At 69.3% G+C, this 223,917-nt stretch carries 223 protein-coding genes, 2 tRNA genes and 1 pseudogene (2 of these 226 cut by a window edge); 123 read left to right on the plus strand and 103 right to left on the minus strand.

The window, feature by feature from the left end; genetic code table 11:
• The 7 genes in view from mce to IEY63_RS00550 are tightly spaced (at most 54 nt apart) and all read left to right on the plus strand, a layout consistent with a single transcriptional unit that may run on beyond the window.
• A protein-coding gene (gene mce, locus IEY63_RS00520) for a methylmalonyl-CoA epimerase (RefSeq protein ID WP_189067028.1) crosses the window boundary here: on the plus strand, positions 1-345 show its 3' portion. Its footprint begins 75 nt before the window's first position; only the last 345 of its 420 coding nucleotides appear in the window; its start codon lies off the left edge, out of view; its stop codon occupies positions 343-345.
• 50 nt (positions 346-395) lie between these two features.
• Complete coding sequence (locus IEY63_RS00525; RefSeq protein WP_189067987.1) at positions 396-719, plus strand: VanZ family protein; 324 nt, start codon at positions 396-398, stop codon at positions 717-719.
• A 54-nt stretch (positions 720-773) separates the two neighbouring features.
• Complete coding sequence (locus IEY63_RS00530; RefSeq protein ID WP_189067029.1) at positions 774-1,718, plus strand: AAA family ATPase; 945 nt, start codon at positions 774-776, stop codon at positions 1,716-1,718.
• The gene (locus IEY63_RS00535) at positions 1,718-4,555 is read left to right on the plus strand and encodes a transglutaminaseTgpA domain-containing protein (protein WP_189067030.1); all 2,838 of its coding nucleotides are present in this window, start codon (positions 1,718-1,720) and stop codon (positions 4,553-4,555) included. The genes IEY63_RS00530 and IEY63_RS00535 overlap by 1 nt, the downstream gene beginning before the upstream one ends.
• 11 nt (positions 4,556-4,566) lie before the next feature.
• On the plus strand, positions 4,567-5,070 hold the full coding sequence (locus tag IEY63_RS00540; RefSeq protein WP_308425081.1) for a hypothetical protein: 504 nt from the start codon (positions 4,567-4,569) through the stop codon (positions 5,068-5,070).
• A 1-nt stretch (position 5,071) separates the two neighbouring features.
• Positions 5,072-5,485, plus strand: a complete 414-nt coding sequence (locus IEY63_RS00545) for a hypothetical protein (RefSeq protein WP_189067032.1) — start codon at positions 5,072-5,074, stop codon at positions 5,483-5,485.
• 6 nt (positions 5,486-5,491) lie between these two features.
• On the plus strand, positions 5,492-5,806 hold the full coding sequence (locus IEY63_RS00550; RefSeq protein ID WP_189067033.1) for a hypothetical protein: 315 nt from the start codon (positions 5,492-5,494) through the stop codon (positions 5,804-5,806).
• Positions 5,807-5,813: 7 nt separating this feature from the next.
• Here the strand turns inward: IEY63_RS00550 and IEY63_RS00555 are convergent, their stop codons facing one another.
• Positions 5,814-6,428 (minus strand): pyroglutamyl-peptidase I, encoded by a 615-nt coding sequence (locus tag IEY63_RS00555; protein WP_189067034.1) that lies wholly within the window; start codon positions 6,426-6,428, stop codon positions 5,814-5,816.
• A gap of 41 nt (positions 6,429-6,469) precedes the next feature.
• On the opposite strand from IEY63_RS00555, the gene IEY63_RS00560 reads away from it, so the two are divergent.
• From IEY63_RS00560 to pdxH, 3 genes are all read left to right on the plus strand, one after another.
• The gene (locus IEY63_RS00560; RefSeq protein ID WP_189067035.1) at positions 6,470-6,931 is read left to right on the plus strand and encodes a hypothetical protein; all 462 of its coding nucleotides are present in this window, start codon (positions 6,470-6,472) and stop codon (positions 6,929-6,931) included.
• Positions 6,932-7,009: 78 nt separating this feature from the next.
• Positions 7,010-7,858 (plus strand): DNA-formamidopyrimidine glycosylase, encoded by an 849-nt coding sequence (locus IEY63_RS00565; protein ID WP_189067036.1) that lies wholly within the window; start codon positions 7,010-7,012, stop codon positions 7,856-7,858.
• A 151-nt stretch (positions 7,859-8,009) separates the two neighbouring features.
• Positions 8,010-8,654 (plus strand): pyridoxamine 5'-phosphate oxidase, encoded by a 645-nt coding sequence (gene pdxH, locus IEY63_RS00570; RefSeq protein ID WP_189067037.1) that lies wholly within the window; start codon positions 8,010-8,012, stop codon positions 8,652-8,654.
• 37 nt (positions 8,655-8,691) lie between these two features.
• On the opposite strand, the gene IEY63_RS00575 is transcribed toward pdxH, so the two are convergent.
• Together IEY63_RS00575 and IEY63_RS00580 are read right to left on the minus strand one after the other, a co-directional pair.
• Positions 8,692-10,179: an ATP cone domain-containing protein gene (locus tag IEY63_RS00575; protein ID WP_189067038.1), complete on the minus strand. Its 1,488-nt coding sequence runs from the start codon at positions 10,177-10,179 to the stop codon at positions 8,692-8,694.
• Between the two features lie 99 nt (positions 10,180-10,278).
• A complete protein-coding gene (locus tag IEY63_RS00580) occupies positions 10,279-10,890 on the minus strand; it encodes a TetR/AcrR family transcriptional regulator (RefSeq protein ID WP_062157918.1) in 612 nt (203 codons plus the stop codon).
• Between the two features lie 124 nt (positions 10,891-11,014).
• On the opposite strand from IEY63_RS00580, the gene ppgK reads away from it, so the two are divergent.
• Together ppgK and IEY63_RS00590 are read left to right on the plus strand one after the other, a co-directional pair.
• Positions 11,015-11,818: a polyphosphate--glucose phosphotransferase gene (ppgK, locus tag IEY63_RS00585; protein WP_189067039.1), complete on the plus strand. Its 804-nt coding sequence runs from the start codon at positions 11,015-11,017 to the stop codon at positions 11,816-11,818.
• Positions 11,819-11,876: 58 nt separating this feature from the next.
• Positions 11,877-12,611 carry a sporulation protein gene (locus IEY63_RS00590; RefSeq protein WP_189067040.1) on the plus strand — a complete coding sequence of 245 codons (735 nt, stop codon included), beginning with the start codon at positions 11,877-11,879 and terminating at the stop codon, positions 12,609-12,611.
• Between the two features lie 59 nt (positions 12,612-12,670).
• On the opposite strand, the gene IEY63_RS00595 is transcribed toward IEY63_RS00590, so the two are convergent.
• From IEY63_RS00595 to IEY63_RS00630, 8 genes are all read right to left on the minus strand, one after another.
• Positions 12,671-13,420 carry an ABC transporter ATP-binding protein gene (locus IEY63_RS00595; RefSeq protein ID WP_189067041.1) on the minus strand — a complete coding sequence of 250 codons (750 nt, stop codon included), beginning with the start codon at positions 13,418-13,420 and terminating at the stop codon, positions 12,671-12,673.
• Positions 13,417-14,256, minus strand: a complete 840-nt coding sequence (locus IEY63_RS00600) for an ABC transporter permease (RefSeq protein WP_189067042.1) — start codon at positions 14,254-14,256, stop codon at positions 13,417-13,419. Before IEY63_RS00600 ends, IEY63_RS00595 begins: the two co-directional genes overlap by 4 nt.
• Before the next feature lie 16 nt (positions 14,257-14,272).
• Positions 14,273-15,223: an ABC transporter substrate-binding protein gene (locus IEY63_RS00605; RefSeq protein WP_189067043.1), complete on the minus strand. Its 951-nt coding sequence runs from the start codon at positions 15,221-15,223 to the stop codon at positions 14,273-14,275.
• Positions 15,224-15,320: 97 nt separating this feature from the next.
• Positions 15,321-16,487 carry a sulfate adenylyltransferase gene (sat, locus tag IEY63_RS00610; protein WP_229784395.1) on the minus strand — a complete coding sequence of 389 codons (1,167 nt, stop codon included), beginning with the start codon at positions 16,485-16,487 and terminating at the stop codon, positions 15,321-15,323.
• 102 nt (positions 16,488-16,589) lie between these two features.
• Positions 16,590-17,273 (minus strand): phosphoadenylyl-sulfate reductase, encoded by a 684-nt coding sequence (locus IEY63_RS00615; protein WP_189067044.1) that lies wholly within the window; start codon positions 17,271-17,273, stop codon positions 16,590-16,592.
• Positions 17,270-17,806, minus strand: coding sequence for an adenylyl-sulfate kinase (gene cysC / locus IEY63_RS00620; protein ID WP_189067045.1), 537 nt, complete (start codon positions 17,804-17,806; stop codon positions 17,270-17,272). Before cysC ends, IEY63_RS00615 begins: the two co-directional genes overlap by 4 nt.
• Entirely contained in the window at positions 17,803-19,374 is a 1,572-nt protein-coding gene (locus tag IEY63_RS00625; RefSeq protein WP_189067046.1) for a nitrite/sulfite reductase, read from the minus strand. The genes cysC and IEY63_RS00625 overlap by 4 nt, the downstream gene beginning before the upstream one ends.
• Before the next feature lie 9 nt (positions 19,375-19,383).
• Positions 19,384-19,836, minus strand: a complete 453-nt coding sequence (locus tag IEY63_RS00630) for a DUF4395 domain-containing protein (protein WP_189067047.1) — start codon at positions 19,834-19,836, stop codon at positions 19,384-19,386.
• Between the two features lie 145 nt (positions 19,837-19,981).
• On the opposite strand from IEY63_RS00630, the gene IEY63_RS00635 reads away from it, so the two are divergent.
• Entirely contained in the window at positions 19,982-20,158 is a 177-nt protein-coding gene (locus tag IEY63_RS00635; RefSeq protein ID WP_189067048.1) for a hypothetical protein, read from the plus strand.
• A 100-nt stretch (positions 20,159-20,258) separates the two neighbouring features.
• On the opposite strand, the gene IEY63_RS00640 is transcribed toward IEY63_RS00635, so the two are convergent.
• Positions 20,259-21,203, minus strand: coding sequence for an excalibur calcium-binding domain-containing protein (locus IEY63_RS00640; RefSeq protein WP_229784396.1), 945 nt, complete (start codon positions 21,201-21,203; stop codon positions 20,259-20,261).
• 67 nt (positions 21,204-21,270) lie between these two features.
• Here IEY63_RS00640 and IEY63_RS00645 point away from each other — a divergent pair, with 67 nt between their 5' ends.
• Both IEY63_RS00645 and IEY63_RS00650 read left to right on the plus strand, forming a co-directional pair.
• Positions 21,271-21,801 carry a phosphoribosyltransferase family protein gene (locus IEY63_RS00645; RefSeq protein WP_189067049.1) on the plus strand — a complete coding sequence of 177 codons (531 nt, stop codon included), beginning with the start codon at positions 21,271-21,273 and terminating at the stop codon, positions 21,799-21,801.
• Positions 21,802-21,896: 95 nt separating this feature from the next.
• On the plus strand, positions 21,897-22,442 hold the full coding sequence (locus IEY63_RS00650; protein ID WP_189067050.1) for a phosphoribosyltransferase family protein: 546 nt from the start codon (positions 21,897-21,899) through the stop codon (positions 22,440-22,442).
• 49 nt (positions 22,443-22,491) lie between these two features.
• Here the strand turns inward: IEY63_RS00650 and IEY63_RS00655 are convergent, their stop codons facing one another.
• Both IEY63_RS00655 and IEY63_RS00660 read right to left on the minus strand, forming a co-directional pair.
• A complete protein-coding gene (locus IEY63_RS00655; protein WP_189067051.1) occupies positions 22,492-23,379 on the minus strand; it encodes a complex I NDUFA9 subunit family protein in 888 nt (295 codons plus the stop codon).
• Positions 23,376-24,269 carry a MerR family transcriptional regulator gene (locus IEY63_RS00660; RefSeq protein WP_229784397.1) on the minus strand — a complete coding sequence of 298 codons (894 nt, stop codon included), beginning with the start codon at positions 24,267-24,269 and terminating at the stop codon, positions 23,376-23,378. The genes IEY63_RS00655 and IEY63_RS00660 overlap by 4 nt, the downstream gene beginning before the upstream one ends.
• Before the next feature lie 159 nt (positions 24,270-24,428).
• Here IEY63_RS00660 and IEY63_RS00665 point away from each other — a divergent pair, with 159 nt between their 5' ends.
• Together IEY63_RS00665 and IEY63_RS00670 are read left to right on the plus strand one after the other, a co-directional pair.
• A complete protein-coding gene (locus tag IEY63_RS00665) occupies positions 24,429-25,331 on the plus strand; it encodes a UbiA family prenyltransferase (RefSeq protein ID WP_189067053.1) in 903 nt (300 codons plus the stop codon).
• Between the two features lies 1 nt (position 25,332).
• Positions 25,333-26,682, plus strand: a complete 1,350-nt coding sequence (locus IEY63_RS00670; RefSeq protein WP_189067054.1) for a phytoene desaturase family protein — start codon at positions 25,333-25,335, stop codon at positions 26,680-26,682.
• 3 nt (positions 26,683-26,685) lie between these two features.
• Here the strand turns inward: IEY63_RS00670 and IEY63_RS00675 are convergent, their stop codons facing one another.
• The 8 genes from IEY63_RS00675 to IEY63_RS00710 form a co-directional block, all read right to left on the minus strand.
• Positions 26,686-27,192 carry a hypothetical protein gene (locus tag IEY63_RS00675; protein WP_189067055.1) on the minus strand — a complete coding sequence of 169 codons (507 nt, stop codon included), beginning with the start codon at positions 27,190-27,192 and terminating at the stop codon, positions 26,686-26,688.
• A gap of 155 nt (positions 27,193-27,347) precedes the next feature.
• On the minus strand, positions 27,348-27,644 hold the full coding sequence (locus IEY63_RS00680; protein WP_189067056.1) for a hypothetical protein: 297 nt from the start codon (positions 27,642-27,644) through the stop codon (positions 27,348-27,350).
• Between the two features lie 188 nt (positions 27,645-27,832).
• The gene (locus tag IEY63_RS00685) at positions 27,833-29,578 is read right to left on the minus strand and encodes a S8 family serine peptidase (protein WP_189067057.1); all 1,746 of its coding nucleotides are present in this window, start codon (positions 29,576-29,578) and stop codon (positions 27,833-27,835) included.
• A 491-nt stretch (positions 29,579-30,069) separates the two neighbouring features.
• Complete coding sequence (gene pruA, locus IEY63_RS00690; protein WP_189067058.1) at positions 30,070-31,641, minus strand: L-glutamate gamma-semialdehyde dehydrogenase; 1,572 nt, start codon at positions 31,639-31,641, stop codon at positions 30,070-30,072.
• Entirely contained in the window at positions 31,638-32,681 is a 1,044-nt protein-coding gene (locus IEY63_RS00695; protein WP_189067059.1) for a hypothetical protein, read from the minus strand. Before IEY63_RS00695 ends, pruA begins: the two co-directional genes overlap by 4 nt.
• A gap of 19 nt (positions 32,682-32,700) precedes the next feature.
• Positions 32,701-33,633: a proline dehydrogenase family protein gene (locus IEY63_RS00700; RefSeq protein WP_189067060.1), complete on the minus strand. Its 933-nt coding sequence runs from the start codon at positions 33,631-33,633 to the stop codon at positions 32,701-32,703.
• Positions 33,630-34,289: a GntR family transcriptional regulator gene (locus IEY63_RS00705; RefSeq protein WP_189067061.1), complete on the minus strand. Its 660-nt coding sequence runs from the start codon at positions 34,287-34,289 to the stop codon at positions 33,630-33,632. Before IEY63_RS00705 ends, IEY63_RS00700 begins: the two co-directional genes overlap by 4 nt.
• A gap of 205 nt (positions 34,290-34,494) precedes the next feature.
• Entirely contained in the window at positions 34,495-34,962 is a 468-nt protein-coding gene (locus tag IEY63_RS00710; protein ID WP_189067062.1) for an MgtC/SapB family protein, read from the minus strand.
• A 256-nt stretch (positions 34,963-35,218) separates the two neighbouring features.
• Between IEY63_RS00710 and IEY63_RS00715 the strand changes: the two genes are divergently transcribed.
• The gene (locus tag IEY63_RS00715; RefSeq protein ID WP_046842690.1) at positions 35,219-35,485 is read left to right on the plus strand and encodes a cold-shock protein; all 267 of its coding nucleotides are present in this window, start codon (positions 35,219-35,221) and stop codon (positions 35,483-35,485) included.
• Between the two features lie 120 nt (positions 35,486-35,605).
• On the opposite strand, the gene hpt is transcribed toward IEY63_RS00715, so the two are convergent.
• Entirely contained in the window at positions 35,606-36,133 is a 528-nt protein-coding gene (gene hpt / locus IEY63_RS00720; protein ID WP_189067063.1) for a hypoxanthine phosphoribosyltransferase, read from the minus strand.
• A 60-nt stretch (positions 36,134-36,193) separates the two neighbouring features.
• Here hpt and trpC point away from each other — a divergent pair, with 60 nt between their 5' ends.
• Genes trpC through IEY63_RS00745 form a run of 5 tightly spaced genes read left to right on the plus strand, consistent with a single transcriptional unit; the run spans position 36,194 to position 40,396 of the window.
• Positions 36,194-36,997 carry an indole-3-glycerol phosphate synthase TrpC gene (gene trpC, locus IEY63_RS00725; RefSeq protein WP_189067064.1) on the plus strand — a complete coding sequence of 268 codons (804 nt, stop codon included), beginning with the start codon at positions 36,194-36,196 and terminating at the stop codon, positions 36,995-36,997.
• Positions 36,994-37,827 (plus strand): MBL fold metallo-hydrolase, encoded by an 834-nt coding sequence (locus IEY63_RS00730; RefSeq protein ID WP_189067065.1) that lies wholly within the window; start codon positions 36,994-36,996, stop codon positions 37,825-37,827. Before trpC ends, IEY63_RS00730 begins: the two co-directional genes overlap by 4 nt.
• Before the next feature lie 58 nt (positions 37,828-37,885).
• A complete protein-coding gene (locus IEY63_RS00735; RefSeq protein WP_189067066.1) occupies positions 37,886-38,584 on the plus strand; it encodes a TVP38/TMEM64 family protein in 699 nt (232 codons plus the stop codon).
• 46 nt (positions 38,585-38,630) lie between these two features.
• Entirely contained in the window at positions 38,631-39,686 is a 1,056-nt protein-coding gene (gene purM, locus IEY63_RS00740; protein ID WP_189067067.1) for a phosphoribosylformylglycinamidine cyclo-ligase, read from the plus strand.
• Complete coding sequence (locus tag IEY63_RS00745; protein ID WP_189067068.1) at positions 39,683-40,396, plus strand: histidine phosphatase family protein; 714 nt, start codon at positions 39,683-39,685, stop codon at positions 40,394-40,396. Before purM ends, IEY63_RS00745 begins: the two co-directional genes overlap by 4 nt.
• A gap of 97 nt (positions 40,397-40,493) precedes the next feature.
• Here IEY63_RS00745 and IEY63_RS00750 read toward each other — a convergent pair whose 3' ends face one another.
• The gene (locus tag IEY63_RS00750) at positions 40,494-43,190 is read right to left on the minus strand and encodes a DUF11 domain-containing protein (RefSeq protein WP_189067069.1); all 2,697 of its coding nucleotides are present in this window, start codon (positions 43,188-43,190) and stop codon (positions 40,494-40,496) included.
• A gap of 682 nt (positions 43,191-43,872) precedes the next feature.
• Between IEY63_RS00750 and IEY63_RS00755 the strand changes: the two genes are divergently transcribed.
• From IEY63_RS00755 to IEY63_RS00765, 3 genes are all read left to right on the plus strand, one after another.
• Positions 43,873-45,312 carry a nitronate monooxygenase gene (locus IEY63_RS00755; RefSeq protein WP_229784398.1) on the plus strand — a complete coding sequence of 480 codons (1,440 nt, stop codon included), beginning with the start codon at positions 43,873-43,875 and terminating at the stop codon, positions 45,310-45,312.
• 83 nt (positions 45,313-45,395) lie between these two features.
• On the plus strand, positions 45,396-46,340 hold the full coding sequence (gene meaB, locus IEY63_RS00760; protein ID WP_229784399.1) for a methylmalonyl Co-A mutase-associated GTPase MeaB: 945 nt from the start codon (positions 45,396-45,398) through the stop codon (positions 46,338-46,340).
• The gene (locus tag IEY63_RS00765) at positions 46,337-46,861 is read left to right on the plus strand and encodes an isoprenylcysteine carboxyl methyltransferase family protein (protein WP_189067070.1); all 525 of its coding nucleotides are present in this window, start codon (positions 46,337-46,339) and stop codon (positions 46,859-46,861) included. The genes meaB and IEY63_RS00765 overlap by 4 nt, the downstream gene beginning before the upstream one ends.
• Positions 46,862-46,927: 66 nt before the next feature.
• On the opposite strand, the gene IEY63_RS00770 is transcribed toward IEY63_RS00765, so the two are convergent.
• On the minus strand, positions 46,928-47,452 hold the full coding sequence (locus IEY63_RS00770) for a hypothetical protein (protein ID WP_189067071.1): 525 nt from the start codon (positions 47,450-47,452) through the stop codon (positions 46,928-46,930).
• Between the two features lie 79 nt (positions 47,453-47,531).
• On the minus strand, positions 47,532-49,127 hold the full coding sequence (locus tag IEY63_RS00775; protein ID WP_189067072.1) for a GMC family oxidoreductase: 1,596 nt from the start codon (positions 49,125-49,127) through the stop codon (positions 47,532-47,534).
• A 71-nt stretch (positions 49,128-49,198) separates the two neighbouring features.
• Between IEY63_RS00775 and argJ the strand changes: the two genes are divergently transcribed.
• A complete protein-coding gene (argJ, locus tag IEY63_RS00780) occupies positions 49,199-50,353 on the plus strand; it encodes a bifunctional glutamate N-acetyltransferase/amino-acid acetyltransferase ArgJ (RefSeq protein ID WP_189067073.1) in 1,155 nt (384 codons plus the stop codon).
• A 59-nt stretch (positions 50,354-50,412) separates the two neighbouring features.
• Here the strand turns inward: argJ and IEY63_RS00785 are convergent, their stop codons facing one another.
• Positions 50,413-51,411 (minus strand): hypothetical protein, encoded by a 999-nt coding sequence (locus tag IEY63_RS00785; protein ID WP_189067074.1) that lies wholly within the window; start codon positions 51,409-51,411, stop codon positions 50,413-50,415.
• A gap of 113 nt (positions 51,412-51,524) precedes the next feature.
• Here IEY63_RS00785 and IEY63_RS00790 point away from each other — a divergent pair, with 113 nt between their 5' ends.
• The 3 genes from IEY63_RS00790 (at position 51,525) to IEY63_RS00800 (ending at position 53,950) form a co-directional block, all read left to right on the plus strand.
• On the plus strand, positions 51,525-52,310 hold the full coding sequence (locus IEY63_RS00790) for a hypothetical protein (protein ID WP_189067075.1): 786 nt from the start codon (positions 51,525-51,527) through the stop codon (positions 52,308-52,310).
• Between the two features lie 67 nt (positions 52,311-52,377).
• The gene (locus IEY63_RS00795; protein ID WP_189067076.1) at positions 52,378-53,130 is read left to right on the plus strand and encodes a TspO-related membrane protein; all 753 of its coding nucleotides are present in this window, start codon (positions 52,378-52,380) and stop codon (positions 53,128-53,130) included.
• Positions 53,131-53,203: 73 nt separating this feature from the next.
• On the plus strand, positions 53,204-53,950 hold the full coding sequence (locus IEY63_RS00800) for a shikimate dehydrogenase (RefSeq protein ID WP_189067077.1): 747 nt from the start codon (positions 53,204-53,206) through the stop codon (positions 53,948-53,950).
• Positions 53,951-54,004: 54 nt separating this feature from the next.
• Here the strand turns inward: IEY63_RS00800 and ileS are convergent, their stop codons facing one another.
• On the minus strand, positions 54,005-57,190 hold the full coding sequence (gene ileS / locus IEY63_RS00805; RefSeq protein WP_189067078.1) for an isoleucine--tRNA ligase: 3,186 nt from the start codon (positions 57,188-57,190) through the stop codon (positions 54,005-54,007).
• 188 nt (positions 57,191-57,378) lie between these two features.
• Complete coding sequence (locus IEY63_RS00810) at positions 57,379-57,708, minus strand: DHCW motif cupin fold protein (RefSeq protein WP_189067079.1); 330 nt, start codon at positions 57,706-57,708, stop codon at positions 57,379-57,381.
• 625 nt (positions 57,709-58,333) lie between these two features.
• Between IEY63_RS00810 and rho the strand changes: the two genes are divergently transcribed.
• The 5 genes from rho to pdxT all read left to right on the plus strand — a co-directional run bounded on the left by rho (position 58,334) and on the right by pdxT (position 62,940).
• Positions 58,334-59,608 carry a transcription termination factor Rho gene (rho, locus tag IEY63_RS00815; protein ID WP_189067080.1) on the plus strand — a complete coding sequence of 425 codons (1,275 nt, stop codon included), beginning with the start codon at positions 58,334-58,336 and terminating at the stop codon, positions 59,606-59,608.
• 37 nt (positions 59,609-59,645) lie between these two features.
• Positions 59,646-60,983 carry a peptidoglycan DD-metalloendopeptidase family protein gene (locus IEY63_RS00820; RefSeq protein ID WP_189067081.1) on the plus strand — a complete coding sequence of 446 codons (1,338 nt, stop codon included), beginning with the start codon at positions 59,646-59,648 and terminating at the stop codon, positions 60,981-60,983.
• Positions 60,980-61,369, plus strand: coding sequence for a response regulator (locus IEY63_RS00825; protein ID WP_189067082.1), 390 nt, complete (start codon positions 60,980-60,982; stop codon positions 61,367-61,369). The genes IEY63_RS00820 and IEY63_RS00825 overlap by 4 nt, the downstream gene beginning before the upstream one ends.
• 81 nt (positions 61,370-61,450) lie before the next feature.
• On the plus strand, positions 61,451-62,341 hold the full coding sequence (gene pdxS, locus IEY63_RS00830; RefSeq protein WP_189067083.1) for a pyridoxal 5'-phosphate synthase lyase subunit PdxS: 891 nt from the start codon (positions 61,451-61,453) through the stop codon (positions 62,339-62,341).
• Positions 62,342-62,367: 26 nt separating this feature from the next.
• Complete coding sequence (gene pdxT / locus IEY63_RS00835; protein WP_189067992.1) at positions 62,368-62,940, plus strand: pyridoxal 5'-phosphate synthase glutaminase subunit PdxT; 573 nt, start codon at positions 62,368-62,370, stop codon at positions 62,938-62,940.
• 56 nt (positions 62,941-62,996) lie between these two features.
• Here pdxT and IEY63_RS00840 read toward each other — a convergent pair whose 3' ends face one another.
• Complete coding sequence (locus IEY63_RS00840; RefSeq protein ID WP_189067084.1) at positions 62,997-64,373, minus strand: MDR family MFS transporter; 1,377 nt, start codon at positions 64,371-64,373, stop codon at positions 62,997-62,999.
• A gap of 83 nt (positions 64,374-64,456) precedes the next feature.
• Here IEY63_RS00840 and IEY63_RS00845 point away from each other — a divergent pair, with 83 nt between their 5' ends.
• The gene (locus tag IEY63_RS00845; RefSeq protein WP_189067993.1) at positions 64,457-65,434 is read left to right on the plus strand and encodes an aldo/keto reductase; all 978 of its coding nucleotides are present in this window, start codon (positions 64,457-64,459) and stop codon (positions 65,432-65,434) included.
• A gap of 52 nt (positions 65,435-65,486) precedes the next feature.
• On the opposite strand, the gene IEY63_RS00850 is transcribed toward IEY63_RS00845, so the two are convergent.
• Positions 65,487-65,921, minus strand: coding sequence for a response regulator (locus tag IEY63_RS00850; protein ID WP_189067085.1), 435 nt, complete (start codon positions 65,919-65,921; stop codon positions 65,487-65,489).
• A 196-nt stretch (positions 65,922-66,117) separates the two neighbouring features.
• On the opposite strand from IEY63_RS00850, the gene IEY63_RS00855 reads away from it, so the two are divergent.
• From IEY63_RS00855 to IEY63_RS00870, 4 genes are read left to right on the plus strand one after another with little or no spacing between them, the layout of a single operon-like run.
• Positions 66,118-66,543 (plus strand): DinB family protein, encoded by a 426-nt coding sequence (locus IEY63_RS00855; protein ID WP_189067086.1) that lies wholly within the window; start codon positions 66,118-66,120, stop codon positions 66,541-66,543.
• Positions 66,540-67,082 (plus strand): inosine/xanthosine triphosphatase, encoded by a 543-nt coding sequence (yjjX, locus tag IEY63_RS00860; protein ID WP_189067087.1) that lies wholly within the window; start codon positions 66,540-66,542, stop codon positions 67,080-67,082. The genes IEY63_RS00855 and yjjX overlap by 4 nt, the downstream gene beginning before the upstream one ends.
• A 24-nt stretch (positions 67,083-67,106) precedes the next feature.
• The gene (locus IEY63_RS00865) at positions 67,107-67,961 is read left to right on the plus strand and encodes an MBL fold metallo-hydrolase (protein WP_444542374.1); all 855 of its coding nucleotides are present in this window, start codon (positions 67,107-67,109) and stop codon (positions 67,959-67,961) included.
• A 38-nt stretch (positions 67,962-67,999) separates the two neighbouring features.
• Complete coding sequence (locus IEY63_RS00870) at positions 68,000-68,551, plus strand: hypothetical protein (protein WP_189067088.1); 552 nt, start codon at positions 68,000-68,002, stop codon at positions 68,549-68,551.
• Positions 68,552-68,568: 17 nt separating this feature from the next.
• Here IEY63_RS00870 and IEY63_RS00875 read toward each other — a convergent pair whose 3' ends face one another.
• Positions 68,569-69,213, minus strand: coding sequence for a glycosyltransferase family 2 protein (locus IEY63_RS00875; RefSeq protein WP_189067089.1), 645 nt, complete (start codon positions 69,211-69,213; stop codon positions 68,569-68,571).
• A gap of 50 nt (positions 69,214-69,263) precedes the next feature.
• Entirely contained in the window at positions 69,264-71,066 is a 1,803-nt protein-coding gene (locus IEY63_RS00880; RefSeq protein ID WP_189067090.1) for a hypothetical protein, read from the minus strand.
• 204 nt (positions 71,067-71,270) lie between these two features.
• Here IEY63_RS00880 and IEY63_RS00885 point away from each other — a divergent pair, with 204 nt between their 5' ends.
• The 3 genes from IEY63_RS00885 to ftsY all read left to right on the plus strand — a co-directional run bounded on the left by IEY63_RS00885 (position 71,271) and on the right by ftsY (position 74,733).
• On the plus strand, positions 71,271-73,355 hold the full coding sequence (locus tag IEY63_RS00885; RefSeq protein WP_189067995.1) for a protein kinase domain-containing protein: 2,085 nt from the start codon (positions 71,271-71,273) through the stop codon (positions 73,353-73,355).
• A gap of 2 nt (positions 73,356-73,357) precedes the next feature.
• Positions 73,358-73,621 (plus strand): glutaredoxin family protein, encoded by a 264-nt coding sequence (locus IEY63_RS00890; protein ID WP_189067091.1) that lies wholly within the window; start codon positions 73,358-73,360, stop codon positions 73,619-73,621.
• Positions 73,622-73,776: 155 nt separating this feature from the next.
• Positions 73,777-74,733 (plus strand): signal recognition particle-docking protein FtsY, encoded by a 957-nt coding sequence (ftsY, locus tag IEY63_RS00895; protein WP_189067092.1) that lies wholly within the window; start codon positions 73,777-73,779, stop codon positions 74,731-74,733.
• A 58-nt stretch (positions 74,734-74,791) separates the two neighbouring features.
• Here ftsY and IEY63_RS00900 read toward each other — a convergent pair whose 3' ends face one another.
• From IEY63_RS00900 to IEY63_RS00920, 5 genes are all read right to left on the minus strand, one after another.
• On the minus strand, positions 74,792-75,793 hold the full coding sequence (locus tag IEY63_RS00900) for an ABC transporter permease (RefSeq protein WP_189067093.1): 1,002 nt from the start codon (positions 75,791-75,793) through the stop codon (positions 74,792-74,794).
• 15 nt (positions 75,794-75,808) lie between these two features.
• Positions 75,809-76,837 carry an ABC transporter permease gene (locus IEY63_RS00905; protein ID WP_189067094.1) on the minus strand — a complete coding sequence of 343 codons (1,029 nt, stop codon included), beginning with the start codon at positions 76,835-76,837 and terminating at the stop codon, positions 75,809-75,811.
• 90 nt (positions 76,838-76,927) lie between these two features.
• The gene (locus IEY63_RS00910; protein ID WP_189067095.1) at positions 76,928-78,505 is read right to left on the minus strand and encodes an ABC transporter substrate-binding protein; all 1,578 of its coding nucleotides are present in this window, start codon (positions 78,503-78,505) and stop codon (positions 76,928-76,930) included.
• Between the two features lie 194 nt (positions 78,506-78,699).
• Positions 78,700-79,455: a fumarylacetoacetate hydrolase family protein gene (locus tag IEY63_RS00915; protein WP_189067096.1), complete on the minus strand. Its 756-nt coding sequence runs from the start codon at positions 79,453-79,455 to the stop codon at positions 78,700-78,702.
• 206 nt (positions 79,456-79,661) lie between these two features.
• A complete protein-coding gene (locus tag IEY63_RS00920; RefSeq protein ID WP_189067097.1) occupies positions 79,662-80,798 on the minus strand; it encodes an acyl-CoA dehydrogenase family protein in 1,137 nt (378 codons plus the stop codon).
• 899 nt (positions 80,799-81,697) lie between these two features.
• Between IEY63_RS00920 and IEY63_RS00925 the strand changes: the two genes are divergently transcribed.
• Both IEY63_RS00925 and IEY63_RS00930 read left to right on the plus strand, forming a co-directional pair.
• Positions 81,698-82,021 carry a hypothetical protein gene (locus IEY63_RS00925; RefSeq protein WP_229784400.1) on the plus strand — a complete coding sequence of 108 codons (324 nt, stop codon included), beginning with the start codon at positions 81,698-81,700 and terminating at the stop codon, positions 82,019-82,021.
• Between the two features lie 12 nt (positions 82,022-82,033).
• Entirely contained in the window at positions 82,034-83,683 is a 1,650-nt protein-coding gene (locus IEY63_RS00930; protein WP_189067098.1) for a cation:proton antiporter domain-containing protein, read from the plus strand.
• 160 nt (positions 83,684-83,843) lie between these two features.
• Here the strand turns inward: IEY63_RS00930 and IEY63_RS00935 are convergent, their stop codons facing one another.
• A complete protein-coding gene (locus IEY63_RS00935) occupies positions 83,844-83,987 on the minus strand; it encodes a hypothetical protein (protein WP_189067099.1) in 144 nt (47 codons plus the stop codon).
• A gap of 151 nt (positions 83,988-84,138) precedes the next feature.
• Positions 84,139-85,446 carry an adenylosuccinate lyase gene (gene purB, locus IEY63_RS00940; protein WP_189067100.1) on the minus strand — a complete coding sequence of 436 codons (1,308 nt, stop codon included), beginning with the start codon at positions 85,444-85,446 and terminating at the stop codon, positions 84,139-84,141.
• Positions 85,447-85,674: 228 nt separating this feature from the next.
• On the opposite strand from purB, the gene IEY63_RS00945 reads away from it, so the two are divergent.
• Together IEY63_RS00945 and IEY63_RS00950 are read left to right on the plus strand one after the other, a co-directional pair.
• The gene (locus IEY63_RS00945; RefSeq protein ID WP_189067101.1) at positions 85,675-86,196 is read left to right on the plus strand and encodes a hypothetical protein; all 522 of its coding nucleotides are present in this window, start codon (positions 85,675-85,677) and stop codon (positions 86,194-86,196) included.
• Between the two features lie 123 nt (positions 86,197-86,319).
• Positions 86,320-87,435, plus strand: coding sequence for a DNA glycosylase AlkZ-like family protein (locus IEY63_RS00950; protein ID WP_229784401.1), 1,116 nt, complete (start codon positions 86,320-86,322; stop codon positions 87,433-87,435).
• On the opposite strand, the gene IEY63_RS00955 is transcribed toward IEY63_RS00950, so the two are convergent.
• Together IEY63_RS00955 and IEY63_RS00960 are read right to left on the minus strand one after the other, a co-directional pair.
• Complete coding sequence (locus IEY63_RS00955; RefSeq protein WP_189067102.1) at positions 87,405-88,421, minus strand: phosphotransferase family protein; 1,017 nt, start codon at positions 88,419-88,421, stop codon at positions 87,405-87,407. The two genes, IEY63_RS00950 and IEY63_RS00955, sit on opposite strands and share 31 nt — an antisense overlap.
• Positions 88,421-88,657, minus strand: a complete 237-nt coding sequence (locus tag IEY63_RS00960; protein ID WP_189067103.1) for a hypothetical protein — start codon at positions 88,655-88,657, stop codon at positions 88,421-88,423. The genes IEY63_RS00955 and IEY63_RS00960 overlap by 1 nt, the downstream gene beginning before the upstream one ends.
• A gap of 121 nt (positions 88,658-88,778) precedes the next feature.
• Here IEY63_RS00960 and glmM point away from each other — a divergent pair, with 121 nt between their 5' ends.
• Positions 88,779-90,113 (plus strand): phosphoglucosamine mutase, encoded by a 1,335-nt coding sequence (gene glmM, locus IEY63_RS00965; RefSeq protein ID WP_189067104.1) that lies wholly within the window; start codon positions 88,779-88,781, stop codon positions 90,111-90,113.
• A 211-nt stretch (positions 90,114-90,324) separates the two neighbouring features.
• On the opposite strand, the gene pckA is transcribed toward glmM, so the two are convergent.
• Both pckA and IEY63_RS00975 read right to left on the minus strand, forming a co-directional pair.
• Complete coding sequence (pckA, locus tag IEY63_RS00970) at positions 90,325-91,914, minus strand: phosphoenolpyruvate carboxykinase (ATP) (RefSeq protein WP_189067105.1); 1,590 nt, start codon at positions 91,912-91,914, stop codon at positions 90,325-90,327.
• A gap of 349 nt (positions 91,915-92,263) precedes the next feature.
• Entirely contained in the window at positions 92,264-93,427 is a 1,164-nt protein-coding gene (locus IEY63_RS00975; protein ID WP_189067106.1) for an alginate biosynthesis protein AlgP, read from the minus strand.
• A gap of 223 nt (positions 93,428-93,650) precedes the next feature.
• Here IEY63_RS00975 and IEY63_RS00980 point away from each other — a divergent pair, with 223 nt between their 5' ends.
• Positions 93,651-95,282, plus strand: a complete 1,632-nt coding sequence (locus IEY63_RS00980; protein ID WP_189067107.1) for a DNA repair protein RecN — start codon at positions 93,651-93,653, stop codon at positions 95,280-95,282.
• 79 nt (positions 95,283-95,361) lie between these two features.
• The gene (locus IEY63_RS00985) at positions 95,362-96,438 is read left to right on the plus strand and encodes a protease complex subunit PrcB family protein (protein WP_189067108.1); all 1,077 of its coding nucleotides are present in this window, start codon (positions 95,362-95,364) and stop codon (positions 96,436-96,438) included.
• 371 nt (positions 96,439-96,809) lie between these two features.
• Here IEY63_RS00985 and IEY63_RS00990 read toward each other — a convergent pair whose 3' ends face one another.
• Entirely contained in the window at positions 96,810-97,907 is a 1,098-nt protein-coding gene (locus IEY63_RS00990) for a BMP family lipoprotein (RefSeq protein ID WP_189067109.1), read from the minus strand.
• Between the two features lie 227 nt (positions 97,908-98,134).
• Between IEY63_RS00990 and ligA the strand changes: the two genes are divergently transcribed.
• The 5 genes from ligA to IEY63_RS01015 all read left to right on the plus strand — a co-directional run bounded on the left by ligA (position 98,135) and on the right by IEY63_RS01015 (position 102,428).
• Positions 98,135-100,156, plus strand: coding sequence for an NAD-dependent DNA ligase LigA (ligA, locus tag IEY63_RS00995; protein WP_189067110.1), 2,022 nt, complete (start codon positions 98,135-98,137; stop codon positions 100,154-100,156).
• An 89-nt stretch (positions 100,157-100,245) separates the two neighbouring features.
• Positions 100,246-100,596: an Asp23/Gls24 family envelope stress response protein gene (locus IEY63_RS01000; protein ID WP_062159761.1), complete on the plus strand. Its 351-nt coding sequence runs from the start codon at positions 100,246-100,248 to the stop codon at positions 100,594-100,596.
• Entirely contained in the window at positions 100,593-101,093 is a 501-nt protein-coding gene (gene nusB / locus IEY63_RS01005) for a transcription antitermination factor NusB (RefSeq protein WP_189067111.1), read from the plus strand. Before IEY63_RS01000 ends, nusB begins: the two co-directional genes overlap by 4 nt.
• Positions 101,090-101,989, plus strand: coding sequence for a bifunctional methylenetetrahydrofolate dehydrogenase/methenyltetrahydrofolate cyclohydrolase FolD (gene folD, locus IEY63_RS01010; RefSeq protein ID WP_189067112.1), 900 nt, complete (start codon positions 101,090-101,092; stop codon positions 101,987-101,989). The genes nusB and folD overlap by 4 nt, the downstream gene beginning before the upstream one ends.
• A gap of 4 nt (positions 101,990-101,993) precedes the next feature.
• Positions 101,994-102,428, plus strand: coding sequence for a divergent PAP2 family protein (locus tag IEY63_RS01015; RefSeq protein ID WP_373290891.1), 435 nt, complete (start codon positions 101,994-101,996; stop codon positions 102,426-102,428).
• A 132-nt stretch (positions 102,429-102,560) separates the two neighbouring features.
• On the opposite strand, the gene rpsP is transcribed toward IEY63_RS01015, so the two are convergent.
• The 4 genes from rpsP to ftsE all read right to left on the minus strand — a co-directional run bounded on the left by rpsP (position 102,561) and on the right by ftsE (position 106,155).
• Positions 102,561-102,809 (minus strand): 30S ribosomal protein S16, encoded by a 249-nt coding sequence (gene rpsP, locus IEY63_RS01020; RefSeq protein ID WP_189067114.1) that lies wholly within the window; start codon positions 102,807-102,809, stop codon positions 102,561-102,563.
• A 390-nt stretch (positions 102,810-103,199) separates the two neighbouring features.
• Positions 103,200-104,615: a murein hydrolase activator EnvC family protein gene (locus IEY63_RS01025; protein ID WP_189067115.1), complete on the minus strand. Its 1,416-nt coding sequence runs from the start codon at positions 104,613-104,615 to the stop codon at positions 103,200-103,202.
• Entirely contained in the window at positions 104,612-105,475 is an 864-nt protein-coding gene (locus tag IEY63_RS01030; protein ID WP_229784402.1) for a cell division protein FtsX, read from the minus strand. Before IEY63_RS01030 ends, IEY63_RS01025 begins: the two co-directional genes overlap by 4 nt.
• Positions 105,472-106,155 (minus strand): cell division ATP-binding protein FtsE, encoded by a 684-nt coding sequence (gene ftsE / locus IEY63_RS01035; RefSeq protein ID WP_189067116.1) that lies wholly within the window; start codon positions 106,153-106,155, stop codon positions 105,472-105,474. Before ftsE ends, IEY63_RS01030 begins: the two co-directional genes overlap by 4 nt.
• A 184-nt stretch (positions 106,156-106,339) precedes the next feature.
• Between ftsE and IEY63_RS01040 the strand changes: the two genes are divergently transcribed.
• The 4 genes from IEY63_RS01040 to IEY63_RS01055 all read left to right on the plus strand — a co-directional run bounded on the left by IEY63_RS01040 (position 106,340) and on the right by IEY63_RS01055 (position 111,461).
• On the plus strand, positions 106,340-107,644 hold the full coding sequence (locus IEY63_RS01040) for a S41 family peptidase (protein WP_189067999.1): 1,305 nt from the start codon (positions 106,340-106,342) through the stop codon (positions 107,642-107,644).
• Positions 107,645-107,794: 150 nt separating this feature from the next.
• Positions 107,795-109,105, plus strand: a complete 1,311-nt coding sequence (locus IEY63_RS01045) for a S1C family serine protease (RefSeq protein WP_189067117.1) — start codon at positions 107,795-107,797, stop codon at positions 109,103-109,105.
• A gap of 203 nt (positions 109,106-109,308) precedes the next feature.
• Positions 109,309-110,811, plus strand: a complete 1,503-nt coding sequence (gene malQ / locus IEY63_RS01050) for a 4-alpha-glucanotransferase (RefSeq protein ID WP_189067118.1) — start codon at positions 109,309-109,311, stop codon at positions 110,809-110,811.
• Between the two features lie 92 nt (positions 110,812-110,903).
• Positions 110,904-111,461 carry a cob(I)yrinic acid a,c-diamide adenosyltransferase gene (locus IEY63_RS01055; protein WP_189067119.1) on the plus strand — a complete coding sequence of 186 codons (558 nt, stop codon included), beginning with the start codon at positions 110,904-110,906 and terminating at the stop codon, positions 111,459-111,461.
• 56 nt (positions 111,462-111,517) lie between these two features.
• Here the strand turns inward: IEY63_RS01055 and IEY63_RS01060 are convergent, their stop codons facing one another.
• From IEY63_RS01060 to pdxR, 5 genes are all read right to left on the minus strand, one after another.
• Entirely contained in the window at positions 111,518-112,327 is an 810-nt protein-coding gene (locus tag IEY63_RS01060; protein WP_189067120.1) for an ion transporter, read from the minus strand.
• On the minus strand, positions 112,324-113,487 hold the full coding sequence (locus IEY63_RS01065) for a glutathionylspermidine synthase family protein (RefSeq protein ID WP_189067121.1): 1,164 nt from the start codon (positions 113,485-113,487) through the stop codon (positions 112,324-112,326). The genes IEY63_RS01060 and IEY63_RS01065 overlap by 4 nt, the downstream gene beginning before the upstream one ends.
• Complete coding sequence (locus tag IEY63_RS01070; protein WP_189067122.1) at positions 113,484-113,915, minus strand: hypothetical protein; 432 nt, start codon at positions 113,913-113,915, stop codon at positions 113,484-113,486. Before IEY63_RS01070 ends, IEY63_RS01065 begins: the two co-directional genes overlap by 4 nt.
• Before the next feature lie 62 nt (positions 113,916-113,977).
• On the minus strand, positions 113,978-114,346 hold the full coding sequence (locus IEY63_RS01075) for a hypothetical protein (protein ID WP_189067123.1): 369 nt from the start codon (positions 114,344-114,346) through the stop codon (positions 113,978-113,980).
• Positions 114,343-115,872: a MocR-like pyridoxine biosynthesis transcription factor PdxR gene (gene pdxR / locus IEY63_RS01080; protein WP_189067124.1), complete on the minus strand. Its 1,530-nt coding sequence runs from the start codon at positions 115,870-115,872 to the stop codon at positions 114,343-114,345. Before pdxR ends, IEY63_RS01075 begins: the two co-directional genes overlap by 4 nt.
• Positions 115,873-115,890: 18 nt before the next feature.
• Between pdxR and IEY63_RS01085 the strand changes: the two genes are divergently transcribed.
• The 9 genes from IEY63_RS01085 to ilvC all read left to right on the plus strand — a co-directional run bounded on the left by IEY63_RS01085 (position 115,891) and on the right by ilvC (position 125,638).
• Positions 115,891-116,358, plus strand: a complete 468-nt coding sequence (locus tag IEY63_RS01085; RefSeq protein WP_189067125.1) for a GNAT family N-acetyltransferase — start codon at positions 115,891-115,893, stop codon at positions 116,356-116,358.
• On the plus strand, positions 116,355-116,975 hold the full coding sequence (locus IEY63_RS01090) for a DJ-1/PfpI family protein (protein ID WP_189067126.1): 621 nt from the start codon (positions 116,355-116,357) through the stop codon (positions 116,973-116,975). The genes IEY63_RS01085 and IEY63_RS01090 overlap by 4 nt, the downstream gene beginning before the upstream one ends.
• Positions 116,972-117,595, plus strand: coding sequence for a pyridoxamine 5'-phosphate oxidase family protein (locus IEY63_RS01095; RefSeq protein WP_189067127.1), 624 nt, complete (start codon positions 116,972-116,974; stop codon positions 117,593-117,595). The genes IEY63_RS01090 and IEY63_RS01095 overlap by 4 nt, the downstream gene beginning before the upstream one ends.
• On the plus strand, positions 117,592-118,482 hold the full coding sequence (locus tag IEY63_RS01100; protein WP_189067128.1) for a DMT family transporter: 891 nt from the start codon (positions 117,592-117,594) through the stop codon (positions 118,480-118,482). The genes IEY63_RS01095 and IEY63_RS01100 overlap by 4 nt, the downstream gene beginning before the upstream one ends.
• A gap of 212 nt (positions 118,483-118,694) precedes the next feature.
• Complete coding sequence (locus IEY63_RS01105) at positions 118,695-119,945, plus strand: acetylornithine/succinylornithine family transaminase (protein ID WP_189067129.1); 1,251 nt, start codon at positions 118,695-118,697, stop codon at positions 119,943-119,945.
• A gap of 207 nt (positions 119,946-120,152) precedes the next feature.
• Positions 120,153-121,856, plus strand: coding sequence for a VanW family protein (locus IEY63_RS01110; protein ID WP_189067130.1), 1,704 nt, complete (start codon positions 120,153-120,155; stop codon positions 121,854-121,856).
• 301 nt (positions 121,857-122,157) lie between these two features.
• The gene (gene ilvB / locus IEY63_RS01115; protein WP_229784403.1) at positions 122,158-123,906 is read left to right on the plus strand and encodes a biosynthetic-type acetolactate synthase large subunit; all 1,749 of its coding nucleotides are present in this window, start codon (positions 122,158-122,160) and stop codon (positions 123,904-123,906) included.
• Positions 123,903-124,502, plus strand: coding sequence for an acetolactate synthase small subunit (gene ilvN, locus IEY63_RS01120; protein ID WP_189067131.1), 600 nt, complete (start codon positions 123,903-123,905; stop codon positions 124,500-124,502). The genes ilvB and ilvN overlap by 4 nt, the downstream gene beginning before the upstream one ends.
• Before the next feature lie 125 nt (positions 124,503-124,627).
• Positions 124,628-125,638, plus strand: coding sequence for a ketol-acid reductoisomerase (gene ilvC / locus IEY63_RS01125; RefSeq protein WP_189067132.1), 1,011 nt, complete (start codon positions 124,628-124,630; stop codon positions 125,636-125,638).
• Positions 125,639-125,775: 137 nt separating this feature from the next.
• Here ilvC and IEY63_RS01130 read toward each other — a convergent pair whose 3' ends face one another.
• The 7 genes from IEY63_RS01130 to IEY63_RS01160 form a co-directional block, all read right to left on the minus strand.
• Positions 125,776-126,573 carry an amino acid ABC transporter permease gene (locus IEY63_RS01130; protein ID WP_189067133.1) on the minus strand — a complete coding sequence of 266 codons (798 nt, stop codon included), beginning with the start codon at positions 126,571-126,573 and terminating at the stop codon, positions 125,776-125,778.
• 240 nt (positions 126,574-126,813) lie between these two features.
• Positions 126,814-127,566: an ABC transporter substrate-binding protein gene (locus IEY63_RS01135; protein ID WP_189067134.1), complete on the minus strand. Its 753-nt coding sequence runs from the start codon at positions 127,564-127,566 to the stop codon at positions 126,814-126,816.
• Positions 127,567-127,728: 162 nt separating this feature from the next.
• Positions 127,729-128,901: an ABC transporter ATP-binding protein gene (locus IEY63_RS01140; RefSeq protein WP_189067135.1), complete on the minus strand. Its 1,173-nt coding sequence runs from the start codon at positions 128,899-128,901 to the stop codon at positions 127,729-127,731.
• 216 nt (positions 128,902-129,117) lie between these two features.
• Positions 129,118-130,194, minus strand: a complete 1,077-nt coding sequence (locus tag IEY63_RS01145; protein WP_189067136.1) for a type IV pilus twitching motility protein PilT — start codon at positions 130,192-130,194, stop codon at positions 129,118-129,120.
• Positions 130,191-131,063 (minus strand): pantoate--beta-alanine ligase, encoded by an 873-nt coding sequence (gene panC / locus IEY63_RS01150; protein ID WP_373290869.1) that lies wholly within the window; start codon positions 131,061-131,063, stop codon positions 130,191-130,193. The genes IEY63_RS01145 and panC overlap by 4 nt, the downstream gene beginning before the upstream one ends.
• Before the next feature lie 2 nt (positions 131,064-131,065).
• A complete protein-coding gene (locus tag IEY63_RS01155; protein ID WP_189067138.1) occupies positions 131,066-131,431 on the minus strand; it encodes a phage holin family protein in 366 nt (121 codons plus the stop codon).
• Positions 131,432-131,500: 69 nt separating this feature from the next.
• Entirely contained in the window at positions 131,501-131,887 is a 387-nt protein-coding gene (locus IEY63_RS01160; RefSeq protein ID WP_189067139.1) for an Hsp20/alpha crystallin family protein, read from the minus strand.
• A 108-nt stretch (positions 131,888-131,995) separates the two neighbouring features.
• Here IEY63_RS01160 and miaA point away from each other — a divergent pair, with 108 nt between their 5' ends.
• The 4 genes from miaA to wecB all read left to right on the plus strand — a co-directional run bounded on the left by miaA (position 131,996) and on the right by wecB (position 137,007).
• Positions 131,996-132,910 (plus strand): tRNA (adenosine(37)-N6)-dimethylallyltransferase MiaA, encoded by a 915-nt coding sequence (gene miaA, locus IEY63_RS01165; protein ID WP_373290870.1) that lies wholly within the window; start codon positions 131,996-131,998, stop codon positions 132,908-132,910.
• A gap of 134 nt (positions 132,911-133,044) precedes the next feature.
• On the plus strand, positions 133,045-134,286 hold the full coding sequence (gene glgC, locus IEY63_RS01170; protein WP_189067140.1) for a glucose-1-phosphate adenylyltransferase: 1,242 nt from the start codon (positions 133,045-133,047) through the stop codon (positions 134,284-134,286).
• 448 nt (positions 134,287-134,734) lie between these two features.
• Positions 134,735-135,880 (plus strand): MraY family glycosyltransferase, encoded by a 1,146-nt coding sequence (locus IEY63_RS01175; protein WP_189067141.1) that lies wholly within the window; start codon positions 134,735-134,737, stop codon positions 135,878-135,880.
• Positions 135,877-137,007, plus strand: a complete 1,131-nt coding sequence (wecB, locus tag IEY63_RS01180; protein ID WP_189067142.1) for a non-hydrolyzing UDP-N-acetylglucosamine 2-epimerase — start codon at positions 135,877-135,879, stop codon at positions 137,005-137,007. The genes IEY63_RS01175 and wecB overlap by 4 nt, the downstream gene beginning before the upstream one ends.
• A gap of 60 nt (positions 137,008-137,067) precedes the next feature.
• Here wecB and IEY63_RS01185 read toward each other — a convergent pair whose 3' ends face one another.
• A complete protein-coding gene (locus tag IEY63_RS01185; protein ID WP_189067143.1) occupies positions 137,068-138,087 on the minus strand; it encodes a peptidylprolyl isomerase in 1,020 nt (339 codons plus the stop codon).
• 79 nt (positions 138,088-138,166) lie between these two features.
• On the opposite strand from IEY63_RS01185, the gene IEY63_RS01190 reads away from it, so the two are divergent.
• Positions 138,167-139,231, plus strand: a complete 1,065-nt coding sequence (locus IEY63_RS01190) for a lipid II:glycine glycyltransferase FemX (protein WP_189067144.1) — start codon at positions 138,167-138,169, stop codon at positions 139,229-139,231.
• A 33-nt stretch (positions 139,232-139,264) separates the two neighbouring features.
• Here IEY63_RS01190 and IEY63_RS01195 read toward each other — a convergent pair whose 3' ends face one another.
• From IEY63_RS01195 to IEY63_RS01215, 5 genes are all read right to left on the minus strand, one after another.
• Positions 139,265-139,870 (minus strand): hypothetical protein, encoded by a 606-nt coding sequence (locus IEY63_RS01195; protein ID WP_189067145.1) that lies wholly within the window; start codon positions 139,868-139,870, stop codon positions 139,265-139,267.
• A 1-nt stretch (position 139,871) separates the two neighbouring features.
• The gene (locus IEY63_RS01200; protein WP_229784404.1) at positions 139,872-140,441 is read right to left on the minus strand and encodes a GNAT family N-acetyltransferase; all 570 of its coding nucleotides are present in this window, start codon (positions 140,439-140,441) and stop codon (positions 139,872-139,874) included.
• 81 nt (positions 140,442-140,522) lie between these two features.
• Complete coding sequence (locus tag IEY63_RS01205; protein ID WP_189067146.1) at positions 140,523-140,906, minus strand: diacylglycerol kinase; 384 nt, start codon at positions 140,904-140,906, stop codon at positions 140,523-140,525.
• An 8-nt stretch (positions 140,907-140,914) separates the two neighbouring features.
• On the minus strand, positions 140,915-141,382 hold the full coding sequence (gene ybeY, locus IEY63_RS01210; protein WP_189067147.1) for an rRNA maturation RNase YbeY: 468 nt from the start codon (positions 141,380-141,382) through the stop codon (positions 140,915-140,917).
• 82 nt (positions 141,383-141,464) lie between these two features.
• Positions 141,465-142,529 (minus strand): PhoH family protein, encoded by a 1,065-nt coding sequence (locus tag IEY63_RS01215; protein WP_189067148.1) that lies wholly within the window; start codon positions 142,527-142,529, stop codon positions 141,465-141,467.
• A 267-nt stretch (positions 142,530-142,796) separates the two neighbouring features.
• Between IEY63_RS01215 and aroE the strand changes: the two genes are divergently transcribed.
• From aroE to IEY63_RS01235, 4 genes are read left to right on the plus strand one after another with little or no spacing between them, the layout of a single operon-like run.
• Positions 142,797-143,654 carry a shikimate dehydrogenase gene (aroE, locus tag IEY63_RS01220; protein ID WP_229784405.1) on the plus strand — a complete coding sequence of 286 codons (858 nt, stop codon included), beginning with the start codon at positions 142,797-142,799 and terminating at the stop codon, positions 143,652-143,654.
• Positions 143,651-146,959 (plus strand): PAS domain S-box protein, encoded by a 3,309-nt coding sequence (locus IEY63_RS01225; RefSeq protein ID WP_229784406.1) that lies wholly within the window; start codon positions 143,651-143,653, stop codon positions 146,957-146,959. The genes aroE and IEY63_RS01225 overlap by 4 nt, the downstream gene beginning before the upstream one ends.
• Positions 146,956-148,227, plus strand: coding sequence for a hybrid sensor histidine kinase/response regulator (locus tag IEY63_RS01230; RefSeq protein WP_189067149.1), 1,272 nt, complete (start codon positions 146,956-146,958; stop codon positions 148,225-148,227). The genes IEY63_RS01225 and IEY63_RS01230 overlap by 4 nt, the downstream gene beginning before the upstream one ends.
• A 4-nt stretch (positions 148,228-148,231) precedes the next feature.
• On the plus strand, positions 148,232-148,630 hold the full coding sequence (locus tag IEY63_RS01235) for an OsmC family protein (protein ID WP_189067150.1): 399 nt from the start codon (positions 148,232-148,234) through the stop codon (positions 148,628-148,630).
• A gap of 57 nt (positions 148,631-148,687) precedes the next feature.
• Here IEY63_RS01235 and IEY63_RS01240 read toward each other — a convergent pair whose 3' ends face one another.
• A complete protein-coding gene (locus tag IEY63_RS01240) occupies positions 148,688-149,980 on the minus strand; it encodes an aminotransferase family protein (protein WP_189067151.1) in 1,293 nt (430 codons plus the stop codon).
• Positions 149,981-149,994: 14 nt separating this feature from the next.
• Positions 149,995-150,495 carry a DinB family protein gene (locus tag IEY63_RS01245; protein ID WP_189067152.1) on the minus strand — a complete coding sequence of 167 codons (501 nt, stop codon included), beginning with the start codon at positions 150,493-150,495 and terminating at the stop codon, positions 149,995-149,997.
• A 43-nt stretch (positions 150,496-150,538) separates the two neighbouring features.
• Between IEY63_RS01245 and IEY63_RS01250 the strand changes: the two genes are divergently transcribed.
• Positions 150,539-150,910, plus strand: a complete 372-nt coding sequence (locus tag IEY63_RS01250; RefSeq protein WP_189067153.1) for a DUF4180 domain-containing protein — start codon at positions 150,539-150,541, stop codon at positions 150,908-150,910.
• Here IEY63_RS01250 and IEY63_RS01255 read toward each other — a convergent pair.
• The 5 genes from IEY63_RS01255 to IEY63_RS01275 form a co-directional block, all read right to left on the minus strand.
• Entirely contained in the window at positions 150,904-152,481 is a 1,578-nt protein-coding gene (locus IEY63_RS01255) for an L-glutamate gamma-semialdehyde dehydrogenase (protein WP_189067154.1), read from the minus strand. The two genes, IEY63_RS01250 and IEY63_RS01255, sit on opposite strands and share 7 nt — an antisense overlap.
• A gap of 268 nt (positions 152,482-152,749) precedes the next feature.
• Positions 152,750-153,682 (minus strand): ROK family protein, encoded by a 933-nt coding sequence (locus IEY63_RS01260; RefSeq protein WP_268239624.1) that lies wholly within the window; start codon positions 153,680-153,682, stop codon positions 152,750-152,752.
• Positions 153,683-153,726: 44 nt separating this feature from the next.
• Complete coding sequence (locus IEY63_RS01265) at positions 153,727-154,806, minus strand: M48 family metallopeptidase (RefSeq protein WP_189067155.1); 1,080 nt, start codon at positions 154,804-154,806, stop codon at positions 153,727-153,729.
• On the minus strand, positions 154,806-155,909 hold the full coding sequence (locus IEY63_RS01270; RefSeq protein WP_189067156.1) for a YjgN family protein: 1,104 nt from the start codon (positions 155,907-155,909) through the stop codon (positions 154,806-154,808). The genes IEY63_RS01265 and IEY63_RS01270 overlap by 1 nt, the downstream gene beginning before the upstream one ends.
• 375 nt (positions 155,910-156,284) lie before the next feature.
• Entirely contained in the window at positions 156,285-156,536 is a 252-nt protein-coding gene (locus IEY63_RS01275; RefSeq protein ID WP_189067157.1) for a cold-shock protein, read from the minus strand.
• Between the two features lie 408 nt (positions 156,537-156,944).
• On the opposite strand from IEY63_RS01275, the gene IEY63_RS01280 reads away from it, so the two are divergent.
• Together IEY63_RS01280 and IEY63_RS01285 are read left to right on the plus strand one after the other, a co-directional pair.
• The gene (locus IEY63_RS01280) at positions 156,945-157,499 is read left to right on the plus strand and encodes a gamma carbonic anhydrase family protein (protein WP_189067158.1); all 555 of its coding nucleotides are present in this window, start codon (positions 156,945-156,947) and stop codon (positions 157,497-157,499) included.
• A 25-nt stretch (positions 157,500-157,524) separates the two neighbouring features.
• A complete protein-coding gene (locus IEY63_RS01285) occupies positions 157,525-158,364 on the plus strand; it encodes a hypothetical protein (RefSeq protein WP_229784407.1) in 840 nt (279 codons plus the stop codon).
• Positions 158,365-158,577: 213 nt separating this feature from the next.
• Here IEY63_RS01285 and IEY63_RS01290 read toward each other — a convergent pair whose 3' ends face one another.
• From IEY63_RS01290 to IEY63_RS01320, 7 genes are all read right to left on the minus strand, one after another.
• Positions 158,578-158,964 (minus strand): NADH-quinone oxidoreductase subunit 15, encoded by a 387-nt coding sequence (locus IEY63_RS01290; protein ID WP_189067159.1) that lies wholly within the window; start codon positions 158,962-158,964, stop codon positions 158,578-158,580.
• 68 nt (positions 158,965-159,032) lie between these two features.
• Positions 159,033-160,856, minus strand: coding sequence for an alpha-amylase family glycosyl hydrolase (locus tag IEY63_RS01295; RefSeq protein WP_189067160.1), 1,824 nt, complete (start codon positions 160,854-160,856; stop codon positions 159,033-159,035).
• Between the two features lie 188 nt (positions 160,857-161,044).
• Entirely contained in the window at positions 161,045-162,163 is a 1,119-nt protein-coding gene (gene bshA, locus IEY63_RS01300; protein WP_189067161.1) for an N-acetyl-alpha-D-glucosaminyl L-malate synthase BshA, read from the minus strand.
• A 196-nt stretch (positions 162,164-162,359) separates the two neighbouring features.
• On the minus strand, positions 162,360-163,613 hold the full coding sequence (locus IEY63_RS01305) for a DUF4388 domain-containing protein (protein ID WP_189067162.1): 1,254 nt from the start codon (positions 163,611-163,613) through the stop codon (positions 162,360-162,362).
• A 316-nt stretch (positions 163,614-163,929) separates the two neighbouring features.
• Entirely contained in the window at positions 163,930-164,421 is a 492-nt protein-coding gene (locus IEY63_RS01310) for a hypothetical protein (RefSeq protein ID WP_189067163.1), read from the minus strand.
• Positions 164,418-165,338, minus strand: a complete 921-nt coding sequence (locus IEY63_RS01315; protein ID WP_189067164.1) for a prohibitin family protein — start codon at positions 165,336-165,338, stop codon at positions 164,418-164,420. Before IEY63_RS01315 ends, IEY63_RS01310 begins: the two co-directional genes overlap by 4 nt.
• Before the next feature lie 76 nt (positions 165,339-165,414).
• Positions 165,415-165,798: a YchJ family protein gene (locus IEY63_RS01320; RefSeq protein WP_189067165.1), complete on the minus strand. Its 384-nt coding sequence runs from the start codon at positions 165,796-165,798 to the stop codon at positions 165,415-165,417.
• Between the two features lie 74 nt (positions 165,799-165,872).
• Here IEY63_RS01320 and IEY63_RS01325 point away from each other — a divergent pair, with 74 nt between their 5' ends.
• From IEY63_RS01325 to msrA, 3 genes are all read left to right on the plus strand, one after another.
• Positions 165,873-166,676 carry a TrmH family RNA methyltransferase gene (locus IEY63_RS01325; RefSeq protein WP_189067166.1) on the plus strand — a complete coding sequence of 268 codons (804 nt, stop codon included), beginning with the start codon at positions 165,873-165,875 and terminating at the stop codon, positions 166,674-166,676.
• Complete coding sequence (locus IEY63_RS01330) at positions 166,673-167,851, plus strand: hypothetical protein (RefSeq protein WP_189067167.1); 1,179 nt, start codon at positions 166,673-166,675, stop codon at positions 167,849-167,851. Before IEY63_RS01325 ends, IEY63_RS01330 begins: the two co-directional genes overlap by 4 nt.
• Positions 167,852-167,952: 101 nt before the next feature.
• On the plus strand, positions 167,953-168,504 hold the full coding sequence (msrA, locus tag IEY63_RS01335) for a peptide-methionine (S)-S-oxide reductase MsrA (protein WP_189067168.1): 552 nt from the start codon (positions 167,953-167,955) through the stop codon (positions 168,502-168,504).
• A 58-nt stretch (positions 168,505-168,562) separates the two neighbouring features.
• Here msrA and icd read toward each other — a convergent pair whose 3' ends face one another.
• A complete protein-coding gene (gene icd, locus IEY63_RS01340; protein ID WP_189067169.1) occupies positions 168,563-169,819 on the minus strand; it encodes an NADP-dependent isocitrate dehydrogenase in 1,257 nt (418 codons plus the stop codon).
• Positions 169,820-170,043: 224 nt separating this feature from the next.
• On the opposite strand from icd, the gene IEY63_RS01345 reads away from it, so the two are divergent.
• From IEY63_RS01345 to IEY63_RS01365, 5 genes are all read left to right on the plus strand, one after another.
• Positions 170,044-170,277 carry a hypothetical protein gene (locus IEY63_RS01345; RefSeq protein ID WP_189067170.1) on the plus strand — a complete coding sequence of 78 codons (234 nt, stop codon included), beginning with the start codon at positions 170,044-170,046 and terminating at the stop codon, positions 170,275-170,277.
• Positions 170,278-170,371: 94 nt separating this feature from the next.
• Entirely contained in the window at positions 170,372-171,313 is a 942-nt protein-coding gene (locus tag IEY63_RS01350) for a carbohydrate ABC transporter permease (RefSeq protein ID WP_189067171.1), read from the plus strand.
• Complete coding sequence (locus IEY63_RS01355) at positions 171,306-172,238, plus strand: carbohydrate ABC transporter permease (RefSeq protein WP_189067172.1); 933 nt, start codon at positions 171,306-171,308, stop codon at positions 172,236-172,238. The genes IEY63_RS01350 and IEY63_RS01355 overlap by 8 nt, the downstream gene beginning before the upstream one ends.
• A complete protein-coding gene (locus tag IEY63_RS01360) occupies positions 172,238-172,741 on the plus strand; it encodes an NUDIX domain-containing protein (RefSeq protein ID WP_189067173.1) in 504 nt (167 codons plus the stop codon). Before IEY63_RS01355 ends, IEY63_RS01360 begins: the two co-directional genes overlap by 1 nt.
• Entirely contained in the window at positions 172,738-174,111 is a 1,374-nt protein-coding gene (locus IEY63_RS01365) for an FAD-dependent oxidoreductase (protein WP_189067174.1), read from the plus strand. Before IEY63_RS01360 ends, IEY63_RS01365 begins: the two co-directional genes overlap by 4 nt.
• Here IEY63_RS01365 and IEY63_RS01370 read toward each other — a convergent pair.
• From IEY63_RS01370 to IEY63_RS01385, 4 genes are read right to left on the minus strand one after another with little or no spacing between them, the layout of a single operon-like run.
• Positions 174,108-174,710, minus strand: a complete 603-nt coding sequence (locus tag IEY63_RS01370) for a DJ-1/PfpI family protein (protein ID WP_229784408.1) — start codon at positions 174,708-174,710, stop codon at positions 174,108-174,110. The two genes, IEY63_RS01365 and IEY63_RS01370, sit on opposite strands and share 4 nt — an antisense overlap.
• Entirely contained in the window at positions 174,707-174,916 is a 210-nt protein-coding gene (locus tag IEY63_RS01375) for a hypothetical protein (protein ID WP_229784409.1), read from the minus strand. Before IEY63_RS01375 ends, IEY63_RS01370 begins: the two co-directional genes overlap by 4 nt.
• Entirely contained in the window at positions 174,906-175,310 is a 405-nt protein-coding gene (locus IEY63_RS01380) for a DUF3208 domain-containing protein (protein WP_189067175.1), read from the minus strand. The genes IEY63_RS01375 and IEY63_RS01380 overlap by 11 nt, the downstream gene beginning before the upstream one ends.
• Positions 175,285-178,167 (minus strand): hypothetical protein, encoded by a 2,883-nt coding sequence (locus IEY63_RS01385; protein WP_189067176.1) that lies wholly within the window; start codon positions 178,165-178,167, stop codon positions 175,285-175,287. The genes IEY63_RS01380 and IEY63_RS01385 overlap by 26 nt, the downstream gene beginning before the upstream one ends.
• Positions 178,168-178,324: 157 nt before the next feature.
• Between IEY63_RS01385 and IEY63_RS01390 the strand changes: the two genes are divergently transcribed.
• The 8 genes from IEY63_RS01390 (at position 178,325) to IEY63_RS01425 (ending at position 183,198) form a co-directional block, all read left to right on the plus strand.
• Positions 178,325-179,020 carry a tetratricopeptide repeat protein gene (locus IEY63_RS01390; RefSeq protein WP_189067177.1) on the plus strand — a complete coding sequence of 232 codons (696 nt, stop codon included), beginning with the start codon at positions 178,325-178,327 and terminating at the stop codon, positions 179,018-179,020.
• A gap of 118 nt (positions 179,021-179,138) precedes the next feature.
• A tRNA-Pro gene (locus tag IEY63_RS01395) sits at positions 179,139-179,215 on the plus strand.
• Positions 179,216-179,292: 77 nt separating this feature from the next.
• Positions 179,293-179,997, plus strand: coding sequence for a metallophosphoesterase (locus IEY63_RS01400; RefSeq protein WP_189067178.1), 705 nt, complete (start codon positions 179,293-179,295; stop codon positions 179,995-179,997).
• Positions 179,998-180,096: 99 nt separating this feature from the next.
• A complete protein-coding gene (locus IEY63_RS01405; protein WP_189067179.1) occupies positions 180,097-180,546 on the plus strand; it encodes a MerR family transcriptional regulator in 450 nt (149 codons plus the stop codon).
• Positions 180,543-181,028: a putative antibiotic biosynthesis monooxygenase gene (locus IEY63_RS01410; protein WP_189067180.1), complete on the plus strand. Its 486-nt coding sequence runs from the start codon at positions 180,543-180,545 to the stop codon at positions 181,026-181,028. Before IEY63_RS01405 ends, IEY63_RS01410 begins: the two co-directional genes overlap by 4 nt.
• Entirely contained in the window at positions 181,025-182,026 is a 1,002-nt protein-coding gene (locus IEY63_RS01415) for an aldo/keto reductase (RefSeq protein ID WP_189067181.1), read from the plus strand. Before IEY63_RS01410 ends, IEY63_RS01415 begins: the two co-directional genes overlap by 4 nt.
• Before the next feature lie 81 nt (positions 182,027-182,107).
• A complete protein-coding gene (locus tag IEY63_RS01420) occupies positions 182,108-182,473 on the plus strand; it encodes a hypothetical protein (RefSeq protein ID WP_189067182.1) in 366 nt (121 codons plus the stop codon).
• Positions 182,473-183,198, plus strand: coding sequence for a metallophosphoesterase family protein (locus IEY63_RS01425; RefSeq protein WP_189067183.1), 726 nt, complete (start codon positions 182,473-182,475; stop codon positions 183,196-183,198). The genes IEY63_RS01420 and IEY63_RS01425 overlap by 1 nt, the downstream gene beginning before the upstream one ends.
• 59 nt (positions 183,199-183,257) lie before the next feature.
• Here IEY63_RS01425 and IEY63_RS01430 read toward each other — a convergent pair whose 3' ends face one another.
• Both IEY63_RS01430 and IEY63_RS01435 read right to left on the minus strand, forming a co-directional pair.
• Positions 183,258-185,078 carry a DEAD/DEAH box RNA helicase gene (locus tag IEY63_RS01430; protein WP_189067184.1) on the minus strand — a complete coding sequence of 607 codons (1,821 nt, stop codon included), beginning with the start codon at positions 185,076-185,078 and terminating at the stop codon, positions 183,258-183,260.
• A 234-nt stretch (positions 185,079-185,312) separates the two neighbouring features.
• Complete coding sequence (locus tag IEY63_RS01435; protein ID WP_373290871.1) at positions 185,313-186,284, minus strand: RluA family pseudouridine synthase; 972 nt, start codon at positions 186,282-186,284, stop codon at positions 185,313-185,315.
• 154 nt (positions 186,285-186,438) lie between these two features.
• Here IEY63_RS01435 and IEY63_RS01440 point away from each other — a divergent pair, with 154 nt between their 5' ends.
• The 5 genes from IEY63_RS01440 to IEY63_RS01460 all read left to right on the plus strand — a co-directional run bounded on the left by IEY63_RS01440 (position 186,439) and on the right by IEY63_RS01460 (position 189,680).
• Positions 186,439-187,176 (plus strand): ferritin-like domain-containing protein, encoded by a 738-nt coding sequence (locus tag IEY63_RS01440; protein ID WP_189067186.1) that lies wholly within the window; start codon positions 186,439-186,441, stop codon positions 187,174-187,176.
• Positions 187,177-187,197: 21 nt separating this feature from the next.
• The gene (locus tag IEY63_RS01445; protein ID WP_189067187.1) at positions 187,198-187,911 is read left to right on the plus strand and encodes a ferritin-like domain-containing protein; all 714 of its coding nucleotides are present in this window, start codon (positions 187,198-187,200) and stop codon (positions 187,909-187,911) included.
• Between the two features lie 87 nt (positions 187,912-187,998).
• The gene (tatA, locus tag IEY63_RS01450; RefSeq protein WP_189067188.1) at positions 187,999-188,268 is read left to right on the plus strand and encodes a twin-arginine translocase TatA/TatE family subunit; all 270 of its coding nucleotides are present in this window, start codon (positions 187,999-188,001) and stop codon (positions 188,266-188,268) included.
• A gap of 136 nt (positions 188,269-188,404) precedes the next feature.
• The gene (locus IEY63_RS01455) at positions 188,405-188,941 is read left to right on the plus strand and encodes an RNA polymerase sigma factor (protein WP_189067189.1); all 537 of its coding nucleotides are present in this window, start codon (positions 188,405-188,407) and stop codon (positions 188,939-188,941) included.
• 37 nt (positions 188,942-188,978) lie between these two features.
• Positions 188,979-189,680 (plus strand): anti-sigma factor, encoded by a 702-nt coding sequence (locus IEY63_RS01460; protein ID WP_189067190.1) that lies wholly within the window; start codon positions 188,979-188,981, stop codon positions 189,678-189,680.
• A gap of 57 nt (positions 189,681-189,737) precedes the next feature.
• On the opposite strand, the gene IEY63_RS01465 is transcribed toward IEY63_RS01460, so the two are convergent.
• The 3 genes from IEY63_RS01465 to IEY63_RS01475 all read right to left on the minus strand — a co-directional run bounded on the left by IEY63_RS01465 (position 189,738) and on the right by IEY63_RS01475 (position 193,315).
• On the minus strand, positions 189,738-191,558 hold the full coding sequence (locus tag IEY63_RS01465) for an ATP-binding protein (protein WP_229784410.1): 1,821 nt from the start codon (positions 191,556-191,558) through the stop codon (positions 189,738-189,740).
• The gene (locus tag IEY63_RS01470) at positions 191,555-192,595 is read right to left on the minus strand and encodes a DNA double-strand break repair nuclease NurA (RefSeq protein WP_189067191.1); all 1,041 of its coding nucleotides are present in this window, start codon (positions 192,593-192,595) and stop codon (positions 191,555-191,557) included. Before IEY63_RS01470 ends, IEY63_RS01465 begins: the two co-directional genes overlap by 4 nt.
• 93 nt (positions 192,596-192,688) lie before the next feature.
• Entirely contained in the window at positions 192,689-193,315 is a 627-nt protein-coding gene (locus IEY63_RS01475) for a Crp/Fnr family transcriptional regulator (RefSeq protein ID WP_189067192.1), read from the minus strand.
• A 261-nt stretch (positions 193,316-193,576) separates the two neighbouring features.
• Between IEY63_RS01475 and IEY63_RS01480 the strand changes: the two genes are divergently transcribed.
• Positions 193,577-194,488 carry a histone deacetylase family protein gene (locus tag IEY63_RS01480; RefSeq protein WP_189067193.1) on the plus strand — a complete coding sequence of 304 codons (912 nt, stop codon included), beginning with the start codon at positions 193,577-193,579 and terminating at the stop codon, positions 194,486-194,488.
• A 70-nt stretch (positions 194,489-194,558) separates the two neighbouring features.
• The gene (locus IEY63_RS01485; RefSeq protein WP_189067194.1) at positions 194,559-195,785 is read left to right on the plus strand and encodes an MFS transporter; all 1,227 of its coding nucleotides are present in this window, start codon (positions 194,559-194,561) and stop codon (positions 195,783-195,785) included.
• A 69-nt stretch (positions 195,786-195,854) separates the two neighbouring features.
• Here the strand turns inward: IEY63_RS01485 and IEY63_RS01490 are convergent, their stop codons facing one another.
• Complete coding sequence (locus IEY63_RS01490; RefSeq protein WP_308425082.1) at positions 195,855-196,637, minus strand: amino acid ABC transporter ATP-binding protein; 783 nt, start codon at positions 196,635-196,637, stop codon at positions 195,855-195,857.
• Between the two features lie 180 nt (positions 196,638-196,817).
• Here IEY63_RS01490 and IEY63_RS01495 point away from each other — a divergent pair, with 180 nt between their 5' ends.
• Together IEY63_RS01495 and IEY63_RS01500 are read left to right on the plus strand one after the other, a co-directional pair.
• On the plus strand, positions 196,818-197,786 hold the full coding sequence (locus IEY63_RS01495; protein ID WP_189067195.1) for a TAXI family TRAP transporter solute-binding subunit: 969 nt from the start codon (positions 196,818-196,820) through the stop codon (positions 197,784-197,786).
• Positions 197,787-197,859: 73 nt separating this feature from the next.
• The gene (locus IEY63_RS01500; protein ID WP_189067196.1) at positions 197,860-200,016 is read left to right on the plus strand and encodes a TRAP transporter permease; all 2,157 of its coding nucleotides are present in this window, start codon (positions 197,860-197,862) and stop codon (positions 200,014-200,016) included.
• A 52-nt stretch (positions 200,017-200,068) separates the two neighbouring features.
• Here the strand turns inward: IEY63_RS01500 and IEY63_RS01505 are convergent, their stop codons facing one another.
• The 4 genes from IEY63_RS01505 to IEY63_RS22100 form a co-directional block, all read right to left on the minus strand.
• Positions 200,069-200,524 carry a response regulator gene (locus IEY63_RS01505; protein ID WP_229784411.1) on the minus strand — a complete coding sequence of 152 codons (456 nt, stop codon included), beginning with the start codon at positions 200,522-200,524 and terminating at the stop codon, positions 200,069-200,071.
• Positions 200,521-201,075, minus strand: a complete 555-nt coding sequence (locus tag IEY63_RS01510; RefSeq protein WP_189067197.1) for a TetR/AcrR family transcriptional regulator — start codon at positions 201,073-201,075, stop codon at positions 200,521-200,523. Before IEY63_RS01510 ends, IEY63_RS01505 begins: the two co-directional genes overlap by 4 nt.
• Before the next feature lie 419 nt (positions 201,076-201,494).
• Entirely contained in the window at positions 201,495-202,262 is a 768-nt protein-coding gene (locus IEY63_RS01515) for a class I SAM-dependent methyltransferase (protein ID WP_189067198.1), read from the minus strand.
• Between the two features lie 28 nt (positions 202,263-202,290).
• Positions 202,291-202,695, minus strand: coding sequence for a hypothetical protein (locus IEY63_RS22100; RefSeq protein ID WP_229784412.1), 405 nt, complete (start codon positions 202,693-202,695; stop codon positions 202,291-202,293).
• Positions 202,696-202,780: 85 nt separating this feature from the next.
• Between IEY63_RS22100 and nadB the strand changes: the two genes are divergently transcribed.
• From nadB to nadA, 3 genes are read left to right on the plus strand one after another with little or no spacing between them, the layout of a single operon-like run.
• Positions 202,781-204,328: an L-aspartate oxidase gene (gene nadB, locus IEY63_RS01525; RefSeq protein WP_229784508.1), complete on the plus strand. Its 1,548-nt coding sequence runs from the start codon at positions 202,781-202,783 to the stop codon at positions 204,326-204,328.
• Between the two features lie 31 nt (positions 204,329-204,359).
• Positions 204,360-205,208 (plus strand): carboxylating nicotinate-nucleotide diphosphorylase, encoded by an 849-nt coding sequence (gene nadC / locus IEY63_RS01530; RefSeq protein WP_189067200.1) that lies wholly within the window; start codon positions 204,360-204,362, stop codon positions 205,206-205,208.
• Positions 205,205-206,209 carry a quinolinate synthase NadA gene (gene nadA, locus IEY63_RS01535; RefSeq protein ID WP_189067201.1) on the plus strand — a complete coding sequence of 335 codons (1,005 nt, stop codon included), beginning with the start codon at positions 205,205-205,207 and terminating at the stop codon, positions 206,207-206,209. Before nadC ends, nadA begins: the two co-directional genes overlap by 4 nt.
• 59 nt (positions 206,210-206,268) lie before the next feature.
• Here nadA and IEY63_RS01540 read toward each other — a convergent pair whose 3' ends face one another.
• Entirely contained in the window at positions 206,269-206,931 is a 663-nt protein-coding gene (locus IEY63_RS01540) for an MOSC domain-containing protein (protein ID WP_189067202.1), read from the minus strand.
• 121 nt (positions 206,932-207,052) lie between these two features.
• Here IEY63_RS01540 and IEY63_RS01545 point away from each other — a divergent pair, with 121 nt between their 5' ends.
• The 6 genes from IEY63_RS01545 to IEY63_RS01570 all read left to right on the plus strand — a co-directional run bounded on the left by IEY63_RS01545 (position 207,053) and on the right by IEY63_RS01570 (position 210,362).
• Positions 207,053-207,439, plus strand: a complete 387-nt coding sequence (locus IEY63_RS01545) for a hypothetical protein (RefSeq protein WP_229784413.1) — start codon at positions 207,053-207,055, stop codon at positions 207,437-207,439.
• The gene (locus IEY63_RS01550; RefSeq protein ID WP_189067204.1) at positions 207,436-207,780 is read left to right on the plus strand and encodes an RNHCP domain-containing protein; all 345 of its coding nucleotides are present in this window, start codon (positions 207,436-207,438) and stop codon (positions 207,778-207,780) included. Before IEY63_RS01545 ends, IEY63_RS01550 begins: the two co-directional genes overlap by 4 nt.
• Before the next feature lie 60 nt (positions 207,781-207,840).
• A complete protein-coding gene (locus tag IEY63_RS01555) occupies positions 207,841-208,014 on the plus strand; it encodes a hypothetical protein (protein ID WP_189067205.1) in 174 nt (57 codons plus the stop codon).
• Positions 208,015-208,084: 70 nt separating this feature from the next.
• Entirely contained in the window at positions 208,085-208,987 is a 903-nt protein-coding gene (locus IEY63_RS01560; protein ID WP_189067206.1) for an MBL fold metallo-hydrolase, read from the plus strand.
• On the plus strand, positions 208,987-210,240 hold the full coding sequence (gene purD / locus IEY63_RS01565) for a phosphoribosylamine--glycine ligase (RefSeq protein ID WP_189067207.1): 1,254 nt from the start codon (positions 208,987-208,989) through the stop codon (positions 210,238-210,240). The genes IEY63_RS01560 and purD overlap by 1 nt, the downstream gene beginning before the upstream one ends.
• Before the next feature lie 40 nt (positions 210,241-210,280).
• Positions 210,281-210,362 (plus strand) — tRNA-Leu (locus IEY63_RS01570).
• A 206-nt stretch (positions 210,363-210,568) separates the two neighbouring features.
• On the opposite strand, the gene IEY63_RS22105 is transcribed toward IEY63_RS01570, so the two are convergent.
• Positions 210,569-211,159, minus strand: coding sequence for a sensor histidine kinase (locus IEY63_RS22105; protein ID WP_229784414.1), 591 nt, complete (start codon positions 211,157-211,159; stop codon positions 210,569-210,571).
• Positions 211,160-211,183: 24 nt separating this feature from the next.
• On the opposite strand from IEY63_RS22105, the gene IEY63_RS22410 reads away from it, so the two are divergent.
• On the plus strand, positions 211,184-211,318 hold the full coding sequence (locus IEY63_RS22410) for a hypothetical protein (RefSeq protein ID WP_268239625.1): 135 nt from the start codon (positions 211,184-211,186) through the stop codon (positions 211,316-211,318).
• Between the two features lie 84 nt (positions 211,319-211,402).
• On the opposite strand, the pseudogene IEY63_RS22580 reads toward IEY63_RS22410, so the two are convergent.
• Positions 211,403-212,515, minus strand: a pseudogene (locus IEY63_RS22580) (PAS domain-containing protein); the annotation flags it as partial.
• Positions 212,516-212,554: 39 nt separating this feature from the next.
• Between IEY63_RS22580 and IEY63_RS01580 the strand changes: the two are divergent.
• Positions 212,555-214,753, plus strand: a complete 2,199-nt coding sequence (locus IEY63_RS01580) for a PAS domain-containing sensor histidine kinase (RefSeq protein ID WP_189067209.1) — start codon at positions 212,555-212,557, stop codon at positions 214,751-214,753.
• Between the two features lie 298 nt (positions 214,754-215,051).
• Here IEY63_RS01580 and IEY63_RS01585 read toward each other — a convergent pair whose 3' ends face one another.
• Together IEY63_RS01585 and IEY63_RS01590 are read right to left on the minus strand one after the other, a co-directional pair.
• Positions 215,052-215,306, minus strand: a complete 255-nt coding sequence (locus IEY63_RS01585) for a cold-shock protein (RefSeq protein WP_189067210.1) — start codon at positions 215,304-215,306, stop codon at positions 215,052-215,054.
• 1,391 nt (positions 215,307-216,697) lie between these two features.
• Positions 216,698-218,044 (minus strand): esterase/lipase family protein, encoded by a 1,347-nt coding sequence (locus IEY63_RS01590; protein ID WP_189067211.1) that lies wholly within the window; start codon positions 218,042-218,044, stop codon positions 216,698-216,700.
• Between the two features lie 289 nt (positions 218,045-218,333).
• On the opposite strand from IEY63_RS01590, the gene IEY63_RS01595 reads away from it, so the two are divergent.
• The 5 genes from IEY63_RS01595 (at position 218,334) to lysX (ending at position 221,648) form a co-directional block, all read left to right on the plus strand.
• Positions 218,334-219,629 carry a homoaconitate hydratase family protein gene (locus IEY63_RS01595; protein ID WP_373290872.1) on the plus strand — a complete coding sequence of 432 codons (1,296 nt, stop codon included), beginning with the start codon at positions 218,334-218,336 and terminating at the stop codon, positions 219,627-219,629.
• Positions 219,629-220,123 (plus strand): LeuD/DmdB family oxidoreductase small subunit, encoded by a 495-nt coding sequence (locus IEY63_RS01600; protein ID WP_189067213.1) that lies wholly within the window; start codon positions 219,629-219,631, stop codon positions 220,121-220,123. Before IEY63_RS01595 ends, IEY63_RS01600 begins: the two co-directional genes overlap by 1 nt.
• Before the next feature lie 9 nt (positions 220,124-220,132).
• Positions 220,133-220,462 (plus strand): hypothetical protein, encoded by a 330-nt coding sequence (locus IEY63_RS01605; protein ID WP_189067214.1) that lies wholly within the window; start codon positions 220,133-220,135, stop codon positions 220,460-220,462.
• 65 nt (positions 220,463-220,527) lie between these two features.
• Positions 220,528-220,701: a lysine biosynthesis protein LysW gene (gene lysW / locus IEY63_RS01610; RefSeq protein WP_189063886.1), complete on the plus strand. Its 174-nt coding sequence runs from the start codon at positions 220,528-220,530 to the stop codon at positions 220,699-220,701.
• A gap of 83 nt (positions 220,702-220,784) precedes the next feature.
• A complete protein-coding gene (lysX, locus tag IEY63_RS01615; protein WP_189067215.1) occupies positions 220,785-221,648 on the plus strand; it encodes a lysine biosynthesis protein LysX in 864 nt (287 codons plus the stop codon).
• A 56-nt stretch (positions 221,649-221,704) separates the two neighbouring features.
• On the opposite strand, the gene IEY63_RS01620 is transcribed toward lysX, so the two are convergent.
• Complete coding sequence (locus IEY63_RS01620; protein ID WP_189067216.1) at positions 221,705-222,331, minus strand: CBS and ACT domain-containing protein; 627 nt, start codon at positions 222,329-222,331, stop codon at positions 221,705-221,707.
• 139 nt (positions 222,332-222,470) lie between these two features.
• Between IEY63_RS01620 and IEY63_RS01625 the strand changes: the two genes are divergently transcribed.
• Entirely contained in the window at positions 222,471-222,959 is a 489-nt protein-coding gene (locus IEY63_RS01625; protein WP_189067217.1) for an OmpH/Skp family outer membrane protein, read from the plus strand.
• A 70-nt stretch (positions 222,960-223,029) separates the two neighbouring features.
• Complete coding sequence (locus IEY63_RS01630; protein WP_189067218.1) at positions 223,030-223,497, plus strand: OmpH family outer membrane protein; 468 nt, start codon at positions 223,030-223,032, stop codon at positions 223,495-223,497.
• Positions 223,498-223,642: 145 nt separating this feature from the next.
• Here IEY63_RS01630 and IEY63_RS01635 read toward each other — a convergent pair whose 3' ends face one another.
• Positions 223,643-223,917 carry the 3' portion of a pyridoxamine 5'-phosphate oxidase family protein gene (locus IEY63_RS01635; RefSeq protein WP_189067219.1) on the minus strand. It continues 217 nt past the right edge of the window, so only the last 275 of its 492 coding nucleotides appear in the window; its start codon lies off the right edge, out of view — the gene reads right to left on this strand; the stop codon is at positions 223,643-223,645.

Consider the following 223,917-nt stretch of genomic DNA (forward strand, 5'->3'; position numbering starts at 1 on the left):
CTGGGCCTCCACCCGGAAGGGCCCGACGAGGAGGTGGGCGGCCAGGGGGTCCGCGTCCGCGCCTTTCAGGTCGGGGAGACCCTAATCGAGCTGCTCATGCCGACCCGGGAGGACAGCCCGGTCGCGGTCTTCCTGGCGCGCCGCGGTCCGGGCCTGCATCACACGGCGTACCGCGTGGAGGACCTGGACGCCGAGATGACACGCCTGCGCGCGGACGGGGCGCGCTTCCTGAGTGACGCGCCCGCGCCGGGCCGGGCCGGATCCCGCGTGGCCTTCTTGCACCCCAAGTGGGGCGAGGGCACCCTGATCGAACTGGTCGAGCATTCGCACGGCGGACCCGCTTGACCCGCGCGCGGCGGGCGCGGCCCCTGTGGTGGCTGCCGTCGCTGATCATCATGGGCGTCATCTGGTGGCTGAGTGCGCAGCCGCACACGCCAGGGCCGTCCCTGGAGCACCCGAAGGACTGGGCCGCGCATTTCACGGCCTACCTGGCGCTGGCGTTCTGCCTGGCGCGCGCCACCGGCCGGCGGAGCGCGGCGCTGCTGATCGCGGCGTGGTTCGGCGCGCTGGACGAGGTGCACCAGGCGTTCGTGCCCCCGCGCGAGGCGGGCGTGCAGGACTGGCTGTTCGACGTGGCGGGCGCGTGGCTGGGCACCCGGCTGGCCGTGCGGAGCGCGCCGGTGGCGCCCCCAGAGGGGGCCGGCGTTCACGCGACCTGAACCTGGCGCGGCGCGTTGCAGTTCTGTCAGGTGGGCTCGGGTAGGCTCGCTCTCATGACCGCTCCGACCCTTCCGCCCGCGCAGGCCAGTCACGTGGCCGCGCTGCATGCGGCCCTCACGCAACTGGACGGGGTGATCCTGGGCAAGGGCCCTCAGATTCGCCTGGCAGTCGCCTGTCTGCTGGCGCGCGGGCACCTGCTCATCGAGGACCAGCCCGGGGTGGGGAAGACCACGCTGGCGCAGGCGCTGGCGCGCACGTGCGGCCTGCACTTCCGGCGCGTGCAGTTCACGGCCGACCTCCTCCCGGCCGACCTGACCGGCGTGAGCGTCTGGGACGCGACCAGCAGCGCCTTCCGCTTCGTGGAGGGCCCGGTCTTCAGCGAACTGCTGCTGGCGGATGAGATCAACCGCGCCACGCCCCGCACGCAGGGTGCCCTGCTGGAAGCGATGGAGGAGCGGCAGGTCTCGGAGGGCGGCGTGACGCGCCCCCTGCCCGAGCCGTTCTTCGTGATTGCCACGCAGAACCCGGCGGCGTTCGTGGGCACCAGCCCCCTGCCCGAAGCGCAGCTGGACCGCTTCCTGATGACCGTCACGCTGGGCTACCCGGACCCGCGCGCCGAGCGGCAACTGCTGGAAACCGGGGGGCGCAGCCTGGCCGTGCGGGACCTGCCGCCCGTCCTGAACGCCGGCACCCTGATCGCCATGCAGGCGGAGGTGGACGCCGTTCACGCCGCGCCGCCCCTGCTGGATTACCTGCAACTGCTGGCCCGCGCCACCCGCGAGCACCCGGACCTGACGGGCGGCCTGAGCCCCCGCGGTCTGCTGGCCCTACTGGCCGCGGCGCGCGCCTGGGCTTACCTGCACGGGCGCAGCATGACCCTGCCGGAGGACGTGCAGGCCGTCTTCCCGTCGCTGGCCGCGCACCGCCTGAACCCCCGCCCCGGCGCGGACGTCGCGGCGGTCCTGACGCGCGTGCTGCGCGACACGCCCATTCCCTGATGGCGTGGCGTCACCGGCTGCGCGCGGCCCCCACCGGCTTCGGGGTGGCCTTCCTGCTGCTCGTCGCGCTGACCCTGATCGGCTGCGTGAACTACGCCCTGAGCCTCGGCTATGGGCTGACGTTCCTGCTGGCCGGAGTGTGGGTGCTGGCGGCGGCTCAGGCGCTCCGCGCGGCGCGGGACCTGAGCGTCACGGCGCACGCCGGGGGAACCGTTCAGGCCGGCCAGCTACTGCCGGTCACGCTGCGCGCCCGCGGTGGACGCCGGGGCGTCGTGCGCGCCACCCTGACCTCCACGCAGGGGAGCGCCGCGGGCAGCGTCCACCTGGACAGCGGCTCGGACCTGACCCTGACGCTCCCCACCACCGCGCGCGGCCCCCTGGACGTGCACGTGAGCCTGCGGGCCCTGGACCGCCTGGGCCTGTGGCAGGTGCCCCTGCCCCAGCCCGACCCGCTGACCGTCCTGATTCACCCCTCGCCGGAACCGGGCGCGCCCCCACCCCCCGAGCGGGCGCTGCCCGGCCAGGGCGACGGGGCAGGCCGGGGACCCGGCGACGAGGACTTCTCTGGCCTGCGGCCCTACCAGCCCGGCGACTCCCCCCGGCAGGTGTCGTGGCGGCACGTGGCGCGCACCGGGCAGCTCCTGACCCGCGAGACGGACGCCGCGCAGGGCCGCGCGCGCCTGCTCGACTGGCACGACGCACCCGGCGACCCGGAAGCCCGCGCCGCCCGGCTGAGCGCCTGGGTGCACGCACTGCACGGCCAGGACCAGGCGTACGCGCTGCACCTGCCCACCGAGACCCTCCCAACCGGAACTGGCGACCTGCAGCGGCAGGCGGCGCTGAACGCCCTGGCGCTCCAGCCGCCCCTGCCCGCGCCGCGCCCGCCCGCGCGCATGGCCGCGCCGCCCCTTGACGGGCGGGCGCTGCTGTGGACGCTGCTGGCCCTGACCGTCACGCTCGCCCCCGGCGCGCTGCGGCAGCCCTGGTGGCTGACCGGCCTGATCGCCGCGCTGCTGGCCCACACCGTCCTACGCGCCCGGTCGGCACGGATCACGCCGCTCCCCACCTGGCTGCTGGGCCTGCTGGCCGTTGCGGGCGGCGCCGCGCTGAACGCCACCTACGGCACGCTGCTCGGCCGTGACGCGGGCACGGCGTTCCTGGCGTTCCTGGCCGCGCTGAAAGCCGCGGAAAGTCACGCCCGGCGCGACCAGGCGGTCCTGACCCTGCTGGGCCTGTTCGTGACCAGCACCGGCTTCTTCTTCAGCCAGGGGCCCGTGACCGCGCTGTACGCCGTGGCCTGCGCCGCCCTGCTCCTGACGGCCGCCTCAACCCGCCTGGGCGCCGCACCGCCCCTGACGCGCGCCGAGTTGAGCGCCCGCCTCACCCCGACCGTGCGGTTGCTGGCCCTGGCGGCGCCGCTGACCGTGGCGCTGTTCGTGCTGTTCCCCCGCCCGGACGCCCCACTCTGGCAGCTGCCCGTCCAGAGTCAGAACATGACCGGCCTGAACAACGAGGTCAGCGCCGGGTCCTTCACGAACCTCGCGCAGAGCGCGGACGTGGCGTTCCGCGCTGACTTTCAGGGCGCGCTGCCGCCCCCCGCCGAGCGGTACTGGCGCGGCCCCGTCCTTGAGGCCTTCGACGGCCTGACCTGGCGGCAGATCCGGGGGCCCGGACCCATGCCCAGCATCGAGGCCACGGGCGCCCCCGTCACGTACGACCTTACCCTGGAACCCAGCGGCACGCCGTGGCTGCTGGGCCTGGACGCCGTGGTGCGCGTCCCGCAGGGTGCGTTCATCACCAGCGCCTTCCAGGCCGTCACGCCCCGTACCGTCAGCACGCGCCGCCGCGTGACCCTCGTCAGTCAACCGGCCCTGCTGGGCCGCCAGGAAAGTCAGGACCGCCTGAACTTCACCACCGCCCTGCCCGGTGGGCAGAACCCCCGCACGCTGGCCCTCGCGCGGCCCTGGCAGGCCCTGCCCCCCCAGGAGCGCGTGCAGGCCGCCCTGGCGTTCCTGCGGCAGGGCAACTTCACGTACACCCTGAACCCACCCCTGCTGCCCCAGCAGAACCGCACTGACGCGTTCCTGTTCGCCAGCCGCCAGGGCTTCTGCGAGCACTACGCCAGTGCCTTCGCCGTCCTGATGCGCGCCGCCGGCCTGAGTGCCCGGGTCGTCACCGGCTACCTGGGCGGCGAGGTGAACCCGGACGGCAACTATCTGATCGTGCGGCAACGGGACGCGCACGCCTGGACGGAAGTCTGGCTGCCCGGCCGCGGCTGGGTGCGGGTGGACCCCACCGCTGCCATCGCCCCCGCCCGCGTGAACGCAGACCTGAGCACCGCCCTGTCGCAGCCCACCGCTAGCGCCGCGCGCCCCCCGGGCCAGCTGGAGCGCCTGCGCCTGAAACTGGACACCTGGCAGAACCGCTGGAACACCTTGATCGTCGAGTACGACGGCGAGCAGCAGACCGCCCTGCTGTCCCGCCTGGGCGTGCAGGGCGGCGCGCAGACCCTCTGGTGGCTGGTCCTGCCGGCGCTGCTGCTGACCCTGCTGCCCGCATACACCTGGATGCGCCGCCCCGCGCGGCCCACCGATCCCGCGCAGCGCCTCTGGCAGGACCTGACCCGGCTGCTGGGCGAGGCGCACCCCGGTGAGACACCCAGCACGTACGCGCAGCGGCAGTCTGCCGAGCACCCCCACCTCGCGGCGCCGCTGCGCGACGCCGTGACGGCGTATCAGACCGCCCGCTACGCCCCGGGTGAGCCGGACGCGGCCCTGAGCGAACTGCGCGGCGCCCTGCGGGCCCTCCGGGGCATGCGTCACCGCGCGCGGCGCTGAGCTCACGTAGCATGGGTGCCGTGAACGTCCTGAAAGCGGTCCTCTCTGCCATCACCGGGTGTGCCGCCGCCCTGATCGCCTACAGCGTCTTCTACGTACGCGGCGATCTGGGCGGCGTCATGGCGTACCTGCGGGCCCGGGGCGCCCTGCGCCGCCTGCGCGAGAGCGGCGCACCCGAGCAGGTCAGTGCCGCGCAGGCGAAGCTGCACGCGCTGGGCCAGCAGGTGGGCGACCCGGCCTTGGCGGCCCAGTGGCTCCCGCTGGCCGCCCTGACCGGCCTGCTGATCGCGGCCCTGGTGTGGTGGGTCTTCACGCGCCGCCAGGAGGGCCCACCCCGTGCCGACATTCAGGAGCGCATGGTGTACCGCCTCGCGCACCGCCTGGGCGGCCGCTTCACGCTGGACGACTTGCGGGCCCGCAGCCCCCTGACGGACGAGCAGGCCCGCGCCGTCACCGCCCGCCTGCTGGACCTGGGCCGCCTGACCCGCGACGGCGACACGTACCGGCTGAACTGACATGGATGACCCCACCATCCTGGCTGAACTGCTGCGCCGCGTGAACCACGATCCCGCAGAGGGTCTCGAGGTTGCCCTGGACGCCGTGCAGGGCCAGCCGCACCCTCGCGTGGCCGCCATCGCCGCGCACCTGAGCGCCACCAAACGTGACCTCTGGACCCGCATCGCCCACGCGACCGGCACGTCCAGCCCCCCCGACGACGCGGGCCTGCACACTCTCCTGACCTGGGAGGAGGGCGCTGCGGCGAGCCTGACCGCCGCGCATCTGGACGTTACCGTGCCCCCCGCCGACCCGGCCAGCGCCGCAGGCGAGCCGGCCATGACCGTCGCGGCCCTGCTGCGCCTGAACGCCGCCCTGACCACCGGCCGCGCCGCGCAGATCCGCCGACTGGCCGGGCAGCCCCGGCTCGCCTGACCACCCATGCCCCGGGAACGCCCCTTCCTGACCGATCCCGCACTGGAGGGAACGCGCGGCAGCGGCGCAGTGCCGGACGCGTTGTTCGATCTGGCCGTGAACCGCGCCGCCGCCGCCCTGCGCGGCCTGCGCCCCGCCCGACCGGATTCGGCGCTGGCCGCGTGGCACGCCCGCACCCGCTTCGCCCGCCGCGTGCCGCTGGACGCCGTGCAGGCCGCGCTGGCCACCCAACCCCCCGCGAGCGGGACGCCGGACGGCGAGTGGCACTGGGCGGGCGGCCCAGCTGGCAGCTGGCGGCCGGGCCGCGCGCCCTTCCCCTGACGCTGCCCTACTGAATGGCGGCCCGGGCGGCGACCTCGACCGCGCGGGTCAGCTCATCCTGCGGCAGGTACGGTACGGGTCTGGGCTCGGCCAGCGCCACCTCCGCGTTCGCCGGCAGGTGCAGGAACCCGCACGGCACCTCCTCCCGCCCCGCCGCGTGCAGGACGTGCAGCGCGTGATACATCACCGTGTTGCACACGAACGTGCCCGCCGTGTCGCTGATCGCCCCGGGAATGCCCGCGTCCCGCCAGGCGCGCAGCGTGGCCCGCAGCGGCAGGGTGCTCAGGTACGCCGCTGGGGCGTCCTCGGCCACCGGCGCGTCCTGGTACTGGCGGCCCGCGTTGTCCGGAATGCGGTAATCCATGACGTTCACCGCCACCCGCTCCAGCGTCACCTGCGGCCGCCCGCTGGCCAGCCCGGTCAGCAGCACCGCGTCCGGCGTCAGCCACTCCAGCAGCGAGTCCAGCCGCTCGCGGGCCGCGCCGGGCTCCACGGGCAGCAGCGCTCCCTCGATGACGTACCCGCCCAGCGTGCGGCCGTGCAGCGCCTGCGCCGCCAGGGCACTGGGATTCACGGGATGCGTGTGGAAGGGCTCGAAGCCGGTCAGCAGTAGGGTGGGCATCCTGGGCAGCGTAGCGCGCCCTGCCCATGTACGCTGCGGGTATGCGCTCCTGCCTGGCCCTGACCGCCCTGCTGGCCCTCACGCCCACCGCTCTGGCGGCCACGCAGTATGCCGTCCTGAAGGGCGTGACCGTGCAGGGCAGCGTGGCCACGCTCACCCTGGACTACGTGGACGTCTACAGCGACACCAATGCGGACGCGCGCAAGGTGGTCGCGCTGGGCGACTACCCGAACACCCAGGCGTACTTCGACGCGAACCCCAGCGGGATGTACCTGCGCAACGTCAACCCGAAGCTCCGCACCCTGAAAACTGAGGCCAGGACCGTGTTCGTCCTGTCGTGCCTGAACCGCCCGGGCGCCGTGCAGACCGTGCCCCTCGTGACCTTCGTGTCCGCCTGGAAGGGGTACCACCCGCAGGGCTGCTGGCCCTTCAGTGAGAAGGTCGTCGCGCTGCAACTCAGTGGCAGTCGCGTCCTGAAGGTCGAGCAGGTGTACTTCCCCTGACCTGCCTGATCCGTCCGCGGTCCGCCCTGAAATGAACGCCGCAGTCTGCCCGCGCGCCTGAGCCTATGCTGCGCGGGTATGCCTGAACTGCCGGAAGTGGAAACGACGCGCCGCAAGATCGAGCCGCTGCTGCTGGGCCGCACGATTCTGGAGGTGCAGCACGACGCGCCGCACAAGTACCGCGACACGCACCTCGCCGCCGGGCGCCGCGTGACGGGCCTCTCCAGGCGCGGGAAGTACCTGATGCTGCACCTCGCCGCTGGGGACGCCGCGCACGATCAGGACCCGGCCGTCCCGCACGACCTTGAATTCATCGTGCACCTCGGGATGACCGGCGGCTTCCGCCTGGAGAGCGGCAAGCACACCCGCGTGACCCTGCGCACCGACGCCGGGGACCTGTACTTCGACGATCCGCGCCGCTTCGGGAAGATGGCCGTCGTGCGGCCCGGCGAGTACGCGGGCATGCCCACCCTGGCCGCCATGGGCCCCGAACCCCTCTCCGACGACTTCACCGAGGACGAGTTCATCGCGCTGGCCGCGCAGGCGGGCGCCGTGAAACCCTGGCTGCTGTCCCAGAAGCCCGTCAGCGGGGTAGGCAACATCTACGCCGACGAGAGCCTCTGGATGGCCGGGCTGCACCCCACCCAGACCCGCCTGACCCGCGAGGAAGCCGGGCGGCTGTACCACGCGATCCGCGACGTGATGGGCCGCGCCGTCGAGGCGGGCGGCAGCAGCCTCGGCCAGGGACAGGGCAACTACCGCCAGCACGACGGGCTGTCCGGACTGTTCCAGCACGCGCACAACGTGTACGGCAAGGGCGGCGAACCCTGCCCCCGCTGCGGCACCCCCATCGAGAAGAGCGTCGTCGCGCAGCGCGGCACCCACCACTGCCCCCAGTGCCAGCCCGTGCGCCGGGAGCAGGCATGACGAGGGTGTCGGGCGTGGAGTGGGCGGAGTGGTGTCATCCCGCTCCAGCCATGGAACAGGCCGCACCCTCTTTACGCTCACTCTGCGGGGCAGCGCTCCGAGTCGCGTCCGCTCGGGTTGAGGCGGAACCGCCCATTCAACCGGAGGCCCTATGACCGACCTGACCGGGCTGCGGCTGTCCTACACCCGCGCCGAACTGCGCCGCGCCGACCTGAACCCCGATCCCCTCGCCCAGTTTCAGGGCTGGTTGCAGGAGGCCATCGACACGGACCTGCGTGAGCCTTACGCGCTGAGCCTCGCCACGGCCGGCGCGGGCGGGCGGCCCAGCGTGCGGACCGTGCTGCTGCGCGGCGCGACGCCGGCGGGCCTGACCTTCTACACGAACTACGACTCGCACAAGGGCCGCGACCTGAGCGCCAACCCGCAGGCGGAACTGCTGTTCCACTGGCCCGAATTGGAACGGCAGGTGCGCGCCTACGGCCCGGTGAGCCGCGTCCCGGACGAGGAGAGTGACGCGTACTTCCACGCTCGCCCACGCGAGTCTCAGCTGGCCGCGCACGCCAGTGACCCGCAGAGTGCCCCCGTCTCTGGCCGTGAGGCGCTGGAGGCCGCCTTCGCGGCCCTCCACGACCGCTTCCCGGAGGGAACCGAGGTGCCCCGCCCGGACTTCTGGGGGGGCTTCCGAGTCGCCGTGCAGGAGTGGGAGTTCTGGCAGGGCCGCGCCAACCGCATGCACGACCGCTTCACGTATGTCAGGCATGCGGGCGACTGGCTGATCCAGCGGCTGATGCCGTAACGACCCTGGCCCCCCGGGTCACACTGGGGCCGGGCCGTCAGCTGCTGCCGAAGGTCATGTCCGCGTGGTCCTCGCCCAGCAGGGCCCGGCGTTCCTCGGCTGTCAGGGCGATCAGCACGCGCCGCAGCACCACGTCCACGGCCTGCTCGGCGCTCTCGTCCAGGGTCAGGCCGTCCAGCAGCGGCACGTCGTACTGGCGGGCCAGAGCCTCCAGTTCGTCCTGCATGGCGCGGATCTCGCGGAAGTAGCCCATGTAGCGGTGCAGGGGGCGACTGGCGGCCGTCTCAGTGTCGCGGCTCTCGAAGTGGCGGCGGTGCTCGTCCGCGTCGGGCAGCGTCACCAGCAGCGGCACCACGATCGCGCCCGCGTACGAGTCCGCGCGGATGTACCCGGGAACCAGATGCACGCCCTCCAGGACCAGACTGCTGCCCTCCTGCACGCTGCGCTGCACGACGGCACTCAGGCCTACGCTGACCTGCTGCACCTGATCCCGGAACCCTGCGATCAGGGTGGCCTGGTCCGGGTGTTCCGGGCGGGGCGCGCCGGGCGGCAGCAGCGCCTCCCAGGCGTTGAAGGTGCTGGCGTGCAGTGTGGGCAGCAGGGCGGGGGAGACCATGGCGCGCATGACCTCGCGGATCGAGTCGGTGCTCACGACCCGCGCGATGCCCAGGCGGTAGGCGATCTCGGCGGCCAGGAAGCTCTTGCCGGTGCCGCTCACGCCGCCCAGCAGCACGATCACCGGGCGCGGCGGGCGGCGGATCACGCGCAGCAGGCGGTAGCGCGCACTGACGTCCGGGCCGACCTCGTCCCGCAGGAGTGCTTCGACCTTCTGGCGGATCTCGTGGCGGGGAATGACCCGGTCGTCCCGGCCGCGCAGGTCCCGCTGGGTCACGCGGGCCACCTTGCGCGCCACGTCCGGCGTCACGCCCGCCGCGAGCATGCTCTGTACCAGGATGCCCTTGCTGAACGGACTGGGGACGCTGCTGCCCTCGCCCAGCACGCCCAGCTTCCCGCGGTTGTGCCGCAGGTAGCGGTAGGTCAGGCGCAGGTGCTCGCCGTACCGTTCGGCCAGCGCGGCCTCGGTGCGGTTGTCGATCTCCTCGGCGCTCAGGCTGGTCACGCCCTGCTGGCGCAGCCGCACGTCCACGACGCTGGCCGTCGCGTAGGCGTCCTTGCCGGACAGGCCCGCGTCCTCCAGCGTGCGGGCCAGCACGCCCCGGCTGAAGGGCAGATCACCCTTCTTCGCCGTCACGAAGATGTCCTGGAAGGCCGGCGTCTGTGCCTGCGCGGCCTGCGCGACTTCGGGACCGGCCACGTCGCGGGCCACCTCGACCATCAGGGCCTTGAGTTCCGCCGGGCTGACCAGCGTGCGGCGCGCCAGGCGCAGCTGCTGCTCGACGCGGCGGGACACGGCGGACGCTACGGGCGCGCTGGCCCCGGCGTTCACTAGGGACTCGACCAGCAGGCCGCGGCTGAAGGGAAAGGTGGTCCGGGCTGAGCCCACCCGCAGTTCCGGGTGCGTCATGCCCGCACCAGCCGGAAGGGAGCGCGAGTCATCAGCGCAGTGTAGACCCTGGCGGGAAATCCGGCGTGACGACAGGCCGGTTCAGGCAGGCTCCGGGGTTCAGCGGGCGTCGCGCTTCACCGCGCCTTCCAGCAGCAGATTCAGCGCCAGGCGCATCTCCTCCTGAAGGGGCCGCTCGGTGCCGTACGCGCTCCAGCGCAGCGCGACCATCAGGTACGTGTCTGCGATCAGGTTGCTGATGCGCTGCAAGGACAGGTCGGTGCGCATCATGCCCGCCTGGTGCATGGGGCGCAGGATGAGCTCGATGACCTTGCTCAGCGGCAGCGCCTGGTACGCGGTGCGGGCCCGTTCGGGGTTGGGGTTCATGACCTCGTACGCCAGGGGGGGGAACAGGTCGCGTTCGCGGGTGTTCTCGTCCGCGAGGCGGTCCCAGACCTCGTACAGCACGGTCAGGGGGGGCGTGCCGTCGTGCAGGCGGGACTCGGCGTGGTCGCGCAGGCGGTTCATGACCTCGCTGCCGTAGTCGAGCAGCACCGCTTCCTTGTACGGGTAGTAGTTGAAGAAGGTCCCGCGCGAGACGTTGCTGGCCCGGGCGATATCGGTCGCCGTGGTCGTCTGGAACCCGCCGCGTTTGAACAGGTCAATGGCGACGTTGTAGATGCGGGCGCGGCGGCGCTCCTTCTGGCGTTCGCGCAGCGAGGTTGAATCCATGATTCCCCAGGGTATAGCGTTTTCGGTACAAAATTGCACCCCGTCCAACGGGTTGATCCCCGGCACTTGTCTGCCTGACCCGCCCGGCACGCCTCGGCGCGGCGCGTGCGGTACGCTGAAGCTCATGAGCGTGATCCTGGGCATCGACATCGGCGGGAGCGGCATCAAGGGCGCGCCCGTGGACACCCGCACCGGCCGGCTCACGGCGGAACGCCACCGCATCCCCACGCCCGAAGGCGCCGCGCCGGGGGACGTGAAACGGGTCGTGGCGCAGCTCGTCGAGCACTTCGGCCTGCCCGGCCCGGTCGGCGTGACCTTCCCCGGCATCGTGCAGCGGGGGCACACCCTGTCCGCCGCGAACGTTCACCCGGACTGGATCGGCCTGGACGCCGACAGCCTCTTCACGGACGCCACCGGGCACGACGTGCACCTCATCAACGACGCGGACGCCGCCGGACTCGCCGAGGCCCGCTTCGGCGCCGGGCAGGGCGAGACGGGCACGGTCCTGGTCCTGACCTTCGGCACCGGCATCGGCAGCGCCCTGATCTACGGCGGCACCCTGGTCCCCAACACCGAACTGGGGCACCTGTGGCTGCGCGACAAGCACGCCGAAACCTGGGCCTCGGACCGCGCCCGCGAACGGGACGACCTGAACTGGAAACAGTGGAGTAAACGCGTCAGCACCTACCTGCAACACCTGGAACTGCTGTTCAGCCCGGACCTGTTCATCATCGGCGGCGGCGTCAGCAAGAAGGCTGAAAAGTGGCAGGAGCACCTGCAGACCGAACGCAGCCGCGTGGTCCCCGCGAAACTCCTGAACGAGGCCGGCATCATCGGCGCCGCCATGATGGCCGCCGGGAGCGACCCGGCCCTGGCCGCCGTGCTCGACGAACCCGCCGCGTCCGCCCCGCGCAAACCCCGCGGCTGACCCGCGCCGCCCGCACCGCGCCGGGAACTCCGGCGCGGCCCGCCGCGTAGCACCGGTCATGGGATTCCTGAAGAAGATGATGGCCGCGATCGGCGTGGGCGGCGCCCGCGTTGACGCGCAGGTTCACAACCCCGCCGTGCGGATCGGAGACAGTGTGACCGGCGTGCTGATCGTGCAGGGCGGCAGCCTCGACCAGCGCATTGAACGTGTGAACCTGGGGCTGGCCACCCGCTACAAGAGTGACGACAGCTACGTCTCACACCAGCTGAGCAAGCATCAGGTGATCCCCAGCTTCGACCTGCGCGCCGGGGAACGCCGCGAATTCCCGTTCAGCATTCCCGTCGAGTCCGGTACGCCCCTCTCGCTGCCCGGCACGCAACTGTGGCTGGCCACCGACATGGACATCGCGGGCGCCGTGGACCCGGGCGACCAGGACCACCTCCAGATCCTCCCCAGCCGCGAGATGGAGGTGCTGTTCCAGGGCGCGCAGCGCCTGGGCTTCCAGCTGAGCGGCAGCGAGATCGAGTACCACCATGGCCGCATCGTGCAGGAGATCAGCTTCCGCCCTCCGCACGGCCAGTACCGCATCGCTGAAATCGAGATGATGCTCTTCCCGCAGGGCGGCGGGCTGGACATCATTCTGGAAGTGGACCGCCGCGCCACCGGCCTGGCCAGCCTGTTCACCAGTGAGTTCGAGCAGAAGGGCCGCTGGCACCTCAGCGCCGACGTGCTGCGCGCCGGGCCGGACGCCGTGGCCCGGGAACTTGAGGCCCGTATCCGCGCGCTGCTGTAAGGCCGCATGAAGCGCCGCCACCTCGAACTGAGTGGGCGGCGCGCCGGTTACCGGGTCTGTCAGTCGCCCAGCAGGCGTTTCAGGTCGTCCACGCTGGTCTGCGAGGCCGGGGCGTCCAGGGCCACCGCGCCGCCCCGCAGGGCCACGACCCGCTGGCCCAGATGCAGCGCTTCCTCCAGCTGGTGCGTGACGAACACGACGGTTACGCCTGACTGCCGCCAGAGGGTCAGCAGTTCGTCGGACAGGGCGGTGCGCGTCGCGTGATCCAGCGCGCTGAACGGTTCATCCAGCAGCAGCAGGCCCGGGCGGGTGATCAGGGCGCGGGCCAGCGCCACGCGCTGCCGCTGCCCGCCGCTCAGTTCGTGGGGGCGGCGCGGGCCGAAGCCGTCCAGGCCCACCTGCCGTAGCGCCTCCTGCACGCGGGTGTCGCGTTCGGCGCGGGGCACGCCGCGCAGGCCGAAGGCCACGTTGCCTGCCACGGTCAGCCAGGGGAACAGCGCCGCCTCCTGCTGCACCAGGGTCAGGCGCGGGTGCGGGCCCCGCACAACCTGGCCGCCCAGCGTGATCTGGCCGCGCTGGGGTTTCAGGAAGCCGGCCAGCAGGCTCAGCAGGGTGCTCTTGCCGCTGCCGGACGGGCCGACCACGCACAGGAACTCTCCGCCCGGCACGTCCAGTGTCAGGGGCCCCACACCCGCCCCCTGGCCCCGGCGGCCCTGATAGTGGTAGGTCACGCCGTCCAGGGCCAGCGGGGCGCCGCCGCGCTCGGCGGCCAGGGGGGCGGGGGCGGCGCGGTTCATCGTGGTGGTCATTGTGGCACCTCCAGCCCGTAGTCGCGCCGGACCCGGCCCTCGGCGGCGCGCAGCAGCGTGTCGAACAGCCCGCCGATCACGCCGATGATGATGATGGTGGCCAGGACCAGCGCCACGTTCGCGGTGTTGCGCCCGACCTCCAGCAGTTCACCCAGGCTGGTGCTGCCCGCGATCAGCAGCTCACCGCCGACCAGGGCGCGCCACGCGAAACTCCAGGCGGTGCGCAGGCCGGTCAGGATGCTGGGCACGCTGGCGGGCAGCAGCACGCGCAGGATCAGCCCCAGCGGCCCGGCGCCCAGCGTGCGGCCCGCGACGCGAAGCGCGGGCGGCACGTTCAGCAGGGCGCCGGACACGGCCAGCGCCACCGGAATGAAGCCCTCGAGGACGACCACGAACAGCACCGCGCGCTCGTTGAGGCCCAGGAACAGAATGGCGAACGGCACGAACGCGATGCTCGGGACGCTCTGAATGCCTGTCAGGTACCCGCCCAGCGTGGTCCGCAGCGGGCGCCACGCGCTCATCAGGAGGCCCACGATGGTACCCAGCAGCACCGCGATGGCGTACCCGGTGAGGACCCGGCGCAGGCTGCTGCCAATGGCGGACAGCAGCTTCCCGTCCTGCGGTCCGGTGCCCCACAGGCCGTAACTGATTTCAGTCCACACGGCCTTCGGGCCGGGGAAGACGTAGGGCGGGTACAGTTTCAGTACGTCGGTGACGAGCCACCACGCGCCCAGAATGACGAGCAGGCCCAGCAGTTGCGACGCGAGCGCCTGCCAGCGGGGCGGGCCACTGACCCGCTGAAGACCCTGATCCGGAGTGAGCGGAGGCGCGGTCATGCCAGGGCTCCCAGGCTCACTTGCGGATGAACGGCGCGAGATCCGGCGCGCTGCGGGCGTACCCGGCTTCCACGTTCAGCTTCGCGTACTCAGTCAGCGCGGCCAGATCGAGGCTGGTCGTGAAGCGCGTGCGCGAGAAGGCCCGCTGGAGCACCCGGGGATCAATCTTGGCGCCCGTGAGCTTCAGCAGCTGGCTGTTCACGGCCGTCTGCGCGCCCACCGGACTCTTGTTGATGAACGCCACCGCGTCCGTGTGGGCCTTCAGGAACGCCGCGACCAGCTGCGGGTTGGCCTGCGCGAACTTCGCGTTCACGATCACCACGGTCGTGGGGTACTTCCCGTCGCGCCAGACGGTCTTCTCGCTGCCGATCACCTTGTGACCCTGCGCTTCAAGCGCCGCGCCCCACGGTTCGGGGACCAGCGTGGCGTCCACGCGCTTGGCAGCGAAGGCGGCCATCACATCGGCCGGCGCCACCGGGGTGATGGTCACGGACCCGCCGTCCGCCTTGGGTTTCAGGCCGTTCTCGTTCAGGATGTGGCGCAGGCTGATGTCCTGCGTGTTGCCCAGGCTGGGCACCGCGACGATCTTGCCGCCCAGGTCCTTGTAGGACTTGATGCCGCTGTCCTTGCGGACGACCAGGACCGCGCCCGCCTCGCTGGCCCCCGCCAGGAACTGCACGGGCATGCCGCGCCCGGCGGCGTTGATGGCCGGGCCGGGCCCCACGTACGCGATGTCGATCTGCCCGGCGGCGAAGGCCTCGGTCAGGGTGGTGCCGGACACGAACTCCTTGGCGTCCAGCTTCACCTTGCCCAGCGCCTTCTGGAAGGTGCCTCGTTCCAGTCCGACCAGGGCGGGCGCGTGCGTGAGGTTCGGGAAGAAGCCGAGTCGGACCGTCTGGGCCTCCTGGGCGGCGGCGGTGGTCGTCACGGTCAGGGTGAGCAGAGTCAGCAGTGCTTTTCGGGTCATGCGGCCCTCCTGTTCAGGTTGATGCATTTCACGGTGCGCGGCAGGCAGGCACGTGTGACCGGACCTGCCTGGGCTTCAGGGTTTCTTCAGGGGGCGTTCAGACGGGGGCGGCGTACGCGGCGCGCAGCACCTCGGCCACCTCGGGCCGGGTGAACTCGGCGGGCAGGTTCTCCCCGGCGCGCAGCTTCTCGCGGACTTTCGTACCGCTCAGCACGAGGTGGTGGCTGCTGTCGTGCGGGCAGGTGCGGGGGCTGACGAGCTGCCCGCAGGAGTTGCAGTAGAAGGTGTGTTCGAACTTCAGGATCTGCACGCCCAGTTCCTCGGGCGTGTACGCGCTGAAGATCTCCTGCGCGTCGTACGTGCCGTAGTAGCTGCCGACGCCCGCGTGGTCGCGGCCCACGATGAAGTGCGTCACGCCGTAGTTGCGCCGGGACAGGGCGTGCAGGATCGCCTCGCGCGGCCCGGCGTAGCGCATGGCGGCCGGGTACACGCTCAGCAGCGTGCGGGCCTGCGGGTAGTAGCCCTCCAGCAGCACCTCGTATGCCTGCACGCGGGTCGCGGCGGGCACGTCGTCGCCCTTGGTGGTGCCCACCAGCGGGTGCAGCAGCAGCCCGTCCACAAGCTCCAGCGCGACTTTCTGCAGGTACTCGTGCGCGCGGTGGATGGGGTTGCGGGTCTGGAACGCCACGGTGGAACGCCAGCCGCGCGCCTCGATCACCTCGCGCACCTCGGCGGGCGTGCGGTGGTGGCGGGGGAAGTGGCCGCGGGGCACCTCGAACAGCGCGACCGGCCCGGCCAGGTTGAAGTCGCCCTGCGCGTACAGCGCCGCCACGCCGGGGTGCGTCTCGTCCTCGGTGCGGTACACCTCGCGCGCCTCCCAGGCCTTGCGGGCCGTGTAGGCCTCCTGCACGTCCACCCAGCCCACGTCCTGACCCTGGAAGCTCAGGACCACGCGCCCGCGCAGCCCGGCGTGCTCGGCGGTCACGGGCAGCGTGATCGGGATGCTCCAGGGCGTGCCGTCCGCGAGGCGCAGCCGCTCCACGACCGAGAGGTAGTCCGCCTCGTTCACGAAGCCGGTCAGGGGGGAGTACGCGCCGGTGGCGAGCATCTCCAGATCGGCCAGGGTGCGCTCGCTGATGTTCAGGCGCGTCAGCGCGGCGAGTTCCGCCGGGTCGAAGTCATGACCGGCGCGGCGCACGCCGTTCACGAGGGTGCCGCCGAGGGGGCTGGGGAGGGTGGAGGTGGTGGGCAGCAGGATCGTCATGGGTCAGACCTCTTGATGAATTTACTCAACTATTCGGGGCAGGAAAAGCCGCTCAGGGTTCAGGCGGCGGTACAGGGCGCGGACGAGGTCAACAGCGGCGCGTCACAGCCTGTTCTCCCCGGCCCACAGGCCACACTCGGTCTTGCCCTTCCCGGCCCAGCGGCCCGCGCGGGCGTCCTCGCCGGGGCGCACGGCGCGCGTGCAGGTCCAGCAGCCCACACTCAGGAAGCCGTCCCAGTACAGCGGATTCACCGGCAGGTCCTGCTCCCGCGCGTAGGTTTCCAGCATCTCGCGCGTCCAGTGGGCCAGCGGGTTCACCTTCACGCGCGCGCCGTCCTCCACGAATGGAATGTCTGCGCGGGTGCTCGCCTGATCGCGGCTGCGGGCGTTCAGCAGTGCCGACGGGGCCCGCTCGCGCAGGTACGCCTGGAGGGGCGCGACCTTCCGCACCGCGCAGCAGGCGTCCGGTTCGCTGGAATACAGCGCCGGGTCGGTCTGCCCGTCCTCGGGACTCGCGCCGTCGTTCAGGGTCACGAACGTCAGTTCCGGGTAGCGGGCCGCCAGCCGGTCGCGGGTTGCCAGCGTCTCGGGGAAGTGATACCCGGTGTCCACGAACACCACCTCGCCCCGGTACCCGGCCCTCACGGCCAGATCGAGCAGCACCACGCCGTTCAGGTTGAACGCGCTGGGCATCAGGACGTCCGGGTGCATTTCAAGCGTCCAGCGGATCACGTCCAGCGGATCGCTGGCCGGCGTGAAATCGGGTCGGGGCGAGGTGGCGGTCATACCTTCAGGGCCTCCAGCAACTGCCGCACGCCGTCCTCGACGCTGATGCGGTCGGTGCGCAGGTGCAGGTCCGGGCTCTCGGGCGCCTCGTAGGGGTCGCTGACCCCGGTGAAGTGCGGGATCTCCCCAGCGATGGCCTTCAGGTACAGGCCCTTCACGTCCCGCGCCGTCACGACGTCCAGCGGGGCGTCCACGAAGACTTCCAGCGCATTCGGCAGGTTGGCCAGCACCTCGCGGCGGGTGTCGGCGTACGGGCTGATCGCGCTGACGAGCACCGTCACGCCGTGTTTGGCGAGCAGGCCCGCCACGAAGCCGATGCGGCGCACGTTCGTGTCCCGGTCAGCCTTCGAGAAGCCCAGCCCCTTGCTGAGATTCTCGCGCACCGCGTCACCGTCCAGCAGTTCGGTGGCCACGCCGCGCGCCAGCAGTTCCGCGTGCAGGGCGCTCGCCAGCGTGCTCTTCCCGGCGCCACTCAGGCCGGTCAGCCACACCACGCGGCCGGTGCTCACGGCCCGCTCCGCGACGGCAGTCACGCGGTCACCAGTTCCTTGCCGCCCAGCACGGCGTCCGGCGTGAACTGCTCGTGGCCCACGCGGTCAGCGTACTCCACGAAGCTCTCCCCGGCCTGCTTGTGCGCCTGGAAGTCCGCCAGCACCGCTGCCGCGTACGCGTTCAGCTGCTCGGCGGGCACGGCGCCCTTCAGTTTGGTGCCGGTGCGCTGCGCCTGCCCGATGCTCCCGGCCAGGTGCACGTTGTACACCTCGTGCACGGTGCCGTCCTTGTCGGTCTTGTTCGCACCCATGAAGCCCAGGTCGGCCACCTGATAGCGCGTGCAGGCGTTGCTGCACCCGGTCAGGTTGATCGTGAACGGCACGTCCATCGCCAGCGTCAGCGGTTCGAGGTGATCGACGAGCGCGGCGGTGCGGGCCTTCGTCTCGGTCAGCGCGAGGCGGCAGAACTGGTTGCCGGTGCAGGCGATGGTCGTGCCGCGGATGGTGGCCTTCGGCGCAAGGTTGATCGCGGCCAGTTCGGCGCTCAGGGCCTCGACGTCCTCCGTGGCGACGTGGGGGATCACCATGTTCTGGAACGCGGTGGTGCGCAGCACGCCCTTGCCGTGGCGGTCGGCCAGATCGGCCAGGACGCGGGCCTTGGTGGGGTCGATGCGGCCCACGGTGGTCGCCACGACCACGTAGTTCAGGCCGTCCGCCTGGGGCTGCACGCCCAGCACATCGTTCCCGCCGAAACGGGCGACGGGCGCGGCGGGGCCCTCCTGCAGCTTGCGGCCCAGGTAGTCATTCTCGACGATCTCGCGGAACTTCTCGATGCCCAGGTCCTTGATGAGGAACTTCAGGCGGCTCTTCTTGCGGTTCTGGCGGTAGCCGTGGTCGCGGTACGCGGCGGTGATGGCCTGCCCGACCTCCACGACCTCCTCGGGGCGGATGAACACCCCCAGGCGCTTGGACAGGTGCGCCACGGCGCCCAGGCCACCGCCCACCCACACGTCGAAGCCGACCTCACCGTTCACGCGGTGCGCGAGGAAGCCGATGTCGTTGATCATGTGGATGCCTTCCAGTTCCGGCACCGCCGTGATGCTCATCTTGAACTTGCGCGGCAGGTCCTGAAAGTCGGGGTTACCGGTCAGGGTGCCTTCCATCGCGTGTGCAATGGGGCGAATGTCGATGATCTCGCGGGCGTCCAGGCCCGCCAGGGGGCTGGCGATCACGGCACGCACGGTGTCGCCGCACGCACCCTTGGGGTGCAGGCCCAGCGGTTCCAGCCGCTCGAAGATGCGGGGAATGTCCTGGATCGTCAGCCAGTGGAACTGGAACGCCTGCCGGTCAGTGACGTCCAGGAAGCCCCGGCCGTATTCCTCGGCGATGTTCGCCACCTCGCGCATGGTTGCGCTGCTGAACTCGGCGGCCGGGACGCGCACGCGCATCATCAGGAAGCCGTCCTCCTGTGGGCGCTGTGGGTACACCCCGGCCCACTTGAGCAGGTCGATCCGCTCGGGGTCGATGAATCCCTGCTGGGCGTACTGGGGGATCAGGTCGAAAATCTGGAAGGGCGGTACGGCTTTCTTCAGGGCTTCGATGTCACTCATGATGGGTCCTTAGCGCTTGAGGAGCTGGTAACGGAGGCGGCGGTACTGGAAGTACATCACGCAGCCCACGCAGATCTTCTGGGAGAGGTTCAGGACGGCCAGGGCGATCACGATCACGCCCAGCACCGCCCCGACAACGGGGAGGCCCGCCAGTGTAAAGGTCGCGGAGGCCAGCAGGAAGCTGCCGCCCACGCCCTGCGCGAAGTGGTGCGCGCGGGGGTCTTCCTCAACCACCTCAGGTTTCAGGCCCAGGGCGGGTCCCAGCAGACGGTACGCGGCGCGCATGGGGGACAGCTCGGGCATCACGGCGCCGATCAGCATGGCTGCGCCCAGCACCAGCGTCAGGGCCGGGAGGGTCAGGATCACGGCCAGCAGGGTCACGAATACCACGGTGACCTGATTGAACCGGAGCGCACTCAGGTCCGTGCGTGCGGGCTGAAAGGTGGGGGCCTGGGCAATCATTGATAAAAAAGGTAAACCTTTATGGCGGACAAAACAAGTCAACTATCCAGACAGGCCCCACCCCCTGTCCGAACAGCCCGGAAACCCCCAACTCACCTTGCGCTGACCCTCACCCACCCGCGCCCGGCGTCCACAGAATGAAGGCATGAAACGGACCCTGACCGCCCTGCCCCTGCTGGCCCTCACGCTGATCTTCACCGCCTGCCAGCCCAAGGCCGACACCTCCACCAGCACGTCCACCACCACCACCAAGCAGTACACCCCGGACGGCCAGAAAGCCGGGACCTCCACGACCACGACGACCACCACCCAGAGCCCCTGAGCCCGCCGCATCCAGGCCCCCACGCGCCACCTGTGACCTCAGTCCAGGTGGCGCGCCTGCCGAGCCCTGGCGTGCCGGGCTCAATCACACACGGTTGACCTCAGGGTTCGCAGGCCAGTCCGTCTCCGTCACCGTCCAGCCCCGGCCGGTAGCCGGGCTGCCCACGCCGCAGCGGCAGCGCCGCTCCCGCCTCCCGCGCCGCCGCGCAACTCGCGAAACCCCCGGCGGGCACGGCTGGAGTGTCGGCCTGCACCGGACAGGCCCCAACCGGCAGCCGGAACGGCGCGGCCCCCCCGGCCTGCACGCGGTACCCTAGGTCCTCCAGCGCGCCCAGCGTCAGCGGACTCACCGGATTCAGCCGCCCCGTGTAGTCCCCGGACGAACCGGACAGCACCTCCGAACACACCGCCTCGCCCGCCCAGTGCCCCCGGTCTGGATCCAGGGGAATGCCCGCCCCCTGGCCCCCCAGCGCCCGGAAGGCCGAGAGCGCCCGCGGGGCCACGTACAGCGTGACCTTGCCCTGCCGTTTCAGGAACACCCGGTCGTCCTGCGCGCCGCTCACCGACACCCGCGCGTCCCGCTCCCACAGCGTCCCCACGCCCAGCACATGCAGGAACTCATGGATCATCGTGTCCAGCACGTCCGTGCGCGGCAGATCCGACAGCCCCGCGCTGTTCAGGTCCACCACGCCGTAGATGGGCAGGAAAGACCCGTCATGCAGGTCGCAGGGCATCCCAGTCGCGTACAGGTCATCATCCAGCCGTTTCACACGCACGAACACCACCAGCCGCGTCAGGCGGCCGCGCAGCGCAGGCAGGCCCCGGTCGCACTCGCCCGCCGGGACGTTCACCCGCACCGGCTCGAATGGCGACGCGATCAGCGCCGACACCCGCCGCGCCGCCTCGTTCACCGCCGAGCGCGGCGCGGCCCCCAGCGGCGCCCCCAGGAACCGCACCTCAATCCCGAACGGCGCTGCTGTGGCTGCACCCGCGAGCCCCGCGCCCAGCAGCGCGGCCGCCAGCGCCAGTCCCCGCCAACACGTCATCACCCCCCTACTGTACGGACTGCGGCAGGCGACCCCCCTCTGGCCGATGCGCGTTACACTGCGTCAAGTGGACACGTTCAAGGTTCAGATTGGTCGCGTGACCCGCGACCTGCCCATCGTGCCGGTCTCCCCGGACGTCAAGGTCGCCCTGTTCAACATGCTGGGCGACACCGACGTCACCGAGGAAGCCGGGCGCGAACTTGCCCGTCAGCTCCCCGCCGACATCGACGTGCTCGTCACGCCGGAAGTCAAGGCGCTGAGCCTCGCGCACGTCATCAGCCGGGAGAGCGGCAAGCCGTACATCGTCATCCGCAAGACCCAGAAGCCCTACATGGTCGACCCTGTCGCCCGCGAGGTCGTGAGCATCACCACCGGCAAACCGCAGCTGCTGGTCCTCGACGGCTTCGACGTGCAGAAGATCAGGGGCCGCAAGGTCGCCATCGTGGACGACGTGGTCTCCAGCGGCGGCACGCTGCACTCCATCCGGCAGATCATCGAGGAAGTCGGCGGGGAAGTCGCGGCGGTCGTCGCCGTGTTCACCGAAGGGCAGGAACGCCCCGAGGTGACCGCGCTGGGCCACCTGCCCCTCTTCAAGTAACCGCTCAGCTCATGGCCCCCTCCACCGCGGAGGGGGTCTTACCTTGTTGTCCGGGCCTGCCGACCCCAGCTGACACCCGTGCGTTAGCCTGAGCCATGACCACTGCCCCGCAGGAACTGACCGTCACCATCGGCGATGTGAGCCGCACCCTTCCCACTGTCCGCGCGGGCGGCATGGGCCGCGTGCCCCTGGTTGAATTCATCGGTGACAGCGAATTCACCAAGGCTGTCGCGCAGGAGATGGTCGCCCTGATCCCAGCGGGTACCGAGGTGCTCCTGACCGTCGTCACGAACGCCCTGCCGCTGACGCATGAACTCAGCGACCGCTCGGGCCTGCCGTACGTATGCGCGCGCAAGAAACGCCGCACGTACATGCAGAATCCCATCATTCAGGACGTGCCCAGCATGACCCTGGGCGTCGCCGAGACCCTCTGGCTGGACGGCCCGCACGCCGATCGCCTGAAGGGCAAACGCGTGACGGTCGTGCAGGACGTCGTCGCCAGCGGCGGTACCGCGCAGGCCCTGGCCCGCCTGGTCGAGCGGGCCGGTGGCACCGTGAGCGGCTACCTCGCCGCGTTCCGGCAGGGCGCGCCCACCATGGACGTGATCGCCCTCCAGGATCTGCCCCGCACCCTCAGCTGACCGCAGCGGGCGGCGACCCCCGCCGGGCTGAGCGGCGGGGGTCGCGAATTTACTTTTTCAGGGCGGCCTGCACGATCTGCGGCAGGTGATCCTGCAACCGGAGCATCGGCAGGTCGAAGGTGCTGCGCGCCGGTTCGTTCGGCGCGGTGTTGCCTTCCTTGAGCATCGCGTACTGGTCGCGGGTGATTGGTGGCTTGGGCAGCACCTGCATCAGCGGCACGGCGAGATTCATCAGCGGCAGCGGCACCGGGACGATGGGCTTGCGTTTCCCCAGGGCCCCGAGTTCCAGGTCCAGCAACTGCCGGAACGTGAATTCCTCCGGTCCGGTCAGGGTGAACGTGCCGTGCAGCCCGGTGCGGCTGCCTGCGGCGCGCGCGAAGGCCTGCGCGACGTCCTGCACACTGACCGGCCGGAACGGGAACGACCCGTCCCCGATCTGCGGCACGACCGGCGCCTTGGACACCAGTTCCCGCAGCACCCGCCCGAAGAAGTCGTCCCCGACGCCGAAGATCAGGCTGGGCTGGAAGATCGTCCAGTCCAGCCCACTGGCCCTCACGAGCGCCTCGGCTCGGGCCTTACTGCTGGAGTACCGGCTGCCGCTGTCCTCGCGGGCGCCCAGCGCACTCATGTGCACGTACCGCGCGCCGCGCGGCGTGGCGGCCAGGACGTTGCGGGTGCCCTCGACATGCACCCGCTCGAAGGTCTGGTCCCCAGCTTCCGCGATGATGCCCACCAGATGCACGACGGCCTCCGGGTCGGCCTGACCGGCGGCGCGCTGCGCGCTGCCCGGGTCGGTCACGTCCAGCTTCACGCCGCGCGCGGCGCCCACCGCCTCGCCCCGGCGGCTGCCCGCCCAGACGTCATGGCCGCCTTGCACAAGTTGTTTCACGACGGCTTGACCGACAAAGCCGCTGGCTCCGGTGACCAGGATTCTCATGGGGTGCCTCCTTGAGGGCGGTGCAGGTGCGCGGCGATCTGCTGCGCGGCGCGTGGCGCGTCCGGCCCGGCGTACTCGCCGCCCAGCTCGGCGGCCAGGTCCGGTCGGCCGTTCAGGAGGGCCCCGCCCACGAACAGCGGCACGCCCAGCCCATCCAGGTCCCGCAGGTGTTCGCGGGTCGGGCCGAGCGCCCAGTCGCCGTTCAGGGCCAGCAGGACCGCCCGCGCTCCCTGCTGCCGGGAGAACACGGCCAGGTCGCCCAGCGGCACGTTCGCGCCCAGGTACGCGACCCGCACGCCCCGGCGCCGCAGCGCCAGCGTCAGCATCATCAGGCCCAGTTCATGCGCCTCGCCGGGCGCGCAGGCGGCCACCACCAGCGGCCCGAAGCCCTCCTGCACGCCCGCCACGTCCATCAGGTGAGACAGGCGGGCCCGCAGGAACGCGCTGGCCTGATGCTCGTGCGCGACCGTGATCTCCCCGCGTTCCCAGCGCGCCCCGATGTCCGCCAGGGTGGGGGAGATCACGTGCGTCAGGACGTCCTCGACGGGCAGTTGCGAGTGCACATGCCCCAGCACGGCGCCCGCCTGATCCATGTCCGAGCCGATCAGGGCGGTCGTGAGCTGCCGGGACCACTCGGTCGCGTCCCGTGCCTGCGGCTCAGCGGGCGTGGCGTCCAGGTCCTGCTGCGTGAGTTCCGCAGCGCGGCTGGCAGGCACCCCAGCGTTCAGGTGCGCCTGCATGCGCTGAATGGCCGCCACGTCATGTGGGGAGTACAGCCGGTAGCCGTTTGCGCTGCGCTCGGGGCGCGGGAAGCCGTAGCGGCGCTCCCACTGCCGCAGGGTGGTGGCGGGCACGCCGGTCTGTGCCTCGACCTCGGAGGCGGTAAACATGGCAGTCAGTGACCGGCCAGCGGGAAGGTTCATCAAACCCTATTCTGAGTGGTGCGGCCCCCCGGGAACGTAACGATTCCAGCCAAACGTCACCCAGCCTGAAGAGGGCCGGGGCATCTGCCCACCACACCCAGCCGCTATGCTGACGAGGTTGCCGTCATGCCGACCGATCGCGCCGCCCCCACCGACACCCGCGCCGCCCGGCTCTCCCTGCGGCGCGTGTTGGTCGTCTCCCGGCCCGCGCTGTGGGTGAACACCGTGGGCACGCTGGTGACCGGCGTGTGGCTCACCGGCCGCCTGTACACCCTGGACGCCGGGGTGCTGGCCCTGCTCGCGTACCTGACCCTGCCCTTCAACCTGCTCATCTACGGCCTGAACGACCTGTGGGACCAGGAGGAAGACGCCCGCTCCTCCCGTAAGGGCGGTTGGCAGGGGGCCCGCCTGCGCGCGCAGGAGGCCGCGCCACTCCTGCGCGCCACCCTCTGGTGGAACCTGCCCGCGCTGGTCCTGCTGACCGCGCTGCTCCCGCACCCCGCCACGCTGCTGCTGCTCGTTGCCGCGCTGCTGTTCGCCGCGTACAGCCTGCCCCCGCTGCGCCTGAAAGCCCGCCCGGTCCTGGACGGCCTGAGCAACGTCGCCTACGCCCTGCCCCTGGCACTGCCCGCCCTGGCCCTGGGCACGCCGGTTCCCTGGTGGCCGCTGCTGGCCCTCATGAGCTACTCGGTCGGGAAGCATGCCTTCGACGCCGCGCAGGACATCCCCGCCGACCGCGCCGCCGGCACGCGCACCGTCGCCACGACCCTCGGCACACGCGGCGCCGCGGCCTACGCCCTGGCGTGGTTCATCCTTGCGGCCGCCCTGCTGGTCCCGGTCTCCAAACTCACGGCGCTGGCCCTGCTCGTCACGTGCGGCGGCATGGCCCTGGCCCTGCTGCGCCGCCCCACCCCCGGGCACGCCGCGCGCCTCTACCCCCTGAGCATCATCACGCCCTGGATCGTGGGCGCCGTGGCGGGCGTGCAGCTCGTGTACCTGCTCGCGCGCGGCCAGTGGACGGGCCCCTGACGTGACCCGCACCGTCGGCATTCTCGGCGGCGGAATCGCCGGACTGGCCCTCGCCGCCCGGCTCGCGGGACGCGGGCACGCCGTCACCGTGTACGACCGGGACCGCCTGGGCGGGAAACTGCGCCAGCTGATGCTGGCCGGCGAGGTGGTGGACACCGGACCCAGCCTGTTCACGTTCCCGCAGGTCTGGCGCGCGTACCTGCGCGGCCTGAACGAGCCCGACCCCCTGAACCTGCGCCCCCTTCCGGGAGGGCTGGGCGTGCATCACACCCCGCACGGCCCGGTCCCCCTCCCGGTTCCGCCTGGACACCCGCTGCACCCCCACTGGGAGCGGTACGAGGGCGCCGCCGCGCCGCTCGCGCCGTTCCTGCCGGTGCTGCTGACCACGCCACCCCGCCTGCGCGACCCGCTGTTCCGGCAGGCTGCGGCTGCCCTGCTGCGCGTGCAGGGACCTTACCTGACCGCGCAGCGCTGGCTGGCCGCCCAGCGGCTCCCACCCGCCCTGACCCACGCGCTCGCCACGCACGCCCTGAACGCCGGACTGGCCCCGCAGGTCGCCCCGCCCCTGTACGCCCTGATCCCAGCCCTGGCCAGCGCCGAGATCTACCAGCCCGAACGCGGCATGGGCGCGCTGCTGGACGCCCTGCTGGCGTTCGGGCAGGCACGGGGCGTCCAGCTGCGCGAACAGACGACCGTCAAATCCGTTCTCGGACAGACGCTCATCCTGAGCCGTGGCGAGACGGCGCGGCACGACCTCCTGGTCAGTGCCATGGACCCCCACCGCCTCGCGGCGCTTCTCGGCAAGTCCGCCCCATCTCCTCTGGCGCGGCGCACCGTCAGCGGCGTCGGCGTGTACGCCGTCCTGCCCCACCCCGCCCCGCTCCCCGCCACCAGCGTCCTGCCGCCCAGCAGCTTCGCGGCCTTCCACGCGCACGTGCAGCGCGGCGCACTGCCCCCGGACACCCTCACCCTGGTGCACGCGCACACGCGGCAGCTGAGCATCCTGCTCGCCACACCCGCCACCGGCGAGCCCCTGACCCTGCCCCACCCGTGGGTGCAGGCGCAACTCAGGCGGGTCGAGGAGACTCTGCACACGCCCGGCCTGCTGCGCGACGCGCTGGACGTCGCCACGCTCGCCCCGGACCACTACGCGCAGGGCGGACACCCGGGCGGCGCCCTGTACGGCCCCGGCCTGCCCGCCTGGCGCGGCGGCCCACTGCACCCTCAGCCGTACCGCCTGCGCGCTGGCCTGTGGCAGGTCGGTACCGGCGTCCACCCCGGCGGCGGCATCCCCGCCATTCTGGGCGGCGTGCAGATCGTTGACCAGCTGCTGCAAGAGGCGGGCTGGTAGGGGTCACGGACCCGCGGGGTCCGGCAGATGCTCCAGAATCAACAGGGCGCTGCTGTAGAACCGCTCATCCTCCGCATCAGTGGCAGTGAAAAAAGCAGCCTCCAGCCAGTCGCGCAGCGCTGCGCGCGGCCATTCCGGCGGTGGCGTGCCGTTCAGGAGCAACACTTCAGCCAGCACGAGCGCGCGGTTCGGATGAGCCCACCAGATGGCCAGCAGCGTTGACCGGGTCAGTCCTACCTGCTCCATCAGACCCCACCTCAGCGCCAGATCGGCGTACCACGGGAAGTGCCAGAGCAGGTCGTCCCAGTACGCCAGGAAGAAGGCCCCCAGCGCGGCCTCCTGCGGCCCGGGCAGCTGGTACCCCTGCTCGCGGCCGTAGGCCAGCCGGTCGGCGATGGGATCGAGTTCGGTTTCATCGGTCACGAGCAGTTCCAGCAGACGCGGCAGGAAGGAACGGAAGTCGTCCCAGGTGCCCACCCTGTACAGCGCGTCGCCCAGGTACGAGCGCATGAGTCCCGGTGGCAGTTCACGCAGTGGAGTCTTCAGGAGCGCGGTGATCTCGCCGGGCTGAAGTTCATATGGTTCGTGCCGGATGACTGTCGGCCTTGGGCGCCGTCCCGAACGCTGTGTACAGTCCGGCGATCGCGTTCTGAAGATCACTCACGTCAGGGTACCCGTAGCGCCGCGGTGTTCGACATGAGGGGCACCGGCGTGCCTTGGTCCTTCGCCTGAACGTGCGCTGTCATGAGGTACGTCCCGGCGGGCAGCCGCGCGGCGCGGACGGGGGAGAAGTCGAGGGTGAAAGCACCCCACGCAGCCCGCGCGGTATTCACGCCCAGGCCCACCTCGGCGCAGAGGGTCGACCGGGTCGGATACCCGAGGAGTGGGCGGCCCTGCCGGTCGAAGACGCTGTACCGCACCTGACACAGCCCGGTCGTGAGCGAGCGGCCCGGCGTGTCCAACCTCTTGACCCGCAGGGTGACGCGGGGGCTGCGTGGCGGTCAGGGTGCCTGTGAGGAACAGCTGCGCGGGCGTGGGCGGCAGCGTGCCGGACAGCAGCAGGGGGAACAGGAGTGCTGCTCGGCGCATGTGCTCACGCTAACGAACAGCACCCCCTCCGTGTGGAAGGGGTGCCGCGTGCAGGTAACGGTTACTGGCCGTTGATGGCCTTCAGGGGGTCAACCAGACCGTACCCGAAGTTGTTGTCCTTCCCGGCGGTGCCGAGGTCCTTGGCGGTGCTGGTCAGCAGGCTGAGCAGCTGGGTGTTCGTCAGGGTGGGCTTGGCAGCCCAGACGACCGCGGCGGCGGCGCTGACGTGGGGGGTGGCCATGCTGGTGCCGTTGTAGGACTCGTAGTCGGCGCTGGTCACGGCGACGGTGCCGGTGGTGGGCAGCTTGGGCAGCAGCGCCTGACCGTCGGCCTGCTGGATACCCACGACGGGCACGGCGTAGCTGTTGGTGAGGCTCATGCCCAGGGCGCCGGCGGCGTTGTTGTAGATCATGACGCCCTTGGCGCCGCTGGCGACGGCGTTGGCGGTCTTCTCCTCGAAGGAGCAGGTGCCGCGGCTGATCAGGGCGATGTTCCCGGCCAGGGCGCTGTTGCGGGTGCTGGTGCCGCAGAATTCGTTCGCGCCGGCGGTACCGGTGCCGTCGCCAGCGCGGACGATGTTGCCGGTGAAGCTGCCCTTCCCGGTCAGGTCAGCGGCCTGCACCTGCGTGAAGGTCACGCCGCCGCCGGAGGCGCTGGCGCGGGTGCCCTGGCCCAGGGGCACGCTGCTGATCACGTCCACGCCGGGGCCGACCAGGTCGACCTGCGTGCCGAAGTTGCTGAAGTCCGCCTTGGCGAGGTTGCTGTCCACGGCGCCGATGCCGACCACTTCGGTGTACGCGGCGGGGTAGGAGACGGCGGCGCCGTCGTTCCCGGTCGCGGCGATGGTCATGGCGCCCTTGTTCCAGACGCTGGTGTAGGCGCGCTGCTCGGTCATGCTCTTGCTGCCGCCGCCCAGGGAGAGGCTGATGACGACCTTGTTCTCGGTGCCGCCCTGGCTCTTGAGCTGCGCGGCGCACCAGTTCACGCCGTTGATGATGCCGCTGCTGCTGCCGCTGCCGGTGTCGCCCAGCACGCGGGCCATGTACAGGTTCACGCCGGTGGCGACGCCCACGACGCCGTTGGCGTCCATGCCGTCCTGAATGCCGGTCGCGCCGGTGCCAGCACCCAGCTGCGCGAAGATCGTGCCGGACACGTGAGTGCCGTGGTGGGACAGGTCGTTCAGGGCGTAGGGGTCGTTGCGGTTGGCTTCGTTGGTGACGAAGTTCTTGAAGCCTTTGAGTTTGCGCTGGAATTCAGGGTGGTTGCCGTCGATGCCGGTGTCGCCAACGCATACGGCGACGCCCGTGCCGGTGTAGCCGGCGCTGCGCAGGTTCTGGACGCGCAGGGCGTTGTCACCCCAGGTGAATTCGCCGCTGGGGGCGTACAGGGCCTGTGCGCTCACGTTCTGGCTGCTCAGGCTGGTCTTGACTGCGCTGTCCTTGACACCGCTCTTGAAGCCCATGGCGTGACGGACGTAGTCGGGTTCGACGTACTCGACGCTGGGGTTGGCTTTCAGTTTGGCCAGCGCGGCGGCGTCGAGTTTCACGGCGGCGGCGCTGATGTCCACCCACTGGCTGGTCATGGTTCCGCCCGCTGCGGCGATGGCCTGGGCCTGCACGGCGGCCTGCTCGGTCAGGCTCTGGCTGCCCAGGTTGCCCTGCTTGAAGCCCACGAGGTACGCGCCGGTGATGGCGTCGGTGGGGGCGCTGGCTTCGGGGGCGGTCGCGGCTGGGGTGGCCGTCTGCTGGCTGCAGGCGGCGAGGCTCAGGGCGAGGGTGGCGGCCAGGATAGAGCGGGTGTGCTTCATGGGATCTCCAGTGTGCGGCGGAAGGCGGGCTTCCGGCTCGCAGCCGAACGCAGGTGAAAACGGTGGGCTGGCGCGGCTGGGGGCTGCGTCAGGGCGGTCAGTGAGCGTCGCTCGGTGTGATGAAGTTGAGGGGGATGTTAGTGCGGAGTGCATTCGCAATGAACCGCATACCTAGACAGCTTTGGAGTGAGTTCAGAAGAGTCTGATTGCTGGGTTGTACAAAGCTAATTCAGGCTGTTGCGCCGCACTGAGCCGACAAATGTGGCAACGCGCAGGCGACATCTGGCATACGATGAAAATTCTGACTTGAAGATCAGGTCAGCATCAGAAGTTTTCACATGGTAATTTAGGTAATAAAATATTTATCAATCGAAAATGACCCGCGCGTTTCAATGATCAAATTTTCAGAAATAGAGTGCTCTTCTTGCTAAGGCGAAGGGCCAACATGCAACCGCATATTGGCCCCCATTCGGGTGGATGAAGGTGGCCGGTTACCAGCGTTCCGTGACGGTCTTCAGCTGCATGAAGTTCGCCAGGTAGTCCGGGCCACCCGCCTTGCTGTCCGTGCCGCTCATGTTGTAGCCACCGAACGGCTGCACGCCCACGATCGCGCCCGTGATCTTGCGGTTGAAGTACAGGTTCCCCACCTCGAACTCCGCGCGGGCCTGCTCCATACGCTCACGGCTGGCGCTGCACACGCCGCCCGTCAGGCCGTACTCGGTGCTGTTCGCGATATCCAGCGCGTCCTGCCAGTCCCGCGCGCGGATGACTGACACGACCGGCCCGAAGATCTCCTCCTGCGCCAGACGCGACTCGCGCTTCACGTCGCCCACGATGGTCGCCTGCACGTAGTAGCCCTGCTTCCCGTTCGCCTCGCCGGTCGCCGCGCCGCCCAGCAGCACCTTGCCCTCATTTGGGGCAATCTCCAGGTAGCTCTTGATCTTGTCGAAGCTCATCTGGTTCACGACCGCCGTGACGTTCGCGTTCTCCTCGCCCGTCCCGACCTTCAGGGCCCTGGCGCGCTCCACGAAGGCATTCACCACATCGTCGTACACGCTGTCCACCACGATCAGGCGGCTCATGGCGCTGCACTTCTGCCCGTTGAACCCGAACGCGCCCTGCACCGCCGCCGTCACCGCCACGTCAAGGTCGGCCGTCTCGTCCACGATCATGCCGTCCTTGCCGCCCAGTTCCATGATCACGCGCTTGATCCACTTCTGGCCGGGCTGCACCTTCGCCGCCACCTCGTTGATGTGCAGGCCCACCGCGCGGCTCCCCGTGAACGTGATGAAGCGCGTCCTCGCGTGCGTCGTCAGGTACTCGCCGATCTCCTTGCCCACGCCGGGCAGGAACTGCAGCACCCCGGCGGGCAGCCCGGCCTCCAGCATGATGTCCACCATGAACCCCGCGATCAGGCCCGCGTCCTCGGCGGGCTTCACGATCACGCAGTTCCCCACCACGATCGGCGCGGCCGCCATCCCGATGAAGATCGCGCAAGGGAAGTTCCACGGGCTGATGCTCACGCCCACACCCAGCGGGATGCTCATCAGGCCGTTCTCCTCACCCTCGAACCACGTCGTCTCACTGCTCCCGAAGCCCGAATACTTCATGGCGCTGCGCGCGTAGTACTCCAGGAAATCGATCGCTTCCGCCACCTCCACGTCGGCCTCGGCGTAGTTCTTGCCGACCTCGATGCTCATCAGCGCGCACGCCTCCAGGCGGCGGCGCTTCAGGATCGCGGCCGCCTTCAGCAGAACGCGCGCGCGGGCGTCCATGTCCCACTTCTTCCAGCTCTCGAACGCCGTCCACGCGCCCTGCAGGGCCCGCTCGGCGTCCTCGATGGTCGCCTTCGCGGTCGTGCCCACCACTTCGTTCGTGTCGCAGGGGTTCAGGCTGGTCAGCTTCTCCGCCGTATCCACCCGCTCACCATTGATGACCATGGGGTAGTGCTTCCCGACCAGTTCCGCACGCACCTTCTTCAGCGCGTCCTGGTAGGCCTTGACGTTCTCTTCCTTCGTGAAATCGATGAAGCTCTGCGGGCGGTAGTCCTGAACTTTGATCATGGTGTAACTCCTTCAATGGGGCTCTGGGGAAGAACGAGGGAATGGGGGCGATCAGTGTGGGTCGATACACCCAGCGCCTGGGCATGTTGGGTGATCTGCTGGTGCAGCTGATGCAGTTCGCTGGGCTCGGCGGCCTGAAGCGCGAAGGCTTCAAGGACACGGTCAAGCAGGGCCTCGGTCTGAAGGGTGGCTGGCGGGAAGGCGAGACTGCTTTCGGGCAGCTTCGCCAGATCGTGCGCAGCGCGGTGCGCCAGGTCCCACAGCTCGCCAAGCCGCCACTCGTCACGCAGCAGCACGTCCTGCGCCTGCGGGCGCTGCGCTGGCAACTGAGCGAGTCTGGTCATGACTGAGGCGGGAATCTCCGCAGCGAGATGGTCGTCGACGTTCTGGCGGCCAACGGCCTGGCAATCCGCGAGCACGGCCCCGAATGCCTGCAGGCGTGAGCGGGCGAGTAGGGTGTACACCGCCGGGACACGCAGCGGCAGGGTCAGGAGCAGGTACGAGGCGCCCCCGAGCACGGCGTAGAACAGCCAGATGCCTACCGATTCCAGCGTGCTGGTCCCGTCCGGGAACACCCAGAGGAGCAGAGCCAGCAGGGCGAGCCCGAGCACATGAACGGTCTGCACCGTGCTGTACGTCAGGCCGTATGCGTCGCGGCCCACCCGGAGGTCAGCCAGCGTGCGCAGCGCACCGGGATGCAGGTAGCGGCTGTCGCCAGTGCGCTGCAGGGTGTCGTACATGGCGCCGCGCTCCTCGGTGGTGTGCAATATGCCCTGCACGCCGCCGCCGAGGTAGGTACGGATCAGGGACTGCACCTCGGGTTTCAGCCCCTCCCAGGCGTCCAGGGCCGGGTCAGGGAAGATATGCAGCGTCATGGGCGTGGCGCCAATCTGACCAACGGTCAGGAACAGTTCCGGCAGGTGGCGTCTCGTGTCCGGCGATGTATCCAGGTTCAGTTTCCGGATCGCCTGAAAGTACCCCTGCGCAAAATCATGCAGGCGGCTCACGAGCAGGGGATGCACGGCAGGAATCGGGTTCATGGCCGGAGTAGAGCGCACCTCAGCCCTTGAGCATGCCGCGGATGACGAACATGGCGTTGCGGGGTGTTTCGGCGATGCGGCGGCTGAAGTAGGGGTACCAGTCGCGGCCGTAGGGGATGTACGCGCGGACGCGGTATCCGGCGGCGGCGAGGTTGCGTTGCAGGTCGCGGCGGATGCCGTAGAGCATCTGGAATTCGAAGGCGTCCTTGCTGATGCCGTGCGCGAGGGCGTACATCTGCACGTCGTGGATGATGCTTTCGTCGTGCGTGGCGACGTTCACGTAGTTCCCCGCCTGCATGTGGGCGTATACGAGGCGGCGGTACGCGGCGTCCACGTCGGCTTTCTGCGGGTACGCGACCGTTTCGGGTTCCAGGTACGCGCCCTTCACGATGCGCAGGTTGGGGCTCAGGTCGTCCAGGCCGTCCCGGTCTTTCTCGGTGCGGTACAGGTAGCTCTGGAGGACGGTGCCGACGTGCTGCCCGCCGAACTCGCCGTGCAGGGTGCGGAACTGCGCGAGGGTCTGGTCGACGCGGGGGTGGTCTTCCATGTCGAGGCACACGAAGCCGCCGTACTCCTTGGCGCGGCGGATGATGCGCCGGGCGTTCGTGAGGCCCAGATCCTCACCGTCCACGGTCTTGCCCTGGCCGACGCTGGAGAGCTTAATGCTGACGTAGGGCGTGATGCCGGCGGCGTGCGCGGCGTCCAGCATGGTGATGACGTTGTCGGCGAACTGCGTGCACTGCGCGGGGCTCTCGATGAATTCGCCCAGCAGGTCAAGGTTCGCCATGATGCCATCTTTCTTCAGGTCGTGCACGGCCTGGATGGCAGTCTGGGGGGTTTCTCCGGCGACGAAACGCTGGGCCATGCCCCAGCCGCGGGCGCGGACGGCGTTCTCGATGGCTTTCTGCCCGGCGACGGTCAGGACGGCTTTGCGGTACATCTGGTCGATCATGGGGTGCTCCTGGGTTGAAGGTCGTTCAGGACGAGGGCGGCGAAGGTGCGGACGTGCGTGCGGGCGGCGTCCCGCGCGGCGTCGTGGTCACGGGCGAGAATCGCGTCGAGGAGCGCGGCGTGCTGGGCGTCGGTCTGCGGGTGGGCGTTGTACGTGCGGGTCTGGTGCTTGATCAGTGCCACGCGCTGTTCGAGGTCGCGGTTCAGGTCGTTCAGGGCGGCGTTGTGCGCGGCGTGCGTGATGGCGCGGTGGAACGCGAGGTCCAGGCGGGTCTGGGCGCGGTAGTCGCTGCCGGGCGCGGCGTGCAGGTCGGCCAGGGCGGCGCGCAGGGCGGCCGCGTCGGTGGGGGTGTGGTGCTGCGCGGCCAGGGCGGCGGCCAGGCCGTCGAGTTCCTCGCGGACGACGTACGTGTCGCGGGCTTCGGTGGCGCTGAGGGTGCGGACGCGCACGCCCTTGTTCGCCTCGGCGATCAGGAGGCCGTCCTGCGTGAGGCGCATCAGGGCCTCGCGGATGGGCGTGCGGGACACGCCGAGCTGCGCGCCGAGTTCCACCTCGCCCAGTCGCTCGCCTGGGGTGAGGTCACCGTCCAGCACGGCGCGGCGGAGGTGTTCGTACACGCCGTCGCGGACCAGGGTGGGGCGCTCGAAGGAGGTCATTGTGGATATTGTATACAATCCTGGCGATCTGCCTAGCCCCTCCCCTTCGCCTGTCAAGAAGTCGTCCAGTCAGACAGTCCAGCGCACGCCCTGATCAGGAAATGCATCTTCAGATGGAGTGGGAAGGTGTGTGCGTGGGAGGGGTCGCAGATCAGCACCTCAATCTCACTGTTCAGTCTGGTTCGCCGCGCGGACTGCTCAGCCCTCAGGTTTCTCCGTCCCGCCGCCCACGTTCCAGGTAGTGAAGAGGACGCAGCACGAACAGGAACAGCAGCGTGGCCCCCAGCGCAAACACGTACAGATGCAGCCCGCAGGCGACACCCACGCCTGAACTGGCCAGCAGACTCGCCGCGGTGGTCAGGCCCCGCGCCTCTCCGCCCTTGCGCGTGGAGAAGATCGTGCCCGCACCCAGGAAGCTCACGCCGCTGACGACGGCGGCCAGCACGCCCACCAGATCGAACCGCACGGCGGGATTGTCGCTGCCGAACTGCCGGATGAGCTGCTCGGCCAGCACCACGAACAGGGCGGCGCTGATCCCGACGAGCATGTGGGTGCGCAGGCCAGCGCCCGCGCGGTGGGCCTCGCGTTCCCAGCCGATCAGGCCGGTCAGCAGGGCCGCGACGCCCAGGCCGATCAGCAGGCGTAGCTGGGCCAGCGGGTCAATCCAGTCCATGTGCTGACGCTACGGAAGGGCATGGCGTGCGTGCAACTGGCCTTTCTTCACGTGGTGCAGCACCCCTGTGAGGCCTTCTGGACGGGCATTGAGCAGCCACTGAGTCGAGTGGCCTAAAATGTAGGCTTACGCACGTTTGGCCTGTGGGGTGCCCTCTACACTGCGCTCATAGTTTCCTGAGTTCGCACAAAGAGGGTGGGCGCACAGGGTCTTCACCGTGCGCCCACCCCTATATCTGGAAACTAAGGAGTGCATTATGGCAGTAGGTAAAGTGAAATGGTTTAACGCGGAAAAAGGCTACGGCTTCATTCAGACCGAAGGTAGCCCCGACGTGTTCGCGCACTTCAGCGCGATCCAGGCCAGCGGCTTCAAGAAGCTGAACGAAGGCGACGAAGTCGAATTCGAAATCGAGGAAGGCCAGCGCGGCAAGGGCCCCCAGGCCAAGAACATTGTCGTGACGAAGGCCGCCCCGGTCAGCGATTACGGCGGTGGCGCCGGCGCCCGTCGCAACGACCGCTGGTAAGCACTCCGTTCCAGACGAAGCAGGCACTCCGGAAACGGGGTGCCTCTTGTGTTGCCGCGCGTCCGCTCCAGAAGACCAGAAACGGACGCCGATTCTTCAGGCGTCCGTTTCTACGCTGCCTTACTCCTGGCTGGTGATGAACGGCAGGTTGCGGTCGAACTGCGCGCGGTCCAGGCCGTACCCGTACACGAACGCGTCAGGAATCGTGAACCCCAGGTACTCCACGGGAATCTCGACCTTGCGGCGGCTGGGTTTGCTGAGCAGCGCCGCAATCTTCAGCGTCTTCGGGCCGCGGCCCTCCAAGTAGTGCAGCAGGTAGTTCATGGTGATGCCGGTATCCACGATGTCCTCCACGAGGATCACGTGCCGGTCACTGATGGGGAACTGAAGGTCCTTCACGATCCGGACCTCGCCGCTGCTCTGCTTGGCGTTCCCGTAGGAACTGGCCTGCAGGAAGTCGATGGTGCAGGGCATGTCCAGCGCGCGCACGAGGTCAGTGTGGAACATGAACGCGCCGTTGAGGACGCAGATGAGGTGCGGTTCGATCCCCCGGTAGTCCTCGCGGATTTTCGCGGCGATTTCTTGAATGCGGGCCTGAACCTGCTGCTCGGAGATCTGAACGGGGCCGTTGCCGGGGGCGAGACTCATAGACCCGCAGGCTAACACGCCCGCGCCCCACTGCACCAACCCCGCGCTATGCTCACGCGGATGTCAGCCCGTGACGACGCCGCCCCTGTGACGCTCCACCTTGACCGCGTGCCCGGCGTGCTGGGCCGCATTGTGCACGAACGCGCCGCCGATTACGCGGGCGCCGACCCGGCCCTGGGTGCCGCCCGTCCCCGCACGCGCCGCTTTGAGGCGGTCCTTCGGCAGCCGGGCCTGTCCCTGATTGCGGAGGTCAAGCGCGCCAGCCCCAGCCAGGGGGCCATCGCGCCGCTGGAACCGCTGGACGCCGCGCTGGCCTACCAGGCGGGCGGCGCGCGTGCCATCAGCGTGCTGACCGAACCGCGGCATTTTGACGGGACGCCGCAGGCCCTGCGGGACGTGGTGGGCGGCGTGACCGTGCCCGCGCTGCGCAAGGATTTCGTGGTGCACCCCGCCATGCTGCGCGAGGCCGCCGAGTGGGGGGCGTCCGCGGCGCTGCTGATGGTCAGCGTCCTGCACGAGGCGACCGCTGACTACCTGCAGATGGCGCACCACCTAGGTCTGGACGCGCTGGTGGAGGTGCACGACGAACGCGAACTGGACCTCGCGCTGGCCGCAGGCGCGCCGATCATCGGGGTGAACAACCGCGACCTGACCACCCTGAACATCGACCTGGAGGTCAGCCCGCGCCTGATCCGCCGCGCCCGCGACGCCGGCTACGGTGGCGTGCTCGTGGCCGAGAGCGGGTACCGGTCGGCGGCCGAGCTGGACCGCGTGCGCGACCTGGCGGACGCCGTGCTGGTGGGCAGCAGCCTGGCGGGCAGTGGCGACCTGACCCGCGCCGCCCGCGACCTGATGCGCGTGTGACCCCGCCCGTTCCGCACGCCTCCATCACCTTCCTGGGGACCGGCGACAGCAAGGGCGTGCCGCGCTTCTGGTGCGCCTGCCCCGTTTGCCAGGAGGCCCGCACGGGCGGCCAGAACCGCCGGGGCCGCACCGCCACCCTGCTGCGCGTGCCGCTGAAGGACGGCGCCGAGGGTACCGCGCTGCTGGACGCCAGGCCGGACACGCACGCCGCGCTGGCCCGCCTGCCGGGACCGCTCGTGCCGGACGTGGTGCTCATCACGCATGCGCACAACGATCACATCCTGGGCCTGGGCGACCTGCTCGACTACGTCCGCTACGCCCGGGGGAAGCTTCAGGTGTACGCTCCGGCCGAGGTCATCCCGGCGCTCGCGCAGCGGTTCCCCTACGCCTTCAGCGGCGAGGGACCGGTGCAGCCTCTGCCAGAGGCGGGCGTCACGTTGGGTGACGTGACCCTCAGGCTCTTCCGCGTTCCGCACGGCGCGAACGGGCACAGCCACGCCGTTCGCCTCGATGCCCCGCACTGGCGGGCCGCGGTGTTCACGGACGCCATTGACGTGCCGCCGGACGTGGCGCAGGCGTGGCTGTCCGGCTTGGACCTGCTCGCGCTGGGCACCTCGTTCGAGGACGAGAGCGGCGTGCCTCACCGCAGCCGCAGCGTGTACGACGTCCGTGAGGCCCTCGACCTGCCCTGGGCACGCGGGGCCCGGCAGGTCGTCCTGACGCACCTCTCACACGGCGTGGACGTGCGCCGCGGGGCCGTGCTGCCACCCGGCTGGTCGTTCGCGCACGATCAGCTGAGCGTGGCCCTGACACCCGGGACGCGAGTGTGAACGCACTCCAACTTTGGCGGGGCGAAACTCACCCCCGCCGCCCCTACACTGGGCGCCGATGACCGCCGCGCGCCAACCCCCACGCTCCCTGCGCTGGCTGATCCTGGGCACCGCCCTCGCCCTGCTGATCGGCGTGGCCCTGCTGCCGGACGTGCGGGCCTTCCTGGTGACGGCGTTCGCGGCGCTTACCAGCCGCGACCCGGCCGTCACGCGCGCCTTCGTGGACGGCCTGGGCTGGGCGGGCCCCCTCGCCCTGCTGGTGGGATTCGTGTTACAGGCCGTGCTGCCCGTGCTGCCCGCGCTGGTCCTGACGGCTGTGACCGCCCGCGCCTACGGCCCATACGAGGGCTTCCTGATCGTGTACGTGGGGACCCTGCTGGGCGCCGCCGCCGGGTACTGGCTGGGCCGCGCGCTGGGCAACACCCTGATCCGCACCCTGGTCGGCGAGCGCGCCCGCGTGAAGGTCCACGAGTTTACGGAACGGCACGGCACGCAGGGCGTCCTGATGATCAGGCTGATGCCGGTCCTGTCTGCCGACGTGATGAACCTCGTGGCAGGCGCGGCCCGCATGGAGTTCCGGCCGTTCATGCTGGCCACCGCCGCCGGCGCACTGCCCGTCACCGCGCTGGTCGTGTGGCTCTCGGAGAGCGGCGAGCGGCTGCTGTGGGGCATGGTGATCCTCTCCGGACTGGTGGGCCTGGTCGCGGCTGGACGCTGGCTGATCCGGCGCGGGCGCGCGGCCCGCGGACTCGGGTAAACTGAACGCCCGAAGTCCACTGCGAACCGGTGGATGTAGGAGGCTCATGACCAAGCAAGACGAAGGCGCCCAGGCGTCGGCATACGAACGGGCGGGCGTCAGCATCGACGCGGGACACCGCGCGGTGGAACTCATGAAAGGCGCCGTGGCGCGCACCCACACCCCCAACGTCCTGGGTGGCCTGGGCGGATTTGGCGGGCTGTTCCGCGCCGCGTTCGGGCACATGGATGACCCCGTGCTGGTCGCCAGCACCGATGGCGTGGGCACCAAGACGAAGGTTGCGGTGCGCAGCGGCACCTTCACCGGGCTGGGCGGCGACATCGTCAACCACTGCGTGAACGACATCCTGGTGCAGGGCGCCCGACCGCTGTTCTTCCTCGATTACGTCGCCATGGGCAAACTGCTGCCCGAACGCGTGGCCGAGGTCGTCACCGGGGCCGCGCAGGCGTGCGAGGCCCTCGGCGTGGCGCTGCTGGGTGGCGAGACCGCCGAGATGCCCGGCGTGTACGTGGACGGCGAACTGGATATTGTAGGGACCATTGTGGGCGTCGTTGACCGGCCCAGACTCATTAACGGCAGCCGCATCCAGGCTGGAGATACGGTCATCGCGCTGCCCAGCAGCGGCCTCCATACCAACGGCTTCTCACTGGCTCGCATGGCACTGGACGACCTCGACTGGACTGAAGCCCGCGCCGACCTGAACGGGCAGACCCTCGCACAGCTGCTGCCCGTCCCGCACCGCGCCTACCTGCACGCCTTCGACGCCCTGGAACGCGCCGGAGCCGACGTGCGCGGCATGGCTCACATCACCGGCGGTGGCCTGATCGACAATCCACCCCGCGTGTTCCCGCAGGGCATCGGCATGCAGATCGACACTGGCAGCTGGACCGTTCCGCCCGTCTTCGAACTGATCGTGCAGCGCGCCCAGGTTGCCCGCCACGAAGCGTTCCGCGCGCTGAACATGGGCGTCGGCTTCCTGTTCATCCTGCCCGCCGAGCAGGAACAGGCCGCTCTGGACGCCTTGAAGTCCGCCGGGGAGCAGCCCTGGGTCATCGGCCAGATGATTCACGGGCAGGGCGTCACGTTCACGGGAGCCGTTTGACCAAGCGACTCGCCCCCACCGGATTCGCCGCGCCCGACCGCGCTACCGCCACCGAATTCTGGGTCGTGCGGCACGGCGAGAGCACCTGGAACGCCGACGGCCGTTACCAGGGGCAGGCGGACGTGCCCCTCAGTCACGTCGGCACCCTCCAGGCGGCCAGCCTCGCCGAGCGCCTGACCGGGCAGCACTTCGACGCCGTGTACACCAGTGACCTGACGCGCGCCGCCCGCACCGCCGAGATCGTCGCCGAACGCCTGACCGGCGCGCCCCCCGCTCAGCGGGACCCCGGCCTGCGGGAGATTGACGTTGGGGCACTCTCGGGGCTGGTCATCAGCCAGATCCGCGAGCAGTACCCCGACTACCTGAGCGCGCTGGGCAGCGAACCCTGGAGCACCCGCCGTCCCGGTGGGGAGAGCATGGAGGACCTGTACGCCCGCAGTGGCGCCGCCTTCGCCGCCCTGCGCCAGCGCCACCCCGGGCAACGCGTCCTGGTGTTCACGCACGGCGGCGTGGTGCGCGTCGCCGTGGGTCTCGCCCTGGGCGGCGTGCCCGCGAACGCCTGGGCCCGCCTGAGTGTGGCGAACACCAGCATCACCCGCGTCCTGCTGGGCGAGGGGAGCGGCATGCTTCTGGGCTTCAACGACGACGCCCACCTCGAGAACCTCCTTGAGGCCACCGAGGCTGACGACGTGCTGGGACAGGCCCCGTAGGACCTGCCCACCTATCAGCGCCGTCTGGTCCGCTCTTCCGCAGGCCATGAAGAACTCCCCCCTGCCTGACAGGGGGGAGCTGCATTGAGGACTGGACTCAGGGGATGACGGTGGTGGATTCGGCCTTGAAGTTCGTCTGGGCCGTGCCGCTGCTCTCTGCGATGTTGTTCCAGCGCATCGTTTCCTGGTACTGGCGGGCCGTGGTGCCGGCTGGTGCGGTGACGTTCGTGCGCACCCAGATCACGGCGCCCGGCGCGACGCGGAAGGAGGGGACGAAGGTCAGCGTCTGCTGGCCCGTGCCACTCGCGGCGCTGGCGGTGTACTGGTTGCCGTCGGTCAGCAGAATGGCGGTGGCGTTCTGGTAGTCGCTGGTGATGGCGCCGGTCTGCGGGTCGCGGGTGGGGGTCGGATCGTAGTAGACCTGGGTGTTCGAGTAGTTGAACACGCCGGGCGTCTGCTGGATCGGGTCAATCGCGCCGAAGTTGTAGATCAGGACGTTGCTGACGGCCCCTTCGTTGGAGGAAGGCTCGACGCTGGCCGCGCTTGCGAGGATCGTGCCGACCGGGTCACCGGCGCGGATCGGGTCGATGGTGTCGGTCAGCTGCGTCTGCTCGGAGATGAACGAGGTGACGGTCACGCAGGCGCGGGCCTCGCCGTTGCCGCCGTTGGTGCTGGTGTAGCTGCCGGTGTCGCAGTACTCGCCGCGGGGGGAGCCGGCGGGGACGGTGCTGGTCAGCGTCAGGGTCAGGCTCTGGCCGGGGTTCAGGGTCAGTGCGGCGGGCACGGTGCTGACGGTGTGGGTGGTCGCGTCGTAGGTAACGCTGCCGGTCTGGGCCGTGCCGGAGATCACGTAGCTGCCGCTGCCGTAGTTCATGTAGTTGGCGTTGTTCAGGTTGCCCAGCAGGTCTTTCACGGCGACGTTCGTGGCGGCTGCGGAGCCGTTGTTCGTGACCGTGATGGTGCTGACGTAGCTGCTGCCGGGGGTGAGCAGGTTGATGGGCGGCTGGCCCGAAGCCTGGCTGTTGGTCTTGGTGATGGCCAGCTGGGGCGAGGCGACCTTGAAGCAGGGAATGTCGCTCGTGCCGGTCACCGCGCTCCCGTTGTTGCTGGTGGCGGTGAAGGTCCCCTGGTCGCAGTACGTGCCGTCGACGCTGCCGGTCGCGGCGAACGTGAAGGTCTGGGAGGACCCGGCGGCCAGGTTGAACGCGGCGCTGGTGAAGCCGTCGTCGCCGTTGTTGGTCACGGCGACCGTCTGCGGGGCGGTGGTGACGCTGCCGCTCAGCGCGTAGTTCGCGGCGACCGTGTTCTGCGCCAGGGCGTCGGTCACGACCACGTTGGTCGCGGCGGCGTTCCCGTTGTTGCTGACGGTGATGCGGGCGTAGACGGGCGTGTTGGGGGCGACGGTGACGCCGCTGGCGATGGGCGAGAACACCCCGTTGGCGTCCACCGTGCCGAGCGTCTTGTTGATGCCCAGCGTGGGGGCCGTGACCGTGAGGCACGCGTCGTCGCTGAGGGTGGGGGTCACGGTGCCGAAGGCGCCGTTCTCGTAGGAGACGATGGTCGCCACGTCGCAGTACACGCCTACCGCGCTGCTCTGAGCGGGGAAGGTGAAGGTGCGGCTGGCGCCCGGGGCGAGATCGAAGGTCGCGTCGAAGCCGTCGGTGGCGTTGGCGGTCGTGCCGGTGGGCGCGGTGATGCTGTACGCCGCGGCGTCCCCGGAGCGGAGGACGTCGTTCAGGCGGATGTTCGTGGCGGGACCGGCGCCGGTGTTCGTGACCGTGATGGTGAAGTCACGCGCCTGGTTGAGCCCGGCCTGGTTGTCGTCCGGGGTCTTGGTGATGGTCAGTTGGGCGCTGGGCGCGAAGGTCTTGTTCAGGAACTGCTTGGTAATTTCCGTCCCGTTGACGTACGCGATGGCGCGGACGCGGGCGGTGGCCTGCGTGGTCACGGCGGGGTCGTGGTTCAGGGCGGTCCACGTGAAGCCGTTGGTGTCGGGGGTGTTCACGCCCGTCACGTTGTACAGCGGGTACTGGGTGCTGCTGGGGAAGCGGGCGTTGGTGCCGGTGCTGCTGTTGGTGTACGTGTTGGCGCTCAGCGCGTTGTCGTTGATGTCCTGGCCGGTGATGGGCGCTCCGGAGGGCTGCCCGCCATCGTCAGCGGCGGAGAAGCGCACGTTGCCGGTCTGTTCGAGGATGTCCCAGCGGACGTTGGCGCCCACGATGGGGTAGACGCGGCCGTCAGCGGCCTTGTAGCCCACGTACCCGGCGGCGACGTTCTGGCTGTTCAGCGGGGCGACCTCATCCTGCTCACCGGCGGTCGGGGCGGCAGCACCGAGGTTGGCGGGGTCCAGTCCGGCGTTGGCTTCGTTCTCCAGCCAGGCGTAGAAGACGAAGCGGGTGCCCGCGTTGTCCAGGTCGTCCTTGGTGATGGCGACCATCTTGCCGTTGGCGTCCATGTAGTACGCGCCGGACACGGTGTTCGCGGCCAGGGTCGGGTAGTAGATGCTGGCGGAGCCGCCGGAGACGATCGTGAAGCTCTGGGTGTTCGGCTGGAAGCCGTCCTTGCTGTACGTGGCGGTGTAAGTGCCGGGGGCCAGTTTGCTGTAGTTGGCGGCGGGCACGATGTTGCCGGCGCTGTCGCGGACGGTCAGGGTGTAGCCGTTGGGGTTGGCGGGCAGGTTAACGGCACCGGTTGTGACGGCAGGGGGGGGCGTGACACTGCCACCGCCGCCGCAGGAGGCGAGGAGAAGAACGCTCGTAAGCGCAGCGATGCCGACTTTCATCTTGTTGTTCATGAGTGCCTCCAGGACATGAATCAACCCACCTGACACCGATTGGGCGGCAGGGTGTTGCACAGTGGGACTGCGTGGAGCGGTTGACTGCTTCATTAAGTCACCATCCCGGCCCTTCACCATGAGGTGGCTTTACATGGGAACTTCAATTGACGTTCAGTCGGTATTTAATTCTGACTCCTGAATGAAAAGATGGCCCTACATAAATAAATAAATCTAAATATATGTGTGTGTCACAAACCGAACCTAGAGTTTCAACTCATCTGATGTTGATCCTGAGATGCGCTGACAGCATGGTTGCCTAAGAAATCGCCAGCTCAGCGACGGCCCGTCCAGGCGCGCCGTTTTCTGATCAGGTCCAAGTTGCCTGCTGTGCCTGATGAGGAAAATGACGACTCGGGCTTGGTGTATGAGTCCGTTGCCGCCTGCACGTTTTTCTCAGATTCAATTGCATGGGCGTGGCACCCCTGATCACGCATGCATGCTGGAACCCAGCCGCCTATTCAAGTCTCTGCGCTGGTCAGCAGGTCCAGTTCGGGACATGGGACGCGGTGTAAACCTGCACGCTGTTCCGGACTCGCGGGGCCTTGAAAGGCGGGAGCGCACGCTGAGGGTGTGAAACCCGCAGGGCCGTGAGGGGCCAGATGGGCTGGCCTCCGGCACCCCTGCGGAGGGGAGACCTCGCATGACCGACCAGACAACCACCGCCCAGCCCGACGTTCGTTTTACTAATGACCCTCTTCCGCGTGTGATCCAGGGCGGCATGGGCATCGCCGTGTCCGACTGGAGGCTCGCCCGAACGGTCTCCATGACCGGCGGGCTGGGCGTGGTGTCCGGCACCGGGATCGACACAGTGCTGCTGCGCCGACTCCAGGACGGTGACCTGGGTGGCGAGGTGCGCCGCGCGTTGGCGAGCTTCCCGAACCCGGCGCTGGTTCAGGCCGCCCTGAACCGGTACTTCCGGGCCGGGGGCCGCGTGCCCGGCGAAGCGTACGTGCGCCTGCCGCTGCCCAGCGCCGGGCGGTACCGCGACGCCTGGATCACGACGCTGCTGGGCGCGTACGCCGAGGTCACGCTGGCCCGCGAGGGACACGACCGCCCGGTGGGATTGAACCTCCTGATGAAGTTGCAACTGCACACCCTGCCCGCCCTGTACGGCGCGATGCTGGCGGGGGTGGAGACCGTCATCATGGGGGCCGGCATTCCCCGCGACATCCCCGGCGTCTTGGACGCGTTCGCGGCGGGGCAGGGCGCCAGCCTGCGCATGGACGTGAAGGGCGGCGAGCCCCTGACGCTGACGTTCGACCCGGCCGAGTTCGGCCTGCGGCCCGCCCGTCTGGCGCGCCCGAACTTCTACCCGATCGTGTCCTCGCACGTGCTGGCGGGGGTGCTGGCCAGGAAGGCCAGCGGGCCGGTGCAGGGCTTCATCGTAGAGGGGCCAACAGCAGGCGGACACAACGCGCCCCCACGCGGCCCACTGACGCTGGATGACCGGGGGCAGCCCGTGTACGGCGAGCGGGACGAGGTGGATCTGGACGCCCTGCGCAGCCTGGGCCTACCGTTCTGGCTGGCGGGCGGCTGCGGCACCCCGCAGGCCCTGAGCGGCGCCCTGGCGGCCGGAGCGGCAGGCATTCAGGTGGGGACCCTGTTCGCCTTTGCGCAGGAATCGGGTCTGCGCGCCGACCTGAAGACCGAGGTCGTGACCCGCGCCCAATCAGAGTCGCTGGACGTGTTCACGGATCCCCTCGCGTCGCCCACCGGCTTCCCGTTCAAGGTGGTCACGCTGCCCGGCACGCTGTCCCAGCCGGAGGTCTACGCCGCCCGCGAGCGCGTGTGCGATCTGGGCTACCTGCGTGAGGCCTACCGCACCGAGTCCGGACAGGTGGGCTGGCGCTGCCCGGCCGAACCGGTCGCGGCCTACGTGTCCAAAGGTGGGGTGGCCGCCGAGACTCTGGGCCGCAAGTGCCTGTGCAACGCCCTGATGGCCGACGCCGGGTACGCCCAGGTGCAGCGCGGCGGATGGACCGAACCGGGCCTCCTGACCAGCGGTGACGGACTGGGCGCCCTGCGCGACTGGACGCCCGGCTACGGCGCCGCGGACGTCCTGCGCGTCCTGAACGCGTGAATCCTGCCCGGCGCGCTCCGGGCAGGTGCGCTAGGGTGGGCTGACATGCACCCTCACCTGCCCACGCCTGACCGGGGGAGCCCGTGAGCGCCCCCTTCGCGCCCCCACCGGGCCCGCTGCTGGACCGCTACCGCGCCGGGGACCTGCGCGCCCTGGCCCGCGCCGTGACGCTCGCCGAGGCCGGACTGCCCGCCGCGCGCCCCCTGCTGCGCGCTGCGCGGGAACGCGGCGCGCGCGCCGTCGTGCTGGGCGTGACCGGCAGCCCTGGCAGCGGCAAGAGCACCCTGACCGACGCCCTGATCGCGTTCCTGCGCGCCCGGGGGCAGCGCGTGGCGGTACTCGCCGTGGACCCCAGCAGTCCGTACAGTGGCGGCGCGATTCTCGGGGACCGAATCCGGATGCTGCGCCACCACGCGGACGAGGGCGTGTTCGTGCGCTCGCTGGCCAGCCGGGGCGCGCTGGGCGGCCTGTCCGAACGCACCCTGGGCGTCCTGGCCCTCCTGGAGGGCGCCGGGTTTGACTGGGTGATCCTCGAAACGGTGGGCGTGGGACAGTCCGAGGTGGACGTCGCCGCAGCCTGCGATCACACCCTGCTGGTGGTCACGCCGGCCGGTGGGGACGGCGTGCAGGCCTTCAAGGCCGGGATCATGGAGATCGCGGACGTGATCGCCGTGAACAAGGCTGATCTGCCCGGCGCGGACCGCACCGTGCGGGAACTGATGGCCGCGCAGGGCCTCGGCGCGCACGACGAGCACACCTGGTTCGCCCCGATCCGCCGCACGATCGCCGCGAAAGGCGAGGGCGTCGAGGCGGTCGTGGCTGCCGTCGAGGCCCACCGCGCGCACCTGGGTGACGATGGCCTGCAACGCCGCCGTGAGGCCCGCGCCGCCCTGGAAGTCCGCACGCTGGTGCAAGAACGCCTCCTGCGCCGCGCCCGCGACCTGGGCCGGGACCTCTACGCCCGCGTGGCGCGTGGGGACCTGGATGCCGACGACGCCGCCGACACCCTGCTGCGGGGGAACGCATGAAAGCCCGCCGCGCCGCTGGGTGGCTGTTCGCGTTCCTGGTCGTGCAGCGCCTGCTGGAACTGCGGGTCGCCCGCTCGAACGAACGCTGGGCGCGCGAGCACGGCGCGCAGGAGTACGGCCAGTCGCACTACCCGCTGTTCTTCGTGCTGCACCCCACCTGGATGCTCCTGACTCTGCTGGAGGGGCGCGCCAGCCGGGGCCGCGTGAATCCCTGGGCACTGGCGCTGTTCGCTCTGGCGCAGCCGCTGCGCTACTGGGTGATTCGCACGCTGGGCCGCTACTGGAACACCCGCATCCTGATCGTGCCCGGCGGGCAGCGCGTCACCGGGGGCCCCTTCCGGTTCATGAGTCACCCGAACTACGCGGTGGTGGCGCTGGAGATCGCCACGGCGCCCCTGGCGGTGGGTGCGTGGCGGACCGCACTCGCCTACACGCTGCTCAATGCTGCACTCTTACTGGGCATCCGGATTCCCGCTGAGGAACGGGCCCTGGCCGAGTACCGCCGCTCACAGGCCAGCTGACCCACTACAGCTCAGGGCAGGGCGGCACTCACCAACTGGTGGGTGCCGCCCTGCTCAGGTCCGGCGTCAGTTCACTCGGACGCTGTTCGTCAGGGTGCGGACCACCGCTTCGTTCTTCGAGTAGTCCTTCAGGTTCCCGGCGATGGTCACGACCAGCATGCGGCCCCCGGCACTGGTCACGAGAAGCTCGCGGCGCAGTTCATCCCCCTGGCTGGGCGTGGTGAACACAAACTGCGCCCACGGCGTGCCGCCCACCTGAACGAGGTTGGCCTTCAGGGACTTCACGTTCGGCACCTGCGCGCGGATCACGCTGGGGAACTGCTCGACCAGCTTGCCAATCTCCGCGGTGTTGAGTTTGCTGGCGCGCCATTCGAAGGCGACACTCACCTTCCGGTCCTCCGTCATGAAGACCGCGTCGGGGCGACCCGCGGCGCTGGGAAACGCCGTGCGGATGCCCGCAGCACTCAGGGTCAGGAGTTTGGCGTTCGGTTCGACGGTCACTGGCACGGTGCCCAGCTTCACGGGCACGGCGCTGGCCGCGCCCAGGGTCAGGGCGGCTGCGAGCGTCAGGAGAATGGAGCGGGGCTTCATGTCAGTGCCACCCTAGCGTGAGACGTGAGAACACTCGTGAACCAAGCATGAGGACTGTGCAGCCCGCATCACGTTCACGTCAGCCCACCCCAGCGGCGGCCAGAGCGAATTTGGCGGCCCGCGCGCCGATCATCATGCTCGTTGCGTTCGTGTTCGCGTGGATGATGCGCGGCATGACACTCGCGTCCCCCACCCACAGGCCCCGCACGTCCCGCACCGCCAGCTCACGGCTCACCACGGCGGCCTCACCATCACCCAGGGCCGCCGTCCCGACCGGGTGATACAGGGTCGCGCACTCGCGCGCCACATGCTGTCGCAGCGCCGCGTCACTGCGGTGCCCCTCGCCCGGCAGGACCTCCGCGCCGCGCAGCTCGGACAGGGGAGGGGTCGCGGCGATCTCACGCGCCTGACGCACGCCCGCCACGAGACTCTGTACATCCCGGTCGTCCGTCAGGTAACCCGGGTCGATGACCGGCGCGGCGAGCGGGTCGCGCGACGCCAGCGTCAGGCGGCCCCGGCTGTGCACGTCCACGAGCACCGGCCCCACCGTGAAGTGGTTCCCGGGCTCGGTGCGGAACCCGTGATCCCGGAAGTACGCCGGACCGAAATGGAACTGGATGTCCGGGTCGTCCTGCGCGCCCAGGCCGGGGCGGGCGTGCGTGAACGCACTGGCCTCCGCGACGTTGCTGCTCAGCGGGCCGCTGCGGCTCCATAGGTACCGCGCCAGCGCCTCGCCCTGCGGCACCCGGTCCAGGCTAGTAATCCGCGAGCGGCTGATCACCGGCACCGCGAGATGATCCTGCAACCCCCCACCCACGCCCTCCAGCGCGGCCCGCACCGGGATGCCGTGCCGCTCCAGCTCCGCGCGCGGCCCGATCCCCGACAGCATCAGCAGCTGCGGCGTCTGCACCGCGCCCGCCGTGAGGATCACCCCGCCCGCCGGGGCATCCAGCGTCCGGCCCCGCCAGCGCAGCCGTACGCCCGCCGCGCGCTGGCCCTCCCACAGCAGTTCCAGCACGTGCGCGCCCGTCAGGACCGTCAGGTTCGGGTGACCCAGCACCGGCTTCAGGAACGCCCGGAACGCACTGAAGCGCTCGCCCCCCTGGTGGTTGCTCTCCAGCAGACCCGCGCCGTCCAGCACGCCATCATTGAAGGAGGTCACGACCGGCACGCCCAGCCCCACCGCCGCCGCCTTCACGAACGCGTGACTCAGTTCGTGCGACGCGCCGCGCGCCCCGGCGGGCATCGGGCCGTCCACGCCGCGCGTGTCCGACGCTGGGCCCCGGTACGACTCCAATGCGCGGAACTCCGGGAGGACGTCCTCCCAGGTCCAGCCGTCGCCCCAGCTGTCGAAATCCCGTTTCGATCCGCGGATCCAGATGGTCGCGTTGATCGCGCTGCTGCCGCCCAGCACCTTCCCGCGCGGCCAGTAGAACGAGCGCCCCGCCGCGCGCGGCTGCGGCACCGTCGTCAGGTTCCAGTCGATCGCCGTGCGGAACAGCTTGTTGAACGCGCCCGGCGCGCGGATCAAGGGGTGCGAGTCCGGCCCGCCCGCTTCCAGCAGCAGCACCCGCGCGCCCGCGTCCAGCAGCCGCCGCGCCGCCACGCACCCGCCCGAACCGGCTCCCACCACGATGAAATCCACGCGCCCCTGCCCTGCGTCCCGGCTTGTCATGTGCCCCGAGTATAGACGCCCACCCCGCGCGCTCTCCCGGTCCGGGCGGGCCGCCCGCTACACTCCCCTACATGAGCCTCACCTTCCCCACCGGCTTCACCGCCGCCGCCATGGCCGCCGGGATCAAACCCAGCGGCAAGACCGACCTGAGCGGCGTCACCAGCAGCACTGACTGCACTTGGGCATTCGCGGGCACGCGCAGCACCACCGCCGCCGCGTGCGTCACCCGCAACCGCGACCTGTACGCGCAGGGCGCCCCCATCCGCGCGCTGCTCGTGAACGCCGGGAACGCCAACGCCGCCACCGGCACCCGCGGCGCGGGCGACAACGCCGACATGGCTGACGCGTTCGGCAGCGTCCTGAACGTGCAGCCCGACGCGGTCCTGACCGCCAGCACCGGCATCATCGGGCACCTGCTCCCCATGGACAAGGTGCTCAGCGGCATCGAGCACCTGCCCGACGAACTCGGCAGCGGCGCGGACGCCTTCGCCAGCGCCATCATGACCACCGACACCCGCTCCAAGACCGCACAAGCGACCTTAAGCAGCGGCGCGCGCATCGTCGGGACCGCCAAAGGCAGCGGCATGATCCACCCCGACATGGCCACCATGTTCGCCTTCGCCTTCACCGACGCCCAGATCGACCAGACGGCGCTGCGCGAGGCGTTCCCCGCCATCGTGAACCGGACCTTCAACGCCGTCACCGTCGACGGCGACACGAGCACCAACGACATGGCCGTCGTCCTGTGCAACGGACAGGCCGGACCCACCAACCTCGCTGAATTCCTGGTCGCGCTCGAAGGCGTCATGCGCGACCTTGCCCGGCAGATCGCCGCTGACGGCGAGGGCGCCACCAAACTCCTGACGGTGCAGGTCAGCGGCGCCCGCAGCGAGGCCGAAGCCCTGGCCGCCGCCCGCACCTGTTGCGTCAGCCCCCTGCTCAAGAGCGCCGTGCACGGCAACGACCCCAACTGGGGCCGCGTGATCATGGCGGTCGGCCGCAGCGGCGCGGGCGTGAACATCGAGAAACTCCGCGTCACCGTGCAGGGCCACCCGGTCTTCCAGGGCAAACCCCTCCCGTACGACGACGCGCAGGTCAGCGCCAGCATGAAAGCTGAGGAGGTCGTCTTCACCATCGACCTCGGCGTCGGCGACGCGCGCGGCGAGGCCTGGGGCTGCGACCTCAGCGCCGAATACGTCAGCATCAACGCCGACTACACGACCTGACCCGGGAGGTGGTGCGTAGGGGCGGGACGCTGTGCCTGCACCCCGCGCCGTGTCCCGCGTCATTCCGGCGATCTGGACAGAGTGTCGAACCGGGCAAGGTGCCTCTGCGTGCGTTCGATCCACGCTCTTAAGACACGGGGTGTCGCGGTGTATGGCAGGGCTGTGAACGTCAGCACGGTCAGCGCTGCGCCCTCCAGTGCCGCCGCCTGCACCTTGTGATGCCCATCCACGAGCACGTTCACTGACAGGGTCAGGTCTGATAGCAGCGTCCCCTCGCTCTGACTGTTGCTGTTCCGCTCCTCGATCACCTGAAGGCTGACCGCCGTAGGCTGCTCACCAGACCGCAACCGCTCACGGTAGAACGCCACCCTAAGGGCATTCAGCGACTCTGCCCCCTGGATGGGGAGCAGGACAGATACGCCCGCGTCCTCGCCCGGCACCTGCCGACCATCTAGAAACGTGAACACGCCCGGTGCCCGCCAGCCCGGCGCGCGGTAGGACACGGGAGGGGGTGCCGGGAGCACGTCCGCTCCGGGCCAGTAGCCCTGAAGAAGATCGCCCGGCCAGTACCGTTCCAGATCGTGCGTCATGTAGTCCAGCGGCCCGCCCGGCACCACCACCGACGGGCGAACCGTGACCAGACTCGCCACGTACCACCCCGACGGGAGAAGTGACGCCAGCCGCGTGACTGTCAACTGGTCGAGCGCACGCAGGCCACTCGCCAGGGCTTCCTGAAGGTCATTCACCGCGACCAGGGAAGGACAACGTGTCAGGGGCAGAGCGTGAAACAGTGCGGGCAGCGTGGCCGATCCCATCCCGATCAGCGCCGCCACCTGCCAGTGCACGCGCAGCGCGGTACCAAAGTATTCGCGGCTCTCCCAGCGCAGCGGCACCTGATCCTCCGCCTGACCCGCCGCGACCAGCGCGAAAGGGACGTGCCCCACCTGACACTGCACCCACGCGGGATCAGGAGTAACCGCCGACCTGTTCAGTACTGGAATGAGCGGCACCTGCGTCTGCGGGTCGAACGCGGTGAACCACAGCGGAGTCTCGCTCATGCCGCTCAATCTGACACCACCGTCCCGCCCACGCCCCCTCATGTGCCGCCCGCGGGGCTCAGCATTCCTTACCGATTGCCAGGATGACTCCCGATGGGAGGTAGGGTGCAGGCATGAGTGCCCCTTCTGCCTCCCGCCCGGCTGCTTCCCGTTCGGCGCTGGCGCGTCCGCTGGACTTCACGTACCCGTCGAACCGCGTGGCGGCGCTGGGGCTGCTGGGGACGGTAACGCTGGCCCGCCTGCGCGGGCGGAGCTGGGCGGACGCGGTGGGGATCGGGGGCGCGGCGTTCCTGACGTGGGCGACCGCGCGGGAACTCGACCCGGACTTCCCGGGCACGGCAAACGCGGCGCTGCCCGTGGCGGCGGTGGCCGGACTGGTCAGCCGGGGCCGGGGGCTGGCGCCGCTGCTGCCGGCTGTGGCGGTGCTGTCTGGACTGCGGGGGATCGCGGGGACGACGGGGGAGACCCTGACCCGCACCGATCACCTGGGCCTGCTGGCGCAGTCGCTTGCGGCGGCCGGGACGGGTGGCACCGTGGGCGCGCTGGTGGCCGGTGCGGCGCCCCTCCTGACCGAAGGTGGGCGGAGCGTGACCCCGCTGATGGGCGCGCTGCTGCCCCCGCTGTCCCCGGCGCGCGGCGGGTCGTGGACGGGCGCACTGCTGTCGGTCGCTGCCCTGCCGCTGGCCCGTGACCTGACCGCGCCGGAACCCGTGCAGAGCGCCTGCGACCGCGCGCCCCGCGCTGTAGGGGCCGAGGAGGTCCGCCGCGCCCGGCAGGTCGCCGTGCTGGCCCTGGCCGCCGGGCTGCTCACGCGGCAGTCGCGGGGGCTGCTCCCGCTGGCCGCCGCGTGCCTGACCGTCACCGCCCGCCGGGCCAGCGCGAACCTCAAGAACACCTGAAGAACCCCTCAGGCAGACTGGGCGCCCGGCAACAGCCCCGCCGCCCCGCGCCTCCTACTCTTCACGCATGACCGGACTTCCCAGGCAGATCACGCTGCTGCTCGCCACGATCCTCACGCTCGTGATGAACTACCTCAGCAACGCCCTCCCGCTCTTCGGCAACTCCAACAAGGAGGTCAGCGACGCCCTCCCGAACGCCTTCACGCCCGCCGGACTCACGTTCTCCGTGTGGGGGCCCATCTTCCTGGGCCTGCTGGTCTTCGCCATGTACCAGGCGCTGCCCGCCCAGCGCGGCCCCCGGTATGACCGGCTGTTTTGGCCGTTCCTGCTGAGCAACCTGCTGAACGTCTCCTGGCTGCTGGCCTTCCAGAGCCTGAATTTCGGGCCCAGCGTGATTATCATGCTCGCGCTGCTCGCCAGTCTGATCTGGCTGTACCTCACGGTGCGTGGCCTGCCGCCCCAGGGCGCGGAACGCTGGACGCTCGCGCTGCCCATCTCGCTGTACCTGGGCTGGATCAGCGTCGCCACGATCGCTAACATCACCGCGTACCTCGTCAGCGTCGGCGTGACGACTGGCGCGCTGGGCCTCAGCGCCCCCGTCTGGTCCGCCGTCCTCGTCGTGATCGCCGCCGCCATCGGCGTGTTCTTCCTGGCCCGCTTCCACGACTACGCCTTCGCCCTCGTCCTCCTGTGGGCCTTCTACGGCGTGTACGTCGCCCGCCCGGACGCCGCGACCGTCGTCACCGGCGTCGCCATCGCCGCCGTGCTCGTCGTCCTGGGCGCCCTGCTCAGCCTGCGGACCCGCCGCACCGCCCTGTAATCTCACCCCCCGGGTGGGCCGCTGCGGGCATGACCGGCAGCGGCCCATCTGCGGTCGGTACACTGAACCTCACATGCACCCCGACTCGCCCCTGGCCCTGATCGGCTACCCCGCCCCGGCCGCCCGCGCCCTGCGCGACCTCGGCCTGATCGCCGTGAACGTCCCCACAGACGACCTGCGCGCCGTGCTGGACGCCAGCCGCACCCTGCACTTCACCGGCGCGCTCGTCCACCCCAGCCAGGAGACGCACGCGCTCGGCGCCGTCACGCCCGACGCTGTCGCCCGCCGCGTGGGCCGCGTGGACGCCATCGCCCTGAGCGGCGAATTCCACGGCACCTTCGCCCTGAGCGACGCGCTGACCGACGCGCTGGACGCCAGCGGGTACGCCTCGCGCGGCGCGAGCGCCCTGATCCTCGGCGTGGACGCCCACGACCTCGCCCTGGCCCTCCCCCTCGCCCGGCTGGGCTTCACCGAGATCGGCATCGCCGCCGAGAGCACCCCCGAAGCGGAACGCGCCGCCCGCGACCTCCCCGCCGGCCGCCGCGCCTACCCCCTGAGCCGCCGCGACCCCAGCGTCACCGACTTCGCCGCCCGCGCCGACCTGATCATCCTCACCGCCGGACCGCTCCCCAGCGGCCTCGCGCAGCCGTACCACACCGTCATCGACCTGACTGGCCGCGCCAGCGTCACCGGCAGCGGCGCCAGCACCCTCGACCTGCGCGACCTCCCCCTGCGCCGCCTCGCCCGGCAGCTGGAACACGCCACCGGGCAGCGCTTCCACCCACAGGAACTCGAAGGAGCCCTGCAGGCCCTCGTGTAAAGGAAAGGGGAGAGGCGCACCCGGATCACTGGGTGCGCCTCTCTTGATGCCGGCTCAGTTGTGGCTGGCGGTGTCCAGTTTCTGCAGGTACGCCTTTCCGCCCTCGAGTTCGGCTTCGAAGCCGTCGGCGGGGGCGAACACCAGCGTCTCGGCGAGGGTCTCGCTCATCAGGTATTCCTGCCACGCCTCGGCGGCCTCGCGGGCGTCACCGCTCAGATCCAGGTGCAGGGCGATGCGGTCCTGCACCTCGAAGCCGGCCTTCTTGCGGGCGTCCTGAACGCCGCGCACGAGGTCGCGGGCGAGACCCTCGAGTTCCAGTTCGCGGGTGAGGGTGGTGTCGAAGGCGACGAGGTACCCGGCTTCCTCCTGCGCGGCGAAGCCTTCGGGGGACTTGGCATCCACGAGGACCTCGTCCGGCCCGAGCTCGAAGCGTTCGCCGGTGGGCGCCATGACCTCGAATTGCTTGCCGTCGCGCACGAGGCGGGCGACCTCGCTGGCGTCCGCGGCAGCCAGCGCGGCGCGGACCTGCGGTACGGCCTTCCCGAACTTCTTGCCCAGCACCGGGAGGTTGGGGCGCAGCTGGTAGCTGACGAGTTCGGTGAACTGGTCGATCAGTTCGACCTCCTTGACGTTCAGTTCCTCCTTGAGCTGCTCGGCGAAGCGGCCCAGCGCCTGGGTCTGGTCGGCGGTGCGGGCGCGGACCATGACCTTAGGCAGGGGCTGACGCTGACGCAGACTGGTCTTGCCGCGGACTGCGCGGCCCAGGCTGACGACGCGCAGCACGGCGTCCATTTCGCCCACCAGGGTCGGGGCGGCCAGCGCCTCGTCCACCTTGGGCCAGGGGGTGAGGTGCACGCTGTCGGGCGCGTCCGGGACCAGCGAGCGGACGAGGTTCCCGTACAGCGTCTCGGCGAGGAACGGCGTGAACGGCGCGGTGAGCTGCGTGACGGTCACCAGCGCGTAGTGCAGCGTGGCGTACGCGTTGTGGTCGGCGCCGTCGTCCCCGGCCCAGAAGCGGCGGCGGTTGCGGCGCACGTACCAGTTGCTCAGGTCCTCCACGACGAAGTCCTGCAGGGCGCGGCTGGCCCCGGTCGGGTCGTAGTTCTCCAGCGCGGCCGTGACCGTGGCGATCAGGGCCTGCACCTTGGCAAGCAGCCAGCGGTCCACCTCGGGGCGCTCTGCGGCGGGCGCGGCGGCCTTCAGGTCCGGCTGGTCGAGGTTCGCGTACAGCACGAAGAACGAGTAGGTGTTCCACAGCGTCAGGAAGTAGCTGCGGAACGCCTCGCCGACGAGGTTCATGCCGAAGCGGCGGCTCAGTTCGGGCGGCGCGCTCACGTACATGTACCAGCGGGCGGCGTCCGCGCCGTACTGCTCGAACACCTCCCAGGGGTTCACGATGTTCCCCTTGCTCTTACTCATCTTCGCGCCCTTCTCGTCCAGGATGTGCCCCGAGCAGATGACGCTCTTGTACGCCACGGAATCGAACACCATCGTGCCGATCTGGTGCAGCGAGTTGAACCAGCCGCGCGTCTGGTCGATGGCCTCCGCGATGAAGTCGGCCGGGAAGCCGCCCTGCTCGAACTTCTCCTTGTTCTCGAAGGGGTAGTGGTGCTGCGCGAACGGCATGCTGCCGCTGTCGTACCAGACGTCCATCACGTACGGCACGCGCCGGAAGGTCTTCCCGCCGTCCTCGAAGGTGATGTCGTCCACAAACGGGCGGTGCGGGTCGAAGTCCGGGCCCGTCAATTCGGGGCGGCCGCTCAGTTCGGCCAGTTCAGCGTAACTGCCGACCACGCGGTACTCGCCGTCCTCGGCCTCCCACACGGGCAGCGGCGTCCCCCAGTAGCGGTTGCGCGAGAGGTTCCAGTCGATCAGGTTCTCCAGCCACCCGCCGTAGCGGCCGTTCCTGATGTGCGGCGGGTGCCAGTCGATCGTCTGGTTCAGTTCGATCAGGCGCTCCTTGAGGCGGGTGTTGTTCAGGTACCAGCTCTCGGTGGCGTAGTACATCAGCGGGGTGCCGCAGCGCCAGCAGTGCGGGTAGGCGTGCAGGAAGTTCTTCTCGCGCCACATCAAGCCGCGCGCGCGCAGGTCCCGGACGATCTCGGTGTTCGCGTCGCGGAAGAACACGCCCTTCCACGGGCCGAAGCGGTGCTTGCCCTCGCCGTCCACGCCCACGATCACCGGGAAGCTGTAGTTGCGGGCCAGACGCATGTCGTCCTCACCGAACGCGGGCGCGGTGTGCACGATGCCGGTCCCGTCACTGTCGGACACGTAAGTGTCCAGACCCGACATCCACACGGGCTTGCCCTCACCCTCGGCCTCATACGCTTCGGTGAAGAGGGGTTGGTACGCCACGCGCTCCAGTTCGCTGCCCTTGAACGTCCTGACGACCTCGGCGTCCTCGCCCAGCACCTCGGTCTTCAGGCTGGCGGCCAGGATCAGCACGTGGCCGTCCTTGTCGCGCGCGGCCACGTACTCGAACTCCGGGTGGATGGCGACGCCCACGTTGTACGGCAGCGTCCAGGGGGTGGTCGTCCACACCAGGAACGCCGCGCCGTCCTCCAGGCCCAGGCGGGCCGGGTCGGTCAGGCGGAACGGCACGTACACGCTGGGGTCCTGGATGTCCTTGTAGCCCTCGCTGACCTCGGCGTTGCTCAGGGTCGTGCCGTCCTTCGGGCAGTACGGCGCCACGCGGAAGCCCTTGTACAGCAGGCCCTTCTCGCTGAGGTTCTTGACGCTCCACCAGATGCTCTCGATGTAGTCCTTGTGCAGCGTCATGTACGCGTCGTCTAGGTCCACCCAGTAGCCCATGCGCTCGGTGAACCTGCGCCACTCGGCCTCGTACTCGAACACGCTGGCGCGGCACTCGGCGTTGAACCGGTCGATGCCGTACGCCTCGACCTCGCGTTTGCTGTTCAGGCCGAGTTTCTTCTCGACGCCCAGCTCGACCGGCAGGCCGTGCGTGTCCCAGCCGGCCTTGCGGGGCACGTGGAAGCCCTGCATGGTCCGGAAGCGCGGGAAGAGGTCCTTGAAGGAGCGGGCCTGGACGTGGTGCACGCCGGGCTGGCCGTTCGCGGTGGGCGGGCCCTCGAAGAACGTGAAGACGGGGCCGCCCTGGGTCTGTTCCAGCGAGCGTTCGAACACGCGTTCGCGCTTCCAGAAGTCGAGGATGCCCTGTTCCAGCGCGGGGAAGTTCGGGTTGCCCTGCACGGGCGTGAAGAGGGTCTTCTTGTCGGTCATGTGATCTCCGGGTGGGCTGTGAGGGGCTGTGTGGGTCGGGCGTCGGAGGCGGGGGTCACCCGCGTCCAAATCGGCGGCCTGGGCCGGGCGGGGCAGAGGGGAAGTGGGCGGGCCAGTCGGGTGCGCAACAGTCGGGCGCGGGGCATGGTCACCTCCGGGGTGCAGGTCAGGAAACGGGCAGAGGGCGGCTAGTCGACGATGAACAGCGTGGCCCCCACGGCGGTACTCGACCTGTGCGGTTCGGCGTGGTCGGCCACCTGATACGACTCGCCGGGCCGCAGCGTGAAGGTGCGCCCGTCGGCCAGTTCGGTGTCCAGTTGCCCGGCCAGCACGAGCAGGATGTGGCCCTTCTCGCACCAGTGGTCGGCCAGATACCCGGGCGAGTACTCGACCATCCGCACGCGGACCGCGCCGAACTGCCGGGTGCGCCACACGGCCACGCCGCGCTCGCCGGGGTGTTCGGTGGCGGGCACGTCGGCCCAGGTGGTCACCCCGAAGGGAATGTCGGTCAGGTGCATGGTTCGGGCCTCCGGGGACAGAACACGGGCGGATGGGAAAGGGGGCGGCGGGTCTCAGCGGTCACGCCCCCACATGGGGGGACGATGCTGGGACGCGCCGCCCCCTGGGGGAGCTGGTGCGTGGTACCACCCAACTTCACCGGCGCGTGCCGGTCTCCATTGGCCCTCTGACGGGGGGTGTCCGGACGGGTCTAGTCGGCCTGTAGGCCTTTCTTCCGTCGGCGCGGGAGGTGATGTTCGGCTGGTTGGGTCCGCGTCAGGCTCTCACCACCCCTGACTCGCTCGTGCGTTCCTGTGCGCCCGCGTACTGTCCTCTCGGTCGCCTTCCTCGTGTCTCACCCCGGTCTGGGGTGCCCCTCATGGTAGGGCGGCAGGCTGGGAATGGTCAACGTGGCCTCTCGGGGGTCACGCTGTGAGCGCCCGCAAGGACGGCCTTTTCAGTGGTGCGCACCTCACGTTGCAGCCGCGCGCATGTGCAAAACGCCAGCGCGTGTTTAAAATTGGTTACAGGAGTTTAACGAATGAAATCCTTTACCCCCCCTGCCCGCCCCGATCACCAGCCCGCACCCCAGGTGCGCGGCGGTCGCGCGGGCATTCCAGATTACGCCCCCCGGGAGGCCACCCAGTGACTGACGCCCAGCAGAGCCTCCCGTTCCACGAACTGCAACAGAAGATCCTGCCCGAGCTGCACCTGATTGCCGCCGGGTACGGCATCGAGAACTACCGCAAGCTGAAGAAGGATGCCCTGGCCCTGGCGATCATGGAGCATCAGGCGGCCAGCGAGGGCCAGCTGCTCGCGCGCGGCTTCCTGGAGATCAGCCCCGACGGGTACGGTTTCCTGCAGGCGGACCTGCTTGATCCGAACAGCCGCACGGTGCTGATCAGCGCTGGCGTCATCAAGCAGTACCACCTGCGCACCGGGGACGAGATCATCGGCCGCGCGCGCCGCCCCCGCGAGAACGAACGCTTCGGGTCGCTCGTGCAGGTGGAGGCCGTGAACGGCGTGGACCCGGAAACGGCCCGCCGCCGCCCGCGCTTCGACGACCTGACGCCTACCTTCCCGGACGCTCAGCTGGTGCTTGAGGACCCGAGCATGGACGACGGCCTGAGCCTGCGCGTCGTGGACCTGCTGGTGCCCATCGGGCGCGGGCAGCGCGCGCTGATCGTCGCGCCGCCCAAGGCCGGGAAGACCAGCCTGCTGAAGAAGGTCGCGAACTCCATCGTCAAGAACTACCCGGACGTGACCGTCATGGTCCTGCTCGTTGACGAGCGCCCCGAGGAAGTTACGGACTTCCGTGAGAGCGTGCAGGGCGCGCAGGTCATCGCCAGCACCTTCGACGAGCCGCCCCAGCATCACGTGCGCGTGGCGGAGTTCGTGCACGAACGCGCCCGGCGCATCGTGGAAGAGGGGGGTCACGTGGTGATCCTGCTGGATTCCATCACGCGACTGGCCCGCGCGAACAACCTCGTCACGCCGCCCACCGGGCGCACCCTGTCCGGCGGTCTGGATTCCAACGCGCTGCACTGGCCCAAGCGCTTCCTGGGCGCGGCGCGCAACATCCGCGAGGGCGGCAGCCTGACCATCCTGGCCACCGCGCTCGTCGAGACCGGCAGCCGCATGGATGACGTGATCTTCGAGGAATTCAAGGGCACCGGCAACGCGGAACTCGTGCTGTCGCGCCGCCTTGAGGAACGCCGCATCTTCCCGGCGCTGGACATCCTGAAGTCCGGCACGCGCCGCGAGGAGCTGCTGCTGCAACCTGAAGTGCTGAAGAAGATGTGGCTGCTGCGCAAAGTCATCAGCGACATGGACCCGGCGGACGCGATGGAAATGCTGCTGTCCCGCATGGGAAAAACCCGGAACAACGTCGAATTCCTCGCGGCTCTGGCCGGCGGCTGACGTTCGTCTACTCGACCCTCACTTCGGAGCTTTCACCTTGTCCTGTACTCCCTTTCGCCGCGCGACGCGGCTCCTGACCCTCGGCGCCCTTCTGGGCGCCGCCCAAGCGCAGCAGTTCACCGCGGAAGAGCAGCTGCTCGCCCCACTGCAACTTCAGCTGGACCGTCCGGCGGACGTGGTGCTCAGCCGCGACACCGGTGAGCGGACCCTGGCAGTCGTCACCTCCCGGGACACGCCCCTGCCGAATGTCGCGCGCCGCTACGGCCTGACGGGCGGCGCCGTGAAACTCCTGTCCGCGCGGGGCGGCACGCAGGTCGTGCAGCTGACCCTGCCGGGCCGCGTGCAGGAGCGCCAGCCGGTTCGGCCCTCGTCGGTCGTCACGTACCGCGTGCGCAACGGGGACACCATGGCGGGCGTGGCGCACCGCTTCGGCCTGAGCGTCGTGGACCTGCTGGGCATGAACCTGAACCGCACCAGCCTTGACGCGCTCAAGGCGGGCAGCACCCTGAACGTGCCCACCGGGGCGCGCGGGCTGCTGGTGCGCATCAAGCCCGGGCAGAGCGCCCTGTCGCTGATCGCCGGGTACGGCGCGGACCTCGTGCTGACCGCCCGCGCCAATGACGTCCTGCCCACCGAACTGGACGTTGGTGATGAACTGCTGCTGCCGGGCATCCGCGCCGAGGGCTTCGCGCAGCAGCTGGCCGAGCGTCGGGAAGCGGAGCGCCGCGCCGCTCTGGCCGCGCAGCGACAGGCGCAGTACGAGAAGTTCCTGGCCTGGAAGGAGGGGCGCGAGAAGGCCCGCCTGGAAGCCAAGTACGCCGCGCAGGCGCAGTACGAGAAGTTCCTGGCGTGGAAGAACAGCCCCGAGCGCAAGGCAGCCATCGCGGCCGTCGAGCGTCAGGAGCAGTTCGAGGCGGCGAAGGCGGAAGCGCAGGCCCGCTCTCGGCAGGCCGCGCAGCGTTCAAGCGTCACGGCGGCCAGCCTCGCGCCGGGCCGCATCGGCCTGATCTGGCCCATGCGGTCGTACCGGATCACCAGCCGCTACGCCGAGCGGGACATCGCGTTCCACCAGCAGGTGTTCCACGGCGGCATTGACCTAGCCGCGCCGTACGGCACGCCGATCTACGCGGCGTCGGCAGGTCGCGTCACGCAGAGCGGGTACGGGGCGTATGGTCTGAATGTGTACACGCAAAACGGGGACAGCACCATCGTCTACGGCCACATGAGCCGCGCGGCCGTGTCGGCCGGGCAGTCCGTGGAGCAGGGGCAGCTGCTGGGATACATCGGCTGCACCGGGATCTGCACCGGCCCGCACCTGCACTTCGAGGTGCGGCTGGGCGGCCAGACGGTCGACCCGCTGGGCCTGCTGCCATGACCTCCGGTGGCGCGGTGCGCCTGCTGGTCGTGGACGACGAGGAGCAGATCCTGGAACTGCTCGACCTGACCCTGACCATTCAGGGATACGAGGTGTGCCCGGCAGGCAGCGGACCGCGCGCGCTGGAACTGCTGGCGCAGGAGGCCATTGACGTGATCGTCATGGACGTCCTGATGGTCCCCTGGGACGGTTTCGAGACGGTGCGCCGCATGGCCGAGCAGCATGGCGCGGCGCTGCCACCGGTGGTGTTCCTGTCGGGCCTGGCGCGTCCGTCGGTGATGCCGGACCTGGGACCGAACGTGGTCGAGGATTACTTGGTCAAGCCGTTCCGGCCGTCGCAGCTGGTGGAGAAGATCGAGGCGGCGCGGCGGCGTTCATCAGGCTGAGCTGGGCCTCAATCAACTGACCCCACCGTTCACCTGCGGGTGACCCTATCGGTGGGGTCAGTTTTCTTTTACTGTGCCCGTATGACTGAAGCGACCACCGGTACCCCCGCCCTGAAGCAGGGCTTCGCTGAGATGTTCAAGGGCGGCGTCATCATGGACGTCGTCACCGCCGACCAGGCCCGCATTGCCGAGGCCGCCGGCGCGACCGCCGTCATGGCCCTCGAACGCGTCCCCGCCGACATCCGCAAGGACGGTGGCGTGGCCCGCATGAGCGACCCCAAGATGATCAAGGAGATCATCGGCGCCGTCAGCATCCCCGTCATGGCCAAGGTCCGGATCGGGCACATCGTGGAAGCGCAGATCCTCCAGGCGCTCGGCGTGGACTTCATCGACGAGTCCGAGGTCCTGACCCCCGCCGACGACCAGTACCACATCCTCAAGCACGACTTCAAAGTGCCCTTCGTGTGCGGCGCCAAGAACCTCGGCGAGGCCCTGCGCCGCGTCGGCGAGGGTGCGAGCATGATCCGCACCAAGGGCGAGGCCGGGACCGGCAACGTCATCGAGGCCGTCCGCCACGCCCGCACGGTGCTGGGCGAGATCAAGCACATCCAGGCCCGCCCCGCCGAGGAACTCATGACCGTCGCCCGCGACCTCCAGGCGCCGTACGAACTGGTCCGCTACGTGCACGGGCACGGCAAACTGCCTGTCGTGAACTTCGCCGCCGGTGGCGTCGCCACGCCCGCCGACGCCGCCCTGATGATGATCCTGGGCCTGGACGGCGTGTTCGTGGGCAGCGGCATCTTCAAGAGCGACAACCCCGAACGCCGCGCGCAGGCCATCGTCAAGGCCGTCACGCACTTCCAGAACCCCGAGGTGCTCGCCGAGATCAGCGAGGACCTGGGTGCGCCCATGACCGGCATCAACATTGATGACCTGATTCCTGCCGAGCGCCTCGCCGCGCGAGGCTGGTAAGACCCGTGACCGCCCGCATCGGCGTGATGGCCCTCCAGGGCGCGTTCCGTGAGCACCGCGCCGCCCTGGACCGCCTGGGTGCCCAGGTGACCGAGGTGCGCCTTGCGGCGGACCTGGACGGCCTGCACGGCCTGATCCTGCCCGGCGGGGAGAGCACCACCATGGCCCGCCTGATGAGCGAGTACGCGCTGTGGGAGCCCCTGCGGGCATTCCACGCGCGCGGCGGGCAGCTGTGGGGCACCTGCGCAGGCGCCATCCTGCTGTCCCGTGAAGTGCAGGGTGCCCCGCCGCAGTTCGGCCGTCAGGACAGCCTGGGCCTGCTGGACGTCACCGTGCAGCGCAACGCCTTCGGTCGCCAGATCGACTCGTTCACGACCGGGCTGGACGTGCAGGGCCTGAACGGTGCGTTTCCCGCCGTGTTCATCCGCGCGCCCGCCTTCGCCCGCGTCGGTGACGGCGTGGAGGTGCTGGCCGAATACGAGGCGCAGGCCGTCGGGGTGCGGCAGGGCCGCGTGCTTGCCACGGCGTTCCACCCGGAACTCACCGGGGACGACCGCCTGCACGACCTGTTCCTCCAGGGCTGCCTCACGCCCGCCTGAGCGCAGACGCAACAGGCCGCCACCTCTGACTTGGGTGGCGGCCTGCCTGTGGCGCGTCAATCGTTGCTAGCCGGTGCCGGGCTTGCGGCGGGCGTGGCGCGCAGCCTCAAACTCAGTGCCAGGGCCACCACGACCAGCCCCAGCGCCAGCAGGTAGGCGCGGCGCAGGCCCTCGGCCAGTTCGAAGCCACCGCTCTGGATGGCGGCCGAGCCGATCAGCAGCGCCATCAGGGCGGTGCCCAGCGCGCCGCCCATCTGCCGGGCGAACAGCACGCCACTAGTCACGGCGCCCAGTTCCTCACGCGTGGAGGCCTCCTGCGCGGCCAGCAGCAAGCTCAGCATGGAGAAGCCCATGCCGGTGCCCACCGCGAAGCCCAGCGCGCTCGTGACCCACAGGGGCGCGTGCACGGCGAAGGTCAGCGCGCCGAACATCACGACGAGCACCGCGAAGCCCACCTGCGCGATGCGGGCCAGCGGGACGGTCTTCACCAGCCGCGCCGTCACGATGGCTGTTAGGGTCCAGCCGACCAGCATGGGCGTCAGGATCGCGCCGCCCGCCGTGGCGCCGCCGCCCGTGACGCCCTGCGCGTACAGCGGCAGGTACGCGATCACGCCGAAGTACGCCGCGCCGCCCAGCAGGTTACCGGCGAACGCCACGCGCGGCAGCCGCTCGCGCAGGGCGCGCATGGGCAGCAGGGGGTCTGGGTGACGGCGTTCGATAATTACGGCGGCTGCCAGGGTCACGGCCCCCAGGATCACCAGAAGCCACTGCCGCTGCTCCAGGCCCCACACGACCAAGCCGCTGCCCACCGTGAACAGCGCCGCGCCCGCCCAGTCGAGTCTGGCGGGGCGGGGCCGCCCGGTTTCCGGCAGGAAGCGCAGGGCCAGCAGCAGCGCCGCCGCGCCGAAGGGCAGACTGGCGTAGAACGTCCAGCGCCACGAGAGCGTCTCGGTGAGCCAGCCGCCCAGCAGCGGCCCCACCAGCCCGGACACGCCCCACACGCCCGAAATGAACGACTGCACGCGGCTGCGTTCCTGAAGCGAGTACAGTTCTCCGACCATGGTGAGGGTCAGGGGCAGCAGGCCGCCCGCGCCGATGCCCTGCACGACCCGCGCGGCGATCAGCATGGCCATGGAGTGGCTCTGGCCACACAGGGCCGAGCCGATCAGGAAGATCAGGACCGCGGCGAGGTACAGGCGGCGCCGGCCGACCACGTCACTGGCGCGGCCCCACAGGGGACTGCTGACGGTGCTGGTCAGCAGGTAGACCGCGAAGGGCAGGGCGTACAGTGTCTCGCCGCCCAGGTCGCGGATGACGCTGGGCATGGCGGTGGCGACCACGCTGGCTTCCAGCGCCGCCAGGAAGACGCCCACGACCAGACCGGTGGTGGCCAGCTGCCGGGCCTGGGGGCTCAGGTTGGGGAGGGCATTCACCTGCGCAGCGTACTCTTGTGAAGAGCCTGTCAAGGGTGGCGCTGGATTCACACGATCTGAATCGTTACAGTCTGGGGATGACCATGCACCAACGTCCGCTGGGCCGCACCGGCCTGAACGTTACCGAGATCGGCTATGGCGCCTGGGGCATCGGCGCCGACATGTGGAAGGGCGCGCAGGACGACCAGAGCCTCGGCGCCCTGCGCCGCTACATCGAACTGGGCGGCAATTTCATCGACACCGCCATGGGCTACGGCAGCGGCCACAGTGAACGTCTCGTGGGACAGGTGGCGCGCGAGCACCCGGGCACCCTGGTCGCCACGAAGATCAGCCCGAAGAATATGCAGTGGCCCGCTGCACCCGGCACCACCGCCGACGAGGCCTTCCCCGGCCAGTACCTCACCGACATGACACGCGCCAGCCTGGACCGCCTGGGCCTGCCCACCATCGACGTGCAGCAGTTGCACGTCTGGAACGACACCTGGCTGGGCCAGGGCGACTGGCAGGACGCCGTGGCCCAGCTCAAGCGCGACAGGCTGATCCGCGCGTTCGGCATCAGCATCAACGACCACCAGCCGGACAACGCCGTGAAGGCCGTCGAGGCGGGCGCCGTGGATACCGTGCAGGTCATTTACAACGTGTTCGACCAGTCCCCACAGGACCGCCTGCTCAACGCCTGCCACGCACACGGCGTGGGCGTCATCGTGCGCGTCGCCTTGGACGAGGGCAGCCTGACCGGTACCCTCACCGAGGCCACCACCTTCCCCGAGGGCGACTGGCGGAACGGCTACTTCGGCGGCGACCGCCTCAGCCAGCTGCAACCCCGCCTGCGCGCCATCGAGCAGGACCTGGGCATCCGCACCGACCAGCTCGCGGAGACCAGCCTGCGCTTCGTGCTGTCGCACCCCGCCGTGTCCACCGTGATCGTTGGCATGCGCTCGGTGCGGAACGTGGAACACAACGCAGCCCTGGCCGACGGACAGGGCCTGCCCGAGCAGCAGGTGCAGCGCCTGCATGCGCACCGCTGGGACCGCAACTGGTACCAGAGCGCCGAAGGATGATGAGGCAGGGGGTCCCCGTCTTTGCTGTCGGAGGACCCCAGCCTGAACCGCGTCAGCTGGCCCGCGGGGGCAGGCGCACAATTGTCAGCATGTAGCGGCCCAGCGCCTGAATGGCCTCATAGAACTTGCCGAACTCCACGGGTTTCACCACGTAACTCGCCGCGAAAGCCTGATAGGACTTCAGAATGTCCTCCTCAGCGTGACTGGTGGTCAGCATGATCACCGGGATGGTCATCAGGTCCGGGTCCTGCTTCAACACGCGCAGCAGTTCCAGACCGTTCATGCGTGGCATATTGATGTCCAGCAGGATCACGTCCGGCCGTGGCTGAGCCGGGTCTCGCAGGCGCTCCAGCGCCTCGACGCCATCGCGGGTGACGTGCAGGTCCGTGAGGATGCCCGCCTCCTGGAACGCCTCGCGGGTCAGGATGATGTCGGCCTCACTGTCCTCGACGAGCAGAATGTGCACAGGTAGGGAAGTCTGAGTCATCGGAAGCCTCCAGCCCCGTGTGGGGGCCATTGCCGCTCAGTCTGTCATCCACAGATGACGCCTCGCACCCCCCGGCGTTTACAGGCCCCCCACCGTCCCTTGAGCCCACCTTGACGTGAGGTGGCCGTGGGCTCTGCCCTCCGTGGGCACAGCCTGGCCTGGGGCCCAGTCGGATAGCGTCCCGTATCCTGAGCGCATGAACGTGCTGCAATACGCCCTGGCCGGAGGCGCCGCGTTCCGCTCGCCCACCGACCTGCTCGGTGGGCTCACCCACGCGGAGGCCACCCAGTCGTGGCCCGGTCTGCCCTACACCCTGGGGGACCTGCTGTTCCACCTTCAGGTGACGCAGCGGGCCAGCCTGGACCTCGCCTCAGGCCGCGCCCAAGCCTGGCCGGACGGGCTGACCGTATGGCCGGACGAGCCTCTCACTCCGGCGCAATTGGAGGGTGCGCTGCTGGATCTGCGGGCCGGGCTGGCTGAAGCGCAGGCGCTGGCCGCCGATCCCAGCGTGCGCGCGCGCGACATCCTGACCGACCTGGCCGCGCACAGCGCGTACCACTGGGGGCAGGTGGCTCTCCTGCGGCGCCTCAGCGGCACGCTGCCCGGACCAGACGGCGCATGAGGGGCATCGTGGGGTCCCTGAATCCAGGCAAGGTGCAGCCCGTCCGTGACGTCTTCGCGGTCCTCTATCCGGAACTGGAGGTGCGTGGCGCGGCCGTCCCCAGCGGCGTGCCGGACCAGCCGATCGGGGTGGGGGAGACGCGCCGCGGCGCCGTGAACCGCGCCCGGCGCGCCGCCCGCCTCGACGGCGCGACCTGGGGCGTGGGTCTGGAGGGCGGCGTGCGGGTCGAGCGCGGGCAGGGCTGGCTGTTCGGCGTGGTCGCTGCCGTGCGCGCCGGGGACGGCCTGCTCCTGTGCACCCGCACCGCCGAGCTGCCCATCCCGCCCGCGGCGTTGCCGCGCGTGCTGGCGGGCGAGGAACTGGGCCGCGTGATGGACGACATCCTGGGCACCCGCGACCTGAAACGCGGCGTGGGGACCGTCGGGGCCTTGACCGGCGGCCTCGTGACCCGGCCGGCCGTGTGGGCGCAGGCGCTCTCGCTGGCCCTGGCGCCCGCGCTGCATCCGGCCCTGTACTCCGGCCAGCCGAACGGGCGTTAGGGGCGGTCTGCTAGGCTCTGCACCGTGAGCACCTGGACCCAGTCCCGCCAGATCGGCCCCGTCACCGTCCACTCCCTCACGGACGGCCAGTTCCGCTTGGACGGCGGCGCCATGTTCGGCAGCGTGCCCCGCGTCCTGTGGGAACGCGTGGCCCTCCCGGATGACCTCAACCGCGTCCGGCTGCGCATCAACCCCCTCCTGATCCAGCTGGGCGGCGAGAACATCCTCATCGAGACCGGCATGTGGGACCAAGGCGGCGAAAAATTTGAGCAGATGTACGCCCTGGACCGCGACGAGACCACCTTCCGCGGCCTGGACGCCCTGGGCCTGAGTCCCGACGACATCCACCTCGTGATCAACACGCATCTGCACTTCGATCACGCCGGGCGCAACGTCACCACCCTGGGCGAACCCACCTTCCCGAACGCCCGGTACGTCGTGCAGCGGCAGGAACTTCACGACGCCCGCCACACGCACGAACGCAGCCGCGCCAGTTACCTTCCGGCATACATCGACCCCATCGAGCACGCGGGCCTGTTCGAGATCGTGGACGGCGAACACGAACTGCGCCCCGGCCTGAGCGTCCTGCCGCTGCCCGGGCACAACCTTGGGCAGCAGGGCGTCGTGCTGCGCGCCGGAGGGCAGACCCTCGTGTACGTTGCGGACCTGATCCCCACCCTGGCCCACGCACCCACCGCGTACATCATGGGCTACGACCTGTACCCCGTGACCACCCTGGAGACCCGCAAGCGGCACCTGGGGCAGTGGTTCGAGGAAGGCGCCCTGATCTGCACCCCGCACGACCCGGACGTGCCCTTCGCCCGCCTGCACCCCAACCCGAAGGGCGGCTTCACCCTGCACGCCGACCCCGCCCCCTGACCTGCCCGCCAGCGGAACGCGCTACGCTGCGGACGCTCATGCGCCCCCTGCTGCCCCTGCTGCTCACCGCCCTCACCGCTCTGCCCCCCGCCCAGGCGGCCAGCCTCGACCCGCACTACTACCCGCACCGGCCCGGCACCCGCTGGACGTACGCCAGCGGTGAAACCCAGGTGGTGGGCGCCCCCGTCACCCACCGCGGCGTGACCGTCGTGCCGCTCAGCCATCAGTTCGGCAGCACCACCTACAGTCAGGACATGCTCGAGTACCGCGCGGACGGCAGTGTGTGGCTGCGCGGCGTGAACACCGCCGGGCGCCTCACGTGGTACAGCTCGCCCCTGCTGGTGTACCCCGCCGGGCCGCTCAGCCCCGGGCAGACCTGGCGCTCCAGCACCGGCACGCTGCGCATGACCGTCACCGTGACCGGCGTGAGCCCCCTGAAGCTCTCGGCGGGGAACTTCAACAGCCTGATGCTGCGCACCGAGACCGTCACCCTGGGGAAGACCAGCGTGCAGTTCAGCTACTTCGTGCCGGCCGTCGGGATCGTCCGCTACCAGACCGCCGATGGCAGCACCATCGACCTGCAACGCTGAGCGCCGGGCGCGCCCGCTCAGCCCTTGCGGCGGCGCGCGCGGTACGTGAGCAGCGACACGTACATCTTCGTGCGGGCCTTGGCGCCCCCCCAGAAACCCCGCTTCTTCTCCTTGACCACCTGCGCCACGTTCGGCAGGTCCACGTACGCCCAGGTGGCGCCCGTCGCCTTCAGGTGCCGCGTGATCGCCGGTTCCGGCCAGCGCTCCGCGGCCAGGTCCGGCACGCCCAGCAGCCACTCGCGGCGGCAGGCCCGCTGCCCGCTCAGGTGCGGCGTGAGCTTGTTGCCCCAGTCGGTCACGAAGCCCCCGCCCTCGAACACGCCGATGCTCATGTCCAGTTCGCCGCGCAGCACCGGGTCACACAGCGCGCGCAGGTGCTCGGCACTCAGGCCGGTCAGGTCCGCGTCCAGCAGGATCACCACCTCCGCCTCCGTGGCCAGCAGCGCGGCTCGCAGCGCGCCGCCCTTGCCCACGTTCTGCGTGAGTTCCACCACCTGCGCGCCCGCCCCGCGCGCCACCTGCGCCGTGCCGTCCCCACTTCCGTCCGAGGCGACGACCACCTCGGGCGTGAAGGTCCGGGCCACCCGCACCACCTCACCGACGGTGTCCTCCTCGTTGAAAGCCGCTATTACCACCGCGCAGGAAGACGCCAAGGCCGACATGCCGCCCATGCTACCTGCCCGCACGCCCCGCACCAACTGCCCGGCGCGGCTCAATTCGTGATCCGGATGTCCTCAGTGGACAGATCCGCCGCTTCCAGCGTCGAGACGGGCACGTCCGGGGCCAGCGCGGCACTCAGCCACGACCCGTGCCGGACCAGCAGCAGGTTCCCGCCCGGCAGGCGCGCCACCAGCAGGTCATGCAGCACCATGGGCGCCAGGCCCGGCATCATGACCACCAGTTCCCCCTTGTAATCCCAGCGGACCGTCACGCCGCGGCCTTCCACCTGAATGGCCAGCGGCTCATCCGTGAGCACCACGCTGGCAAAGCCGCCCCCGCTGCTTAGCTCCAGCCGCGTGACGGCCTGACCCGCCGGCAGGACCTCCGGGTCATGCAGCGCGATGTGCAGCGCCGCGTGCAGCCGGTCCGCCACCACGCGGTGCAGGCCCAGCGCCTGCGCGGCCGTCCGGAACCCCAGGGCCGCGTCGTCCGCTGACACCCGCGCCAGCCGCTGACACAGCGTGTCCACACCCTTGCGGGCGAAGGCCAGCAGCACGTCCGGCGTGGAATCCTGGTACTTCCGGGCGCTGTCCGGCGTGAGTTTCTCCAGATTCAGCGGCCCGCCGCGCAGCACCTGCGCCGCCGCGCGCGCCAGCCTCAGGTACGCGTATTCCTGGGCCGGGTCGAGCAGCAGCGCCGTCGCCCGCGCCGTGGACGCCCGGCGCCCCAGTTCCAGCGCCGTGTGGCTCTCCACGACCAGCGTCATGTACGCGCCACTGACAAAGGCCCGGAACTGCTGATCGGCCAGCTTCAGCGTCTGCGATCGTTCGTGCGGCGCGAGCCCCGGCCGCAGCAGCGTCAGCTGGGACCCGACCTGCACCTGCCAGTTCGGGCCGATCGGCTGCCACTCGAGGTTCAGACCCCGCCAGCGTGCGCCGCTCCCGCCTTTGAGGTACACCGTCAGGCGCTCCGCGCCGTCGTCCGGGACGCGCATGGCGCTGCCCGGATGCTGCGCGAACAGGATGCTCCCCTGCGGCGCGCCGTTCAGGCTGGGTTTCGGCAGCACGTCCAGAATCGCCTCGACGTGGTCCGCCACGTGCCGCGCGGCCGCGCGGATCGCGGGCCGCTCGCGCGGGTCCCGCGGCAGCGGAAATTCCGCCCGGAGCGCCCGGATGAGGGCCTCACGCGCCTCGTGCGCGAGCGGCTCCCGCTCGGCGGCCGCGATCCGCGCGGCCAGCACGTCCTCGTCCGGGTGCCGGGGGAACGGCTCGGCCTGCACGGCAGACATCGCGGCCCGCACGCGCGCGCGCCCATCGTCCGAGAGCAGCAGCACCGACAGGGCGCTCGCCAGGCGGCCCGTGACCTCGGGATCGTGCAGGTCCATCAGGGCGTCATGGGCGGGCGGCACCGCCAGCGGCTGCGTGCCGGGCCGGGCCAGACGTTCGGCGTTCTCGATCACGGTGTACAGCACCCGCAGGTGCGCGAAACCCGGCTCGCGCTGCCAGCGCAGCGTCAGGTTCCGGGATTCCACCGCGGCCCGCTGGTGCCACTGCATCAGCTGCAGTTCCTCCCAGGCGCGCGACTCGTCGGAATCCACGGTGGGCGGCGCCTCCCAGGTACTCTGCCCCCCATGCCCGGCCCGCGGGCGCGTCTGGCGCACCGGGTTGCCCTGATGCAGCCGGTACTGCCGGTCCGTTTCCATCAGGCGGCGCAGCAGGCCCGGGTCCAGCGGCGCGCCGAGCAGTTCGTCCCGCAGCAGCGCCAGACCGCGCCGCCCACCGCGCGGCGCGCGGCCCTCCATGAGGTCCTGCACCTTGTACTCGTACAGCTCTACAAGTTCAACCCAGTGGTCCACGGTGCGCCTCCAGGCGGGTCGAGCAGACTGAAGTGAACATTCCCCCCAGTATGCCCGCTGAACCCCGCCCGGCGCGACGCCGCCCCCCGGCCGGGGGCAGGGGCCAGTCCAGCCCGGAGGTCAGGCAGGCGGCCCCGGCGCCCTGTATAACAGAGGTGGAATGACGTGCCTCGACCTCCCAGCCCCGCGCACCCGGGTTTCGTTGTGACGCCGCTGCTGCTCGCGGCCCTGTTCATCGTGGGGGTGCTGCTGACCGTCCGGCTGGGCGAGCGCATCCTGATCTACGTGACGGCCGTGCCCGCGGCGCTGCTGGCCCTGCTGCTGGGCGCCCTGGCGATCGGCGTGGGCGAGCCCGGGCAGGGTGGCCTGCAAGTGAACGACCTGCACCGCGCGCAGGGGGTGCTGGTCGCCGCGGCCTTCCTGGTGGCCACCGCCGCGTACCGCATGGGGCGGATGGTGCTGCCCAGCCTGGACCGGCCAGGCCGGAAGCGGCCCGTGCGGGTGCAGCGTACCGCGTCGCCCACCCAGGTGCAGCGCCGTTCCAGCCTCACCCCGTCCAAGGTCACCAGTGACCTGCGCTTCCAGGAGTACGAGGTCCTTGACCGCATCGGAATCGGCGGGATGGGCAGCGTGTACCGCGCCCGCCGCCGCCAGGACGGCCGCACCGTGGCACTGAAGGTCCCGCAGGACAAGTACCTCGCGGACGCCAAGTTCGTCAAACGCTTCTACCGCGAGGCGGAGGTGCTCAAGCGCTTCAACCACCCCAACATCGTGCGCGTGTACGACTACCGCATGCAGGACCCGGAACACTACATCGCGATGGAATTCCTCGACGGTGAGAGCCTGGAAGAGGTGCTGGAAAATAACCCGCTGGCCTTCGAGCAGAGCGCCCAGATCATCCGCGCCCTGGCCGACGCGCTGCGCCACATTCACATGCAGAACGTCGTGCACCGTGACATCAAACCCGCGAACGTGATGGTCCTGAAAAACGCCTTCACGGACGGCCACCTGCGCGAGGGCGGCGTGAAACTCATGGACTTCGGCATTGCCGTCGGGAAGGTCCTGACCCGCCTGACCATGACCGGCGCCCGGGTGGGCACGCCCATCTACATGGCGCCCGAACAGGCCAAGGGCAACCGCGTGGACGCCCGCAGCGACGTGTACTCGCTGGGTCTGCTGGCCTACGAGATGGTCACCGGCCAGACCGCCTTCAAGGGCAGCTACGAGGCCGTCGTGCACCAGCAGGTCTTTGAATCGCCCAAACCGCCCAAACAGGTCCGCTTGGAAGTGCCGGGCAAGCTGAACGACCTGATCCTGCACATGATCGAGAAGGACCCCGCCTCGCGCCCCACCCTGGACGACGTGATCGCCCGCATCGACGCCGGGGTGCTCAGCGACGACGTGTTCCACGACCCGGTCGCGTTGGCCCTCAGCGTGCAGGAGAAACGCGGCACGCTGCGCCTGCTCGACCTGAAAGGCAAGCTGCGCGCCAGCCTGCGCGACCAGACCGGCGGCACCCAGGGTCTGCCCGGCGCGCCCAACGCCATGGCCAGCGACTCCGCCGGCCACCTGTACGTGACCCTGCTGGATTACCGCCAGGGCAAGGCGGGCGCGCTCGTGCGGAAACTTGATCCGGAAGGGCGGGAACTCCGGTCCTTCGGCGCGTACGGTCTGGGCGAGGGCGAACTGCTGCAACCGGTCAGCGTGGCCGTCGCGCAGGGACAGGTGTACATCCTGGACGCCGAAGCGCACCACGTCGTGGTCTTCGACCTGGACGGGAACTTCGTGCGCCGCTTCGGTGGGCGCGGACAGGGCTTGGGCCGCTTCGAGAGGCCCCGCTGCATCGTCGCCGCCCCCGACGGCCATGTCTACATTCTGGATACCGGCAACAACGAGGTGCAGCGATTCAACGCCCAGGGCGAGTACATCAGCCGCTTCGCGTTCCGCCTGGACCGCAACAGTGACGCCCTGCGCCCTCTGGAGGGCCTGGGCGTCGACCAGTACGGCGCGGTGTACATCGTGGACAGCGTTGCCCGCAAGGTCCGCAAGATCGAGGCGGACGGCACCCCGGGCCTCACCTTCTCCATGGAGACGCTGGTCGGCGAACCCACCGACGCCCCCTGGCTGATCCAGGTGGGACCCGAAGGGCAGATGTACGCCGTGCGCCAGGGCGGGCAGGTCCTGCGCATCTACTCCAGCGTGGGTGACCTGCTGTCCTCGAATGACATGTACGCCCCGGTGCAGGCCATGGCGCTGCTGCACCGCCCGCACGTGCTGCACCCCGCCTGACCGTGGCCCTTCCCACCCTGACCCTGTATACCCGGCCCGGCTGCGCCCTGTGCGAGCAGGCGGCCCACCACCTCAGCGACCTTGAATTTCGGTTCACCCCCGTGAATATCGACGTGGACCCCGACCTGCGGGCGCGCTGGAGTGAGCACGTCCCCGTGCTGACCTGGACCCCAGCCGGGCAGGCCGAGCAGGTCCTGGGGAAAGGGTCGTTCAGCCGCGGCCGCCTGGGGCAGATCAAACTGCACCTCCTGCGCCTGCAGCCCTGAACCTGACGGCGGCAGTGTCCTCGGGCACGCCTGGCTGCGCCGACTGAGCCTGAATGGATGAACCTCAGCTCAGGATGGGCTGGGACGCGTGACCGCGCGCACGCACGCTATGGTGAGCTCATGAGTAACCCCACCCCCCCCGCCGGAGTGCCCGCGTGAGCTGGCTCGAACGTCTCCGCGACGGGCTGTCCAAAACCCGCAAGCAGATCAACGACACCGCCGGGTACCTCGGCACTGACGTCCGCGACGTCCTCACCAACCGGCTGGACACCATCGAGGACCTCGAGTACGCCCTGATCGCCGCAGACGTGGGCCGCGCCGCCACAGAGGAGATCCTGGAGGACATCCGCCGCGCCGAGGGCAAGAACCTTCAGGAGGCCCTGATGGACGCCCTGACGCTGCAACTGGAACCGGACGCCAAACGCGCCGAGTTCCGCAAGCTGGGCTTCAGCCCCGACGCGCGGCGCAGCAGCGTGGACCCCAAGGGCCACGTCGTCATGGTGATCGGCGTGAACGGGGTGGGGAAGACCACCACGATCGCCAAACTGGGCCAGTACTACGTGAACCGCGGCAAGAGCGTCATGTTCGCCGCGGGGGACACCTTCCGCGCGGCGGCCAGCACGCAGCTGGGCGTGTGGGGTGACCGCCTGGGCATCCCGGTCGTGCAGGGCGCGGACGGCGGGGACCCCGCAGCGGTCGCCTTCGACGGCGCGACCGCGCGCGCCGCGCGCGGCACCGACCTGCTGTTCGTGGACACGGCCGGGCGCCTGCACAACAAGCACAACCTGATGGAAGAACTGAAGAAGGTCCGGCGCGTGGTCGACAAGGCCGACCCGGGCGAACCCGCCGAGGTGTGGCTGGTCCTGGACGCCGTGACCGGCCAGAACGGCCTGCAACAGGCCAAGAAGTTCCATGAGGCCACGCCACTGACCGGCGTGATCGTCACGAAACTGGACGGCACCGCCAAGGGCGGCATTCTGGTGCCGATCGTGCGGGAACTGGGTGTGCCCATCAAGTTCATCGGCGTGGGCGAGCAGCCCGGCGACCTGCAACCCTTCGACAGCCGCGAGTTCGTGCGGGCACTGTTCGACGTGAACATTCCCCGCGAGTAACACCAAGGAGAGAGGCGGCCCCCAGTGCACATCGGGGGCCGCCTCTCTCCTTGGGTAATTACTGGGTGCTGCGGGGGTCCAGCACGTCGCGCAGCCCGTCGCCGAGCAGGTTGAAGCCCAGCACGGTCAGGAAGATCGCTAGGCCCGGGAAGATCATGGTCCACGGGGCGTCTAGGTAGTACTGGCGGCTGTCACTGATCATGGTGCCCCACTCTGGCAGGGGCGGCTGCGCCCCGATGCCCAGGAAGCCCAGCGCCGCGACCTCAATCGTGGCCGTGGCGATGCTCAGGGCACCCTGCACGATCAGCGGCGAGAGGCTGTTGGGCAGCACGTGCCGGAACACCATGCGGGCCTGCGAGGCGCCCAGCGCTCCGGCGGCGGCCACGAACTCCCGCTCGCGGACCGAGAGGACCACGCCGCGCGCCAGACGCAGGTACACCGGGATCTGCACCAGGGACACGGCCAGCATGGCCGTCACCAGCTGGGGACTGTTCAGCGCGAACAGGCGGTCCATCCCGGCGATCAGCAGCGGCGGATTGTCCGCGCTGAAGATGCTGGCAAAGCCGATGGCGAGCAGGATGCCGGGGAAGGCCAGCATCACGTCCGTCAGGTAGCCCAGCACGCTGTCCAGCCACCCGCCGAAGTACCCGGCCAGCACGCCCAGCAGGGTCCCCAGGACCAGCGCCAGGAGGGTGCTGACCACACCGACTTTCAGGCTAATGCGGGTACCGTGCAGCACGCGGGTCATCACGTCGCGGCCCAGGTTGTCCGTGCCGAACGGCGCCGCGAAGATGTTCACCTTGCCGCTGACCGGGTCGGTGTACGTCTGCTTCGCCTCGGCATTCCACAGGGCGGTGATGGACGGCGGTTTCAGGCGCAGCGTGTACCGGTTGGGTTCATTGCGCGGGTCGTAGGGTTTCAGGACGCTGGCGAACACGGCCAGCAGCACGAAGGCCAGCACGATCACGGCGCCCACCTTGCCGGGCGTGCTGCGCCGGAACCGGCGCCAGAAGATGCTGTCCTGCTTGGGTTTGGACTGCGGAACAGTCGTTGTTGTCATGGGTCACTGTTCCTTTCAGCTGTACTGGATGCGGGGGTCGAGAACGGCGTAACTGAGGTCCACGATCAGGTTCACGACACTGACCACCAGCGCCGCGAAGATCACGCCGCCCTGAATGATCGGGTAGTCCCGCTGACTGATCGCGTCGTACACCCACGAGCCCAGGCCCGGCCAGGAGAAGATCGTCTCGGTCAGAACCGCGCCGCCCAGCAGCGCCCCCGCCTGAAGGCCGATGACGGTCACGACGGGCAGCAGCGCGTTGCGCAGGGCGTGCTTCACGGTCACGGTGCGGTCCGTGAGACCCTTGGCGCGCGCAGTCCGCACGTAATCCTGATTCAGGACGTCCAGCATGGAGCTGCGCGTGATGCGCGCCACGATCGCCAGCGGAATGGTGCCCAGCGCCAGGGCGGGCAGCACCAGGTGCCGGACGCTGTCCCACGCCGCGGCGGGCTGGCCGCGCAGCAGCGCGTCAAGCACGTTGAAGCCCGTGATGGGGTCCACGTTGAATTCCGTTCCTGCCCGGCCACTGGGCGGCAGGATGCCCAGCTTCACGCCGAAGAAGTACGACAGCAGCAGACCCAGCCAGAAGACGGGCATGCTGACGCCCAGCAGCGAGATGGTCGTGGCGAGGTTGTCCCAGATGCTGTTGCGCCGCAGGGCCGCCAGAATCCCGGCGGGCATACCGATCAGGAGGGCCACCAGCAGCGCCGCGACGCTCAGTTCCGCCGTGGCGGGGAACCTGCTTTTCAGGTCATCCAGCACCGGGATGTTGCTCTTCAGGCCTGTGCCGAGGTCACCGCGGACCAGCGCCGAGATGTACTTCGGGTACTGCGCGTCCAGGGGATTGGCCGGGTTGAAGAACCAGGGTTTGTTCAGGCCCAGCTGCTCGCGCAGCGCGGCGGCCGCTGCGGGCGTGGCGCGCTCGCCGAGCATGGCGACGGCCGGGTCGCCGGGAATGGACCGGACGAAGACAAAGACGACCAGGCTGATGCCCAGCATGACCAGCAGGGTCCGCGCGAGGCGGCGGATCAGGTAACTGCCCAAGGTGAATCTCCAGAGGTGTGATGAGCAGGGGCCGGGGGCCAGCGCAGGCCTGTGCAAGGCGCTGCGCTGGCCCCCGGTCACCCTGAGGGGTTATTTCTTGCCGCTGACGCTGACGGTGTTGAAGGGTTCGCTGCCCAGTGGGCTGGGCGTCCAGCCTTTAACGTACGTGCGGGCGGCGGCCAGCGGGTTGCTGTGCACCATGGGAATGCGGTACGCGGCGTTGTAGGTAATCTCGTGCAGCTGCTGGTACACCTTGGCCTTGGCGGCCTGGGTGGCGGCGGCGCGGCCCTGCTGGAGCAGGGTTTCCACGTTCGCGGGGTTCCAGTTGATGTCGTCCGAGGCGTTCGAGCCGTAGTACGCGCCGTAGAAGTTGTCCGGGTCGCCGTAGTCGCCGGTCCAGCCGATCATGTACATGTCGAAGCCGGGTTCCTTGTTGCGGTCGTCCAGGTACTTCGCCCAGTCCTCGGTCTTCAGGTTCACCTTCACGCCGATGGCGCTCAGGTCAGCGGCGATGGCTTCCGCGATGGGCTTGGGCGTGGGGAAGTAGGGGCGGCTGACGGGCATGTACCACAGGTCAATGCTGAAGCCGTTGGGGTAGCCGGCGTCGGCCAGCATCTTCTTCGCGGCGGCCGGATCGAACTTGTAATCGGCCGGGACCTTGGAGCTGTTCGCCCACGCGAGGACGGGGGGCAGGAAGCTGGCGTTGCTGGTGCCCAGGCCGTTCCAGAAGGCGTTGGCGATCTCTTTCTTGTTGATGGCCATGCTGATGGCCTGGCGCACCTTGTCGTTCTTGAGGTACTGGTTGCGGTTGTTCAGGCTCAGGAAGCCGACGTTGAAGCTGGGCCGCTTGACCGCCACGAGGTTCTTGTCGCCCTGGACGCTCTTGAGGCTGTCCGGGGTCAGGTCGTTGGCGAAGTCGATGGTGCCGGCCTTCAGTTCGTTCAGGCGCTGGCTGGCGTCCTTGATGGACCGGATGACCAGCTGGTCGACCTTGGCCTTCTCACCCCAGTACAGCTTGTTGGGCAGCAGGGTCACGCGGTCGCCGGTGCGCCAGCTCTGGAAGATGAAGGGGCCGGTGCCGACGGGCTTGCTGGCGGGCGTGCCGTACTTCGCGCCGTCCTTCTTGATCGCGGCGGGGCTGGCGATGCCGAAGTACCCGGCGGCCAGCACGTCCGGCAGGACGCTGGAGGGCTTGTTCAGGTCGATGCGGACCGTGGAGTCGTTGACCTTCACGATGTTCTTGATGACGGCCGTGGCGTCGCCCTTGTACCCGCCGAGCAGTTCGCCGACGATCTCGAAGGTGCGGCCCTGGTCACGGAAGCCGTAGGGGTGGTTCTTGTCCCACCAGCGGCTCAGGTTGAAGATCACCGCGTCGGCGTTCAGGGGGGTGCCGTCGTGGAAGCGCACGCCCTTGCGCAGCGTGAAGGTCCAGGCGGTGTTGTTGGCGTTGGCGGTCCACTTGGTGGCCAGTCCGGGCTTGAGGTTGGTGGTGCCGTCCTCGAAGTCCACGAGGGTGTCGTAGATCTGACGCTGGACGAGAATGCTGATCCCGTCCGTGATGTTGCCGGATTCCAGGCTGACGGGTTCGCCGTTGCCGCCGAAGACCAGGGTGGACGCCGAAGCGGCGCTCAGGGTGGAGAGCAGGGCAGTGAGGAGCAGTTTCTTCATGGAGCCTCCGGTCCTGTCCGCACTGACGTAACGGCGCCCTGGGGCGCAGGACAGTCAGTGGACGGCAGGACGATGAAAGGAAAAACGTGCGTTCAGGGTATGGGCCACCCCCGGGGGTGTCAAGTTTCCCGCTTCCGGGGGCGGCGGCGCGGCCGTGCGGGACCGCCGTGACCGGACGGTCACCGCCCCGGACTTCACCCGATGGGGGTGACGAGCGTGCCCAGGCCCTCGACCTCCACCTCGACCACGTCACCCGACTGGAGGGCGCCCACGCCCTCAGGCGTGCCGGTCAGCACCACGTCCCCGGGTTCCAGCGTCACGAAGCGCGTCACGTACACCAGAATGTCCACGACGGAGAAGATCATGTGTGACGTACGGCTGTCCTGGCGGGTCACGCCGTTCACGCGGGTCTGCACGCGCACGTCACGCGGGTCGTACTCGGTCTCCAGCCACGGGCCCAGGGGGCAGAAGCGGTCGGCGGCCTTCGCGCGGAACCACTGCAGGTCCGTCTTCTGCAGGTCGCGGGCCGTGAGGTCCAGTCCGGCCGTGTAGCCAGCCACGCAGTCCAGCGCGTTCTCAGGCGTGAGGTGCGAGGCGCTCTGCCCGATCACCAGGGCCAGCTCGCCCTCGAAGTGGAAGTTCTGGGTCCAGTCGGGCCGCTGCACGGTCCCGCCGGGCTCGGCCAGCGCGTTGGGTCCTTTCAGGAAGATGCCGGGCTCCTTCGGCAGGTCGCCCGTATCGTTGCCCAGCTCACGGATGTGATCGAGGTAATTGCGGCCCACGCAGACGATCTTGCTGGGCTCCGCCGGGGCGAGCAGCGTCACGTCGGCCAGGGCCAGCGTCTCGCCGGTCGCCTCGCCACTCATGCCGCGCGTGACCTGAATCTGCTCGCCGTTCAGGACGCCCCACTGCGCGGAGCCGTTCGCCACCGTGTATCTGACCAGTTTCATGCCCGCAGGATAGGGTGCGCGCGGGTCGGCACGCGCGGATGCGCTGGCTGCGGCGTCCACCCAGCCGGAACTGAAGGTGGGGGAGCGCCAGGTCAGAATGACCATCCATACCGGGAAGAGGCGCCGTGGCCTGCCGACATGTGCTGCGGGCAGGCCACGGCGCCTCATCAGGGAGGGGCGGCAGGGGTGTGCGAGGCGGCCGCGCCTCAGCGCAGGAGTGTGCGGCTGATCACGACGCGCTGGATCTCATTCGTGCCCTCGTAGATCATGTTCAGCTTCACGTCGCGCAGGAGCTTCTCGACGGGGTACTCGCCCACGTACCCATAGCCGCCGTGCACCTGGATGCCCTCATTCGCGGCATTGAAAGCCATCTCCGAGCAGTACGCCTTGGCAATCGCGCTCTCGAACCCGTGGGGTTGACCCTGATCCACCAGCCACGCGGCTTTCTGGTACATCAGGCGGCCCGTCTCGATCCCAATGGCCATCTCGGCCAGCTTGAACTGGATGGCCTGGAAGTCCGCGATGGGTTTGCCGAACGCGGCGCGTTCCTTGGCGTACTTGACGCTCTCATCCATGGCGCGCCGCGCGATGCCCACCGAGCCCGCCGCGACCGGAATGCGGGTCTTGTCGAGGGTCTTCATGGCGATCTTGAACCCGTCCCCCTGCCCGCCCAGCTGGTTCTCCTTCGGTACGCGGACGTTCTCGAACACCAGTTCGCTGGTCAGGCTGGCGCGCTGGCCCATCTTGTGCTTGATCTTGTTGTACGAGAAGCCCGGCGCGTCCTTGGGCACGACCAGCGCGACGGTGGCGCGGTGACCGCCCTGCTTGTCAGTGGTGGCGAACACGACCGTGATCTCGGCCAGTCCGCCGTTGCTGATCCACATCTTCGTGCCGTTGATGACCCACTCGTCCCCGTCCAGCACGGCGGTGGTACCCATCGCGGCGGCGTCAGAGCCGTTGTTCGGTTCGCTCAGGGCGAACGCGGCCAGCCCGGCCTTCTCGGTCAGCGGGGTCAGGAAGCGCCGCTGCTGCTCCTCGGTCCCTCCAATCAGGATCGGGGCGATGCCCAGTTCGCTGGCCATCAGCACGGTGTAGATGCCCATGCAGCCGTAGGCCATTTCCTCGGCGATCAGGCACTCGTCGAACATACCCAGCCCCAGACCGCCCGCATGCTCAGGGATGCTGGGGTTCAGGAGGCCGACCTCGAAGGCCTTCTCCACGACCTGCCAGGGCAGTTCTTCCTTCTGGTCGTACTCGGCGGCGATCGGGATGATCTCCTTGCGGGTGAAGTCGCGGGCCAGCTGCTGCAACTGGCGTTGTTCGTTGTTCAGGGTGAAGTCCATGGTCACTCCTCGGGTGGGCGCGCGGTGGCAGCCAGAATGTGGGATTGTACTGGGTTCAATCTTATCAGGGGCGGAGCGCTCCCGCATCTGTTCCCGGCCCGGTGGCGCCCTTCCGTGTCCAGCCGCCAGGGCCACAGCACCCTGATCATGACCTGTTCACGTCGCACCCGGTTCAACGTGGCCAATGTAGAACCCTAACGCCCCAAACGCGAGTGACACCACATCGGTCGAGTTGGACATCACCCCGCACCTGCTCCACGCGATACGACGAAACTTTCACTGCACTGACACTCCATCGCTGCGGATGAACCAGGTCCTCACCCTACTCGGCCACACCGCATGGGCCCTTCCGGTGTTTGGGGCATACCCAATCATTCCGTCTGCGTGTCCATCACGATAACCACTGCCTGTCTCTGCGAACCGCAGTAACGGCGACCGACCGGCGTGCTTACCATGCCGTCCGTGCGCTGCCGCCGCAGGCCCTCACGCTGAGGTGGCTGCCGGAGACGAGGTCTGAGGTTGCCACCTGATCGCCGGGGCGGATCAGCTGCCCACGTCCAGCGAAACCCATCACCACGGCAGCCAGCGGTTCAATGCGCTGAATCTCAGTGCTGTGCGCCCTCACTGCAAGGAGGTCCGGCCAGAGTGCTGGGACTTTTGCCGTGACCAGAGGGCCGAAGGTGGACTTTTGCCCTCCTGATGACGTCGGGGTCCAGCGGCGGAGCAGGGGCTCGGGGCGGGCTCCACCTAGACCTCCTGCGCGGTTCCAATGTGTGCGCGTGCCGCGAAGTCGGGTCGGGAAAGGTTCAATCTTTCTCTGATCACCAGACCACCTTCATGAATCCTTGAGCCAAATAATACTGGCAAATTGCCATTTTCTGCCAGAATGATCTGGCGATATGCCAACGAAACAACTCTCCCGAATACATGCCCTGGTCCGCCACGCGCTGGAGGAACACTCCGCACGCGGCCATCAGGGCGACCTGCCCGAAGGCAAGGTCACCCTGCGCCTTCAGGCCGTCGACTACTACTGGCTGACGCAGCTGGCCGAACTGATGGACGGCAGCCGCACCCGCGCCGCCTCTCAGTTGCTCTCTGCCGCCATCCGCGACGCCGCCGAGGCCGCCGGCCTCCCCACCGAAGGAGACGACTTCCAGGCCGATTTCCGGGCCTTCCTGGAGCAGGAGTTCCCGCACGAGACCTCGCCACCTCATCACCCCTGACCGGAGGTCACCATGCCCCACCACACTGAACTCATCGCCGCTCTGGCCATCGGCCTCACCCTGGCCTTCTTCGGCGGTCTGCTGGCCACCCGCCTGCGCCTGCCGCCCCTGGTCGGGTACCTGCTCGCGGGCGTCGCCGTCGGCCCCTTCACGCCCGGGTTCGTCGCGGATTCCCACATTGCCGCGCAACTCTCTGAGATCGGCGTCATCCTGCTGATGTTCGGCGTGGGCCTGCACTTCTCCATTCAGGATCTGCTTGCCGTGCGCCGCATCGCCATTCCAGGCGCGCTCGGGCAGATCCTGGTGGCCACGCTGCTGGGCATGGGCGCCGCGCACCTGTGGGGCTGGCCCCTTGGGCAGGGTCTCGTCTTCGGACTGGCCCTGTCGGTCGCCAGCACGGTCGTGCTCCTGCGCGCTCTGGAGGAACGCGGCACGCTCGGCACGCCCAGCGGCCAGATCGCGGTGGGGTGGCTGGTCGTTGAGGACCTCGTGATGGTCCTGGCTCTGGTGCTGCTTCCGGCCCTGGCCCCACTGCTTCAGGGTGGCGGCGCCCTAAATCTCGGTGAGATCGCCCTGTCGCTGGGCGTCACGCTCGGTAAGGTCGCGCTGTTCGTCGCGTTGATGATGGTCGCGGGGCGCCGTTTCGTGCCGTGGCTGCTGACCCGTGTCGCCCGGCTCGGCTCCCGCGAACTGTTCACGCTGGCGGTGCTGGGCACCGCGCTGGGCATCGCGTACGGCGCGGGCGTCCTGTTCGACGTGTCGTTCGCGCTGGGGGCGTTCCTGGCGGGCGTGGTGGCCAGCGAGAGCAAGTTCAGTCAGAAGGCCGCCGAGGACGCCCTGCCCTTCCAGGACGCGTTCGCCGTGCTGTTCTTCGTGGCCGTGGGCATGCTGTTCAACCCCGCGATTCTGCTCAACGCGCCCCTGCTGGTAATCGGCACCGCACTGATCATTCTGTTCGGGAAGACCATCGCGGCGTTCCTGATTGTCCGCCTGCTGCGCTACCCGGTTGCGACCGCCCTGACCGTCGCGTTCTCCCTGGCGCAGATCGGGGAATTCTCGTTCATCCTCGCCACCCTGGGTCTGGACCTGAAACTCCTGACGCCGCAGGGCCAGAACCTCATCCTGGCGGGCGCGATCATCTCCATCACGCTGAACCCGTTCCTGTTCCGCGCCGCTCCGACCCTTCAGCGCTGGCTGAGCGCCGACCCCACCCCCGCCACGCCCGAGCCCACGCCCCTGCCCCTGCGCAACCACGCCCTCGTGATCGGTCACGGCCGCGTGGGGCAACTGACCGCGCAGGCCCTGCACAGCCAGCGGATTCCCCTCGCCGTGATCGAGCAGGACGAGGACCGGGCCGCCACCCTCCGCGCCCAGGGCACGCCTGTCATTCATGGAGACGCCGCCCGCGCGGACATCCTGCGCCTGGCGGCCGCACCCGGCGCCCGGGTCGTGGTGATCGCCACGCCGGACGCCCTTCAGACCACCCTGATCATGGAGCAGGTGCGTGCACTGAACCCCGCTGTTCACGTGATCGTCCGCGCCCACGACGAGCACACCCGCGACGCGCTGCACGAACTGGGCGCCAGCGAAGTGGTGTATGGCGAGCACCAGCTGGGCCTCGCCATGGGTGAACGCGCCCGCAGCGCCCTGGCCGTCCCGTGAAGGATCAGTTCGCCTGAGCCGGGACTGGCAGGTCCAGCGCGGTCTGTCATCCGGGACTCGGGTCCAGCAGGGCCCCGGCAGCGCGAGGTGGTGTGCTGGGTCCGCCGCTCCCTGATCGGAGGATTTGATCGTCGCCCGGCCTTCCCGGGCCGGCTCGATCTCAGTGCAGTTCGTGCAGGACGGCGGCCAGCAGCAGCACATTCACGCACAGCAGCACGTTCGAGACGGGCACGATCCACCCACCATCGAAGCCCCGCGCGGCCCGGTTGGGTTTTCTGCGTTTCGCACGACGTTTCCGGCCCATTGGGCGCAGAAGGTAGCACCTGAACGCCGACCAGAACGAGAGAAAACCTGCAAATGCCCCTGTCGGGGGCGCGGCGCCGCGTCTGGGTGGGCGTTCGCGCAGCAGGCGGGGGCAGGGGAGACCGGAGCCTCCGCCTGCCCCCGCCGCTGGTTTACATGCCGAAGCGGGCGTAGATGTCGTTCACGTGCCGCAGGTACCACTGCAGGTCGAACGCGGCGTCCAGTTCGGCGTCACTCAGGGGATTCTCCGGGTCGGCTTTCAGCAGGTCGCGCAGGCCCTCACCGGTCTCCCAGGAGCGCAGGGCGTTGCGCTGCACCAGCGTGTACGCGTCCTCGCGCAGCAGGCCCTTCTCGTCGATCAGGGCGTGCAGCACGCGCTGGCTGAAGACCAGGCCGCCCAGGTCGTTCAGGTTGCGCAGCATCCGCTCGGGGAACACCACGAGGTCGCGCAGCACGCCCGTCAGGCGGCGCGTGGCGTAACTGGTCGCGGCGGTCGCGTCGGGCAGGATGACCCGCTCGGCGCTGGAATGGCTGATGTCCCGCTCGTGCCACAGCGGCACGTTCTCCAGGCCCGTCAGCAGGTACCCGCGCAGCAGGCGCGCCAGTCCGGTCACGTTCTCCGTGAGGATCGGGTTTTTCTTGTGCGGCATGGAGGAACTGCCGGTCTGGCCCTTCCCGAAGGGTTCCATTGCTTCGCGCACCTCGCTGCGCTGGAGGTGGCGGATCTCCACAGCGATCTTCTCGACGGTGGTGCCGTAGATGGCCAGGGCGCTGAGGATCTCCGCGTGGCGGTCGCGGGCCAGCGTCTGGTTCGTGACCGGCGCGGCCTGCCAGCCCCACGCCTGCGCGACCTCCTCCTCGATGCGGGGCGAGACGTGCGCGAACGTGCCCACCGATCCCGACAGCATGACCACCTGGATGCGCTTGCGGGCCGCGTGAAGGCGCTCCAGGTCGCGGTCCAGGGTCGCCATCCAGTTCAGGAACTTCAGGCCGAAGGTCATGGGTTCCGCGTGAATGCCGTGCGTGCGGCCCACCGTGGGCGTGTGCTTGTGCGCCGCCGCCTGCATGCGGCACACCTCGCGCAGCGCCTCCACATCCGTGATGATCACGCCCAGCGCCTCATCCAGCACGAGGTTCTGGGCGGTGTCCACCACGTCCGTGCTGGTCAGGCCGTGGTGGATGAAGCGCGCCTCATCTCCGTAGCGGTCCGTCAGGGCGCGCGTGAAGGCCACGATGTCGTGCCGGGTGACCGCCTCGATCTCCGCCACCTTTAGGGCGAACGCCTCATCAAGCGGATCGGCTTCACTCTTGGCCGTGAGGGTCTCGAAGGCCGCCTGGGGCACCTCGCCGTGCCGCGCCTGCGCCTGCATGGCCGCCAGCTCCACACGCAGCCACGCGCGGTACTTGCTGGCCTCGCTCCACAGCGCCTTCATTTCCGGGGTCAGGTAACGGTCAATCACGGTTTTCCAGCGTACCACCCGCCCCACCATGCACCCGCCCCGGCGTCCAGTCGGGTCAACCATCCCGTCCACCTGCCCGTCCGGTCTCGCACCTGTTCTCACCCCCGATTGGTGGAACGCACGAGAGATTTCTGATGTTCACAGCTTTCAGTCAGTTTCAGGGAGCACACTACGGGCGCTTCATCAATTCAGGCTGGTGACACCGTCATCCGCCCACAAGGAGGCCCCATGAACCGTTCCCTGATCATTGCCCTGACCGCCCTGAGCCTCGGCTCCGCCGCCCTTGCGCAGGACACCACGAGCACCGTCACCCTGCCCGGGCAGATCATCGCCAACGTCAAGGACGCCTGGACGGCCTTCGTCACCGCGGGCGGCACCGCGACCCTGCTGGGCGCCGACGGCACCGTCATCGGGACCATCAACGCGGACGGTACCGTCACCCTGAACGGCACCGCGACCCTCAGCGACGTCAAGAGCGTGACGCTTACCCCCACCAGCGGCGACCCCATCACCGTGAACGTCACCCGTGACCTCAGCAAACCCGGCGCCGTCAAGATCGAGTACACCGACGCCAGCGGGCGCACGCAGTCCCTGCCGCTCCCGGCTGTGATCAACCGCCTGAAAGCCGCCACCAGTGGCGACACCGACGGCGATGAAACCGGTGACGACCAGGCCAGCCCGGCCGGTAAGCCCACGAAGGAAGACAAGGGCGGCAAACCCAGCACCAACCCCGGCAAGGGCAAACCCTGAACCGGCCCTGACCGGCGCCCGCCGGCGGCACGCCGCGGCACCGGTCACCACCGGGACGTCCCTCGACCTGGGGGGCGTCCCGGTCGCGTATTGAGGGGACTGCCACTGCGCTAGCCTGCCCCCGTGACCCTGACGCCCGCCGCCCTCCGCGCCGCCGCGCTGCGCACCCTGACCCCCGCGAGCAGCGTGCAGGACGCCCTGAACCGCATGGGGTTCGTGCAGGCCGACCCCATCCGCGCGCCCGCCCGCGCGCAGGACCTCACGCTGATGGCCCGCGTGCCCGGCTACCGCGCCGGGGACCTGGAAGCGCAGTACCCGCACCTTGACGCCGAGGAGGACATCATTCCCAACTACGGCTTCGTGACGCGGGCTGTGCAGCGGCTGCTGCACCCGCGAGAGGTGCCGCCCACCCGCGTGGAACTCGAACATCCCGGCCTGATCGCGGACGTCCGGGCCCTCCTGCACGAGCGGAGCGAACTGCACCCCCGGGACGTGATCACGGCCCTGGGCGCCCGCCGCGCGTCAAACTACTGGGGTGGGAACAGCCAGGCCACCACCCGGGCCCTGGACGCCCTGCACTACCGGGGCGAGGCCCGCATCGTGCGGCGTGACGGTGGCGTGCGCGTGTACGGCGTCGCCCGGCACCTGGATGCCCTGCGCGCTAACCCGCAGGCGACGCCTGAGCGGCTGCGCGGCGCGGTCCGGCTCCTCGCGGCCCTGTACGGCCCGATGCCCCAGGCCAGCCTGCGGTACCTGACGGGCCTCTCCGGCTACGGCTTCCCGCACCTGCGCGCGGACCTGCGCGGCGCGCTGCGCGACGCCCTGCGGGACGAGCTGCGCGACGCGACAGTGGACGGCGTGCCCTACGTCTGGACGCCCGAGCAGGACCCGTCAGACGCCCCCACCCCGCGCGGCGTGCGGATTGTGAATCCCTTCGATCCGCTCGTGTGGGACCGGCGCCGCTTTGAGCACCTGCACGGCTGGGCGTACCGTTTCGAGGCGTACACGCCCGCCCAGAAGCGCACCATGGGCTACTACGCGCTGCCCCTGCTGCACGCGGGCCGCGCGGTGGGCTGGGCGAACCTCAGTGTTCAGGGCAGCGCCCTGCACGCGCAGGTCGGCCTGCGGCCCGGCGTCCGCCAGAGCGTCACGTTCAGGAGCGCGCTGGACCGGGAACTGGACCGGCACCGCGCGTTCCTGAACGCCACTCAGGCCGAGGTCTCGTTCGACCAGACCTGAACGGCCCGCGAGAGCGCCTCAGCCACGCCCCCCGACCCGGCCGCCTTCCGGCGCAGCATCTGCCGGGCCGTCGAGAGCAGGTTCAGCGCCAGGCCCGCCCGCTCCTGCGCCCGCAGGGCCGCCCGCGACAGGGGCAGACCCGCCCGGGCGAGGGCCTCCGCGTACACCTCGCGCAGATCGTCACCCAGCCTCGCGCGTTCCTCCGCGTCCAGACGCAGGGCCAGCAGGTGCGCCAGGTCCTCGCCCGGCAGACTGGGATGCACCTGCCCGTAATCAATCAGGACCGGATGACCGTCCGCGCGGGACCACATGACCTGCCCCGCATGAACGTCCCCGTGCACGAGCGTCCAGTCCGGCGCGTCCCGCAGGAGGGCCGGCAGGACCTGCGCGGCGTCCAGGATCGCGTCCCGCTGCCCGGTGGGCAGGGCCAGCACCCCGGCGCGCTCCGTCCAGCCGCGCACGTGATTGCGGCTCAGGACCCGCTCTGGCTGCCACACCCAGTCCCCGCTCAGCGACGCGCGGCCCGCTCCGGCCCAGTGCGCGTGCAGCTGCGCCAGCAGGCGCACCACGTCCCGCAGCCCCTCCTCGCGCGCCGCGTCAGTCGTGAAGTACCCCCAGCCGGTCGTGACGTCCGTCAGGTCCTGCATGAGCAGGTGCGCCAGCGGCCGCTCCGCACTGCGGGCGGCGTGTAGCAGCGGCGCGTACGGCACCGAGCACCGGGGGGCGAGATCACGCAGGTACGTGGCCTCCCGCTCCAGCCGCTGCGCCGCCCGCACGTCCCGCCACCCGGCCGGCAGGTACTTCAGGAACAGCGGCCCGCCCGGCGAGGCGTACCGGGCGAACGCCGCGCCCTCACCCACCCACGCCTCGCGCAGCCGAGCGCCAGGAAAGCGGGCCCTGAGCGCGCGCGGCCACACCCGGGCGTCCACCGCTACCTCACCGGACGGGGCGCGCACGGCGTCCGCCAGCAGCGCGCCCAGCGGCATCAGCCCAGCAGGGACACGAGACCCAGCAGCGACCCGCCCGCCAGCGCCGCGCCCACCACGAACACGCCCAGGCAGCCCAGCGGCCCCCGGCGGCGCGCGCGGTAATGCCCACCGTGCCCGTACTGATGCCGGTGCCCGTGACTGAACGAGGAGCGGCTGTGGTGCCCCATGAACCCGCCCCGGTGGCCATGACCGCTGCGACTGAAGGAGAACGATCCGATCGAGAATCCACTCATGCCCAGCAGTACGCGGCCAGACCGCAGAAGGTTGCCGCGACTGGACCGCGTGCAGGCTTGCGGTAGAGCCTGCACGCACTCCGGCGCGGCATTCACTCCGGCGCGTATGATGGGCGCGATCATGACGGAACGGAAGTACTTCGGAACGGACGGCGTGCGCGCCGTCGCAGGCACCCACCCCCTCACGGCCAGCTGGGTCATGACCCTCGGCGCGGCCGCCGGGGAAGTGCTCAGGGGCAGCAATCCACGCGCCACAGTCGTGATCGGCAAGGACACCCGCCAGAGCGGCGACATGCTCGAAGCGGCACTCGCCGCCGGACTGACCAGCCGCGGCGTGAACGTCATCCACCTGGGCGTCCTCCCCACCCCCGGCGTCAGCTTCCTGACCCGGCACCTGAAAGCCGACGCGGGCGTGGTCATCAGCGCCTCCCACAACCCGTACGAGGACAACGGCATCAAGTTCTTCGGCGCGGACGGGCAGAAACTCAGCGACACCACCGAACTCGACATTGAAGCCGCCATTGACCGCGTGCCGGACCTGACCCCCGTCACCGGCGTGAACCTGGGCGGCGTCACGAACTACACCGAGGCCGAGCGCCTGTACGTGAACTACCTCAAGGCCCTGGCACCCGACCTGAGCGGCCTGCGCATCGCCATGGACTGCGCGAACGGCGCCGCGTACCGCGTGGGCCCGAAGGTGTTCCAGGCGGCCGGAGCGGACGTGTTCGCCGTGTACACCACCCCGGACGGCCGCAACATCAACCGCGAGTGCGGCAGCACGCACCTCGACCACCTCCAGCGCATCGTCCGCGAGGGCGGGTACGACCTGGGGGTCGCGTTCGACGGGGACGCCGACCGCGCCATGTTCGTGGACCGCCGCGGCAACGTCGTTCACGGCGATCACATGCTGCTGCTCAACGCGCGCGCCCGGGGCGAGACGGCGGTCGTGACGACCATCATGGCCAACATGGGCCTGGAAGTGAAACTCCGCGAGGCAGGCATCCCGCTCGAACGCACCGCCGTCGGCGACCGCTACGTGCACGAGCGCCTGCACAGCGGCGGCCTGCACCTGGGCGGCGAACAGAGCGGCCACATCCTGTTCCTGGACGTCTCACCCACCGGAGACGGCGTCCTGACCGCCCTGCTGACCCTGAAGAGCATGCAGCAGCTGGGCACCACCCTGGACGCCCTGCATGACGACCTGGTGATGTTCCCCCAGACCCTCGTGAACGTCCGCGTGGCCGACAAGAAAGCCATCGCCCTGGACGCCGAGGTCCGCGCCGCCGTGGACCGCGCGCAGGAACGCCTGCACGGCAAGGGCCGCGTGAACCTGCGCCCCAGCGGCACCGAAAACCTGATCCGCGTCATGGTCGAAGGGCAGGACGAGACCGAGATTCACGAGATCGCCCGTGAACTCGCGGGGATCGTCGAGTCCCGCGGCGCCCTGACCACCTGACCCACGCCACTGCCCGGCTCGCCCTGCCAGACAGGTGCGTGTCCGGGCGGCGAACAAGCGGAGAAAGTCGGCTGGTGTCAGCAGTGCCGTCAAGGACTCCTTTACGCTAATGGGGCTGCCAGCACGCCTACGGCGGAGCGCCACTGAGGTGGCCAACATCAGCAAGCAGGCCCCACTACTTGAATGGTAGGGCCCGCTTGCTGCCTGGCGTTCAGGCCGGGTCTGGGTTGGGCATGCTGTTCGTCACGGCGGTGTCCACGCCGTCCTCGAACCGCTTGAAGTTCTCGCGGAACATGCGGGCCAGTTTGCGGGCCGTCTGATCGTAGGCGCCTTTGTCAGCCCAGGCGTCGCGGGGGTTCAGGACGCCGTCGGGCACGCCGGGCACCTGGGCGGGGATCTCCAGGTTGAAGTAGGGTTCCTTCTCGAAGGTCACGTCGTCCAGCGCGCCGGACAGCGCCGCATTGATCATGGCGCGGGTGTGGGCGATGCTCATGCGTTTGCCCTGGCCGTACATGCCGCCGCTCCAGCCGGTGTTGACCAGCCACACGCGCGCGCCGCTGTCCTGCACCTTCTGCGCCAGCAGGCGGGCGTACTCGCCCGGGTGGCGAGGCATGAAGGGCGCGCCGAAGCAGGTGCTGAAGGTCGGGCTGGGTTCGGTCACGCCGTCTTCCGTGCCGGGGATCTTGGCGGTGAAGCCGCTGATGAACTGGTACATGGTCTGCTCGGGGCTCAGGCGGCTGATGGGGGGTAGCACGCCGTACGCGTCGGCGGTCAGGAACACCACGTTCTTCGGGTGACCCGCAATGGATCCGGGCTGCACGTTGTCGATCTGGTCGATGGGGTAGGCGCTGCGGGTGTTCTCGGTCAGCGAGCCGTCGTTCAGGTCGGGTTCGCCCTGCGCGTCCAGCACCACGTTCTCCAGCACGGTGCCGTAGGTGCGGGTGGTGCGGTGGATGGCGGGCTCGGCCTCGGCGTTCAGGTTGATGACCTTGGCGTAGCAGCCGCCCTCGAAGTTGAACACGCCGCTGTCGGTCCAGCCGTGCTCGTCGTCGCCGATCAGCTTGCGGCTGGGGTCGGCGCTCAGGGTGGTCTTGCCGGTGCCGCTCAGGCCGAAGAACAGCGCCACGTCGCCGCCTTCGCCGACATTCGCGGAGCAGTGCATGGGCATGACGCCCGCTTCGGGCAGCAGGTAGTTCAACACGCCGAAGATGCCCTTCTTGTTCTCGCCGGCGTACTGCGTGCCGCCCGCGATGATCATCTTCCGCGTGAAGTTCACGATGATGAACGTGTCGCTGCGCACGCCGTCCACAGCGGGGTCGGCCTTGAAGGACGGGATGTTCAGCACGGTCCAGTCGGCGTGGAAGTCCGCGAGTTCCTCGGGGGTGGGCCGCACGAACATGTTGTGGATGAACAGAGAGTGGTACGCCATCTCGGTGACCATGCGGCAGCCGATGCGGTAGCGGGGGTCGGTGCCGGCGTACACCTGCTGCACGAACAGTTCCTTCCCCTCGGCGTAGCGGGTCATCTTGTCGAGCAGGCGGTCGAACACGACCGGGCTGATCGGGGTGTTGAAGCCGCCCCACCACACCTGATCGCGGGTCAGGTCGTCTTCCACGATGAAGCGGTCCTTGGGGCTGCGGCCGGTCTTGTTGGTGTGGACGGTGAGGGGGCCGCAGGCAGCCTGTACGCCCTCGCCGAGCCGGATGGCGTCGGCGTACAGGGCGTCCACGCCGGGGTTGAGGTGGATGGTGGCGATCTTGATGCCGAGGTCGGCCAGCGGGTTGGTCGCGGTCAGGCTCATGGGTCCTCCGGGTGCAGCGCCGCCTCGCGGGGCGTGCCGGGGTGAATTGGTGTTCGATGTTCCGGGGAAATTGTCGCCTGTGAAGCGGTTCCAGTCCAACCTTTGTGGTGTCACACTTGGGGGGACAACAGCCTCGGACCCGTGTGTTCTGCGTTTGACCTTTCATGCGGCAGCGCCCACTGGAACAGCACATCTCAGTGGGGGCAGGGGAGGCGGCCCTGTCATGCCAAACGCCAGGTGAACGCCCGCATCTTTTGTTCAACAGGTGAACAGAATGACTGGACACCCCGAGATGATCGACGCAAAAAGTGCCCTCCCATGCTGGGAAGGCACCAAGAGACAGATGCGCTTAGTTGGTGGGTTTAGCCTGATCGCCCGACTTGGCCGCCCCGTCCTGAGTGGCCGTCTTCGCCGCGGCAGGCGCGTCAGGAGCCACGGCTCCACCCCAGGTGGCGCCCGTTGTCGCGGCCTGCGTGCTGCGCGCCGCTCCCGGGGCTGGCGTCGCCTGCGGCTCCTCAATGCGTTCCAGCCACATTGTGCCGATCAGATTGCGGGCATTGCGCCCCGCCTGATGCAGCCCCTGCGCCGCCTCCGGGCTGACCTTCTCCACAGCGGACAGGATCGCCTGACGGGCGGCGGGCACGCGGGCCAGCACCACCGCACCGGTCCCAAGGAGCACCAGGGTGGCTGCGGCGCCTCCGCCGCCCCGCCGGTCATCCTTGCGGGCGCGGCGCACCTGCTGCTCAATGACCTTCAGTTCACGGCTCAGCTGCTTTTCCAGAGGCGCCACCTTGCGGCTCACGGCGCGTTCCAGTTGCCCGCTGCTCAGCTTTTTCTTGCCGCTGCGCAGTTCGCGCTCGGCGTCCCGCCGGGCCTGGCGCAGGCTGCGTTCCAGGCGGCGGCGGCGCGCCTCGGCGCCATCGGCCACGTCATGCAGGGTGCTGCTCACCTGATCCTGAACGTTCGCCAGCAGCTCCGACGCCGCGCCCTGCGCGTCCGACAGGGTCATGACTGCGGCGCGCCGTGCTGGCCGGGTGGCCTCCTCCGCGTGCTTCAGGCCCCGCTGCGCCTGCGACTGCACCGTCTGCCCGGCGTCCGCGGCCAAGCGACCGGCCCCGGCGCCCAGCGTGCGGGCCTGCTCGCCCCCGGCGGCGGCTGCGCGGGCCGCTGCCTCCTGCGCCTGGCCGGCCAGTTCACTGGCCACGTGCAGGGCACTCTCAAGCAGGGCGCTCGCCCTGGGCGCCGCCCCGTCCCGCAGGGTGGAGGCCGTGCTGGCCACCGTGTGCGCTCCGGTCCGCGCCGCCTCCTGCGCCAGCTGCCCCGCCTGGCTGGCCGCAGAGAGCAGGGCGGGTTTCACATTGTCACTCAGGGTGTGCTGCGTACCCGACCAGACACTCCGGGTGCCGTCCACCAGGGCGCGGCGCGTGTCACGGTTGGTCGCCAGGCCCGCCAGGGCCCCCAGCATCAGCAGGCTGCGCTTGCTCACGCCGCCAGTCGCATCGTTCGTGTTCATGAAGCACTCCTTTTACCCGGCCTCGTCCCTGCGGGCGCAGGGCCACGCGACCGGATCATGCGGCCCATTGTCTGATCGGCCCGCCTGTCCAATGTGGGCGGAACGTAACGGCGCATTCATGATCCAGTTCCGTCCAGCTCAGGCGCCGCCACGCCGCCATTACCGGCTGGACCGTTAGCCGCTGCACCCTTGCCCCGCGGACCGGCGCGCTACACTCGGACGCGTGACCCGCAAGGCCCCGCGTTCCGACGCTCCACCCGCTCTGCCGCCCCTGCGCGCCCTGGAAGTCCGGAATCTGGCGACCATCCGCTCGCTGAACCTGGACTTCAGCGCCGGGCTGAGCGTCTTCACCGGCGAGACCGGCGCCGGCAAGAGCATCATCGTGGACGCCCTGGGCCTGCTGCTGGGCAGCCGCAGCAACACGGACCTGATCCGCAGCGGCGAGGACGACCTGCTCGTCACCGGGCACTGGGGTGAGGAGATCGCCAGCCGCCGCGTCACCACGCAGAGCCGCAGCACCGCCCGGCTGGACGGCGAGGTCGTCAGCCTGCGCGAACTGCAGGACTGGGCCCAGAAACGCCTGACGATTCACTGGCAGCACTCCGCGGTCAGCCTGCTCACGCCTGCCAACCAGCGCGCCCTGCTGGACCGGCAGGTGGACGCCGAGCACGCCACCTACGCCCAGGCGTACCGCGACTGGCAGGACGCCCGCACGCGCCTGGACCGGCTACGCGCCACTGAACGCGAACGCGCCCGCCAGCTGGACCTGCTGCAGTTCCAGTCCCGCGAGATCAGCGAGCTCAACCCCCAGCTGGGCGAGGAGGAGCCCCTCCAGGCGGACCTGAGCCGACTGGCGAACCTGGACACCATCGCCCAGAGTGCCGCCGGAGCGCTGCACCTCCTGAGTGACGGCGACGAGAACGCCCTCGGCTACCTGAACGAGGCCACCCGCGCCCTGAACGCCGGCGCGCGCTTTGACGACACCACCGCGCAACTCCAGAGCGAACTGCGCGACGCGGTCGCCAGCATCCAGGCGGTCGTCGGGGAACTGCGCGCCGTGGCCGAGGGACAGGCGCCCGATCCGGAGGAACTCGCCCGCGTCGAAACCCGCCTGGGCGCCCTGGGCAAACTGCGCGCCAAGTACGGCCCCACCCTGGAGGACGTGCTGAACTTCCACGCGCAGGTCGAGACGGAACTGGCCGAACTCACACGGGACGAACAGGACGCCGGCACCCTGGACACTGAGGTGGACGCCCTGCGCGAACGCGTGCAGGCTGCCGGGGAGAAACTGGACGCCGCCCGCCGCAAGCGCGCCGCGCCCCTCGCCGAGGACCTGCTGGGGGTCATCCGCCAGCTGGGCATGCCCCACGCCCGCCTCGCCTTCCACCTGGGCGCCCTGGCGGAACCTGGACCGCACGGCCTGAGTGACGTGACCCTGCACTTCAACGCTAACCCCGGCGAGGACCTCGCCCCGCTGGCCGACGTCGCCTCCGGCGGGGAACTCAGCCGCGTGATGCTGGCCATTAGCACCGTCCTGGGTGCCGACACGCCGGCCGTCGTGTTCGACGAGGTGGACGCCGGGATCGGCGGCAGCGCCGCGCACGCCGTGGCCGAGCAGCTTCGCGCCCTTGCCCGCACGCGACAGGTGCTGGTCGTCACGCACCTCGCGCAGATCGCCGCCCGGGCCGACCATCACTTCAAGGTCGAAAAGAGCGTCGAGGACGGACGAACCGTCAGCCGCGTGCGCCTCCTCAGCGGCGACGAACGCCTCGAAGAGATCGCCCGGATGCTCAGCGGCCACGCCAGCGGCGCCGCCCTGGAGCACGCCCGGGAACTCCTCACCAGCCGCACCTGAACGTCACGCGCGCAAGCCTCAGGGTTTCAGAAAGGTGAGCTTCAGTCCACCGTCAGACTCCGCTCATAAGCTGGACCACATGAAAAGAACCCTTCTGGCCGCGGCGCTGCTCGGCGCGGGCCTCCTCAGCGCGTGCTCCATGACCGGCCCCGGCAACCTGAAAGTCCACGAGGCCGTGCTGTACGGCGGCGCGCAGGAACGCGTCGTGTGGGTATACGGCACCCTCCAGGGCAGCCAGAGCAGCGTGAAACTCGGCGAGCAGACCGTCGACCTTCGCGCCCAGGTGCAAGATCCCATCGCCACCAGCGGCAGCCTCAGCGTGAACGGCAAGGCCACCTACCGTGAACCCACCGCCACCATCCCCGCACGCGTGACCGTCACGCGCCAGGGCAGCAGCTTCACGGTCACGCCCGCCAGCACCGCCAGAATCAGCGCCATCTACTACACCGATGGACAGAGCTGGACCCGCCTCAACGGCACCAGCGGCCAGGTCACCGGCACCCCAGTGGACGGCCTGCGCGGCGCCGGACAGCTCACGGACGACGAAGCCCGCGTCCTCAGCGACACCCTGCGCCCCCAGGGACCCCTGGCCGTCGCCGTCCTCACCGACCAGCCCGCCCCCACCCTGGCCGTAAGCCCCACGCCCACCGAACACCTGCGCAGCGACCTGTACATCCTCAGCAGCGTCCCCACCGCCCAGGTGCAACCCCCCCGCCCCACCACGCCCGTCAACCCGAGCACCGGAGGCAACGTGACCGTCACCCAGATCGCCACCGGCACCAACGCCAACACCTCAGAAGCCGGCGTGCAGGTCGCCACCACCGCCAGCAGCGCCAGCAGCCTGTACTCCCGCGCCTACGGCCGGCAGAGCAGCGTCCCCACCCCACCCAGCGTGACCGGCCGCACCCTGGTCGGCGTGTTCCTCGGCCAGCGCCCCACCGGCGGGTACGGCGTGCAGGTCCTCAGCGCTCAGGCCAGCGGCAGCACCCTGACCCTGCGCGTGCGGCTCACGGCCCCCGCACCCGGCGCGATCCTTGCGCAGGTCATCACCAGCCCCTGGGCCATCGTGAGCGTCCCCGGCACCTACACCAGCGTCACCGCGCTCGACGAGAGCGGCCAGCCCCTGCCTACGTCCACGGGCGGCCAGACCCGCTAAACCCACCACGACCGGCATCAAGCCACACGAGAAGCAAGTGCAGGCGCGGGGAGGGAGTCTCCCGGCGCCTGCCTTCGCTGCTTAAAGGTCTCAGCATTCCGCTGATCACGCAGCCACCCGCCCTGAACCCCGAGGCGAGCAGGTAAATCAACCACGCTCCGCATCAGCCGCTGAACTGATCCGTCTGCGTGTCAGTCCTGCCACGCGGCCGAGTTCGGGACCGCGAGGATGACAGCTGGCGGCGCCCCGTACCGCGTCACGGAATGTCCTGCCAGCTACCCGCTTCCTGAATCCGCTCTGACCCCGCCTGACCTGGATCATGCATATGAAAAACGGCCCACTGGGAGGCCGTTTCTCAGAGTGCGTCCGGATTACTTGGTGGGGACCTTGATGGCGCCGCTGATGATCTTGGCCTTGACGGCCTCGACCTTGGCGACCTGGGCGCTGCTGATCAGGGCTTTGTTGTACTGGTCGACGGCGTAGCCGACGCCCGCGTCCTTCAGGCCGAAGCGGCGTTCGCCACCCTTGAACTTGTTGTTCTTGACGTCCTGGATCAGGGCGTACACGGCGTTGTCCACGCGCTTGAGCATGCTGGTCAGGCCGTGGTTCATGGTGGCGGGGTTCTTGTCGAAGTCGCCGAGGTAGTTCTGGTTGCTGTCCACGCCGATGAAGAACATGGGGCGGGTATTGCCGGCGCAGGCCTTGGTGTAGGCGGCGCTCTTCTTGACGTTGGCGAAGTTGTTGCTGTTGAACTTCACGCCGGCGGGCAGGCTGGCGCCCTTGAGGCACTGGGTCTGCTTGACGTAGTCGATCACGCCGTTCCCGGAGGCGCCGGCGGCGGCGAAGATGATGTCCGCACCCTTGGCGCGCATGCTGCCAGCGATTTCCTTGGCCTTGGCGGGGTTGTTCCAGGCGTCAGGGGTGGTGCCGACGTACTGGGCGATGACCTTGGCTTTGGGGTTGGCGGCCTTGACGCCCGCGGTGTAGCCGGCTTCGAACTTGTGGATCAGGGGGATGTCCATGCCGCCCACGAAGCCCACGACGCCGGTGGAGCTGTTCATGGCGGCGAGGTAGCCGACGAGGTAGCTGCCCTGCTCTTCCTGGAAGACGAGGCTGGCGACGTTCTTCTCGTTGGAAACGTCGTCGATCAGGCCGAAGTACAGGTCGGGGTTTTCCTTGGCGACCTGGCTGATGCTGGCGTTGTTGGCGAAGCCCACGCCGATGGTCAGGTCGAAGCCGTCCTGCGCGAACTGGCGGATGCCCTGCACGGTCTGGCTGGGGTCGCTGGGTTCGAAGTCCTTGGACTGGATGCCCAGGCTCTTCACGGCGCGCTGGGCGCCTTCGTAGGCGCTCTGGTTGAAGCTCTTGTCGAACTTGCCGCCGGCGTCGTAGGCGATGCCGACGCGCACGGCCTGTGCGGAGGCGGCGGTGGCGGTCATGGCGAGGGCCAGGGTCAGGATCTTTTTCATGTGGTGTTCCTCCAGGGAATATGGTGAGCGGATTGCTTGAATAGAGTATACGGATTTTGGTGGGTGTCTAGACCCCCGAAGCCCGGGAGCGGCGGGTCAGATTCTTCACGGCGGATGAATAGGTGATTGTGTGATTCTTTAGCCTTCCGCGTCACGCTGTGCGACTTGGGCTACCGCTGATCCTACTGTTCCAGGCTGAATTGAACCTGAATGGTACGCTACCGGCCATGACGCCCGACTTCGACCGCTACTTGGCCCTGCGGGCCGAGGTGGCCGCCCACAACCGCGCCTACTACGAACAGGACGCCCCCAGCATTCCGGACGACCAGTACGACGCCCTGGCCCGCGAACTGCGTGATCTGGAGGCCGCCCACCCGGACTGGGCGGCGCAGGCCGGCAGCGACAGCCCCGCTCAGACGGTGGGTGGCGCGCTCTCTGCGGCGTTCCAGCCTGTCAATCACCCCACGCCCATGACCAGCCTGGATAACGCATTCGACGACGCGGAACTGCGTGACTGGCAGGAGAAGCTGGCCCGCGCGCTGGGCCTGCCGGCCGACAGCGACGACTTCACCTTCACGGGCGAACTGAAAATCGACGGGCTGAGCGTGAACCTCTACTACCTCAACGGCGAACTTCAGTGGGCGGCCACGCGCGGCAACGGCGTGACCGGCGAGATTGTGACCGCGCAGGTCCTGACCGTGCCCGGTATCCCGACCAGCCTCCCCGGCCTGACCGGCGAACTGGAAGTGCGCGGCGAGGTGTACATGAGCCGCGCCGACTTCGCCGCGTTCAACGCGCAGGCCGAGGAACTGGGCACCCCGCTGCTGAAAAACCCCCGCAACGGCGCGGCGGGCGCCCTGAGGCAGAAGGACCCGGAGGTGACCCGCAGCCGCAACCTGAAAGCCATCCTGTACGCACTGGGCAAACGCGACGGCGTGCCCGCCCGCACCCAGGGCGAGGTGCTGGCATGGCTGGCCGAACAGGGGTTCCCGACCAGCGCCTACAGCGAGGAACTGCGTGGCCTGGACGCCGCAGCGAACTACCACGCGCGCATGACGGCCGCGCGCAGCTCCTTCGAGTTCGACGCGGACGGTACCGTCCTGAAACTCAATGACCTGCGCGCGCAGGAGGAGGCGGGCTTCACCAGCCGCGCGCCCCGCTGGGCCATCGCGTACAAGTTCCCGGTCGAGGAAGTCGAGACGACCCTGGACGCCATCACCATCAACGTGGGCCGCACGGGGAAGCTCGCGCCGCTCGCGCACCTCGCCCCGCGCCTGATCGAGGGCAGCACCGTCAGCAAGGCCACCCTGCACAACGAGGACTTCATCCGCGACCTGGACCTGCGCATCGGGGACACGGTCGTGGTGCGCAAGTCCGGCGGGGTGATTCCTCAGATCATGCGGGTCCTGACCGAGAAGCGCCCGGCTGACGCACAGCCCTTCGCGTTCCCCACGCACTGCCCCGAGTGCGGGCACGAGGTTACGCGCGCCGAGGGGGACGCGAACACCTACTGCCCGAACCCCGCGTGCCCCTCACAGGCGTTCGAACGCATCCGGTACTTCGTGTCGCGCGGCGCGATGGACGTGCGCGGCATTGGCGAGAAACTCGTCGCGCAGCTGATCGGGTCCGGACTGGTCCGCGACGCCGCCGACCTGTACACCCTGACCGCCGAGCAGCTCACGGCCCTGGAACGCGGCGGCGAGAAGAAGGCGCAGAACATCCTGGCGCAGCTGGACGCCAGCCGCAGCCGGCCGCTGTGGCGGCTCGTGAACGCGCTGGGCATGAACCACGTCGGTGAACGCAACGCCCAGGCCCTCGCCCGCGCGTTCGGGACGCTCGACGCGCTGCTGGCCGCCACGCCCGAACAGATCGAGAACGTGCCCGGCATGGGCGGCGTGATCGCCCAGAGTGTCACCGCGGCCCTCGCGGACCCCAGCATGCGGGACCTGATCGCCCGCCTGCGTGCGCACGGCGTGAACCCCGCAGAGGAGCAGGTCACGCGCGGCGAGCAGCTTCAGGGCCTGAACTTCGTGATCACCGGGACGCTGAGCCGCCCCCGCGACGCCCTGAAGACGCAGCTGGAACAGGCCGGGGGGCGCGTGACCGGCAGCGTCACCAAGAAGACCAGCTACCTGATCGCGGGGGAGGAGGCAGGAAGCAAACTGGCCCGCGCACAGGAACTCGGCGTGACCGTCCTGACCGAGGCAGACCTAGACGAACTGCTGCGCGAGCGCGGCGTGAGCGCCTGAACACCCGGACGGCTCAGCCCACGCGGCAGCAGGTACACTGAGCGGTATTGTCGCGCGCCCACCCCGCGCGACCTGGAGGCAAGACCAGCATGGCAACACCTGAAGTTGAGATCAGCAAGAACGTCCTGATGGACATCGCCGCCACCACCCTGGACGGCATCGAAGGCACCGAGGTCGCCGCCACGCCCCTGAAGGTCGGCGAGGTGCTCCGCACCCAGACGCCCGGCCGCAAACCCCGCGCCCTGAAAGTCACCCGCGAAGGTCAGGACGTCACCGTGGACGTGGGCCTGAACATCGAGTTCGGCCGCAGCCTGACCGGCACCGCCGAGAAGGTCCAGCAGGCCGTGCGTGAGAACATCGAACTCATGACCGGCCTGCGCGTGCGCGCCGTGAATGTCACCGTGCAGAACGTCTGCGTGCCCAAGGGCGGTCAGGCGTGACCCGCCGCCGCGAGAAGGCCGCTGCGCCCGTCGGCACCCGCCGCGCCGCCCGCGAGTTCGCGTTCCGCGTGCTGTTCGAGGCCGACCGGGGCAACCTGCCCATGCAGAGCGTGTTCACCCGCGCGGAGGCCAGCATGCGCAGCGGCGATGACACCTACCCCACCCTCAGCGAGGAAGCGCTGACCTTCGCGCAGGAACTCGTGCAGGGCATCACGGCCGCCCGCCCGGACGTGGACGCCACGCTGCGCCGCACCATCCGCGGCTGGAGCTTCGACCAGATGGCCCAGACCGACCTGAACGTCCTGCGCCTGGCCACCTTCGAGATGATGTACACGCCCGAACCCCACCCGCCCGTCATCGAGAGTGCTGTGCGGATCGCCCGCAAGTTCGGTGGGGACGACTCCGGCCGTTTCGTGAACGGCGTCCTGGCAGGCCTGAGCCGCAGCCTGAACGAGAAGGCCGCCCCCGCGCCCGCCCGCGAGGAGCCGCAGGAGTGACCCAGGGGACCGCCCGGGTCCTCAGCGGGCCGCCCGCCGCCGCCGCGCTCCTCGACGAGGCCCGCAGGCGCGCCGGGCGCCTCCCGGCTGTCCCTCACCTCGCCCTGGTGCGGGTCGGCGAGGACCCCGCCAGCGTCTCGTACGTGCGCGGGAAAGCGAAAAAGGCCGCGGAAGTTGGCCTGAGCAGCCACGTGCACGCGCTGCCAGACACGACCACCCAGGCCGACCTGCTGGCCCTGATTGACCAGCTGAACGCCGATCCGGCCGTCAGCGGCATCCTGGTTCAGCTGCCGCTCCCTGCCCACCTCGACCCGGCGCCCGCGCTGCTGGCCGTGCACCCTGCCAAGGACGTGGACGGCCTGCACCCCGCGAACACCGGCGCCCTGTGGAATGGCCACCCGGGCCTGCGCCCCTGCACCCCTGCCGGCATCATGGCCCTGCTCGCCCACCACGGCGTCCCCGTGCGCGGCGTGCGGGCCGTGGTCGTAGGCCGCAGCGCGCTCGTCGGGCGCCCCCTGGCCGGCCTGCTGCTGAATGCCGACGCCACCGTCACCCTCGCCCACGGCGCCACGCCCGATTTGGGCCAGGTGACCCGCGAGGCGGACCTGCTGATCGTGGCTGCCGGGCAGGCGCACCTCATCACCCCCGACATGATCAAGCCCGGCGCGACCGTCGTGGACGTGGGCATCAACCGCGTCCCCACCGAGGACGGCAAGGGCCGACTGACCGGCGACGTTCACCCCGGCGCGGCGCAGGTGGCGGGCGCCCTGACCCCCGTTCCGGGCGGCGTGGGGCCCATGACGGTCGCGCAGCTCCTGATGAACACCGTCATTGCCGCCGAGCGCCAGCACGACCAGCTCCTGACCTCAGAGGTGCCCGGTGAACACGTTCGCTGACCTGATGAGCAACCGCTGGCTGTGGGCGGCCGTGCTCAGCAGCACCTTCGCGCAGCTTCTGAAGGTCTTCCTGATCCTGCTCATCGAGCGCCGCTGGCGTCCCGCCGCGTTCATGGAGACCGGCGGCATGCCCAGCAGCCACTCTGCCATGGTGGCCGCCCTGACCACCGGCGTGGGCATCACCGAGGGCACCGGCAGCCCCCTGTTCGCCGCGAGCGCCGTGTTCGCCCTGATCGTCATGTACGACGCGACCGGCGTGCGCCACAGCAGCGGCCAGCAGGCCCGGCTGCTGAACGAACTGGTCTTGGAACTCCGCGCCGTGGTCCGCGAGGGGTTCGCCCCACTGCCGCTGCGCGTCCTGCTGGGGCACACGTACCTGGAGGTTCTGGTGGGCACCCTCCTGGGCATCGGGGCCGGATTCGTCGCCTTCAGCCGCTGACCCCTGCCCTGCTGCGCCGCCCCACCAGACCTGCACGGTCAGCGGGGTGGCGTTCCACCTTCCCTCTTTTCCCGCCCGGGAGACATAAAAAAGCCCCCGCGGCGGGGGGCTTCATGTTCCGTTCGGGGGAACTCAGGCGACTTTGACGCCCTGGCTCTTGAGGAGACGGCGGGCGGTCTGGGTGGGCTGAGCGCCGTTGGCGAGCCAGTACTGGGCGCGCTCCACGTTCACCTTCAGGTAGTTCTCGGTGGTCTTGCGGGGATCGTAGTGACCCAGGTTCTCGATGTAGCCACCGTCACGGGGACGGCGGGCGTCGGCCACGACGATGCGGTAGTGGGGGTTGTGGGCAGAACCGAAACGGGATAGGCGAATCTTAACCATGGTGGATCTCCAACTGGGGGTATTTGAGGGTAAAGCTCCCGCTAGGATCACGGGGAAATGCGCCCGTCAGCAGCCAACCGGTAAGCGCACCGAAGAAGAGTATCAGACTGGGCTGCCGCGCAGCAAGAGGGGAGGGGCACGCTGCCCGATTCGCCTGGACCGCACCCACCGGCGAGCCTGTCGAGCAGGCCAAGGGCAGACTCATCCAGCCGGTCCAGGGGTGGTGCTTGCCGCATGGCCGTGTAGCCAGTTCGCATCCCTTTCACGCGGCGCCTGGACGGTATGGACTCCTGGGCCCGGAGGTGGACGCGTTCAGCGCCTCGGCCGCTCTGGATGCACCGACGCGGGCAGTACACCGGGAGGCGCTGTCCTCCTGAGCCCGGGACAGGCTCAGAAGCCGGGGGAGACCGGCTGTCCGCCCTGGCGCAGCTGGAAGCCCATGCTGCCCGGCCCGATGATGGAACTGCCGCCCACCGATCCGAGGGGCGCGCCCCTGGCGACGCGGCTGCCCACACTGACGACCGGGTCCCGCAGGCCCAGGTACGCGGTGACGCTGCTGCCATGATCGACCAGGATCACCCAGCCCAGTGACGCGTAGAACGTGACAGCCAGGACGTTGCCCTCGTTCGCGGCGACCGCCTGCTGCGCGCCAGTCAGCACGACCCAGGGCGTTCCGTTCGCCCCGTACGGGGCCTGCACGCGCCCGCCAGGCAGTGGGAAGCCCAGCGGGCCGGTCAGGACGGGCAAAGGCGCCAGTTGCTGCTCGACCTGCTGCTGCGCCTGCTGCACCTGCACCTGCCGCTGCGCGAGCGCCTGCTGCTCACGCTGGAGTTGCGCGGCCCGGGCCTGCTGGTCCCGTTGCAGCTGAGCGGCGCGCGCCTGCTGCGCCTGCCGGGCCGCTGCGGCCGCCTGAGCCTGCCGCAACTGGGCGAGCCGCAGCGCTTCCTGCCGCGCGCGTTCCTGCGCCTCACGGATCCGCCGGGCTTCCTCCTCACGGCGGCGCCGCTCCTCCTCCAGGCGCCGCTGCCGTTCGGCTTCCAGCCGGGCCCGTTCCGCAACGACCTGACCGAACAGCTGATCCACCTGCTGCGCCGCGAGGGCCTGCTCGGCGGCCTTCTGCGTGGCGAGGGTCCGCTGGCCCTGCTCACTGGCGCGCAGCTGCGCCAGCAGCGTCGTCTGCCGGGCCCGCTGGGTCTGTAACGCCCGGAGTTTATCGGTGCGCTGGGCCTGCAAGGCCTTGAGCTGCGTGGCCTGCTGCTGCTGCACCCGCTCCTGGTCGTGCAGCGCGGCCACTTGATCCCGCAGGCCGGCCAGCACCTCCGTCTGGTACGCGCCGGCCATGTTCGAGTACCGCAGGCGGATCAGCAGGTCCGACAGGCTGCGCGCCTGGGACAGGAGTTGCAGGTACTGTCCGCTGCGCTGGCGGTACATCAGCTGCATGACCTCCCGCACGTCCCCCTGCAGGCGCTCCACGCGCGCGCGGGTGACGTTCAGCTGCGCGGTGGTGTCGGCCAGTTGCCGTTCGGCCAGGGCCACGCGGGCCGTGACGGTGGCCAGTTCGTTTTCCAGCGTGGCGGTGCGGCCCGCGAGGTCATCCAGCTGCGCGAGCGTCTGGCGCTGCTGCGCGCTGAGGTTCTGGATGCGGGCGCGCAGCGTCTCCAGTTCCTGCGCTTTCTGCGCGCTCAGCTGGCGCTGCTGCTGCAACTGCTGCTGAAGCTGTTCCAGCCGGGCGCTGGTGTCCTGTGCGGCCGCGGCGCCCAGCAGGAGGGTCAGCAGCGCCACGCGCGCGGGCCGACCTGCGTTCACTCCAGCTCCAGCAGGTAGCGGCGGGTGGCGAAGATGCTGCCCAGCAGCCCGATCAGGATGCCCAGGCAGGCCACGCCGCCCAGCAGGGGCGCCAGGGTGCCGGGGTCCCGCACGACCGGGAAGACCGGGGCGAGCTGCTGCACGCGCTGCGACAGGCTCAGGTACGCGGGAATCAGGAGGGCCAGGGCGAGCGCGGCGGCCAGGGCGCCCACCATCAGGCCCTCAAGGACATGGGGCATGCGGATGAAGCCGCGCGTGGCGCCCAGCAGGCGCATCACGCTGATCTCGTCCCGGCGGGCGTACATGGCGACCCGCACGGCATTCAGGATGTTGAAGAGGGTGCCCAGCAGCAGCAGGCCCACCAGGAGGTACCCGGCCAGCCGCACGGCGCTCAGGGTCCGCACGGTGGAATCCACGTACCCCGCGCCGTACTCGATGGACTCCACGCCCGGCAGCGCGGACACTTTCGCCGCGACGCTGCGGGTGTCCTCGATGCGCGCCACGCGCATGCGCAGCGTGTCCGGGTAGGGGTTGCCGACCAGCGCGGCGGCGTCCCGCGCGAACGGGGAGTCCTGCGTCATCTCGGTCAGGACCTCCTCACTGGTGACCAGGCGCGCGTTGCGCACCTCTGGAATGGCCTGGACCTGCCCGAGTAGGGCCGTGTCCTGCGCGTCGGGTCTCAGGAACGCCGCGACCTCCACCTGGGATTCGAGCTGCTCGATCGTGCGGTTGACGTTCAGGGTCAGCAGCAGCACGAAGCCCAGCATCAGCAGGGTCAGGGTCATGGTCATCAGGGTGGCCAGGGTGGCCGTCACGTTGCCGCGCATGGCCAGCAGCGCCTGCCTCAAGTGGTACTTCACAGCGCGTACCCCCCGTACGGATCGTCGCGGACCAGTTTGCCCTTGCGCAGCGTCAGCGTGCGGTGCCGGAAGGTCTCCACGAGGTCGCGGGCGTGCGTGGCGACGATCACGGTCGTGCCGCGCAGGTTCACGTTCTGTAGGACCTTCAGGACCTCGCGGCTGTTGTCCGGGTCGAGGTTCCCTGTGGGTTCGTCGGCCAGCAGCAGGGGCGGGTTGCCCACGATGGCCCGCGCGATCGCCACGCGCTGCTGCTCTCCCAGGGACAGGTGCAGGGGCAGCGCGTACTTCTTGTGTTCCAGGCCCACGGTGCGCAGCGCCGCCGTGACCCGCGGCGGCCACTCGCGCTGCGGGACGCCCGTGACGCGCAGCGCGAACGCCACGTTGTCGAACGCATTCAGGTGCGGCAGCAGCAGGTTGTCCTGAAAGACCGTGCCCATACGGCGGCGCAGCAGCGACGTGCGCCGCCCCCGGTACGCGGACAGGGGCTCACCGGCCACGCGCACCTCGCCCCGGCTGGGCAGGGCCCGCTTGAGCACCAGATTCATGAACGAGCTCTTCCCGGCGCCGGAGTGCCCCACGAGGTACACGAATTCTCCCTTCCCGATCGTCAGGGAGATGTCGTCCAGGGCCAGCGTCCGGGTGACCGGGTACTCCAGGGTCACGTGCTTGAAATCAATCACGCCGCCTCCCCCGCAGGGTCAAGCGACGGTAAGTGGGTGCAGTTGGTCATGCTTGCGGCACAGGATAGCCCAGCGGCGTGCACGCGCCATGAAAGCCCTGCCGACCCCCGGCGCGCGGATGCCGGGAACGCTTACGTTCGTTTCACCGGGCCGCTCTATTCTGAGCGGCGTGAACGCCAAACGCATGACCGTCGTAGGGGCGGCGCTGACCGCGACTGCCGCCGTCGCCTACGCGCAGCTGGGCGGGTACACCCCGGTGAACCTGAGCAGCAGCGCCGAAGGCAAGAGCTTCTTACAGGTCCTGAACGACCTGAACCGGTACTACCTGCAACCCGTGGATCAGGAGAAGGTCCTGCGCGGCGCGATCACGGGCGCGCTGGGCAGCCTGGGAGACGAATTCACGTACTACAGCGAACCCGAGGACAACGCCATCGACGCCGCAAACCTCCAGGGTGAGTTCTTCGGGATCGGCGTGACGCTGGTCGCCGCGAACGCCGACGGCACCGGCGGCAAGATCGACAACGTGTTCAAGACCGGCGCGGCCTCCACGGCGGGCGTGCAGATCGGGGACGTGTTCCTGAAGATCGGCGACAAGGACGTCACGGGCGCCAAGCTGAACGACATCGTGCGGCTCGTGCGTGGCGAGAAGGGCACCCAGGTCACCGTGACCTTCGCCCGTGACGGCAAGCCCTACACCGCGAAGATGGAACGCCAGCCCGTGCAGATCGTCAGCGTGGAACAGACCGTGCTGCCCGGCAACATCGGCTACATCGCCCTGAACACCTTCTACAACGAGAAGGCCAGCGAGCAGTTCCGCGCCGCCGTGGCCGACATGAAGAAGAAGAACGTCCAGAAACTGATCCTGGACCTGCGTGACAACGGCGGCGGCCTGCTGAATGCCGGCGTGGACGTGGCCGACCAGTTCCTCCAGAGCGGCCCGATCGTCAGTCTGCGGGACCGCGCGAAGAACACCCAGGTGTTCGGCCGCGCGACCAACAGCGCCTCCGACTACACCGGCAAGCTGGTCGTGCTGGTCAACAAGAACAGCGCCAGCGCCAGCGAGGTCGTATCCGGCGCCCTTCAGGACACCGGCCGCGCCAAGATCATCGGCGAGCAGACCTTCGGCAAGGGCGTCGCCCAGACGCCCATCGACCTGCCCGACGGCGGCAAGGTCGCCATCGTCAGCAACGAGTGGCTGACGCCCAAGGGCCGCCAGATTCACAAGAAGGGCATCACGCCCGACGTTGTGGTCAAGGACACCCGCTACACCACGCCCGTGAACTTCACCGGCAGTGGCGTGAAACCCGGCGAGAAGCTCACCCTGACCGTCGAGGGGAAACCCGTGACCGTCACCGCCGACAAGGACGGGAAGTTCACGTACACCGGTGAGATCAAGCGTCCCACCCGCAGCGCCCAGCAGGGCGAGGCGGTCGTGGACGTGCAGACCGACGCCATCCTGAAAAAGGCCATTGAGGTGCTCGGCCAGTAAGGCCCGGCACAGCAGGGGGGGGCGGTTCTCCGGTGGGGGACCGCCCCCCCTGCTGTGCCCGGGGGCGCCGTGCCTGAGCCCGGGCCGCTGGTCAAGGTGACCTGCACGGTTTTTAACCGACGTGTAACCCGCGCGCACCAGACTGCGCGCATGAACAAGACCCTCTCCATCCTGGCACTGACGGGCTCCCTAGTTCTCGGCGGGCTGGTCGGCTACGACATCCGCGAACGCAGCAGCGGCGCCAGCGTGACCGCGCAGGCCACGCAGACCACGTCAGGCGAGGGCGCGCAGGGCCAGATGGTGCAGGCGCTGGCGCAGCCCAGCTTCAATGCCTCGCGCGCCCGCACGGAATCCGAGGCGAACACCGTGCAGGTCGTCAAGGACCGCCGCGACGGCCTGGTGCTGATCACCGTCAAGGAAGGCGACAACAGCAGCGCCCAGGCGCAGCTGCGCCAGCGGCTCCAGCAGCAGCTGCCCTTCGATTTCGGCCTGCCCGACGGCGGCGGGCAGAATCAGGGGGCGACAGCCACCGGCAGCGGCTTCTTCGTGACGTCCGGCGGGGACATCATCACGAACAACCACGTGGTCGAGGGCGCCAGTGAAATCACCGTGCACCTGCACGGCAACACCAAGGGTTACAAGGCCCGGGTCGTGGCCCGCGCGCCCGACTTCGACCTGGCGCTCATCCGGGTCGAGGGCGTGCCGAGCAGTGAGATCAAGCCGCTGCCTCTGGGCAACAGTGATCAGCTGGACGTGGGCCTCAAGGCCATCGCGATGGGCGCCCCGTTCGGCCTGGACTTCAGCGTGTCCGAGGGCATCATCAGCAGCCTGGAACGCAAGGTCGCGGTCGGCACGAAGGGCGTGGAGCAGAGCGTCATCCAGACGGACGCGGCCATCAACCCCGGCAACAGCGGCGGCCCGCTGCTGAACAGCGCCGGGCAGGTCATCGGCGTGAACACCCAGATTCTCACGGGCGGGATCGGCCAGAGCGCCGGCGTGGGCTTCGCGATTCCCGTGAACACCGTCAAGAAACTCCTGCCAGAGTTGCAGGCCGGGAAGGGAGGCGTGATCCAGACGCCCAGCCTGGGCGTGGGCATCGCGGACGTGGCCAACCTGAGCGCCGCCGAGCGCAAACAGGCCAAGCTGCCGGACCAGGGCGTCCTGATCAGCCGGGTGTACCAGGGCAGCCCCGCCGCCGCCGCCGGCCTGAAAGGCAGCCGCACCCTAGTGGACAATTCCACCGGTGCGGAAACCACCCAGCCCGGGGACGTGATCACCGCCGTGGACGGCCAGCCGATCACCAGTGTCCAGCAACTGCCGCAGCAGATCATCAGCCGCAAGATCGGCGAGACGATCACCCTGACCGTGATCCGCGATGGACAGCAGCGGGACGTGAAGGTCACCCTGAAGGCCTTCGATCTGGCGGCGGCCGCGCAGCGTGAGGACCCGCAGGGTCAGTAACAGTCAGCCCTGTTTAAGGCGGGCTCCCGGTGGTGGGAGCCCGCCCCGTTCTGCTGCTGGTGTCCGTCCTGTCTGGGCACATGAGCGGGGATGAAAGCCGCGCGGCTATGCCGGGTACGGTACGGGACTGTAGTATTTGAACCGATAACTGGAATCACTTCCACTTCCGTTCCACGCCCGTTCCACCGGAGGAGTCCCCTGTCATGACCATCCCACGCTCCAGCGGCATCCTGCTGCACCCCACCAGCCTCCCCGGCCCCTTCGGCATCGGCGAACTGGGCGCGTCCGCCCGCGCCTTCGTCGACTGGCTCGCCCTGGCCGGCCAGAAATACTGGCAGGTCATGCCCCTGGGCCCCACCGGGTACGGCGACAGCCCCTACCAGGCGTTCAGCGCCTTCGCAGGCAACCCCTACCTGATCGACCTGAACGCCCTGCGCGAACACGGCCTGCTCGGCGACACCGAATTCAACGTCCTGCCCGACTTCAACCCCGGCAAGGTCGACTTCGGCCAGCAGTACATCTGGCGCAACCAGATGCTCGAACGCGCCTACGCCCGCTACGCCTTCGGCGACGCCCAGCACCTCAAGCCCGACTTTGACGCCTTCAAGGCCGAGGAAGCCGACTGGCTCGACGACTACGGCCTGTTCATGGCCCTGAAGAACGCCCACGGCGGCCTCCCCTGGAACGCCTGGGAGGCCGGCACCCGCGACCGCGACCCCCAAGCGCTGGACAGCGCCCGCACCCGCCTGAAGGAAGACATCGAACGGGTGAAGTTCATCCAGTTCCTGTTCTTCCGCCAGTGGACGGTCCTGCGCCGCTACGCCGCCGAGAAGGGCATCGAGATCATCGGGGACATCCCGATCTTCGTCGCCATGGACAGCAGCGACGCCTGGGCCAACCGCGACCAGTTCTACTTCGACGACCAGGGCCAGCCCACCGTCGTCGCGGGCGTCCCGCCGGACTACTTCAGCGAGACCGGCCAGCTGTGGGGCAACCCCCTGTACAACTGGGACGTCATGGACAAAGACGGCTACCAGTGGTGGATCAAGCGCTTCCAGGGCAGCCTGAAACTGTTCGACGTGATCCGCATCGACCACTTCCGGGGCTTCGCGGCCTCCTGGGAAATCCCGTTCCCCGCCGAGACCGCCATTCACGGCCAGTGGGTCCCGGCCAAGGGCCACGAGATGTTCGAGGCCGTGCGTAAGGCCCTGGACACCCTGCCGATCATCGCGGAGGACCTGGGCGTCATCACGCCCGACGTGGAGAAACTCCGCGACGACTTCGGCTTCCCCGGCATGGCCGTCCTTCAGTTCGCATTCGGTGGTGGCGACTTCAGCGTGAACGACTTCCTGCCCCACAACCTGCGAGAGAACCAGGTGGTGTACACCGGCACGCACGACAACGACACCACGCGCGGCTGGTGGCGCAACGCTGACGAACTTGAACGGCACAACTTCCGCGTGTACACCAGCAGCAACCCCACCGAGGAGACCTTCGCGTGGCAGTTGACCCGCCTGGCCTTCGAGAGCCGCGCCAACCTCGCCGTCGTGCCGCTCCAGGACGTCATGAACCTCGGTACTGAGGCCCGCATGAACCTGCCCGGCACCACCGGCGACCACAACTGGACGTGGCGCTACCTCGCCGCCGACCTGCGCCCCGACCTCGCGCAGAAGGTCCGCGAACTGACCGAGGCGACCGGCCGGTAAACACCGTCAGGGGTTGAAGGTTGATGGTTGACAGGAGGTCCGACGACCCTCTCTCAACCATCAACTTTTGACCATCCACTACTCTGTGGGCCATGAAGCTCTACACCAAGACCGGGGACGGCGGCACGACCGGCCTGTACGGCGCGGACCGCGTCAGCAAGGCGAACATCCGCGTGGAAGCGTACGGCACCGTCGACGAACTGAACAGCGCCATCGGCCTGGCCCGCGCGCACGGCCCCAGCCAGGAGATGGACGCCGACCTCGAGTACCTCCAGAACGCACTGTTCGATGTGGGCGCCGACCTCGCCACCCGCAGCGGCACCACGTACGAGAAGAAGATCAACCGCATGGACGAGCAGGACGTCACGTTCATCGAGGCGATGATCGACCGCTACCAGGAGAGCGCCCCGCCCTTCACGGGCTTCGTACACCCCGGCGGCACCCCGGTCGCCGCGAGCCTGCACGTGGCCCGCACGGTCGCCCGCCGCGCCGAACGCGAGGTGATCCGCCTGCTGCACGAGGAGGACGCCAACGCCCACGTGCAGGTGTACCTGAACCGCCTGTCCGACCTGCTGTTCGTCATGGCCCGCGCCGCGAACCAGGCCGCCGGGATCGGGGAACACGCGTGGCTGGTCAAGGGCCGACGCTGAGAGCTTGAAGGCGAGGGGTCGACATGCAGACGCGGTCGCCCCCCTGCGGTTCTGAATTACTCCAGCGCCTTGCCGCAGTGCGGGCAGCAGGCCGCCACGGTTTCCTGCTGGCGCAGGCGGGAGAGTTCCTCGGCGAAGCCGCTGGCGATCATGCCCGCCGGGAGGGCCACCATGCCCACCCCGAACAGCATGATCAGCCCGGCCGCCGCCTTGCCCAGCGGCGTGGCGGGGTACACGTCCCCGTACCCGGTGGTGGTCAGGGTCACGACCGCCCACCACAGCGCCTGCGGGATGCTCTCGAAGCCCTTGGTGCCCGCGCTGGATTCCACCTGGTACAGCAGGCTGGCGGCGATAAACACGAGGACCAGCACGATCAGCACCGTGGAGAGCAGTTCCCCGGCGCGCTGGCGGATGACCCGCCCGATGAGTTGCAGCGAGTCCGAGTAGCGGCCCAGTTTCAGCAGACTCAGGAGTTTCAGCAGGCGCAGACCGCGCAGGCTGGCCAGAGCAGTCGTGGCGGGCACCATCAGCGAGATCAGGACCAGCAGGTCGATCAGCGGGAGCGGCGAGGTCGCGTAGCGCAGGTACGACCGGGCGCTGCCGTCCGCGCCGGGGCGCAGCGGCGTGACGTACAGCCGCCCCAGGTACTCCAGGCCGAACACCAGCGCGCACAGGTAATCGAAGAGGCGGATGGCGCGGCCGTACTCGCGCTGCACCTCGGGGACCGTGCCCGCGATCGTCACGGCGATGGTCAGCAGGATCAGCGTGACGAGCAGCGCATTGAAGGCCCGTTCAGCTGGTCCTGCGCCGTCACTGGGGTCCAGGAACGAGTGCAGTTTCTCCCGAAAGGAGGGCGGCGCGGTCATCCCGGCAGCACCACGTGCGGGGCGAACGTGGCGCGGTTGTCCGTCACGCGCGAGCGGCCCTCGCGGATGCCCAGGCCGCACACCTCGTCCCCGGCGATCCACACGCCCAGCACCGGGTAACGCGGGCCGTCCGGGGCGTGCGCGGTGGGCAGTTCGGTGTACGCCTGCTCGACCACGGGCAGGTCGGCGTACGCGCCGGGCGTGCTGGCCTCGCCGGGCAGCTGCACGTTCTGCCCCTCGCGGGAGTACAGCGGCTTCCGCACCACGTCCCTCCCCAGCGCGCCGGGCGTCAGGGTCGCGGGCAGCAGGTGTGGGTGGCCGGGATTCAGCTCGTGCAGCAGCGCCAGCAGGCCCTTGCTGCCCGTGGCGGCCTTCCACAGCGGCTCGATGAATCGGGTGCCGGTGCTGGCCAGGAACGCCGAGTCGCGGGACTCCCACGCGAACTCGAACGGCCACAGCCACATGAGATGCCGGATGGGAAGGCTCCAGGTGTCCAGCAGGTACGGTTCCGTCGGGCTGGTGCCCAGCTCCTCGGTGAAGATGAACGACGTGCGCAATCCTGCCGCCCCGGCCAGCTCCCGCAGGTACGTGACGGTCGCGGCGTCCTCGTCCACGCGGGCGCTGCTGAACGCCACCTCAGTCAGGCCACGCGCGGCCTTCAGGTGCGCCCACTGCTCGGTCAGACCCTCGTGAATCGTGTTCCACTGCGTCGCCCCGGCCGGCAGCTCGCCGCGCGCCTGCTGGTCTTCGAGCCACTGCCACTGACTGACTGCCGCCTCCAGCAGACTGGTGGGCGTCTGCGCGTTCACCTCCAGCAGTTTCACGCCCCCATGGCCGTCGTAGGCGAGGTCAAGGCGCATGTACACCGTCGGATCATCCTGCTCCCAGGAGTCCCGCACGGCGCTGTGCAGGAATGCCGGAATGCCCAGTTCCGCCAGCCGCCCGCGTTCGATGGCGTGCCCGGTCGCCTCCAGCACCAGGGTCGTCAGCTCCTGGCTGGCGGACCGGATCTGCTCGATCTGTGCGGCGGTGAAGGCGTAGTACCCGTCCTCGCTCCAGTACGGCACCGGATGCTCGGGCGTGGGCGCGAACCACGTGAAGCCCACCTCGCGCATCCGCGCCTCCCAGTCCGGCCGGGGGGTGACGGTCCGCCGGATCATCCTCCGAACCCGCTGCCCGTGCTGCTCGCGCGGGCCGACGTGGTGAATCCACCCCGCGACACGCTGGACGCCGCGTTCATGGAGGTCCGGGTCGACGTTGCCCGGGCGACTGGACGGCTGGAGGAGGTGGGCGTGGAGCGGGTGGCGGCCCGGGCCGCGACATCGGCCGCGACCGCCCGGGCGACCTTGGTGGTCGTGCTCTTCTTTCCGGACTTCAGTTTGACGCTGTCGTTGTCGCAGTCGAGTTCGAGTTCACAGCCGTCCGGGACGGTCTGAGCCTGAACGGTCTGCACGGGCGCGGCCGATGCGCCGAGCGCGCCGTACTGCGCGTACGGCTGGTTCACCCCCTGCGCGGGCTGGTTCGCGCACGACGCGATCAGGGCGGGGAGGACGGCGGTCATCAGGGGCAGGCTGAATTCTTTGGGCATGGGGGCTCCGGCGCGCGCCAGTGGAGGTGAGCGCAAAGGGCGGAAGGACGATGTGGACGGACTCAGCCGCCGAAGCTGCCTGAGCGGCTGCCGGACATGAAGCCTCCACGGCTGACGGGCGCCTTGAAGCTGCCGTACGAGCCGCGCTTGCTGTCGAAGGTCAGGCCCGAACCTGACACCTTGCCCAGGCGGTCGTAGCCGACATACCGGGTGGTGCCGCTCACGACCCGCACGTAGGGGCCGTAGTAGCCGCCGCCCGTGCGGTACACGCAGGGGTTGCTCAGGCCCCGGTCGATCAGGACGCGGTTGGCGATCAGGCACTGCTCGTAGCTGCTGTAGGTGGTGCGGGAATACCGGTCGAGGTCGTTCCCGCAGGAGGCCAGCAGGACGGGCAGCGCCGCCATCAGTGGCAGGGTGAAGGACTTGCTCATGCGTCAGAGTACGGCGCGAGTCCGGCTCGGGTTGCACAACTTCGCACGACCTGCGCGATCACCCGCCCGCCGGCGCCCGCCTGCGCGGCGCTCAGGCCCCCATGCCCCAGCAGCAGCGCGTTCGGGGCCTCGCCCAGCGTGTAGGTGTCCAGCGTGGCGACGTGTACGCCCTGCGCGGCCAGTTCCGCCGCCACGGCTGGGGCCGGTAGCGCCGGGTGGAGGTGCAGGCAGACGTGCAGCCCCGCCTCGATGCCACCCAGGTGCGCCAGTCCGTCCATGCCAGTGAGCGCCCCCGTCAGCGCCGCGCGGACCTGCGCGTGCCAGCGGCGCGAGCGGCGGATGTGACGGTCCACGTGCCCCCTGCCCAGCAGGTGCGTCAGGGCCGCCTGCACCTGCACGGGCGGCCCGAAGTCCAGCAGTGTCCGCGCCCGCACCAGGCGCGAGAGCAGCGGCGGGGCCGCCACCACGAACCCGGTGCGCACCGAGGGGGTCAGGACCTTACTCAGCGTGCCCAGGTACAGCACCCGTCCCCCCGCACCCGTCTGCGCGGCCAGCGCGGCCAGCGGCGGCAGGGGGGGCGCGCCGTAGCGGAATTCGCCGTCGTAGTCGTCTTCGACGATCAGCGCGTCATGCCGCGCCGCCCACTCCAGCAGTGCCAGCCGCCGGGGCAGGCACATGCGGCCCCCCATTGGAAACTGGTGGCTGGGCGTCACGTACACCAGCCGCGCAGGAGGCGTGTCCGCGTTCACGATCAGGCCGTCGGCGTCCACTGGCACGGGAATGACCTCGTGCCCGGCGTCCAGCAGCACCTGCCGCGCCGCGCGGTACCCCGGATTCTCCATCAGCACCCCGGAACCCGGGGGCAGCAGCGCGCGCACGATCAGGTTCAGGGCGTGCAGCGTCCCGCCCGTCACCAGGACGTCCTCGGCCTGTGCGCCCAGCCCGCGCTGCCGTCCCACAAACGCCGCCAGGGCTACGCGCAGCCGGGGCTCGCCTGCCGGGTCGGCGTAGTCGCCGCTGACGTCCTCGCGCGCCGCGTCTGCCCAGGCCTGCCGCCACGCGCGGCGGTCCAGGGTGGCGGTGCCGGTTACGCCCACCCGGAAATCAAGTCCAGGCCGCACGCCCGGCCCGTCCACCGGCAGGGGCGGGGCGTCGGGCAGCCACGCCGGCACGCCCGCCCCACCCACCGGGACCTCCGGGGCGGGCGTGGGCGTCTCGTCGCGCACGCGGGTGCCGCGCCCCACCTGGGCCTGCGCCGTGCCGTCCGCGAGCAGTTCCGCGTACGCCGTCTCCACGACGCCGCGCGTGACCCCCATCGTCCGCGCCAGCGTGCGCGTGCCGGGCAGCGGCGTACCGCCCGGCAGCAGCCCCGACAGGACCGCCTCGCGGATCTGCCGCGCCAGTTGTGCGTGCAGCGCCTCCGTCTGGTCACGGCGCAGGTCCAGCGGGAAGGGCAGCTCGTCCGTCCGGGCGGGCAGTGGCCCCCGGGCATCAGCAGAAAGTGGAGCTATCGGGGGGGCCACCATGCTCCGTAGTGTACGCCCATGTCCGAGCTCCGCGACCTCCGCCCCATCCCGCCCGCGCAGGCCGAGTTGGCTCTCCCGGCCCTGCGCGCGCTGCGGCCCGACTCGCCCCACACCGTCACGCCGGACGCTCTGCGTGCCTTCCTGAGCACCACCGCGCCCGAGGGCTACGCCCTGGTCGGCGCGTTCGAACCGGGCCGCGAGGAGGCTGCCGCCGTCGCCGGGTACCGGGTCATGCACCTGCTGTACGCCGGACGCACGCTGTACGTGGACGACCTGAGCACCCTCCCCGACGCCCGTGGACGCGGCCACGCCCGCGCGCTCCTGCACTGGCTCGAAGCCCGCGCCCGCGAACTGGCCTGCGCGGAGCTCCACCTCGACTCCGGAGTGGGGGAGACCCGCCACGCGGCCCACCGCCTGTACCACCGCGCCGGGATGAACGTCACCGCCCACCACTTCAGCCTCCCGCTGGGTCGGGGGACGACATGACCCGCACCGTCGGCATTCTGATCTTCGACGGCATCGAGGTCCTCGACCTGGGCGGTCCCTTCGAGGTCCTGAGTGTCGCCACGCGACTGGCCGGGCGGGACGGCGAGGCGGCGCCCTTCCAGCCGGTCCTGATCGGCGCGACCGATGCCCCGGCGGTTGGGCGCGGGGGCTTCCGGGTCCTGCCGCACGCCACGCTGGACGATCATCCGCCGATGGACGTGCTGATCGTGCCCGGCGGCGTGATGGACACGCCACTGGCCGACCCACGCGTGCGCGAGTGGGTGCGGGCGCAGGCCGCGCGGGTAGAGGTCCTCGCCTCAATCTGTACCGGCGCGTTCCTGCTGGCCTCTGAGGGCCTACTGGACGGCTTACGTGTCACCACCCACTGGGAAGATCAGGCCGACCTCCAGACGCAGTTCCCAGCGCTGACGGTCGTGCCGGACGTCGCCTGGGTGGACTCGGGCGCGGTGGTCACGTCAGGCGGCATCAGCGCGGGGATCGATATGACCCTGCACCTCGTCGAGCGGCTGCACTCGCGCGCGCTGGCGGACCGCACCGCCCGCCAGATGGAATTCCGCTGGACAGGCCAGGGACTACTGGACGGGGTGAACCCATGAGCAGTTTCTATGATCCAGCTCAGCGTGACCCCAGCCTCAGCCGCCGTCCGCAGAACCGCCGGGACGACGCCTGGATCGAGGCGCTGCTGCTGCGCGTGCCGCTGGGCCGCGTGGCGACTGTGTACCGCGGCGAGGACGGCCGCGTGTGGCCCTTCGTGACGCCGCTGGCCTTCGCGTTCCGGCCCGAGTCGCGTGATCTCGTGTACCACACGAACGTCGTGGGCCGCCTGCGGGCGAACACCGAACAGGCAGAGTCAGAGGGGCACCCCGCGACCTTCGAGGTGACCGAGACCGGCGCGTTGCTGCCCAGCAATTCCCCGCTGGAACTCAGCGTGCAGTACCGCAGCGCCGTGGTGTTCGGTACAGCACGCGTCCTGCATGGCGAGGACGCCCGCGCGGCCCTCACGACCCTGAGCGAACGGGTGTTCCCCGGCCTGCTCGTGGGGACGCACACCCGGCCCATCACGGACGCCGATCTGGCCCGCACCGCCGTCTACGCCCTGAGGATCGAGCGCTGGAGCGGCAAGGAGAACTGGGCGGACGGGGCCGCGCAGGAGGACGGCTGGCCCGCGCTGCCCGCGCAACTCGCCGCGCCGTTCGTGCCGGGGAGCCGCGCGTGACCCGCCGCGACGCGCTGGACATGTTCCTGCTGTCGGCCTTCTGGGGCGTGTCGTTCCTGCTCATCCGCCTGAGCGGCGAGGTGTTCCCGCCCGTGTGGGTGGCGCTGCTTAGATCGGTGTTCGGGGCGGCGGTGCTGCTGCTCGCGCTGCGGCTGGGTCGCCACACCCTGCCGCCCGCCCGACTGTGGAAACCGCTGCTGCTGGTGGCTCTGTTCAACAACGTGATTCCCTGGTCGTTCTTCGCGTGGGGCGAGCAGACGGTCAGCAGCAACATCGCCGCGATCATCAACGCGACCACGCCGCTGTTCGCGCTCCTGATCGGCCTGACCCTGCGCGACACCCGCCTGAGTGGCCTGACGCTGGGCGGCGTGCTGATGGGCATGGGCGGCGTGGCCCTCACGGTGTCCGGCGGACTGGGCGGCGGGCACGCCACGCTGCACGGCGTGATTATCCTGCTGCTCGCCAGCCTGGGGTACGCGGTCGCCACCACCATCGCCAAACGCACCCTGGGTGGCCTGAACCCGGTGGGGTTGGCCACCACTCAACTGGGCCTCAGCAGCGTCATGCTGCTCCCGGTCGCGCTCTTCGGCCCGGCCCCCGCCCCGCTGACCCTGACCGCCGTGGGCGCCGTCGCCTTCCTGGGGGTGGTCGGCAGTGGACTGGCGTACCTGCTGTACTACGGCCTGCTGGCGCGCGTCAGCCCGACCCAGGTCACCGCCGTCACGTACGCCCTGCCCGTCTGGGGCCTGGGCTGGGCGGCGCTGGCCGGGGAGCCCGTCGGGGCGCTGTCTGTGCTGGGCGTGCTGATTGTGCTGGCGGGGCTGGGGCTGATCAACCTGCCGCCCCGCGTGAAGCCTGGGCCTGCCACCCTCCGGCCTGATTCCTGACCGCTCAACACTTCAGGTTGGCCAGCGTGGCTAACTTGCCGAATGCCAGGAGTAATCCTCATTCTTCCTGGCAGCTGCCATGATCGTGTCCTCTGGACACCCGGGCACCTGGTCGGGCCGCAGGGCCTACACTGTCCCATCCCGCCTGCGCCCCGGCGCGGCCCGTTCCGATCACCCCGCCCCTTTTCCACCCCCGCACGGAGGACCCCCGCATGACCTCAACCCAGAGCAAGTGGCTCGAAGCCGAACTGAAGTTTGATAGCCGCGTGGTCGGCAAGCACGAGGTCGTCATGACCCGCGGGCAGGGCAGCGTCGTCTGGGACGAATCGGGCCGCTCGTACATCGACTGCGTCGCCGGGTACGGCGTGGCGAACATCGGCCACTGCCACCCGGACGTCGTGAAGGCCATCAAGGATCAGGCCGAGCGGCTGCTCGTCATGCCCCAGAGCCTCCCCAACGACAAACGCGCCGAATTCCTGAGCGAACTCGTCGGCGTGACCCCCGCCGGGATGGACCGAGTGTTCCTGTGCAACAGCGGCACCGAGGCGATGGAGGCCGCGAAGAAGTTCGCCATCACCGCCACGGGCCGCAAGCGCTTCGTGAGCATGAAGCGCGGCTTCTCGGGCCGCAGCCTGGGCGCGCTGGCGTTCACGTGGGAACCCAAGTACCGCGAGCCCTTCGGTGAGGCCGTGGACAACCGCAACGTGGACTTCGTGACGTACGGCAACATCGAGGAACTGCGCGCCGCAATCACCGACGAGACGGCCGCCGTGATCCTCGAACCCGTGCAGGGGGAGGGCGGCGTGCGGCCCGCCAGCCCCGAATTCATCCAGGAGGCCCGCCGCCTGACGCAGGAGAAGGGCGCCCTGCTGATCCTCGACGAGATCCAGACCGGCTTCTGCCGCACCGGGAAGATGTTCGCCGCCGAGCACTACGGCGTGGTTCCCGACGGCATGACCCTGGCCAAGGCTATGGCGGGTGGCGTGCCCATCGGCGCGTTCGTGATGACTGAGGAGGTCGCTGACCGCATGCCCGCCGGGGGGCACGGCGGCACGTTCGGCGGGAACCCACTGGCCATGGCGGCCGGGGTGGCCGCGATCCGCGCCATGAAGCGCGAGGGCATGGCCGAGCAGGCCCGCGAGAAGGGTGCGTACTTCATGGAAAAGCTCCGCGCGATTCAGAGTCCCAAGATCCGCGAGGTGCGCGGCCTGGGCCTGATGATTGGCGTGGAACTCAAGGAGAAGAGTGCCCCGTACATCCACGCGCTGGAACACGAGGAGGGCGTGCTGACCCTCCAGGCGACGCCGCTGGTCGTGCGCTTCCTGCCGCCCGTCACGATCAGCCGTGAGCAGATCGATACCGTGGTCGCCGCGTTCGAGCGCGTCCTGAACAGCGTGAATCCCCGCGCTGAGCGTCAGGCGGAACTGGCTGCCGCGCAGAAGGAACAGACCCAGACGGAATAATCCCAATCCGCCCGGGCCGCCCCACATGCTCAGCGGGGCGGCCTGCTGCTGTTGCTCTGGCCGGGCGATCCTGCACTCTCTGCCGTCCTGTCAAGTTGGACGACGGTGGACCTTACGTGTGCCCAGCTCTTCATGAAGCCTTACCTGTCTGGCGAACGTGCAGAATCTGCAATCGCTGACGCGTGAACTTCCTTACACTGCCTGTCGATGAAGGTCTGGGCCGCAGGAATCACCGCAGGAACCGTCGCTCTCCTCGTGGGGGGAGCGCTCGCCGTCGCCGCCACTCAGAACACCGCCACCCTCGCCCCGGGCCTGCGCATCGCGGGCACCGACGTGGGTGGCATGACCCGCGAACAGGCGCTGGCTGCCGTGGGCAGCCGCGCCGCCACCCCCCCGCAGGTCACCGTCACCGCCGGAAAGAACACCTGGACACTCGGCGCCGATAAACTCGGCTGGCACGCCGACGCGGCAACCAGTGTAGACGCCGCAGTGAAGATCACGCAGGACCGCGGCGTCCTTCAGAAACTCCAAGGCATGATCGGACAGGCCCCCACCCAGGACATCCCCCTGACTGCCGCCGTGGACGGCGCCAAAGCCAAAGCGACCTTGACCACCCTGACCGCCGGGCTGAACACCGCCCCGAAGAACGCCAGTGTCTACTTCGACAAGGTCAGCAAGCGCTACGCCGTGAAACCCGACGCGCCCGGCCTGAGCCCTGACGTGACTGGCGCCGTCAACACGTACGTCGCGAACCCCGACCTGACCGCGCTGACGGTCACGGTGAAAGCCACGTCTGCGAAACTCACGGCCGCCACCCTGAACAGTTACGTGGCCCAGGGGAACGCCCTGGCGCGGCCCTTCACCGTGACGCTCAACGGCACCACCCGCAAGGGTGGCCTGACCGCCCTCCAGGTCGCGGACCTGTACTGGGTGCGTGAAACCGGCATAGAGCCGGACGACGCGACCCTCAAGGCCGCGTTCGGCCGCCTGACCGACGCCGTGGACCAGCCCGCCCTGAACGCCCGGTACGTCCTCCAGGGCGGCAAGCTGGTCAAGGCCAAGGAGAAGGCCGGTCTGGTCACCGACCGCGCCGCGGCCTTCGCGCTGTTCCGTAAGGCCGTGCTTGACCCCAGCGTCAGGACTGTGGTGTTCCCCAGCAAGGCCGACCAGCCCACCCTGACCATCGACAAACTGCCCGCTGCGGACAAGCTCGAACTGATCGCCGTGGGCACCAGCACGTACTACCACTCCAGCGCCGCGCGCCGCACGAACGTCGCCAACGCCGCCGCGAAGATCAACGGCTCCGTGGTCCCGGCTGGCGAGGTCTTCAGCTTCCTGAACAGCCTGGGCGGCATTGACGCCTCGAACGGCTTCGTGGGTGGCCTGATCATCAGCGGCGGCCGCACCGTGGACGGGCTGGGTGGCGGCGTGTGCCAGGTCAGCACCACCACGTTTCGCGCGCTGTACCAGGCGGGCCTGCCCGTCATTGAGCGTAACCAGCACTCCTACCGCGTGGGCTACTACGAGCCGCAGGTGGGCTTTGAGGCCGCCGTGTACGACCCGGGTCTGGACCTGCGCATGAAGAACGACACCACCGCGCCCATCCTGATCAAGACCCGCAACGACAATGCCCGCAGCACCCTGACCGTGGAGGTCTGGGGCGTGAAACCCAAGCGGACCGTCAACATCAGCCCGGCGGTCATCACCGCCCGCGTTCCCCATCCCGCCCCCAAGTACGTGGTGAACGCGGCCCTGCGCCCCGGTACTATGCGGCAGGTCGACTGGGCTGCCGACGGCTACAGCCTGTACATCACCCGCACCATCAAGGACGCCAGCGGCGTGCGCACTGACAAGGTCAGCACCGTCTACAAGGCTTGGCAGGCCGTCTACGAGACCGGCCCGCGCGGCTGAACGCCACGCAGTGGACAACGCGGGGAATGGATCGGATGGTCCGTTCCCCGCCCGTGTCTATGCCCCCACGGCCTGCCGAACGTGCGTTTGTTCCCCGCGCCGGAACGCCCGGCAGTCTAGACGCACCTTGCACCAGGTTCAGCGTGGGGCCTATGGTGAAGGCATGAGCGCGGCACTTGTGGTGGTAATTCTTAGCATCGGGGGAGTCCGAGGCTAGGCGTACCGCTGACCCGCACACCCCCACCCACACTCGGGTGGGGGTTTTTCACAGCAGAAAGCTCAGCAGGGCACGGAGGACACCATGGCAGACAACGGCAAGCAGCACGCCCCTCACCGGGGCGACATGACCGGCGCGAAGGCCCTGTGGGCGACCCTCGCGAACCACGGCATCAGCACCGTGTTCGGGTACCCCGGCGGGGCCATCATGCCTGTGTATGACGCCCTGACCTTCTACCCCGAGGTGCGGCACGTCCTGACCCGCCACGAGCAGGGCGCCGCGCACGCCGCCGAAGGCTGGGCCAAGGCGACCGGCGAGATCGGCGTCTGCATGGCCACCAGCGGTCCCGGCGCCACGAACCTCGTGACCGGGCTGGCCGATGCGATGCTGGACAGCGTGCCCCTGCTGGCGATCACCGGGAACGTCGCGTCGCACCTGATGGGCACCGACGCCTTCCAGGAGGCCGACATCACCGGCATCACCCTGCCCATCACGAAGCACAACTACGTGGTGCGCGACGTGGAGGACCTGCCGCGCATCGTGGCCGAGGCCATCCGCATTGCCCGTTCTGGCCGTCCCGGCCCGGTGCTGGTGGACATTCCCAAGGACATCCAGCTGGCCGCCTTCCACGGCGAGATCCCCTCCCCGCACGCCCGACCCGAGGCGCCCGCCCCCAGCCCCGAGAGCATCGAGCGGGCCCTGGACCTGCTGCGCAGCGCGAAGAAGCCCGTGATCATGGCCGGCGGCGGCAGCCTGGACGCCAGCGCTGAGATCACCGCCCTGGCGCACGCCTGGGACATCCCGGTCATCACCACCCTGATGGGTCTGGGCGCGTTCCCCAGCAGCGATCCGCTGTGGCTGGGCATGCCCGGCATGCACGGCAGCGTCGCCGCGAACCGCGCGATCAGCGAGGCGGACGTGCTGCTGGGCATCGGCCTGCGCTTTGACGACCGCGTGACGGGCCGCGTCAGCGGCTTTGCGCCGAACGCCGCGATCATCCACGTGGAACTCGACGCCGCCGAGATCGGCAAGATCATCCGCACCCACGTGCCCGTGCGCGGCGACGCCCGGCAGGCCGCGCTGCTGCTCGCCGAGGGCGCCCAGCCCTCCCCCCGCCCCGAATGGACCGCGCAGATTCAGGAGTGGAAGGGCCGCACCGTCACCCCCGAAACGTACGGCGCCGGGTACGCCGTGAAGGCCGTCGTGGACCGCCTGCGACCCGACGACATCCTGAGTTCCGACGTGGGGCAGCACCAGATGCTTGCCGCGCAGCTCGCCCGCTTCGAGAAGCCCCGCCGCTGGATCAACTCCGGCGGGCTGGGCACCATGGGCTTCGGCCTGCCCGCCGCGATCGGCGCGGGCATGGCCGAGCCCCGCGTGCGCTCGGTCGTGATCGCCGGGGACGGCGGGTTCCAGATGACCGCGCAGGAACTCGCCACGCTGAAAATGTACGACGTCCGCAACGTCAAGATCTGCATCATCAACAACTCGTTCCTGGGCATGGTCCGCCAGTGGCAGGAACTCTTCCACGAGAAGCGGTACAGCGAGGTCTGGCTGGGCGACAGCAACCCCGACTTCATCAAACTCGCCGACGCTTACGACGTGCCCGGCTACCGCGCGACCACCGCCGAGGAGCTGCCCGCCGCCATCGACGCGTGGCTCAGCGATCCCAAGAGCGCCCTACTGGAGGTCGTCGTGCCGCACGAACACGGCGTGTTCCCCATGGTCCCCGCCGGCGCCGCGCTGTACGAAATGATCGAGACCGAACCCGTCAAGAGCCCCGACCTGTCCGCGCAGATGCAGGACGCCGCCGAGGAGGCCAGCGAAGCATGACCGACGTTCAAGACCACCTGCTGTCCATCCTGGTGCGCGACGAACCCCGCGTCCTGACCCGCATCACCGCCCTGTTCGGCCGCCGCGGCTACAACATCAAGAGCCTCTCGGTGGGCAGCACCGAACACCCCGGCGTGTCCCGCATGACCATCGTCGTCAGCGGCGACCGCGGCGTCGTCGAGCAGGCCATCCGCCAGCTGGAAAAACTGCACGACGTGGTCCGCATCATCGACCACAGCCTCGAGAAGTACGTGGACCGCGAACTGGTCCTCGTGAAGGTCGCCATCACCCCCGAGAGCCGCGTGGAGGTCCGCCAGATCGCCGAGGACTTCCGCAGCCGCATCGTGGACGTCGGCCGCCACGCCCTGACCTTCGAGGTCACCGGCGACGAGGGCAAGATCACCGCCTTCATCGAGCAGATGCGCCCCTTCGGCATCCTGGAGACCATGCGCACCGGCCGCATCGCCCTGACGCGCGGCAGCAACGCCGACATTCCCGCGCACGTCTACCACGAGGGGGAAACGCAGGCCCTGCAACCCACCCTGGAAGTCCAGCCACGCGAGGAACGTGCCCGCCACGTCCCGAACCTGTTCTAGGTCGAGGGTTGAAAGTTGATAGTTGAAAGAAAACCCATCAACCATCAACGTTCGACCATCAACCTTCCTGAACCCGCCTAGTCCGCCCAGACTCCCGAATCCCGTTCTGTAGGAGAATCCCGAACATGGCTGCAAAAATGTACTACGACCGCGACGTCAGCACCGCCCCCATCGAGAACAAGCTGATCGCCATCATCGGCTACGGCAGCCAGGCGCACGCCCACGCCCAGAACCTGCGCGACAGCGGCTTCAACGTCGTCGTCGGCCTGCGTGACGGCAGCGCCAGCCGCGCCAAGGCCGAACAGGCCGGCCTGCGCGTCGCCAGCATCGAGGACGCCACCAAGGAAGCCGACGTGATCATGCTGCTCATCCCCGACGAGCAGCAGCCCAGGGTGTACGAGCAGAGCATCGCCCCGCACCTCAGCGCCGGGAAGGCCCTGGCGTTCGGGCACGGCTTCAACGTGCACTTCGGCCGCATCACGCCCCCCGCCGACGTGGACGTGTTCCTCGTCGCGCCCAAGGGCCCCGGCCACATGCTGCGCCGCGTGTACGCCGACGGTGCGGGCATGCCCGGCATCTTCGCCGTGCAGCAGGACGCCACCGGCCACGCCCGCGACATCGCCCTGGCGTACGCGAACGGCATCGGCTGCACCCGCGCCGGCGTGCTGGAAACCACCTTCAAGGAAGAGACCGAAACCGATCTGTTCGGTGAGCAGAGCGTCCTGTGCGGCGGCGTCACCCACCTGATCCAGGCGGGCTTCGAGACCCTCGTGGAAGCCGGGTACCAGCCCGAGATCGCGTACTTCGAGACCCTGCACGAGGTCAAGCTGATCGTCGACCTGATCTACGAGAAGGGCTTCGAGGGCATGCGCCACAGCATCAGCAACACCGCCGAGTTCGGCGACTACGTCACCGGCCCGCGCGTCGTGACCGCCGAGACGAAAGCCGAGATGGGCCGCGTGCTCCAGGACATCCAGACGGGCAAGTTCGCCGAGCGCTTCATCGCCGACGCCGAGGCGGGCTTCCCCTTCATGGAGGAGCAGCGCGGCAAGATGCGCGACCACACGCTGGAAGTGGTCGGGAAGGAACTGCGCGACAAGATGCCCTTCATCAACAAGAAGGCGCTGGAAGTCTAAGCGCAGGGACACAGGCAGGGGCCGGGAGCAGCGATGCTCACCGGCCCCCTCATTTGCTCAGACTGAAGCTGGCGCCGCCGATCACCGGACAGGGAAGAGGCGCACCCCACGGATGCGCCTCTCAGGGACCGTTCAACTCAGCGCGAGGCGATCTTCAGGCGGCGCTCCAGCTGATCCGTGAAGAACGTCATCACCGTCGTCAGCGCCAGATACACGGCCGCGATGGTCGTCAGCACCGGGATGGGCATGAACGTCTCGGCACTCACGCGGGAACCGGCCAGGGACAGTTCCAGCAGCGCGATCGTGCTGGCCAGCGAGGAATCCTTGAGCAGCGCCACGAGGTTGTTCACCAGGGGCGGCACCACGATCCGGAGAGCCTGGGGCAGAATCACGCTCGTCATGGTCTTCGGGCCACTGAGGCCCAGACTGCGGGCGGCTTCCGTCTGACCACGCGGCACCGCAAGAATCCCGGCGCGGATCACTTCGGCGTTGTACGCGCCCACGTTCAGGGCCAGCGCGATCACCGCGGACCAGAATTCATTCAGTTGCACGTCCAGCCCGATGCTTTTCAACAGGGGCGGCAGGGCGTTGTAGACGAACAGGATCTGCACCAGCAGCGGCGTGCCGCGCACCAGCCAGATGAACACGCTGGCGGGGGCACGCACCCACCACAGACCACTGGTTTTCTGGATGCCCGCGACGACCCCCACGATCAGGCCGATCACGCCCGCCACCAGGGTCAGCTGGAGGGTCATGCGCGCGCCCTCCACGAACAGGTCCGCGCGGGGGCTGATCGGGTCCGGCATCTGGCGCAGAATCAGCGTGATCAGCCAGAAGAGGACCAGGAACGCCGTGGCCGCGCCTCCCAGCCACAGCAGGAGCGCGCCCACGCCCAGCGGCTGGCTGGCGCGAGGCGCGGTAGGTTTGGCGGTCATGGTCGCCTCCGGAACGGGACGGTACGTGCGCAAAGAGAACCAGGTTGCATTTGCAGGATAATGCCACACTCGGCGCGGCGTCCGCTGACCCTGACTGGAGGGGCCGCCGCATTCACGTGGTTCACTGCGCCGCCCGCCAGAGTCGCGCCTGCCTATTGGGTTCCTCGCTTGATCTGGGCTGAGGGCCGGCATGACAGCGCCCCGCTCCTCGGAAGGAAACGGGGCGGATTCAGGCGGACCTTACTTGCAGCGCACGTCCGTGCCGAAGTACTGGGTGCTGAGCTTGGTGTACGTGCCATTGCTCATGGACTTGGCCAGCGCAGCATTCAGTTCCTTGAGCAGGCTGGCGTTCCCCTTGTTGACGGCCATGGCGATCCGCTCCTTGAACAGCAGGTCACCCTGCACGACCTTGCCCTTCTGCGCTTTCACGAGGTCGATGCCTGTGAACTTGTCGCCCACCCAGGCGTCCACGCGGCCCGCCATCAGGGCAGCCTGCGCGTCGGTGTCCTTGGGGAAGGTCTTGACGTCCTTGATGCCGGGCACCTTGCGGGCGTTCTCCAGGTAGGTGGTCCCGACCTGCACGGCCACAGTCTTGCCCTTCAGGGCGGCGGCGTTCATGGGACCGCCGGGCTTCGTGACGATCGCGCCGCCCGTGCAGTAGTGGGGGTTGGTGAAGTCCACGGCCTTGAGGCGCTCGGCGGTGATGCCGTGGCTGGCGATCACGAAATCGTACCGGTCCTGCTTCAGGCCGATCAGGAGGTTGTCGAAGGGTTGCGTGACCCACTGAACCTTTAGACCCAGCTGTTTGGCAAGCGCGTTGGCGAGGTCCACCTCGAAGCCGGTCAGGACGTTGCCCTTCATGATGTTGAAGGGCGGGAAGGCGCCCTCGGTGGCGATCTTGATGGTGCCGGACTTCTTGATGTCAGTCCACGTGCGGGCCTGGGCGGTCGCGAGCAGGCTCAGGGCGGCGAGCGTCAGAACAACTTTTTTCATGTGGTCTCCTCGGGTGAATGGCATCAGACGCGTGGTGGACGGCAGGGGGAGGCGGCTGATCCTGTGGTTGATGGCGCATTCTACCGCATGCGGCGTGCGGCCCTGGGCGTCACAGGACAGGCCGCGCAGCCCGGGTGGGTGCGCGGCCTGTCTGGCGTTGGTTCAGTAGGCGCTGACGGGCGCGGCGTACTCGTAGCCGAGGCCGGGGGTGTCGGCCTGGCCGCGGGTGCCGGATGGGGTGCCGCGGTCCACGGCGGCCTCGCTGCTGGGATCAAAGGCGTGCAGGCGGGTCTGGTCGACGAGCAGGTCCACGCTGTCGCCGGGCAGGACGTTGGCCTGACCTTCAACCTTCGCGGTGATGTGCTGCCCGGCCACGTCGATGATCAGGTCCGTCTGGGCGCCCAGCGGCTCCACCACGACCACCTGGCCGCGCAGGATGTTCGAGCCGCGGGGAATGTCGGTCATGCCGACCATGCCCAGGTGCTCGGGACGGATGCCCATCAGGACGTCCTTGCCCTCGTAGGCTTTGAGGCTCTGGCCGAGGCGGCCCATGGTGGCCACGCGGTTCTCACCGATGACGAACTCGCCGTTCTGGATGCGGCCGGTCAGGAAGTTCATGCTGGGGCTGCCGATGAAGCCTGCCACGAACTTGTTCTGCGGAAAGTCGTACAGGTTCATGGGCGTGTCCACCTGCATGATCACGCCGTCCCGCATGACCACGATGCGGTTGCCGAGCGTCATGGCCTCCACCTGATCGTGCGTCACGTATACAATCGTGGCGCCCAGGCGGCGGTGCAACTGGCTGATCTGCGAGCGCATCTCGACGCGCAGCTTGGCGTCCAGGTTTGAGAGCGGCTCGTCCATCAGGAACACTTTCGGCTCGCGCACGATGGCGCGGCCCATCGCCACGCGCTGACGCTGACCGCCGGACAGTTCCTTGGGTTTGCGGCCCAGCAGGTGCTCAATCTGGAGGATCTTCGCGGCTTCACGCACGCGCTTGTCGATCTCTTCTTTGGGGGTCTTGCGGAGCTTCAGGCCGAACGCCATGTTCTCGTACACGTTCATGTGCGGGTACAGCGCGTAGTTCTGGAAGACCATCGCAATGTCGCGGTCCTTGGGCGGCACGTCGTTCACGACGCGGTCACCGATCTTCAGAATGCCGTCGCTGATGTCCTCAAGGCCCGCGATCATGCGCAGGGTCGTGGACTTCCCGCAGCCGGACGGCCCGACGAACACCATGAACTCGCGGTCCTGGATGTGCAGGTTGAAGTCCTTCACCGCGTGGTGTTTCGTGCCGTAGCGCTTGTTGATGTGCTCCAGAATCACTTCTGCCATGACGTGCCTGCCTTTATCGCCCCTGCTCTTACCCGTGAATGGGCCCGCACCGGGACACGGTGGGGGCGAGTCGGGTAACCGGGGTACGTGAATGAATCCCAGGTGTCCGTTCATGCCGCGCTGACACGCGCAGCATATCACGCCGCGCCAAACGGACGGCGGCCCGCCCAGACAACAAAAGCCCCCCAGGCCAGGGGGGGGCCACAGCGGGTCAGTTCAGAAGGTGATGCCGCTGCGGGTCACCATCAGCTTCAGTTCGTGCGGGCTGGTCGCGGCCGCCATCGCCTCGTCCATGGTGATCAGGGTGTTGCGGTACAGCTGCACGAGGTGCTGATCGAACGTGTGCATGCCGCGGATGTTGTCCTCGATCAGGGCGTCCTTGATCAGCGGCGTCTTGTTCTCATCCTTGATGTACTCCTGGATCAGCGGCGTGTTTAGGAGGATTTCCAGGGCCAGCACGCGTCCGATTCCGTCGGCTCGCCGCAGCAGCCGCTGACTGACAATCCCGATCAAGGATTCGGCCAGTTGCAGGCGGATCTGCTCCCGCTCGAACGGCGGGAAGAAATCAATGATGCGGTTCACGCTGCGCACGGCGTCCTGGGTGTGCAGCGTGCTGACCACCAGGTGGCCCGTCTGCGCGGCGCTCAGGGCCGCTTCCACCGTTTCCTTATCGCGCATCTCGCCGATCATGATGACGTCCGGGTCCTGCCGCATCGCGTACTTCAGGGCGGTGCGGAAGTCGCGGGTGTCACTGCCCACCTCGCGCTGCACCACGATGCTTTTCTTGTTCCGGTGCAGGATCTCGATTGGGTCCTCAATCGTGATCATGTTGTACGCGTACGCGCGGTTCATGTGATCGATCAGGCTGGCCAGCGTGGTGCTCTTCCCGGACCCGGTGGGCCCCGTGACGAGGATCAGGCCGCGCGGGTGGTCCGCCAGGCCGCGCATGACGTCCGCTGGAAGGCCCAGCGACTCAAACCCCGGAATGGTGTCGGACACGATGCGCATGACCATCCCGACCGCGCCCCGCTGCCGGAACACGTTGCAGCGGAAGCGGCCCAGCCCGGACACGCTGTACGCCAGATCCAGCTCGTTGCGGTACGTGAAGTCGTCCCACTGGTCAGCGTTCATCAGGGACTGCGCGAGCAGCATCGTGTCCGGCGGCATGAGGGGCTGCGTGCCGAACGGCACGAGCTGACCGTCGATGCGGCCCATGGGGGGGCTGCCCGCCTGGAGGTGCACGTCGCTGGCCCGGCGCCCGACCATCTCGCGCAGCAACTCGTCGAGCGTCATCCGGCCGTCCCGGCCGCAGTGGAATCCAGGGGCATGTTGTCGATCAACCGCACGCCGAACAGGCGGGCCGCCACCAAGACGCGATTCATGGGGTCATTGTCCACCATTTCGCGCTCCTGCATATCCCCCCCGACGACCGTCAGGTACTCCAGCGTCAGCGCCTCCTCGCGCGACAGCACAGCCCGCCCGGCCGCTTCGAGGACCTCCCGCTGCCGCTCACCGGACCGGTAGGCGGCCTGCACGGCCCGCAGCGCAGAGGAGAGGACGGCCGCGCGCGCCTGCTGCCCGGCATCCAGGTAAGTGTTGCGGCTGCTGAGTGCCAGCCCGGAGTCGGCGCGCACTGTGGGCACCCCGCGCACCTCGACGGGCACGTTCAGGTCCCGGACCATGCGGCGGATCACCGCCAGCTGCTGCCAGTCCTTCTCGCCGAACAGCGCCACGTCCGGCCGGACGAGGTTCAGCAGTTTCAGGACAATCGTGGCCACGCCTGTGAAGTGCCCGGGGCGCGCTGCGCCGTCCAGACTGTCACTGACGCCGCTCACGCTGACCCGCGTGCTGAACCCGTCCGGGTACATGGTGGCCACGTCCGGGTGGAACAGGACGTCCGCGCCCGCCTCACCCGCCACGCCTAGGTCACGCTCCAGGTCACGCGGGTAGCGGCTCAGGTCCTCATTCACACCGAACTGCAGGGGGTTCACGAACACGCTCACGACCACCAGGCCGTCCGGGACAGCGGCGCGCGCCGCGCGGATCAGCGTGGCGTGACCCTCATGCAGGTACCCCATGGTGGGCACGAACGCCACCCGCCGTCCCGCCAGCCGCGCGCGCAGCCCGTCCGGGGTGGTCTCGACTCGCGGCGGCGCCGTCACGGTCACTTCCGGTCCTCCAGACCCAGGGCGCCCGTGACGGCGTCCAGCACCCAGGAGATCACCGCAAGCACCACAGCCCCGATGACGGCCGCCCCGAAGCCCGACACGTTCAGGGCCGTGACCGCTGCCACCAGCCACAGCACCACGCCGTTCACCACCAGCGTGAACAGGCCCAGCGTCAGCACGTTCACAGGCAGGGACAGCAGCAGCAGCACCGGCCGGACCAGCGCGTTCACGATCCCCATCACCAGCGCCGCCACGACCACGCTCAGCAGGTCCGCGCCCGGCGCGAAACTCACGCCGCCGTACACGCGGGTCAGGAGGTACAGGGCCAGTGCGTTGACCAGCAGCCGAAGAACGAAACCCATACCCGCAGGATACGGGATGCCTGCGCGCCCCACTGCGCGTCGGCGCGCACTTCAGGGCCCCGGCGGCGGCTACTTGCCCTGAACGGCCACGTTGATCGTGGGGTGCTTCTTCTCGAACTTCACGGTTAGCACGCCGCCATTCAGGCTGGCCTCACCGGTATTCGGAATCACCGGTTCCGGAAAGGTGAACGTGCGGCGGAACGTGCCACTGGGCCTCTCATGGCGCAGCAGCCGCCGGGTCTCCGGACGCTGCCCCGCCACCGTGACCAGCTCGCCCTCCTCCAGCAGTTCCAGCGAGTCGGGGTGCACGCCCGGCACGTCCAGGTGCAGTTCCAGGTGGGTGTCCCCGTCGCACCAGTCGGCGGCGGGCGTCCAGGGGCCCAGGCCCGCCAGGGTCTCGACCTCCTCGCGCAGGGTCATGAGGTGTTGCAGCCTTGCCAGCACCGGCTCGTTCATGCGGCCCAGGCTAACATCCACGCCCGGGCCGACACTGTGCCCTGACCGGCCCGGCATGGACGCAGCGGCCCGCAGGACTGCAGGAAGCGGGCCGCTATCATCGGGCGCGTGCCGCTGGACCTGCCCCGCCCCATCCCCATCCTGACTGCCCCCACCGCCGCCGGAAAGTCGGCCCTGGCCCTGCGCACCGCTGAGGCGACGGGCGCGGAGATCATCAGCGCGGACGCTTTTACCGTCTACCGTGGCCTGGACATCGGCACGGCAAAACCCGGCCCGGACGACCTCGCCCGCGTCCCCCACCACCTGATCAACGTGGCGGACGTGACCGAACCCTTCGACGTGGCCCGCTTCGTGACGCTCGCCGAAACGGCCATCGCCGACGTGCTCGCCCGTGGCCGTGCCCCTCTGATCGTGGGCGGCACCGGCTTCTACCTCCAGGCCCTCATGCGCGGGCTGCCGCTGACCCCCCCCAGCGACCCGAGCACGCGCGCGCAGGTGGAAGCGGAACTGCACGAACGTGGCCTGGACGACCTGCTGGCCGAGATCGCCGCCACCGACCCGCACGAGGCGGCCCGCATGGAACGCAACCCCCGCCGCGTCGTGCGGGCCGTGGAGGTCCACCGCCGCACCGGCCGCTACCCAGGCTCCTTCGGGCGCAGCACGCCCGCGTACACCTTCGCCCCGACGGCGTTCACGCTGCCCGCACCGGCACACGAGGCGCGCGTACAGACCCGCATCCTCGAGATGTTCCAGCGGGGCTGGGCCGACGAGGCCGCCTGGCTGGCCACCCAGGTGGAGCCGGAGAGGGACCCACGCCCGACCGTGTGGCAGGCCCTGGGCTACCGCGAAGTGCTGGCCGCCGCGCGCGGCAGGCTGGACATGGCGGACGCCGCGGCGCAGATCACCGTGGCCACCCGCCAGTATGCCAAACGGCAGCTGACCTTCATCCGCACCCAGCTCCACGCCCCACTGTTAAGCCCGGATGAAGCTGCGGCGGCCCTGCTGGACGCACTGAACCGCTAGCGTGACGCCTCCGCTGATCCGGGCAGTCCGCTGTGCAGCCCGGCCCCATCAACCGCGCGGGGCGGGTCCGGTATTGTGAACAACAGCTCACGCAGCCGCAGTTGTGATCCACCGGTTCACTGGAGGGAGTAGACATGAAACCACGCGTTCTGGGCATGATCCTCGCAGGCGGACAGGGCAGCCGACTGGCCCCCCTCACGCAAAAGCGCAGCAAACCGGCCGTGCCGTTCGGCAGCAAATACCGCATCATTGACTTCGCCATCAACAACTTCATCAACAGCGGCGTCTTCTCCATCTACGTCCTCACGCAGTACAAAGCGCAGAGCCTCACCGAACACATCCAGCGAGGCTGGCGCTTCGGCACGTTCCTCAGCGACTACTTCATCACGCTCGTGCCCGCCCAGATGTACCGCATCGAGGAACTCGGGCCCGTGTGGTACCGCGGCACCGCCGACGCCGTGTACCAGAACATGCACCTCATCGACAACTACGAAGCCGATTACGTCGCCATCTTCAGCGGCGACCACATCTACAAGATGAACGTCGAGCACATGCTGCAAAAACACATCGAGACCCGCGCGGACGTCACCATCGCCGCGTACCCCATGCCGCAGGCGCAGGCCCACCAGTTCGGTGTGATGCACGTCGACCAGAACTGGCGCGTCACGGACTTCCTCGAAAAACCCAAGAACCCACCCAGCATCCCCGGACAGGACGGCACCAGCCTCACCAGCATGGGCAACTACATCTTCTCCCGCCGCGCGCTGGAAGAACTACTGGAAACCAACATGGGCGGCGGCGAGATCGGCTTCGACTTCGGCGGCGACGTCATCCCCCGCGCCCTGAGCGACGGGTACAACGTCCAGGCGTACGACTTCCACCGCAACCCCATCCCCGGCCAGACCGGCCCGAACACCTACTGGCGGGACGTGGGCACCCTCGACGCGTACTTCGACGCCAGCATGGACCTCGTGAGCGTCAACCCGTCCTTCGACATCTACAACCCGCAGTGGCCCCTGCGGACCAGCAGCGAATTCTCCCCACCCGCCAAGTTCGTGCACGAAAGCGAAGGCCGCAAAGGACAGGCGTTCAACTCAATTATGGCCGGGGGCGCCATCATCAGCGGCGGTACCGTCCGCGACAGCCTCCTCGGGCGCGGCGTGCGCACCCACTCGTACTCCCTCGTGGAAAACTGCGTGCTGTTCGACGACGTCGAGGTGGGCCGCCACGCGCACATCCGCAACTGCATCGTGGACAAGAACGTCATCATCCCCCCCGGCACCAAAATTGGCCTGGACGCCGAAGAGGACCGCGCCCGCGGCTTCACCGTCACGGACAACGGCGTCGTCGTGGTCCCCAAAAGCTACACCTTCTGATCCCGGAACGGACCGCCCCGCACCCCCGGACCTGCTGTTATGGGTCTGGCGATGCGGGGCGGTTCACACCAGCTGAGAGAACCATCGGTGTCCGCTTACCCATGCGAGCCTTGACTGTACTGAAACGCAGCGGAACTCAGCGTGCAGACGGTCTGACTTTCTGGCCTGTTGCTTGAGTTTCCTCTGGACGCGGTGAATGGCCGATTCGCCGGGCAGAGGGCCTGGATGCCGGTCCATCGGACAGCGCACTCGCGGTCATCTTTGCAACCGAATTGAGCTATTCACGACTCTGGGCTGACACGCGTTGGAGGCAGCCCGCAGCGGCCAGCCGGGTCAGTTGGCTGGATGGATTCCGGGCGCGAATGACCCGCCTCTGCTCCACGGCTGGCGTGTCAGTACAGGCGCTCTGATCTTTCCAGGCGTGTCAGCCGTTACACTTGGGCCGTTTATGGAGTTACTCCGCTCACTTGCCGCCCAGCTGGGCATTGCCGACCTGACGGGCCGGGGCTTCCTCAGTGTCATAGTCACGTTCATCAGTGCCGGGGTGTTCACCTGGTTTTTCATTCCTCGCCTGCGGGACTTTGCCATTCAGGTCGGCTGGGCCGATCAGCCCAACGAACGCCGCCTGAACAAGGAGCCCCTCCCGAACGCGGGTGGTCTGGCCATCTATGGCGGGTTTATCGTCAGCATCATCCTGGCATGGGCGCTGCGGCCCATCGCGGTGGACATCGTGAACATTCAGGTGCTGGCGATCCTGCTGGGCGCCTCCATGCTCGTGCTGGTGGGGTTCATTGACGACCAGTACGGCCTGTCGCCCGTCACGCGCCTGCTCGTGCAGACGCTGGCGGCGGTGCTGCTGCTGGTGAATGACCTGCGCATCGATTTCAATGCCATTCCGTTCCTGCCAGTCCTGCCGGACGCCCTGAACCAGGCACTGAGCACCGTGCTGACCATCTTGTGGGTGGTGGGCCTGACGAACGCCGTGAACCTGCTGGACGGTGTGGACGGCGTGGTGGGTGGCGTGGCGTTCGTGGCGAGCTTCGTGCTGCTGGCCACCGCCGCGCAGTTCCCGGACCGCGCCGCCGCCGTCGTCCTGCTGGCTGGACTGTCCGGGGCGGCGCTGGGCTACCTGCGGCATAACTTCAACCCGAGTCGCATCATCATGGGGGACGCGGGCAGCACGCTGTTCGGCTACACGCTGGCCGCCGTGAGCCTGCTGGGCACCCTGAAGTTCAGCGCGGGCGCCAGCCTGATCGTGCCGCTGATCGTCCTGGCCCTGCCCCTCGTGGACACCACGCAGGTCGTAATCGGTCGCCTGGCGCGCGGGATTCGCAACCCGCTGCGGCACCCGGACAAGACCCACATTCACCACCGGGTGCTGGCCCGCACCAGCAGCGCGCGGCGGACCGCCGTGATCCTGTGGCTGGTGGCGCTCGCCTGCGGGGCGGTCGGCATGAGCCTGCAGGGCCTGCGGGCGCAGGCGATTGCCGGGACGATCGTGTCTGCGATGCTGTGCCTGCTGTTTGTAGCGTACCGACGCGTGCGAGCCCGCAACATGGAACTGGCCCAGACCGGGCAGGGAGACGACGAGTGAAGAACATCATCCTGGCCTTCGGGACCCGACCTGAGGCCACCAAGATGGCGCCGGTGTACCGCGCCGTGCAGGCGACGCCCGGCCTGACGGCCCAGATTCTCTCGACCGGGCAGCAGCGGCAGATGCTGGACGGGGCGCTGAACGTCTTCGGCCTGACCCCGGACCTGGACCTGAATGTCATGACGGACCGGCAGACCCTCGCGGACCTGACCGCGCGGATCGTGCCGCAGGCCGGGCGCACGCTGCGCGACATGGGGGCCGACATGGTCCTCGTGCATGGGGACACCAGCACCAGCTTCTGCGTGGCGCTCAGCGCCTTCTATGAGGGGATTCCGGTGGGGCACGTCGAGGCGGGGCTGCGCAGCGGCAGCCTGCGTGAGCCCTTCCCGGAGGAAGCGAACCGCCGCCTGACGGGCGTGCTGAGCACCCTGGATTTTGCCCCTACGGCCGGAAGCAAGACCAACCTGCTCCGCGAGGGCAAGGCGCCGGACGGGATCGTGGTCACTGGGCAGACGGCCGTGGACGCCGTGCGTGAGGTGGCCGGGCGCGTCCCACTGCGCCCCGCGTGGCAGGCGCGCCTGGACGCGGGGCAGCCCCTCGTGACCGTCACCATGCACCGCCGGGAGAATCAGCCCATGATGCGCGAGATGGCGCTCGCCCTGGCCCGCGTGGCGCAGGCTCACCCGGACCATCATTTCATCTATCCCGTGCACCTCTCGCCCGCCGTGCAGGAGGCCGTACGTCCCGCACTGGGGAGCGTCCCGAACTTCGAGCTGACCGACCCGCTGGAGTACAGCGACATGGCGCCCCTGATGGCCGCGTCGCGTCTGCTGGCCACCGACAGCGGCGGCCTCCAGGAAGAGGGAGCGGCGCTGGGTGTTCCAGTCGCGGTGTTGCGCAACGTCACTGAGCGCCCGGAGGGCGTCGAGGCGGGCGTTCTGAAACTCGCCGGGAACGACCCCGCCCAGCTGGAAGTGATGCTGCGAGACCTGCTGAGTGACGGGGCGACCCTGGCCGCCATGCGTGCCGCCCGCAACCCCTACGGGGACGGGCGCGCGTCGCAGCGGATCGCGCAGGCCATCGCGTGGCATTTCGGTCTGGCAGACCGGCCCGCCGACTGGAACTGAACGTCAGAGAAGCGCCGCCGGTCCTTCGGGACACCGGCGGCGCTTCTCTGGGTTCCGGCTTTACTTGCTGGCGGGCGCCACCGTGACGCGGTCCGGGAAGCTCTCACTGGTCAGCTTGGCGACCTGAGCGTCCAGGTACTTCTGCGCCGCCTCACTGGACAGCTTCGCGCGGATCAGCGGCGCCGCCTCGGCCAGGGGCAGCAGGCCAGCGTCGGTGCGCTTGGTGACCAGCACGAGGTGCCAGCCAAACTGAGACTGCACGGTCTGCACCTGATTCACCGGGCCTTTGAAGCTGGCCGCGTCGAAGGTCTCAACCATCTCGCCCGGGCCGAAGCAGCCCAGGTCGCCGCCCTGCGCGGCGCTGCCCGGATCCTGGCTCTTGGCCTTGGCGACGGCCGCGAAGTCCGCGCCGCCCGCCAGGTCCTTGGCGATGGCCTGCGCTTCGGCCTGCGTGGGGACCAGGATGTGCTTCACGCACGCCTCGGGGTCCTGCTGGAACTCGGCCTTGTGCAGGTTGTAGAACCCGCCAACCAGCGCGTCGCCGAACGTGAAGCGGCCCTGCACCTTCTCCAGGTAGGCGTTGACCACCGCGCGGCGTTCAAGTTCCGCGCGCAGCTCGTCCGCGCTGCTGTACCCGGTGGCCTTCAGGGCCTCCAGGAACGCCGCGTCACTCTCGAAGTCCGCGCGGGCTTCTTCCATCTGCTTGTCCACCACGGCCGCGTCCAGTTTCACGCTGGCGCGCGCAAGCTGCTCGACCGCGCGGTCACGGACGAACTGCTTGAGGAAGTCCGCGCGGGCCTCGGCGAACTCCGTGATGTACTCATCGCTGTACGGCAGACCCTGACCGTTCAGGACGCGCGCCACGGCCAGCCGGAACGCCCGGTCGTAGTCCGCCATGGTGTACGTCTGCGTGCCCACGCGGGCCACGACCGCCGCCGGGTCCTGGGTGGGCGCGGCCGCCGGGGTGGTCGTGGGGGCAGGGGTTGTGGTCGCCGGGGCCGGTGTGGCCGGGGCAGTCGTGTCGGTCTGCGCCAGGGCGGCCCCAGACAGCAGCAGGGCGGTCAACAGGAATTGTTTCACGCTGTCACTCTAGCGTCCTGGCGCCAGCAGACCGTGACGGGCGCGTGAATGGGCGCGCCCGGCTGCTACAATCCCCCGCGTGCGCCTGAACCTCGTGGAAACCACCGACCCGCGCGTCTATGACGACGCCGTGCGGAACCTGCCCATCACCAGTGCCCTGCAGGGCTGGGGGTACGGCGAGGCGAGGCGGCAGCTGGGCCAGTCGCCCGCCCGGTACCTCATCCAGCAGGAGGGCCGCACGGTCGGGGCCCTGCAACTGCTGCGCAAACGGCTCGTGCCGGGCTTCAGTACGCTGTACGCCCCGCGCGGCCCCGCCCTGGAGTCCCTGGACCTGCTGCCCGGCGTGGCGGACGCCGTGAAACGCGTCGCGCGGCCCACGGACGCCCTGCTGAAGATCGAGCCGCCTGTGCCGTTCCTCGCCACGGACACGGTCACGCTGCCCGACAGCTACGGCCCGTTCCGCCGCGCGGACACCGAGCAGCCCGAGCACACGATCATCGCGGACCTGACCCGGAGCGAGGATGAACTGTTCGCGGGTCTGCACTCCATGGCGCGCCGAAACGTCCGCACCGCGCAGAAGCTGGGCGTGGTGGCCGGACGGGACGACGACTTCGACGCGTTCTGGGAGATCTTCACCGCCACGAACGAACGTGCCCAGCTGGGCGCCTTTCCCCGCGCGTACTACGAGACCATGCTGCGCGAGGGCAACGCGCACGGCGGCGAGGCGTACATCGTCCTGTCCCGCTACCAGGGCCGCGCGCTGGCCGGGGGCTTCTTCCTGGCGATGGGCAAGGGCACGTACTACCTGTTCGGCGGCAGCGTCCGTGACGACCGCGTGACCGAGGACGGCAGCCCCCTTAAGGACGCCAAGGCCCCGGACGCCTTCTACTGGAACGCCATGCTGGACGCCCGGCAGCGCGGCTACGAACTGTTCGACTTCTGGGGCATTCCGCGCGTGCTGGACGAGAGTAAACATTCGTACGGCGTGTTCAAGATGAAACTGAAGTTCAGTGAGCAGCGCGTCTGGTACCCCGCGTACGACCTGAACCTGAATCCGGCCGCGCCGGCCATCGTGAAGGCGCTGCGCTGGCGCAAGACGCAGAACAACCTCCGCAAGCGGGGCAGCGCCGAAGACGTGCTGTAAGAGCAAGTCACTCAGGCCAGCCCCTGGCTGAGCTCAGTCCCAGTCCCAGTCGCGCCAGTCACTGGCTTTCGCGGCGCCCGGCCTGACCGGCGCGGCGTCTGGCGCGTCCGGTGAGGGATACCAGGGGTACGCGGCGTGCAGAGCTCGGTCTAGCTGGGCGCGCAGCAAGCCTGCCAGCGTTACCTCCTCCCACGCGGTGAGTCTGGGAATCTCACGCCGCAGCACGTCCAGCCGGGCGTCCAGGGCCCCCTGGTACGGTTCGCGCGCCTTGCGGACCGCGCCTCGGCGCAGCGGCTCGGGGTGAATGACGGGCACGTACTCGCCCGCCGCGCGTTCCAGAAGCTCCTGCCGCGCCTGGGCGCGCGCCGCGCGGGTCTGCTCGGCACGCTCACGGGCGTCCGCCGCGCGCGCCTGCGCCGCCAGGAACGTGTCGTCCCGCTCGACGTCCAGCACGCGCGCCTCCTCGTACAGTTTCACCGGGGGCAGGCGGCGGCGGCCCATCCGCAGGCCGTTCGGCCGGGTGCGGTCATGCTCGCCCAGGAACCGGCGAATCAGTGCGGGCGTCCACCCGCGGTCTTTGAGGTCCTGAGTGGCTAAGAACCCGGGCGGATTGATCGGCGTCTCCCGCTCGCGCGGCACCTCAGGTCCTCCGGTCCAGGTCGGTCCAGTCGCGCCTGAGCAGGTCCAGACGCACCGCGTCGAAGCGCTGGCCGCGGATCAGGCGCGCCTCACGCACCCGGCCCGCCTCGCGGAAACCCAGGTGCCGCGCAGCGCGGATCATGCGGTCGTTTCCGCCCCAGGTGCTGAAGGTCAGCACGTGCGCGTCCGTCTCGTCCAGCGTCGCCTGCACCCACAGCGCCAGTGCCCGTGAGCCCAGCCCGCGCCCCCAGTGCGCCGGGTCGTAGATCAGGATGCCCAGGTCCCACCAGCCGCCCCCCGCCGGGTCCTCCTCGGCGCGGTTCACCATGCCCGCGACCACGCCGCCCACGTCGATCACGCGTTCATGCGGGCTGGGCGGGCGGCCCGGCAGGGACTCGGCGTACCGCTGCAGGTTCACGGTGGTGTCCCAGGCGGGCAGGTAGGGCGCGTCCCACGCGCGCCACTCGGCGTCCGGGTCGGTCAGCCAGCGCGTCAGGATGGGCAGGTCGCGCGGGCGGCGGCCCCGCAGGGTCACGGCAGCAGGGGAGAGGTCAGGCGCGGAGTCCGGCACGCGCGCATGCTGGCACACCCGGGGCGCTCCACACTGCGCGGAACCCCGCACTGCGCCGCCCACCCCCGGCGGCCGCCCAGGTCAGGCGCCACGCAGCAGCCGCAGCAGCGGGGGCAGCAGCGTGCCCGCCGCGACCAGCAGCGCCCCGGCCGAGGCGACCAGAACGGCTGCCGCCGCCGCGTCCTTGGCCAGTTTCGCCAGGGGGTGCCGCTCCGGGCTGACGAGATCCACGGTCGCCTCCAGCGCCGTGTTCACGAGTTCCAGGCTGAGCACGAGCGCGCAGGCCAGCGCGACCGGGGCCAGCGGCGCGCCCAGCAATAGGGTCACCGCGACTGCCAGCAGCGCCGCCCAGCACTCAATACGGAAGTTCGCCTGGGTGCGGTACGCCTGCCGCACGCCCGCCCAGGCGAAGCCCGCCGAGCGCCACCAGCGCCGCGCATTCCAGGCGGACCCGTCGCTGCGCACGTCCGGCCTCAGGCGCCTTCGGGCAGCGCCGCCCGCGCCGCGTCCCACGCGCCGTGGAACACGGCCCACTCCGGGCCGGTCGCGCCCTCCTCGAAGCCCAGGCCCTCCGCATGCGGGTGGTCGTGTCCCACGAGGTGCGTGAGGCCGTGACTGGCCAGCAGCGCCACCTCGCGCGTCAGGCTGTGCCCGCGCGCCTGCGCCTGCCGCTCGGCGGTGTCCAGGCTGATCACAATGTCCCCCAGGTGAGGCGGGATGAACGGATCGCCGGGTTCCCAGGTGGGGAAACTCAGCACGTCCGTCACGGCGTCCTCACCCCAGTGCTCGCGTTTCAGGGCGCGGATGGTGCGGTCCCCGACCAGCACGACCGTCACCTCGCGCTCCGTCACCCCGAAGTGCGCCATCACGGCCTCCAGACTCCCGCGCAGGGCGGGACGCAGACCGGCGGGCGGCGTCTTGCGGACAATCAGATCAATCACTTCACAGAGGATAGTGGATGGCTGAGGGCCAGCGCGGAAAGGCCCGGCGCGCAGGGCGGCCGGGCCTCACTCAGCGCACTGTTTAGGGGCGGTGTTCGCCGTCGCCCTCGCCCTCGGGAATGCTGGCGAACTCGCCACGCCGCGCGGCGCGCTTGTCTTGCTCGGCATTCTCGGCGCTCTCGTAGGCCTTGATGATGCGGCCCACCAGAGGGTGACGCACCACATCAGCGTCCGTGAACTCGTGCCAGGCGATCCCGTCAATGTTGCCCAGCACGCGCTTGGCCACCGCGAGGCCGCTCGTGACGTGACGCGGCAGGTCAATCTGCGTGACGTCCCCTGTCACGACGACCTTGCTGGAAAAGCCCATGCGCGTCAGGAACATCTTCATCTGCTCGCCCGTGGTGTTCTGCGCCTCGTCCAGGATGATGAACGCGTCGTTCAACGTGCGGCCGCGCATGAAGGCCAGCGGGGCGATCTCAATCACGCCGCTCGTCAGGTACGACTCGAACTTCTCCTGATCCAGCATGTCCTGCAGCGCGTCGTACAGCGGGCGCAGGTACGGGTCGATCTTCGCCTGCAGGTCACCCGGCAGGAAGCCCAGCCGCTCCCCGGCCTCCACGGCGGGACGGGTCAGGATGATCCGCTTGACCTTCTTCACCTTCAGCGCCTGCACGGCCATGGCGACCGCCATGTACGTCTTACCGGTCCCGGCGGGCCCGATGCCGAAGGTGATGTCACTCTTGTCGATGCTGTCCAGGTACTGCTTCTGCCCGGGCGTCTTGGGCTTCAGGCCGCGCGGGAGGCTCAGGCCGTTCACCTGCGTCTCCTGGGCCAGGCTGCGGCCCTCGCCGCTCAGCCGCGCCGAGCGCAGCAGGCTGTCGGGCGTCAATTCGCCGCCGCTACGGACCACGTCCAGCGCGTCGCGCACCATGCGCTCAGCCGACGCGACCTGCTCCTCATCACCGGTGATCGTGATGGTCTCGCCGCGCGCCACGAGTTTCGCCTTGGTCAGTTCACGCATGCGGCGCAGGTTCGCGTCTCCCGCCCCGAGCAGCGCGTAGGCCTCGCGCTGGTTGTCCAGGGTCACGGTCGCGCTGAACGCGCCGGAAGTGGGCAGGGTGCCGCTGTCCTGTTGAGGCTGTGTCAAATCGTCTCCAGTGCGCGCCAGGCGCAGGCCTCACCCCGCAGGCGGGGAAGGGGAAGAGGGGCGGAGGGTCGCTGGGAGGCCCGCATTCTCGCGCGCACCGGCCGGGGCGGGCGTGCTCCCAGGCACATTGTGCGCCGCGGCGTGCAGCGCCGCATCCCCCATTTCCCTTATGGACGCCGCTGTCCCCTGAGGGGCAGTCCTGGACACCCGCCTTCACCGCCCGTTGACCTGCCCGGTGCGGGCGCGGGCCTGCCTTAGACTGTGCGGGTGACCGTGCCGGACCCTGACCAAGCGCTGCGAGCCTACCTGTACGCAGACCCGGCCGCGCACTCCCTCTCACCCCACATGCACGCGGCCGCGTTCGCCCATGCCGGACTCAACGGGACCTACGAGGCACGCCGCGTCCTGCCCGCCGACCTGCCGCAGGCGGTGCAGGCCCTCCGCTCGGCCGGGACCCTGGGCGCCAACCTCAGCCTGCCGCACAAGGAAACCGTCCTGCCGCTGCTGGATGACCTGAGCAGCGCGGCGCGCTTGATCGGCGCCGTGAACACCATCGTTCACCGCGGCGGGCAGCTCAGCGGGGACAACACGGACGCCCCGGGCCTGCTGGCCGCGCTGCGCGACGCGGGCCTGGACGATGCCGGGCGCGGCAGCGTCGTGATTCTCGGGGCGGGCGGAGCGGCCCGCGCCGCCGCCTTCGTCGCCCTGAGTGACCTGGCGCGGCCCACCTGGGTCGTGAACCGCACCCTGGGCCGCGCGCAGGCCCTCGCGGCTGACTTCAGCGGACTGGGGAACGTGCAGGCGGCCCCGGCGATCGATGTTCCCTGGGAGGCGGCGCAGGTCGTCATCAACGCCAGCAGCGCCGGCCTGAACGACCCCGACCAGACCCCGCTGGACGCCACGTTCCTGGCGCGGCTCCCCGCCGGGGCGCTGATCTACGACATGGTGTACAAGCCGGCCGAGACCCGCCTGATCCGCGAAGCGCACGCCCGCGGCCTGCGCGCCCACAACGGCCTGGGCATGCTGGCCCACCAGGCGCGCCTGGCCTTCCAGGCCTGGACGGGCACCGACGTTCCCGTGCAGGTCTTCCTGGACGCACTGCGCGCCGCCGGAGCGCCCCGGTGAGACTGCTGTCCGCCGCGCGTGGGCGACAGGTGCCGATCTTGGTCCTGCTGCTGGTCGTGGTGCTGACGCTGGTCATGGCCTTCGTGGTGCATTCCTTCGCGCGCGCTCAGCAGCGCATCCGCTTCGAGCGGGAGGCCGGCGCGTACACCCAGCTGCTGCGCGACCGCGTGCTCGTGTACGAACGGCTGCTGGAGGCCACGCGCGCCAGCTGGCAGACCTTCGCGTCCAGCGCCAGCGAGCCCGCCTTCGACCAGTACGTGCGCGGCCTGAATATCGCCGAGCGGTACCCGGGCGTGCGGGCGGTCGGTTTTGCCCAGATCGTCCCGGCCGGTCAGGCCGCGCAGCTGGAAGCTGAACTGCAACGAACGGTCGGCCCGGACGTGCAGCTCACGGCGGACGGCCCGGTGCAGGATGAGCGGGTCATCTCCGTGCGGATTGCCCCGGCAACCACCTCCAACCTGGACGCCATTGGCTATGACCTGAACAGCGAGGTGAAGCGGCGCGCCACCCTGCAACGCGCGCAGGCCAGCGGCCGCGCCGTGGCCACGCCCCTGCTGCACCTCGTGCAGCGCGAGGCGCAGGGTCAGCCGACCTCCGGCTTCCTGGTCGTCCTGCCCGTGCAGGGCCGCGGCGGCATCCAGGGCTTCATGTACGTCGCCGTCAGCTCCGCCGACCTGCTGCGCGGCCTGAACGGTGGCGGACCGACCGGCGCGCTGAACGCCCGGGTCAGCCTGGCCGGCCAGCCCCTGAACACCCCCGCAGAGGACGGCGACGAGCCGGAGTTCGTGACGAGCACCGGCTTTGACCTGGTCGGGCAGACCTGGACCATCCAGTTTCAGGCGGACGGCGCGTTCGGCCGCGACCTGGCCGCCACCCTGCCCTACCTGATCGCGCTGCTGGGCCTGCTGCTGGCGGGCTTCGCCTTCCAGATCGTGAAGGCCCAGGTGGACGCCCGCAGCCGCGCCGAACTGATGAACGTGTCCCTGCTGCGCGCCCGCACCCTTCAGGACGCCGCCCGCGCCGAGTTCGAGGCGATCTTCCAGTCCATGCAGGACGGCGCGGTCTTCACGGACGCCGAGGGCCGCATCCGGCTCGTGAATCACGCGCTCGGCGAGTGGCTGGGCCGCAGCGACCTGGCCGGCAGTCCGCTTGGCGTGATTCACGGGGACCGCCGCCTGGACGGCCGCAGCCGCTTCGCGCCGCTGTCCACCAGTTACCTCCGCGCGGACGGCAGCGTCTTCTCCGGCGAGGCGCAGCGCAGCGAGGTGCGCGCCCCGGACGGCTCCCTGCTGGGCCTGCTCGAGGTCGTGCGGGACATCCGCGAGCGGGTGGAGGCTGAGCAGGCCCTCCAGGCCGAGGAGCGGCGGTCCCGCGCCGTGCTCGATACCCTGCCCAGCATCGTGCAGCTGACCGGCCGCACCGGCGAGATGCAGTACCAGAACCGCGCCCACCAGGTGCTGCTGGGCCGTGCGGAACTGACCGAGCACCTGCTGCCGGAGGAACGCGGCGCGTACCGGCAGTGGCGTGAGCAGGTGGCCGCCAGCGGCCGCGACGCCAGCAGCGAGTGGCAGCTGGCCACCACCCACGGCGACCGCTGGTTCCAGGTGCGCGTGAACCCGATCCTGGACCCCGGCCGCGCCGACGGGGAGGCCGTGAGTGCCTGGGTGACGACCGCCACCGACATTCACGACCGGCTGCTGGCCGAGCGGCTCGCGCAGCGCAACGAGGAACGCTACCGGACCGTCCTGGAGGGCATGCCGCAGATCGTGTGGCTGACCGACCCGCGCGGCGCGCCCGCCTACTTCAACCGCCAGTGGACCGAGTTCGTGGGTGAGGCGCGCGCCTCTCAGCCGCTGAGCAGCCTGATCCACCCGGACGACCGAGCGGATTACCTGCGCCGCTGGCAGGCCGCGCTGAGTTCCCGCCGCGCCTTCGAGGCCGAGCACCGCCTGCTGCGCGCCGACGGGCAGTTCCGGGCGTTCGTCACGCGTGGCCTGCCGGTTCTTGACCGCGAAGGGCAGGTCCTAGAGTGGGTGGGGACCAGCACCGACGTGGATGATCAGGTGTACGCCGAGCAGACCGCGCGCCTCCTGGCCGACGTGTCCGAGCAGCTCTCCGGGCGTAGCGACGACCCGGGGACGCTGCGGCACGACCGGTATCGCGCGGCCCTGGCCCGCCTGGACGGCCGCTTCGTGGACAGCGGCGCGCTCTGGACCGTGAACCCCACGCAGTTGGTCGCGGTGTCCTCGCCGTCCGCCACGTGGCACGCCGCCGCGTTCCAGGTGGTGGCCGGTGGGGCCATCGAGCAGGTCACGTCCTCGGAGGATCCGGTCTTCATTGACGCGGATCCCGCCCTGCACCGGGTGAATGCGACGGGCGCGCTGTTCTACCCGCTCACCAGCCGGGACGGCGCCATGATCGGCGTGCTGGGTCTGCTGTACCGGCAGGCGCTGACCGCCCGTGACCAGGACCTCGCGCAGGAACTCGCGCAGCGGTTCGCCTCGGCCCTCACCAACGACCGCCTTCAGGAGCGCGTCCAGGCGGCCCAGGCGGACCTGCAGGCCCTGAACCTGTCGCTGGAGGAGCGCGTACAGCAGCGCACCCGTGAACTGGAGGCCGCCAACCGCGAATTGGAGGCCTTCAGTTACTCGGTCAGCCACGACCTGCGCACGCCGCTGCGGCACATCGTGGGTTTCGGGGACCTGCTCGCCAAGGAGACCGGCACGGACCTCAGTCCCAAGGGTGTGCGGTACCTGAATGTCATCAAGGACTCGGCGAGCCGCATGAGTCAGCTCATTGACGACCTGCTGTCGTTCTCGCGCATGGGTCGGCAGGAACTGCGGCAGGTGCCGGTGGACCTGCGCCGCGTGATCGAGGGCAGCTGGCGCAGCCTGGAACACGACCGCGCCGGGCGCCGCATCGAGCTGGTCCTGCCAGACGAACTGCCCACCGTGCAGGGGGACGAGGCGCTCCTGACCCTGGTGTTCACGAACCTCCTGAGCAACGCCATCAAGTACTCGCGCGGCACGGACAGCGCCCGGGTGGAGATCACCGCCCGGACCAGCAAACATGAAGTGACGGTGAACGTCTCGGACAACGGCCTGGGCTTCGACCCCCGCTACACGGATAAACTGTTCGGCGTGTTCCAAAGACTGCACCGCGCCGACGAATTTGAAGGCATCGGCATCGGCCTGGCCAACGTCCGCCGCATCGTGACCCGCCACGGCGGGAGCGTCACCGCCGAGGGCCGCCCCGGCGAGGGCGCGACGTTCAGCGTCACCCTGCCCCTCCAGGGCCCGGGATGACCGACGCCCTGCCCGCCAGCGGCGACCCCCTGCGCCTCCTGCACCTCGAGGACAGCGAACTCGACCACGAACTGGTCACCATGCACGTCGAGGAGGAGCTGCCGTGGCCCGTCAGCATCACGCGTGTGGAGGACGAGGCGGGCTTCCTGGCCGCCCTGACGGACTTCCGGCCGCACCTGATCCTGAGTGACTTCGCGCTGCCCAGCTACGACGGCCTCAGCGCCTATCGCGCCGCGCATCAGCGTCTGCCCACCGTGCCCTTCATCATCGTGACCGGCGCGATGGGCGAGGAAACCGCCGTGGACACTCTCCGCGAGGGCGTCACCGACTACATCCTCAAGCAGCGCCTCGAACGCCTGCCGTCCAGCATCCGCCGCGCGATGAACGAGGTGGACGCCCGCATCCAGCGCGACCGCGCCGAACGCGAGGTCCGCGAGCTGAACGACCGCCTCAAGGCCCGCCTGGAGGAAGTCGAGCGGCTGCGGAACACCGCCGAGCGGCAGAGCCAGCGTCTGGAGGTGCAGGCCAAGCAGCTTGAAGAGGCCCTGAACCTCCAGAAGACCTTCCTGGCCGAGACCAGCCACGAACTGCGCACGCCCCTGACCGCGCTGCACGGCTACCTGCGCCGCGCTGAACGCGAGGTGGGCGGCAGTCAGACCCTGCAGGACGCGCAGCGCGTCGCGGAGAACATGACGCGTCTCGTGAACGACCTGCTGCAACTGTCCCGGGGTGAACTCGTGCAGAGCATCGAGATGCACTTCACGAACCTGGGCAACCTGCTGCGCCAGGTGGGCCGCGATTACGGCGTGCAGGCCCCGGATGGCAACTACGAGATCGTCGGCGATCCCGGGCGGCTCACGCAGGTGTTTGTGAACCTCGTGACGAACGCCATCCGCGTGACCGGCGGTCCGCACATGGTTCACCTGGAGATGGAACCCAGGGCCGGGGAGATCGAGGTGCGCGTCGTGGACCGCGGGCCCGGCGTGCCCGACGCGGTCAAACCCCGCATTTTCGACAAGTTCTACCGCGGCAAGGAGGCCGGCTCGGCCGGACTGGGCCTGACCATCGCGCAGCAGGTCGTGACGGCGCACGGCGGCACCATCGACGTTGTGGACACCCCGGGTGGCGGCGCCACCTTCCGCGTCCGGCTCCCCGAACTGGAAGAGGAGGGCGGCGAGGACGTGGACCTGACCGACGAGCTGGACCAGGAACCAGCCGAGCTGCCCGGACAGGACCACGCCGCCGCGCAGCCCGACGCGCTAGCGTGAGCGTATGAAAAAGACCCTGAACGTCACCTGGCTCGGCGAGCAGCGCTACCTGGGCGTCAGCGAGAGCGGCCACCAGCTCCTGATTGACAACAGCCCCACCAAGATCGGCGTGTCGCCCATGGAGGCCCTGCTGGGCGCCCTGGCCACCTGCACCGCGTACGACGTGGTGGAAATCATGAAAAAACGCCGCACACCGCTGGCCAGCTACCGCATCGAGGTGGAAGGCGAGCGGGCCGAGACGGACCCCAAGCGCTACACGACCATCACCGTGCGCCACATCGCCAGCGGCGAGGGCATCACGGAAGACGCGCTCAGCAAGGCCGCACACCTCAGCCACGAGAAGTACTGCTCGGTGGCCGCCAGCCTGAACAGCGAGATCACCGTCGACACCCGCGTCGAGTAACGCGTCACTGGAGCGGGCTGCGCCTCACCTGTAGGCGCGGCCCGCTCTGCGGTCGGTTCAGACCGGTGCGGCTGCCAGCGCCCGGTCCAGGCGTTCCAGCAGCAGGTCCACCTCGGGCGCCGTGATGCTCAGCGGCGGCCCCAGCAGCAGGTGGTCCCCACGCACGCCGTCCACTGCCCCGGACCCCGGGTAGGTCAGCAGGCCCTCCTCACGGGCCGCTGCCGCCACCCGGTCGGCCAGTCCAGGCCGGTTGAGCGCCTGCCCGGTGGCGGGGTCGCCCAGGACCACGCCCAGCAGCAGCCCCTGCCCGCGCACGGCCAGAACCTGCGGGTACCGCTCCTTCAGGGCCTCCAGACCCGACAGGAGTTGCGCGCCGCGCTCGCGGGCCGCCTGCACCAGTCCCTCCTGCTCCACGATGTCCAGGACGCTCAGGCCTGCCGCCACGCTGACCGGATGTCCCGAGTACGTGAAGCCGTGTTTGAAGGCTCCGCTGCCGCCCATGACCGTGTCGTAGAGCTGCGGGCTGGCCATCAGGCCCGCCAGGGGCGCGTACCCGGCCGCCAGGCCCTTGCCGAGCACCACGATGTCCGGCGTGACGTCCCCGCCCAGGCGCACGGCCAGCGGCGCGCCGCATCGGCCCATGCCACTCATGACCTCGTCCGCCACGAACAGCACGCCGTACTCCCGGCAGATCTGGGCCATCCGGGCGTGGTACCCGGCGTTCGGGGCGAGCGCCGCGTCTGAGGCGCCCACCACCGGCTCGCAGATGAATGCCGCGACCGATTCCGGGCCGGCCGCCTCCAGCACGGCGCGCAGCCGCTCGGCGTCCGCCTCGCCGCTCAGGGCAGGGTCGGGTTTCGGCATCTTCGGCCAGGCGTCCTCGCGGATCAGGGGCGCGTAGACCTCCCGGCGCGCGCCCATCCCCGACGCCGCCAGCGCGCCCAGCGACGCCCCGTGGTAACTGGGAACGCGCGTGATGACCTTGAAGCGCCCCGGCTCGCCCCGCTCCACGTGGTACTGGCGGGCCAGCTTGATCGCGCTCTCGTTCGCCTCCGAACCTCCCGACACCGCCCAGAAGCGGTACGCGGGCAGGTGCAGGAAGTCCGCGAGGCGCGAGGCGTACGCCTCCAGCACGTCACTCGTGAACTGCGAACCGTGCACGAACGCCAGTTGCGCCGCCTGACCGGCCATCGCCTGCGCCACGGCCACGCGTCCATGCCCGATGTTCGCCACGAGCGCCCCGGACGACCCGTCCAGGAACGAGCGGCCATCCTGCGTCTCGATGAACACGCCCCCGGCACGCACGGCGACCGGGTACGTCCTGCTGCTGCGGTAAAACACGTTCGACATAGAAATCCTTTTCCTTACCAGGTGTCGCCGCCGCCAGGAGGGGGCCACGCGCCCAGCGCCTGCCGCACCGTGACCACCTGACCGAAGTGGTGCGCGGTGTGCAGCGCCATGTCTGCCAGCAGCTCCCCGATGGTCTCCTCGTGATTCACGGGGTTGGACAGGTCCGGCCGGGCCGCGTGCGGGTCAATGCGGGCCAGCAGCTCGTAGAACTCGTTCTTCACGCGCGCCCAGTCCGCTGCGGGCACCTCGGGCCACGTGTCGGCCGCGTGCGCCGGGTACGGCTGGGCTTGCCCCATCTCGATGATGTCCAGCATCCAGCGGTTCCACCAGTTCACGTGAGCGACCAGTTCCGCCACGCTGTGGGGCAGGCCCGCCGGGCGCGTCGTGGCCTGCTCCTCCGTGAGGCCGCTGAGGGACGCCTCCACGCCCACGAACGCCTGCCCACCCCGGAACAGTTTCGGGAGGAGCCGGGCGAATGCGAGCTGCGAGCGTTGATTGCGGGTGTCATCCGTCATGTGGCCAGTGTCCCAGATAAAGCGGAGAAACGAGAATAGGAGGATGAATCCGCAACAGTCCCTGAACATCCGGACGCTGCCCGAACTGGGCGTGCAGGTCGTGCACGCCGCCGATATTCCAGAGGTGATCGGCGCGACCTTCGGCCTGGACGGCCTGCTGCTGCGGGATGCCGACCTGGGACCAGACTTCCTGAACCTGAAGACGGGGCTGCTGGGTGAGCTGTTCCAGAAGTTCGTGAACTACCGCCTGCCCGTCGCGCTGGTGGTGACTGATCCGGACCGCTACGGGCCGCGCTTCACGGAACTCGCCCGGGAGCACGCCCGGCATCCACTCATCCGCTTCGTGCCAGACGAGGCGGCAGGGCGGGCGTGGCTGCACCGGCAGACCGCGCCCCACCCCACGCACCCTCAGTAGCGCTGCGCGATGGTCTTGGTCTGCAGGAACCAGAACAGGTAGTCCGGGCCGCCCACCTTGGCGTTCGTGCCGCTCATGCCGTACCCGCCGAACGCATGGGTGCCGCTCAGGGCGCCCGTGCACTTGCGGTTGATGTACAGGTTCCCCACGTGCATCTTCCGGCGGGCCTCGTCAATTTTACGTGGATCGCGGGAGTAGAACGCGGCGGTCAGGCCGTACTCGCTGTCGTTCGCCAGTTCAATGGCGTGCTCCCAGTCGCGCGCCTTCGTGAAGGCCAGCACCGGCCCGAAGATCTCCTCTTGGAACAGAGGATCGTTTGACTCCACATCCGCGAGGATGGTGGGCCCCACGTAGCCGCCCACGCGCTCACCCACATCCGGCGTCTCGCCGCCGAGCAGCAGGCGCACACGGCCCTGCCCCTCCTGCACGTACTTCGCAATGCGCTCGGCACTGCCCTGCGTGATGACGGGGCCCAGGTCGGCATTCTCCTCGGGCAGGCCCACCTTCAGGCTCTTGGCCCTCTCGACCACCTTGTTCAGCAGGTCGTCGTACACGCTCTCCTCGACGATCACGCGTGAGCAGGCGCTGCACTTCTGCCCGCTGTACCCGAACGCCGCCTGCACGATGCCGGTCGCGGCGGCCTCAAGGTCCCCGTCGGCGCACACGACCGTGGGGTCCTTGCCGCCCATCTCGGCAATCACGCGTTTGAGCCACTTCTGCCCGGGCTGCACCCGCGCGGCGCGCTCGTAGATGCGGCAGCCGATCTCCTTGCTGCCCGTGAACGCGATCATCCGCACGCCCGGGTGATCCACCAGCGGATCGCCGAGCACGTCGTCCGTGCCGGTCAGGAACTGCACGGTCCCGCGCGGCAGCCCGGCCTCGAACAGCAGCTCAATCATCAGGTACGAGGACAGCGGCGTCTCGGACGCGGGTTTCCAGATGACGGTGTTCCCGGCGGCCAGCGCGCCCAGCGCCATGCCCAGCGGAATCGCGCTGGGGAAGTTCCACGGGCTGATGCAGGCCACGACGCCCAGCGGCTCGTACACGGTCGTGACGTGTTCGTCGGGCATGGGGTACACGGGCTTGCCGCTCGCCCAGCGCATCGCCTCGCGCGCGAACACCTCGAAGTGATCCACGGACTCCGCGACCTCACCGTCCGCCTCGGCCCAGTTCTTGCCGTTTTCCAGCGTCATGACGGCGTTGAATTCCATGCGGCGCGCGCGCAGCAGCTCGGCGGCGCGCTTGAAGATCGTGGCCCGCTGGAACGGCTCGGTGAAGCGCCACTCCTCGAAGGCCTGCTGCGCGGCCTTCACGGCGTCGTCCAGCTGGGCGGGCGTGGCCTTCTGGAAGGACCAGACGACCTCGCGGTTGTCGGCGGGATTGTGCACGTCGAAGGTGCCGCTGCCCTGCACCTCCTGGCCGTTCACGATCAGCGGGAACGTGCGCCCCAGGTACTTCTGGCGCACCTGCTCGAACGCGGCGCGCTGGCGCCCGGCCACCTGCTCATCACGGAAGTTGAAGTACGGTTCGTGCTCGAAGGGAAGGAACCCTTCCATCAGGGTGCTGCTCATAGAACCTCCTTGTGGTTGCCGCGAGGCTAACACACCCGGCCCATAGGGCGTAAACACGCTGTCAGACGCTCAAAATGCCATGCCGCTAAGCGGAGTGGAAGTGCAGAAATGAGCCATAAACCTTTCGATTGAAAAGCGGCCGTTGATGTGAAACTGGAGCCGCCGCTTGATCCGTGCACGCCACGCCGTCCGGAATGCATGAGACACCCGTGGGCCGAACCTGGACGCTCGACCTTTGGAGGCGTCAACAGCCCGCAACCGGCAACGTTTACGGCGCCGCAGGCTGCTCGGCCATGCGCTGGGCCCACAGGGCCGCGCCAATCAGTCCCGCATCCGCCCCCAGCGCCGCGTGCACCACTTCGGGCCGGTAGCGTTCCGGGAACGCCCCCAGCGCCTCACGCACCCGCGAGAGATACCCGGCGCGCAGACCCACGCTGCCACCCAACGCCACACGCGTCACGCCCAGCAGGGCCGCAATATCCGCAATCTTCCACGCCAGCGCAGACGCCGAATGCCGGTACTCTGCGTCCGCCGAGGCATTCCCCGCCTCGGCGGCGTCGCACAGGGCGCGGGCGTCCGCGTACCCCAGCGTGACGCCGCGGGCGTTCAGGGCCGTCCCGCTCGACTCGAACTCCATCGGGGCCAGCCGCCCCGCCGGGGTGGGCGTGCCCGCATGCCAGTGCGCCGGGACACTCACGAAGCCCAGCTCCGCGTCCAGCCCGTTGCCCGCCAGGTGCAGCTGCCCACCCAGCACCAGGCCCGCGCCCACCCCCGTGCTGACGGTCACGAACATGAACTCCGTCGTGCCCACCCCCGCGCCAGCCGCGAACTCCCCCCACGCGGCGGCCCGCGCGTCATTCAGCGCGGCACACGGCAGGTTCAGCCCTGAGCCCAACCGCTCAGCCAGGGCAACGTCCACCCAGCCGGGAAAGGTATGCGTGGCGGTGGCGGTCACGCGGCCCCGCGCCACCGCACCCGCGCAGGCCACGCCCACCGCGCCCGCACGCTCCGCCAGGGGCCGCGCCAGGTCCAGCGCCGCCGCGATCACCGCGTCCGGCGTGGCCGGGCGGGGCGTGCGGGCCTCCACGCGCTCCAGCACGCGGCCCCCCTGCACGAGCGCCGCGCGCATGCTGGTCCCCCCGATATCCAGGGCCAGCAGGGAAGACGGAGCGGGGCGGGCAGGCGAGGAAGCAGCAGTCACGCGCGCATTCTGCCACCGCCTGTCCCCCCGACGCCCCGGGCCACCTAGGGGCGATCCAGCGCCCTGAGCGCCGCCACGCGGTCACGGGTCACCGGATGCGACCGGAAGATATCCAGCCACGCGGGATCCTCCTGCTGGTCCCCGTGGCGCTCCTCGGCCTCCAGGCGGGTCAGGATGTCCTGAAGGGGGCGCGTGGTGCCGTACCGGCTCAGCATGAAACTGGCGGACACGCGGTCCGCTTCCGACTCGGCCGCGCGGGAATACCCGCCGCGCAGGATCGCAGCCGGCACCGCCGCCGCGAACGTACTGGCACTGACCAGGTCCCCCGTGATCAGCGTCGTGACCAGGCCCAGCCCCAGGCCCTGGTACACCGTGGCCAGCCCGTGCCGCCGCGTGACGTGGCCCGTCTCGTGCGCCAGCACCCCCAGAAGCTCGCGGTCACTGCGGGCCAGGGCGACCAGCTGATCGGTCATGACAATCGTGCCGTTCGGCAGCGCGAACGCGTTCGCCCCCACCCCCAGGTCACCGGCCGGTTCGCCGTCGCGCAGCAGCAGCCGGTACGGGTACCCGCCGGCCGCCCAGAGCTGCACCTCCCGGAATTCCCGTTGCAGCTCCGCCTGCCGCTCGCTGGGCAGACCGCTGGGCCCGATGAAATCCTGCTCCTCCAGCACCCGCAGCGTCTGCGTGTCGAACGAGGCCAGCACGCCCCGCGGCGTGACCCGCGCGGCCTGCGTCGCCAGCGCCGGGATGCCCCACACGATGAATCCACCCAGCAGGGTGAAGGCCACCACCACCGCCAGGACGGCACTTACCCAGTGCGCTTCCAGCCACGCCACGCCCCGCAGCGCCCGGTTGCGCCCACTGACCCGTTCCCACGCCAGCAGCGGCGCGGAGTCCACCGTCTCGAACCGCGCGCCGTCCGGCAGGCGCAGCACGCGCCGCACCCCGGGAATCGGAGGGTCCACCCGCACCACCCCCGCCGGGACCACGACCGGTGCAGGCTCACCGTCTATCGTCAACGTCACCGGGTCACCGAGCGTCAGCGTCGCCGTGCGGTCCCGGCTGCTGTGGCCGTCAAAATACACGCCGCGCAGCGTGGCCGCGCCCGGCCCGGAGAGGTTCATCAGAAGCCCACCTGAATATCCAGGAGTTCTGTGGCCGCCTCACCCAGCGCCGTGCCCGGCAACTGCACCTGACCGCGGAAGTGATCCAGGTCCGTGATGGTGCGGACGTGCACGCCACCCAGCACGAACCGCGTCCGGCGGACCGCCGCCCACGGCGTCGCCAGGCCCAGCGTCACCACCTGCGCGAGGCTGTTCGTGACGCTCAGCCAGACCAGCGCCCACGGACTGAAGGTCGCGCCGGACCGCACCACGCCGCCCAACTCGGCGTTGTTCAGCACGTAGCGCATGGTCGCGCCCCGCACGTACTGCCACGCCACCACGTACAGCAGCAGGAACGACACGTACGCCACCACAGCAAACACCGCAAACGTCGTGGGCGACACCCGCTCCCACAGGTCACCTGTCCCCGTATTCAACTCGCCGCTCAGCGTGGACCACGCCGCCGCCACCACGCCGCCCAGCAGCAGCGCGATGACCCCACCCGCGACGCTTAGACCCAGTGAGGTCAGGCCAATCATGTAGAACGGCGCGACGTCCCCCCGGAAATGCCCGCGCGCCTGCCCGTACCCCAGACCTTTCACCTGGTACTGCCGCTGCATGAACCACGCCCACGGCAGCGCAAAGATGCCCGCGATGGACGAGGCCAGATTCGCCGCGCCATACGCCACGTACGACTCGCCCGCCGTGCCATTGAACGAAAAATTCAGACCCCGGTGAAAGGTGTTCGCCGCCTGGAACCGCAGCGACCGCCACACCAGCCACGGGTACAGCACCACGTACAGCAGCAGCAGGGGAAACCCCAGCCAGTACAGTTCGCGCTGCATGGCGAAGCTGTACAGCACGAACAGCGCGCCCACCAGCACGTAGCCGCGCAGCAGCGCCGCCGGATTCGCACGGTACTCGAAGTTCTGCCCGTCCAGCCACGTGTGACCGTAGAAGTACTGCCGGGTCCTCACCCGCGCCCACGGCAGGTAGATACCCAGGGTGACGAGCGTCAGGGCCACGTTCACAATCCACAGCCGGAAGTACTCACCGGCCGTCCCCGTGAAACGCAGGTCATGCCGGGTGACGTCCGGCACTGCGAGGGCCACCGCCGACGTCATGACCGGAGGCAGATCATGACGGCCCGGGGGGCGAGGGTCAGCCAGAGAAGGATCACTCACGACCTCATGGTAGAGGCAAGACCTGCCCGGGCAGGCCACATTTCAGCATAGGGGCTGCCCGGTTAAGGACTGGGCTCTGAGCGGGGGCGTCCGTGCGCAGGGACAGAGGCAGGCTGCGATGAGGCTGGTCACCTCGGCGTATTCCTGCGCCACTGTCAGGTCTGAGCCCATCCTCAGGCTGTTCACAGCTGAATCTGCTGCCCTGTTCAGATGGAGAAGGCTGTCGATCTTCAAGCTGGCTCAGTGTGGTCCGCCGCGGAGCAGACGACAGGGAGGTGCGCCGGGCGCGCACCTCCCTGCACGGGCTGCTGGCGGTTACCAGCGGCTGCCGCCACGGGCCGCCATGGGGGCGGGCGCGGCGTTCGTGACCATGACGTTCTTGGCCTGGGGGCCCTTGCTGCCCTGACCGGCCTCGACTTCAAACTCGACTTCGTCACCCTCGTTCAGCTTGCGGAACCCGCCGCTCTGGATGGCGCTGTAATGCACGAACACGTCCGGATTGCCGGGATGCTCAATGAAGCCGTACCCCTTCTCGACATTGAACCACTTCACACGACCTTGAGCCATAACTCTCCTTGCATCCCAAAGGCAATCCAGCCAGGTGCAGTCCATTGGAACTGAACCTCTGTCAGGGGTGGTATCGCGTTGAGACTCGCGAAGTATCGCACGGCGCCCCCGTGTCATGTGCAGAACATGAGCAACGTGCTGATAGAGGAGAGGCGCTCAGACGAATGCACGGTCTGCCTCGCGGACTAGGCCAGAACTGGACAGGTGTTCCGGTCCCGCTCACCCCCGGATGCCGTCAGTTTCCGCGTTCCCCCATGTGGGCGATGCGCCCCGGACGGACCGCATGAGCGGACCGGCGCGTGGGGGGCATGCTACCCTGGCAGCAATTCAACTGATTCACGGTGTCCCGCGCTCTCACGGCCCGCCCGGCGGGAGGTTGACATCACCGTGACCGCCCCTGGAGGACTCATGCCGCTCTACGCCCTGGACGGGCATCACCCCGACATTCACCCCACCGCCTTCATCGCGCCCAGCGCTGACCTGATCGGCCAGGTGACGGTCAGCGCTTCCGCCAGCGTGTGGTTCGGGGCTGTGCTCCGCGGCGACCTGGAACCCATCACCGTCGGACCCGGCTGCAACGTCCAGGACGGCGCGGTCCTGCACACCGACGCCGGGTGGCCCTGCATCCTGGAAGACCACGTGACCGTCGGTCACCGCGCCATCGTGCACGGCGCCACCTGTGGGCCCGGCAGTCTGGTGGGCATGGGGGCCGTCATGCTCAGCGGCAGCAGCCTCGGCGCGGGCGCCGTGCTGGGCGCAGGTGCCGTCCTGCCCGAGGGCTCACACGTGCCCGACGGGATGCTGGCCGTGGGCGTCCCCGCGCGCGTGGTGCGACCCGCACCCAGCGGCGGGAACGCGCAGCGGTACGTGCTGAACGCGCAAAGGTACCGCGCGGGCTTGCAGGCCCTGCCAGATGCTGGCGGGCTGCGCCCGGCCGAACCGTCCGAAGAATGCGCCATCTGACCCTTACGCCCCAGCGGAGCGACGAATGACTGAACCCAGCGGAACCCCCCTTGATCCGCTCAATCCCCCTCCAGCGGCGCCGGAGGACACCGAACTGGCCGACATGGTGCAGGACCTGCAGCCCATGTTCCCGAACGCCGCGCCGTTCCTGGCGCGCTTTCTGCCAGAAGCGGCCCCGACACACGCCGGCCTGAGTCATCAGTTCTGCGACCTGCACGGGTTCCTGAAATTCCTGCACGAGCAGAGCTGGTACGGGTACCTGCACGCCGTGCTGGGTGAACAGCAGGCGTTCGTGCTGCTGTTCGAGGGCCGGACGGTCACCGCCGCGGCCGCCAGTGTGACCGGCGAGCAGGCGCTGGGTGAACTGCTCAGCCTGTACGAGCAGGGCGCGCAACTGAGCGCTCATCCCCTGCCCGCGCAACTGGCGCACGTGCTGAGCGGCATCGGGTCCCGAGCCTGGAAGTTCAACCTCACCGAGGACTTCACCGGCCTGCACGCCCGACCGGGCGGCGCGATCTTCTACGTGAAAGGGGAGATCACGGCAACCATGCCCGCCACCCTCCCGTACGAGGGGGCCTTCCCGGCGCCCCTGCGCCCCCAGACCCTGATCCTGCCCCGCAGTCTGGCCGGCTGGGCGCACCACCATTACGCGCTGACCCTGCGCGGGCGGGACGCGCTGAATGCCATCACGGGCATGCACCAGTCCTTCCGCGCCAGGCACGGACAGGCGGGCCTGACCTTCATGCGGGCGCTGGGCGAGGACCTGTCGCCAGCCGAGTACGCCATCCGGACCGACGTGGCCCTGCACGACCTGGAACCACTGATTCAGGATTTCCTGGCGGGCGGCCTGATCCGCGAACACTGACACCTGAGTGGCAATCGGGTCTCCGCCTGGGGTAGCCAGCGGAGGCCCGCGCTTCTATTTGGGGTCTGAGAAGGTGGTCGGTCTCAGACGTATCGAACAGCGTGAAGAGATGAGTGCCCCGCTCAGCCACCACTGAACTTCATGGCATGTAGGTCCGGCTGGATCAGGCAGCGCCGTCCGCTCTGTCAAATTGAGCCCTATCAATTCAGGGACTTAGGCGCTCTGGCGCACGCCGCGCACCGCGCCGTCCAGCAGGGCGGCCAGCCGCGCGCGCGTGAAGGGCCGTTTGCCTTCCAGCAGCGTGCTGTCCCCGGCGTGCAGGTGCCAGTGCTTGCTGCCGCCCATCAGGCGCAGCGAGACCCCTTTCAGGTCCACGTGCCGGGGGCTGACGGCGGCCACCAGCAGGGGCTGCCCGGCCGCGGTCAGGCTGACGCTCATGACGGTGGTGGGCAGGTCATAGGGCCGCTCCATGCGGTAGATGTAGTCGGGGAAGTCCGCGACCTTCTCGAAGCCTAGGCCGCGGGCGGCCGCCTCGGCCTCCAGCCAGCCGAGAAGCTCCACCCACTGCGCGTACAACGCCGAGTCGTGTGCATGTGACATGTGACACAAGCATACTGCACGGCAGCGGGAGGCGTGGACCGCTGCCACGCCTCCCGCTGGTCAGCGCCTCAGTTCAGCAGCAGAATCCGTCCACCCGCCGCGTCCAGAGTCACGTGCCCGCCCCGGAACACCTCGCCGGTCACGGCGTCACGCCACTCGCCGTCCGGCAGGGAGAGACTCACCTCATGGCGCTCGGCGCGGCGGCTGGCGATCACGGCGGCCCGCTCGACCAGACCGCCTTCCTGGGTGTACTCGCGCAGGAACGCCACGGCGTCCTCCTCGGCGTGCACGAACCGCAGCCCGCCACGGTGCAGGGCGCGCGTGGCGCGGCGCACCCCGATCAGGGCCTTCATGCGCCCGCGCAGGGCCGTGTCCCACTGCGACTCGTCCCAGGGCATGGCCTCGCGGCACCAGGGCATCGCGCCGTCGCGGGACTGCGTGACGCCCACCTCACTGCCGTAGTACGTGCAGGGCACCCCGGCGTACCCCATCAGCAGGGTCACGCCCGCCAGGAACTGCGTGCGGTCATTGCCAACCCGGTACAGCGCCCGGGCGATGTCGTGCGATTCGAGCACGTTGAACATGCTCAGCGCCACCTGCGGCGGCAGCGCGTGGTAGGCGTCCCAGAGGATCTCCACGAGTTCCTCGCCGTCCATGGCGCTGGGCTCGAACGTCATGTTCGCGCGGGCCAGCCACTGCATGACGGGCAGGCCGAACCCGTGATAGTTCATGCTGCCGTCCTCGCCCTGGCCGTCCAGCGCGTGTTCCGGGTCGTAGAAGCGCTCGCCGAATACGTAGGCGTCCTCCCGCTCCTCGCGCGCGGCGCGTTTCAGCGTGCGGTGAAGCGGGAGGTTGTCCTCGTCGGTGCCGCCCGTGCCGATCATGTGCGCCACGTCCAGCCGCCAGCCCGCCGCACCCCGGCGCAGCCAGTGCCGCACGACGCTCTCCTCACCACTGAAGAATTCCTGCACGGCCGTCTCATTGCGGTAGTCGATCTTCGGGAGGGTGGGAACGTCGAAGAACGCGTGGTACGGCAGTTTGCCCGGTTCGTCCCGCCACGTGAACATGGCCCGCTCGGGGGACAGTTCGTCGTCCACGGCCGCGCGGAACAGCGCGTTCTCGTTTCCGACGTGGTTGAACACGCCGTCCAGCACGATGCGGATCCCCGCTCCGGCCGCCTCGCGCGCCAGTTCATCCCAGGCCTCGTCCCCGCCCAGGTGAGGGTCCACGTGCCGGTAATCGGTGATGTCGTAGCGGTGGTTGCTGGGCGACACAAAGATCGGGGTGAGCCACAGCCCCGTGATGCCCAGGTCCTGCAGGTACGGCAGCGCCTGCGTGATGCCGTTCAGGTCCCCGCCGTAGTGCCCGTGAATGTCGCCCCACGAGTCGATCGGGGTGTTCCACTCGACATGTTCGACGACGCGCTCGCCGTACACGTACTGGCCGGTCTGCACGTCGTTCGTGGGGTCGCCGTTGCGGAAGCGGTCCGGGAAGATCTGGTAGAACACACTCTCCCAGGCCCACTCGGGCGCCGTGTGCCCGGTCAGGTACGTGAACCACGAGCGGAAGCCGCGCCGGGTGCGGTGCAGGCCCAGGCCGGTCAGGTTCAGGTGGTCGTTCAGGAAGTTCAGCTGCCAGGCGTACCGCACGCGGCCCTCGTGTGCGGGCAGGTCCGCCTCGAACCAGCGGCCCGGCTCGTCACCGATCGGCCCGATCTCGCGGGCGGGCACGGACTCGATCTCGCCGACCCGGACGAACTTCAGGCTGACGCCGGTCACGGGCAGCGTCGTGCGGACCCGCACCCGCACAGAGGCGCCTATGGGCGCGCCGAGGCGCTCGGTGTACGCGGGCGTGTGGTCATGTTGGGTGGACAGCAGGGGAAAGATACTCATGGAAGGGGCCTCCGGCAAGGATGGGACAGCAAGAAGGGCGGGCACGACCTCTGCCCGCAGGATCTGCGGAAAGAGGTCGTGCCCGCGAGGGGGCAAGCGTTGCCTGTGAACTTTAAGCCTCAGTCTGGGACAGACGCCCCGCCCCGGTCAAGGGGGCCGGGGAGCAGCCGGTCAGACAGGTGCGCGCGTCAGGCGAGGGTCCGTTCGTAAGCTGCGAGGTACTGCGGCACGATCACCGACGGGTGGAACTGCTCGACCGCCGCGCGCCGCGCTGCCTGCCCCAGGTTCAGGTACAGTTCGCGGTTGCGCAGCACCTGCAGGGCCCGGTCGGCCATCAGGTCCACGTCGCCCACATCCGCCAGGAAACCCGTCACGCCGTCCTGCACAACCTCCGGGATGCCCCCGGCGCGCGAGGCCACCACCGGCACCTCGCAGCTCATGGCCTCCAGCGCGGCCAGCCCGAAACTCTCCTGCTGACTGGGCAGCAGGAACAGGTCGCTGATGCCCAGCACCGTCTCCACGTCCGGGAACGAGCCCAGGAAGTGCGTGCGGCCGATCACGCCGAGCGACTGCGCCAGTTCCATCGCCTTGGCGCGCTCCGGGCCGTCCCCGATCATCAGCAGCCGCGCCGGGATCTCGGACGCCACGCGCGCGAAGACCTCCACCACGTCCGCCGCGCGCTTCACCGGGCGGAAGTTGCTGACGTGCACGAGCAGCGCCTCGTCCGGATGCGCGAAGCGGGCGCGCACCGCCGGATCGGTCACGCGCACGAAGCGGTCACTGTCCACGAAGTTGTGGATCACCTCGATCTCGCGCTCCACCCCGAACACCTCCAGCGTGTGCGCCGCGAGGTAATGCGACACCGCCGTCACGTGATCGCTGCGCTCGATGGCGTGCCGGGTCGTCGAGCGGAAGGCGGGTTCGAGGCCCACCAGCGTCACGTCGGTGCCGTGCAGGGTCGTGATCACCCGCGAGCGGCCCGTGATCGCCTTGGCGTGAATGGCGGCCGTGGCGTGCGGAATGGCGTAGTGGGCGTGCGAGAGTTCCACCCCGTACTCCTGGATTACTTCCGTCAGGGTGTTCGCCGCGGCCAGTTCCGGGTACGGCTGGTCGAACAGGGCGTACGCGTACCCGCCCACCTGATGAAAGTACGGCCCGCTCACGCAGCGCTGCCCGGTCAGGCGGAACGGCTGCGCCGCGCCCACGAAATGCACCTCGTGTCCGGCGCGGGCCACCTGCAACCCCAGTTCGGTGGCGACCACCCCCGAGCCGCCCGCACTGGCGTGACACAACACCGCCACCTTCACGGGCGACGTCCGGCGGATTCAGAGGCAGACACACAAGCTGACGAATTCATGAGTGCCAACTATACGGGCTGCCTGTCAGCCCGATGGTTGCCCGCCTCCCCATCGCGGTCCAGCCGTCCGTGCGCCCCGCAGCGCGGGCCCCGGCGCACACTGATCCGGTGTGGCGGGGCCCGCTGCTGAGGTGGCGAAGCCGGGATCAGACCGAGATCGTGCCCGCCAGACTCTTGAGCTTGAAGCGCGCCATCGCCAGGTTGGCGCGGTCCTTGGAGAGCACCAGGTACAGGAACATCGACAGCTGCGGCATCACGTAGATGATGTGGTACTGCGACTCCAGGGTGATCAGGATGTCCTCGATCTGCCCCTTGATCCCGAGGCTCTCCATGGTGCGCAGCTTGGCGCGCACGACCTCGGTGTTCCCGGCGGCCGCCAGTTCCAGGTTCATGCCGCCGCCGGCGGTGCCCAGCGCCATGCCGCTGCTGTAGTCCACCAGCGCGGCGGCCAGCGCGCCGTCGATCCCCATGGCCGAATCGAGAATGTCCTTGACGTTGCTCATAGTGGTGTCCTCCGGTGAGCGGGGGGTGGGTGATGGGCCGGCCGCACCCGGCGCGGGCGGGTCGGGCGAGGCCACATCGGCGCTGTGGGTGGCGTAGGGTTCGAGCCAGCGTTTGAAGAACATCGCGTCCTCCAGGAGTGGGGTGTCGGGGGCCGCAGCGGCCGGAGTTTCATCCAGGCGTTTCATCGCTTCCATGAGCAGGGTGGTCAGGGACGACCGGATCACGCGCCGCTGGTTGTGGTACGAGCGCTCCAGGCTCAGGCGCGGGTGCGGCAGGCCCAGCAGGATCAGCGCGCCCTCCTCGCCCGTGCGCCCCCCGGCGTGCTCGTAGGCGTCCACCACGTCGCCGCCGCGCAGGTGTAGTCGGCCCCAGTTGCCGGCGTCTTGCACCTTCACGGCCAGCGTGCGGCTCTCCCAGTGCAGGATCTGGAGCAGGTTGGGCAGGGTGACGCCCCGGATCGCCCCGAAGCTGAGCTGGGTGACCTCCTGCTCGATGCTGTCGTGCAGCGCCTTGAGGTTCGGGGCGGCGAGGGTCGTCATGACCCCGAAACGCTCGCCCAGGCTGGTCAGGTCCTGCCCGGCCTCGACGCTGAACGCCAGCAGTGCGGTCTGGGGCCAGTGGCGCTTGGCGTGCTCGACCAGGGCGTCGCAGGGCGTGCGGCCCGGCGCGATCTGCAACACGACCAGATCGGGCGCCGGACCGCCCAGCCCGGTGGCCTCCTCCTGCGAGCGGACGTCGGTCACGGCGCAGCCGCGCAGGAAGGGGCTGCGCTCCTGAAGGTACTGCCCCAGCGGCGGCAGGGTGTCGGACAGGAACAGCAGGCGGGGCGGGGCCGCCGGCGCTCTGGACACCTGCTCGCTGTCCGCGCCGATGAACTGCTGCAGTCGCTCCGCCATGCCTGACGCTAGCCTGCCGGCCCTGCCCGGGGGCTTACAGGCGGGGCCCTGCCCCGCTCCTTCACACTTCCGGGCGGCAGGAGAAAAAGTTCGCCTCAGCGGTCACCGGCGCTTGCATCCGGCCCGCGCCGGGCGTACGATCAACGAATCCAAATCCCGCGCGCAGAGGAGCGGAGGACCGGGCGGCCGGGTGTTCTTCGGGCCGGTCGGTGCCGTCCTGTACGGGTCTCATGAGAGAACCTCGGGGCCCCGTCCGCCCCGGACGTCCGCCGAGGACCGGTCTTCATGTCGCTGCTCGGCGGGACCCCGGCGGCCCTCAGCGGTCCTCGACCCGCAGCTCCCCCCCGGCCGGAGGGCTGAAGCGCTCCCGCAGGAAGCGGCCCTGCGTGAGCAGCCGGTCGGCGGCGGCGTGGTCGCGGCGCAGCACCTCGGTGACGCCACCCTCGATCAGAGACAGTTGCTCAAGCAGCAGGGTCTCGGGCGGCTGCCCCTGCCGGTCCAGCTGCGCGCGGGCCGCCGGGGTCAGGTGCAGGTAGGCGCTGACCGTGTCCGGCAGGTACTGGTCGCGGGTCTGCTGGAGCAGGAAGGTGCTGCGGGCGTCTCCCGGCGTCTCCCGCAGGGCGTCGTGCAGGCTGCACAGCAGCGCCCAGGCGCGCGTCCGGGCCGGTTCGGGCAGGCGCAGCAGGTCGTCCGGCAGGGTGCGCGCCGGCGCGGGAGCCTCGGCGGGCGTGACGTCCGCGGCGGGCGCGCGGCGGGTCGCCAGCAGGATCAGCGCGGCGGCCAGGGCCAGGATCAGCAGGGGCGTCACGGCTTGGTCGCGGTGGAACGGCCGGTCAGGTTCCCGACGTCCAGCAGGAAGTTGCCGCTGCTGGGCAGCATGACGGTCTGGATGCCGGGCGAGAGTTTCTCCGCGACGGTCAGCTGGATCAGCTGCGGGTTCTCGCGCAGGGCCCGGCCGCGCAGGGACAGCGCCTCGGCCTCGCCGCGCGCCTTGGCGATGGAGGCCTTCGCGGCGCCCTCGGCCTCCACGACCTGACGCTGCGCGGCGATGTTCGCCTGCTGCAGCTTGTTGCGTTCCACCGCCACCTGCTGCTCGGCCGTCTGCTTCTGCTCGATGGCCTTGGCGACGCTGTCCGGGATGCGCAGTTCACGCAGCAGCACGCTGTCCAGCGTGAGGTTGTTCTGCTCGAACACCTGCCGCAGCGCCGCCGTGATGCTCGCCTCGACCTGCTGACGCTGCGTGCTGATGATGTCGGCCGCGCTGAACTGCCCGATCGCGTCACGCACCTTGCTGCGCACCTGCGGTCGGATCACGGTGCGCACGTAGTCGCGTCCCAGCTCCTTGTGCAGCTGCGCGGCCTTGGCGCGGTCCACGCGGAACTGCACGGTCACGTCCGCCGTGATCTCCAGGCCCTCCTTGCTGCGCGCGCGGATGGCGCCCTCGTCCCCGTCCTGGATGTTGTGCGCCAGCGTGACCTCCTGCAGCCGCGCGTCGTACAGCGTCACGTGATCCACGAACGGCACCAGGAAGTGCACGCCCTCCTGGAGCGGCTGGCCCTTCACGCCGGTCAGGGCACTGAAGGCCACGCCCACGTACCCGGCCGGGACGACCTTCACGCTCTGCGCGACCAGCACCCCCGCAATCAGCAGACCCCCGATCAGCAGGGCTGCGCGGCGGTTCGGTCGGACGGACAGGGGCACGCTGCGGGTCTTCGGTTCGGTCATGCCTGTGGTACGCGGCCTGCTCTCACAGCGTTCCCATGAACGGGCGGAAGCCCACGGGAGGTCGCAGCCCACCCGTTCAGGCTTCCGGCGTCTCCCCGTCCACGTACACCCAGCGGCCGTCCAGCTGCTCGAACCGGCTGCGTTCCCGCAGCGCGTACCGCTCGCCGTCCGGCAGGCGAAGCTGCGCGGTGAACGTCACCTCCGCCCCCTGCGCCTCATGAACGCGCAGACCCACGTACCGCGTGCCGTCCCGCAGGTCCAGCGTGGCCGGGCGGGTGTCCGGGTGCCAGGTGCGCTGAACGTACCCGCTGTCGCCCAGCGCGTACGCCGCGTACCGCGACCGCATCAACGCTTCCGGCGTGGGCGCGGCCGCCCCGGCGTGCAGCGGCCCGCAGCAGTGCGCGTAACTGCGCCCGGACCCACACGGGCAGGACTTGAACGGAGGGTAGGCGAGGGCCATGCGCGCAGGCTAGAGCATTTCCGCGCGCCGCGCCTCCAACCGCGACCAGGCCAGCGCAGGCCATAATGACCGCAATGAGTGCCCCCGAAGTCATCACCTCCCTGCAGAACGCGCACGTCAAGCGACTCGTGCGCCTGCGGGCGCGCCGCGAACGCGAACAGGACCACGTGATCCTCATTGAGGGCGCCCGCGAGATCGCCCGCGCCGTCAGCAGCGGCGTTCCCCTGAGCGCGCTGTACACGTCGCCCGACCTTCACAGTCCCGAAGCGCGCGACCTGGCCCCCACCCTGCGCGCCCCCACCCACGAGCTGTCCCGCGCCGCCTTCGAGAAGGTCAGTGGCCGCGAGAACCCGGACGGCCTGATCGCACTGGCCCCTACCCCTCACGTGACCCTGCCCGAACCCGCCGGGCAGGCCGTGACCGTGCTCCTGCACGGCCTGGAAAAACCAGGGAATGTCGGCGCGATCCTGCGCAGCGCGGACGCGGCTGGAGCGGACAGCGTGATCGTGCTGGGACGCGGCGCCGACCCCTACGGCCCCAACGTGATCCGCTCCTCGCAGGGCAGCGTGTTCACCCTGCCCGTGGCCGTCATGACCGAGGACGAGGCGCAGGCGTGGCTGAGCGAACGTCACTTCACGACCGTCGCCTGCACCCCGGACGCCGACCGGACCTACTGGGACGCGCCCCTGACCGGCCGCGTGGCCCTGCTGCTGGGCACCGAGCACGAGGGCCTGCCTGAACACTGGCGCCGCACCGACCACAGCGTCAGCATCCCCATGAACGCCAGCCGAGGCGCGGATTCCCTGAACGTCGCCACGGCCGCCGCCCTGATGCTCTACGAATGCGCCCGGCAGCGCCGCGCGCAGGGCGCCGGATGACCCGCGCCGGGCACGACCCCTACCGCGACTGGCTGCGCGCCAAGCTCACGGCCGAACTGGGCGGGCGGGACGCCGAGCAGGTCATCCAGAGTGCCGTGCAGCGCCGCGGCTGGACCAGCATGCGCGCCCTGGGCCCACGCGACGTGGTGGCCGTCCTGCAGGACGTCTTCACCCAGCTGCGCGCCGATTACGGCGACGCGCGCGCTGAACGCTGGCTGGAAACGACCACACTCGACCTCGCCCGCTTCGCGGAGTCCGTGCCCGTCCCCGCCCAGCCCACCGAGGGCCCTATCGCCCCGGCGCCCAGCCCGGTCCGCTGGGGCCGCCGCGCCCACGACCTGCCGCTGCTGCTGGCCCGCTCGCACGCTGAGATTGCCGGACGCAGCCTGGGCGCCATCCGCGCCAACCCGGACCTGCGCGCCCTGGAACGCGCCGCCGAATGGGACCTGCAGGCCACGCAGGCCGAGGTGCGCCGCTGGGAGGCCGAGGAGATGCTCAGCCGCCTGCGCGCCGATCACGCCCGGATCGAGGTGGCCGACCAGGTCGCCGCGGCCGCCGCGCAGGCAGAGCTGATGGACCTGAACGTCCGTGAACTGGAGGACGCGCTCCGCGGCGGACAGGGCGTCGGGCCGCGCCTGGCGCACACCCGCCTGATGGCCGCGCAGACCCACGCCTTCCTGGACGCCTTCACGCCCCTCATCGACCTGGCGGACGCCGACACGCCCCTGAAGACCCCGGAAGTGGACCTCTCGCACGCCCGTTTCACGCTGGGCGTGCCGCTGCACCCGAACGTCCTGCGCGCGCGTCAGGCGCTGAACTACGCGCAGTGGCAGGCCGGTGACGCCGCAGACGGCGCCCAGGCGGTCTTGCAGGCCCAGCACGCCCTGCACCTGGCGCAGGAGGACGCGGCCGTGCAGCTGGACAGCACCCTCCAGGCGGCCCGCACGCACCAGAGCACCCTGCGGGAACTGAGCGTGCAACTCGAGCAGCTGGAGCGGCGAGCCCATCAGCTGCGGCAGCTGGGCGGCGATCCCCTCAGCCTCGCCCGGGTGCGGCTGGAATGGCGGCAGACGCGGTCCGCCGCGCGCGTCCAGGCGCACCGGTTGGAAGAAGCCATGAAACTCCTGGACGCCCTGGTCAGTGACGGCGACCCCGCCCCCGAAGCCAGCGCCTGACCCGGCGGCACCGATAGACTAGGCAGAACTGCAGCCCTGGCCCGGGCAGATCGTGCTCCCTGCCCCCGTCACGTCAGGCGAGACCGTGAAGAATGCGGGACATGACTTCCAGCAGCGAGGGGATGCAGCAGGCCATTCTGGCCGGAGGCTGCTTCTGGTGCACGGAGGCCGTCCTGAAGGACGTGCGCGGCGTGCAGAAGATCGAGAGCGGGTACATCGGCGGGCACACGCCCAACCCCGATTACCGCAGCGTGTGCAGCGGCGCGACCGGGCACGCCGAGGCGGTCCGCGTGACCTTCGACCCCGCGCAGGTGTCCTACAAGGACCTGCTGGGGCTGTTCTTCGCCACGCACGACCCCACCAGCCTGAACCGTCAGGGCGCGGACGTGGGCACCCAGTACCGCAGCGCCGTGTTCCCCCTGACGCCTGAGCAGGAGGCGCAGACGCGCGAGGTGATCGCCGACCTGACCGTTCAGGACGTGTTCGGCAAGCCCATCGTGACAACCGTAGAGCCCGCCAGTGAGTTCTTCGTGGCCGAGGACTACCACCAGAACTACTACGAGAACAACCCGCGTCAGCCGTATTGCATGGCCGTCATTGCGCCCAAGGTGTCGAAGATGCGTCAGTACTACAGCGACCGCCTGCGCGCGTAAGGCAGCATAGAAAGGCGGCGAGGGGAGAGTCCCTCGCCGCCTTCGTTCAGTGCGTGGCTCAGGCCTTGCGGGCCTTCATGTTCTCGATGATCTTGTCCCCGAAAACGCTGGTCTTCACTTCGGTCGCGCCGTCCATGTTGCGGGCGAAGTCGTAGGTCACGACCTTCTGCTGGATGGTGTCGTCCAGGCCCTTGAGGATCAGGTCGGCGGCTTCGGTCCAGCCCATGTAGCGCAGCATCATTTCGCCGCTGAGGATCACGGAGCTGGGGTTGATGACGTCCTTGCCCGCGTACTTGGGCGCGGTGCCGTGGGTCGCCTCGAAGATCGCGTGGCCGGTCACGTAGTTGATGTTCGCGCCGGGGGCGATGCCGATCCCGCCGACCTGCGCGGCCAGCGCGTCGCTGACGTAGTCGCCGTTCAGGTTCAGCGTGGCGATCACGTCGTAGTCGGTGGGGCGCAGCAGGATCTGCTGGAGGAAGTTGTCGGCGATGACGTCCTTGATGATGGTCCCGTTCGGCAGCTGGCACCAGGGGCCGCCGTCGATCTCCACCGCGCCGAATTCACGCTTGGCGAGCTCGTAGCCCCAGTCGCGGAAGCCGCCTTCCGTGAACTTCATGATGTTGCCCTTGTGCACCAGCGCGACGCTCTTGCGGCCGTTGTCGATCGCGTACTGGATTGCGGCCCGCACGAGGCGCTCGGTGCCTTCCTTCGACACGGGCTTCACGCCGAACGAGCTGCTGTCGGGGAAGCGGATCTTGTTCACGCCCATCTCGCCCACCAGGAACTCGCGGACCTTGGCAGCCTCGGGCGTGCCGGCCTTGTACTCGATGCCGGCGTAGATGTCCTCGGTGTTCTCGCGGAAGATCACCATGTCCACGTCCTGCGGACGCTTGACGGGGCTGGGCACGCCGTCGAAGTACTGCACGGGGCGCACGCAGGCGTACAGGTCGAGTTCCTGGCGCAGCGCCACGTTGATCGAGCGGATGCCGCCGCCGACCGGGGTGGTCAGGGGGCCCTTGATGCCGAACAGGTACTCGTTGAAGGCGTCCAGCGTGCCCTGGGGCAGCCACTCGCCCTCGCCGTACACGTTCACGCTCTTCTCACCGGCGTAGACTTCCATCCACTCGATCTTGCGCTCGCCGCCGTAGGCGATCTCAACCGCTGCGTCCAGCACGCGGACACTGGCGCGCCAGATGTCGGGGCCGGTGCCGTCGCCTTCCACGAAGGGAATGACGGGGTGGTTCGGCACGTGCAGCTTGCCGTCTTTCATCGTGATCTTCTCGCCCTGCGCGGGCACCGTGATGTGCTTATCCATGACCCGGACACTGTACTCCAAGCGGCATGAACCGGAGTTGGTGTACCTGTTACCCCAAGGGTTTATACCCGGTTCATTCGAGTGAAGGCGCACCGCCGTGAAGCATGAAGGTTCCTGAAGTCTGCGTGCAGTGACCCTCAAGCTCAACCTCACCCCGTTTACGACCGGAAGCGGCAAGCTGGGAACACCCAGAAGGGAATCCAAACCGCAGGAGGACTCAACTAATGAGTGACAAGAGCACCGCAGAGAACATGCTGGACGCCGCTAAGGCCAAAGTGAACGAAGGCGCCGACCGCCTGCGCGAGGCCGGGCACAACGCCGCCCACGCCGTGACCGGCGACGCCCACCACAAGGCTGAAGCCCTCGAGGACCGCGCCAAGGCCGAAGTGCACAACCGCGAAGCCAACGCCGAGTACAGCGAAGGCAAGCGCGAAGCCAACGACGGCGACGGCCACTAAGCCCTGAATCTCGACCTGCCCTGACCAGCCCCTCCCGCGCGGAGAGGCTGGTTTTTTCACGCCCCGCCGCGCGCGGGCCGCTACACTGCGCCCCATGACCACAAAGGGGCGGCGCGTGTCTCGCCGCGAACAACACCGCATCGGCGGCACCGGCGCGTCTGTCACGGTGCGCAATACCCTGATCGCCTACGCTTTCATGCTGCCGTTCCTGATCCTGCTCGTCCTGTACCACACCTGGCCCGTGATCTTCGGGTCGTACCTGGCGTTCACGAAGTACAACATCATCAGCCCGCCGCAGTGGGTCGGGCTGGCCAACTTCCGCGAACTGTTCGCCGACGAACAGTTCTGGTCCGGGCTGCGCAACAGCCTCAAGTACGTACTGGTCGTACCGGTCATTCAGGTCATCTCGATCCTGGTGGCGCTGCTCGTGAACCGACCGCTGCGCGGCATCGGCTTCTTCCGCACCGCGTACTACGTGCCGGTCGTGACCAGCTTCGCGGTGGTCGGCCTGATCTGGTCGTGGCTGTACAAGCAGGGCGGCGCCGTGAACAGCGTCCTGATGGGCCTGGGCCTGATGCGCGGCGACCACAGCCTGCTCGACAACCCCGCCACGGCGCTGTTCGCGGTGATGTTCGTGACCCTCTGGAAGGGCATCGGGTACTACATGGTGCTGTACCTCGCGGGCCTCCAGGGCATCAGCCGTGAACTGGAGGAAGCCGCCACCATCGACGGCGCGACCCGCTCTCAGGTGTTCTGGAACATCACCCTGCCGGGCCTGCGCCCCACCATCCTGGTGTGCAGCCTGCTGTCCACCATCAGCGCCATCAAGGTGTTCGAGGAACTGTACGTCATGACGCCCAACGGCTACCCGGCGGGCAGCACGTACTCCGCACTGATGTACTCGTTCTCCAAGGCGTTCGGAGGGGACTTCAACTTCGGACTGGCCGCCGCCGCCAGCATGGTCGTCGCGGTGGTCAGCATCCTGTTCGGCCTGATCAACTTCAGTCTGACCAAGGGGGGCCGCAGCGATGCCTGACACCACCCTGCCCCAGACCGCCCTGGTCAGCGACCCGCACGCGCGGCTGGCTGCGCAGCTCAAGGAGCAGCGCCTGCGCCGCGAACGCCTGCGCAACGGCGCCGCGTACGCCGTGCTGATCCTCATCGCGCTGATCATGCTCTACCCGTTCTACTGGACTCTCGTGACGTCCCTGGAACCCACCGGGAACATCTACGAGGCCAAGATCCTCCCCACCGCCCTGAGCATGCGCAACTATCTGGAAGTGTTCAGCGGCACCACCGTCCCCTTCTGGCGGCTGATCCTGAACTCCGTGATCATCTGCGTTCTGGGCGTGACGTTCACCACGGTGCTGGCTACACTCGCCGCGTACCCGCTGGCCCGCATGCGCTTCCCCGGCCGTGACCTGATCTTCTACTCCATCCTGATCCTGATGGTCCTCCCGAACGAATCGGGCCTGATCGTCAACTACATCACGACCATCAAGCTGGGACTGCTGCAACAGACCAACCCCCTGGCGGACGCCGCGCGGCAGTACCTCGCGGTCGTGCTGCCCGGCGCCGCCAGCATCGTCGGCCTGTTCCTGCTGCGCCAGGCGTACCTGGGCATCCCGCAGGAACTCATCGAGGCGGCCCGCATTGACGGCGCGCCCGAGCTGACCATCTGGCGCCGGATCATGCTGCCGCTGGCCACCCCCACCATCGCGGCGTTCGCCATCCTGGAATTCGTGGCGTACTGGAACTCGTTCCTGTGGGCGCGCGTCATGCTGCCCGACAAGAACATGCTCCCGCTCTCGGCGGGCCTGCTGGAACTGTCCGGTACGTTCAGCACGAACTCCCGCGCCGTCATGGCGGGCGCCGTCATCACGATCATCCCCATCCTGATCGTGTTCCTGATGGGCCAGAAGTACTTCATGAAAGGCCTGGAAGGCGCGGTCAAGGGCTGATGTTCCGCCGGAGGAAGGACTTCTACGTGAATGCCCGCGCGGTTATCGAACGGGACGGCGAGCACGGGCGCGAGGTGCTTCTGCAGGTGCGCGCCAAGCCCGGCCAGCCGCGCACGCTGGAACTTCCCGGCGGGCAGCTCGACCCCTTCGAGTCCATCCCGGTCGCCCTGCGCCGCGAGGTGCTGGAGGAAACCGGCCTGACCGTCACCGACTTTCTGGACGACCCGCACGCCACCGCCTCCAGCGCGCCCGGCGGGGACGTGGAGTGCCTGACGCCCGCCTTCGTGTACCAGACGACGCGCGGCCCAGTGGACAGCGTCGGCTTTTTCTTCCGCGTGCAGGCCAGCGGCGAACCCCGGATCCTCGGCGACCACGCCGAGGCGCCCCGCTGGGTCCCGGTGCGCGACATGCGAACCCAGATGCAGACCCGGCCCGATGACTTCAACTGGCTGACCCTCGCCGCGTTGCGCCACCTGTTCACCCACGCCTGGGCGGACGCATGACCCTGCCCTACCGCACGCTGGACCGCGACTGGGACGTGATCGTCGCCGGGGGGGGCACTGCCGGGGCCATCGCGGGTATCGCCGCCGCCCGCAGCGGGGCGCGCACACTGGTGATTGAGGCGCAGGGTAGCCTGGGCGGGACCGGCACGAACGCCTGGGTCACGCCGTTGATGCGCAACGTCGCAGACGGGCAGAACCTCAACCGGGGCCTGACGGAGGAACTCAAGGCCCGCCTGCGCACGCGTGGCGACGGCGCGACCGACCCGTCCGGGAACGACAACTGGTTCAACCCGGAGGGCCTGAAGTTCGTGCTGGACGATCTGATACGTGAGGCGGGGGCGGAGGTGCTATTCCACACTCAGGTCGTGCAGCCCGTCATGACTGGGGATCGTATAGAGGCGCTGGTCGTGCACAACAAGAGCGGATTGCAGGCCCTGCGCGCCCAGACGTTCATCGACGCGACCGGCGACGCCGACGTTGCCGCGCTGGCGGGCGTGCCCATGAGCGGCGGGGACGAGGACGGCGTGCATCAGGCCATGAGCCTGCGCTTCACGCTGGCCGGGGTGGAAGTCACCCGCCTGCGTGACTTCCTGAACGCCAATGGCCAGGGGCAGGACCACGCGGACTTCCTACACTTCTGGATGGTCTGGGGCCGCCGCAGCAGCCTGGAACCCCTCTTCCGGCAGGCGGTGGAACGCGGCGTGTTGTTGGAACGCGACGGGGACTACTTTCAGGCGTTCAGCGTGCCGGGCCGTCCCGGTGAACTCAGCTTCAACTGCCCGCGCATCCGTGCGGACCTGCACAACGGCACCGACCCCTGGCAGCTCAGCGAGGCGCAGCTGGACGGCCGGCAGGCCATTACGCGCCTCACGGCGTTCTGCCGCGCGTTCCTGCCCGGCTGCGAGCACGCGTTCATCGGCGTGGTGGCCCCGATGGTTGGCGTGCGCGAGACGCGGCGCATCCAGGGCGAGTACACGCTGACCGTCACGGACATCCTCGACTGCGCCCGTTTCCCGGACGGCATCTGCCGCAACCACTACCCGGTGGATATTCACTCGGTGAAGGGCGGTGCGAAACTGCTGCACGAGCGCGAGGGCACCGCGCCGTACTTCGCGCCCGGCGCATTCCACGACATCCCGCTGCGCGCGATCATCCCGCTGGGCGTCACGAACCTGCTCGTGCCGGGCCGCGCGGCGAGCAGCACCTTCGAGGCGCAGTCCAGCATCCGCGTGCAGCAGAACTGCCACTCCATGGGCGAGGCCGCCGGGATTGCCGCCGCCTGGGCCGCGCACCAGCACGCGGGCGAGGTGCGCGTCGTCAACCCTGATGATCTGCGTGCCGAACTGACCGCACGCGGCGCACTGGTCTAACCCAGCAGGGGAGAGCCGCCCAGCCGCGCGGCCGCGTTCCGGGCGGCGTCCTCACCCCACAGGGCCGACGCGACGTGCAGCGCCGCGTACAGGGCCGCGAACCCCGCTGGGGTGGAACACAGCGAGCCGTCCGTGACGACCTCGCCGGGGCGCACGTCCGCCGGGGTGTAGCCCCACAGCGTTTCCGCCAGTTCGGCCGGGCCGCCCACCACCCGCCCGTCCAGGGTGCCCGCCTCGCCCGGCAGGAGTAACCCACTGCCGCTGGTGCCCGTGACCAGACCCGCGTGTGCCTTCAGGAATCCCTGAAGCAGAGGGTCGCGCGCCGCCTTCGCCGCGCCGGGGCCGCCGGGGATCAGCAGGGCGGCGGGTTCCGGCAGCGCCGCGAACAGCACGTGCGGGGTGCTGACCAGCCCGCCTGCCGTGACGATACTGGCCCGCGAGCGGTTCACGGTGCGTACGCTGCCGTCGCCGCCACACACGCGCAGCACGGCCACCATCACGCCCAGTTCCAGTTCACTGACGCCCGCGTAGACGGGAATCGCCACGACCGGCCCGGTGTACTCCAGGGCCACTTCCGGCGAGGGTGCTTCTGTGCTCACTGCCCCAGCGGGCGCAGCGTGTACGCGCGCCGCGCGACAGGCGGGCCCACCTCGCCCTTCTCCAGCAGTTCGTGCGCGGCGTCCGCCGACAGGCGTTCCACCCGCAGCAGGTAGTGCAGCGCGGTCGCCTGACCGTCGAAGCGGCGTGGGTGCGGGTCTCCCTCGACCCGCAGGTCCAGCCAGGGCACGCCCGCCTCAGAGGTCACGCAGGTCCTCCCACAGCTGCCAGCCGACGCCGTCGGGGGTGCTCTCCAGCAGCGGTCCCAGCAGCTGGCTGGCTGCCCGGGCGTCGGCGTGCAGCGCGTCGTTGTCCGGGCGGGGTTCGTACACGCGCAGCACGGTGAACTGGTAGAACGCCTGCGACGCGGTCGGCTCGCCATTCTCGAAGAACGCGAACGGCGCGTTCACGGTGTCCCACAGGACGTGCGCGCTTTCCTGATCGCCTCCGTGGTCGCCAGGTTCAGGTAGGTCCAGCTCGTGCGGCAGGAAGGTCTCCAGGTCGATCTCGGCCTCCTGCGGGTGCCACACGTACCCCTGAAGCAGTCGGACGGCGGCGCGACCACCGGGGCGCGATTCACTGATGCTCACGAGGCACAGCATACCCGCCCGCCGCGTCTCCCGTGTGTCCGCCCGCCCACTCGAACGCGGCCAGCGCGTCCGGCACGCGCCAGTCCAGTAGCGCGCGCGGCACACCCCAGCGGCTCAGCAGGGCCGGACCGTCCAGCGGCGCCGCCTCCACTGCGCGGCCCACCTCGCGCCACACGCCGCTACGGAAGGGCCGCAGCGGCCCGGAACCGAGCGCCTCGCGCACCAGGGTCAGCGTCCTGAGAGGATCAGCCTGACCGGTCAGCAGCGCCGCGCGGGCTTCGAGCGTCAGGAGCTGCGCGTCCACGCCCGGGTCCGCCGGGGCGCCCCCTGGTGCGGGGCGGCGCAGCAGCGCGTGCGCGCGGTTCACGCTGGCCAGCGCGGCGTCCGGCTGCCCAGCACGCAGCTGGGCCTCGGCCAGCATGGCGCGCGCCTGAGCCTCCTCGTACGGGTGGTCGGCCAGCGTCAGGGCCTCACGGACGCGCGCGGCGGCCAGCGCGGCATCCGGCGTGGCCAGGGCCAGACTGAGGAGCATGTCAAAGCGCAGCGTCACCTCCCGGTCGGCTGTCCCGGCGGGCTCCTCCAGCAGCGCTTGCAGCAGGTTGCGGGCGCAGGTGAGGTCGGCGTTGTCGGCCGCCGCGCCGCCCAGCGGCGGTAGGTACGGCACGCCCAGACCCCGCGTCAGGTACGTCAGGGCCGCCCGGTAGCGGGTGCGGCGCTCCCGGTACCCCACCTCGGCCGGGCGGGACTCGCTGCGCGACAGGAGCGTTAGCGCCTGCGCCGCTTGCCGCTGCGCGTCCTCGACCCGCCCCAGCGCCAGCAGAAGCGGGACCCCTTCGGACAGCAGCCGCGCCCGCGCGACGCCGTCCACGTGACGGCGCTCATCGGGCGGCACCAGCGCCAGCGCCTCCAGCGCGTGGTCCAGGCCCTCGGCCGGGCGGCCCAGGCGGCGCAGGGTCGTTGCGGCGCGCGCCAGCACCCGCGCCTGCTCCTCGGCCGCGCCGCCTGCCGCCGCCAGGCGCCCTGCGGCGTCCAGCAGGGCGTTCAGGGCCTCCTGCGGCTGACCCAGGCGCAGCAGCAGGTCGCCCTCCTGGTACCGCGCGCGCGCTGAGAGCAGCGGGCTGGACGCCGGCACGCCCCGCAGCGCGGCCAGCGCCTCGGGCCAGCGCCCGGCGTCCTTGGCGATCAGGCCGCGCCACAGCTGCGCCCGCGGCCCCCCCCGCGCCAGCCTGGGATCCTGCGCCGCCTCGGTCGCGCCCGTCAGGTCCCCGTGCCAGCGGGCCAGCGCGGCGCGCACCAGCAGCGCGTCCACCTCCGCTGCGGCCGCCCAGGGGTCGCGGGCGTCCATGCCCGTCACGTCCGGGTGGCTCAGCTGCGCGCGCGCCGCGTCCATCCGCCCGGCTTCCAGGCTGCTCTCGGCGAGCTTCACCCTGGCCCAGCCCCGCACGGCGTCACTGCCGGATTCCAGCAGCGTGAACAGCGCGTCCCGCGCGCGCGGATCGTTGTACTCCCCGCGGCCCGCGTGGTGCATCACGACCGCCCGCGCCAGCGCCTCGCGAGCCGCGCCTGCCGCGCCCCGCAGGCGCGGCCACAGGGCCGGGAGGTGCCGGGCGTCATCCGGCCGGGCCCGCACCTGCCCGGCCAGCGCCGCCCAGTCCTCCAGGGCGGCCAGGGCGCCCAGCCGCAGCGGCCCGAAGCCCTGCCCGGCGTCCAGGGCCGCCACGGCCCGCAGCGCGCCGCGCAGCTCAGCCGCCGGAACCGCCGCCCAGGCCCGCTCGAGGGCCGGTGTGGCCCGCCAGCCGCCGGCGCCCCCCAGCAGCAGCGCCCGCACGTGCGGCGGCGCCGTCAGGGGAGAGCGGCCCAGCAGCGCCGTGAGCAGCGCCTCCGGCCAGTCCACCTGCGCGGGTGACGCCGCGTGCAGCGCGCCAGTCAGCAGCACCAGCTGCCGGGCTTCGGGATCACCGATCAGATCCGCGGGCGTGGCGCTGCCCTCGCCCGCCACGTTCGCCAGGAGGGTCAGGCGGTCCAGGTGACGGCCCGTCTCGCGGACCAGCCGGTCTGCCTCCGCCCGCGTGACCCCCAGGCGCGCCATCAGGTACCCGCGCGCCTCCGTGGGTGTGGGGGGGCGCAGCTCGATTACCTCGGTGCCCGGCGCCGCTGGCGCCTGGCCCTCCACGGCCAGCAGCACGGCCACGCCCTGCGGCGCGCGCCGCAGGAAGACCTCCGCCGCCCACGCGGCGGGCGTCACGGCCTCACCGCCCGGCAGGCGGGGCTCGCTGCCCAGCGGCGTCAGGTCCGGCGCGACCCGCACGAGCAGCGCGCCTGTTGCAGGCAGCAGCGCCCGCGCCGCGTCCAGTTGCGCCTGCGCCAGCGCGGCGTACGAGGAGCCCAGCGTGGCCGGGCGGATCAGGTCCGGCGCGTCCCCGCTGAGGCGCAGCGTTACCACCGGCACGTCTAGGGCCTTCAGCGCACGGTCCACCCGGGACAGCAGCACCGTCTTCCCCGCGCCGGGCGGGCCGCACACGATCAGCCGGGGCGCGCGGCCCGCCCGGACGCCCGCCGTGAACTGCCGGAACGCGCGTTTTTTGCTGCGGCCCAGCAGTTCCAGATCATCCGGTTGAGGGGCGGCGCTGGCCGGTTCGGCCGCCAGTGCCACCCCCACCTCCCGGGCGAGGTCCTCCAGCACGGCCCGCAGCTGCGCCTTGTCGCGCGCGGTTCCCACGTCGCGGTACACGATGTTCCGCACGCTCGACGGGTTCGCCCCCCTGGACCTCATCTGGGCTTCCAGCCAGCGCAGACTGCCGGGCACCACGCCCCCCCCGCCCGGGGGCACGTGGGCACGCAGCTGCTTGAGGATCGCCTTCCAGTTCACGTCTGCACCGAGCGTAGCACCCGCCCAGACCCAATGAACCCGGTGCAGAACAAACGGTGCGCGCCGTACCTGACGGTTCCGTCAGTTTCACGTGACGCAGCGCGTGTATAGTCTGACGCAGCATCCCAACCCAGCCAGTCCTACCGGAGGAACCCACATGCGTAAGATCGCCCTGACCCTGTCCCTTGCCCTGATCGCCACCGCGTCCGCCCAGTCCGTCCAGGCCGCCCAGTCCCTGCTGGACCAGGGCAAATGGCAGGAGGCCGCGGCGGCCGCCGCCGACCTGAACACCAGTGACAGCCTCGCCCTGGCCGCCGAGGCCACCACCGCCGGCGCCAGCCTCGTCGCCGACAGCCAGAAGAAAGCCCTGTTCGAGAAAGCCCAGGCGTACGCCAAGCAGGCCATCGCCAAGGACAAGAACAATGCCGACGCGTACTTCGAACTCGCGCGCGCGCAGGGCCGACTCGCGCAGTTCAGCGGCATCCTCCAGAGCCTCGGCCTGGCCGGCGACATGAAGAAGAACCTCGACACGGCCATCCGCCTTGACCCCAAGATGGCGGGCGCGTACGTCGCGCTGGGCCTGTGGCACGCGAACCTGATCTCCAAGGGCTTCATCGCCACCCGCGCGACCGGCGCCGACCGTAACCAGATCATCCCCAACTTCGAGAAGGCCATCGCCCTGGAACCCACGACCGCCGTGCACCGCATCGAGTACGCCAACGCCCTGATTCTCCAGGGCAAGAAGGCCGAAGCGGCCGCCCAGCTGGAAAAGGCCATCAGCTTCAACGCCACCACCTTCTGGGAAAAACGTGATGAGGAAACCGCCAAGGCGGCCCTCGCCAAGCTGAAGTAAGGCCGCCGGGCGCGCCGCCTGTGGCCCTGGGCGGGGCGGCGCGCTCGCTTGACACCCCGGGGGGGGCCGCGTAGACTTCTCCCTGCCCAGCCGCCCGGCGGCGGGTGATGGTCGGGTTCGGGGCGTAGCGCAGCCTGGTAGCGCACGTCGTTCGGGACGACGGGGTCGGAGGTTCGAATCCTCTCGCCCCGACCATCAAAGAAAGGGCCCTCCCCACCCGGGAGGGCTTTTTTTCACCCTCCTTCCAGCCCACCAGGCCCGGAGACTGCCCCATGCGCGTGTACGCGATCGCCGACCTGCACCTCGCCTTCTGCACCCCGAAACCCATGACGGTGTTTGGGCCGCAGTGGGCGGGCCACCCGCAGGCGATCTTCGACGAGTGGCGCGCCGCCGTGCGCGACGAGGATCTGGTCCTGCTGCCCGGCGACCTCTCCTGGGCGATGCGGCTACCCGAGGCGATGCAGGACCTCGCGCCCGTCGCGGCGCTGCCCGGCACGAAGGTGCTCCTGCGCGGCAACCACGACTACTGGTGGCCCACCGCCTCCAAACTGCGCGCGGCCCTGCCGGCGGGCATGCTGGCCGTCGTGAACGACGCCGTGCGGGTCGGGAAGGTCGTCGTGTGCGGCTCACGCGGCTGGATCACCCCGGGCTTCGAGCCGCTGGGCGCGGACGACGAGCGGCTCCTGACCCGTGAGGCCGAGCGCCTGAGCCTGAGCGTACAGGCCGCCCGCACCATCCGGCAGCCCGGCGATCACCTGATCCTGATGCTGCACTACCCCCCGGCCACGCCCCCCTACCCGGCCAACCCGATCACCCGCGTGATCGACGACGCCCGGCCCGACCTGGTCGTGTACGGCCACCTGCACGGCGTGAACCCGGAGCGGGCCATGCGGCACGTGAACGGCATCCCCGCGCACCTCGTCGCGGCGGACGGTCTGAAATTCCGACCCCGCCTGCTGCTCGACACCGCCCCCTGACCTCTCCAGCCGTGGCTGGTGGCCGCGCGACCTTCACGCCCCCTTCATGCGGCAGGCCCGGCTTGACTTCGCGCGCACTCGAAGGCGTACGGTTCGGTCATGATGCCCGACCACCCACTCAGCATTCAGGAGGCCGCCACGCAACTGGGCGTCAGCCCCCACACGCTGCGCTACTACGACCGTGAGGGCCTGCTGGACGTCCCCCGCGCCACGGGCGGCGAGCGCCGCTACAGTGGCCGCGAACTGACCCTGCTGCGCTTCCTGCTGCACCTGCGCGGCACCGGCATGGGCATGGCGGGCCTGCGCGCCTACATGGCCCTGGTGCGCGAGGGCGAGCACACCGCCCCTGAACGCCGCGCGCTGCTCGTGGCACACGAACAGGAGGTCGAGGCCCGACTGCTCGACCTTCAGGCAGACCTCGGCGCCATCCGCACCAAGATCGCCCGCTACGACGCGCACCTGACCTGCGACGGCACGACCGCACGGCCAAGTCTGGACGGCCCCGTCCTGGCCGCGCAGCGGGCCGCTCCGCAGGAGGTCAACGCTTGAGCGGCCCCGTCCCTCCGCCTCCGACCGGCGCTGCACCGTCCAGTCCGCTGCGCCTCACGGCGGGCCGCTGGCTGGGGATCTACCCGACCATCACCGCGCTGCTCCTGCTGTTGGGGCCCGTCCTGCTCGGCCATTACCCCACGCCGCTGGTGGCCCTGCTCCTGACCGCCATGCTTGTTCCGCTCACCCACTACGTCGTGTTCCCGCTCGTGGAACGCCTGACGCGCGGCTGGGTGCGCTTCCCGGCCCTGCACGGCGCGGCGCACCACCGCGTGGCCCTGCTCGTCTGGGCCGTCACCTACCCCCTGATCACCGCCGTGCTGCTGGTGGTGCTGCCCGTCCTGGCCGGGCGCGCCCCCATCCCCCTGATCACGCTGGCGGTCACGCTCATCGCCGTGCCCATCCAGTCCCTCGTGATCCTGCCCCGCCTGATGCCGCGCGCCCGCCCCTGGATTCTCGGCGCGCAGAGGAGCCCCGCATGACCCCCACCACCCCACTCCCCACCCGTTCCCTGCGCGACCTGACCGTCTCGGCCCTGGGCCTGGGCTGCATGGGCATGAGCGCCTTCTACGGCCCCACCGACCGCGCGCAGAACCTCGACACCCTGGACCGCGCCCTGGAGCTGGGCGTCACCTTCTACGACACCGCCGACATGTACGGCCCGCACACCAACGAGGAACTCCTCGGCGACTGGCTTCAGGACAAACGCGACCGGGTGGTGCTCGCCACGAAGTTCGGCATCCAGATCGCCCCGGACGCGCCCGGCGGACGGCGCATCAACGGTCGGCCCGAATACGTCCGTCAGGCCATCGAGGGGAGCCTGAAGCGCCTGCGCACCGATCACGTCGACCTGTACTACCTGCACCGCGTGGATCCGGAGACGCCCATTGAAGACACCGTTGGCGCGATGGGCCAGCTGGTGCAGGAGGGCCTCGTGCGGGCCATCGGCCTGAGCGAGGTCAGCCCGGATACCCTGCGCCGCGCGAACGCCGTGCACCCCATTACCGCCGTGCAGAGCGAGTACTCCCTGTGGACCCGCGACCCCGAACAGGGCGTCCTGGCCGCCTGCCGCGATCTGGGCGTGGGCTTCGTGCCGTACAGCCCCCTGGGCCGCGGCTTCCTGACCGGCGAGATCAAGAGCCCGGACGATCTGGCCGACGACGACTTCCGCAAGCACAACCCCCGCTTCCAGGGCGAGAACTTCCAGCGGAACCTTGACCTCGTGCGCGAGGTGCAGGCCATGGCCGCGCAGAAGGGTTGCACGCCGTCGCAGCTGGCCCTGGCCTGGGTCCTCGCGCAGGGGGACGATCTCGTGCCGATCCCCGGCACGCGGCGCGTGAAGTACCTGGAGGACAACCTCGGCGCGCTGGATGTGCACCTCACCCCCGCCGACCTAGCCCGCATCGACGCGGCGTTCCCGCCCGGCGCGGCGCAGGGGACCCGCTACCCCGAGGCGACCATGAACAGCCTGAACCGCTGAGCCGAGTGGGCCGGGGGAACGTGGAGGGGGCATGAAGCGCCCCGCCGCGTTCCCCCGGCCCGCTCGTGGCAGCATGGGCGGGTGAATGCCCCCATCCTCCGCACGGCCCTGATCACTGGAGTGGTGATCGCCGCCGTGAACATCCTGTTCGCCGCGCTCGACTACGGCCTGGACACCCTGCCGCCCTGGTTCTACCTCGCGCAGCTGCTGCTGCTGCCCGCCATGCTGCTGCCCATCCGGTACTTCCCGCAGGCGGCGGTCACGCGGGAGTTCCTGCCGCGCGCCGCGCTGTACGCGATGGGCTGGGCGGTGCCGTACGCGATCTACAAGTTCGCGCACGACGCCCTGAGCCCGGCGTTCATGCCCGCTGCGTCGCTCGTGGCCTACCTGATCACGGTCGCGGTGTTCTCGCTGCTGTTCGCCGCGATCCGCAAGCCCACCCGCTGATGCGCCTCGCGGTGCTGGCGGACGTGCACGGCAACGCCTTCGCGCTGCGCGCCGTGCTGGACGGTATTCGCGCGGCGAGCCCCGATCAGGTGCTGAACCTGGGAGACACCGTGTGGGGCTGCGCCGATCCAGCCAGCGCCTGGGCGCTGCAACAGGAGTTCGCGCCGCCCAGCGTGCGCGGCAACACCGACGAACGCGTCGCGGGGCTGCGCGACGGCAAGGAAACCATGCGCGCCTGGGTGCGCGCCGGGCTGCCCGGCGATGTGCCCGCCACTCTGGCCGCCCTGCCCACCCACCTCGACACCGCCGACGGCGAGGTCCGCGTCGCGCACGGCAGCCCCCGCAGTCCCTGGGAGGACCTGATGCTCACTGAGACGGCGGACGGACACACCCGCCCCGCCCACTTCCGGGAACTGCGCGAGCGGCTGGACGGCTTTCGCTTCGATACGGGCGGTCGCGTGTGCATCGTCGGGCACACCCACCGCGAGATGCTGACCGTCGTGGACGGCCTGACCGTGGTGAATGCCGGGCCCGTCTCCCGGCAGAAGGACGGCTTGCCACTGGCCCGCTGGGTGCAGCTCACCCGCCGCGGCGGGGACTGGGACGTGCAATTCCGCCGCGTGCCCTACGACACGCAGGCCGCTGCCACGTGGGCGCGCGCGCATGGTCCGGCCAAGCACGGCGAGCACGAGGCCCGCTGGCTGACCACTGGACGCGAACCCTGACCTTCACCCACAAGAGAAGCGCCTCCCAGGAACGGGAGGCGCTTCCTATTCAGTGAGACTCAGCGGCCAGCGGGGACGAACTCGCGGTCGGCGAAGTCCTCGCGGCGCGGGGCGCGGTCGTCACGGTCACGGCTCCAGCGGCCCTGGCCCTGTCCGCCACGGTTGCCACCCTGGAATCCGCCGCGGTCGCCGCCGCTCTGGCCCTGGTAGCCGCCGCCACGGTTGCCGTAGCCGCCGCCGCCGTTGCCACGGCCACGGTAGCCGCTCTCGTCACGGTCGCCACGGTAGCCGCGGCCACCCTGGTACCCGCCCTGATCGCGGCGCTCGCGGGTGGGCTGCTCGAACAGTTCGGGCAGTTCCTGCGCGATTTCCACCTGCACCTCGCCTTCCAGCGGGCTGGCGGCCATCAGTTTCTCGACGAACTCGCTGGGCACATCGGCCACGGCGCCGCCGCGCCACTGGCGCACCTTGCCGAGGCGGCGGGTGTCCAGGTCGCCGTTGCGGGCCAGGACGGCCACGGCGCGCGCCACGCTCATACGCTCGGCGTGCAGGATGATGGTGGTCAGGCCTTCCTCACCGCTCAGCAGGCTGGCGGCCTTGACGGGCTCGGTCACGCCGCTGATCTTCGCCAGGGCGCGGCTCAGGGCTTCCAGGCCCAGTTCGCTGAACAGACGCTCGGCTTCCGCCTGGAAGTTCGCCGCGGCACTCTCGTCCACCTTGCGGACCATGTCGGCGCTGGCGCGGGCGCTGGCCTGCGCGACTTCCTTGGGCGTGGGCAGGGGACGCTCGATGAAGCGCACGCCAGTGATGCGTTCCAGGCCCGCCACCTCGCGGCCTTCACGGTCGCCGTACATGATGATCGCGGTGCCGGTGCGGCCCGCGCGGCCCGTGCGGCCGGAACGGTGCACGTAGCTCTCGGGGTCCTGGGGCAGGTGGTACTGCACGACCAGGTCGACCTCGGGGATGTCCAGGCCGCGCGCGGCCACGTCGGTGGCGACCAGCACGCCGGCACGGCCGCTGCGGAACGCACCCAGGGCGCGTTCACGCTGGCTCTGCGCCAGGTCGCCGTGCAGCGCCTCGCTCTCGATGCCGCGGTGGATCAGTTCGTTTGCCAGTTCGTCCGCTTCACGCTTGGTGCGGGTGAAGACGATGGCCTTTTCCGGGTTGTACACGGTGAGGAGGTCGGCCAGCACGCGGGTGCGGGTGCGGCCCACTTTCACTTTCAGGTGCTCGACGGTCTGCGCAGCCTGGCTCTTGCCCTCGCCGACCATGTCCACGAGGACCGGGTCGTTGAGGTACTTGCGGGACAGGCGGTTGATATCGTTCGTCAGCGTGGCGCTGAACAGCATCGTCTGACGGGTGTCGGGGGTGCTCTTGAGGATGGTCTCGATGGCGTCGGCGAAGCCCACGCTGAGCATCTCGTCAGCCTCGTCCAGCACGGCGAACTCTACGGCGCTCAGGTCGAGGTTGCCGCGCTCGAGGTGGTCAATCAGGCGGCCGGGGGTGCCGACCACGATGTCCACGCCGCGGCGCAGGGCGTTCTCCTGCGGGCCGTAGCTGGCGCCGCCGTACACAGTGACGGTGGTCAGGTGGGCGCCGCTCTTGCTGAACTCGTCCGCGACCTGCTTGGCGAGTTCGCGGGTGGGGGCCACGACGATGGCGCGGGGCAGGCGGGCACGCTCGCGGCTGGTTTCCAGCTTGCTGAGGATCGGCAGGGCGAACGCGAGGGTCTTGCCGGTGCCGGTGCGGGCGCGGCCGATCATGTCCTTCCCGGCCAGGGTGAGGGGCAGGCTTTCGGCCTGGATGGGGCTGGCTTCCGTGATACCGCGCTCGGCGAGACGCGCCGCGAGTTCGGGCGCAATCAGTTGGTCAAAGTTCATTTGTAGTCCTTTCGGGAAAGCACAGCCCCAGTGACCAGCAAACGCCCTTTGAAACGGCATCCAGCATGTCCTGAAAGTGGGGGCACCTTCCAGCCGCACGGGAACCTCCCGTCGCGGCGCACGAATGAAAATCATAGCTGATCTTCGCTCAGAATGCAAGAGCGCTCGGTCTTGACCTGTTAGTGCGGCCCAGCTGTGCCGTGTGCTGCAAGACCACCGTCGCCGCTCAGTGCGTCAGGGCGCGCGTTCCAGATCTCCAGGCAACAGGCCCCCCAGGCCAATCCAGGCCTGAAGCAGGTCGTCCGGGGTGGGCGCGTGCAGGTGCAGCGCCCTGCCCGTGACCGGGTGCGGAATGGTCAGGAACTGCGCGTGCAGTGCGTGCCGGTTAATCAGTTCCGATGGTCGGCCGTACACCGTGTCCCCCAGGATCGGGCTGCCCAGGTGCGCCAGGTGCACGCGGATCTGGTGGGTGCGGCCCGTGCGGGGCTGCGCGCGCACGAGTGTCAGCGTCCGCCCGTGCCCTTCGGGCCGGACATCCAGGGGCGTGAACAGCGTCTGTGCCTCGCGCGGCAGGGCGCCCCCCACGGTCATGCGCTGGCGCTGCACCGGGTGCCGCCCGATGGGTGCGTCCACGTTCACGCGCTCCTGCGCGCGCCACGTGCCGGCCGCGATGGCCAGGTACGTCTTGCGGGTCTCACGCTCCTTGAATGCCGCCGCCAGCTGAGCGTGCGCCGCGACCGTCTTGGCCACCACGATCACGCCACTGGTGTCCTTGTCCAGCCGGTGCACGATGCCAGGCCGGTACCCGTCCGGGCCGTCAAAGCCGGACTGTTCTGGCAGCGCCATTCGCCCCAGCAGGGCGTTCACCAGGGTGCCGGTCGTGACGCCCGGCGCCGGGTGCGTGACCATGCCCGCCGGTTTGTTCACCGCGATCAGGTGCTCATCCTCGAAGATCACGTCCAGCGGCACCTGTTCGGGTTCGACGGTGGCGTCCGCTGGAGGCGGCACCTGCACCGTCAGGCGCTCACCGCCCCGCAGTTTCAGGCTGGCCTTCGCCGCCACCTCGCCGTCCACCTGCACGTGCCCGGCCTCGATCCACCCGGCCACCTGCGAGCGGCTCACACCACTCAGGGCCGAGACCACAGCGTCCAGGCGGCCCGGTGTGGCCGTGAAGTCCAGCGGGGTGGGGGAGGGCAGGCGGTTCACGCGCCCGAGTGTAGTCGATCCGCACCCCTTGCCCCGGGAGTTCACTCTACCTTCACGCTTCACAGGCGCCTCAATCCGTTCTGGCCGGCCCTGCATATCCCTGGTCGAGCGTACACACACCTGTGCCCCGCACGCCGCTCAAGGGAGAGCCCACATGCCAGAGGACACCCAGCCCACGTCGACCGCCTCACCCGCCGCCTCCCGCCGTCAGTTCATGGGCTACGCCGCCCTGCTCGGCAGTGGCGCGGCGCTCGTCGCCTGCTCGCCCGCCCGGGCCATGACGCCCAGCCAGAAGCAGGACATTGACATCCTGAACTACGCCCTGACGCTGGAGTATCTGGAAGCCGAGTTCTACGCCGCCTTCGATACGGGTGCGTACGCCGCGAACCTGAAGAACGCGCGCGCCAAGGAATACGCCAAAGAACTCGCTGCACACGAGAAGGCCCACGTGGACGCCCTCAAGGCAACCATCAGCAAACTGGGCGGCACGCCCGTCGTGAAGCCCACCTTCGACTTCAGCCCCCTGATCGGCGGGCGCACCGTGGATGACTCTCTGTTCCTGGCCCTGGCCGCCACCCTGGAGCCCGTCGGCGTGCGCGCCTACCTGGGTCAGGTCGCGCGCCTGAGCAACCCGGAACTTGTGGCCGCCGCAGCCGCCATTCACGCCGTGGAAGCCAACCATGTGTCCGGCGTGCAGGAACTGCGCGTGGGCCTGGGTCTGAACACGGCCCCCACCCGCCAGACCGACATTGCCCCGCAGAGCGCGAGCAAGCCCGACAGCACCGCCGCCGCGGATTTCGACGCGAACTACTCGCCCACCCCCACCGCCCTGTGGAAGCCCCTGACCATGCAGCAGGTGCTGGCCATCGTCAGCCCCGTCATCAAGCGCTGAGAACCTCAAGGAGACCCTGACATGAGCAACCGCCGTTCCTTCCTGAAGTTCGCTGGCGCCGGTGCCGGAGCCGTCACCCTGGGCGCCCTGGACCTGTCCGCGCTGGCCGCCACCAGCCCCTCCACCAAGAGCCGCGCACAGGACATCGCGATCCTGAACTATGCGCTGACACTGGAATATCTGGAAGCCGAGTTCTACACCACCTTCGACAGCGGCGCCCTGGCCTCCAAGCTGACCAACACCCGGGTCAAAGAGTACGCCAGGGAACTCGCCGCACACGAGCAGGCGCACGTGGAGGCCCTGAAGGCCACCATCACGGCGCTGGGCGACAAGCCGGTCGCGAAACCCACCTTCGATTTCAGTACGCTGATCGGCGACGGCAGCAGCCAGAACGACCAGACATTCCTGGCGCTGGCCGCCACCCTCGAACCCGTGGGCGTCCGCGCGTACCTGGGTCAGGCGGACCGCGTGCAGAACGCGGATGTGCTCACGGCCGCCGCCAGCATCCTGGCCGTAGAAGCCAACCACGCCAGCGGCATTCAGGAACTGCGCACCCAGCTGGGCTTCAACACCAAACCCACCCGCCAGACCAGCATCGCCCCGCAGAGCGACGCCAAACCCACCAGCACCAGCGTCGCGGACTTCGACGGGGACTTCAGCCCGACGCCCACCGCGTTCTGGAAGCCGCTCAGCATGGAAGAGACGCTGCTGATCGTCAAACCGCTGATCAAGTAACCCCCGCCAGCAACCACCGGGGGGACGGGGCCGCAGGCGTCACGCGCTGCGGGCCGTCCCCTCGCCCCTCTCTCAAGGAGCCCCACCATGCCCAACCTCGGACCCGCTGAACTGCTCGTGATTCTCCTCGTCGCACTGGTTGTCTTCGGCCCGCGCAAACTTCCCGAACTGGGCAAGAGCCTCGGGCACGGCCTGCGCGAATTCCGCAAGAGCACCCAGGGCCTGCGGGATGAACTCAACGTGACCGCCCCCGCCCCTCAGGTGCAGGCCACGCCCGCTCCCGCCGCGGCCGTCACGCCCGCCCACGCCCTGACCGCGCAGCCCAAGCCGGCCACTGACGTCAACCCGCAGGCCTGAGCGGACTAACGGGGCCGTACGGCGCGCGTCAGCCCAGCCCAGTGACCCCAGCCCGGACGCGCCGCCGTGCATGAACGTCGACTCAGGAAGGACGCCGCCCGGCCACCCAACCCGACTGGTACGCTGAACGCGACCTATGACCCAACCCCTGCATCCCGACCTGCCGGACGAGGCCCTCATCCGCGCGATGGCCGCCGGCACCGAGGACGCGCTGCAAGAACTGCACCGCCGCTACGCCCGGCTCCTGTACAGCCTGGGCCACCGCATGCTCCGGCAGACCGACGACGTGGAAAGCTGCGTGCAGGACACCTTCATGAACGCCTGGCGGCACGCCGCGCGCTTCGACCCGGCGCGGGCCAGTGCCAAGACGTGGCTAGTCAGCATCGCCCACCACCGCTTCTTGCAGGAACTCCGCGACCGCCCCGACACGCCCCTGGAAATCGAGGAGTGGGACGCCCCCACGCCCGCGCCGGACGCCGACGCCCAGGTCATGGCCCAGCACGCCGTGCACGCCCTGGACGACGCGCAGCGTCACCTGGTGGAACTCGCGTACTACCGCGGGTACTCCCACAGTGAACTGGCGATCCTGACCGGCCTGCCCGTCGGTACCGTAAAATCCCGCTTGCGCTCCGCGATCGACCGGATGCGCAGCCACCTCGGACGTCCCTCGTGACCACCCTCTCTCAAGCCCACTGCCAGGCAGGTGAACTGTGACCATCAGCAGAGACGACATTCTGGCCCTCGCGCTGGGTCAACTCGGCCCCGAAGACGAGCGCCGCGTCCGCGCGGCCATCGACGCGGACCCCGCCCTGGCCCGCGAGTACCGCGCCGACCTCGACCTGCTGCACAGCCTGCCCGACACCCTGCCACCCGCCGAGGTGCCCGCCGGGGCTGAAGCGCGCCTGATCGAACGCCTGCGCCGCGAAACGAGTGGCGACGCCCCCCCCGCCAACCTGTCCCTGAACACCCCAGAGGCCCCCGTGACGACGGACGCCGCGCGCCCCGCACCGGGCCGCATGAACTGGCGGCTGATGCTGCTCGCCGTGGTGGCCGCGCTGACGCTGGGCGTCTTGTTCCTCCGGCCGCCCAGCACGCCGGACCTGCTCAGCCAGTACCAGTCCACCCCTGGCGCGCAGATGCAACCGCTGACGCAGCAGGGCACGACCCTCGGCGAGCTGGTTCGCCTACCCGACGGCCGGGGGTACCTGCACCTGAACGCCATGGCCCCACAGGACCGGGTGTACCAGCTGTGGCGGATCGAGGACGGCAAGCCCGTCAGCGTGGGCGTCTTCGAGGGTCAGGGCATCGTGCTGCCCACGGTGCAGGCCGGGCAGACGGTCGCGGTGAGCGTGGAGCCGGTGGGTGGCAGCGAGCAGCCCACCACGACGCCGATCCTGGTTCAGGCGCTCTGAAGCGCCTAGCACGGTGGGCCTGGATCATGCATCCAGGCCCACCTCCGTGTTCGCGTGTCAGCGCAGCCAGTCGTCTCCGACGTCCTCGATCTTCTTCCCGCGCAGGTCATCCACCTCGTCCTTGCGGGTCGCCCAGGCAGGGAACGGGTAGTTCACCAGCACGGGGTTTGGCACGTCCGGCTGACTGACCAGCATGGTGCCCGGCTGGAGAATACCCGCGCGCGCACGGAAACTCTGCGGCAGGAAGCGGTACTCGGGCCGCTCGGCCTCGGCGAGGTCCAGGCGACCCACCACGCGGATCGCGGCGTTCGACACGATGCGCCGCTCGACCTCGCTGGCGGTCTGCTGCGCGCCGATCAGGATGATCCCCAGGCTGCGGCCGCGTTCGGCGATGTCCAGCAGCACGTCCTTGATCGGGCTGTCCCCATCGCGCGGCGCGTACTTGTTCAGCTCGTCCAGCACAACGAAGATTGTGTCCTGCCGCCCCACGCGTTCCTTGTGCTCGAACAGGTCACGCAGCAGCACGCCCACCACGAACATCTGCGCGGTGGCGGACAGCGTGTGAATGTCCACCACGGTCGTCTGCACGCCGGGCTTCAGCGGGTCCGGGCGGTACTGCGCGGCCTGCGCGGCGCTCAGGTCCCCGCGCACCAGCGGCGTGAGGTGCTTCTGCACGCCCCGTAACCGCCGGATGAACGCCTGCAAGGTGGCGGGGGACTGCTTGCCCACCCACTTGCGGTCACCCTCGCCGTCGTTCGCGTCCAGCAGTTTGTATTCCAGGTACGCCACCAGCTGCGGGAAGGTGCTGATCCGCACGCCGCCCAGCTCGTCGAAGCGCACGTCCTCATCTAGGAGCTGCTCGGTGTCCGGCTGCCAGTCGTCCACCGTCAGGTACGGCGTGTCGGCCCCCTGCGCGAGGCGGTACAGGCGGTCCTCGATGCTGCCGATGACGAAACCCAGGTTCACGCTGGCGTCCCGGTCCACGAACACGTAGGGCAGCATGCGGCGCAGGCAGAACTCCCGCAGCGAGTACAGGAACGGCGTCACGCCACTGGCGCGCTGCTCGACTTGCGGCACGATCGCGCCCGCCGCACTGCCGGGGCGGGGCGGCGCGAGGAACTGCACGTCCCGGAACGCTTCCGCCGGGAGGTTCATCAGGTCGTAGCGGGTGCGCGGCAGGCCCTTTTGCGCTTGCGCGTCCGCCTCACGCGCTCCCACGTCCTTGTTCGCCTGATCGAGAAACAGCAGGTCCTCGCCCTTCACGTTGAAGATCAGCGCCCGCCCCGCCGACGCGGACGCGCCCATCACGCCGCTGCGGAAGATTGAGTGCAGCAGGAACAGTGCGTAACTGGTCTTCGTCGCCACGCCCGAGATCCCACTGATGTTGATGTGCCCGCCGTTCTCGCCGTTCACGAAGCGGTAGTTCAGCGGCAGTACCTGCCCGTCGGCCAGCAGGCCACCGGGGAAGGCGCGGTCGCCCATCTTGTCCGCGCTGAGCGCCATGCGCAGGTCGGCGTCCCGCGCGTGCCGCACCACGTCCCCCGGCTGCGGCGGAATGAAGTTCTCCGGGTGCACCCGCGTGACCAGCACCCGCGCCGCGTAACTGACACTCGCAGGCAGCAGGCCCGCCGCGACGTCCTGCACGTCGCTGTCGAAGGTCACGCCCTCGTGCCGGGTGCGGACGTGATCCACGATCCCGTAGAAGCGCACCTCCGCCCCGTCGGGCTTGCGGGTGCCCACCACGACCAGATCGTCGAGCTGGATGCTCGCGCCGGGCTGCACCGCGAACCAGAAACTGACTGGCGTCACGTCCTGCGTGCCCAGCACCATGCCCACCACCGCGCCCGTCACAGGCGACTGTCCGCGCACGTCGGTCATGCGACGGCCTCGCGCCCGAACGTCGCGGCGATGTGCGCCCGGATGCGACGCGTGACCAGATCCGCGCTGCCCATCGAGCGGTTCATTGCCTGCTCCAGCGCCGCCGTCGGGATCAGGTTCTGCGGCGCGCGCGGGTCCTTGTGCGCTCGGCTGCCCAGTCGCGTCAGGAGCGTGCCGGACAGGTTCGCCACCTGACGCACGATGGGCGGCAGGAAGTCCGTGTCGTCCGGCGCGAACATCTCCAGGCGCATCACGCCGCTCATGGGATGCTGGTAGAACGCCGCCTCGCACAGGCGCACGTACCAGATCAGGCGTGTGAACTGCCCGCCCTCGTAGGTCATGCGCAGGACCGGGGTGCGCTCGCCGGGTTTCAGTTCACTCAGCAGTCCGGCGCGGTCGGCGGGCAGGTACATGGTCTCCATGGTCTTCACGCAGCCGACCACCGCGCCCTGGAGGTTCTGGCCGCGCAGGGTGCCGTCCTGGATGGTCAGGGCGGTCAGCCACTCGCGGTCGTCCGCCTCGTCCACCGGCACGCGCGACGCCAGTGAGTGCGACAGGAGCTGCTCGGCCCTCAGCATGTGCTGTTGCAGGGTGTTCAGCGCCGCCAGCGGATCGTGGCCCTGCATGGGCGCCGGGGCGTACTCCAGCTGCCCGGTGTGCGGGTTGCGGGGCGTGAGCTGGGCCGGCTCAACCAGCAGGTTCGGGGCGTGCGCCAGCAGGCGCTGCGCCTTCACGGCTATCAGTTCCGCCTGCCGCGTGCCGTGGGGGCACAGATCGACGGCGCCCACCACGAACGCGCCGAAGCCGCCCAGGCCGCTCTGGCCGCGGGGGTCCTCGATGAAGATGCGGGATTCCATGCGGCGTTTGCCGTCCACGACGAACACCTGTTTCAGCCGTTCCGGGATGGGCCGGGCGGGCAGCGCCGCCCAGCGGGGCGTTTCCAGATCGTCGAGGGTGCCGTCGAAGGCTTTGAGGGTGAGCTGTCCCCCCTGGAGATCCACGGGCCAGGGGTCAAGGCGGATACGCATGCGGGCCATTCTACGTGCCGGACAGAAAATGAGTGCGGTGACGTGCGCGGCGCACGAAAACGCCGCCCCCGTGAAGGGACGGCGCGCGGGGCACGGGTGAGTTCAGCCGTGGTAGCCGCTGAGCAGGCGCAGGCCCGCCTCGTCCGTCAGGGTCAGGCAGCGGTACGCGGGGTTCAGCAGGCCGTCGTCGCGCATCTCGCCGATCAGTTTGCTGACGCTCTCGCGGGTGGCGCCGGTACCCTCGGCGATCAGTTCGTGCGTGGCGCGCACGAAGCGCGTGCCGTCCGGGTGCTGACCACCCAGGCTGCTGTCCGCGAGGTTCAGCAGGTAGCGGGCAATGCGTTCGCGCAGGTCGCCGTCCTGGATGTGCACGCCGTCGGTCATCATGCGCTGCAGCTGATGGCTGAGGCTGCGGGTCAGGTCCCACAGCTCGCTCTGCGACAGGTGCTGCGGGTGGATGGGTGTCAGGACGGCATCGGTCAGGGCGACGACCTGATGGCCGCGGGTGGTGCCGTGCAGGCATTCCTCGCCGAAGATGTCGCCGGGGCGGATGTGGCGCACGGTCAGGTTGCGGCCTTGCGGGGTGAGACGCACGGCGCGCATCAGGCCGCTTTCCAGGCGGTAGAGGCTGGGGGCGGCGTCCCCGGCGTAGTAGAGGGTCTGGCCGCGGCGGACGGTGCGGTTGGGATCCGTGTAGGGATGCGGGGTGGGGGGGGCAATGTAGGTCATGGTCGGAACTCCTGGGATCATCCGCCCACGGCGGAGCAGAGGGCGAACGTGGTTGAGTCGCCAAACCTTCTCTCGACCTGGAGTGTACAAACCTTGTACAAGCTTGAATTGTTGCGGGAACACAGTGTGAACACACCGCCAAACGCCGTCCCCTGGAAATCCGGTCGCCTCTCATGTCACTGCCGGGAACCGGGCTGATCTGCTCGTCCACCGTGCGCCCGCACCCCCATCCGCCGCGCCAGACCGGGCAGACTGCCAGACGTGACCGCTGCCGACCACACCGGGCCGTACCGGGCCTGGACCCCCGCCGCCTACACCTTCCCCCTGCCGGACGGGCACCGCTTCCCGGCGTACAAGTACGCGGGCGTCCGCGACCGCCTGAGCGGGCTGCTGCCCGTGCTGGACACCCCGAACCTCAGCTGGGCGGACGCCGCGCGCGCCCACGACCCGCTGTGGCTGCGGCGCTGGCGCAAGGGCGAAATTGACCGGCATGAGGAACGCGCCTTCGGCCTGCCCTGGAGCCCCGAGGTGGTGGAACGCGCCCGCCGCGCCGCCGGGGGCTCCCTGGCCGCCCTGCACGACGCCCTGACGGTGGGGTGGGGCATCAACCTGGCGGGGGGCACGCACCACGCCTTCCGTGACCGGGCCGAGGGGTTCTGCCTCGTGAACGACGCCGCGATCCTCACGCGGGTCGCGCTGGACGAAGGCCTGGCCCACCGCGTGGCGATCCTCGATCTGGACGTGCACCAAGGCAACGGCACCGCCGCGCTGCTGGAACACGAGGCGCGGGCCTTCACCCTCAGCATTCACGGTGAGCGCAACTACCCCTTCCGGAAGGAGCGCAGCAGCCTCGACCTGGGGCTGGGCGACGGCGTGACCGATCAGCAGTACCTGCACGTGCTGCACACCCAGGCCCTCCCGGCGCTGGACGCCTTCCGCCCGGACGTGCTGCTGTATCTCGCCGGTGTGGACGTGCTGGCCGGGGACCGCTTCGGCCGCTTCGCCCTGACCCTGGACGGCGTGCGCGAGCGCAACCGCGCCGTGCTGAGCTGGGCGCGCGGGGCGGGCATCCCGGTCGTCACGATGATGGCCGGCGGGTACAACCGCGACCACGCCCTGACGGTCGAGGCGCACGCCAGTGTGGTCCTCGACGGTCTGGACGTGCTGACCTGACCAAAGTGCGCCTGTGGTCGCGTCCGGCTGTTCCGATCAACTGAATCGGTTCAGGCGGATAATGCGCCGCATGACGACCCGCGCGCCGTGGAACCGCAACGAACGCCTGGGCATCCTGAACGGCTGGGCCGTCTTCCTGGGCGACGGCTTCATGAGTGTCGCCGTCGTCCTGACCGGCTTCGCCGCCCGCCTCGGCGCGCCCAACTGGGTCATCGGTCTGCTCCCCGCCATCGCGGGCGGCGGGTGGATGCTGCCGCAACTGCTCGTCGCTGCGCGCGTGCGCCCCCTGACCCACAAACTCCCCGTTTACCGCTCGGCGGCCATGGTGCGCACCGGCACGTACATCTTCATGGTGCTGGCTGCCGCGCTGCTCGCCGACCGGCCCGCGCTGTGCCTCACGCTGTTCATCCTCGCGATGGGCCTGAACGCCCTGGCGTCCGGCGTCAGCGGCCTGCCGTTTCTGGAGGTCGTCAGCAAGACCGTGCCCAGTGAACGCCGCGCCCGCTACTTCGGCACGCGCAACCTGTACGGCGGCCTGCTCGCCTTCGGAGCAGGCCTGCTCGTGCGGGCCATCCTGGGCAGCGACCTGACCTTCCCGCTGAACTACGCGCTGATCCTCGCGCTGGGCACCGTGGCCTTCACGTTCGGGTACTGGGTGTTCGGCCTGGTGCAGGAACCCGCCGACACGCCCCTGGACCGGCAGGGCACCCGCGCCGAGTTCCGCGCCATTCCCGACACGCTCCGCGACCCGCACTTCCGGGCGTTTCTGACCGTGCGGCTGCTGCTGGCCGCGGCCAGCATGAGCGACCCCTTCCTGGCCGTGTACGCCCTGCGTGAACTGCACTACCCGGCCGCCACGCTGGGTACCTTCGTCATGGCCCTGACCGGCGCGGCGCCTCTGAGCAACATCGTGTGGCAGCGCGTCGCCGAGCGCAAGGGCTCGCGGCGCATCATCCGGTACGCCAGCGTCTTCTACGGCCTCGCGCCCCTGTGGGCGCTGACGGTGGGCCTTCTGCACCTGCCCAGCTGGACGTACCTGTTCGCGTTCATCCTGACCAGCACCGCCGCGCAGGGCTTCAACCTGGGGCACACCAACCACCTGCTGAACATCGCGCCGGAACACGCCCGCAGCCGCTACATCGGCACCCTGAACACCCTGGTCGGCGCGGCGCTGTTCACTCCCGTTCTGGGCGGTCTGATCGCCGACCGCGCCGGGTACGGCCCCGTCTTCGTGCTCAGCGGCGTCCTGTGCGCCGCCGCCTGGGTGTGGTGCGGGAAGCTGAGGCGCGACGCCTGAACCGCCCGTGCCTGAACGCAGAAGGGCGCCGCCCGGCGTGAACCGGGGGCGCCCGCCGCCTGAATGAGCTCAGTGGCCCAGGATCTTGCTGAGGAACGCCTTGGCGCGCTCATGCTTCGGGTTCTGGTAGAAGTCCTCCGGGGTGGTGTCCTCGACGATGTTGCCCTGATCAAAGAACAGGATGCGGTCGGCGACCTCACGCGCGAAGCCCATTTCGTGTGTGACAACCAGCATGGTCATGCCGGTGCGCGCCAGTTCCTTCATGACGTCCAGCACCTCCTTGATCATCTCGGGATCCAGGGCGCTGGTCGGCTCGTCGAACAGCATCACCTTCGGGTCCATGGCCAGCGCCCGCGCGATCGCCACGCGCTGCTGCTGCCCGCCCGACAGCTGCGCCGGGTACTTGTGCGCCTGCTCCTCGATGCCCACGCGGCGCAGCAGCTCCAGGCCGCGCTTCTCGGCCTCGGCCTTGCTCTGCTTGCGCACGCGGGTGGGGGCCAGCGTGATGTTCTCCAGCACGGTCAGGTGCGGGAAGAGGTTGAATGACTGGAACACCATGCCCACCTCACGGCGGATGGCGTCTAGGTTGCCCTTCCCGTCCAGCGGAATGCCGTCCACCGTGATCTGGCCCCCGTCGTGCGGGTCCAGCGCATTGATGGTGCGGATGAACGTACTCTTGCCACTGCCGGACGGGCCGATCACGACCACGACCTCGCCCGGCTGCACGCGCAGGTTCACGCCGCGCAGCGCGTGGAAGCTGCCGAAATGCTTGTGCACGTCACGCACATCAATGATGGGGGGAGCGTCCCGGCGAATCTGGCGGCCCGTGGCGGTGGGGGAGGACTGCGTCATGCCGTGTATGGTAGCGCCGCCTGCGCTGGGCATGCAGCGTGCGCCACCGTGGCCTGATGTACCAGTGGGCGCGTCCCCACACCTTTCATTCGGCTGTAAACCCCCCTGTGGTACCATCCGCCTACTCTTCACACCCCGGGCTGAAACTTCTCATCTGCCCGTCTACCTTCAGGAGGAACCATGAAGAAGACCACGAAACAACTCGGCGCCCTGCTCGTGCTCGGCACCGCCGCCATCGCCCTCGCGCAGGGCACCACGTTCCTCACCATCGGCTCGGGCAGCACCACCGGTGTGTACTTCCCCGTCGCGACCGGCATGGCCAAGATGGTCAACGACGCCGGGGCCGGCGTGCGCGCCAATGCCCGCTCGACCGGGGGCAGCGTCTTCAACGTCAACGCCATCGCCACCGGCGAACTCGACGCGGCCGTCGCGCAGAACGACGTCGTGTACTACGCCTACAAGGGCACCGGCCTCCAGGCCTTCCAGGGCAAGGCGAACGCCAAGCTGCGCACCATGGCCGTCCTGTACCCCGAGGTGCTGCACGTCGTGGCCCGCAAGGACAGCGGCATCCGCTCGATTGCCGACCTGAAAGGCAAACGCGTCGTGATCGGCGACCTGGGCTCCGGCACCGAACTGACCGCCAAGCAGGTGCTCGAAAGCTACGGCCTGGGCTTTGACGACCTGGGTCAGGCGCTGCGCGTGTCGCCCGCGCAGGGCATCACCCTGATGCAGGACAAACGCGCCGACGCGCTGTTCTACACCGTGGGTGTGGGTGCCAGCGCCATCAGTCAGATCGCGCAGACCGTGGACGTCACCATGGTCCCCGTCAGCGGCAACCAGGCCAGCAGCCTGATCAAGAAGTACCCCTTCTACGTCCGCTACAACATCCCCGCCAAGAGCTACAAGGGCGTGGGCGCCACCGTGCCCAGCGTCGCCGTGCAGGCCACCCTGGTCACCAGCACCGCCGTCAGCGAGGACGCCGTGTACAAGGCCATGAAGGCCATCTTCGACGACGAGGCCGCCCTGAAGGCCATTCACCCCAGCCTCGCGACCAACTTCAGCTACGCCAAGGCGGTCAAGGGTATCCCCGCGCCCCTGCACCCCGGGGCCGTCAAGTTCTTCAAGGAAAAAGGCCTGAGCGTCAAGTAACGGCCCGCGTGTGGGGGCCAGCCCGGAACGCAGTCGGGCTGGCCCCCAACCCCATTCAACCCATGAGGAACCCATGAGCGACCCCACCCGCCCCATCAGCAGCGACCCCACCCTCACCCCGCCCGGCCAGGAGATGACCGAAGGCGAACGCCGCGCCATCGAGATGGTCGAGGCCGCCGAGACCGGCGGACGCAAACTCTTCGGCTGGCAGCGCGGCCTCGTGACCCTCGTCGCGGTCGCGTGGTGCCTGTACCAGATGTACGCCGCGCAGGTCGGCAACATCGACACCCTCACCCTGCGCGCCACGCACCTGGGCTTCGCGTTCTTCCTCGCGTACCTCGTGTTCCCCCACCGCAAGACGCCCGGGCAGCCGCAGACCCGCGTCCCCTGGTACGACTGGATTCTTGGGATTGGCGCGACCGGCACCGCCGCGTACCTCATCGCGCAGTACCCGCACATCGCGAACGAACAGGGCGGCCTGCTGACGAACACCGACGTGTGGGTGGGCAGCGGCATGGTCATCCTGCTGCTGCTCGCCGCGTGGCGCACCATCGGCATCGCCATGCCCATCGTCGCGGGCGTGTTCATGCTGTACGCCCTGACCGGCCCCAAGGGCCTGATCCGCGGCGACCTGGGCCCGCAGCTTCAGCTGCACGCCGGGCAGACCTGGCCGCAGGTCGTGGGGCAGCTGTTCGCGAACACCGAGGGCATCTTCGGAACGGCCATCGGCGTGTCCGCGCAGATTGTGTTCCTGTTCGTGCTGTTCGGCGCGATCTTCGACAAGCTCGGCGCGGGAGAGTGGTTCATGCACGTCGCGCAGGGCCTGCTGGGCGGCTTCCGCGGCGGCGCCGCCAAGGCCAGCATCCTGTCCAGCGCCCTGAACGGCGTGATCTCCGGCTCCGCCGTCAGCAACGTCGTCACCGGCGGGAACATCACCATCGGCACCATGATCCGAACCGGGTACAGCCGGGAGAAGGCCGGGGCCATCGAGGTTGCCAGTTCCAGCAACGGCCAGCTCATGCCGCCCGTCATGGGCGCCGCCGCGTTCATCATGGCGCAGAACCTCAACATCGAGTACCGCAGCCTGATCCTCGCCGCGGCCATCCCCGCGTTCCTCTGCTACGGCGCGCTGCTCGTCGTCTCGCACATTGAGGCCCTGAAGCTCGGCCTACGCGGCCTGCCGAAAAGTGAACTGCCCCGCGTCCGCCAGACGCTGCTCGCCGGGTGGTACTACCTGATCCCGCTGGTGTACCTGATCGGCACGCTGACCATCAACCCCGACGCCACGCCCGAACGCGTTGCGCTGAACACGATTTTCTTGATGCTCGGCATGATGTTCATTCAGGAAGCCGTGCTGGGCCAGCGGGACGGCCGCGGCCTCGGCCAGGGCCTGCTCGACGGTGGGCGCAAGATCATCGAGGCCTTCGAGAGCGGCGCGCGTTCCATGATCGGGATCGCCATCGCCACGGCCGCCGCCGGAATCATCGTCGGGATCGTGACCATCACCGGCCTGGGCTTCGGCCTCGCGGACATCGTGCAGTTCGTCAGTGACGGCATCAAGAACCTGATGGCCTTCGCCGGGCCGCAGGTGGCGACCTTCATATCCATCGTGGTGGTGCTGGTCATGGCGCAGCTCATCGCGCTGATCCTAGGGATGGGCCTGCCCACCACCGCGAACTACATCCTCATGAGCGCCCTGATCGTCCCCATCATCGCCAAGATCGCCGGACTGGACACCAGCAACCCCGCCCAGATGCTTCCCGTGCACATGTTCGTCTTCTACTTCGGGATCATGGCCGACAGCACCCCGCCCGTCGCGCTGGCCGCCTTCGCCGCCGCGGCCATCAGCGGCGGGAACCCGGTCGCGACCGGCGTGCAGGCCTTCCAGTACGAACTGCGCACCGCGCTGCTGGCGTACATGATGTTCTTCAACCCGCAACTGCTGCTCATCGCAAACAACCGGCTGGGCGGCGTCACCTGGGTTGAGGCGCTCCCCATGATCTTCTTCGCGTTCATCGGCCTCGTCGCCTTCAGCGCCGCCACGCTGCGCTTCCTGCACCGCCGCACGAATCCCGTCCAGGCGCTGCTGCTGCTTATCGCGTCATTCATCCTGATCATTCCCACCCAGATCGTGTGGAACCTCGCCGCGCTCTGCCTGATCGCTGCCGTGTACTTCTGGCAGAAAGCCAGCGGGCGTTCCGAACCGCCCGCCCCGGTCGCCGTCGCCTGACGTGACGGACCCGGCCCGGCGGCGACGGACACCCGTCGCCGCCGGGCCTTGTTCAGGTGTGCGCGCCGCGGCCCGGGCTGAAACGGCACGTGGACCAGAACGCCACGAACGACTCGATCTGATCCATGAACCGCGGGAAGTCCTGCTCCTTGGTCAGGTACGAGGACGCCAGCAGATCGTAGGCCGTGACGATGTCCTCCGGATCCCTGGAGGACGACAGCATCACCACCGGATACAGACTCAGGGCCGGGTCACGCCGGATGGACTGCAGGGCCTCGAAGCCGTTCATGATGGGCATGTTGATGTCCAGGACCACCACGTCCGGCTGCCAGTCCCGGTCGTCCCGCAGCCGTTCGAGCGCCTGACGGCCGTTCTCGGCGAACTGGAGGTCCACGGGCTGCGCCAGCGCCGCGAACGCCTCCTCCGCCAGCAGGCGGTCGCCGAGGTTGTCATCCGCCAGCAGCACCCGCAACTGCGCTGGCGTCCGGCCCTGCCCGGACCCGCTCACGGGCACAGCTGACCGCTGCACAGCGCGTGATACCGGCGGGACATCTCCTGGGCCGGGGTTGCGCAGCGGTCCTCTTCCACCCACCACCACGTGAGGGACAGCAGGCCACCGCTGAAGTAATGCGCCTGGTATGACACGGTTGCGTCCGTGACGGCCACGCGTCCGGGCACCACGAGGTCCTGCATGATGACCGCGAACTGCTGCTCGTACCGCGAGAGGATCGCGTGCGGCCCCCCTGTCGGGCTGAGGGAACTGAGGACCGGGGCAATATGGGCAATGTGGGCGAAATAGACCGTCCAGCGTGAATCCTCCGGGCCGGTCCACGCCCGCAGCGCCTCGTGAACGCGGCCCACCGCCTGGAGGAGGTAGCTGCTGAGGACGTCGTCTTTGTTCTCAAAATGAAGGTAGAAGGTCGAGCGGCTGATGTCGGCCCGGTCACAGATGGCCTGGACGGTGACGGTCTGTAGACTCCTGTGCTCCAGCAGCAGGTCCACCAGTGCGGACTGAAGCGCGGCCTTCGTTCGCCGGACGCTACGGTTTCTGGACGCCATTACTCACCGATTTTATGTTCCTTTCATGTCTGCGGCCTGACTGAACTGGCCGTCTTCTGGACATTGGCTGAAAAGCTGTCCATTCCTGCACGACGGCTGCGTGTCACTCTCGCGGTAGACAGCCTCGGTCACGGCCAAGTGCCAGGCAGTCGGAGGCTCTGACTGAAAGATGCTCCGAGCGCTCAGGGCTCACCGTTGGCCTCATCTATTTCACATGTTCTATCTGGATCAAGCTGATCGAAGAACACGTAAACGTCAACGGCTGAGTTGGAATGCGGGGCCAACCGGGGCGCCGGAAGCCGAAACTCACTGGCCTGTCAAGGAACAATTCAATACCGGCAGACCGTTTGAGGCAGTGCTCCACCGTATCAATGAGCCGTTCCCACTTCAGCTCCGCCTTCGCTGGTTCCGCTCTGGCATCACTCCACGCTGCCCAGGAACACCTGAGTCTGATAGTCCAGCGCCACCAGCCCCCCGGACTGGTGCGAGTCGAAGATGGCGTTCAGGTCGCCGCGTAACGCCGGGTACGCCGGGTCATTCTGGTTCGGCAGGTAGCTGACGCTGCTCGCCAGGGCGGTCAATCCCTCGCGGGACAACGGATGCCGGTGCGTGAACGTCAACCGTTCGAAACCGCCCGGCAGGTGCAGTGGCAGTTCATCGTCCAGCACGCGGGTCCGCAGGGGATCGTCACCCGCGTGCTGGCGCACCACCTCGCCGTACGCGCGGTTGAACATGCTGTCCACGGCCCGCCAGTCATTCCAGACAAGCAGGACGCGCCCGCCGGGCCGCAGGACCCGCCTGAACTCCGGGACGGTACGGGCCGGATCGAACCAGTGCGCCGCCTGCGCCGCCGTGATCAGGTCCACGCTGCCGTCCGCTAGACCCGTGGCTTCGGAGGTGCCCGCGTGGACGGTCAGCTGCCCCGCCCGCACCGCGGCTGATAGGTGATCTTCCAGGTGGGCGCGCATCTCCGGGTTGGGTTCCACGGCGGCCACGCTCGCCCCCATGTCCAGCAGCAGCGCTGTGAACCGGCCGGTGCCCGCGCCAATATCCGCGACTCGGCCGGTCAGCAGCCCGGCGTCCCGCAGCCACGCGCCCAGCGCGGCCGGGTACCCCGGGCGGGCCGCGGCGTAGGCGTCCGCGCGACCCAGGAAACGGGCGGGATTCACCACTTCGCTGTCGTTCATGCCCGCAGCATACGGGCCGGACATGGCGTCAGGTTTCGGCCCGGACCGGCTCGCTGCTCAGCTCTGGAGTGGTGGTCTGGACCGGTGCAGGAGGGACGCGGACTGGCTCTGCCCGGACGGGTTCAGACCGGACGGCCGTGCCGGCGCGCCCAGCTTCCGGTGCGTTCCTCCCGGCCCGGGCTTTCAGGGGGCGCGGGGCGAGGGGACGGACCGGCTCACGCACGCTGGGCCGCCACGCACTCGTGACGAAGTACACCACGCCGGCCAGGACGCCCGTGATCAGCAGGAACCACAGCAGGCGGCCCAGCACGCCCGCGGCGCCCACGATGAACAGGCCCAGCCCGGTCAGGAGTTGTCCCAGCAGCCACACGGCGGCCAGCGCCGTTACGGCCAGCAGCACCACGCCCGCCAGGGCCAGCAGGAGACGTGTCATCAGGGCGCAGTGTAGCAAGGTGCCGCCTGCACGGAGGACTGCCGTCCACGACCTGCTGACCTGACGTACCCTGGCCGTCGTGAAGATGCTGGAAACAGAGCTGCTCGTGGTGGGCGGCGGGGTGGCCGGGGCGTACGCGACCCTCACGGCGCGCAGTTACGGCGCGGACGTGATCCTGGCCTGCAAGACGCCGCTGGTGGGCGGCTCGACCCGTTGGGCGCAGGGCGGGATCGCCGCGCCCCTGGCGCAGGGGGACGAGGACGCGCACGCGCAGGACACCCTGAAGGCCGCGCGCGGCCTGTGTGAACCGGAGGCGGTTCAGGCGTTCGTGCGTGACGCCCGCTCGCACGTGGAGACCCTGCGGGACCTGGGCGTGACCTTCAGCCCGCACGCCACCCTGGAGGGCGGGCACAGCCGGGCGCGCATCCGGCATCAGGGGGACGCGACCGGGCACGCGATCAGCGTGGCCCTCGCCGAGGCGCTCCAGGCGGGCCGCAGTCCAGCGCTGCGGGTGCTGGAGCACGCGTTCGTGCGGAACCTGCGCGTGTCGGGCGGCGCGGTGGTGGGCGCGGACCTGCTCACGCCGGACGGGCCGGTGAAGGTCCGCGCCGGGGCGGTGCTGCTTGCCACCGGAGGCTTCGGGCGGCTGTACCCGGTGACGACCGCGCCGCCCGAGGGCACCGGGGACGGTCTGGGGCTGGCGTGGCAGGCGGGCGCGGCGCTGCGGGACCTAGAATTCGTGCAGTTCCACCCGACCGCCGTGGTCCGGCACGGCGCGGCGCATCTGGTCACGGAGGCCGCGCGGGGTGAGGGGGGCCGCCTGCTGAACGCGCGCGGTGAGCGCTTCATGGAACGCTACGACCCCGCGCTGGAACTCGCACCGCGGGACGTCGTGGCGCGCGCGATTGCCGCGGAGATTGCCGCGACGGGCCGAGTGGATCTGGACCTGCGGCACCTGGGCGCGGCGTTCGTGCGCACGCGCTTCCCGACCGTCACGGCGTCCCTGGCCCCGCTGGGCCTGGACCTGGGCACGGACCTGATCCCGGTGCAGCCCGCCGTGCACTACACGATGGGCGGCGTGCTGACAGACGTGCAGGGCCGCTCGACCGTGCCCGGCCTGTACGCGGCGGGCGAGGTCGCGTCCAGTGGCCTGCACGGCGCGAACCGCCTGGCCAGCAACAGCCTCTCGGAGGGGCTGGTGTTCGGCGCGCGCGCGGCCCGCGCGGCCCTGGCCGCCCTGAAGGCCGTGCCTGCCCGCTCGGAGGGCCTGAGCGCGCCGCTGGTGGACCCGGCGTGCCTGCCCGCCCTGCGTGAGGTGGTCGCGGGTGCAGCGGGCCTGCGCCGGGACGCGGCAGGCCTGCGCGCGGCGCTGGACGGCTGGCGGTGGCCGGAGACGACCGCCGAGTCCCGCGAGAGCCTGGAGGCGGGCCACCTCGCCCTGATTGGGGAGCGGCTGCTGCGATCAGCCCTGGCCCGCGAGGAGTCGCGTGGCGGGCATCACCGCACCGACTTCCCGCGCGAGGCGGCCTCGGCCGTGCACTCGGTGCAGTCGCGGGCGCTGGGGGATGGGGTGACCCGCGTGCCGGTTGGCGTGCCCGAGGCGCGCGCGGCTGTGCTAGGGTCATCCGCGTGAAAATCCGCACAACACCTGCGGGGGTCGCCCCGTGCTGAGTCTGGAGGAGCGCCTGCGCGCCGCCCTGGCCGAGGACATCGGCCGCGGCGACGCCACGACCCTCGCCACCATTCCCGCCGCGCAGCAGGCCCGCGCCGAATTCCTGCTCAAGGAGGCCGGGGTCCTGAGTGGCCTGGAGGTCGCCACGCGCGTGTTCGCGCTCGTGGACCCGGCCGTGACGGTCACCTGGACCGCCTGTGACGGCGAGGCCCGGTCGCGCGGACCCATCGGGACGGTGCGGGGCGCGGCGCGCAGCCTCCTGACCGGGGAGCGGCTGGCGCTGAACCTGATGCAGCGCCTGTCGGGCGTGGCCACCCAGACGCGCCGCCACGTGGACGCCCTGGGCGGCGCACGCACGCGACTGCTCGACACCCGCAAGACCACGCCGCTGTGGCGCGACCTGGAAAAACAGGCCGTGCGGCACGGCGGCGGGTTCAACCACCGCGCCGGTCTCGACGACGGCATCCTGATCAAGGACAACCACGTGGCCGCCGCCGGGAGCATCACTGAGGCCATCCGCCGCGCGCGGGACGCCGCGTACCTCCTGAAGGTCGAGTGCGAGGTGCCGGACCTCGCCGGGCTGGAGGAAGCCCTGCGCGCCGGGGCGGACCGCGTGCTGCTGGATAACATGAGTGACGACCTGCTCGCCCAGGCGGTCGCGGTCCGGGACCGCCTGGCTCCACACGTCACGCTGGAGGCCAGTGGGAACATGACGCCCTCCCGCCTCCCGACCGTCGCGGCCAGCGGCGTGGATTACGTGAGCGCCGGCGGCCTGACCCATTCCGCGCCCGCGCTGGACATCAGCCTGAACTTCATGCCCCTCCCCGAGGACCCGAAATGACCGACCCGAACGCCGTGAATCCCGTCATCCCCCGCACCCAGACCCCGCACCGCGACCTGCTGCAACTGGAAGTCCTGCCCGACGAGGCGCAGCTCCGCGCGGACATCGAGCGCCTCCGGAAGGAGCGCAACGCGGTGATCATCGCGCACAACTACCAGCGGCCCGAAGTTCAGGAAATCGCGGACTTCGTCGGGGACTCGCTGGGCCTCTCCCGGCAGGCGGCGAAGACCGACGCGGACGTCATCGTGTTCGCGGGCGTGCACTTCATGGCGGAAACCGCCGCAATCCTCAACCCGGCGAAGACCGTGCTGCTGCCTGACCTGCGCGCCGGGTGCTCGCTGGCGGACACCGTGACCGCGCAGGGCATCCGCGACTGGAAAACCCTGAACCCCGGCGGGCTGGTCGTCACGTACGTGAACACCACCGCCGACGTGAAGGCCGAGAGCGACTACTGCGTCACCAGCGGCAACGCCGTGCAGGTCGTGCAGAGCCTCCCGGGCGGCGTGCCCGTCCTGTTCGCCCCGGACCGCTTCCTGGCCGCGCACGTGATCCGCGAGACGGGCCGCGCCATGGACGTCTGGGACGGCGCGTGCCACGTGCACGAGGCAATCCGCCCCGAGGACGTGCAGGGCCAGCAGGCGGCGTACCCACACGCGGAACTCCTGATTCACCCCGAGTGCGGCTGCTCCAGCAGGATCCTGGGCGCCATTCCCGAGTTGCAGCTGTACTCCACCGAGGGCATGATTCACCGCGCCAAGGCCAGCCCCGCGCAGGAATTTATCGTCGTCACTGAGACCGGCATGGTCACCCGCCTGGAACACGACGTGCCCGACAAGACCTTCATTCCCGTCAGCCGCACCGCCTGCTGCGAGTACATGAAGATGATCACCCTGGAAAACATCCGCGACGCGCTGGAGAACCTCCAGCCGCGCGTGACCGTTCCAGCCGACATCCGCGCCCTGGCCCTGAAACCCATTGAGCGCATGCTCGCCATCGGGTAGCAGCAGGCAAAGGGAGCGCAGACTGATGGCCGGTCTGCGCTCTCCCCATGGACTTCGGCTCAGCGGCTCGCCTTGCTCAGCTCCTCCTCGACGTCCCGGCGCAGACGGACCGCCAGGGGCCAGCGCAGGTACCCTTCCAGGGTCGCCGCGTCGGGTTTCGCGCCGAACCACAGGTCGAACAGCTCCGCGATGGTCGGCGCGCCTTCCTCGGCAGGCGTGAAGGTCACGCGGTCATCCGCACCGACCGTGCCGGGCTGAAGGACGCGCAGGTACGCGCCGGGCCGGCGGGCCTGCGCGAACCGCTTGGCGAAGGTCCCGTCCCCCATGTGCGCCGCGAGGGTCGCGCAGGGAATCCGGGGCGCCGTCACCTCGAACACCACCTCGCCGTCCGGGCCGTGCACGGTCAGGCGGTCCCCCACCCGCAGCGCGGCCGATTCCAGGCCACTCAGGAGGAGGTTCTCGCCCAGCGTGCCCGGGCGCAGGGCCTCGCCCAGCACGGCCGTCCAGTGGTCGTAATCCGGCGCGGTGTACAGGTACGCCGCCTGATCGGGGCCACCGTGGTGCTTCTTGTTGTTCACGTGATCCCCGTCCAGGCCCCCGAGGCCCACCGTGACCCGGCCCGGGACGGGGTGCTTGTCGATGCCGCTGATGTCGTCGCGCTTCCCGACGCGCAGGGCGGTGGGCTGCCCGATGCACACGGCGTTCAGGGTGAAGGAGGTCATGAGCGCAGCGTAGCGTGACCGGCGCGGGCCGTGGTGACCGCTGTCCTCGTCAGGTTCGCGCGGGTGTGCTGGAATGCAGGGCGTGAGTGCCGTCCCCCCAACCTCCCCCTTCGATCCTGCTATGGCTGATGCGGGCCGCGTACCGACCCTGGCCGTGCTGGTGTCCCTGTTCGGCCTGACGGTTCTGCCCTTCCTGGCGGGCCTTGTCCAGGGGCAGACGGAAGGCGCCGGACGCGAGGTGTTGTACGCGACCGGGACGGCCTTCCTGCTGGGCATGGTGTGGCGCGGCAGCGTGTGGGCGTGGCGCCTGACGGTCAGTTTCGGGATGCTGGCCGGTTTCCTGGTGTTCATCGTGGGCATGCTGGCGGGCAGTGCCTCCTGGCGCGGCTGGGTGGTCAGCGTGGCGGGCCTGGGGTACCTGCTGCTGTGCACGGCGCTGGTGGGGACGCCCAGCATCCGCGCGTTCCTCGACTCCCGCTGGGCGCAGCGGTCCGGGCGGCGGGCGTGAGCGGCGAGCGGCGCTTCACGGTGCAGGGGACGAACAACGCGTTCACCTGCGCGAACTGCAGCCATACGGTGCAGCCCTTGCAGAACGGTTCGGTGCGGAACCACTGTCCCACGTGCCTGCATAGCCTGCACGTGGACGTCATGCCCGGCGACCGCGCCTGCGACTGCCACGGCGTAATGGAACCCGTGGACGTCGATCAGAGTGGCAAGAAAGGCTGGGTGATCGTGCACCGATGCCGGAAGTGCGGCTTCACCGGACGGAACCGCGCGGCGCTGGACGACCCGGGGCAGCCGGACAGCTGGGACGCCCTGATCGCCATCAGCAGCCGCAGGCGCGAGTAACAGCCGCCACGTTCGGCGCGTCCCGGCGGGCGGACGGGGACGCACGGTATTCTGCCGGGCATGGGATTGTGGGTTTTCTTCATTCTGATTCTCCTGAGCGCCAGCGGCATCCTGGCCCTGACCTTCGGCCCGCTGAAGGCCGCGCCGAACGTGGGGGCGCTGCGGACCGTGGCGTACGTTCAGTACGTCGCGGCGCTCCTGCTGCTGGGCGCGCGCCTGACCGGCAACGCATGAGCACCCGGACACACCGCCCGCAGGCCGGGTGCGGCCAGCCCCCCGTGCGCTTCTTTGTCCCGGGGCACCAGTGACCGTCCAGACGATCGATCTGAACTTCCAGGGTGTGGCTGGCGTGATCGCGTCCAGCGTGTTCGACACGGGAGACGGACTGGCCGTCGTGGACACCGGGCCGGGCAGCACCCTGGACGCACTGGAGACCGGACTGGCCGGACTGGGCGCCACCCTGAGCGACGTGCGGCACGTGCTTCTCACGCACATTCACTTTGATCACGCAGGCGCCGCAGGCACCGTGCTGGAGCGGGTGCCGCAGGCCCGCGCGTACGTGCACGAGCGGGGCGCCGCGCACCTGTCGCGCCCCGAGCGGCTGCTGGCCAGTGCCACGCAGATCTACGGCGAGCACATGGACACCCTATGGGGCGCCATGCAGCCCATCGACCCCCAGCGCCTGACCGTCCTGAGCGGCGGCGAGACGCTGACGCTGGGCAACCAGGCCGTGCGGGTGCTGTACACGCCCGGGCACGCCGTGCACCACGTCGCCTACCACGCTGGTGACGACCTGTTCCTGGGTGACGTTGGCGGCATCCGCTTGGACGCTGCTCAGACACCCCGCGCGCCCACCCCCCCGCCAGACATCAATCTGGACGCGTGGCGCGACAGCCTCTCCACGCTGGAGACGCTGGACGCCCGGACGCTGCACCTCGCGCACTTCGGGGCGTACCCGAACACCCCCGCCCACTGGGCAGGCCTGCGCGCCACCATGACCGCCGACGCGGAGCGGATCCGCGCGGGCCTGGAGGCCGGGCACACCCCCGAGGCCATCACCGACGCCTTCACCGAGGACCTGATGCACGAACTGAAGCTGGAAGACCCCACCCTGCCCGCCCGTTACGACTTCGCCTGCCCACCCTGGATGAGCGTCCAGGGCCTCATCCGCTACTGGCAGCGCCGCGCGGCGCGCGGGACCGCCTGATGCGCGTCCTGGTGATCGGGGGCGGCGGCCGCGAACACGCCATCGTGCACGCCTGCACCCGCGCAGGTCACGAGGTGCTGTGCACACCCGGCAACCCCGGCATGGCCGAACTGGCCCGCGTGGTGGTCAGCGCCCAGGACGCCGCGAGCCTCGCCCGCCTGGCCCAGGCCGAGGGCGTGGACGTCGTCATCGTGGGGCCTGAAGCGTACCTCGCGGCGGGCGTCGTGGACGAATGCGACACGCTGGGCATTCCAGCGTTCGGACCCACCCGCGCCGCGAGCCGCCTTGAAGGGGACAAGGCCTGGAGCAAGGCGTTCATGCACCGCCACGGCATCCCCACCGCCGCTCACCACACCTTCAGCGACCTAGAGGCCGCCGAGGCGCACGTCGCGTCCCTCACGCCACCCATCGTGGTGAAGGACGCGGGCCTGAAGGCTGGGAAGGGCGTCACCATCGCCCACACCACCGACGATGCACGCGCGGCGCTGCAGGACATCTTCACCCAGTCGGGCGCTCAGGCCGTCATCGAGGACTTCATGACCGGGCAGGAAGTCACTGTACTCGCCCTGACCGACGGGACCACGTACGCTCTGACGCCCCCCAGCCAGGATCACAAAACCATCCACGAGGGCGACACGGGCCCCATGACCGGCGGTATGGGCGTCATCTGCCCCTTCCCGATCGCGCCGGAGCAGATGGAGGTCGTGCGGCGCGACATCATCGAACCCACCCTGGCCGGCATGCGCGCCGACGGGCATCCCTTCCGGGGTGTGCTGTACGCCGGGCTAATGCTCACGCCGCACGGCCCCAAAGTCGTGGAATTCAACGCCCGCTTCGGCGATCCCGAAGCCGAGGCGGTCCTCCCCCTGCTGGACAGCGACCTTGCGCAGCACGCCCTGGACGCCGCGCGCGGTCAGTTCCAGCCGGACACCGTGCGGTTCCGCGGCGCCGCCAGCGCGACCATCATCCTCGCCGCGCCCGGCTACCCCGGCGAACCTCAGAAGGGGATTCCCCTCGACCTGCCCACCCCCAGCACGGACGAGATCATCTACCACGCCGGCACGGCAGCCAGCACCAATGGACTGATCAGCACCGGGGGCCGTGTGCTCGCCGTTACCGCCGTCGCTGACACCCTGAATGTCGCCCTGGGCCGCGCCTACGCCCTTGCCGACCGGGTGGATTTTCCCGGCGCTCAGCTCAGGAAGGACATCGGCGCCCGTATCGGCGCCACCCCCGACCACACGTCCGTTTGACCAGCCCACGCTCAGGCGCTACCATTCCCCACGCACCCACGCCGGTGTGGCGGAATGGTAGACGCACTCGACTCAAAATCGAGCGGGAAACCGTAGGGGTTCGAGTCCCCTCACCGGCACCAACAGGAAAGAGCCCGTCCACGACGGGCTTTTTTTGGTACGTGGTACGAAGCAGATTCATTTGGTTCAGTGGTCCGCTCTTCATGCCTGCGGCCAGGACGCAGAACTTTTCCAGCTGCATCACTCTGTACTGGTGTTGCGCACGTCTTCAGAGCTCGTCATCCGGTGCCGACACGAGCTTATCTGTCGGCAGACGTTTCGCACACACTTAGGTTCGACTGTTCCTGTGCCCTTCATCTCGGCTGGGCAACTTGGGGCAGGCCACCCAGAACGTGGACCCCTGATCCACCTTGCCTCCTCCCCAGGCCCGTCCGCCTCCCCGTTCCGCCAGCCACCGCACGACGGCCAGCCCGATGCCTGTTCCCTCGTACACGCCTGTGGGGTGAAGGCGCCCGAACAGCTCGAAGGCCCTGTCCTTCTGCCGCTGGTTGAATCCCACGCCGTTGTCCTGCAGGCCAATCAGGTAATGCCCTTCCGTATCCTCGACGTGCCACTGCAGGCGGGTGACGTCCCGCGTTCGGGTGAACTTCAGGGCGTTGCTGACGTACTCCCGCAGGATGATCCGCAGGGCCCGACTGTCCCCCAGGACGGTGGGCAGCCGCGCCGGTGACCATTCCACGTTCCGACCGTCAAGCACGACCTCGAGGTCCCTTCTCACGTCCAACACGATGCGGTTCAGGTCAACTGGACCAGCCCGCAGCCGGAGTTGCCGGGCTTCAAGGTACTGCTCCAGCGACTCCATCAGCCCAAACGCGGCGCGCAGCACAGCTTGCGAGGTCTCCAGGTGCGCGAAAGTCACGCCTGCTGCCTCCACTTCAGTCTGGTGAAGACTCAGCGCGTTCCTCAACTGGGTCAGCTGGCGGTTCAGGTGCACCTGGGTGGCCTGAACGACTTCCTGCATCTCCTGCGCCTGACGCCGATTCCTGACCTCGTGTTCCTGAACAGCCCGTTGGAGTGACTCCACCTGATCCAGCAGTTGCACGTGCGCCTGTTTCAGGCTCGTTACGGCAGTCACGATCATCTGGCAGACGGGCGGTTCGTCCTCCGCACTTGTACGCTGGACGGCCGCGAAGACGGAATGCGCGGTTCCGTTGGCGTCAAGCAGCGTCAGTTCATCTTCAGCGCGAGCCCCACTGGCAAACGCCCGATTGAGCAGCGCTGTGAACGTGGCTTGCGACGAGGGTGCCAGCACGGTGCCCAGCCGGTGACCGGTCAGGCTGGCGGCCGATCGGCCCAGGATGACGCTCGCCTGGAGGTTGGCCTCCAGGACACGGCCCTCGGGCGTCAGGGTGAAGGCGGCCTGTGGACTGTGGGTAAAGAGGCGCCGGGCCTGGCGCGCTTCGCCCTGGGCAGCATGAAGCTGATTTTTCAGGAGCTGAATCTCAGTCTGCTGCTCGTGGGACGGCTCGGCTGCACGCTCCACCGTTGACAGAAGATCGTCAGTTTGACTCATGCAACCTCCAGGTCTGCCGATGAGTGAGGAAGCGGGCTGGGGAACGAAGATTTCTTGAATGGACCGCTGATGGTCAGCGGCTGGCCATGCCGCCCTGTCTGGCCTCCGGCTCCACTGTCGGTGAAATTTCATGGGCTTGGTAGGAAATGAGGCCAATCTTCGTTCAGAATCTTTGAGTTTGTCTCTCGGCCTCCCTCTTTGCAGTACCTCTCGATTTCGTGCGCCCAGCCATGTGTCGATGCGGTGTTGACGATGTATTGATCGGCCAGCATGCTCCCACAGAGGGTCCGTGGAGAGCTCCCCGTCCCAGCGGCTTTTCATTGAATCCAGTCGACTGCGCTTCCCCAGGAGCCAGCTGACAGCAGGATGATCCGAGGCAAGCGCTGCAGGTCGGTCCGCCGCTTCTGCGGCCCGGTCGCCCGAAGTGCATTGCCCGCTCCCATGTCGCATGACCTCGGGCAGGTGGTGCTGTCGCGTAAAGCTGCTCGGCTCGCAGCACAGGCGGGTCAAGGTGGATCTGGCAGATTCAGGTCCGGCCGTCTCACTCTGCCGTCCAGAGGCTCGACGCCTCGTCTGAGGAGCAGACTCCCTTCGGCGCGTCTGCTTCTCCCTCAACATCCGACGCAAGGCGAGACCGGTCGCGGTCGTTCGTTGTGGACAGGTACACGCAACCCGCGCATGCCGCCCTATTCTTGAGCACATGTCCCGACTTTCCGGTGCTCCTGTGGCGTGTCACTCCTGATGGCGACGGCGACTGATCTCACGCCCCGCCAGTTGCAGGCGATCATTGAAGTCAACGAGGACTGCATCAAAGTCCTTGATCTGGACGCCCGTCTCCTGAGCATGAATGACGGCGGACTGCGCGTCATGGAGATCCCGGATTTCAAGGTGTGCCATCACGCGCTCCTGACGTCCTTCTGGGATGGGGAGGACCGCGTCCGGCTGGAGGCCGCGCTGGACGCCGCACGGGCCGGTGAGACCCGGACCTTTGTCGGGCAGGCCAGGACGTTCCAGGGAAACCTCAAATGGTGGTCGGTGACGGTGGGTCCACTCCGGGATGAGGCTGGGCAGATCACCCATCTGCTCGCCACATCCAGAGACGTCACGGCCCAGAAGGCGGCGGAAGAGGCCCAGCGGGCGGCGCAGGCCCGGCTGGAACAGCACGCGGACCTCCTGGCGCAGCAGGTGCGGGATCAGACTCGGGCGCTGGAGATGCAGGCCGCTGCGCAGGACGCCTTTGTGCGCTTCACGGAGACGGTGGGCATCGAGACGGACCTACGTCTCCTGGCTCAGCAGGCCGTGACCGTCGTGCAGACCCACATCCGTGACCTGGGCGTGGTGCACTACGAACTGGATCTCACGGCGGGACTCTGGCGGCCGGTCGCCTGGTCGCCTGAACTATCCCCTGAACTCGTCGAGCAGATCCAGGCGGGTGTGCCGGTGGACACCCCGGACTTCGCGGAGGTAGTACGCCAGGGCGCGCCCATCTTCGTCAGTGAGTGGAGTGCCGCGCGCAATGACCTGCCTTCCGCAACGGTCTACCGCGCCGCTGGGCTGGTCCCGATTCTTGTCGGGGGTGAGCTGCGCGCGCTGTTCACGGTGGGGCACCAGACCGCAGCCCAGTGGGCGGCGCGGGATCAGGCGATCGTGCGGGCGGTGGTCCGCGGGCTGAGCCTGGCCATGGAACGCGCCGTGCACACCCAGCAGCTCACGCAGCAGCGTGACGACCTGGACCGCCGCGCCCAGGAGCTGGCAACCCTGCTTCAGCTCACGGAAGACCAGGGGGAGACGACGGATCCCCTGACCCTGATTCGGCGGGCTCAGGAGCTTGTGCTGGCGCTCCTCCCCCCCAGCTTCGCGGCGTACTACGAGGCCGAGGGGAACCGGTGGCGGCTGCGCTCACAGGTGGGCGGCGCCGAATCAGTCCTGCTTCAGGCCGCGATGGCCGCTGGTTTTCCGGTCGGGGCCACACCCAGCTTCGATCTCGTGGCTCACACCCGTGAACCGTCCTTTGTGGACGTGTACGACGCGGGAACGGATGTGGATCCGGAGGTCGCGCAGGGCGTCTCGGCTCATGCCACGCTGCCGCTGATCGTGGGCGGGAACGTCCGGGGCCTGTTCAATGTGCCGCTGTTTGAATCGCGTTCCTGGACGGCGTCAGATCAGGCGGTGCTGCAGACCATGATGCGGCACCTGGGCGTGGTGATCGAACGGTTGGAACGCAGCGCGCAGCTGATGCAGTCGAACGCAGAGTTGCACGCGTCCAATCAGGAACTCGAAGCGTTCACGTACAGCGTCTCCCATGACCTGCGCACGCCCGTCCGTCACGTCTCCGGGTACGCGACCCTCGCCCTGAAGGAACTGGCCCGGGGAGACCTGACCCGGTTGGCGCGCCGCCTCGACGTGGTGAGCGATGCGGGCAAGCGCATGGAGACGCTGCTGGACGCCATGTTGACGCTCTCCCGGGCGGGGCGCACACTGCTGACGGTGCAGTCCGTGCCGTTGGAGCAGGTGGTCGAGCAGGTGCAGCGGGATCTGCTGTTGAGGTACCCCGATCTGCCGGTCACCTGGTTCAAGGACCCGCTCCCGATTGTGCAGGGCGATCCGGGCGCCCTTCAGCAGGTGCTGCGTTATCTGCTGGACAACGCACTGAAATTCAGTCCTGAACAGGCGACCGTGCACGTCTGGGTCGAGGAGCGGCCGCAGGAATGGGCGGTGTTCGTCATGGATGAAGGGGTAGGGTTCGATCCGCGGTATGCGGGCCGGCTGTTTGGCGCGTTTCAGCGCCTGCACACCCAGCAGGAATTTGCTGGGGCGGGTATCGGCCTCGCGACCGTGAAGCGCCTCGTGTCGCGGCATGGTGGGAAGGTCTGGGCCGAAGGGCAGGCTGGGCAGGGCGCGACCTTCGGGTTCTCACTCCCGAAAACGCCCAGGGTATAGCCCAGAACGCCTTCGGATTTGACTGATGACGAAGCGGCTTCGCGCTGTGCATTCACGCCTGACGCGACGGCAAGCGCATGCAGAAATGGAATCGCTGTGAATGGTCCTTGAGCGCGGATCGAATCTTACGGATCAGGTCTGATCACGGAGCAACGCGGAGAGTGTCTCACCTTCGTATCAACGGCAGGGGATACTGCCCGGGAAGCTAAAGGTGAGGCATGCCTTTCCCCCACGCTGTCCCCACCGGCTTCGACAAGCCAAAAAAAAGCGCCCCAGAGGGCGCTGACGCTGTTCAGTCTTACCAGCGGTCGTAGCGGCCGTTGCTCTGCGCACTGACGGGAGCGGCCTTCGTGACCACGATGTTCTTGGCCTGGGGGCCTTTGCCACGCTGGCCGTCTTCAACGTCGTATTCCACTTCGTCGCCTTCGTTCAGCTTCTTGAAGCCGCTGCCCTGAATCGCGCTGAAGTGAGCGAAGACGTCCGGGCTGCCTTCCGTCTGAATGAACCCGAAACCTTTCTCCGCGTTAAACCACTTAACTGTACCTGTTGCCATCAAATCAACTCCTGAGGTTTCCAGTGAACGCAGGCGCGCGCGGGCCAATTGCCCGTGCGCGCCCTGAGTGCGAACCTGGAAATCTACCCGCCTATCTTACACCACCTGACGCCTGATATTGCGTCAGAACTCACATGGGTGAAGAACCGACCGTGCTCACGCGCTTTCTGGACAGCGAGAGCCGTCCCATGAGGTCCGCGAGGTGAAGCGCAGACACTGGGAGAACGACCCGACCCTTCAGGTACAGCGCGCTGTCACTGTGCACGTCCTTGCGAATGACATCCCGAAGGTACACGGTGTGCGTGTGGCCTTCGTGCGTGAAGCGGACGCGGTCCATCGTGCCGGGTACCCAGGTGAAGCTCAAGTCTGATGCTGGTGTCATATGGGCCCTCCAGAGGGGCGGCTCAGGGTGCGCCGCGTGAGACGTGCAGTCGAGGTCGGGCTTAAATCAGATGCTGCAACAGGCGTCCTGCTGGGCAAACGGAAGTCCCGGGCGAGGAGCTACGATCCTGACTCATGAGGGGGATCAGCTGCGCACCTATCGAATGAGGTGCAGAATCCAGACGTATCTTTTGAAGGCTTGGAGGCGCGTGTACTGTGGCTGCGTTCGCAGCAGCATGCCGGCCATCTGCCCGAACGAGAGGTACTTGAGCATCACAGAGACTGGTGCAGCGGAGGGCCGGCAGTACGCTTGCACAGATGCTCGGCGAGGTGTGAGCGGGACAGTCCGGGATTACCAGGTGCCTGTTGGGCCGCGCCGTGTGTGCGCCCCTTTCACGTGAATCACCTTCTCACTCTACATTTTTAAACGTGAAGCAATTGGAATGAGCCACCAGTCGCCGGGCGGCATATGCCGGTGCAACTGCCTTCCTCGATGAGCGCAAGGCCAGGGAACAGGAATGCTTCTCCTGCTGCATCAGCCGGGCGAGTAGCATTCCCGGGTGACTCACGTCGCATGAGCGGCATTCTCCCCATTTCGCCGAAGGACGCTCGCCGCCTGTGATCACTGATCCACTATGACCGGCTCGCCCTGGGCTGGAGCGAAAGGGCTCTGGTTGAAGCAACTCCGCCTCTCCTCATAAGGAGGGGCAATGAGGTTACCGACCTCCGGAGGCAAACTCAGGCCCAGCTGATTCGGACAGCTGAGTGGCGCGGCTGTAGTAGTCCACCCCTGGCTGACTGATGAGGCGGACCGAAGGGAGGTTCAGGCGCTTCTGAAACCCCCCAGAGCTTCAGGAAGATGGATTTGGAGGAACCGAAAGGAACGGACTTGAAGTGAAGTTGCGTTTCCACAGGGCCATTGATGGCGCAACCATGGGAGTGCTCAGATTGCGCCAGAGGCTGGTGATGTTCAGTGCGCCCAGTGTCGTGTGTTCTGCGCCCCCAGCTCCTTATTGACCGGCCAGGAAGGCCGCCTGGTTGCGGTAGAAGGCTTTGACGTCGCGGAAGGAGAGGTTTCCGGTAATGTCGATGTGGTCGTACCCGTCAATGCGGCCGAGGCGGTACCAGCTGCCAAGCGTGGTGACCTGGCCGGTGTAGGCGGCGCTGGTCTGGCCCAGTGGGGCGTTCATGGAGCGGTTGGGGACGATGCCGTCGTTGGCCCACCAGGAGTTGTCGTAGGTGACGCTGCCGCTGGGGCTGCGCCCGGTGATGTTTCCCAGCCCCGGCTTGAGTGGCCACGCGTAGGGGTAGGCGATGGGGGAGAGCGCGGCGTTCATGGTCAGGTTCGGGTAGTGCCAGCCGCTGACGAGGCCGGGTGTGGTGGCGTTCGTTTCCCAGGAGAAGTACTTCGTGCTGCGGCTCCGCCCGGTGAGCGTATTGAGTGCGGCGGAGCCGTCCACAGACAGGTCCCAGGCAGCCTGGTCGCGGGAGGTCCAGATGCCGGACGCGAACACGCGGTCCTGGTAGCGGCTGAATGATTCTCCGGTGGCGCGGGCCAGGCCCCACTGGCCGAGGTCGAAGTCGTACACGAAGTTCTCGGGGTCGACGCTGCCGACACTGGCGGCGAAAGCTAGGATCAGGTTCTTGAACATGGGAATGGCGCCTTGCAGGGTGTCGGCGGCGGGGCTGCCGCTGTTGGGTGAGCTGACGGTCATGACGCTGCGGACCCACCCGGCGCGTCCGCCGGCGTACAGGCCGCCGCTGCTGCGGTTGGTGGCGTCACCGTCGTCGAGCAGTTTGACGAGCAGGCGGGCGGTCTGGCCGCCCATAGAGTGGCCCAGCAGGTTCACGGGGTGGGCGGCGTCCCACTGCGGGTAGAAGCCGGGGTAGCATTTTTTCGCGTCGGTGCGGGCGTGCCCCTGCGTCTGGGCGTGGGCGGCGCCGTAGTCCACGCAGCCGCCTTTGATCTGCGCGTACAGCTCGGCCGCGCGGTCCCAGTTGCTGCTGACGGGGCCGAGGCTGGCGGTGTACACCGCGTACCCCTGGGCGCGCAGGTCGGCCTGCACGTCGTTCAGGCCGCCCCAGTAGCGCAGGCCGAGCGCCTCGTCGCGGCCCCAGCCGCCCAGGCCGTGCACGAGGATCAGTGGGGTGCTCTTGTCGAGCGCTTGGGTGCGCAGGGGCACGCCGCCGGGCTGGGTGGTGGTCAGGTCGGTGAGGGCGGCGGGCGCGGTGGGTTCCGGTCGGGCGGTGTCGGTTGTGGCGCGCACGGAGGTGGGGGGCGTGGAGGCGCTGCGGCACGCGGACAGGAGGCTGGTGACGGCAAGGAGCAGCGTGAGGGGAAGGCGGGATGCGGTCATGACGGTCTCCTGGGTGGCGGTCCAGGCGGCCACGTTCCGCCCGCCGGAGGGGGCAGCGTGTGGGGGCCGGGCGCCGGGTGGATTGTGGGTACGTCAGGATCGTGACATTCCAGGTGACCGCGTGTCTTGACCCGGGTTCAGAAGAGTGGAGAAAGGGCGTGCGACATGAAAAAAAGCTGCATACGGGAACCAGAAGCGGCACCTGCCGCTCTCTGCCTCCATTTCACTTGATAAGTTTTTTCTGCAAATTCCAGTCAAGATCACGCCGTTCGCTGCGGAATGCGGCATCATGGGGCGCATGACGAACCTCTCCTCCCGCCCACAGACCATGGCGGAAAAGATCCTCTCCCGGCGCGGCACGCAGGTCGTGTACGCCGGTGACCTCGCCGTCGTAGAGGTCGATCAGGTCATGGTCGTGGACTCCATCGCCCAGAGTTTCATCCAGCGGATGCAGCAGGACCTGAATGCCACCCCCAGGTACCCCGAGCGGGTCAGCATCGTTATCGACCACGTCGCCCCCGCCAGCACCGTCAGCGTCGCGCAGGCACAGAAGGAGGCGCGCGAGTACGCCGCCCAGACCGGCGTGCGCCTCTTTGACGTGGGCCGCGGCATCTGCCACCAGGTCCTGATGGAAGAGGGCCTGGCTCGCCCCGGCTGGATCGTGCTGGGCAGCGACAGCCACTCCACCACGTACGGCGCGGTCGCCGCGTTCGGCAGCGGCATGGGCGCCACCGACATCGCCCTGGCCGCCGCGAGTGGCAAGACGTGGCTGAAGGTGCCCGAGAGCGTGAAAGTGACCTTCACCGGTGACCTGCGGCCCGGCGTGACCGCCAAGGACGTCGCGCTGGAGATGATTCGCCGCCTCGGAGCGGACGGCGCCACGTACCAGAGTATCGAGATGCATGCCGGGGACCGCTTCACGCGCGGCGAACGCATGACCCTGGCCAACCTCTGCGTGGAGGCTGGCGCGAAGGCCGGTCTGGTCGTGCCCGGCGGCGAGATCCTGACCGCGTACGGGTACGACATTCCCGAGTGGGTGTACCCCGATCAGGGCGCCGCGTACGTGCAGAGCATCGAGATTGACCTCTCAGCGCTGAATCCGCGCATGAGTGCACCCAGCGAGGTGGACAACGTGTTCGACGTGGCCGAGCTGCGCGAGCAACTGCGGGACCAGCCGGTGGATCAGGTGTTCATCGGCACCTGCACGAACGGCCGAATCGAGGACCTGCACGCCGCCGCGGACGTCCTGCGGGGGCGGCGCGTGGCGCCCGGTACGCGACTGCTGGTCATCCCGGCCAGCAGTCAGGTGATGGAGGAGGCCATGGCGGACGGCACGCTGCTGACGCTGCAACGAGCGGGGGCGGTGCTGGGCACGCCCGGCTGCGGGCCGTGTATGGGCCGCCACCAGGGCGTGCTGGCGCCCGGCGAGGTGTGCGTGAGCACCAGCAACCGGAACTTCATTGGCCGCATGGGGGACAAGGACGCCCGCATCTACCTCGCGTCTCCGGCCGTGGCTGCCGCGACGGCCGTCATGGGCCGCGTGGCCCTGCCGGAGGATGTCATGACTCACGGGGAGGTGGCCTGATGCCGCGAATCTGGAAGTTTGGCGACAGCGTGAACACGGACGACATCCTGCCGGGCAAGTTCGCGCCGTTCATGGCCGGCGAGGACGTGTTCCAGACGTTCGCGTTCCATTACATCCGCCCCGAGTTCGCGGCGCAGGTGCAGCCCGGGGACGTCTTGATCGGCGGGCGGAACTGGGGGCTGGGCAGCAGCCGCGAGTACGCTCCGCAGGCCCTGAAGAAGTTGAGGGTGGGTGGGATTGTCGCGCCCACTTTTGCGCGCATTCACTACCGCAACCTCCTGAACCTGGGCATCCCGGCCTTCGAGTACGACCTGACGGGAGTGCTTCAGGATGGAGATGAGGTTTCACTGGACGTGCAGACGGGTGTGCTGACGTACGCGGAGGGCACGGTGCAGTTGCCGCCGCCGCCGGAGTTCCTGCGCGAGGCGCTGGCCGAGGGGAGCATCCTGGCGTTTTTCAAGAAGCACGGGCGTTTCCCGGGCGAGCCCGCCTAAACTGGGGGCATGGCGACTCTTGAGATTGATTGCCCCATCTGCGCTGAGGTGCTGGAACTGAGTGATCAGGACCGTGCGGAGTTGCAGGTGGGGGACGTGATTGTGTGTTCCTCCTGTCATTCGGAAATGGAGGTGACCCGCAATGATGGCGGTGAGGACTTCGAGCTGGAGCTGCTGGGCGCGATGACGACCTGCCCGAACTGCGATGAGGAGTTCGAGGTGACGGCCGAGATGCTTCAGGCCGCCCCCATGACGCGCGCGCAGGACGGTGTGGAGGTGGCATTGATGACCTGCCCGCACTGCCGCGCGAAATTCGAGCTGGAGCTGGCAGACGACTGATCTGCCTAGACAATAGCAAACGATAAGATCTGTATCACTTAGCCTATCAAACGCAAGGAGTGAATATGGCTACCGTTCAATTTGAAAACCCTGATACTGGCGCGACCATCGAACTGACCAACCCTGAACTGGGTGAACTCGTCACAGACGACGAAACTGGCGTGGAATACGAGGTCGTCTCCATCGACCCTCCCCGCCTGGAAGCTGCCCCGCAGGAAGCGGAGGACTGGGGCGAGTAAAGCGGACACAGCGGGCGGTCAGGCCCAGGCACCCCGGTGCCGCGACGCCTGACCGCCCGCCCGCTTTCCCCCAGGAGCCCAGCATGGCCGACCTCGCTGTCCTGTACGACCGCATCCGCCCCGACGAGAAGATGCTCTTCGAGGCCCTCGACGACCTCGGCGTTCCCTACGACAAGGTCTACACTCCCCAGCTGAAAGTCACCTTCGGCGAGCAGGGCCGTGCCAGCGTGCCCTGGAAGGTTGCCATCGAACGCTGCGTCAGCCAGAGCCGCGGCCACGCCGTGACCCGCGCCCTCGAAGGCTTCGGGGTGAAGGTCATCAACCCCGCGCACGTCATCGAACTGTGCGGCGACAAGCTCGCCACGAACGCCGCGCTGCACGCCCACGGGCTGCCCACCCCCCGCACAGGCGTGGCCTTCGACGGCGACACCGCCCTGACCCTCATCGAGGACATGGGCTACCCGGTCGTCCTGAAACCCACCGTGGGCTCCTGGGGCCGCATGGTCAGCCGCCTGAACGACCGCGCCGCCGCCGAGGCCGTCATCGAACACAAGGAAGTCCTGGGTGGCCCCCAGCACGGCATCTTCTACGTGCAGGAACTCATCAACAAGCCCGGGCGTGACATCCGCGCGTTCGTGGTGGGCGGCACCTGCATCGGCGCGATCTACCGCACCAGCGAGCACTGGATCACGAACACCGCGCGCGGCGCCAAGGCCAGCAACTGCCCCGTCACGACCGAGATCGCCGACCTGGCCCAGAAGGCCGCCGCCGCCGTGCACGGCCAGATCGTCGCCATCGACCTCGTCGAAGACCCGGGCGCGCAGAACAAATGGGGCGGCCTGAAGATCATCGAGATCAACCACACCATGGAGTTCAAGAACTCCGTCGCCACGACCGGCGTGAATATTCCCCGCCTGATGGGCGAGTACGCCATCAGCCTGCTGTAACCCTCTGCAGCACGAGGCCCGGTGTTCAACGCACCGGGCCTCCCTGCATGGCGTCCTCAGTCGATGACTTCAATCCCGGCCGCGCGCACGCGGTCGCGCACGTCCCGCACGCCCTCGCCACTCACGCGCATCACGAAGCGGCGCCGGCCGTTCTCACCGCCGAACGTCGCTACCGAAATGATGTTGCTGGGCAGGATCGCGTGCGTGGCCTTCTCCAGGCTGCCCGGCACATCCGGCATGTCCAGCGTCAGGCGCTGCCCGCCCTCACGCATGCCCAGGATGCCCGTGAACGCCCGCAGGATGTCCATGGTCGTGATGATCCCGCTCAGCTGCCCCGCGTCATTCAGCACGGGCAGGCCGCCCACGTGATGCTCCTGCATCCGCAGGGCCGCGTCCTCCATGTATTCACCCTCGGCCGCCGTGATGACGGGGCGGGCCATCATCTCATCCACCGTCAGCTTGCTCAGCAGGTAGTTCAGCTCCCACACGCTCAGGGTCGTCGCCTTGCTGGGCATGGCGTCCTTCAGGTCCTTGCGGGTCGTGATGCCCACCAGGCGCCCGTGCCCATCCAGGACTGGCAGGCGGCGGAACCCGCCCTCCTTCAGGATCTTCAGGGCGTCCATCACGGGCGTGTCGGGTGTGACCGTCACCGGGTCACGGGTCATCCAGTCGCGAACGAGCATGCCCGTAGTGTACCCAGCCGCGTCCCACCCGCACCAGCCAAAGGGCCCATGTCACCCAGCCGCGTCCGTGACAGCGGCGTGTGAAGCCGATCAGCTACCCTTCATTCGGCTCAGAATGCCGCGTGCTACGTTGCCGAGCATGAAGATCAGCGCCAAGATTCTGGCCCCCATGGCCCTCGCATCCGCGTTCGGGCTCGGCATGGTCGCCCCCCACGCCCAGACGACGCCCCAGAAGGTGGCGTTCGTGGACGTGACCAAACTGCTGGCCGCTCACCCCAACGACAAATCCATCAAGGACATCCAGGCCAAGGCCGACGCTGAACTCTCCGCGCTCGATAAACAGGTCAAGGCCATCGACGCCAAGGGCGCGAACGCCACCGCCGCCGAGAAGCAGACCCGCGATACGCTCGTGAAGACCATCCAGGCCAAAGCCGCTGATTACGACAAGCAGATCGACCCCAAGATTACCGAGATCGAGCAGGCCGTGGACAAGGCGGTCAGTGCTATCGCCAAGAGCAACGGCTACAGCATCGTGATGGATAAGGGCGTCGCCGCCAAGAGCGGCCTCGTCATCTACGCTGACGACAGCACCGACCTCACCAGCGCCGTCGTCAAGAGCATCAAGTAACACCTCACCGCGCTGGCTGCACTCCTGGCTCCCAGGACAGCCGGCGCGTTTCAGTCAAGGAGGTTCAAACGTGAACCGATTGCTCGTCCTGATGCCCCTGGCGCTGCTCACCACCGTGCCACACGCCCAGCAGAGTAAGAACCGCGTCGGCGTGGTGAACGTCCAGAACGTCATCAAGAATATGACTGGCAGCAAGACCTACCTGGACATCAGCAACAAGTCCAGCACCGACCTGAAAGCCCGTCAGGTCACCCTTCAGACCCTGGCGACAAAAGCCGCCAAGGGTGCCGCTGCCGACAAGGCTGCCCTAACTAAAGCGCAGCAGGAGTATGCCAAAGCCCGCGACTCCTACATCAGCCAGATCGACGCGGCGTTCAAGCCCCTGGCCACCAAGGTTAATGCCGCCGTTGCCAAAGTGGCCAAAACGAACGGGTACAGCATTGTGCTGGATGCAAACGTCGCTAACGCCACCAATCTGATTGTGCACGCCAACTCGGCCGTTGACCTCACTCAGGCTGTCTTGAAAGAAGTGAAATAGCCTTCGACTATTGAAGGTAATGTCCAGGACTCTTGGCTGTCAGGGGAAACAGAAGGAAAGAGGTGGAAGGGCCAGATTCGTTGGCCCCTCCACCTTCTTCATTTACCGTCGATTGCGTGGATGAAAAACTCCGAGTCACTCTCGCTCAGAGGTTGACGGTCTCGTTCTTCCCCTGATGCGCTTCCTCACCCTTCACAAGTCCCTTGGCCAGCGCAATCAGGCTGCGGACTTTCCCCTCGCTCTCCCAGTACTCGGCGCCGTTGGCGGAGATGCGGATCAGCTGAATGTTCGGGTCTTCCTTTCCTTCGGGGAAGTACGCCTTGTACATGTCGCTCCACAGTTCATCCAGCTTGGCGCGGTCCTCAACCAGTTCCGCCGTGCCGTTCACGCTGACGTACACCCCCTTATCCGGGCGGGCGT

It is taken from the genome of Deinococcus radiotolerans (genome assembly GCF_014647435.1).
In the GTDB taxonomy this organism is placed as follows: domain Bacteria; phylum Deinococcota; class Deinococci; order Deinococcales; family Deinococcaceae; genus Deinococcus; species Deinococcus radiotolerans.

Excerpts from the sequence above, each read along its gene's own strand:
- IEY63_RS00525 (WP_189067987.1), top strand. The coding sequence starts at position 396 with ATGGGCGTCATCTGGTGGCTGAGTGCGCAGCCGCACACGCCAGGGCCG.
- IEY63_RS00530 (WP_189067029.1), top strand. The coding sequence starts at position 774 with ATGACCGCTCCGACCCTTCCGCCCGCGCAGGCCAGTCACGTGGCCGCG.
- IEY63_RS00535 (WP_189067030.1), top strand. The coding sequence starts at position 1,718 with ATGGCGTGGCGTCACCGGCTGCGCGCGGCCCCCACCGGCTTCGGGGTG.
- IEY63_RS00540 (WP_308425081.1), top strand. The coding sequence starts at position 4,567 with ATGGGTGCCGTGAACGTCCTGAAAGCGGTCCTCTCTGCCATCACCGGG.
- IEY63_RS00545 (WP_189067032.1), top strand. The coding sequence starts at position 5,072 with ATGGATGACCCCACCATCCTGGCTGAACTGCTGCGCCGCGTGAACCAC.
- IEY63_RS00550 (WP_189067033.1), top strand. The coding sequence starts at position 5,492 with ATGCCCCGGGAACGCCCCTTCCTGACCGATCCCGCACTGGAGGGAACG.
- IEY63_RS00555 (WP_189067034.1), bottom strand. The coding sequence starts at position 6,428 with ATGCCCACCCTACTGCTGACCGGCTTCGAGCCCTTCCACACGCATCCC.
- IEY63_RS00560 (WP_189067035.1), top strand. The coding sequence starts at position 6,470 with ATGCGCTCCTGCCTGGCCCTGACCGCCCTGCTGGCCCTCACGCCCACC.
- IEY63_RS00565 (WP_189067036.1), top strand. The coding sequence starts at position 7,010 with ATGCCTGAACTGCCGGAAGTGGAAACGACGCGCCGCAAGATCGAGCCG.
- pdxH (WP_189067037.1), top strand. The coding sequence starts at position 8,010 with ATGACCGACCTGACCGGGCTGCGGCTGTCCTACACCCGCGCCGAACTG.
- IEY63_RS00575 (WP_189067038.1), bottom strand. The coding sequence starts at position 10,179 with ATGACGCACCCGGAACTGCGGGTGGGCTCAGCCCGGACCACCTTTCCC.
- IEY63_RS00580 (WP_062157918.1), bottom strand. The coding sequence starts at position 10,890 with ATGGATTCAACCTCGCTGCGCGAACGCCAGAAGGAGCGCCGCCGCGCC.
- ppgK (WP_189067039.1), top strand. The coding sequence starts at position 11,015 with ATGAGCGTGATCCTGGGCATCGACATCGGCGGGAGCGGCATCAAGGGC.
- IEY63_RS00590 (WP_189067040.1), top strand. The coding sequence starts at position 11,877 with ATGGGATTCCTGAAGAAGATGATGGCCGCGATCGGCGTGGGCGGCGCC.
- IEY63_RS00595 (WP_189067041.1), bottom strand. The coding sequence starts at position 13,420 with ATGACCACCACGATGAACCGCGCCGCCCCCGCCCCCCTGGCCGCCGAG.
- IEY63_RS00600 (WP_189067042.1), bottom strand. The coding sequence starts at position 14,256 with ATGACCGCGCCTCCGCTCACTCCGGATCAGGGTCTTCAGCGGGTCAGT.
- IEY63_RS00605 (WP_189067043.1), bottom strand. The coding sequence starts at position 15,223 with ATGACCCGAAAAGCACTGCTGACTCTGCTCACCCTGACCGTGACGACC.
- sat (WP_229784395.1), bottom strand. The coding sequence starts at position 16,487 with ATGACGATCCTGCTGCCCACCACCTCCACCCTCCCCAGCCCCCTCGGC.
- IEY63_RS00615 (WP_189067044.1), bottom strand. The coding sequence starts at position 17,273 with ATGACCGCCACCTCGCCCCGACCCGATTTCACGCCGGCCAGCGATCCG.
- IEY63_RS00625 (WP_189067046.1), bottom strand. The coding sequence starts at position 19,374 with ATGAGTGACATCGAAGCCCTGAAGAAAGCCGTACCGCCCTTCCAGATT.
- IEY63_RS00630 (WP_189067047.1), bottom strand. The coding sequence starts at position 19,836 with ATGATTGCCCAGGCCCCCACCTTTCAGCCCGCACGCACGGACCTGAGT.
- IEY63_RS00635 (WP_189067048.1), top strand. The coding sequence starts at position 19,982 with ATGAAACGGACCCTGACCGCCCTGCCCCTGCTGGCCCTCACGCTGATC.
- IEY63_RS00640 (WP_229784396.1), bottom strand. The coding sequence starts at position 21,203 with ATGACGTGTTGGCGGGGACTGGCGCTGGCGGCCGCGCTGCTGGGCGCG.
- IEY63_RS00650 (WP_189067050.1), top strand. The coding sequence starts at position 21,897 with ATGACCACTGCCCCGCAGGAACTGACCGTCACCATCGGCGATGTGAGC.
- IEY63_RS00655 (WP_189067051.1), bottom strand. The coding sequence starts at position 23,379 with ATGAGAATCCTGGTCACCGGAGCCAGCGGCTTTGTCGGTCAAGCCGTC.
- IEY63_RS00660 (WP_229784397.1), bottom strand. The coding sequence starts at position 24,269 with ATGTTTACCGCCTCCGAGGTCGAGGCACAGACCGGCGTGCCCGCCACC.
- IEY63_RS00665 (WP_189067053.1), top strand. The coding sequence starts at position 24,429 with ATGCCGACCGATCGCGCCGCCCCCACCGACACCCGCGCCGCCCGGCTC.
- IEY63_RS00675 (WP_189067055.1), bottom strand. The coding sequence starts at position 27,192 with ATGCGCTCGTACCTGGGCGACGCGCTGTACAGGGTGGGCACCTGGGAC.
- IEY63_RS00685 (WP_189067057.1), bottom strand. The coding sequence starts at position 29,578 with ATGAAGCACACCCGCTCTATCCTGGCCGCCACCCTCGCCCTGAGCCTC.
- pruA (WP_189067058.1), bottom strand. The coding sequence starts at position 31,641 with ATGATCAAAGTTCAGGACTACCGCCCGCAGAGCTTCATCGATTTCACG.
- IEY63_RS00695 (WP_189067059.1), bottom strand. The coding sequence starts at position 32,681 with ATGAACCCGATTCCTGCCGTGCATCCCCTGCTCGTGAGCCGCCTGCAT.
- IEY63_RS00700 (WP_189067060.1), bottom strand. The coding sequence starts at position 33,633 with ATGATCGACCAGATGTACCGCAAAGCCGTCCTGACCGTCGCCGGGCAG.
- IEY63_RS00705 (WP_189067061.1), bottom strand. The coding sequence starts at position 34,289 with ATGACCTCCTTCGAGCGCCCCACCCTGGTCCGCGACGGCGTGTACGAA.
- IEY63_RS00710 (WP_189067062.1), bottom strand. The coding sequence starts at position 34,962 with ATGGACTGGATTGACCCGCTGGCCCAGCTACGCCTGCTGATCGGCCTG.
- IEY63_RS00715 (WP_046842690.1), top strand. The coding sequence starts at position 35,219 with ATGGCAGTAGGTAAAGTGAAATGGTTTAACGCGGAAAAAGGCTACGGC.
- hpt (WP_189067063.1), bottom strand. The coding sequence starts at position 36,133 with ATGAGTCTCGCCCCCGGCAACGGCCCCGTTCAGATCTCCGAGCAGCAG.
- trpC (WP_189067064.1), top strand. The coding sequence starts at position 36,194 with ATGTCAGCCCGTGACGACGCCGCCCCTGTGACGCTCCACCTTGACCGC.
- IEY63_RS00735 (WP_189067066.1), top strand. The coding sequence starts at position 37,886 with ATGACCGCCGCGCGCCAACCCCCACGCTCCCTGCGCTGGCTGATCCTG.
- purM (WP_189067067.1), top strand. The coding sequence starts at position 38,631 with ATGACCAAGCAAGACGAAGGCGCCCAGGCGTCGGCATACGAACGGGCG.
- IEY63_RS00750 (WP_189067069.1), bottom strand. The coding sequence starts at position 43,190 with ATGAACAACAAGATGAAAGTCGGCATCGCTGCGCTTACGAGCGTTCTT.
- IEY63_RS00755 (WP_229784398.1), top strand. The coding sequence starts at position 43,873 with ATGACCGACCAGACAACCACCGCCCAGCCCGACGTTCGTTTTACTAAT.
- IEY63_RS00765 (WP_189067070.1), top strand. The coding sequence starts at position 46,337 with ATGAAAGCCCGCCGCGCCGCTGGGTGGCTGTTCGCGTTCCTGGTCGTG.
- IEY63_RS00770 (WP_189067071.1), bottom strand. The coding sequence starts at position 47,452 with ATGAAGCCCCGCTCCATTCTCCTGACGCTCGCAGCCGCCCTGACCCTG.
- IEY63_RS00775 (WP_189067072.1), bottom strand. The coding sequence starts at position 49,127 with ATGACAAGCCGGGACGCAGGGCAGGGGCGCGTGGATTTCATCGTGGTG.
- argJ (WP_189067073.1), top strand. The coding sequence starts at position 49,199 with ATGAGCCTCACCTTCCCCACCGGCTTCACCGCCGCCGCCATGGCCGCC.
- IEY63_RS00785 (WP_189067074.1), bottom strand. The coding sequence starts at position 51,411 with ATGAGCGAGACTCCGCTGTGGTTCACCGCGTTCGACCCGCAGACGCAG.
- IEY63_RS00790 (WP_189067075.1), top strand. The coding sequence starts at position 51,525 with ATGAGTGCCCCTTCTGCCTCCCGCCCGGCTGCTTCCCGTTCGGCGCTG.
- IEY63_RS00795 (WP_189067076.1), top strand. The coding sequence starts at position 52,378 with ATGACCGGACTTCCCAGGCAGATCACGCTGCTGCTCGCCACGATCCTC.
- IEY63_RS00800 (WP_189067077.1), top strand. The coding sequence starts at position 53,204 with ATGCACCCCGACTCGCCCCTGGCCCTGATCGGCTACCCCGCCCCGGCC.
- ileS (WP_189067078.1), bottom strand. The coding sequence starts at position 57,190 with ATGACCGACAAGAAGACCCTCTTCACGCCCGTGCAGGGCAACCCGAAC.
- IEY63_RS00810 (WP_189067079.1), bottom strand. The coding sequence starts at position 57,708 with ATGCACCTGACCGACATTCCCTTCGGGGTGACCACCTGGGCCGACGTG.
- IEY63_RS00825 (WP_189067082.1), top strand. The coding sequence starts at position 60,980 with ATGACCTCCGGTGGCGCGGTGCGCCTGCTGGTCGTGGACGACGAGGAG.
- pdxS (WP_189067083.1), top strand. The coding sequence starts at position 61,451 with ATGACTGAAGCGACCACCGGTACCCCCGCCCTGAAGCAGGGCTTCGCT.
- pdxT (WP_189067992.1), top strand. The coding sequence starts at position 62,368 with ATGGCCCTCCAGGGCGCGTTCCGTGAGCACCGCGCCGCCCTGGACCGC.
- IEY63_RS00845 (WP_189067993.1), top strand. The coding sequence starts at position 64,457 with ATGCACCAACGTCCGCTGGGCCGCACCGGCCTGAACGTTACCGAGATC.
- IEY63_RS00850 (WP_189067085.1), bottom strand. The coding sequence starts at position 65,921 with ATGACTCAGACTTCCCTACCTGTGCACATTCTGCTCGTCGAGGACAGT.
- IEY63_RS00855 (WP_189067086.1), top strand. The coding sequence starts at position 66,118 with ATGAACGTGCTGCAATACGCCCTGGCCGGAGGCGCCGCGTTCCGCTCG.
- yjjX (WP_189067087.1), top strand. The coding sequence starts at position 66,540 with ATGAGGGGCATCGTGGGGTCCCTGAATCCAGGCAAGGTGCAGCCCGTC.
- IEY63_RS00870 (WP_189067088.1), top strand. The coding sequence starts at position 68,000 with ATGCGCCCCCTGCTGCCCCTGCTGCTCACCGCCCTCACCGCTCTGCCC.
- IEY63_RS00875 (WP_189067089.1), bottom strand. The coding sequence starts at position 69,213 with ATGTCGGCCTTGGCGTCTTCCTGCGCGGTGGTAATAGCGGCTTTCAAC.
- IEY63_RS00900 (WP_189067093.1), bottom strand. The coding sequence starts at position 75,793 with ATGACAACAACGACTGTTCCGCAGTCCAAACCCAAGCAGGACAGCATC.
- IEY63_RS00910 (WP_189067095.1), bottom strand. The coding sequence starts at position 78,505 with ATGAAGAAACTGCTCCTCACTGCCCTGCTCTCCACCCTGAGCGCCGCT.
- IEY63_RS00915 (WP_189067096.1), bottom strand. The coding sequence starts at position 79,455 with ATGAAACTGGTCAGATACACGGTGGCGAACGGCTCCGCGCAGTGGGGC.
- IEY63_RS00920 (WP_189067097.1), bottom strand. The coding sequence starts at position 80,798 with ATGGACTTCACCCTGAACAACGAACAACGCCAGTTGCAGCAGCTGGCC.
- IEY63_RS00925 (WP_229784400.1), top strand. The coding sequence starts at position 81,698 with ATGCCAACGAAACAACTCTCCCGAATACATGCCCTGGTCCGCCACGCG.
- IEY63_RS00930 (WP_189067098.1), top strand. The coding sequence starts at position 82,034 with ATGCCCCACCACACTGAACTCATCGCCGCTCTGGCCATCGGCCTCACC.
- IEY63_RS00935 (WP_189067099.1), bottom strand. The coding sequence starts at position 83,987 with ATGGGCCGGAAACGTCGTGCGAAACGCAGAAAACCCAACCGGGCCGCG.
- IEY63_RS00945 (WP_189067101.1), top strand. The coding sequence starts at position 85,675 with ATGAACCGTTCCCTGATCATTGCCCTGACCGCCCTGAGCCTCGGCTCC.
- IEY63_RS00955 (WP_189067102.1), bottom strand. The coding sequence starts at position 88,421 with ATGCCGCTGGGCGCGCTGCTGGCGGACGCCGTGCGCGCCCCGTCCGGT.
- IEY63_RS00960 (WP_189067103.1), bottom strand. The coding sequence starts at position 88,657 with ATGAGTGGATTCTCGATCGGATCGTTCTCCTTCAGTCGCAGCGGTCAT.
- glmM (WP_189067104.1), top strand. The coding sequence starts at position 88,779 with ATGACGGAACGGAAGTACTTCGGAACGGACGGCGTGCGCGCCGTCGCA.
- pckA (WP_189067105.1), bottom strand. The coding sequence starts at position 91,914 with ATGAGCCTGACCGCGACCAACCCGCTGGCCGACCTCGGCATCAAGATC.
- IEY63_RS00975 (WP_189067106.1), bottom strand. The coding sequence starts at position 93,427 with ATGAACACGAACGATGCGACTGGCGGCGTGAGCAAGCGCAGCCTGCTG.
- IEY63_RS00985 (WP_189067108.1), top strand. The coding sequence starts at position 95,362 with ATGAAAAGAACCCTTCTGGCCGCGGCGCTGCTCGGCGCGGGCCTCCTC.
- IEY63_RS00990 (WP_189067109.1), bottom strand. The coding sequence starts at position 97,907 with ATGAAAAAGATCCTGACCCTGGCCCTCGCCATGACCGCCACCGCCGCC.
- ligA (WP_189067110.1), top strand. The coding sequence starts at position 98,135 with ATGACGCCCGACTTCGACCGCTACTTGGCCCTGCGGGCCGAGGTGGCC.
- IEY63_RS01000 (WP_062159761.1), top strand. The coding sequence starts at position 100,246 with ATGGCAACACCTGAAGTTGAGATCAGCAAGAACGTCCTGATGGACATC.
- IEY63_RS01015 (WP_373290891.1), top strand. The coding sequence starts at position 101,994 with ATGAGCAACCGCTGGCTGTGGGCGGCCGTGCTCAGCAGCACCTTCGCG.
- rpsP (WP_189067114.1), bottom strand. The coding sequence starts at position 102,809 with ATGGTTAAGATTCGCCTATCCCGTTTCGGTTCTGCCCACAACCCCCAC.
- IEY63_RS01040 (WP_189067999.1), top strand. The coding sequence starts at position 106,340 with ATGACCGTCGTAGGGGCGGCGCTGACCGCGACTGCCGCCGTCGCCTAC.
- IEY63_RS01045 (WP_189067117.1), top strand. The coding sequence starts at position 107,795 with ATGAACAAGACCCTCTCCATCCTGGCACTGACGGGCTCCCTAGTTCTC.
- malQ (WP_189067118.1), top strand. The coding sequence starts at position 109,309 with ATGACCATCCCACGCTCCAGCGGCATCCTGCTGCACCCCACCAGCCTC.
- IEY63_RS01055 (WP_189067119.1), top strand. The coding sequence starts at position 110,904 with ATGAAGCTCTACACCAAGACCGGGGACGGCGGCACGACCGGCCTGTAC.
- IEY63_RS01060 (WP_189067120.1), bottom strand. The coding sequence starts at position 112,327 with ATGACCGCGCCGCCCTCCTTTCGGGAGAAACTGCACTCGTTCCTGGAC.
- IEY63_RS01065 (WP_189067121.1), bottom strand. The coding sequence starts at position 113,487 with ATGATCCGGCGGACCGTCACCCCCCGGCCGGACTGGGAGGCGCGGATG.
- IEY63_RS01070 (WP_189067122.1), bottom strand. The coding sequence starts at position 113,915 with ATGCCCAAAGAATTCAGCCTGCCCCTGATGACCGCCGTCCTCCCCGCC.
- IEY63_RS01075 (WP_189067123.1), bottom strand. The coding sequence starts at position 114,346 with ATGAGCAAGTCCTTCACCCTGCCACTGATGGCGGCGCTGCCCGTCCTG.
- pdxR (WP_189067124.1), bottom strand. The coding sequence starts at position 115,872 with ATGGTGGCCCCCCCGATAGCTCCACTTTCTGCTGATGCCCGGGGGCCA.
- IEY63_RS01085 (WP_189067125.1), top strand. The coding sequence starts at position 115,891 with ATGTCCGAGCTCCGCGACCTCCGCCCCATCCCGCCCGCGCAGGCCGAG.
- IEY63_RS01090 (WP_189067126.1), top strand. The coding sequence starts at position 116,355 with ATGACCCGCACCGTCGGCATTCTGATCTTCGACGGCATCGAGGTCCTC.
- IEY63_RS01095 (WP_189067127.1), top strand. The coding sequence starts at position 116,972 with ATGAGCAGTTTCTATGATCCAGCTCAGCGTGACCCCAGCCTCAGCCGC.
- IEY63_RS01105 (WP_189067129.1), top strand. The coding sequence starts at position 118,695 with ATGACCTCAACCCAGAGCAAGTGGCTCGAAGCCGAACTGAAGTTTGAT.
- IEY63_RS01110 (WP_189067130.1), top strand. The coding sequence starts at position 120,153 with ATGAAGGTCTGGGCCGCAGGAATCACCGCAGGAACCGTCGCTCTCCTC.
- ilvB (WP_229784403.1), top strand. The coding sequence starts at position 122,158 with ATGGCAGACAACGGCAAGCAGCACGCCCCTCACCGGGGCGACATGACC.
- ilvN (WP_189067131.1), top strand. The coding sequence starts at position 123,903 with ATGACCGACGTTCAAGACCACCTGCTGTCCATCCTGGTGCGCGACGAA.
- ilvC (WP_189067132.1), top strand. The coding sequence starts at position 124,628 with ATGGCTGCAAAAATGTACTACGACCGCGACGTCAGCACCGCCCCCATC.
- IEY63_RS01130 (WP_189067133.1), bottom strand. The coding sequence starts at position 126,573 with ATGACCGCCAAACCTACCGCGCCTCGCGCCAGCCAGCCGCTGGGCGTG.
- IEY63_RS01135 (WP_189067134.1), bottom strand. The coding sequence starts at position 127,566 with ATGAAAAAAGTTGTTCTGACGCTCGCCGCCCTGAGCCTGCTCGCGACC.
- IEY63_RS01140 (WP_189067135.1), bottom strand. The coding sequence starts at position 128,901 with ATGGCAGAAGTGATTCTGGAGCACATCAACAAGCGCTACGGCACGAAA.
- IEY63_RS01145 (WP_189067136.1), bottom strand. The coding sequence starts at position 130,194 with ATGACGCTCGACGAGTTGCTGCGCGAGATGGTCGGGCGCCGGGCCAGC.
- IEY63_RS01155 (WP_189067138.1), bottom strand. The coding sequence starts at position 131,431 with ATGGGTTTCGTTCTTCGGCTGCTGGTCAACGCACTGGCCCTGTACCTC.
- IEY63_RS01160 (WP_189067139.1), bottom strand. The coding sequence starts at position 131,887 with ATGAACGAGCCGGTGCTGGCAAGGCTGCAACACCTCATGACCCTGCGC.
- glgC (WP_189067140.1), top strand. The coding sequence starts at position 133,045 with ATGAAACCACGCGTTCTGGGCATGATCCTCGCAGGCGGACAGGGCAGC.
- IEY63_RS01175 (WP_189067141.1), top strand. The coding sequence starts at position 134,735 with ATGGAGTTACTCCGCTCACTTGCCGCCCAGCTGGGCATTGCCGACCTG.
- IEY63_RS01230 (WP_189067149.1), top strand. The coding sequence starts at position 146,956 with ATGACCGACGCCCTGCCCGCCAGCGGCGACCCCCTGCGCCTCCTGCAC.
- IEY63_RS01235 (WP_189067150.1), top strand. The coding sequence starts at position 148,232 with ATGAAAAAGACCCTGAACGTCACCTGGCTCGGCGAGCAGCGCTACCTG.
- IEY63_RS01240 (WP_189067151.1), bottom strand. The coding sequence starts at position 149,980 with ATGTCGAACGTGTTTTACCGCAGCAGCAGGACGTACCCGGTCGCCGTG.
- IEY63_RS01245 (WP_189067152.1), bottom strand. The coding sequence starts at position 150,495 with ATGACGGATGACACCCGCAATCAACGCTCGCAGCTCGCATTCGCCCGG.
- IEY63_RS01250 (WP_189067153.1), top strand. The coding sequence starts at position 150,539 with ATGAATCCGCAACAGTCCCTGAACATCCGGACGCTGCCCGAACTGGGC.
- IEY63_RS01255 (WP_189067154.1), bottom strand. The coding sequence starts at position 152,481 with ATGAGCAGCACCCTGATGGAAGGGTTCCTTCCCTTCGAGCACGAACCG.
- IEY63_RS01265 (WP_189067155.1), bottom strand. The coding sequence starts at position 154,806 with ATGAACCTCTCCGGGCCGGGCGCGGCCACGCTGCGCGGCGTGTATTTT.
- IEY63_RS01270 (WP_189067156.1), bottom strand. The coding sequence starts at position 155,909 with ATGACGTCGGCGGTGGCCCTCGCAGTGCCGGACGTCACCCGGCATGAC.
- IEY63_RS01275 (WP_189067157.1), bottom strand. The coding sequence starts at position 156,536 with ATGGCTCAAGGTCGTGTGAAGTGGTTCAATGTCGAGAAGGGGTACGGC.
- IEY63_RS01280 (WP_189067158.1), top strand. The coding sequence starts at position 156,945 with ATGCCGCTCTACGCCCTGGACGGGCATCACCCCGACATTCACCCCACC.
- IEY63_RS01285 (WP_229784407.1), top strand. The coding sequence starts at position 157,525 with ATGACTGAACCCAGCGGAACCCCCCTTGATCCGCTCAATCCCCCTCCA.
- IEY63_RS01290 (WP_189067159.1), bottom strand. The coding sequence starts at position 158,964 with ATGTCACATGCACACGACTCGGCGTTGTACGCGCAGTGGGTGGAGCTT.
- IEY63_RS01295 (WP_189067160.1), bottom strand. The coding sequence starts at position 160,856 with ATGAGTATCTTTCCCCTGCTGTCCACCCAACATGACCACACGCCCGCG.
- IEY63_RS01305 (WP_189067162.1), bottom strand. The coding sequence starts at position 163,613 with ATGGCGGAGCGACTGCAGCAGTTCATCGGCGCGGACAGCGAGCAGGTG.
- IEY63_RS01315 (WP_189067164.1), bottom strand. The coding sequence starts at position 165,338 with ATGACCGAACCGAAGACCCGCAGCGTGCCCCTGTCCGTCCGACCGAAC.
- IEY63_RS01320 (WP_189067165.1), bottom strand. The coding sequence starts at position 165,798 with ATGGCCCTCGCCTACCCTCCGTTCAAGTCCTGCCCGTGTGGGTCCGGG.
- IEY63_RS01325 (WP_189067166.1), top strand. The coding sequence starts at position 165,873 with ATGAGTGCCCCCGAAGTCATCACCTCCCTGCAGAACGCGCACGTCAAG.
- IEY63_RS01330 (WP_189067167.1), top strand. The coding sequence starts at position 166,673 with ATGACCCGCGCCGGGCACGACCCCTACCGCGACTGGCTGCGCGCCAAG.
- msrA (WP_189067168.1), top strand. The coding sequence starts at position 167,953 with ATGACTTCCAGCAGCGAGGGGATGCAGCAGGCCATTCTGGCCGGAGGC.
- icd (WP_189067169.1), bottom strand. The coding sequence starts at position 169,819 with ATGGATAAGCACATCACGGTGCCCGCGCAGGGCGAGAAGATCACGATG.
- IEY63_RS01345 (WP_189067170.1), top strand. The coding sequence starts at position 170,044 with ATGAGTGACAAGAGCACCGCAGAGAACATGCTGGACGCCGCTAAGGCC.
- IEY63_RS01350 (WP_189067171.1), top strand. The coding sequence starts at position 170,372 with ATGACCACAAAGGGGCGGCGCGTGTCTCGCCGCGAACAACACCGCATC.
- IEY63_RS01355 (WP_189067172.1), top strand. The coding sequence starts at position 171,306 with ATGCCTGACACCACCCTGCCCCAGACCGCCCTGGTCAGCGACCCGCAC.
- IEY63_RS01360 (WP_189067173.1), top strand. The coding sequence starts at position 172,238 with ATGTTCCGCCGGAGGAAGGACTTCTACGTGAATGCCCGCGCGGTTATC.
- IEY63_RS01365 (WP_189067174.1), top strand. The coding sequence starts at position 172,738 with ATGACCCTGCCCTACCGCACGCTGGACCGCGACTGGGACGTGATCGTC.
- IEY63_RS01380 (WP_189067175.1), bottom strand. The coding sequence starts at position 175,310 with ATGCTGTGCCTCGTGAGCATCAGTGAATCGCGCCCCGGTGGTCGCGCC.
- IEY63_RS01390 (WP_189067177.1), top strand. The coding sequence starts at position 178,325 with ATGCGTAAGATCGCCCTGACCCTGTCCCTTGCCCTGATCGCCACCGCG.
- IEY63_RS01400 (WP_189067178.1), top strand. The coding sequence starts at position 179,293 with ATGCGCGTGTACGCGATCGCCGACCTGCACCTCGCCTTCTGCACCCCG.
- IEY63_RS01405 (WP_189067179.1), top strand. The coding sequence starts at position 180,097 with ATGATGCCCGACCACCCACTCAGCATTCAGGAGGCCGCCACGCAACTG.
- IEY63_RS01415 (WP_189067181.1), top strand. The coding sequence starts at position 181,025 with ATGACCCCCACCACCCCACTCCCCACCCGTTCCCTGCGCGACCTGACC.
- IEY63_RS01425 (WP_189067183.1), top strand. The coding sequence starts at position 182,473 with ATGCGCCTCGCGGTGCTGGCGGACGTGCACGGCAACGCCTTCGCGCTG.
- IEY63_RS01430 (WP_189067184.1), bottom strand. The coding sequence starts at position 185,078 with ATGAACTTTGACCAACTGATTGCGCCCGAACTCGCGGCGCGTCTCGCC.
- IEY63_RS01440 (WP_189067186.1), top strand. The coding sequence starts at position 186,439 with ATGCCAGAGGACACCCAGCCCACGTCGACCGCCTCACCCGCCGCCTCC.
- IEY63_RS01445 (WP_189067187.1), top strand. The coding sequence starts at position 187,198 with ATGAGCAACCGCCGTTCCTTCCTGAAGTTCGCTGGCGCCGGTGCCGGA.
- tatA (WP_189067188.1), top strand. The coding sequence starts at position 187,999 with ATGCCCAACCTCGGACCCGCTGAACTGCTCGTGATTCTCCTCGTCGCA.
- IEY63_RS01455 (WP_189067189.1), top strand. The coding sequence starts at position 188,405 with ATGACCCAACCCCTGCATCCCGACCTGCCGGACGAGGCCCTCATCCGC.
- IEY63_RS01465 (WP_229784410.1), bottom strand. The coding sequence starts at position 191,558 with ATGACCGACGTGCGCGGACAGTCGCCTGTGACGGGCGCGGTGGTGGGC.
- IEY63_RS01470 (WP_189067191.1), bottom strand. The coding sequence starts at position 192,595 with ATGGCCCGCATGCGTATCCGCCTTGACCCCTGGCCCGTGGATCTCCAG.
- IEY63_RS01475 (WP_189067192.1), bottom strand. The coding sequence starts at position 193,315 with ATGACCTACATTGCCCCCCCCACCCCGCATCCCTACACGGATCCCAAC.
- IEY63_RS01485 (WP_189067194.1), top strand. The coding sequence starts at position 194,559 with ATGACGACCCGCGCGCCGTGGAACCGCAACGAACGCCTGGGCATCCTG.
- IEY63_RS01490 (WP_308425082.1), bottom strand. The coding sequence starts at position 196,637 with ATGACGCAGTCCTCCCCCACCGCCACGGGCCGCCAGATTCGCCGGGAC.
- IEY63_RS01495 (WP_189067195.1), top strand. The coding sequence starts at position 196,818 with ATGAAGAAGACCACGAAACAACTCGGCGCCCTGCTCGTGCTCGGCACC.
- IEY63_RS01500 (WP_189067196.1), top strand. The coding sequence starts at position 197,860 with ATGAGCGACCCCACCCGCCCCATCAGCAGCGACCCCACCCTCACCCCG.
- IEY63_RS01510 (WP_189067197.1), bottom strand. The coding sequence starts at position 201,075 with ATGGCGTCCAGAAACCGTAGCGTCCGGCGAACGAAGGCCGCGCTTCAG.
- IEY63_RS01515 (WP_189067198.1), bottom strand. The coding sequence starts at position 202,262 with ATGAACGACAGCGAAGTGGTGAATCCCGCCCGTTTCCTGGGTCGCGCG.
- IEY63_RS22100 (WP_229784412.1), bottom strand. The coding sequence starts at position 202,695 with ATGACACGTCTCCTGCTGGCCCTGGCGGGCGTGGTGCTGCTGGCCGTA.
- nadB (WP_229784508.1), top strand. The coding sequence starts at position 202,781 with ATGCTGGAAACAGAGCTGCTCGTGGTGGGCGGCGGGGTGGCCGGGGCG.
- nadA (WP_189067201.1), top strand. The coding sequence starts at position 205,205 with ATGACCGACCCGAACGCCGTGAATCCCGTCATCCCCCGCACCCAGACC.
- IEY63_RS01540 (WP_189067202.1), bottom strand. The coding sequence starts at position 206,931 with ATGACCTCCTTCACCCTGAACGCCGTGTGCATCGGGCAGCCCACCGCC.
- IEY63_RS01545 (WP_229784413.1), top strand. The coding sequence starts at position 207,053 with ATGGCTGATGCGGGCCGCGTACCGACCCTGGCCGTGCTGGTGTCCCTG.
- IEY63_RS01555 (WP_189067205.1), top strand. The coding sequence starts at position 207,841 with ATGGGATTGTGGGTTTTCTTCATTCTGATTCTCCTGAGCGCCAGCGGC.
- purD (WP_189067207.1), top strand. The coding sequence starts at position 208,987 with ATGCGCGTCCTGGTGATCGGGGGCGGCGGCCGCGAACACGCCATCGTG.
- IEY63_RS01580 (WP_189067209.1), top strand. The coding sequence starts at position 212,555 with ATGGCGACGGCGACTGATCTCACGCCCCGCCAGTTGCAGGCGATCATT.
- IEY63_RS01585 (WP_189067210.1), bottom strand. The coding sequence starts at position 215,306 with ATGGCAACAGGTACAGTTAAGTGGTTTAACGCGGAGAAAGGTTTCGGG.
- IEY63_RS01590 (WP_189067211.1), bottom strand. The coding sequence starts at position 218,044 with ATGACCGCATCCCGCCTTCCCCTCACGCTGCTCCTTGCCGTCACCAGC.
- IEY63_RS01595 (WP_373290872.1), top strand. The coding sequence starts at position 218,334 with ATGGGGCGCATGACGAACCTCTCCTCCCGCCCACAGACCATGGCGGAA.
- IEY63_RS01600 (WP_189067213.1), top strand. The coding sequence starts at position 219,629 with ATGCCGCGAATCTGGAAGTTTGGCGACAGCGTGAACACGGACGACATC.
- IEY63_RS01605 (WP_189067214.1), top strand. The coding sequence starts at position 220,133 with ATGGCGACTCTTGAGATTGATTGCCCCATCTGCGCTGAGGTGCTGGAA.
- lysW (WP_189063886.1), top strand. The coding sequence starts at position 220,528 with ATGGCTACCGTTCAATTTGAAAACCCTGATACTGGCGCGACCATCGAA.
- lysX (WP_189067215.1), top strand. The coding sequence starts at position 220,785 with ATGGCCGACCTCGCTGTCCTGTACGACCGCATCCGCCCCGACGAGAAG.
- IEY63_RS01620 (WP_189067216.1), bottom strand. The coding sequence starts at position 222,331 with ATGCTCGTTCGCGACTGGATGACCCGTGACCCGGTGACGGTCACACCC.
- IEY63_RS01625 (WP_189067217.1), top strand. The coding sequence starts at position 222,471 with ATGAAGATCAGCGCCAAGATTCTGGCCCCCATGGCCCTCGCATCCGCG.